221 protein-coding genes, 3 tRNA genes, 1 other RNA gene and 1 riboswitch are annotated in these 211,721 nt (G+C 68.0%); of the genes, 84 read left to right on the forward strand and 141 right to left on the reverse strand.

Annotated elements, in window-relative coordinates; all coding sequences use genetic code 11:
• A partial coding sequence (locus WC971_01350) for a hypothetical protein (protein ID MFA5843458.1) occupies nt 1-204 on the reverse strand: 204 nt, incomplete at its 3' end.
• Nucleotides 205-326: 122 nt separating this feature from the next.
• Here WC971_01350 and pyrR point away from each other — a divergent pair.
• From pyrR to WC971_01440, 18 genes are all read left to right on the forward strand, one after another.
• Nucleotides 327-902 (forward strand): bifunctional pyr operon transcriptional regulator/uracil phosphoribosyltransferase PyrR, encoded by a 576-nt coding sequence (gene pyrR, locus WC971_01355; protein MFA5843459.1) that lies wholly within the window; start codon nt 327-329, stop codon nt 900-902.
• Nucleotides 902-1,837: an aspartate carbamoyltransferase catalytic subunit gene (locus tag WC971_01360; protein ID MFA5843460.1), complete on the forward strand. Its 936-nt coding sequence runs from the start codon at nt 902-904 to the stop codon at nt 1,835-1,837. The genes pyrR and WC971_01360 overlap by 1 nt, the downstream gene beginning before the upstream one ends.
• A complete protein-coding gene (locus WC971_01365) occupies nt 1,821-3,110 on the forward strand; it encodes a dihydroorotase (GenBank protein MFA5843461.1) in 1,290 nt (429 codons plus the stop codon). The genes WC971_01360 and WC971_01365 overlap by 17 nt, the downstream gene beginning before the upstream one ends.
• The gene (gene carA, locus WC971_01370; GenBank protein MFA5843462.1) at nt 3,107-4,366 is read left to right on the forward strand and encodes a glutamine-hydrolyzing carbamoyl-phosphate synthase small subunit; all 1,260 of its coding nucleotides are present in this window, start codon (nt 3,107-3,109) and stop codon (nt 4,364-4,366) included. Before WC971_01365 ends, carA begins: the two co-directional genes overlap by 4 nt.
• Nucleotides 4,367-4,382: 16 nt before the next feature.
• Entirely contained in the window at nt 4,383-5,228 is an 846-nt protein-coding gene (locus tag WC971_01375; GenBank protein ID MFA5843463.1) for a universal stress protein, read from the forward strand.
• 21 nt (nt 5,229-5,249) lie between these two features.
• Nucleotides 5,250-8,474 carry a carbamoyl-phosphate synthase large subunit gene (carB, locus tag WC971_01380; GenBank protein ID MFA5843464.1) on the forward strand — a complete coding sequence of 1,075 codons (3,225 nt, stop codon included), beginning with the start codon at nt 5,250-5,252 and terminating at the stop codon, nt 8,472-8,474.
• Entirely contained in the window at nt 8,471-9,274 is an 804-nt protein-coding gene (locus WC971_01385) for a dihydroorotate dehydrogenase electron transfer subunit (protein MFA5843465.1), read from the forward strand. Before carB ends, WC971_01385 begins: the two co-directional genes overlap by 4 nt.
• Nucleotides 9,264-10,199 carry a dihydroorotate dehydrogenase gene (locus tag WC971_01390; GenBank protein ID MFA5843466.1) on the forward strand — a complete coding sequence of 312 codons (936 nt, stop codon included), beginning with the start codon at nt 9,264-9,266 and terminating at the stop codon, nt 10,197-10,199. Before WC971_01385 ends, WC971_01390 begins: the two co-directional genes overlap by 11 nt.
• Nucleotides 10,196-10,912 carry an orotidine-5'-phosphate decarboxylase gene (gene pyrF, locus WC971_01395; protein MFA5843467.1) on the forward strand — a complete coding sequence of 239 codons (717 nt, stop codon included), beginning with the start codon at nt 10,196-10,198 and terminating at the stop codon, nt 10,910-10,912. The genes WC971_01390 and pyrF overlap by 4 nt, the downstream gene beginning before the upstream one ends.
• Nucleotides 10,913-10,921: 9 nt before the next feature.
• Nucleotides 10,922-11,497, forward strand: coding sequence for an orotate phosphoribosyltransferase (gene pyrE, locus WC971_01400; GenBank protein ID MFA5843468.1), 576 nt, complete (start codon nt 10,922-10,924; stop codon nt 11,495-11,497).
• Between the two features lie 115 nt (nt 11,498-11,612).
• The gene (mihF, locus tag WC971_01405) at nt 11,613-11,921 is read left to right on the forward strand and encodes an integration host factor, actinobacterial type (GenBank protein ID MFA5843469.1); all 309 of its coding nucleotides are present in this window, start codon (nt 11,613-11,615) and stop codon (nt 11,919-11,921) included.
• An 18-nt stretch (nt 11,922-11,939) separates the two neighbouring features.
• Entirely contained in the window at nt 11,940-12,491 is a 552-nt protein-coding gene (gmk, locus tag WC971_01410; GenBank protein MFA5843470.1) for a guanylate kinase, read from the forward strand.
• 36 nt (nt 12,492-12,527) lie between these two features.
• A complete protein-coding gene (gene rpoZ / locus WC971_01415) occupies nt 12,528-12,776 on the forward strand; it encodes a DNA-directed RNA polymerase subunit omega (GenBank protein ID MFA5843471.1) in 249 nt (82 codons plus the stop codon).
• Between the two features lie 16 nt (nt 12,777-12,792).
• Entirely contained in the window at nt 12,793-13,986 is a 1,194-nt protein-coding gene (gene thiI, locus WC971_01420) for a tRNA uracil 4-sulfurtransferase ThiI (protein MFA5843472.1), read from the forward strand.
• A complete protein-coding gene (locus WC971_01425; GenBank protein ID MFA5843473.1) occupies nt 13,983-15,083 on the forward strand; it encodes a DUF3524 domain-containing protein in 1,101 nt (366 codons plus the stop codon). The genes thiI and WC971_01425 overlap by 4 nt, the downstream gene beginning before the upstream one ends.
• Nucleotides 15,071-15,382: a PLDc N-terminal domain-containing protein gene (locus WC971_01430; GenBank protein ID MFA5843474.1), complete on the forward strand. Its 312-nt coding sequence runs from the start codon at nt 15,071-15,073 to the stop codon at nt 15,380-15,382. The genes WC971_01425 and WC971_01430 overlap by 13 nt, the downstream gene beginning before the upstream one ends.
• Nucleotides 15,379-16,308 carry an ABC transporter ATP-binding protein gene (locus tag WC971_01435; GenBank protein ID MFA5843475.1) on the forward strand — a complete coding sequence of 310 codons (930 nt, stop codon included), beginning with the start codon at nt 15,379-15,381 and terminating at the stop codon, nt 16,306-16,308. The genes WC971_01430 and WC971_01435 overlap by 4 nt, the downstream gene beginning before the upstream one ends.
• Nucleotides 16,305-17,063, forward strand: coding sequence for an ABC transporter permease subunit (locus WC971_01440; GenBank protein ID MFA5843476.1), 759 nt, complete (start codon nt 16,305-16,307; stop codon nt 17,061-17,063). The genes WC971_01435 and WC971_01440 overlap by 4 nt, the downstream gene beginning before the upstream one ends.
• A gap of 14 nt (nt 17,064-17,077) precedes the next feature.
• Here the strand turns inward: WC971_01440 and WC971_01445 are convergent, their stop codons facing one another.
• Together WC971_01445 and WC971_01450 are read right to left on the reverse strand one after the other, a co-directional pair.
• Nucleotides 17,078-17,608 carry a ferritin gene (locus WC971_01445; protein ID MFA5843477.1) on the reverse strand — a complete coding sequence of 177 codons (531 nt, stop codon included), beginning with the start codon at nt 17,606-17,608 and terminating at the stop codon, nt 17,078-17,080.
• 30 nt (nt 17,609-17,638) lie between these two features.
• Entirely contained in the window at nt 17,639-18,148 is a 510-nt protein-coding gene (locus tag WC971_01450) for a DJ-1/PfpI family protein (GenBank protein MFA5843478.1), read from the reverse strand.
• A 122-nt stretch (nt 18,149-18,270) separates the two neighbouring features.
• Between WC971_01450 and WC971_01455 the strand changes: the two genes are divergently transcribed.
• The 3 genes from WC971_01455 (at nt 18,271) to WC971_01465 (ending at nt 21,038) form a co-directional block, all read left to right on the forward strand.
• Nucleotides 18,271-19,281, forward strand: a complete 1,011-nt coding sequence (locus tag WC971_01455) for a 4Fe-4S binding protein (protein ID MFA5843479.1) — start codon at nt 18,271-18,273, stop codon at nt 19,279-19,281.
• Nucleotides 19,282-19,380: 99 nt separating this feature from the next.
• Nucleotides 19,381-20,598 (forward strand): pyridoxal phosphate-dependent aminotransferase family protein, encoded by a 1,218-nt coding sequence (locus WC971_01460; protein MFA5843480.1) that lies wholly within the window; start codon nt 19,381-19,383, stop codon nt 20,596-20,598.
• Between the two features lie 56 nt (nt 20,599-20,654).
• Nucleotides 20,655-21,038 (forward strand): hypothetical protein, encoded by a 384-nt coding sequence (locus tag WC971_01465; GenBank protein ID MFA5843481.1) that lies wholly within the window; start codon nt 20,655-20,657, stop codon nt 21,036-21,038.
• 13 nt (nt 21,039-21,051) lie between these two features.
• Here WC971_01465 and WC971_01470 read toward each other — a convergent pair whose 3' ends face one another.
• Genes WC971_01470 through WC971_01480 form a run of 3 tightly spaced genes read right to left on the reverse strand, consistent with a single transcriptional unit; the run spans nt 21,052 to nt 24,406 of the window.
• On the reverse strand, nt 21,052-21,762 hold the full coding sequence (locus WC971_01470) for an SDR family NAD(P)-dependent oxidoreductase (GenBank protein MFA5843482.1): 711 nt from the start codon (nt 21,760-21,762) through the stop codon (nt 21,052-21,054).
• A gap of 12 nt (nt 21,763-21,774) precedes the next feature.
• A complete protein-coding gene (locus WC971_01475; protein MFA5843483.1) occupies nt 21,775-22,659 on the reverse strand; it encodes a 2-oxoacid:ferredoxin oxidoreductase subunit beta in 885 nt (294 codons plus the stop codon).
• Nucleotides 22,652-24,406 carry a 2-oxoacid:acceptor oxidoreductase subunit alpha gene (locus WC971_01480; GenBank protein MFA5843484.1) on the reverse strand — a complete coding sequence of 585 codons (1,755 nt, stop codon included), beginning with the start codon at nt 24,404-24,406 and terminating at the stop codon, nt 22,652-22,654. Before WC971_01480 ends, WC971_01475 begins: the two co-directional genes overlap by 8 nt.
• Before the next feature lie 101 nt (nt 24,407-24,507).
• Here WC971_01480 and coaBC point away from each other — a divergent pair, with 101 nt between their 5' ends.
• The 7 genes from coaBC (at nt 24,508) to WC971_01515 (ending at nt 29,500) form a co-directional block, all read left to right on the forward strand.
• Nucleotides 24,508-25,722 carry a bifunctional phosphopantothenoylcysteine decarboxylase/phosphopantothenate--cysteine ligase CoaBC gene (gene coaBC, locus WC971_01485; protein MFA5843485.1) on the forward strand — a complete coding sequence of 405 codons (1,215 nt, stop codon included), beginning with the start codon at nt 24,508-24,510 and terminating at the stop codon, nt 25,720-25,722.
• A 19-nt stretch (nt 25,723-25,741) separates the two neighbouring features.
• On the forward strand, nt 25,742-26,095 hold the full coding sequence (locus WC971_01490) for a DUF190 domain-containing protein (GenBank protein MFA5843486.1): 354 nt from the start codon (nt 25,742-25,744) through the stop codon (nt 26,093-26,095).
• 162 nt (nt 26,096-26,257) lie between these two features.
• A tRNA-Pro gene (locus WC971_01495) sits at nt 26,258-26,334 on the forward strand.
• A gap of 122 nt (nt 26,335-26,456) precedes the next feature.
• Entirely contained in the window at nt 26,457-27,101 is a 645-nt protein-coding gene (locus WC971_01500) for a plasmid pRiA4b ORF-3 family protein (protein ID MFA5843487.1), read from the forward strand.
• Between the two features lie 81 nt (nt 27,102-27,182).
• On the forward strand, nt 27,183-28,031 hold the full coding sequence (locus WC971_01505; GenBank protein ID MFA5843488.1) for a type IV toxin-antitoxin system AbiEi family antitoxin domain-containing protein: 849 nt from the start codon (nt 27,183-27,185) through the stop codon (nt 28,029-28,031).
• A 25-nt stretch (nt 28,032-28,056) separates the two neighbouring features.
• The gene (locus WC971_01510; GenBank protein MFA5843489.1) at nt 28,057-28,866 is read left to right on the forward strand and encodes a nucleotidyl transferase AbiEii/AbiGii toxin family protein; all 810 of its coding nucleotides are present in this window, start codon (nt 28,057-28,059) and stop codon (nt 28,864-28,866) included.
• A 298-nt stretch (nt 28,867-29,164) separates the two neighbouring features.
• Nucleotides 29,165-29,500 (forward strand): nucleotidyltransferase domain-containing protein, encoded by a 336-nt coding sequence (locus WC971_01515; protein ID MFA5843490.1) that lies wholly within the window; start codon nt 29,165-29,167, stop codon nt 29,498-29,500.
• Between the two features lie 495 nt (nt 29,501-29,995).
• On the opposite strand, the gene WC971_01520 is transcribed toward WC971_01515, so the two are convergent.
• Nucleotides 29,996-31,090, reverse strand: a complete 1,095-nt coding sequence (locus WC971_01520; GenBank protein ID MFA5843491.1) for a PAS domain S-box protein — start codon at nt 31,088-31,090, stop codon at nt 29,996-29,998.
• 313 nt (nt 31,091-31,403) lie between these two features.
• Between WC971_01520 and WC971_01525 the strand changes: the two genes are divergently transcribed.
• From WC971_01525 to WC971_01590, 14 genes are all read left to right on the forward strand, one after another.
• Nucleotides 31,404-31,739, forward strand: a complete 336-nt coding sequence (locus WC971_01525; protein MFA5843492.1) for a winged helix-turn-helix domain-containing protein — start codon at nt 31,404-31,406, stop codon at nt 31,737-31,739.
• A 5-nt stretch (nt 31,740-31,744) separates the two neighbouring features.
• Nucleotides 31,745-32,290: a hypothetical protein gene (locus WC971_01530; GenBank protein MFA5843493.1), complete on the forward strand. Its 546-nt coding sequence runs from the start codon at nt 31,745-31,747 to the stop codon at nt 32,288-32,290.
• Between the two features lie 116 nt (nt 32,291-32,406).
• Nucleotides 32,407-33,396 carry an NADH:flavin oxidoreductase gene (locus WC971_01535; protein MFA5843494.1) on the forward strand — a complete coding sequence of 330 codons (990 nt, stop codon included), beginning with the start codon at nt 32,407-32,409 and terminating at the stop codon, nt 33,394-33,396.
• Between the two features lie 280 nt (nt 33,397-33,676).
• Nucleotides 33,677-34,645 (forward strand): peptide-methionine (R)-S-oxide reductase MsrB, encoded by a 969-nt coding sequence (msrB, locus tag WC971_01540; protein MFA5843495.1) that lies wholly within the window; start codon nt 33,677-33,679, stop codon nt 34,643-34,645.
• A 309-nt stretch (nt 34,646-34,954) separates the two neighbouring features.
• Nucleotides 34,955-35,482: a DNA-binding protein gene (locus WC971_01545; protein MFA5843496.1), complete on the forward strand. Its 528-nt coding sequence runs from the start codon at nt 34,955-34,957 to the stop codon at nt 35,480-35,482.
• Between the two features lie 95 nt (nt 35,483-35,577).
• Nucleotides 35,578-36,159: an SDR family NAD(P)-dependent oxidoreductase gene (locus tag WC971_01550; protein ID MFA5843497.1), complete on the forward strand. Its 582-nt coding sequence runs from the start codon at nt 35,578-35,580 to the stop codon at nt 36,157-36,159.
• Nucleotides 36,160-36,223: 64 nt separating this feature from the next.
• Complete coding sequence (locus WC971_01555; GenBank protein MFA5843498.1) at nt 36,224-36,394, forward strand: hypothetical protein; 171 nt, start codon at nt 36,224-36,226, stop codon at nt 36,392-36,394.
• 69 nt (nt 36,395-36,463) lie between these two features.
• Entirely contained in the window at nt 36,464-37,222 is a 759-nt protein-coding gene (locus WC971_01560; protein MFA5843499.1) for an AzlC family ABC transporter permease, read from the forward strand.
• Nucleotides 37,219-37,545: an AzlD domain-containing protein gene (locus WC971_01565; protein ID MFA5843500.1), complete on the forward strand. Its 327-nt coding sequence runs from the start codon at nt 37,219-37,221 to the stop codon at nt 37,543-37,545. The genes WC971_01560 and WC971_01565 overlap by 4 nt, the downstream gene beginning before the upstream one ends.
• Nucleotides 37,546-37,585: 40 nt before the next feature.
• A complete protein-coding gene (locus tag WC971_01570; GenBank protein ID MFA5843501.1) occupies nt 37,586-38,593 on the forward strand; it encodes a Fic family protein in 1,008 nt (335 codons plus the stop codon).
• Nucleotides 38,594-38,764: 171 nt separating this feature from the next.
• Complete coding sequence (locus WC971_01575) at nt 38,765-40,042, forward strand: Fic family protein (protein ID MFA5843502.1); 1,278 nt, start codon at nt 38,765-38,767, stop codon at nt 40,040-40,042.
• Nucleotides 40,043-40,064: 22 nt separating this feature from the next.
• Nucleotides 40,065-40,400 carry a hypothetical protein gene (locus WC971_01580; GenBank protein ID MFA5843503.1) on the forward strand — a complete coding sequence of 112 codons (336 nt, stop codon included), beginning with the start codon at nt 40,065-40,067 and terminating at the stop codon, nt 40,398-40,400.
• A gap of 97 nt (nt 40,401-40,497) precedes the next feature.
• Nucleotides 40,498-40,707 carry an AbrB/MazE/SpoVT family DNA-binding domain-containing protein gene (locus WC971_01585; GenBank protein ID MFA5843504.1) on the forward strand — a complete coding sequence of 70 codons (210 nt, stop codon included), beginning with the start codon at nt 40,498-40,500 and terminating at the stop codon, nt 40,705-40,707.
• Nucleotides 40,704-41,081, forward strand: a complete 378-nt coding sequence (locus WC971_01590; protein ID MFA5843505.1) for a type II toxin-antitoxin system VapC family toxin — start codon at nt 40,704-40,706, stop codon at nt 41,079-41,081. Before WC971_01585 ends, WC971_01590 begins: the two co-directional genes overlap by 4 nt.
• Before the next feature lie 79 nt (nt 41,082-41,160).
• Here the strand turns inward: WC971_01590 and WC971_01595 are convergent, their stop codons facing one another.
• Together WC971_01595 and WC971_01600 are read right to left on the reverse strand one after the other, a co-directional pair.
• The gene (locus WC971_01595; GenBank protein ID MFA5843506.1) at nt 41,161-41,490 is read right to left on the reverse strand and encodes a type II toxin-antitoxin system RelE/ParE family toxin; all 330 of its coding nucleotides are present in this window, start codon (nt 41,488-41,490) and stop codon (nt 41,161-41,163) included.
• Complete coding sequence (locus tag WC971_01600; protein MFA5843507.1) at nt 41,474-41,746, reverse strand: type II toxin-antitoxin system Phd/YefM family antitoxin; 273 nt, start codon at nt 41,744-41,746, stop codon at nt 41,474-41,476. The genes WC971_01595 and WC971_01600 overlap by 17 nt, the downstream gene beginning before the upstream one ends.
• Before the next feature lie 198 nt (nt 41,747-41,944).
• On the opposite strand from WC971_01600, the gene corA reads away from it, so the two are divergent.
• The 3 genes from corA to WC971_01615 are packed head-to-tail and all read left to right on the forward strand — an operon-like array spanning nt 41,945 to nt 46,031.
• Nucleotides 41,945-42,895 (forward strand): magnesium/cobalt transporter CorA, encoded by a 951-nt coding sequence (corA, locus tag WC971_01605; GenBank protein MFA5843508.1) that lies wholly within the window; start codon nt 41,945-41,947, stop codon nt 42,893-42,895.
• Nucleotides 42,892-43,500, forward strand: a complete 609-nt coding sequence (locus WC971_01610) for a CDP-alcohol phosphatidyltransferase family protein (GenBank protein MFA5843509.1) — start codon at nt 42,892-42,894, stop codon at nt 43,498-43,500. The genes corA and WC971_01610 overlap by 4 nt, the downstream gene beginning before the upstream one ends.
• Nucleotides 43,497-46,031 carry a sugar phosphate nucleotidyltransferase gene (locus WC971_01615; GenBank protein ID MFA5843510.1) on the forward strand — a complete coding sequence of 845 codons (2,535 nt, stop codon included), beginning with the start codon at nt 43,497-43,499 and terminating at the stop codon, nt 46,029-46,031. Before WC971_01610 ends, WC971_01615 begins: the two co-directional genes overlap by 4 nt.
• Nucleotides 46,032-46,044: 13 nt before the next feature.
• Here the strand turns inward: WC971_01615 and WC971_01620 are convergent, their stop codons facing one another.
• From WC971_01620 to WC971_01635, 4 genes are read right to left on the reverse strand one after another with little or no spacing between them, the layout of a single operon-like run.
• The gene (locus tag WC971_01620) at nt 46,045-46,599 is read right to left on the reverse strand and encodes a hypothetical protein (protein ID MFA5843511.1); all 555 of its coding nucleotides are present in this window, start codon (nt 46,597-46,599) and stop codon (nt 46,045-46,047) included.
• A complete protein-coding gene (gene ccsA / locus WC971_01625) occupies nt 46,596-47,420 on the reverse strand; it encodes a cytochrome c biogenesis protein CcsA (GenBank protein ID MFA5843512.1) in 825 nt (274 codons plus the stop codon). Before ccsA ends, WC971_01620 begins: the two co-directional genes overlap by 4 nt.
• Complete coding sequence (locus WC971_01630; GenBank protein MFA5843513.1) at nt 47,417-48,784, reverse strand: cytochrome c biogenesis protein ResB; 1,368 nt, start codon at nt 48,782-48,784, stop codon at nt 47,417-47,419. Before WC971_01630 ends, ccsA begins: the two co-directional genes overlap by 4 nt.
• Entirely contained in the window at nt 48,781-53,451 is a 4,671-nt protein-coding gene (locus WC971_01635; protein MFA5843514.1) for a cytochrome c3 family protein, read from the reverse strand. The genes WC971_01630 and WC971_01635 overlap by 4 nt, the downstream gene beginning before the upstream one ends.
• 566 nt (nt 53,452-54,017) lie before the next feature.
• On the opposite strand from WC971_01635, the gene WC971_01640 reads away from it, so the two are divergent.
• From WC971_01640 to WC971_01650, 3 genes are read left to right on the forward strand one after another with little or no spacing between them, the layout of a single operon-like run.
• The gene (locus tag WC971_01640; GenBank protein MFA5843515.1) at nt 54,018-56,078 is read left to right on the forward strand and encodes a VanW family protein; all 2,061 of its coding nucleotides are present in this window, start codon (nt 54,018-54,020) and stop codon (nt 56,076-56,078) included.
• 43 nt (nt 56,079-56,121) lie between these two features.
• Nucleotides 56,122-57,426, forward strand: a complete 1,305-nt coding sequence (locus tag WC971_01645; GenBank protein ID MFA5843516.1) for a phenylacetate--CoA ligase — start codon at nt 56,122-56,124, stop codon at nt 57,424-57,426.
• Nucleotides 57,419-57,871 carry an ACT domain-containing protein gene (locus WC971_01650; protein ID MFA5843517.1) on the forward strand — a complete coding sequence of 151 codons (453 nt, stop codon included), beginning with the start codon at nt 57,419-57,421 and terminating at the stop codon, nt 57,869-57,871. Before WC971_01645 ends, WC971_01650 begins: the two co-directional genes overlap by 8 nt.
• Here the strand turns inward: WC971_01650 and WC971_01655 are convergent.
• Together WC971_01655 and WC971_01660 are read right to left on the reverse strand one after the other, a co-directional pair.
• On the reverse strand, nt 57,847-58,665 hold the full coding sequence (locus WC971_01655) for a hypothetical protein (protein ID MFA5843518.1): 819 nt from the start codon (nt 58,663-58,665) through the stop codon (nt 57,847-57,849). The genes WC971_01650 and WC971_01655 overlap by 25 nt on opposite strands.
• Nucleotides 58,666-58,695: 30 nt before the next feature.
• Nucleotides 58,696-59,043 carry a hypothetical protein gene (locus WC971_01660; protein ID MFA5843519.1) on the reverse strand — a complete coding sequence of 116 codons (348 nt, stop codon included), beginning with the start codon at nt 59,041-59,043 and terminating at the stop codon, nt 58,696-58,698.
• A 148-nt stretch (nt 59,044-59,191) separates the two neighbouring features.
• On the opposite strand from WC971_01660, the gene WC971_01665 reads away from it, so the two are divergent.
• The 14 genes from WC971_01665 (at nt 59,192) to WC971_01730 (ending at nt 70,123) form a co-directional block, all read left to right on the forward strand.
• Nucleotides 59,192-60,409, forward strand: a complete 1,218-nt coding sequence (locus WC971_01665) for a D-alanyl-D-alanine carboxypeptidase family protein (GenBank protein ID MFA5843520.1) — start codon at nt 59,192-59,194, stop codon at nt 60,407-60,409.
• A gap of 18 nt (nt 60,410-60,427) precedes the next feature.
• Nucleotides 60,428-61,537, forward strand: coding sequence for a glycine cleavage system aminomethyltransferase GcvT (gene gcvT, locus WC971_01670; GenBank protein MFA5843521.1), 1,110 nt, complete (start codon nt 60,428-60,430; stop codon nt 61,535-61,537).
• Nucleotides 61,538-61,575: 38 nt separating this feature from the next.
• On the forward strand, nt 61,576-61,956 hold the full coding sequence (gcvH, locus tag WC971_01675) for a glycine cleavage system protein GcvH (protein MFA5843522.1): 381 nt from the start codon (nt 61,576-61,578) through the stop codon (nt 61,954-61,956).
• A gap of 4 nt (nt 61,957-61,960) precedes the next feature.
• On the forward strand, nt 61,961-63,295 hold the full coding sequence (gcvPA, locus tag WC971_01680; protein ID MFA5843523.1) for an aminomethyl-transferring glycine dehydrogenase subunit GcvPA: 1,335 nt from the start codon (nt 61,961-61,963) through the stop codon (nt 63,293-63,295).
• On the forward strand, nt 63,292-64,791 hold the full coding sequence (gcvPB, locus tag WC971_01685; protein MFA5843524.1) for an aminomethyl-transferring glycine dehydrogenase subunit GcvPB: 1,500 nt from the start codon (nt 63,292-63,294) through the stop codon (nt 64,789-64,791). The genes gcvPA and gcvPB overlap by 4 nt, the downstream gene beginning before the upstream one ends.
• A 4-nt stretch (nt 64,792-64,795) precedes the next feature.
• Entirely contained in the window at nt 64,796-65,572 is a 777-nt protein-coding gene (locus WC971_01690; protein ID MFA5843525.1) for a lipoate--protein ligase family protein, read from the forward strand.
• Between the two features lie 100 nt (nt 65,573-65,672).
• Nucleotides 65,673-65,996, forward strand: coding sequence for a hypothetical protein (locus tag WC971_01695; GenBank protein MFA5843526.1), 324 nt, complete (start codon nt 65,673-65,675; stop codon nt 65,994-65,996).
• 42 nt (nt 65,997-66,038) lie between these two features.
• A complete protein-coding gene (locus WC971_01700) occupies nt 66,039-66,299 on the forward strand; it encodes a hypothetical protein (GenBank protein ID MFA5843527.1) in 261 nt (86 codons plus the stop codon).
• A gap of 43 nt (nt 66,300-66,342) precedes the next feature.
• The gene (locus WC971_01705; protein ID MFA5843528.1) at nt 66,343-66,792 is read left to right on the forward strand and encodes an FHA domain-containing protein; all 450 of its coding nucleotides are present in this window, start codon (nt 66,343-66,345) and stop codon (nt 66,790-66,792) included.
• Nucleotides 66,793-67,503: a MerR family transcriptional regulator gene (locus tag WC971_01710; protein ID MFA5843529.1), complete on the forward strand. Its 711-nt coding sequence runs from the start codon at nt 66,793-66,795 to the stop codon at nt 67,501-67,503.
• Between the two features lie 12 nt (nt 67,504-67,515).
• Nucleotides 67,516-67,947, forward strand: a complete 432-nt coding sequence (locus tag WC971_01715) for a hypothetical protein (protein ID MFA5843530.1) — start codon at nt 67,516-67,518, stop codon at nt 67,945-67,947.
• Nucleotides 67,944-68,525: a hypoxanthine phosphoribosyltransferase gene (hpt, locus tag WC971_01720; GenBank protein MFA5843531.1), complete on the forward strand. Its 582-nt coding sequence runs from the start codon at nt 67,944-67,946 to the stop codon at nt 68,523-68,525. The genes WC971_01715 and hpt overlap by 4 nt, the downstream gene beginning before the upstream one ends.
• The gene (locus WC971_01725) at nt 68,525-69,511 is read left to right on the forward strand and encodes a potassium channel protein (GenBank protein MFA5843532.1); all 987 of its coding nucleotides are present in this window, start codon (nt 68,525-68,527) and stop codon (nt 69,509-69,511) included. The genes hpt and WC971_01725 overlap by 1 nt, the downstream gene beginning before the upstream one ends.
• A 96-nt stretch (nt 69,512-69,607) precedes the next feature.
• Nucleotides 69,608-70,123, forward strand: a complete 516-nt coding sequence (locus WC971_01730; GenBank protein ID MFA5843533.1) for an adenine phosphoribosyltransferase — start codon at nt 69,608-69,610, stop codon at nt 70,121-70,123.
• 8 nt (nt 70,124-70,131) lie between these two features.
• On the opposite strand, the gene WC971_01735 is transcribed toward WC971_01730, so the two are convergent.
• Nucleotides 70,132-71,223, reverse strand: a complete 1,092-nt coding sequence (locus WC971_01735) for a septal ring lytic transglycosylase RlpA family protein (GenBank protein MFA5843534.1) — start codon at nt 71,221-71,223, stop codon at nt 70,132-70,134.
• A gap of 124 nt (nt 71,224-71,347) precedes the next feature.
• Between WC971_01735 and WC971_01740 the strand changes: the two genes are divergently transcribed.
• The 13 genes from WC971_01740 to WC971_01800 all read left to right on the forward strand — a co-directional run bounded on the left by WC971_01740 (nt 71,348) and on the right by WC971_01800 (nt 83,028).
• Entirely contained in the window at nt 71,348-72,484 is a 1,137-nt protein-coding gene (locus WC971_01740) for an NlpC/P60 family protein (protein ID MFA5843535.1), read from the forward strand.
• A 148-nt stretch (nt 72,485-72,632) separates the two neighbouring features.
• The gene (iorA, locus tag WC971_01745) at nt 72,633-74,387 is read left to right on the forward strand and encodes an indolepyruvate ferredoxin oxidoreductase subunit alpha (protein MFA5843536.1); all 1,755 of its coding nucleotides are present in this window, start codon (nt 72,633-72,635) and stop codon (nt 74,385-74,387) included.
• Nucleotides 74,388-74,390: 3 nt separating this feature from the next.
• A complete protein-coding gene (locus tag WC971_01750) occupies nt 74,391-74,981 on the forward strand; it encodes an indolepyruvate oxidoreductase subunit beta (GenBank protein MFA5843537.1) in 591 nt (196 codons plus the stop codon).
• Nucleotides 74,978-75,394, forward strand: a complete 417-nt coding sequence (locus tag WC971_01755) for an amino acid-binding protein (GenBank protein ID MFA5843538.1) — start codon at nt 74,978-74,980, stop codon at nt 75,392-75,394. The genes WC971_01750 and WC971_01755 overlap by 4 nt, the downstream gene beginning before the upstream one ends.
• 69 nt (nt 75,395-75,463) lie before the next feature.
• Entirely contained in the window at nt 75,464-76,666 is a 1,203-nt protein-coding gene (locus tag WC971_01760; GenBank protein MFA5843539.1) for an ABC transporter substrate-binding protein, read from the forward strand.
• Between the two features lie 144 nt (nt 76,667-76,810).
• Entirely contained in the window at nt 76,811-77,692 is an 882-nt protein-coding gene (locus WC971_01765; protein MFA5843540.1) for a branched-chain amino acid ABC transporter permease, read from the forward strand.
• Between the two features lie 45 nt (nt 77,693-77,737).
• Nucleotides 77,738-78,718: a branched-chain amino acid ABC transporter permease gene (locus WC971_01770; protein MFA5843541.1), complete on the forward strand. Its 981-nt coding sequence runs from the start codon at nt 77,738-77,740 to the stop codon at nt 78,716-78,718.
• A 2-nt stretch (nt 78,719-78,720) separates the two neighbouring features.
• Nucleotides 78,721-79,485 (forward strand): ABC transporter ATP-binding protein, encoded by a 765-nt coding sequence (locus WC971_01775; protein ID MFA5843542.1) that lies wholly within the window; start codon nt 78,721-78,723, stop codon nt 79,483-79,485.
• A complete protein-coding gene (locus tag WC971_01780) occupies nt 79,478-80,245 on the forward strand; it encodes an ABC transporter ATP-binding protein (GenBank protein ID MFA5843543.1) in 768 nt (255 codons plus the stop codon). Before WC971_01775 ends, WC971_01780 begins: the two co-directional genes overlap by 8 nt.
• Nucleotides 80,242-81,543: a phenylacetate--CoA ligase gene (locus WC971_01785; protein ID MFA5843544.1), complete on the forward strand. Its 1,302-nt coding sequence runs from the start codon at nt 80,242-80,244 to the stop codon at nt 81,541-81,543. The genes WC971_01780 and WC971_01785 overlap by 4 nt, the downstream gene beginning before the upstream one ends.
• Before the next feature lie 28 nt (nt 81,544-81,571).
• Nucleotides 81,572-82,117 carry a hypothetical protein gene (locus tag WC971_01790; protein MFA5843545.1) on the forward strand — a complete coding sequence of 182 codons (546 nt, stop codon included), beginning with the start codon at nt 81,572-81,574 and terminating at the stop codon, nt 82,115-82,117.
• Nucleotides 82,118-82,210: 93 nt separating this feature from the next.
• The gene (locus tag WC971_01795; protein ID MFA5843546.1) at nt 82,211-82,696 is read left to right on the forward strand and encodes an SH3 domain-containing protein; all 486 of its coding nucleotides are present in this window, start codon (nt 82,211-82,213) and stop codon (nt 82,694-82,696) included.
• A gap of 2 nt (nt 82,697-82,698) precedes the next feature.
• The gene (locus tag WC971_01800) at nt 82,699-83,028 is read left to right on the forward strand and encodes a hypothetical protein (GenBank protein MFA5843547.1); all 330 of its coding nucleotides are present in this window, start codon (nt 82,699-82,701) and stop codon (nt 83,026-83,028) included.
• 294 nt (nt 83,029-83,322) lie between these two features.
• On the opposite strand, the gene WC971_01805 is transcribed toward WC971_01800, so the two are convergent.
• The 7 genes from WC971_01805 to WC971_01835 form a co-directional block, all read right to left on the reverse strand.
• Nucleotides 83,323-83,796, reverse strand: coding sequence for an NUDIX hydrolase (locus tag WC971_01805; GenBank protein ID MFA5843548.1), 474 nt, complete (start codon nt 83,794-83,796; stop codon nt 83,323-83,325).
• Between the two features lie 10 nt (nt 83,797-83,806).
• Complete coding sequence (dut, locus tag WC971_01810) at nt 83,807-84,238, reverse strand: dUTP diphosphatase (protein ID MFA5843549.1); 432 nt, start codon at nt 84,236-84,238, stop codon at nt 83,807-83,809.
• Between the two features lies 1 nt (nt 84,239).
• Nucleotides 84,240-84,977, reverse strand: a complete 738-nt coding sequence (locus tag WC971_01815) for an anaerobic ribonucleoside-triphosphate reductase activating protein (GenBank protein MFA5843550.1) — start codon at nt 84,975-84,977, stop codon at nt 84,240-84,242.
• Nucleotides 84,978-84,994: 17 nt separating this feature from the next.
• Entirely contained in the window at nt 84,995-85,240 is a 246-nt protein-coding gene (locus WC971_01820; protein ID MFA5843551.1) for a thioredoxin family protein, read from the reverse strand.
• Between the two features lie 29 nt (nt 85,241-85,269).
• A complete protein-coding gene (gene nrdD, locus WC971_01825; GenBank protein MFA5843552.1) occupies nt 85,270-87,396 on the reverse strand; it encodes an anaerobic ribonucleoside-triphosphate reductase in 2,127 nt (708 codons plus the stop codon).
• Between the two features lie 48 nt (nt 87,397-87,444).
• Nucleotides 87,445-87,885 (reverse strand): transcriptional regulator NrdR, encoded by a 441-nt coding sequence (nrdR, locus tag WC971_01830; protein ID MFA5843553.1) that lies wholly within the window; start codon nt 87,883-87,885, stop codon nt 87,445-87,447.
• A 135-nt stretch (nt 87,886-88,020) separates the two neighbouring features.
• Nucleotides 88,021-88,389 (reverse strand): LysM peptidoglycan-binding domain-containing protein, encoded by a 369-nt coding sequence (locus WC971_01835; GenBank protein ID MFA5843554.1) that lies wholly within the window; start codon nt 88,387-88,389, stop codon nt 88,021-88,023.
• Between the two features lie 256 nt (nt 88,390-88,645).
• Between WC971_01835 and lexA the strand changes: the two genes are divergently transcribed.
• Nucleotides 88,646-89,272 carry a transcriptional repressor LexA gene (lexA, locus tag WC971_01840; protein MFA5843555.1) on the forward strand — a complete coding sequence of 209 codons (627 nt, stop codon included), beginning with the start codon at nt 88,646-88,648 and terminating at the stop codon, nt 89,270-89,272.
• A gap of 3 nt (nt 89,273-89,275) precedes the next feature.
• Here the strand turns inward: lexA and hflX are convergent, their stop codons facing one another.
• The 84 genes from hflX to WC971_02260 all read right to left on the reverse strand — a co-directional run bounded on the left by hflX (nt 89,276) and on the right by WC971_02260 (nt 172,675).
• Complete coding sequence (gene hflX, locus WC971_01845; GenBank protein MFA5843556.1) at nt 89,276-90,592, reverse strand: GTPase HflX; 1,317 nt, start codon at nt 90,590-90,592, stop codon at nt 89,276-89,278.
• Between the two features lie 19 nt (nt 90,593-90,611).
• Nucleotides 90,612-91,769 carry an LL-diaminopimelate aminotransferase gene (locus tag WC971_01850; GenBank protein MFA5843557.1) on the reverse strand — a complete coding sequence of 386 codons (1,158 nt, stop codon included), beginning with the start codon at nt 91,767-91,769 and terminating at the stop codon, nt 90,612-90,614.
• A gap of 101 nt (nt 91,770-91,870) precedes the next feature.
• Nucleotides 91,871-92,686 carry a diaminopimelate epimerase gene (gene dapF, locus WC971_01855; GenBank protein ID MFA5843558.1) on the reverse strand — a complete coding sequence of 272 codons (816 nt, stop codon included), beginning with the start codon at nt 92,684-92,686 and terminating at the stop codon, nt 91,871-91,873.
• A 34-nt stretch (nt 92,687-92,720) separates the two neighbouring features.
• Nucleotides 92,721-93,662, reverse strand: coding sequence for a tRNA (adenosine(37)-N6)-dimethylallyltransferase MiaA (gene miaA / locus WC971_01860; GenBank protein ID MFA5843559.1), 942 nt, complete (start codon nt 93,660-93,662; stop codon nt 92,721-92,723).
• Nucleotides 93,646-95,001: an AmmeMemoRadiSam system protein A gene (amrA, locus tag WC971_01865; protein ID MFA5843560.1), complete on the reverse strand. Its 1,356-nt coding sequence runs from the start codon at nt 94,999-95,001 to the stop codon at nt 93,646-93,648. The genes miaA and amrA overlap by 17 nt, the downstream gene beginning before the upstream one ends.
• An 80-nt stretch (nt 95,002-95,081) precedes the next feature.
• Nucleotides 95,082-96,407, reverse strand: coding sequence for a tRNA (N6-isopentenyl adenosine(37)-C2)-methylthiotransferase MiaB (gene miaB / locus WC971_01870; protein MFA5843561.1), 1,326 nt, complete (start codon nt 96,405-96,407; stop codon nt 95,082-95,084).
• Nucleotides 96,408-96,417: 10 nt separating this feature from the next.
• Complete coding sequence (locus WC971_01875) at nt 96,418-97,233, reverse strand: PHP domain-containing protein (GenBank protein MFA5843562.1); 816 nt, start codon at nt 97,231-97,233, stop codon at nt 96,418-96,420.
• A gap of 19 nt (nt 97,234-97,252) precedes the next feature.
• Nucleotides 97,253-97,528 carry a stage V sporulation protein S gene (locus WC971_01880; GenBank protein MFA5843563.1) on the reverse strand — a complete coding sequence of 92 codons (276 nt, stop codon included), beginning with the start codon at nt 97,526-97,528 and terminating at the stop codon, nt 97,253-97,255.
• A 105-nt stretch (nt 97,529-97,633) separates the two neighbouring features.
• A complete protein-coding gene (locus WC971_01885; GenBank protein MFA5843564.1) occupies nt 97,634-98,716 on the reverse strand; it encodes an ATP-binding protein in 1,083 nt (360 codons plus the stop codon).
• A 34-nt stretch (nt 98,717-98,750) separates the two neighbouring features.
• Nucleotides 98,751-100,262 (reverse strand): ribonuclease Y, encoded by a 1,512-nt coding sequence (gene rny, locus WC971_01890; protein ID MFA5843565.1) that lies wholly within the window; start codon nt 100,260-100,262, stop codon nt 98,751-98,753.
• A 410-nt stretch (nt 100,263-100,672) separates the two neighbouring features.
• The gene (locus WC971_01895; protein ID MFA5843566.1) at nt 100,673-101,305 is read right to left on the reverse strand and encodes a RecX family transcriptional regulator; all 633 of its coding nucleotides are present in this window, start codon (nt 101,303-101,305) and stop codon (nt 100,673-100,675) included.
• Nucleotides 101,306-101,318: 13 nt separating this feature from the next.
• Nucleotides 101,319-102,386, reverse strand: coding sequence for a recombinase RecA (recA, locus tag WC971_01900; protein ID MFA5843567.1), 1,068 nt, complete (start codon nt 102,384-102,386; stop codon nt 101,319-101,321).
• A 74-nt stretch (nt 102,387-102,460) separates the two neighbouring features.
• Complete coding sequence (gene thpR / locus WC971_01905) at nt 102,461-103,042, reverse strand: RNA 2',3'-cyclic phosphodiesterase (protein ID MFA5843568.1); 582 nt, start codon at nt 103,040-103,042, stop codon at nt 102,461-102,463.
• A 3-nt stretch (nt 103,043-103,045) separates the two neighbouring features.
• Nucleotides 103,046-104,263, reverse strand: coding sequence for a nicotinamide-nucleotide amidohydrolase family protein (locus WC971_01910; protein MFA5843569.1), 1,218 nt, complete (start codon nt 104,261-104,263; stop codon nt 103,046-103,048).
• On the reverse strand, nt 104,260-104,865 hold the full coding sequence (gene pgsA, locus WC971_01915; GenBank protein MFA5843570.1) for a CDP-diacylglycerol--glycerol-3-phosphate 3-phosphatidyltransferase: 606 nt from the start codon (nt 104,863-104,865) through the stop codon (nt 104,260-104,262). Before pgsA ends, WC971_01910 begins: the two co-directional genes overlap by 4 nt.
• A complete protein-coding gene (gene rimO / locus WC971_01920; GenBank protein ID MFA5843571.1) occupies nt 104,859-106,157 on the reverse strand; it encodes a 30S ribosomal protein S12 methylthiotransferase RimO in 1,299 nt (432 codons plus the stop codon). Before rimO ends, pgsA begins: the two co-directional genes overlap by 7 nt.
• 7 nt (nt 106,158-106,164) lie before the next feature.
• Nucleotides 106,165-106,662, reverse strand: a complete 498-nt coding sequence (locus tag WC971_01925) for a YajQ family cyclic di-GMP-binding protein (protein MFA5843572.1) — start codon at nt 106,660-106,662, stop codon at nt 106,165-106,167.
• Nucleotides 106,663-106,688: 26 nt separating this feature from the next.
• Nucleotides 106,689-107,441: a RodZ domain-containing protein gene (locus WC971_01930; GenBank protein ID MFA5843573.1), complete on the reverse strand. Its 753-nt coding sequence runs from the start codon at nt 107,439-107,441 to the stop codon at nt 106,689-106,691.
• Nucleotides 107,442-107,475: 34 nt separating this feature from the next.
• Nucleotides 107,476-109,689, reverse strand: coding sequence for a DNA translocase FtsK 4TM domain-containing protein (locus WC971_01935; protein MFA5843574.1), 2,214 nt, complete (start codon nt 109,687-109,689; stop codon nt 107,476-107,478).
• A 12-nt stretch (nt 109,690-109,701) separates the two neighbouring features.
• Nucleotides 109,702-110,511 carry an undecaprenyl-diphosphate phosphatase gene (locus tag WC971_01940; protein MFA5843575.1) on the reverse strand — a complete coding sequence of 270 codons (810 nt, stop codon included), beginning with the start codon at nt 110,509-110,511 and terminating at the stop codon, nt 109,702-109,704.
• A 4-nt stretch (nt 110,512-110,515) separates the two neighbouring features.
• A complete protein-coding gene (locus tag WC971_01945) occupies nt 110,516-112,210 on the reverse strand; it encodes a ribonuclease J (GenBank protein MFA5843576.1) in 1,695 nt (564 codons plus the stop codon).
• Nucleotides 112,207-113,100 carry a 4-hydroxy-tetrahydrodipicolinate synthase gene (dapA, locus tag WC971_01950; GenBank protein ID MFA5843577.1) on the reverse strand — a complete coding sequence of 298 codons (894 nt, stop codon included), beginning with the start codon at nt 113,098-113,100 and terminating at the stop codon, nt 112,207-112,209. Before dapA ends, WC971_01945 begins: the two co-directional genes overlap by 4 nt.
• Nucleotides 113,093-114,340, reverse strand: coding sequence for an aspartate kinase (locus WC971_01955; GenBank protein MFA5843578.1), 1,248 nt, complete (start codon nt 114,338-114,340; stop codon nt 113,093-113,095). Before WC971_01955 ends, dapA begins: the two co-directional genes overlap by 8 nt.
• 3 nt (nt 114,341-114,343) lie before the next feature.
• The gene (gene dapB / locus WC971_01960) at nt 114,344-115,126 is read right to left on the reverse strand and encodes a 4-hydroxy-tetrahydrodipicolinate reductase (GenBank protein MFA5843579.1); all 783 of its coding nucleotides are present in this window, start codon (nt 115,124-115,126) and stop codon (nt 114,344-114,346) included.
• Between the two features lie 28 nt (nt 115,127-115,154).
• Nucleotides 115,155-116,405 (reverse strand): pitrilysin family protein, encoded by a 1,251-nt coding sequence (locus tag WC971_01965; protein ID MFA5843580.1) that lies wholly within the window; start codon nt 116,403-116,405, stop codon nt 115,155-115,157.
• A gap of 11 nt (nt 116,406-116,416) precedes the next feature.
• The gene (locus tag WC971_01970; GenBank protein MFA5843581.1) at nt 116,417-118,606 is read right to left on the reverse strand and encodes a polyribonucleotide nucleotidyltransferase; all 2,190 of its coding nucleotides are present in this window, start codon (nt 118,604-118,606) and stop codon (nt 116,417-116,419) included.
• A gap of 132 nt (nt 118,607-118,738) precedes the next feature.
• On the reverse strand, nt 118,739-119,008 hold the full coding sequence (rpsO, locus tag WC971_01975) for a 30S ribosomal protein S15 (GenBank protein MFA5843582.1): 270 nt from the start codon (nt 119,006-119,008) through the stop codon (nt 118,739-118,741).
• Between the two features lie 94 nt (nt 119,009-119,102).
• Nucleotides 119,103-120,029, reverse strand: coding sequence for a riboflavin biosynthesis protein RibF (gene ribF, locus WC971_01980; protein ID MFA5843583.1), 927 nt, complete (start codon nt 120,027-120,029; stop codon nt 119,103-119,105).
• Nucleotides 120,026-120,937 carry a tRNA pseudouridine(55) synthase TruB gene (gene truB, locus WC971_01985; protein MFA5843584.1) on the reverse strand — a complete coding sequence of 304 codons (912 nt, stop codon included), beginning with the start codon at nt 120,935-120,937 and terminating at the stop codon, nt 120,026-120,028. The genes ribF and truB overlap by 4 nt, the downstream gene beginning before the upstream one ends.
• A 3-nt stretch (nt 120,938-120,940) precedes the next feature.
• Nucleotides 120,941-121,906, reverse strand: a complete 966-nt coding sequence (locus WC971_01990) for a DHH family phosphoesterase (protein MFA5843585.1) — start codon at nt 121,904-121,906, stop codon at nt 120,941-120,943.
• The gene (gene rbfA / locus WC971_01995) at nt 121,903-122,283 is read right to left on the reverse strand and encodes a 30S ribosome-binding factor RbfA (GenBank protein MFA5843586.1); all 381 of its coding nucleotides are present in this window, start codon (nt 122,281-122,283) and stop codon (nt 121,903-121,905) included. Before rbfA ends, WC971_01990 begins: the two co-directional genes overlap by 4 nt.
• A 4-nt stretch (nt 122,284-122,287) precedes the next feature.
• Nucleotides 122,288-124,717 carry a translation initiation factor IF-2 gene (gene infB / locus WC971_02000; protein MFA5843587.1) on the reverse strand — a complete coding sequence of 810 codons (2,430 nt, stop codon included), beginning with the start codon at nt 124,715-124,717 and terminating at the stop codon, nt 122,288-122,290.
• A gap of 30 nt (nt 124,718-124,747) precedes the next feature.
• A complete protein-coding gene (locus tag WC971_02005; protein MFA5843588.1) occupies nt 124,748-125,023 on the reverse strand; it encodes a YlxR family protein in 276 nt (91 codons plus the stop codon).
• Complete coding sequence (nusA, locus tag WC971_02010) at nt 125,020-126,165, reverse strand: transcription termination factor NusA (protein ID MFA5843589.1); 1,146 nt, start codon at nt 126,163-126,165, stop codon at nt 125,020-125,022. Before nusA ends, WC971_02005 begins: the two co-directional genes overlap by 4 nt.
• Nucleotides 126,162-126,653, reverse strand: a complete 492-nt coding sequence (gene rimP, locus WC971_02015; protein MFA5843590.1) for a ribosome maturation factor RimP — start codon at nt 126,651-126,653, stop codon at nt 126,162-126,164. The genes nusA and rimP overlap by 4 nt, the downstream gene beginning before the upstream one ends.
• Nucleotides 126,654-126,821: 168 nt before the next feature.
• On the reverse strand, nt 126,822-128,549 hold the full coding sequence (locus WC971_02020; GenBank protein MFA5843591.1) for a proline--tRNA ligase: 1,728 nt from the start codon (nt 128,547-128,549) through the stop codon (nt 126,822-126,824).
• Nucleotides 128,550-128,663: 114 nt separating this feature from the next.
• Nucleotides 128,664-129,722: a flavodoxin-dependent (E)-4-hydroxy-3-methylbut-2-enyl-diphosphate synthase gene (gene ispG / locus WC971_02025; protein ID MFA5843592.1), complete on the reverse strand. Its 1,059-nt coding sequence runs from the start codon at nt 129,720-129,722 to the stop codon at nt 128,664-128,666.
• Between the two features lie 4 nt (nt 129,723-129,726).
• Entirely contained in the window at nt 129,727-130,989 is a 1,263-nt protein-coding gene (locus tag WC971_02030; GenBank protein MFA5843593.1) for a M50 family metallopeptidase, read from the reverse strand.
• A 57-nt stretch (nt 130,990-131,046) separates the two neighbouring features.
• On the reverse strand, nt 131,047-132,189 hold the full coding sequence (gene dxr, locus WC971_02035; GenBank protein MFA5843594.1) for a 1-deoxy-D-xylulose-5-phosphate reductoisomerase: 1,143 nt from the start codon (nt 132,187-132,189) through the stop codon (nt 131,047-131,049).
• Nucleotides 132,186-133,001, reverse strand: a complete 816-nt coding sequence (locus tag WC971_02040) for a phosphatidate cytidylyltransferase (protein ID MFA5843595.1) — start codon at nt 132,999-133,001, stop codon at nt 132,186-132,188. Before WC971_02040 ends, dxr begins: the two co-directional genes overlap by 4 nt.
• Nucleotides 132,998-133,777 carry an isoprenyl transferase gene (locus WC971_02045; protein MFA5843596.1) on the reverse strand — a complete coding sequence of 260 codons (780 nt, stop codon included), beginning with the start codon at nt 133,775-133,777 and terminating at the stop codon, nt 132,998-133,000. The genes WC971_02040 and WC971_02045 overlap by 4 nt, the downstream gene beginning before the upstream one ends.
• Nucleotides 133,778-133,783: 6 nt before the next feature.
• A complete protein-coding gene (frr, locus tag WC971_02050) occupies nt 133,784-134,341 on the reverse strand; it encodes a ribosome recycling factor (protein MFA5843597.1) in 558 nt (185 codons plus the stop codon).
• Nucleotides 134,341-135,063, reverse strand: a complete 723-nt coding sequence (gene pyrH, locus WC971_02055) for a UMP kinase (protein MFA5843598.1) — start codon at nt 135,061-135,063, stop codon at nt 134,341-134,343. The genes frr and pyrH overlap by 1 nt, the downstream gene beginning before the upstream one ends.
• A 24-nt stretch (nt 135,064-135,087) precedes the next feature.
• The gene (gene tsf, locus WC971_02060) at nt 135,088-135,975 is read right to left on the reverse strand and encodes a translation elongation factor Ts (protein ID MFA5843599.1); all 888 of its coding nucleotides are present in this window, start codon (nt 135,973-135,975) and stop codon (nt 135,088-135,090) included.
• 32 nt (nt 135,976-136,007) lie between these two features.
• On the reverse strand, nt 136,008-136,802 hold the full coding sequence (gene rpsB / locus WC971_02065) for a 30S ribosomal protein S2 (GenBank protein ID MFA5843600.1): 795 nt from the start codon (nt 136,800-136,802) through the stop codon (nt 136,008-136,010).
• 172 nt (nt 136,803-136,974) lie between these two features.
• Nucleotides 136,975-137,568, reverse strand: a complete 594-nt coding sequence (locus WC971_02070) for a response regulator (GenBank protein MFA5843601.1) — start codon at nt 137,566-137,568, stop codon at nt 136,975-136,977.
• Between the two features lie 25 nt (nt 137,569-137,593).
• The gene (gene whiG, locus WC971_02075; GenBank protein MFA5843602.1) at nt 137,594-138,385 is read right to left on the reverse strand and encodes an RNA polymerase sigma factor WhiG; all 792 of its coding nucleotides are present in this window, start codon (nt 138,383-138,385) and stop codon (nt 137,594-137,596) included.
• Between the two features lie 21 nt (nt 138,386-138,406).
• Nucleotides 138,407-139,300: a site-specific tyrosine recombinase XerD gene (locus tag WC971_02080; protein MFA5843603.1), complete on the reverse strand. Its 894-nt coding sequence runs from the start codon at nt 139,298-139,300 to the stop codon at nt 138,407-138,409.
• On the reverse strand, nt 139,297-140,640 hold the full coding sequence (trmFO, locus tag WC971_02085; GenBank protein MFA5843604.1) for a methylenetetrahydrofolate--tRNA-(uracil(54)-C(5))-methyltransferase (FADH(2)-oxidizing) TrmFO: 1,344 nt from the start codon (nt 140,638-140,640) through the stop codon (nt 139,297-139,299). Before trmFO ends, WC971_02080 begins: the two co-directional genes overlap by 4 nt.
• 70 nt (nt 140,641-140,710) lie before the next feature.
• Nucleotides 140,711-141,589 (reverse strand): DNA-processing protein DprA, encoded by an 879-nt coding sequence (gene dprA, locus WC971_02090; GenBank protein MFA5843605.1) that lies wholly within the window; start codon nt 141,587-141,589, stop codon nt 140,711-140,713.
• Nucleotides 141,586-143,073 carry a YifB family Mg chelatase-like AAA ATPase gene (locus WC971_02095; GenBank protein ID MFA5843606.1) on the reverse strand — a complete coding sequence of 496 codons (1,488 nt, stop codon included), beginning with the start codon at nt 143,071-143,073 and terminating at the stop codon, nt 141,586-141,588. The genes dprA and WC971_02095 overlap by 4 nt, the downstream gene beginning before the upstream one ends.
• Complete coding sequence (locus tag WC971_02100) at nt 143,070-143,441, reverse strand: YraN family protein (GenBank protein MFA5843607.1); 372 nt, start codon at nt 143,439-143,441, stop codon at nt 143,070-143,072. Before WC971_02100 ends, WC971_02095 begins: the two co-directional genes overlap by 4 nt.
• Nucleotides 143,442-143,522: 81 nt before the next feature.
• The gene (locus WC971_02105; protein MFA5843608.1) at nt 143,523-144,290 is read right to left on the reverse strand and encodes a ribonuclease HII; all 768 of its coding nucleotides are present in this window, start codon (nt 144,288-144,290) and stop codon (nt 143,523-143,525) included.
• Between the two features lie 17 nt (nt 144,291-144,307).
• Nucleotides 144,308-144,892 (reverse strand): signal peptidase I, encoded by a 585-nt coding sequence (gene lepB / locus WC971_02110; GenBank protein MFA5843609.1) that lies wholly within the window; start codon nt 144,890-144,892, stop codon nt 144,308-144,310.
• 20 nt (nt 144,893-144,912) lie between these two features.
• Nucleotides 144,913-145,257 carry a 50S ribosomal protein L19 gene (rplS, locus tag WC971_02115; protein ID MFA5843610.1) on the reverse strand — a complete coding sequence of 115 codons (345 nt, stop codon included), beginning with the start codon at nt 145,255-145,257 and terminating at the stop codon, nt 144,913-144,915.
• Between the two features lie 122 nt (nt 145,258-145,379).
• Nucleotides 145,380-146,126, reverse strand: a complete 747-nt coding sequence (gene trmD / locus WC971_02120) for a tRNA (guanosine(37)-N1)-methyltransferase TrmD (protein ID MFA5843611.1) — start codon at nt 146,124-146,126, stop codon at nt 145,380-145,382.
• The gene (locus tag WC971_02125; GenBank protein MFA5843612.1) at nt 146,123-146,641 is read right to left on the reverse strand and encodes a 16S rRNA processing protein RimM; all 519 of its coding nucleotides are present in this window, start codon (nt 146,639-146,641) and stop codon (nt 146,123-146,125) included. The genes trmD and WC971_02125 overlap by 4 nt, the downstream gene beginning before the upstream one ends.
• Before the next feature lie 12 nt (nt 146,642-146,653).
• A complete protein-coding gene (locus tag WC971_02130; GenBank protein MFA5843613.1) occupies nt 146,654-146,902 on the reverse strand; it encodes a KH domain-containing protein in 249 nt (82 codons plus the stop codon).
• Nucleotides 146,903-146,910: 8 nt separating this feature from the next.
• A complete protein-coding gene (gene rpsP, locus WC971_02135) occupies nt 146,911-147,372 on the reverse strand; it encodes a 30S ribosomal protein S16 (protein ID MFA5843614.1) in 462 nt (153 codons plus the stop codon).
• Nucleotides 147,373-147,477: 105 nt separating this feature from the next.
• Nucleotides 147,478-148,827: a signal recognition particle protein gene (gene ffh / locus WC971_02140; protein MFA5843615.1), complete on the reverse strand. Its 1,350-nt coding sequence runs from the start codon at nt 148,825-148,827 to the stop codon at nt 147,478-147,480.
• Between the two features lie 24 nt (nt 148,828-148,851).
• Complete coding sequence (lepB, locus tag WC971_02145; protein ID MFA5843616.1) at nt 148,852-149,388, reverse strand: signal peptidase I; 537 nt, start codon at nt 149,386-149,388, stop codon at nt 148,852-148,854.
• Complete coding sequence (gene ftsY, locus WC971_02150; GenBank protein MFA5843617.1) at nt 149,385-150,308, reverse strand: signal recognition particle-docking protein FtsY; 924 nt, start codon at nt 150,306-150,308, stop codon at nt 149,385-149,387. The genes lepB (WC971_02145) and ftsY overlap by 4 nt, the downstream gene beginning before the upstream one ends.
• Nucleotides 150,289-153,840 (reverse strand): chromosome segregation protein SMC, encoded by a 3,552-nt coding sequence (gene smc, locus WC971_02155; GenBank protein MFA5843618.1) that lies wholly within the window; start codon nt 153,838-153,840, stop codon nt 150,289-150,291. The genes ftsY and smc overlap by 20 nt, the downstream gene beginning before the upstream one ends.
• A gap of 95 nt (nt 153,841-153,935) precedes the next feature.
• Nucleotides 153,936-154,646, reverse strand: coding sequence for a ribonuclease III (gene rnc / locus WC971_02160; GenBank protein ID MFA5843619.1), 711 nt, complete (start codon nt 154,644-154,646; stop codon nt 153,936-153,938).
• Entirely contained in the window at nt 154,643-155,878 is a 1,236-nt protein-coding gene (gene fabF, locus WC971_02165; GenBank protein ID MFA5843620.1) for a beta-ketoacyl-ACP synthase II, read from the reverse strand. The genes rnc and fabF overlap by 4 nt, the downstream gene beginning before the upstream one ends.
• An 11-nt stretch (nt 155,879-155,889) precedes the next feature.
• Nucleotides 155,890-156,834 carry a nitronate monooxygenase gene (locus tag WC971_02170; GenBank protein ID MFA5843621.1) on the reverse strand — a complete coding sequence of 315 codons (945 nt, stop codon included), beginning with the start codon at nt 156,832-156,834 and terminating at the stop codon, nt 155,890-155,892.
• Between the two features lie 67 nt (nt 156,835-156,901).
• Nucleotides 156,902-157,141 carry an acyl carrier protein gene (locus tag WC971_02175; protein ID MFA5843622.1) on the reverse strand — a complete coding sequence of 80 codons (240 nt, stop codon included), beginning with the start codon at nt 157,139-157,141 and terminating at the stop codon, nt 156,902-156,904.
• A gap of 56 nt (nt 157,142-157,197) precedes the next feature.
• Nucleotides 157,198-157,950 carry a 3-oxoacyl-[acyl-carrier-protein] reductase gene (fabG, locus tag WC971_02180; protein ID MFA5843623.1) on the reverse strand — a complete coding sequence of 251 codons (753 nt, stop codon included), beginning with the start codon at nt 157,948-157,950 and terminating at the stop codon, nt 157,198-157,200.
• Nucleotides 157,943-158,869 carry an ACP S-malonyltransferase gene (locus tag WC971_02185; protein ID MFA5843624.1) on the reverse strand — a complete coding sequence of 309 codons (927 nt, stop codon included), beginning with the start codon at nt 158,867-158,869 and terminating at the stop codon, nt 157,943-157,945. Before WC971_02185 ends, fabG begins: the two co-directional genes overlap by 8 nt.
• Nucleotides 158,870-158,877: 8 nt before the next feature.
• Entirely contained in the window at nt 158,878-159,822 is a 945-nt protein-coding gene (fabK, locus tag WC971_02190; GenBank protein MFA5843625.1) for an enoyl-[acyl-carrier-protein] reductase FabK, read from the reverse strand.
• A complete protein-coding gene (locus WC971_02195) occupies nt 159,823-160,830 on the reverse strand; it encodes a beta-ketoacyl-ACP synthase III (protein ID MFA5843626.1) in 1,008 nt (335 codons plus the stop codon).
• Nucleotides 160,831-160,910: 80 nt separating this feature from the next.
• Nucleotides 160,911-161,969, reverse strand: a complete 1,059-nt coding sequence (gene plsX / locus WC971_02200; GenBank protein MFA5843627.1) for a phosphate acyltransferase PlsX — start codon at nt 161,967-161,969, stop codon at nt 160,911-160,913.
• Nucleotides 161,954-163,018 carry a phosphotransacetylase family protein gene (locus tag WC971_02205; GenBank protein ID MFA5843628.1) on the reverse strand — a complete coding sequence of 355 codons (1,065 nt, stop codon included), beginning with the start codon at nt 163,016-163,018 and terminating at the stop codon, nt 161,954-161,956. The genes plsX and WC971_02205 overlap by 16 nt, the downstream gene beginning before the upstream one ends.
• 1 nt (nt 163,019) lies before the next feature.
• Entirely contained in the window at nt 163,020-165,119 is a 2,100-nt protein-coding gene (locus tag WC971_02210) for an acetate--CoA ligase family protein (protein MFA5843629.1), read from the reverse strand.
• A 37-nt stretch (nt 165,120-165,156) separates the two neighbouring features.
• Nucleotides 165,157-165,333 carry a 50S ribosomal protein L32 gene (gene rpmF / locus WC971_02215; protein MFA5843630.1) on the reverse strand — a complete coding sequence of 59 codons (177 nt, stop codon included), beginning with the start codon at nt 165,331-165,333 and terminating at the stop codon, nt 165,157-165,159.
• A gap of 116 nt (nt 165,334-165,449) precedes the next feature.
• The gene (locus tag WC971_02220; GenBank protein ID MFA5843631.1) at nt 165,450-165,932 is read right to left on the reverse strand and encodes a DUF177 domain-containing protein; all 483 of its coding nucleotides are present in this window, start codon (nt 165,930-165,932) and stop codon (nt 165,450-165,452) included.
• 2 nt (nt 165,933-165,934) lie between these two features.
• Nucleotides 165,935-166,393 (reverse strand): ATPase, encoded by a 459-nt coding sequence (locus WC971_02225; GenBank protein MFA5843632.1) that lies wholly within the window; start codon nt 166,391-166,393, stop codon nt 165,935-165,937.
• Between the two features lie 12 nt (nt 166,394-166,405).
• Nucleotides 166,406-166,897 (reverse strand): pantetheine-phosphate adenylyltransferase, encoded by a 492-nt coding sequence (gene coaD, locus WC971_02230; GenBank protein MFA5843633.1) that lies wholly within the window; start codon nt 166,895-166,897, stop codon nt 166,406-166,408.
• On the reverse strand, nt 166,894-167,481 hold the full coding sequence (gene rsmD / locus WC971_02235; GenBank protein MFA5843634.1) for a 16S rRNA (guanine(966)-N(2))-methyltransferase RsmD: 588 nt from the start codon (nt 167,479-167,481) through the stop codon (nt 166,894-166,896). Before rsmD ends, coaD begins: the two co-directional genes overlap by 4 nt.
• Complete coding sequence (recG, locus tag WC971_02240) at nt 167,478-169,586, reverse strand: ATP-dependent DNA helicase RecG (GenBank protein ID MFA5843635.1); 2,109 nt, start codon at nt 169,584-169,586, stop codon at nt 167,478-167,480. The genes rsmD and recG overlap by 4 nt, the downstream gene beginning before the upstream one ends.
• Nucleotides 169,587-169,591: 5 nt before the next feature.
• Nucleotides 169,592-170,446: a DegV family protein gene (locus tag WC971_02245; GenBank protein ID MFA5843636.1), complete on the reverse strand. Its 855-nt coding sequence runs from the start codon at nt 170,444-170,446 to the stop codon at nt 169,592-169,594.
• 20 nt (nt 170,447-170,466) lie between these two features.
• Complete coding sequence (locus WC971_02250) at nt 170,467-172,080, reverse strand: DAK2 domain-containing protein (GenBank protein MFA5843637.1); 1,614 nt, start codon at nt 172,078-172,080, stop codon at nt 170,467-170,469.
• Nucleotides 172,081-172,101: 21 nt separating this feature from the next.
• Nucleotides 172,102-172,452, reverse strand: a complete 351-nt coding sequence (locus WC971_02255; GenBank protein MFA5843638.1) for an Asp23/Gls24 family envelope stress response protein — start codon at nt 172,450-172,452, stop codon at nt 172,102-172,104.
• The gene (locus WC971_02260; protein ID MFA5843639.1) at nt 172,445-172,675 is read right to left on the reverse strand and encodes a DUF1858 domain-containing protein; all 231 of its coding nucleotides are present in this window, start codon (nt 172,673-172,675) and stop codon (nt 172,445-172,447) included. The genes WC971_02255 and WC971_02260 overlap by 8 nt, the downstream gene beginning before the upstream one ends.
• A 183-nt stretch (nt 172,676-172,858) precedes the next feature.
• Between WC971_02260 and rpmB the strand changes: the two genes are divergently transcribed.
• Complete coding sequence (gene rpmB / locus WC971_02265; GenBank protein ID MFA5843640.1) at nt 172,859-173,047, forward strand: 50S ribosomal protein L28; 189 nt, start codon at nt 172,859-172,861, stop codon at nt 173,045-173,047.
• Here the strand turns inward: rpmB and WC971_02270 are convergent.
• From WC971_02270 to WC971_02285, 4 genes are all read right to left on the reverse strand, one after another.
• Complete coding sequence (locus WC971_02270; GenBank protein ID MFA5843641.1) at nt 173,019-173,726, reverse strand: thiamine diphosphokinase; 708 nt, start codon at nt 173,724-173,726, stop codon at nt 173,019-173,021. The two genes, rpmB and WC971_02270, sit on opposite strands and share 29 nt — an antisense overlap.
• Complete coding sequence (gene thiT, locus WC971_02275) at nt 173,726-174,298, reverse strand: energy-coupled thiamine transporter ThiT (GenBank protein ID MFA5843642.1); 573 nt, start codon at nt 174,296-174,298, stop codon at nt 173,726-173,728. Before thiT ends, WC971_02270 begins: the two co-directional genes overlap by 1 nt.
• A 222-nt stretch (nt 174,299-174,520) precedes the next feature.
• Nucleotides 174,521-175,546, reverse strand: coding sequence for a peptidoglycan DD-metalloendopeptidase family protein (locus WC971_02280; protein ID MFA5843643.1), 1,026 nt, complete (start codon nt 175,544-175,546; stop codon nt 174,521-174,523).
• 4 nt (nt 175,547-175,550) lie between these two features.
• Nucleotides 175,551-176,630, reverse strand: a complete 1,080-nt coding sequence (locus WC971_02285) for a PASTA domain-containing protein (protein MFA5843644.1) — start codon at nt 176,628-176,630, stop codon at nt 175,551-175,553.
• A gap of 52 nt (nt 176,631-176,682) precedes the next feature.
• Between WC971_02285 and WC971_02290 the strand changes: the two genes are divergently transcribed.
• Complete coding sequence (locus WC971_02290; protein ID MFA5843645.1) at nt 176,683-176,952, forward strand: FmdB family zinc ribbon protein; 270 nt, start codon at nt 176,683-176,685, stop codon at nt 176,950-176,952.
• Between the two features lie 22 nt (nt 176,953-176,974).
• On the opposite strand, the gene glpX is transcribed toward WC971_02290, so the two are convergent.
• The 6 genes from glpX to metK all read right to left on the reverse strand — a co-directional run bounded on the left by glpX (nt 176,975) and on the right by metK (nt 184,425).
• Nucleotides 176,975-177,940 (reverse strand): class II fructose-bisphosphatase, encoded by a 966-nt coding sequence (glpX, locus tag WC971_02295; GenBank protein ID MFA5843646.1) that lies wholly within the window; start codon nt 177,938-177,940, stop codon nt 176,975-176,977.
• A gap of 14 nt (nt 177,941-177,954) precedes the next feature.
• A complete protein-coding gene (locus WC971_02300) occupies nt 177,955-179,334 on the reverse strand; it encodes a transcription antitermination factor NusB (protein MFA5843647.1) in 1,380 nt (459 codons plus the stop codon).
• Entirely contained in the window at nt 179,316-180,239 is a 924-nt protein-coding gene (gene fmt / locus WC971_02305) for a methionyl-tRNA formyltransferase (GenBank protein ID MFA5843648.1), read from the reverse strand. The genes WC971_02300 and fmt overlap by 19 nt, the downstream gene beginning before the upstream one ends.
• Before the next feature lie 31 nt (nt 180,240-180,270).
• Nucleotides 180,271-180,759 carry a peptide deformylase gene (gene def / locus WC971_02310; protein MFA5843649.1) on the reverse strand — a complete coding sequence of 163 codons (489 nt, stop codon included), beginning with the start codon at nt 180,757-180,759 and terminating at the stop codon, nt 180,271-180,273.
• A 94-nt stretch (nt 180,760-180,853) separates the two neighbouring features.
• Entirely contained in the window at nt 180,854-183,109 is a 2,256-nt protein-coding gene (priA, locus tag WC971_02315) for a primosomal protein N' (GenBank protein MFA5843650.1), read from the reverse strand.
• A 65-nt stretch (nt 183,110-183,174) separates the two neighbouring features.
• Nucleotides 183,175-184,425, reverse strand: a complete 1,251-nt coding sequence (gene metK, locus WC971_02320; GenBank protein MFA5843651.1) for a methionine adenosyltransferase — start codon at nt 184,423-184,425, stop codon at nt 183,175-183,177.
• 366 nt (nt 184,426-184,791) lie between these two features.
• Between metK and WC971_02325 the strand changes: the two genes are divergently transcribed.
• The 4 genes from WC971_02325 to WC971_02340 all read left to right on the forward strand — a co-directional run bounded on the left by WC971_02325 (nt 184,792) and on the right by WC971_02340 (nt 186,946).
• Entirely contained in the window at nt 184,792-185,214 is a 423-nt protein-coding gene (locus WC971_02325; protein MFA5843652.1) for a phosphate-starvation-inducible PsiE family protein, read from the forward strand.
• A 22-nt stretch (nt 185,215-185,236) separates the two neighbouring features.
• Complete coding sequence (gltX, locus tag WC971_02330) at nt 185,237-186,706, forward strand: glutamate--tRNA ligase (protein ID MFA5843653.1); 1,470 nt, start codon at nt 185,237-185,239, stop codon at nt 186,704-186,706.
• Between the two features lie 79 nt (nt 186,707-186,785).
• A tRNA-Gln gene (locus tag WC971_02335) sits at nt 186,786-186,859 on the forward strand.
• Between the two features lie 10 nt (nt 186,860-186,869).
• A tRNA-Glu gene (locus tag WC971_02340) sits at nt 186,870-186,946 on the forward strand.
• A 67-nt stretch (nt 186,947-187,013) separates the two neighbouring features.
• Here the strand turns inward: WC971_02340 and WC971_02345 are convergent.
• From WC971_02345 to WC971_02355, 3 genes are read right to left on the reverse strand one after another with little or no spacing between them, the layout of a single operon-like run.
• On the reverse strand, nt 187,014-187,379 hold the full coding sequence (locus WC971_02345) for a type II toxin-antitoxin system Phd/YefM family antitoxin (protein ID MFA5843654.1): 366 nt from the start codon (nt 187,377-187,379) through the stop codon (nt 187,014-187,016).
• A gap of 57 nt (nt 187,380-187,436) precedes the next feature.
• Nucleotides 187,437-187,904 (reverse strand): hypothetical protein, encoded by a 468-nt coding sequence (locus WC971_02350; protein ID MFA5843655.1) that lies wholly within the window; start codon nt 187,902-187,904, stop codon nt 187,437-187,439.
• A 6-nt stretch (nt 187,905-187,910) separates the two neighbouring features.
• Complete coding sequence (locus tag WC971_02355) at nt 187,911-188,117, reverse strand: hypothetical protein (protein MFA5843656.1); 207 nt, start codon at nt 188,115-188,117, stop codon at nt 187,911-187,913.
• A gap of 149 nt (nt 188,118-188,266) precedes the next feature.
• Here WC971_02355 and rnpB point away from each other — a divergent pair.
• Nucleotides 188,267-188,614, forward strand: an RNA gene (rnpB, locus tag WC971_02360) — RNase P RNA component class A.
• Nucleotides 188,615-188,626: 12 nt separating this feature from the next.
• Here rnpB and WC971_02365 read toward each other — a convergent pair.
• The 5 genes from WC971_02365 to WC971_02385 all read right to left on the reverse strand — a co-directional run bounded on the left by WC971_02365 (nt 188,627) and on the right by WC971_02385 (nt 195,715).
• Nucleotides 188,627-189,430: an Ig-like domain-containing protein gene (locus WC971_02365; GenBank protein MFA5843657.1), complete on the reverse strand. Its 804-nt coding sequence runs from the start codon at nt 189,428-189,430 to the stop codon at nt 188,627-188,629.
• 913 nt (nt 189,431-190,343) lie between these two features.
• Nucleotides 190,344-191,816 (reverse strand): Ig-like domain-containing protein, encoded by a 1,473-nt coding sequence (locus WC971_02370; protein ID MFA5843658.1) that lies wholly within the window; start codon nt 191,814-191,816, stop codon nt 190,344-190,346.
• An 8-nt stretch (nt 191,817-191,824) separates the two neighbouring features.
• The gene (locus tag WC971_02375; GenBank protein MFA5843659.1) at nt 191,825-193,801 is read right to left on the reverse strand and encodes a magnesium chelatase subunit D family protein; all 1,977 of its coding nucleotides are present in this window, start codon (nt 193,799-193,801) and stop codon (nt 191,825-191,827) included.
• Nucleotides 193,802-193,878: 77 nt separating this feature from the next.
• Nucleotides 193,879-194,733 (reverse strand): hypothetical protein, encoded by an 855-nt coding sequence (locus WC971_02380; protein MFA5843660.1) that lies wholly within the window; start codon nt 194,731-194,733, stop codon nt 193,879-193,881.
• An 85-nt stretch (nt 194,734-194,818) separates the two neighbouring features.
• Entirely contained in the window at nt 194,819-195,715 is an 897-nt protein-coding gene (locus WC971_02385; GenBank protein ID MFA5843661.1) for a deoxyribonuclease IV, read from the reverse strand.
• Between the two features lie 22 nt (nt 195,716-195,737).
• Here WC971_02385 and dinB point away from each other — a divergent pair, with 22 nt between their 5' ends.
• Complete coding sequence (dinB, locus tag WC971_02390) at nt 195,738-196,937, forward strand: DNA polymerase IV (GenBank protein MFA5843662.1); 1,200 nt, start codon at nt 195,738-195,740, stop codon at nt 196,935-196,937.
• Here dinB and feoB read toward each other — a convergent pair.
• The 16 genes from feoB to ribD all read right to left on the reverse strand — a co-directional run bounded on the left by feoB (nt 196,934) and on the right by ribD (nt 211,422).
• On the reverse strand, nt 196,934-198,925 hold the full coding sequence (feoB, locus tag WC971_02395) for a ferrous iron transport protein B (protein ID MFA5843663.1): 1,992 nt from the start codon (nt 198,923-198,925) through the stop codon (nt 196,934-196,936). The two genes, dinB and feoB, sit on opposite strands and share 4 nt — an antisense overlap.
• 5 nt (nt 198,926-198,930) lie before the next feature.
• On the reverse strand, nt 198,931-199,587 hold the full coding sequence (locus WC971_02400) for a metal-dependent transcriptional regulator (protein ID MFA5843664.1): 657 nt from the start codon (nt 199,585-199,587) through the stop codon (nt 198,931-198,933).
• Between the two features lie 486 nt (nt 199,588-200,073).
• The gene (queD, locus tag WC971_02405) at nt 200,074-200,442 is read right to left on the reverse strand and encodes a 6-carboxytetrahydropterin synthase QueD (GenBank protein MFA5843665.1); all 369 of its coding nucleotides are present in this window, start codon (nt 200,440-200,442) and stop codon (nt 200,074-200,076) included.
• A 14-nt stretch (nt 200,443-200,456) separates the two neighbouring features.
• Nucleotides 200,457-200,912 carry a ribonuclease HI family protein gene (locus tag WC971_02410; GenBank protein ID MFA5843666.1) on the reverse strand — a complete coding sequence of 152 codons (456 nt, stop codon included), beginning with the start codon at nt 200,910-200,912 and terminating at the stop codon, nt 200,457-200,459.
• Complete coding sequence (locus tag WC971_02415) at nt 200,909-201,634, reverse strand: hypothetical protein (GenBank protein ID MFA5843667.1); 726 nt, start codon at nt 201,632-201,634, stop codon at nt 200,909-200,911. Before WC971_02415 ends, WC971_02410 begins: the two co-directional genes overlap by 4 nt.
• A 25-nt stretch (nt 201,635-201,659) precedes the next feature.
• Entirely contained in the window at nt 201,660-202,781 is a 1,122-nt protein-coding gene (locus tag WC971_02420; protein MFA5843668.1) for a Nif3-like dinuclear metal center hexameric protein, read from the reverse strand.
• Nucleotides 202,778-203,584 (reverse strand): histidinol-phosphatase HisJ family protein, encoded by an 807-nt coding sequence (locus WC971_02425; GenBank protein ID MFA5843669.1) that lies wholly within the window; start codon nt 203,582-203,584, stop codon nt 202,778-202,780. The genes WC971_02420 and WC971_02425 overlap by 4 nt, the downstream gene beginning before the upstream one ends.
• Nucleotides 203,581-204,630, reverse strand: coding sequence for a tRNA 2-thiouridine(34) synthase MnmA (gene mnmA, locus WC971_02430; protein MFA5843670.1), 1,050 nt, complete (start codon nt 204,628-204,630; stop codon nt 203,581-203,583). The genes WC971_02425 and mnmA overlap by 4 nt, the downstream gene beginning before the upstream one ends.
• Nucleotides 204,631-204,648: 18 nt before the next feature.
• A complete protein-coding gene (nifU, locus tag WC971_02435) occupies nt 204,649-205,128 on the reverse strand; it encodes a Fe-S cluster assembly scaffold protein NifU (protein MFA5843671.1) in 480 nt (159 codons plus the stop codon).
• Nucleotides 205,125-206,300 carry a cysteine desulfurase family protein gene (locus tag WC971_02440; GenBank protein ID MFA5843672.1) on the reverse strand — a complete coding sequence of 392 codons (1,176 nt, stop codon included), beginning with the start codon at nt 206,298-206,300 and terminating at the stop codon, nt 205,125-205,127. Before WC971_02440 ends, nifU begins: the two co-directional genes overlap by 4 nt.
• Before the next feature lie 6 nt (nt 206,301-206,306).
• Nucleotides 206,307-206,756 carry an Rrf2 family transcriptional regulator gene (locus WC971_02445; GenBank protein ID MFA5843673.1) on the reverse strand — a complete coding sequence of 150 codons (450 nt, stop codon included), beginning with the start codon at nt 206,754-206,756 and terminating at the stop codon, nt 206,307-206,309.
• 86 nt (nt 206,757-206,842) lie between these two features.
• Entirely contained in the window at nt 206,843-207,562 is a 720-nt protein-coding gene (locus tag WC971_02450; GenBank protein MFA5843674.1) for a hypothetical protein, read from the reverse strand.
• Between the two features lie 335 nt (nt 207,563-207,897).
• Nucleotides 207,898-208,359 carry a 6,7-dimethyl-8-ribityllumazine synthase gene (gene ribE / locus WC971_02455; protein ID MFA5843675.1) on the reverse strand — a complete coding sequence of 154 codons (462 nt, stop codon included), beginning with the start codon at nt 208,357-208,359 and terminating at the stop codon, nt 207,898-207,900.
• Nucleotides 208,356-209,600: a bifunctional 3,4-dihydroxy-2-butanone-4-phosphate synthase/GTP cyclohydrolase II gene (locus WC971_02460; GenBank protein ID MFA5843676.1), complete on the reverse strand. Its 1,245-nt coding sequence runs from the start codon at nt 209,598-209,600 to the stop codon at nt 208,356-208,358. Before WC971_02460 ends, ribE begins: the two co-directional genes overlap by 4 nt.
• Before the next feature lie 5 nt (nt 209,601-209,605).
• A complete protein-coding gene (locus WC971_02465; protein ID MFA5843677.1) occupies nt 209,606-210,274 on the reverse strand; it encodes a riboflavin synthase in 669 nt (222 codons plus the stop codon).
• Entirely contained in the window at nt 210,259-211,422 is a 1,164-nt protein-coding gene (gene ribD, locus WC971_02470; protein MFA5843678.1) for a bifunctional diaminohydroxyphosphoribosylaminopyrimidine deaminase/5-amino-6-(5-phosphoribosylamino)uracil reductase RibD, read from the reverse strand. The genes WC971_02465 and ribD overlap by 16 nt, the downstream gene beginning before the upstream one ends.
• Before the next feature lie 10 nt (nt 211,423-211,432).
• A riboswitch (FMN riboswitch) is annotated at nt 211,433-211,552 on the reverse strand.
• Nucleotides 211,553-211,721: the final 169 nt, after the last annotated feature.

Raw genomic sequence — 211,721 nt, forward strand, 5'->3', positions numbered from 1 at the left:
TTCTCTGGCATCGAAAGCGGCATCCTCGTGGCCCTTCGCCGGTCGATCCGGCGTGGGCCGGTTCGAGTACCTTTTCTTCTGAGGCATCGAATCGGTTTCGAGTACATTCTTTCTGAGGCAACGCGGGCTCTTGTGCGGGTGAGCGGCGGCTGGTATCGTCGACCCGACCTTTAACACCGGTCCCGTGAGGCCGGCAAGGCGCACCAAGAGCATATAGCGCGACGCACCCCGGCGCACGTCCGCCACGCAGCCCGCGCGACCGCCCCGATGCCTTCTTGCCGGTACTCCCGCAGGAAGGCGTTTTCGTGGGCGCCGGTCTCGGCGCCATGAGGGGAGGACGGCGCGTGACGTATCGAACCAAGGCCCAGGTCATGGATGATGTCGCCATCGACCGGGCGCTCACCCGCATCGCGCACGAGATACTCGAGGCGAACAAGGGCGCGGACAACGTCGCGCTCGTGGGCATCCTCACCCGTGGTGCGCACGTCGCGGCGCGCCTCGCCGAGCGCATCAGCGCCATCGAGGGCGCGCAGGTCCCGGTCGGCAGTCTCGACATCTCGTTCTACCGCGACGACCTTGCCACGCGCCTCAATCCCGAGGTGCACCGCACGGACATCCCGTTCCCGGTGGAGGGGCGCGACGTCGTCCTCGTCGACGATGTCCTCTACACCGGCAGGACGATACGTGCGGCGATGGACGCCATCATGGACTACGGTCGTCCGCGCACCGTCCAGCTCGCCGTACTCGCCGACCGCGGCCATCGCGAGTTGCCCATCAGGGCCGACTACGTCGGGAAGAACGTCCCGACCGCCCGTCGGGAGCGCGTGCGCGTGAGCATCGAGGAGACGGACGGCCACGACGGCGTCGAGATCCTCGCCGAGGACGAGGGGGAGAGGTCCTGATGCTCTCCTCTCGCCACCTGATCAGCATCCGAGACCTGACGCCTGACGATATCCAACTCGTCCTGGACACGGCCGAGTCCTTCGTCGAGGTGAACGAACGCCGCATCAAGAAGCTGCCGACGCTACGCGGCCGCACGGTCATCAACCTCTTCCTCGAGCCCTCGACGCGCACCCGCACGTCGTTCGAGATCGCTGCGAAGAGGCTCTCGGCGGATGCGGTGAACATGAGCGGCTCGGCTTCGGCCACCGTCAAGGGCGAGTCGCTGAGCGACACGGCCAGGACGCTCTCGGCGATGGCGTGCGACCTCATCGTCGTGCGCCACAAGTACGCCGGGGCGCCCGACATGCTCGCGAAGACGATGGACTGCGCCGTCGTCAACGGGGGCGACGGGATGCACGAGCACCCGACGCAGGCGCTGCTCGATCTCTTCACGATCCGGCGGACGCTCGGCAGGCTCGAGGGCCTGCGGGTCGGCATCGTGGGCGACATCGCGCACAGCCGTGTCGCGGGAAGCCTCGTACCGGCTCTGCGTGCGGTCGGCGCCGAGCCGGTCGTCATCGCGCCGCCGACGCTTCTGCCGGCTCGGCCGGACGTGCTCGGGGCCGAGGTCTCACACGACCTCGACGCGACCCTTCCCGGTCTCGACGTCGTCTACCTCCTGAGGGTCCAGATGGAGCGCGCGGAGGGAATGCCCTTCCCTAGTCTGCGCGAGTACGCGCGGCTCTACGGCATGGACGGCGCTCGCCTCACGAAGGCGAAGGCGTCGGCGGTCGTCATGCATCCAGGCCCGATGAACCGCGGGGTCGAGATCTCCGCCGACGTCGCCGACTCGCCGCGCTCGATCGTGCTCGGACAGGTCAACTCGGGCGTGGCCGTCAGGATGGCCGTCATGTACCTGCTGCTGGGAGGAGCCGACGGTGGCGCTGCTGCTTAAGGGTGGACGCGTCGTCGACCCCGGGTCCGGGATCGACGGCATACTCGACGTCATCGTGAGAGACGGACGCATCGTCGAGGTAGGAGAGGGGCTGTCGATCCCGAAGGGGGAGACCATCGACTGCGCCGAGAAGGTCGTCCTTCCCGGTCTCGTCGACGCCCACACACACCTGCGCGAACCCGGGCGCGAGGACGAGGAGACGATCGAGAGCGGGACGCATGCAGCTGCTCGCGGAGGTTTCACGGCCGTGTGCGCGATGCCCAACACCGATCCCGTCTGCGACACCGGGTCGGTCGTGCGGTTCGTCGTCGAACGCGCGGCCGAGCGCGGTGTCGTGCGCGTCTACCCGATCGGGGCGATGACGACCGGTCAGCGTGGTGAGGCGCTCGCGGAGATCGGCGACATGGTGGCCGAAGGAGCCGTCGCGTTCTCGGACGACGGGCACAGCGTGAGCGACGCCGGCATGATGCGACTCGTCATGGACTACGTGAAGCGGTTCTCCCGTCCCGTGGTCTCTCACTGCGAGGACGTCACGCTCGTCGGACGAGGCGTCGTCGACGAGGGCGAGACATCGACGAGGCTCGGCCTTCCGGGTTGGCCCGCTGTCGCCGAGGAGACGGTCGTCGCGCGCGACCTCGCGCTGGCTGAGCTCACGGGCTGTCGCCTGCACCTGGCGCATCTCTCGACGGCAGGGTCCGTGCGCCTCGTGAGGGAGGCCCGCGAGCGCGGTGTCGACGTCACTTGCGAGGTCACGCCCCACCACCTCTTCCTCGACACGACCGCGCTTTCCGGCTACGACACGGACCTGAAGATGAACCCGCCGCTGCGCCCGCCCGCCGATCGCGAGGCGCTGGTCACGGCGTTGCTCGACGGGACGATCGATTGCATCGCGACCGACCATGCGCCGCACGCGGCCCACGAGAAGGAGCGCGAGTTCGAGCTGGCGCCTTTCGGCACGACCGGGCTGGAGACGGCGCTGTCGCTGGTGGTGACGCATCTGGTCGCGCCGGGCCTCGCGGACTGGGCCGATGTTGCGCGATGGCTGTGCCACGGACCGCGACGGGCGCTCGGGCTTCCCGAGATGCGTCTCGAGGCGGGCATGGAGGCCGACATCACGGTCGTCGATCCCGAGGCGCGTATCGAGGTCACCCCCGAGTGGTTCGTCTCGCGTTCGCGCAACTCCGCGTTCCTCGGGGCGAAGCTGCTGGGCAAGGCGAGCGAGGTGCTCGTCTCGGGGCGGTTCGCCCTGCGCAACGGCAAGGTCCCGGCGTGAGCGCCCGGCGCCGCGCGATGCTCGCCCTCGAGGACGGGACGGTCTTCCGCGGATGGTCGTGCGGCGCCGACGTCGAGGCCGCCGGGGAGGTCGTCTTCAACACCTCGATGGCCGGCTACCAGGAGGTCTTCACCGATCCTTCGTACGCGGGGCAGATCGTCACGATGACCTCTCCGCATATCGGCAACTACGGCGTGAACGGGGCGGACATGGAGTCCCGGGGCGTCTTCGCCGCCGGGTTCGTGGTGCGCGAGCTCTCCGAGGTCGCCTCGAACTGGCGCAGCGAGGGGACGTTGCGCGACTTCCTTGTCGAGCACGGCGTGCCCGCGATCGAAGGCGTCGACACCCGTCGGCTCACGCGGCACATCCGCGAGGCGGGCGCGATGCGAGCGGTGCTGTCGACGCTCGACCTCGACGAAGCGAGCCTCGTCGCGATGGCCAAGGCCTCGCCCGGGCTCGTCGGGCGGGACCTCGTCGCCGAGGTCGCCACGACCGCCTCCTACGAGTGGGGCGCGCCGATGCCGCCCGCGGGGGAGGTGCCGGTCGACACGGGAGTGCTTCCGGCGAGGCCGCAGTCGCACGTCGTGGCATACGATTCGGGAGTGAAGTTCAACATCCTGCGGAGACTGGCCGAAGCGGGATGCCGCGTGACGGTCGTCCCGCCGACTACGAGCGCGAGCGACGTGCTCGCCCTCGAGCCCGACGGCGTCTTCCTCACGAACGGCCCCGGTGACCCCGCGGCCGTCGACTATCTCTACGGGAGTCTTCGCGAGTTGCTGGGGAAGCGGCCGGTCTTCGGGATCTGTCTCGGGCACCAGATGCTCGCGCTCGCGGTCGGCGCTCGGACCTTCAAGCTCAAGTACGGGCACAGGGGAGGGAACCAGCCGGTCATGAACCTGCTAACGGGCCGGGTGGAGATCACCAGCCAGAACCACGGATTCTGCGTCGACTTCGGATCCATCGGGCAGCTCGACCCGGAGCTGTCGGGCGGGCTCACGCTCGACGTCGGCGACCTCGGCGCGTGGGTGCGCGCGCGAGTCGCCCCGGTCGTTCGCTCGTCATCCTTCGGACCCGTTCGGCTGACCCACGTGAACCTGAACGACATGACCGTCGAGGGCCTGAGTCTGCTCGAGGTAGCCGCGTCCTCGGTGCAGTACCATCCCGAGGCCGCACCCGGTCCTCACGATGCGCGCTATCTGTTCGACTCGTTCATGCGCCTCATGTCCGAGACGCCCGGCTGCGACGCCACGGCATAGGTCGGAGGGGGACAGGATGCTCACGACGATGCTCGTTCCGGTCGACTTCACGGACGATTCCGCGCTCGTGATCTCGGCGGCGGCGGGCCTGACGGGTCTCGGCGTACGCCGGGTCGTCCTCGTCCACGTGGTCGAGGCTTCCGGCATGGAAGGTCCCGCGATCGCCAAGAAGGTCGACTCGGTGCGCGAGGGCCTGCGCAAGGACGCTGAGCGGCTGCGGGCGTGCGGTCTCGACGTCGAGGTCCGCGTGCCTGCGGGCGATGAGTTCCACGAGCTTCTCGTCCTGGCGTCCGAGCTCCACGCGGACGGGATCCTCTGTGGCAGCCATGGGAAGACGGTCGTCGACCAGCTCGTCGCCGGGTCCGTCCCCGAGCGGATGTTGAGAGACGGCACGATCCCGGGACTCGTCGTCCGGTTCGCGCTCCTGCGTCAAGAGGAAGACCCCGCTGAACCGGTGCGGCGATTCGGGTCGAAGCTGCTCGTGCCGACCGACTTCTCGGCGACCGCCTCTCGGGCATTCTCGACGGTTACCGGCCTTCCGGCGAAGTCGGTGGGCAGCCTCCACCTGCTGCACGTGATCGATTCCGGTCTCACGGGCGAGAAGCTGCGGAAGGCCGAGGACGGTGCGGAGTTCCACCTGCGCAACCTCGCCGCGATGGCGGCGGAGAAGGGCATGGCCGCGACGGTGGCCATCCGTTGCGGAGAGCCCGCCCGCGCGATCCTCGCCGAGATGAACGAGCGGCGGGTGACGGGTGTCGCGGTCGGCACGCGCGGGCGCGCTATCCTCGCCGAGCCCCTTCTCGGGAGCGTCTCGATGACGCTGCTGCGCCAGGCGAGCTGCCCGGTGATGATCGTGCCGTGACGGAAGACGCGAAGGGGTACCATGCCGCGGCGTGACGACATAAAGAGGATCCTGCTCATCGGGAGCGGTCCGATCGTGATCGGGCAGGCCTGCGAGTTCGACTACTCCGGCGCCCAGGCGTGCAAAGTCCTTCGCGAGGACGGTTACGAGGTCGTGCTCGTCAACAGCAACCCCGCTACGATCATGACGGACCCGGAGTTCGCGGACCGCACCTACGTCGAGCCGGTCACTCCCGAGTTCGTCGAGAAGGTGATCGCGCGCGAGCGGCCGGACGCGCTCCTGCCGACCCTCGGGGGCCAGACGGGCCTGAACTGCGCCGTCGCTCTCGCGGAGTCCGGCGTCCTCGAGCGCTACGGGGTCGAGCTCATCGGAGCGAAGCTGGAGGTCATCAAGAAGGGTGAGGACCGGAGACTGTTCGCGGAGGCGATGGCCCGCATCGGTCTCGATGTGCCGCGCGGGGGCTACGCGTATTCCGTGCACGACGCCGAGGGTATCGCCACCGGACTCGGGTTCCCCGTCGTCGTCCGCCCGTCGTTCACGATGGGCGGCGCTGGCGGGGGCATCGCGTACAACATCGAGGAGCTGCGCGAGACGACCGCCGCCGGGATCTCCCTCTCGCCCATCGGCGAGGTCCTGATCGAGCAGAGCGTGCTCGGATGGAAAGAGTACGAGATGGAGGTCATGCGCGATCGCAACGACAACTGCGTGATCGTGTGCTCCATCGAGAACGTCGACGCGATGGGCATCCACACAGGCGATTCCATCACGGTCGCGCCCGCGCAGACACTCACGGACCGCGAGTTCCAGGCCATGCGTGACGCGTCGTTCGCGATCATGCGGGAGATCGGCGTCGAGACGGGCGGCAGCAACGTGCAGTTCGCCGTCGAGCCCGAGACGGGCAGGATGGTCGTCATCGAGATGAACCCTCGTGTGAGCCGCTCGTCGGCGCTGGCGAGCAAGGCGACGGGCTTCCCGATCGCGAAGTTCGCGGCGAAGCTCGCGGTGGGGTACACGCTCGACGAGATCCCGAACGACATCACCCGTGAGACGCCCGCGTGCTTCGAGCCCTCGATCGACTACACGGTCGTCAAGGTGCCGCGGTGGGCCTTCGAGAAGTTCCCGGGCACGGATCCCCGTCTCACGACGAGGATGAAGTCGGTCGGGGAGGTCATGGCGATCGGCCGCACGTTCCGCGAGGCGCTGGGCAAGGCGATGCGCTCGCTCGAGAACGGGCGCCAGGGCCTCGGCCTCGACGGGAAGGACGTCTTCGACGAGACCCACTTCGACCGGATACTCGCCGAGCCCGACGATCGCAGGCTCTTCTACCTGGCGGAGGCTCTTCGCCGCGGCCGCGGCACGCAGGAGCTGCACGACCTCACGCACATCGATCCGTGGTTCATCGACCAGATCGCGCGGACGGTGCGAGTGGAGCGCTCGCTCCAGGGACGCGCGCTGAGCGACCTCGACGCCGAGGACCTGCGCGAGGCGAAGCAGGCCGGTCTCTCGGACCCGCAGGTGGCGCACCTCGTGGGCGCGGACGAGGACGACGTGCGCTCGAGAAGGCTCGACCTCGGGGTGAGGCCTACATTCAAGTCCGTCGACACCTGCGCCGCGGAGTTCGCCGCGTCGACCCCGTACTACTACAAGACGTACGAGGAGGAGGACGAGGTCGCGCCGTCCGAGCGCCCGAAGGCGATGATCCTGGGTGCGGGACCGAACCGCATCGGGCAGGGGATCGAGTTCGACTACTGTTGCGTGCATGCCGCCTACGCCCTCGCCGAGGAGGGCTTCGAGACCATCATGGTCAACTGCAACCCGGAGACGGTCTCGACGGACTACGACACTTCGGACCGGCTCTACTTCGAGCCGCTCACTTTCGAGGATGTCATGGACATCGTCGAAGCGGAGCGTCCCGCCGGCGTGCTCGTCACGTTCGGCGGCCAGACGCCGCTGAAGCTCGCGAGGCGGCTCGAAGCCGCGGGAGTCCCCATCCTCGGGACGAAACCTGAGGCGATCGACCTCGCGGAGGACCGGCGGCGTTTCTCCGAGGTCCTCGACCGCCTCGACATCGCCTACCCGTCGGCGGGGACCGCCAACACGCACGAGGAGGCGGTCGAGGTAGCGCGGCGGATCGGGTTCCCGCTGCTCGTCAGGCCGAGCTACGTGCTCGGAGGACGCGGCATGGTGATCGCGTACAGCGAGGACTACCTCGAGCGGTACATGGCCCAGGCTGCGAGCGTGAGCCCCGACCACCCCGTCCTGCTCGACAAGTTCCTCGAGGGCGCCATCGAGGTCGACGTCGACGCGGTCTGCGACGGCACCGACGTCTACATCGGCGGGGTGATGGAGCACATCGAGGAGGCCGGCATCCACTCCGGAGACTCCGCGTGCTGCATCCCGCCTTTCTCGCTCGGCGAGGACACGGTCGATCTCATCGAGGAGCACACTCGCAGTCTCGCGCTCGAGATCGGGGTCGTCGGTCTCATGAACGTGCAGTTCGCCGTGAAGGACGAGTCGGTCTACGTGCTCGAGGTGAACCCTCGCGCCAGTCGCACGGTCCCCTTCGTGAGCAAGGCCACGGGCGTGCCCTTGGCGAAGGTCGCCGCGCGCGTCATGGCGGGACGCCGTCTCGCCGACCTCGGGCTGCCCGCGTCCGTGCGAGAGCTGGGCCGCTTCTGCGTGAAGGAAGCCGTGATGCCGTTCGGGCGCTTCCCCGGCGCCGACTCCGTCCTCGGTCCGGAGATGAAGTCCACCGGAGAGGTCATGGGGGTCGCGGGAGACTTCCCGGCCGCATACGCCAAATCGCAGCTCGCCATCGAATACTCACTACCCTCCTCGGGGACGGCGTTCGTCTCCGTCTGCGACCGCGACAAGCGCGCGATCGTCTCCGTCGCCCGCCATCTGAACCTGCTCGGCTTCCGTATCCTCTCGACGAAAGGCACGGCCCGCACGCTCAAGGCGGCGGGCGTGCCGGTCACGGAGATCCATAAGGTCCACGAAGGGCGTCCGAACATCGTCGACGCGATCACGAACGGCGAGGTCGACATCGTCGTGAACACGCCTTTCGGACAGGAGACGCGCTCCGACGGCTACCAGATCCGCGCCGCGGCGATCCGTCACGGCGTGAGCAACATCACGACGATGTCCGCCGCCCAGGCTGTCGTCCAGGCCATCGAGGCGATCAAGGAAGGAAGGCTCGACGTCGTCGCGCTCCAGGACTTCGAGGCGGGGGAGGTCGCGGGATGACGCGCCCGGCGCGCGAGACGGCGAACGCGGTCATCGAGATCGTCGAGGTCGTAGGCAACGACCGGGTCGCGGCCGGCGTCGGTCTCGTCGCGCTGCACGCGCCGAGAGTCGCCGCCACGGCGCTTCCCGGGCAGTTCGTACACCTGCGCATCGCAAGAGGCGCCGATTTCATCCTGCGGCGGCCGTTCTCCGTGCATCGGGTCGAAGGCGAACGCATCGAGTTGCTCTACCAGGTCGTAGGGAAGGGTACCCTCGCGCTCGCCGAGAAGCGCCGCGGGGAATTGATGGACGTCATCGGGCCGCTGGGCACGGGATTCGTCGTCCCCGAGGGCACGGCACACGCTCTCGTGGTCGCCGGCGGCCTCGGCGCTGCTCCCCTGGGGATGCTGGTCGAGGACCTCGCCGCGCGCGGCGTGGCGACCAGCGTCGCGCAGGGGGCGCCGACGAGCGAGCGCCTCGTGGCCAGCGGCACGTTCGAGCGCTTGGCGCGCAGGGTCGCCTTCGCGACCGATGACGGTTCGCGCGGCCACGCCGGCCGGGTCACCGACCTGGTCCCGGCCCTTCTCGAGGAGGACTCCCCGAGCGTGGTGTATGCGTGCGGTCCGTCGGCGATGTCGGCGAAGGTCGCGGCGCTGGCCGCCGAGGCGGGCGTGACTTGCCAGGTGTCGCTCGAGAGACTGATGGCGTGTGGGGTCGGAGCCTGTCTGTCTTGTGTCGTGACGACGAAGAACGGAAGCGCGTGCGCTTGCTGCGACGGTCCGGTCTTCGATGCTAGTGAGGTGGTCTGGGATGAAGCGTGAGTCCGCCGGCGAAGCCGTCGACCTTCGAGTCGACATCGCGGGACTCGTGTTGCGCAATCCGGTGATGACCGCCTCCGGAACGTTCGCCGCGGGTCGCGAGTATGCGCCGCTGGTCGACCTTCGTCGGCTCGGCGCAGTCGTGACGAAGGGAGTGAGCCTCGATCCCTGGCCCGGCAACCCGGGACCCAGGATCGCGGAGACCGCTTCGGGGATGCTCAACAGCATCGGTCTCGAGAATCCCGGAGTGGAGACGTTCGTCGCGCGCGACCTCACATGGCTCGCCGGGCAGGACGTGCCGGTCATCGTGAACGTCGTCGGTCACACGCCCGAGGAGTACGCCGCGGTCGCTGCCAGGCTCGACGGGGAAGATGCGGTCGCCGCCATCGAGGTCAACATCTCGTGCCCGAACGTCGACCGCGGCGGGATGGCTTTCGGCACAGACCCGACGAGCGCTGCGGAGGTCACCCACGCGGTGCGCGCCGCGACCGGCAAGCCGGTCATCGTCAAGCTGAGTCCGAACGTCACCGATCCCGTCGAGATCGCCCGGGCGGTCGTGGACGCCGGAGCCGATGCCGTGAGCCTGATCAACACGCTTCTGGGCATGGCGATCGACATCGAGACCTGTCGCCCCCGGCTCGCGCGCGTCGTCGGCGGTCTCTCCGGTCCTGCCGTCAAGCCCGTGGCGCTGCGTATGGTCTGGCAGGTCGCGAACGCGTTGGACGTCCCGGTCATCGGTATGGGCGGCATATCCGAACCGGAGGATGCCGTGGAGTTCCTGCTGGCCGGTGCGAGCGCCGTGGCGGTGGGCACCGCGACGTTCGTCGACCCGACCACGGCGCTGCGCGTCGTCGATGGTGTGCGCGACTACTGCCGGCGTCGCGGGGTCTCCCGCGTCGCGGACCTCGTCGGGGCGGTGCGGACGTGAGCCCGGTCCCGCGCGACAACGTCATCGTCGCTCTCGACACGGCCGACGCGACCCAGGCGCTCGCACTCGCCCGCACGCTGCACGGGCATGCGCGTTGGGTCAAGGTCGGCATGACGCTGTACTACGCCGAGGGCCCCGGAGTCGTGGGCGAACTGCGCGACCTTGGATTCGAGGTCTTCGTAGACCTGAAGCTCCACGACATCCCGCACCAGGTGGCGGGAGCCGCCGCGGTGCTCGCTCGCCTCGGCGCCGGGATGCTCACGGTGCACGCTTCCGGGGGCCGCGCCGTGGTCTCCGCCGCAGTCGACGCCGCGCGGGCGTCGGCGGAAGAGGTGGGACTCGCGTACCCCGCGGTGCTCGCCGTCACCGTGCTCACGAGCATCGATACCGATGCGCTGCGTGCGCTGGGGGTGGCCGCCTCTCCGAAGGAGCAGGTGGAGCGCCTGGCGACCGTCGCCATCGAGTCCGGCGCCGACGGCGTGGTGTGCTCTCCCCTGGAGGCGTCGGCCGTCCGGGAGCTGCTCGGCCCGAACGCGCTCGTAGTGACGCCGGGCGTGCGCCCCGCCTGGTCCGACCACGGTGACCAGGCGCGGGTCGCCTCGCCTGCGGAGGCGTTCGCGTGGGGCGCTTCGCACGTCGTCGTCGGCCGGCCCGTCACCGGGGCCGCCGATCCAGCAGCCGCCTTCGAGCGGCTCGTCGCCGAGGAGGCTTGAGTGGAGGAGATGACCCAAGACGAGGTGTTGGATGCGTTCAGGTCCGCGGGCGCCGTCCTGCGCGGGCATTTCAGGCTCACATCGGGTCGACACTCCGACACATATCTGCAATGCGCGCGCGTCCTGGAGGATCCAGGGCTCACGACCCGGTTCGCGCGCGCCATCGCGGGCCGTGTGATGGACAAGGACATAGACCTCGTCGCGTCTCCCGCGATCGGCGGCATCATCATCGGTTTCGCCGTCGCGCAAGCCCTGGGGGTGAAGTTCATCTTCAGCGAACGGCAGGAAGGGTGCATGACCTTCCGCAGGTCGTTCCACGTGCCTTCCGGTGCTCGAGTGCTCGTCGTGGAAGACGTGGTCACGACGGGAGGATCCGTCGCCGAGGTGGTGGGACTCGTGCGAGATGCGGGTGCGGTCCCGGTCGCCGTGGCGGCGCTCGTCGACCGCGGCGGAGCGAAGGCGTTCGACGTGCCTCTGGAGGCTCTACTTGCCCTCGAGGTCGAGTCTTGGGAACCGGGATCCTGTGGCCTGTGCGCGGCCGGCGAGGGCCTCGACTCGCCGGGGAGTCGGAGACTTTCTTTGTAGGGGTTGGCATTCCTACAGGTCAGGGGTAGTATCAGGCTGCTGGTGAGGGGTGCGACGCCTCCGGGCGCGCACGGTGGGGGAGGATGACTCCGCCCGGAGAGACGAGGAGGAACAGATGGCTCTGCCGAACCTGTCAGAAGCAGATCGCAAGGCCGCACTCAAGAAGGCGGCTGAGGCCCGTCAGAAGAGGGCCGAGTTGCGCGGCAAGATCAAGGCCGGCAAGGTCTCGTTCGCCGAGGTCATGAAGAAGGCGGACGATCCGATCGTCGCACGCATGAAGGTGACCACGCTGCTCGAGAGCCTTCCCGGGTTCGGCAAGGCGAAGGCCGCGAAGGTCATGGACGAACTCGAGATCTCCGTGAGCCGTCGCGTTCAGGGCCTCGGCGCGCGCCAGCGCGAGGAGCTCATGAAGCGGCTCGGCTGACGGTCGGAAGCACGGTCCATGAGAGGGAAGCTCTTCATCATCTCGGGACCGTCAGGTGCGGGTAAAGGGACCCTGGTCAAGAAGTTGCTTGCCAGGGTCCCTGAGCTTTCCCTCTCGGTCTCCGCGACCACGCGCACACCCCGGCCCGGCGAGGTCGACGGGGTCGACTACCGCTTCCTCGCACCGGGCGAGTTCGACGCGCGCGTGGGATCGGGGGACTTCCTCGAGTGGGCCGAGGTCCACGGGAACCGGTACGGGACCCTGCGCTCCGCCGTCGAGGGCGAACTCGCGCTCGGCAAGACGGTGATCCTCGAGATCGATCCGCAGGGCGCGTTCCAGGTCAGTGAGCGGATGCCCGAGGCGGTGACGGTCTTCATCGTCGCTCCTTCCCGCGAGGAACTGGCGAGAAGGATCCGGCAACGGGGAGCCGAGACGGAAGACCAGGTGGCGACGCGTCTCGAGACCGCCGAGCGCGAGCTGTCGCTTGTGGGTACGTACGACTATGTGGTAATGAATGACGATGTCCTTCAGGCTCTGCGCCGGCTTGAGGAGATAGTCGTATCGCCGTGACGGCGCGACACGTGCAAGGAAGGACCGACACCTCACATGGTCATCAAGCCTGACATAGACCTGCTGCTCGAGAAGGTCGACTCGAAGTACACGCTGTGTACCGTCTCGGCGAAGCGCGCGCGCCAGATCAACGACATGATCCACGGCGTCCGCGACCAGGCGCTGCTCACCATGCAGGCGCCGCAGCTCGTCTCCATCACGTCGACGAAGCCGCTGACGCTCGCGCTCGAGGAGATCGCCGACGGCGACGTCTCGTACGAGCGCGTCAAGGAAAGCATCAAGTAGGAGCGGAGACGCGCCGATGTTCGAGCGCGCCCTGCTCGTCCACTACCACGAGATCGGTCTGAAGGGGCGCAACCGCGCCGTCTTCGAGCGTCGGTTGTTGGAGAACATCCGCTTCGCCCTTGAAGACCTCCCGTTGCCCGAGCCGATCCGCATCGCCAGCCGCGTTCTCGTTCCCGCCGGCGACGCCGGGGGCTCCGAGCGTGCCCAGGCCCTCGAGCGGGTCGCGCGGCAGCCGGGTGTCACCAGCGTCGGCGACGCCTACGTGACCAGCCGCGATGTCGGCGAAATAGGCCGCGCTGCGCTGATCGCCCTCGGCGAGGCCGCGGACGGCAGCTTCAAGGTGGAGGCTCGCCGTTCCGCGACGGCCCAAGGACTCTCCGGCACCGAGATGAACGTCGAGGTCGGCGCGTACCTCGTCGAGAAGACCGGTCGTCGCGTCGACCTCTCGCGCCCGGACGCGATCGTGCGCGTCGAGGTCGTCCAGGGCGAGGCGTACGTCTTCTCCCGGCGCGTCGAAGGGGTGGGCGGACTGCCCACGGGCGTCTCCGGCCATGTCGTCGCGCTGCTGTCGGCGGGGATCGACTCGCCGGTGGCGGCCTGGCGCGCCATCAAGCGCGGAGCCGTCGTGACCGCGCTCCATCTCTCGGGCGAGCCCCACACGGACGGCCACTCCGCGCGCATCGCCGGCGACCTCTGCGAGCGGCTCGGACTCTACGGTGGTCTCGCCGCTCTGCAGGTGGTGCGCTTCGGAGACCTCCAGAAGGAGATATCGCTGTTCGCGCCGCCCGATCTCCGCGTCCTGCTCTACCGCAGGCTCATGCTGCGCATCGCCGAGGAGGTCGCGCGCGAGGTGGGCGCGTTGGCGCTGGTGACCGGCGAGAGCCTCGGGCAGGTGGCCTCGCAGACGCTCGAGAACATCGCCGCCGTCGACGCGGCGGCGACCATCGCCGTCCTGCGTCCGCTGATCGGCATGGACAAGAACGAGATCATCACGCGGGCGCGGACTATCGGCACGTACGACATGTCGATCGAGCCTCACACCGACTGCTGCACGCTGTTCATGCCGCGCAGGCCTGCCACGCACGCGACGATCGCCGAGCTCGACGAGGCCGAGCGAGGGCTCGATGTGTCGCGCATGGTCGCGGACGCGATGGGTTCGCGCACGACGCGGACGTACCGTTGCGCGGCGATGCGAGGGAGCGCGAGGTGACGCGCCTGCTCGTGCTCGAGCCGTACTTCGGCGGCTCCCATCGCGCCGTCCTCGAAGGCCTGCTCGCGCGCCTTCCCTGGGAGAGCGATCTGCTCACATTGCCCGCGCGCAAGTGGAAGTGGCGCATGCGCGGCTCCGCGATCACGATGGCGGACGAAGCACGCCGCCTGCATGGGGAGGGAGCGCGCTGGGACCTCGTCCTCGCCTCGACGTTCGTGAACCTGGCGGAGTTCAAGGGGCTCGCGGGCGAAGCGGTGGCGGGAGTTCCCGCCGTCGTCTACTTCCACGAGAACCAGCTGACGTATCCGACGCGCCACGACGCCGAGTGGGACTTCCAGTTCCCGCTCACGAACCTGACTTCGGCGCTCGCGGCCGATGCGTGCCTCTTCAACTCGAGATGGAATCTCGAGGGGTTCCTGGCCGAGACTCCGGGGTTCCTGCGGTCCTTCCCCGACCACGTCCCCTCGCGCGTCGCCGAGCGCATAGCGGAGAAGTCCGAGGTCCTGGCCCCGCCCTTCGATCCCGCCCCGTTCGACGCGGCGCCCGTGGAGCGCGGAGAGCGCGTGCGGATCGTCTGGCCGCACCGCTGGGAGCACGACAAGGACCCGGACGCTTTCTTCCGTGCCGTCGGCGCGCTCGCGGCGGAGGGGCTCGACTTCGAGGTCGCCGTCGCCGGGCAGGAGTTCGCGGACCGTCCGGCGGTCTTCGACGAGGCGCGAGGGATCCTCGGCGACCGGCTGGTCATGCTCGGGCGTCCGGACGGCGCCGACGCGTACGCGCGGCTTCTGGCCTCGTGCGACGTGGCGGTCTCCACGGCGCGCAACGAGTTCTTCGGCCTCGCGATGATCGAGGCCGCCTACGCCGGCTGTCGTCCTCTCGTGCCCGAGCGTCTTGCGTATCCCGAGGTGTATCCTGCGGATATGCGCTACGCGGACGATGGGGCGCTCGTGACGCGACTGCGCGAGCTCGTGCGCGAGAGACCGGCGCCGGGCGAGGCGCGGGCCGTCGCCGAGGAGTACACGTTCGACCGTCTCGTTCCGCGCTACCGTGCGGTCTTCGAGCGGGTGATGGAGAGGGGAAGGCATTGGAGCAGCTAGCGGAGCTGATGAACGTCTCCGTCGGTATCGCTTGGGCGGTCGCCGCGCTCGTCGTGGTGCAGCTGACGCTGCAGGTCGTCGTGCTCGTCGACCTCGCAAGACGCCCGGCTGACCGTCTGAACGGTTCGAGATGGCTGTGGGCGACCGTCGTGGTGCTCGGCGAGATCGTCGGCGCCGTGATCTACCTGGCCATCGCGCGCCGTCCTGCTCCGGCTGTGGAAGGGGAGCGGAACCTGCCCGCCGGCGATCGCGCCGCAGCCGCGGCGGACCTGCTCTACGGTCCCGCGGAGAAGCGATGACGGCCGCCGTCGAGTGCACCGGCCTCGTCAAGACGTTCAAAGGGTTCCGGGCGCTGGACAGGGTGGACCTTCGAGTCGAGCAGGGCTCGGTCTTCGGTTTCCTCGGCCCCAATGGCGCGGGCAAGACCACCACCCTGCGCATCCTTACCGGACTCGCGCGTGCGACTTCGGGCAGGGTGCGGGTGTTCGGGCGTGACGTGGCGCGGGCGGGCAACGAGTCCAGGGCGGAGATCGGCTTCCTGCCGGACGTGCCCGGCTTCTACGAGTGGATGAGCGCCGAGGAGTTCCTCCGCTTCGCGGGCTCGCTCTTCGGTCTGCGCGGCAAGACGCTCGACGACCGTGTCGGCTCGCTGCTCGACCTCGCGGGCCTCGCGGACGTCTCCACGCGCGTCGGAGGATTCTCGCGCGGCATGAAGCAACGCCTCGGTATAGCGCAGGCGCTGATCAACGCTCCGCGGTTGCTCATGCTCGACGAGCCCACCAGCGCGCTCGATCCCATCGGGCGCAAGGAGGTCCTCGAGATGGTGGCTGCGCTGCGCGGTCGGACGACGGTGTTCTTCTCGACGCACATCCTCGCCGATGTGGAGCGCGTCTGCGACACGGTGGCCGTGCTCGACCGCGGTCGGGTCGTCGCGTGCGCGCCGATGGACGAGTTGCGGGCGCGCCACGGCCAGCGGCACATCACGCTCGAGGTCGACGGCGATGTGGAGCGCGTCGTCGCGGACCTGCGCGCGCAGGCTTGGGCGTCGAGCGTCGAGGTGGACGCCTCGGGGTCGCTGCATCTCACGGTCACCGACCTCGAAGCGGCGCAGCGCGGTCTGCCGGCGGTGCTCGCCGCGGCGGGCGTGGGCATCGTGAGCCTCGAGAGCGGTGAGGTCTCTCTCGAAGAGGTCTTCGTCGACCTGGTGGGGGAGAGGTCGCGATGAGAGGGTTCACCGCGTTCCTCCGCAAGGAGTTCGTCGAGATCGCGCGGACCTGGCGCATCTGGGTGCTGCCGGGGATGGTGCTCTTCTTCGCGCTGAGCGGGCCGGTGCTGGCGAAACTGACGCCGCAGCTGATCGCGTCCATGTCGACGCCCGGGCTCACCATCACGATGCCCGACCCGACGTGGCACGACGCCTACGCGCAGTGGACGAAGAACCTCGGCCAGATCGTGGCGATCGCGGCCGTCGTCATCTTCGGCGGTCTCATCTCATCGGAGAAGAGGGCGGGGACGGTCGCGCTCGTGCTCACGAAACCGGTCTCGCGCGCGGGATTCGTCCTCGCGAAGGTCGTGTCGCAAGGGGTCCTCCTCGTCGGGACGGTCTGCGCCGGCGCCGCCATCACGTGGGGAGTGACGCTCGGTGTCTTCGGCACGGCGCCGCCCGGCGACCTCGTCCGAGCCACCGCGGTGTGGCTCGCCTTCGGCCTGATGCTCCTCGGTGTCATGACGCTGATCTCGACGGTGGTGGACTCGCAGGCGGGAGCGGCCGGTCTCGGGCTAGGGGTCTTCCTCGTGCTGTCCGTGCTCACCGCGTGGGGGCCGACGTTGCGCCGCAGCCCGGCGGGGCTCGTCGTCGCGCCGTCCGAGATCGTCGCCGGGAAAGACCCCGCGCTGCTGTGGCCGGTCGCGACCGCGCTCCTGCTCGGCGCGGCGTGCGTCGCGCTGGCGGTCGCCGTCTTCCGGCGTCAGGAGCTGTAGAGCGCGGCGGCTCGTCAGATGTACGTCTTGGCGAGGCCGTCGAGCGCGATGTGGTCCGCCTCGACGTCGCTCACGGCGCCGAAGACCTCCCGTAGGCGCGGGGCCGTGGCGCGTCCCATGAATTCGGCGTAGAGCGCCGAGGCGGCCGTCTCGCGGCGCATCGACTCTTCGATGTCACCCTCCCAGGAGCCGGTCGTCTCGCCCGGGTCGCGCAGGTCGTCCGGCTTCGGCACCTTGAGGAGCTTGCAGAACAGCGAGCAGTGCTCGGCCTCGATCGTGGAGAGCCTCTTGTACGCCGACGCGAGCGTCTCGTTGTCGTGGTGTTGCGCCATACCCAGGTAGAAGCGGGTGTTCGAGCGCTCGAGCTCCACGGCGGCTTCTAGGTCGGCGCGCTCGCTCTCGGTCAGCACGACGTCGTTGACGTTCGGAGAGTACACGCTCGGGTCTATCAGGAACTCCCGGTGAGCCCCGCAGAACGGGCAGTTGGAGGTCGGCTCATAGCCGAGGTACGTCTCTCCACAGATGCGGCAGCGGTATATCCTCATGTGGTCTCTCGTTCCTCTCGTCGGCTTCTGTCACGGTTCGAGCAGGTCGGCGATCGCGTCGCCGAAGGAGCGAGCGGCGGCCGGGCCGTTCGCCGTGACGATGTGTCCGTCGATCTCGACGTCGGCGCCCGTGAAGCGGGCACCGTGGGCGATCAGATCGTCGGCGCGGTCGGGGAAGGCCGTGGCCGCGCGCTCTGCGAGCAGCCCCGCGCGCGCCAGCGTCGACGGCGCGATGCAGATGGCCGCGACGACCTTTCCCGCGGTGTCCATCGCCGCGGCGAACCGCTGGGCCGCCTCGTCGTCGAAGAAGATCGAGGCGCCCGGTCCTCCGACGAAGGCCACCGCGTCGTAGTCCTCCGTGTCGGCCTCCGAGAGGGCCACGTCGGCACGCGCTGTCATGCCGAGCTTGCCCCGGCACGGGCCGGGAGCGACGCTCGCCGTCACGACGGTCACGCCGCGCCGCTCGAGGACCTCCTTCGGGTGCGCGTACTCCTCGTCCCGGAAACCCTCGGGTGCGATGACCAAGAGCGCTGTCGGCACGGCTCCTCCTCCCGGCGGCCGTCGGCCGCCCGACGACTATATACCCCCGCGAGGTTGTCGCCGCCGACCCGGGGCTGTCATACTGTCCGCCGTGCCCCGTCCGTCCCCGTGCCGGAGGATCCATGCCCGAAGACGCTCACGCGCGTCCCGTCCTCCGGAGGAACTGGACGCGATACGTCAGGCCGCGTTCGGTCGTGCGCGTCGTCTTCCTGGCGTTCTTCGTCTACCTGTGTGCGCGCCTCTGGATGTTCTACCTGTGGACCGTGGGGGAGGGCGCGCACGTCGCGCGTCCCGAGGCCGTCGCGGGGCTCATACCGCTCGGCGCGTACATGAGCTTCTTCGCGTGGATCAAGTCGGGTACCTTCGACCCGGTCGTGCCCGCGGGGATGGTGATCATCATCGGGGCGCTGCTTCTGTCGTTCCTCTTCAAGCGGGGCTTCTGCGGATGGATCTGTCCCGTGGGGAGCGTGTGGCAGGCTTTCGGCTGGGCGGGACGCAAGGCGCTCGGGCGCAGCCTGCGCCTGCCGCGCGTCGTCGATCTCGCGCTTCGCGGGCTGCGCTACGTCAGCACCGCCATGTTCGTCGGGTGGCTCGCCTTCCTCCCCGTCGCGGTCGCCCTGGAGTTCCAGACGATCCCGTACTACGCGGTGGCCGACATCAAGATCCTGTCGCTGCTCGTCCGCATCAAGCCGGTGTATCTCGCCGTCGGCGCGGTCGTCGGCGTGGGCTCGTTCCTTCTCGGGAACGCCTGGTGCCGATATCTGTGCCCGCTCGGTGGGCTCTACGGCGCGTGCGGCGTCGCGTCGCTGTGCACCGTCGTGAGAGACCCGGGGCCGTGCATCGACTGCGGGAGGTGCGCGGCGGTCTGTCACGCGGCGGTCCCGGTCGATCGCCTCCGTTCGGTGCGCGCGCCCGAGTGCGACGGTTGCCTCGACTGCGTGCTCGACTGCCCCGCGCCCGGAGCGCTCACGGCGCGCGCGTTCGGCAGCTTGCGGTTCCCGTGGTGGGTCTGGCCGGTCGGTGTGGTCGGGACGTGGCTGCTGGTATACATCGTCGCGCTCGCTACGGGGCATTGGCGCGCCGGCATCACCGAGGAGGCGTTCGTCGCCGCCGTGCGCGCGCTCGGCATCTGACGCAAGCCCGTCCCCGGATGTCCGCGGCTCTGGTATCCTTGTACACAAGAGTGTGTACAAGGCGGGTGCCGGCCCGCGACACGTCGAGGGGGAAGTCAAGTGGAGACCGTCGAACGCCCCGTCCTTCAGGACGCCATGAGCGGGAAGGTCGAGGAATTCGTCGCGCGCCGCAGCGCTTTGCAGGACGCGGACCGCTACTTCTACCTGCAGACCATCACCGGGCGCACTAACCATCGCGTGCAGGCCCAGGGACGCGAGATGGTCATGCTGGCCTCCTATTCCTACCTCGGTCTCATCGGCCACCCGCGCATCGAGGCCGCCGCGAAGGAGGCCGTGGACACGTACGGTTCCGGCGCGGGCGGCGTGCGTCTGCTGACGGGCACGACGGACCTCCACGAACGTCTCGAAGCCAGGATCGCCGCATTCACCGGCCGCGAGGACGCATGCGTCTACTCGTCCGGCTACGTCACGAACATCGCGATCATCACCGGGCTCGTCGGCCCCGGCGACCTCGTCGTCATGGACAAGCTCGATCACGCGTCGATCGTCGACGGATGTCTGCTCTCGGGCGCCAAGTGGAAGACGTATCGCCACAACGACATGGCCCACCTCGAGCGCGTTCTGGCCGAGTCGGAGGGGCGCTACGGGACCGTCCTCGTCATCGCCGACGCGGTCTTCTCCATGGACGGCGACATCATGGACCTGCCGCGGACGCTGAAGCTGTGCCGGCGCTACGGCGCGCGCCTCATGGTCGACGAAGCGCACTCGATAGGTGCGTTGGGCGCGACGGGTCATGGCATCGAGGAGCATTTCGGCATGGAGGGCTGCATCGACCTGAAGATGGGGACGCTGAGCAAGTCGATCCCCTCGGTCGGCGGCTATCTGGCTGCGGCGCACGACATCGTCGATTACCAGCGCCACATGTCGCGCCCGTTCATCTTCTCCGCGGCGCTGCCTCCCGCTTCGACGGCGGCCGCCCTAGCGGCGTTCGACGTGATCGAGGACGAGCCCGAGCGGGTCACGCGCCTCCACGAACAGGCCGCGAAGTACGCGGACGGTCTCAAGGCCCAGGGTTGGGACACCATGGCCTCGTCGACGTGCGTCGTGCCGGTCATGGTGGGGGACGAGGCGAAGACGATGGACCTCACGCGCATGCTCTTCGATCGCGGGGTCTTCGTCTGTCCGATCGTTCATCCCGCGGTGCCGCGCGGCACCGACCGCTTGCGCACCTGCCTCATGGCCACCCATACCGACGAGGACATCGATCAGGCCCTCGACGCGTTCGCAGAGGCGGGGAAGACGCTCGGTCTCGTCTGAGGCCGCCCGTCGCCCGACCCTTTGTAAATCCCTAGGTCGAGCGGTATGGTAAGACGATGAGCAGCGATGTGAAATTCGTGGTCTACCACGGTGCGGACTGGGAAGCCGATTGCGGCTTCAAGGTCGCCTCGGGGCGCATATTCCTCATCATCGCCCAGCGCTTCCAGGGCATCCGACCCGTCTCGTGTCTCGTCGAGGTCACCGGTGAGACGATCTCCCGCAGGGACGAGAACGGTCAGGACGCGATGGTGTTCAAGGCGTACGAGCGCCCGATGAAGGATGGGGATCTCGAGTACCTTCTGCGCCTCGCCGAGGGTACGGAGCACTTCGTGATCACGAACCGGGCGATCATCAAGGCGCTCGGCATGAAGTTCACCAAGCTGGAGCGCCCCGACATCACGCGCATCCTGCGCAACCGCGTCTTCGCTCTCCTGAAGTAGGGCCTGTGCGGCTTCAGGCGTCGCCGTAGACCGGGACGACCGCTCCGCTGGCCACGGACGCCTCGGCGTCGAGCAGCCACGCGATGATCGCGGCGATGCGCTGTGGCGCCACCCATCGTTTCGGGTCCGCGTTCGGGAACGCCGCGCGGTTGGCCGGCGTGTCGATCGTCGACGGGAGCACGCAGAACGCGGAGACCCCGGTGCCCTTGAGGTCCTCCGCGAGACCCTCGGTCAGCGCGACAAGGGCCGCCTTCGACGCGGCCGCCAGCACGGAGCCCTTGCGGTTGCGCAGCGCGATCCTCGAGCCCACGGAGACGACCGCGCCGCCGCCCGCTTCGACCATCCCGGGGACGAACGCGCGGATGGGGTGAACGGCGGTGAGGAAGTTCGTGCGCATGAGGCGCTCCGCCTCGTCGGCGGGGGCCTCCCACACCGGGTGGCCGCCGTCCCACGTGCCCGCGGCGAGGACGAGCCCGTCGAGTGCGCCTCCGGCGAGCACCGCTTGGGCCGCCGAGTCGACCGAGACGGGATCGGTGAGGTCGCACGGCAGCGCGTGGATGTCGCACGGCGCGTTCGCGCAGCGCTCGAGCAGCGCGTCGGCCTCCGCGCGGTCGCGGTACGTCACCGCCACCCATGCGCCGCGATCGAGCAGGTCGAGCGCGATCGCCTGTCCCAGCGCGCCCGTCCCGCCGGTGACGAGCACCCGCTTGCCCTTGAGGGTCATCTCGGATCCTTCCTATGTGAGCGTGGACATGGTTGCCGCGACGTCGCGCGGGCCGATCGCGTACCGCCACGATGGGCGGTCGACGTGCGTGAGGCCGTCCTGGTATGTCTCCACGCCCTCGACCCGGTAGAAGACGCCGATGGGGACGCGGCACTCCTCGGGCGTGCACGTCATCTCGTGGAACGCGGTGAGGGAGAGCTCGAGCGCCTTGGCGCGGTCGCTCGCGTCGTGTCCGGACTCGTCGAGCTTGTAGACCCGCTCGCGGAACCAGCCGAAGGTGTTGAGCTTGTTCCAAGTGACGCACGGTTGGAGGACGTCGACGAGCGCGAAGCCCTTGTGCGAGAGGGCCGCGACGAGCAGCGCTTGCAGGTGGGGCACGTCTCCCGCGAAGCCGCGCGCGACGAACGTCGCGCCCTCGGCGACGGCGAGGCCGACGGCGTTGACCGGCTGCTCGAGCACGCCCGTCGGCGTGGAGGGCGTGCGCACGAGGTGCTCCGTGGTGGGGGAGGCCTGGCCGGTGGTGAGGCCGTAGACCTGGTTGTCGTGGACGATGGCGGTCATGGCGATGTTGCGGCGGCACGAGTGGAGGAGGTGGTTGCCTCCGATCCCGTAGCAGTCGCCGTCTCCCATCTCCACGACGACCTTCAGGTCGGGGCGCGTGAGCACGAGGCCTGTCGCGACGGGAAGCGCGCGGCCGTGCAGAGCGTGGAAGCCCTGGCATCGCGTGAAATCGGCGCCGTTGCCATGACAACCTATGCCCCACACGACCGCGAACCCGCTCAGGTCCCAGCCCAGCTCCTCGTAGGCGCCGCGCAGCGCTTGCCACATGCCGAAGTTTCCGCACCCGGGGCACCAGGTCGGGGTGACGCTCGTCTCGAAGTCCTTCGCGCTAGGCACGGTCGGCCACCTCCCTGACCTTCGCGTAGATCTGCTCGGGCGAGAAGGGGCGTCCGTCGAAGCGTCGGAGCGAGTCGTCCGGCGCCAGCAGGCACTCTTGGCGCACGAGCCCCTCGAGCTGCCCCGTGAGGTTCCCCTCGACGACGAGCGAGCGCTTCGCGCCGCGCAGGAAGGCGCCGACTTCGTCGGCGGGGAAGGGCCAGACCGTGAGCGTCTGCATGAGGTTCACGCTGAGGCCGTCCTCGGCGAGCCAGCGCATCGCCTCGCGGCAAGGCCCGATCGTCGAGCCGAAGGCGAGCAGCGACACGTCCGCCTTCTCGGGACCGAAGATGCGTGGGGGCGGTACGAGGCCGCGGGCGAGCTCGAGCTTGCGCATGCGCTTGCCGTTCTGGGCGAGGCGGTTCTCGGCGCTCTCCGCGGCGAAGCCGTACTCGTCGTGCTCGTAGGAGTTCACGACCTGCGTCGCGCCCGCGACGCCGGGCAGGGCGCGGGTGGAGACGCCGGTGTCGGTCACGCGGTAGCGCAGGTAACCCTCGACCTCACCCTCGGCGACCATGTCGCCGCGGTCGACGGTGACGGCGCCGAGGTCGAACGGCTCGACGGTCTGCCGGTTGTCCGAGAGGTACGTGTCGCCGAGCAGGATCACGGGCGTCTGCAGCGCGTCGGCGAGATCGAACGCCTTCCACGTCAGCTCGAACGCCTGGGCGCGGTCGCCGGGCGCGAGCACCACGCGGGGGAACTCGCCCTGAGCCGCGTGGATGACGAAGCGCAGGTCGCTCTGTTCCGTCCAGGTGGGGAGGCCCGTCGCCGGGCCGGGCCGGGTGAAGACGCCGACGACGACGGCCGACTCGCTCACGCCGGCGAGCCCGAGCGCCTCCACCATCAGCGCGAAACCTCCGCCGGCGGAGGCGCACATCGCGCGCGCGCCGCCGAACGCCGCGCCTACGACCATGTTCATCGCGGCGATCTCGTCCTCGGTGTGCTTGACGACCACACCGTGCTCGCGGTCGTGCGCCGCCATGAAGTGCAGCAGCGACGAGGCGGGTGTCATCGGGTAGGCGGCGTAGAAGCCCACACCCGCGGCGAGCGCGCCGAGCCCGATCGCCTCGTTGCCGTCGACGAGCAGGCGCGCCGACGCCCCGGGGACCGGCTCGAGCCGGAAGGGGAAGGCGCACTCGGCGTTGGAGCCGTGCTCGTATCCGGCCGTGGCGACGGCGACGTTCTGCTCCGCGATCTCGGGCGCCTTGGCCGCGAACTGCGCGCGAAGCGAATCGAGCAGCGGGTCGAGCGGGAAGTGCATGAGGCCGAGGACGGCGCCCAGAGCGGCGACGTTGCGCATGATCTTCGGGCCGCCGGCGGTCTTGACGATCTCGGAGAGCGGCACGGGCGCCACGCACACGCGCGACGCGTCGACTAGGCCGGTGACGTCGACGTCGGCCGGGTCGTAGACGATCGCCGCGCCTTGTACGAGGTCGGGCGCGTGGATCTCGACGGTGACGCGGTCGAGGGCGACGAGGATGTCGGTCGGCTCGACGTGGCTGTACAGCTCGTGAGCGGCCACCCGCAGCCGGTAGACGTTGTGGCCGCCCTTGATGAGCGACGGGTACTCGGTGAGGTCGAAGACGTGCAGTCCCGAGCGTGAGAAGGAGCGCGCGAGCGTCTGCCCGGCGGCCTTGATGCCGAGGCCGGCCGCGCCGCCCATCGTGATGCGGACCTCCTCGCCGTGCGCGCGCGCCAGGTCGTCCAAACCAAGCCTCCTCGTGTGTCGACCGTCCAACGGTTCATTCCCGAACCGCCGTGGTGGTACGATGCTTGTTCCAAGACGGCCGGAAGGACGGCGAGGACGCGGTGAGCGAAGCGTTGGACGAGAGGACGGTCGTCCTCGGGGTGACCGGCGGCATCGGCGCCTACAAGGCGTGCGAGCTCGCGCGCCTGCTCGTCAAGCGCGGCCATCGCGTGAAGGCGGTCATGACCGAGGCCGCGACGCACTTCGTCGGTCCGCTCACGCTGCGCACCCTCACGGGCAACCCGGTCGCTGTGGGTATGTGGGAGGACTCGGACGCGCCGGTCCGCCATGTCTCGCTCGCCGAGGAGGCTGACGCGCTGGTCATCGCGCCGTGCACGGCGAACGTGCTCGCGAAGCTCGCGCAGGGGCGCGCCGACGACCTTCTCACCACGACCGTGCTCGCCACCGAGGCGACGCTGGTGATCGCCCCGGCGATGAACACGCACATGTGGCGCAAGGAGAGCACTCAGGCCGCCGTGGCGACGCTGCGCGCACGCGGGGCGGTGATCGTCGAGCCGCCGAGCGGCGAGCTCGCGTGCGGGACGGTGGGCGAGGGGCGTCTCGCGGAGCCCGCGGTCATCGCCGAGGCGGTGGAAGTGGTTCTCGCGCGTTCCCGCGACCTCGAGGGCGCGCGCGTGCTGGTCACCGCGGGCGGCACCCGCGAGCCGATCGATGCCGTGCGCTTCATCGGCAACCGCTCCTCGGGCAAGACGGGCTACGCCATCGCCGAGGAGGCCGCGCGCCGGGGGGCGAAGGTGACGCTCGTGAGCGGGCCGAGTGCGCTGCCGGACCCCTTCGGCTGCGACATCGTGCGCGTGGAGACCGCCACGCAGATGCGTGAAGCGGTGCTCGCCTCATTCGACGACGCCGACGCGGTCGTGATGAGCGCCGCGGTCGCCGACTTCCGTCCGGTAGAGGCGGCAGCGGGAAAGATGAAGAAGGACGGCGAGCCGGAGGCGCTGCGCCTCGAGAGCACGCAGGACGTGCTCGCCGAGCTGGGCGCGCGCAAGGGCGGCCGCGTGCTCGTCGGTTTCGCCGCCGAGACCGAGGACGTGCTCGGCAACGCGCGCGGCAAGCTAGGGCGCAAGCGGCTCGACCTGATCGTGGCCAACGACGTGTCGCGCTCCGGCCTGGGTTTCGACTCCGACGACAACGAGGTGGTGCTCGTGACCGCAGACGGTGCCGAGGAGCTGCCGCGCATGCACAAGCGCGCGCTCGCGGGCGTGCTCTGCGACCGCCTCGCCGCGCTGCTCGAGGCGCGGCGCACGAACGATTGACAGAACCGGGAGGCCCGGTATGGACATCACAGGCAAGGCTAAGAAGCTCTCCGCGTACATCAGCGCGCGCGAGACGTACGACGGCAAGCCGCTCTACACCGCGCTCGTCGACTCGGCGCGCACGGCGGGATGCGCCGGCGCGACCGTGCTGCGCGGGATCGAAGGATTCGGCGCGACGAGCCGCATCCACGGCGCCCACGCGCTGCGGATGTCCGCCGACGAGCCGGTCGTCGTGACCGTCGTCGACGGCGCCTCGCGCATCGCCGCGCTCGCCGCCATGTTCGCCGCGATGGTGGGAGACGGGCTCGTGACGCTCGAGGATGTCGAGGTCGTGGCGTACCGGGGCGGCGTGACGGAGCGCAAGGGCGAGTAGGGCGGGGCGTGGTCGGGTGAGGGGCCATGCTGGTCTCCGCCCGATATCGTCGACTGGCGCATGGCCCCTCACCCGACCACGCCGGTCACCTTCGCCGTGCGGCTTGAACGCCGCCCGCGCGTCGCCTAGTATGATTCCCTGCCGCCCGCGGGCGGCGTGATTCGGGCTGTGGCGCAGCTTGGTAGCGCACTTGACTGGGGGTCAAGGGGTCGCAGGTTCAAATCCTGTCAGCCCGACCAAAATTAGCCAGACTTCGCCTATGCGAACGCCTGGAGAGGTGAAGAGAGGCCCGGATCAATTCTGGGCCTCTCTTAGTTATAGCTCCTGCGCCCAGAACGATTTCTCGCTGTACACTGTGCCGATGGATGCTGTCACATTGCTGATCACCCTCGAAGACATTGAGCCCGCCGTCTGGCGCCGTGTGCTCGTGCCGGAGCGGTTCACCCTGAATGGTCTGCACCGTGTTGTTCAAGCGACTTTCGGATGGCAGGACTACCATCTGCATCGTTTCGAGTTCGAGAGCTGGACAGCAGTCTTGCCAGATGAAGTCGAGTGGGATCCGCCAGGCCAGGAGTGGTGCGAAAGAATGCTTGCCGATGGCGTTGAGCCTTCGTATGTCCAGAGGGTCATGGCTCCACCGGCCGACGAACGTCGCATCCGTCTCACTCATCTGGTTGGATGGGAGATTAACAAGTTCGAGTACCGCTACGACTTCGGTGATGACTGGCTGCATTTGATCCAGATCGAAGGAGTGGAAGAGATCGATGCGAGGCGGTTGCCTGCGCTGCTCGGCGGGGCGTGTTCGGCGCCGCCTGAAGACTGCGGTGGATTGCCGGGTTACGAGCAGATTCAGCGGACCTACGCCGGTGAGCCAGTGGATGATTGGGGCCAAGAGCTCGCCGACTGGGTGCGCGGGAACATGGGTCCTATGTGGACACCGGAATCATTTGACGCCGCGCTGATCGAAGACCGCTTGTCTCGAACTTGGCGAGGACCGCGAAAGTAACCTTGCTCAAGTGGCGAGACGAGAGTTCGGTCTTGACAGCGTTATGTCTGGTGTATACAATCTCTCTCAGTAGGAGAGATAATGTACACGAAACATGATGAATACCTGATGACACTCTCAAAGACCCTAGGACAGACCGAAGCGAAGTTCCTGGCCGATTTGGCATCCCAAGACAAGCAGGTCTTCACCACTGAGGATGCTCGAGTTGTGGCAGGGACTTCTGAGCATGCGGTTGATCTCCTGATTGCCAAGCTCATCAAGAAGAAGTGGCTCATCCGTCTGAACCGCGGTGTCTACCTCATCGTGCCGCTCTCGGCAGGCGAGGGAGCAGAGTACTCCGAGAACTGGTTCGTGGTCGCCAAGTACCTGATCGAGCCCGCCGACTACTGCCTCTCACATTTCTCGGCGCTAGAGATCCATGAGATGACGACCAACCCGGTCTTGACCGTCTATGTCTCAACCCCAGTTCGCCGGATCGAAAAGAAGATCGCCGGCGCCACGTATCGCTTCGTTACCACGAAGCCCGCAGACATGTGGGGGAGTGAAGCGGCTTGGGTGACTCCAGCTCAGAAGGTCCTTGTCTCCGACCTTGAGCGCACCATCGTTGACTGTCTGGATCGCCCGGATCTCTCGGGTGGCATCATCGAGGTCGCCAGAGGCATCTGGGCCAAACGCGACGAGATCGATTTCGACAGGCTCAGTAGCTATGTAACCCGGCTCGGCCGCAAGAGTGTCGCCAAGCGCCTGGGCTTTCTCCTTGAGACCTTCGAACTTGGCACCCCCGAGTTACGTGAAGAACTCCGAGGACTCGTGTCAGCGAGCTACACCCTGTTCGACCCCACGCTTCCCGATGAAGGTCGTCATCTTCGCAAGTGGCGAGTCCGGGTCAACTTGAGCCCTGATGAGCTCAGGGCGGCCGTAACGACATGACGAAGATGATGAAGAAGGACCACCCATGATCACCCAAAGAGAGATATCACAAGTCGCCCACAGAGAGCAGATGAGCGACCGGGTCATCGAGAAGGACTATGTCCTGACCTGGTTGCTCTTCGGGTTGGCGAGTTCGCCGCTTCGCGAGCACCTGGCCTTCAAAGGTGGCACCGCCCTCAAGAAGATCTACTTTCCGGACTACCGGTACTCCGAGGACCTCGACTTTACAGTCGTTGGCACGGTTGAACCGGACACGATCATCGCCGTCGTCGATGAGACCCTAAGGCGCCTTGCTACTGGAGAGGGCTTTCAGTTCGAGATGTCAGAGCAACGGGTCGAGCGACGGGCCGACAGCCTAACGGTCTATGTGAGCTTCGCGGGGCCGCTTCAAGCTCGTCTTGGCAGCCGAGACGTCAAAGTCGACTTTACGCTCACCGAACGGCTCGTCTTCCCGGTCGTGGACAAGCTGGTCTTCTCCAGTTACAGCGATCGGATTGATCGTGAGATTGGGTCCTACACCCTTGAAGAGGTCCTGACCGAGAAGCTCTGCGCCGTGATTGGACGCACTGAACCCAGGGACGTCTATGACCTTCACTTCCTGATGGGACGATCCGAGATCGATTTCCCACAGATTCCCGCCGCCTTTGCTGAGAAAGCGCAGTCGAAGGATGTTGACCCTGCTCGCCTGGGAGAAGCTCTCCAGCGACCTGGACTTGCGAGAATGTGGGAAACTCGACTGGTGCATCAGGTCAAGGAACTGCCGCATCTGGAACAGGTGCTTCGCGAGCTCAAGCGCAAACTCAAAGAGCACGGGCTGCTCAAGCTTCAAGCTTGAAGAGAAGGCCGGAACTTGGTATAATCTGTCAGTTCGATGATCACGCTGTCATCGTGCGAACACAGGCTTCGAGAGCCTGAAGCAGCTTGGGCGTGTTCGCGTAGCGTACGATTGCGGCGACCATTACTACGATCTTGGAACCGGTCCCTCGGGGCCGGTTCCTGCGTTTCCGGCGGGGGCGGGGACTTCATGTGTCTGCGCCGGAACGCTTCACGCGGCTTGCAGCGTGGCGCTGGGCGCATGGCTCCCCGTGCCGCCTTCGGGGTAGACTGGTTGCAGCCACAGATGGGAGGCATACTTGCGCGCGGCATTGGTTCCCGCCATAGATAGGCTCTCCGAGGCGGTCGAACGACTCGTCGCCGCCTTCCACCCGTTGCGCATCATCATGTTCGGTTCGTATGCCCGTGAAGATGCGCGCGAGGACAGCGACCTCGACCTTCTCGTGGTTCTCCCGTCGATGGGTAACAAACGCGAGACTGCGGTTGCGATGCTCAAGTCGCTGCGAGGGATACCGGCCGCCATCGAAGTGATTCCGACCGACCCGGACGAGATTGCTCGGCGTGGGCAGATGCCCGGGGATGTGCTCCGCGCGGCTCTCCGCGAGGGGAAGGTCGTGTATGAGCGCCGCAGCTGAGGATCGTCGCGTTGAGTCCTCGCGGTGGATGAGCTTCGCGCGGGAGGATCTGGCCGCAGCGGAGGGGTCGTCTCCCGACTCCGCGCTCGCTCCCAGACACCGCCGCGCGTCCATAACCTCGAACTCCTGGCCGACTTGTTGCCGGAGGGGTGGGCCGTTCGCTCCGCGACACAGGACCTTGGTCGGCTGAGCCTCTGGACAGTCGAGTCGCGGTACCCGGGTGACTGGCCCGATGCGACCGAGTCGGATGCCGAACTGGCAGTCGCGGACGCTGGAGGGGTCGTGGAGGCGGTGGCCGCCGACATGGCTCGCCCGGAAGGGAAGTAGACTGCAGGAGTGGCGGGGTCAACGAGCGGCAGCGGTCACAAACGCGTCCACTAAGCCCGACCATCGCGATTTCGCAGGGCACCTTCGGGTGCCCTGTTGCGTTCGCCTGCGACCCAGTCTCCGGATCCTTGGTGCGCGCCAGTCCCCGAAACCTCACATTCTGCCTCGTTAGCCGCAATGCAGCGCCTCCAGGACGATGCGCGTGCCCGACGACCCGGTGGCGAGCAGCACACGATCGCACTCAGCGAGCATGATGGTGAATCCCATGCCGAGGGACGTCGTGCAGGAGTACCCGGGGACGAGCGTCGCATTCGGGAGTTCAGAGAAGTCGATACCCGGACCATCGTCGGCCACCTCGACCTGCACCCGATCGTCTTTCTTGAGGAGCCGAATGCGCGCGTTGCTCCCGTGTTTGAGAGCGTTGGTCATCGCCTCGCCGGCGGCGAGCACGAGCGCCTCCGCGTTGCAGCGGGCGCCGAACTGCTCCGCCAGTACGTCTCCAAGCCGGTGGCGCGCTGCAAAGAGATTCTCGGCAGAAGCCATTCCGCCGACGTTGCAGACCTCGTCGCCCAACTCCGACGTGATCTCATCTGTCCCCATCAGCACGAGCTTGCCCCCGGTAACTGCCGCAATGACCTGCGTGTACGCCTCACGGATACCCAGGTCTCGCTGCCGGACCGCCTCCTCGGCGTTGTGGCGCTCCGAGACATCCTCGACTATGCCGATCACGAACCGCGGAATGTCGCCTTCCTGTGAGACCAAAGATGCCGTCATCTGCCCCCACAGGACCGACCCATCCTCGCGGGTGTAGCGTTTCTCGATCGTGTAGTGGTCGCTCCGTCCCGCGATGAGTTCTTCGAACTGGCGTAGGTCGAGTGTACCGTCCTCCGGATGGGAGAGGTCGGTGAATGCCCGTCCGGGAAGGTCGTCGACGGCGTAGCCGAGCATGTTCGTGAGTGCTGGGTTGCACTTGGATATGCGCCCCTTGAGGTCCACCAGCGCGATGCCGACGGCGGCGCGCTCGTAGATGGAGCGGAACAGCGCCTCGCCCTCCGCCTCGACGGCGTCATCCGCCCACGTGGCATCCTCGGGCTCCCACGATGCCTCGGCGGCCGTCTGCTTGCCCTTCGCGCGCCGTTGTTCCGCGAGCGAAGGAGGCGCCGCAGCAGTGACCGCGGGCGTCGAGGCAGGGGCCTCAGCGGAATCTGCGTCGATCGACGCTGCACGGAAGTCGTACGAGGAATGCGACCTGGATTCATCCATAGTGCTATTGGCTATACCCTCAAAGCGCTGGGGAGTATTGCACGGAGACGGGGCCCCTCGCGGCCCGGCCCGACCTTGTGTTCTAACGATTCCTGGTCACGAGGGCGGGCGGCTTCTCGGTCAAGGCTGCGGTCACAGACGCGTCCACAAGCCCGACCAGTACTTTGACGGGGCACCTTCGGGTACCCCGTTTGCATTCTACTGCGGGATCCCGACTCTCGGATACGGGCCCCATACGATTACCACACTGTGTGGTAATATGAACACACTGTGTGGTAATGGAACCACGGATCGTGCTGACGAGGAGCGTGCCATGACTCCCATCTTGGAGAGCATCTTCGGCAATCGTTCGGCGGCGCAGGTGCTGCTCTTCCTCGAGGCATACGGCTCAGGTCATGCCTCGCGTATCGCTGACACCTACGACGTGTCGGTGAACGGAGTCCAGAGGCAACTTCGCCGGCTGGAATCGAGCGGCATTCTGGTAAGCCGTTCGGTGGGGAGGAGCCGGGTGTTCGAGTTCAATGTCCGGATACCGAGCGTCCGCAATCTCAGGGCGTTCCTAGCCGCCGAACTCGACCTGCTGCCAGAGGAGGACGTGAAGTCCTACTATCGGCAGCGGCAGCGCCCGCGACGTGCGGGAAAGCAGTAGAGAGTATGACGCGGATCGATGCTGAGACGACGCTCGATGAGTTGGCTGCTCTCGTGAGCCAGGCACTGGAACGAGCGGGAGTGAGGGCGACTCTATCCGGCGGCGCGGCGGTCTCCCTGTACAGCGACAACGAGTACGAGAGCAAAGATCTGGACTTCGTCAGTACCGAGAGGCTCAAGGTGATCGGTGAGGCGATCTCACCGCTGGGCTTCGCCAGGGTGGGGGGCGCGCGGGAATTCGAGAACGCCGCCACGAAGTGGTATCTGGAGTTCCCGTCGGGTCCGCTGGCGTTCGGCGAGACATACGTCCCGGATGATGAGACGCATGTTCTGGAGACGGACTACGGTCCGCTCAGGATCGTGAGCCCGACGCAGATCATCATGGACCGTCTCGCCGCATACGCGCACTGGCGCGACAACCAGTCGTTCGACCAGGCTGTCATGGTGGCCAAGCGCCAGCAAGTCGACTGGGCGGCACTCAGGGTGTGGTCGGAGCGCGAGGGCATCAAGCCCGAGATGATCGACAGGCTCAAGAACCGGTCGCAGCGGTGACGAACGCATCCACTAAGCCCGACCAGCGGATTGAATGGGGCACCTTCGGGTGCCCCGTTTCGTCTACCTGCGGGTATAGTCAGAAGGTGCCGCCACCAGAGAGCCAAGGAGCCCCCATGCCTCACCTGTGCGAACCGCTGACCATCGGTGCTCTCACGCTACGGAACCGCCTTGTATTGCCGCCGATGGCGACATCGAAGGCGAGTTCGGACGGCAGCATGAGTGACGAGCTGCTCGCGTACTACGACGAGAAGTCGCGCGGCGGGGCTCTTGGCCTCGCGATAACCGAACACTGCTTCATCAGCGAGCAGGGGCGCAATCGCGTCGGGCAGCCGTCGGTGGCAGATGACGCGATGGTCGAGGGGCTCTCGGCGCTCGCCGAGGTCTTCCACGGCAACGGTGTCCCGGCAGTCGTGCAGATCAGCCATGCGGGTGCCGCCTCGGTCGAGCCCGAAAAGCCTCTCGTCGGTCCCTCGGATGTAGCCACTCCGATAGGGAGTGGTCGGGCGCCTCGGGCTCTCACTCCTGAAGAAGTCGCAGACATCCCCCGTCAGTTCGCGGTGGCCGCCAGGCGCGTGAAGCGAGCAGGCTTCGACGGGGTGGAGCTCCACGCCGCACACGGCTACCTGCTGAACCAGTTCCTCTCGCCGCTCACCAATCGCCGCGCCGACCGGTACGGTGGCTCGTTGGAGAATCGCATCCGGCTCCACATCGAGGCGATCCGCGCGGTGCGAGACGAGGTCGGGTCGGACTTCTTGCTGCTGCTTCGGCTGGGTGCTCACGACTATCTCGAGGGCGGAACCGTCATCGATGACAGCATCGAAGCCGCCCTCCGCTTCGAGGAAGCGGGCGTCGACGTGCTGGATATCACCGGCGGGCTCACCGGATACAGTCGTCCTGGCACCGACGAGCCCGGCTACTTCTCGGAACTCTCAGCTCCCATCAGATCGGCAGTCTCGGTGCCCGTCATCCTCACGGGGGGCGTCACCGAGGCGGATCAGGCCGAGAGTCTTCTTGCGCGGGGGGTAGCGGACCTGATCGGCGTGGGCCGAGCGATGCTGCGGGATCCAGGATGGGCAGTCAACGCGGTTCGAACGGCGCCGTAGTCTGAAGAGCACAGAGTAATGCAGGCTTCTCAAGTACACGCGGCGGCGGCAACGATAGAGGAGCGCCGACTGGCGATTGCACGGCATTTGCTCCCGTACTTCCACGGTCATCCTGCAAAGGAGTGGTGTCGTGGGGCGGACGTGTCGATCGATCGCGCGCGTGCTCACGCTAGTCGTCCTTGTGCCGCTGCTCTCGTCCTCACTCTGGGGCTGTGCGGTCGACACCAAGCCCGGCAGTGCAGACGTGACCGTGCCACCGAGGACCGTGGGAGGCGAAGACGTGAAGACCATCTATTTCGCGGGTGGCTGTTTCTGGGGTATCGAGAAGTACTTGGGGCTGATCCATGGTGTGGTGGGCACTGAGGCCGGTTATGCGAACGGCGCGTCCGAGTCGGCCACCTACGGAGACGGGAGCGGCTACGCTGAGACCGTGCGGGTCGACTATGACCCCTCGGTGGCGCCGCTTCCTTTCCTGCTGGGTCTCCTCTACAAGGCCATCGACCCGACCTCGATAGATCAGCAGGGCAACGATATCGGCACGGAATACCGCAGCGGCATCTACTACACCGACCCTGCGGACGGCCCGATCATCGAGGCCTCGCTCGCGAACCTTCAGACGCACTACGACAAGCCGGTCGCCATAGAGACAGGACCACTCGAGACCTACACCCGTGCCGAGGACTACCACCAGGACTACCTGGAGAAGAACCCCGGAGGGTACTGCCACATCCCGCTGGATCTGTTCGAGCGAGCGGCAGCCGCGAGGCCCGATCCGTCCGAGTTCCCCACGGCGTCCGATGTCGCGACGACGTCTGCCGCACCCGACGATGCGACACTGCGCAAGAGGCTGACCGACCTGCAGTACCGCGTCACCCAGCAGTCGGCGACCGAGCCGGCGTTCAAGAACGAGTACTGGAGCACCTTCGAGCCTGGCATCTACGTGGACGTCACGGACGGCAAGCCACTGTTCGCCTCCAGTGCCAAGTTCGAGTCCGGATGCGGCTGGCCGAGTTTCTCGAAGCCCATCGATCCCGATTTGGTGCTGGAGCTTCCCGACGAATCGTGGGGCATGCAACGTACCGAGGTGCGCAGTACGGCCGGGAACGCCCACCTTGGCCACGTCTTCACCGATGGGCCTGAAGATGGGGGCGGCCTGCGCTACTGCATCAACAGCGCCTCGCTTCGCTTCATCCCTCGCTCGAAGATGAAGGCCGAGGGATACGGCCAGTTCTTGGATCTCGCCAAGTAGTCCGGGCGGGGGTCACACTCGCCGACGTCGGCTTGAAGGAGTCTCAGGCGTCTGCCAGGAGTGCGAGTACTCGAGTGCCGCGGTGTCAGCGGTTCGGATCCTGGGCGGCTCTTGTTTGGAGCGGGGGAGTATCATCGCGTTCGCATGACCGTGGTCTTGTCACTTGACAATCCACGACTGGCCGACGTACCGTCACGTCAGAGAGCGAACGCTACATGCCACTCCTCGCCATCCCGAGAACCATGGGAGGCAGATCAGACGGGTGGTCGACGGCTGTACGGGTGTGTCCGACGAGATAGAGGACCGATCGTGACCGAGTACGGGTTCACTCTGAGATTCGGCCTCGCGGCCGTCGAGACCGGGCCGGACGCGTTGGTGGAGATGCTCGGCGAACAGGGCTGCGACGACGCCCTGGTCGGCATCGGCGTGAACGGCCGCATCGCTCTCCGGTTCATCCGCGAGTCGGATTCCGCTCACCACGCCGTGTTCGGCGCCCTTGCCGACGTCAAGCGTGCCATACCGGACGTCGTGCTGATCGAGGCGACGCCCGATCTCGTGGGTCTGACCGACGTGGCCGAGATCGTCGGCTGTACCCGGCAGAACATGAGGCAGCTCATGCTGAGCAGTGAACCTGCGACCCCGGCGCCCGTGCACGAAGGCAGGCCCTCCATCTGGCATCTGGCGCATGTCCTGGCGTGGTTGCGCCGTGAGAAGCACTACCGGATCGGGGACGACCTGATGGATCTGGCCGAGACCAACATGCAGCTCAACGTAGCCGTCGATCTTCTCAACGCGGATCCGTCGGCCCAGCGGGAGATCGACTCCCTGCTTGCATGAGCTGAGGGATCCATCACAGCCTCGTTCGCGTTCTTGGGCGGTGTGATAGCCTCGAGGGGTCCGAGACCCGGCAGTTCTGCGTGAGGAGGACCATCGTGAAGGCGGGCGGAAAGACCATCGTCGTCACCGGCGGAGGCAACGGCATCGGCCGGGAGCTCGTGTTCAACCTGCTCGGCAAGGGCGCGCGCGTGGCCGCGGTCGACATCAGCGAGGCGGGACTTGCGGAGACCGCCTCGAAGGCCGGGGCGAACGCGGACCGGCTGTCCACGCACGTGCTGAGCATCACGGACAGGATGTCGGTCGAGGCGCTGCCGGCGAGCGTCATCTCGAAGCACGGCCAGGTCGACGGCCTGATCAACTGCGCGGGCATCATCCAGCCGTTCGTGCGTCTCAAGGACCTGGAGTACGCTGCGATCGAGCGCGTCATGAACGTCAACTTCTGGGGCGTCGTCTACATGACGAAGACGTTCCTTCCGATCCTGCTCGACCGGCCTGTGGCCCACATCCTGAACATCTCGAGCATGGGTGGCTTCTGCCCTGTTCCGGGGCAGACCATCTACGGCGCCTCCAAGGCGGCAGTCAAGCTGCTGACGGAGGGGCCTGTACGCCGAGTGCATCGGAACGAACGTCTCCGTCACCGTGGCGTTCCCGGGCGCCATCGCAACCGATATCAGTAAGAACTCGGGCGTCGGACCGAGCGCTGAGGAGGCCACGGCCGACGGTAAGGCGTCGAAGTTCAAGATGACGGCTCCTGCCGATGCCGCGCAGATCATCGTCGACGCGATGGAGCGGGACGCTTTCCGGGTGATGGTAGGCTCCGACGCCACCATGCTCGACAGGCTGGCGCGCCTCGCCCCGAAGAAGGCCGCGGAAGTCATCCAGAAGCAGATGAAGGACCTGCTGCCGGACTGACCGCGGTGACGAACGCGGTCTACCAAGGCCGATCAGTAACCGGACGGGGCGCCTTCGGGCTAAGACCGGATGGACGTGGCTCTGATCGTGACGGATGGGGACTCGAAGTTGGAGCAGGCGGTTGACGACCGTCATCAGTTCCGGCTCGGACTCGCCAGGACGCTGCCCTTGGCCCTTGGCGCCGTCCCTTTCGGTCTCGCCTACGGCGTGGTGGCGATCCAGGCCGGACTCACGGTGCCCGAGACGCTCCTCATGTCGCTCGTCGTGTTCGCCGGTGCGTCACAGTTCATGGCCGTCGTGATGATCCAGTCGGGTGCCGGCATCCCGCTCATCGTCGCCTCGACTCTTCTGGTGAACCTGCGGCACCTGATGATGGGACTCTCGCTCTCTCCGTACCTGTCGGAAGCCACACCACGCTGGCAACGTGTGCTCGCATTCGGGATGACGGACGAGTCCTACCTGACGTCGGTCACCCACTACCGGGAGCAGGATGAGGGGCGGGTCAGCCCGTACTTCATGCTCGGGTCGGGCGGATTCATCTACGTCGCTTGGGCTGCGGCCTCGCTCGTCGGTGCGCTCGTCGGCCATGCGATCTCGGACCCGCTCGGATGGGGCCTGGACTTCGCGATGCCGGCCACGTTCCTGACGATGCTCCTTCCGCAGATCGTCTCCCGGCGTCTCGCGGCCGTCGTGACCGTGTCGGCGCTCGTGGCGACCGCCGCCTACGTCCTCGTCCCCGGCAAGTGGTACATCATCCTGGCCGTCGTCGCCGCCACAGCGACCGGCGTCATCCTCGAGACCCGCGCCGAAAAGAGGGCGGTGGCATGAGACCGTACTACGTGGTGCTCATCCTGTGCATGGCGGCGGTCACCTATGCCACGCGCGTCGGCTTCATAGGTGTCGCCCGGCAGTTCGAGCTCCATCCCTTACTGCGGCGCTCGCTCGAATACGTGCCGGTCTCGATACTGGCGGCGCTGGTCTTCCCTGCGGTGCTCGCGCCCTCGGGGAGGATGGAGCAGCCGCTCACGAACACGTACGTGTGGGCCGCGGTCATCACGGTCGTCGTCCTTCTGACGACCAAACGCCAGTGGCTGGCCATCGTCCTTGGCGTGGCGAGCCTCGTCGTCCTGCGGCGCGTGACAGGGGCTTGAGTTGCTTGACTGATAACTTGACAGATGCTTGACTAATCCTATGTCGTACGAGCCGCGGTTCACGATCACGCCGATCCTCCTCGCTCGCATCGAGGAGATCGCTCGGCTGCGCCAACGCATACAGGACGCCTCGGTCGAGCTGGCATGGATCCCGGCGCTGCAGAAGGATGCCCGCACGCGCAACGCGCACGCCTCCACCGCGATCGAAGGCAACCCGCTCACCCTGCCGGAGGTCTGTGCTCTTTCTGGCGGGACGGATTCACCTGCGCGCATCCCGCGTTCGCAGCGAGAGGTGGTCAACTACTTCGCGGGGCTGCGCTACGTGGAGCAGCACAGCGCCGACGAGCCCATCACCACCGGACACGTTCTGGGGCTGCACCGCATCCTTGCCAACGACGTCATGGATCAGGGCGTCGAGGGCGAGTACCGGACGATCGGGATCCAGGTCGGAAAGCATCGTCCTCCGGCCCCCGATGAGGTCCCGGGGCTGACATCGGAGCTGCTGGAGTGGTGGAACGGGCCATCGGCCGCACTCTCACCAGCCATGACCTCGGCGATCGTCCACTACCGCTTCGAGACCATCCACCCGTTCGGCGACGGCAACGGCAGAGCTGGACGAGCGCTCGCTTTATGGGAGCTGTACCGGCGAGGCTTCGACACTCACCACATCTTCTCGGTCGATGAGTACTACTGGGAGGACCGTCCCGCGTACTACGCGGCGCTGGAGCGCGTGAGGGATGAGGGCGAGGATCTCACCAGCTGGCTGGAGTACTGTGCGGAGGGCCTTCGGCTCACGCTGGAGCGGGTGTGGGCCCGCATCCGGGCGGTCGCGCCGGACGGTACCGAACGGCTGGTGCTTCGCCCGAAGCAGGAGCGGTTGCTGCACCTGCTGACAGTGCAAGGGAGCATGGCACCCTCCGAGATCTGGGAGGCGCTCGGTGTCTCGCGGCAGGGGGCGATGGATCTCATCAACCCGCTCATACAAGCGGGGCTCATCGAGAAGGTCGGGACGAAGAAGACCGGCCGATACATATCGAAGAAGCCGTGAACCCGAGGGCGGGGGGCGGCTCGCGCAGCCCGAGCGACGTCCACGACCGTTTGCCGGACCTGAACGACCGCTGGCCGACGAACCTCCATCCGCCACTGTCCTTATTCAAGGTTGCGGAATAAGCTTCAATGGACCTGCCGGCTGTATAGATGACACGTGAGGGGGACGCTCGTGCCGCGTATCGTACCGAGGCGATGGGTCACCAACGAAGAAGGTCTCACCGGCAAGATCCGGACGAAGACCTGCGACTACGACGCATACGTCCCCGACCCCCTCATGGGGCGGCGGTTCACCTTCACGGGGACGTGCGCCGCCGACATCGCCGAGGCCGAGACCGCCATCCGCGGGCTCCACTCGAACGCCGTGGTGCTCCACAGGACCGATGGTCTGGCGCGGCTGCTGCTGCGTGCCGAGGCGCAGGCCTCCTCGAGGATCGAGGGGGTCGTCATCGCCGCGCACAAGCTCCTTCGCGCCGAGGCCGCACGCGATCTCGACACCGGTGTTGTGCCGGATTCTCTCGCCGAGGAGGTGCTCGCCAACATCGACGCGATGGACCTCGCGATGGAGTTGGCGGATTGCGAACCGACCGTCACGATCGAGACCATCCTCCGCATCCACGAGAGGGTGTTGCGGGCATCGGACCTGAAGGAGCACGCGGGGAGGCTGCGTGTCGGGCAGAGCTGGATAGGGGGCAGCTCGTACAACCCGTGCGATGCCGCCTTCATCCCGCCGCCGCCGGAGGAGGTGCCGGCGCTGTTGGAGGATCTCGCGGCCTTCTGCAACGACACGTCCCTGCCTGCGGTGGCACAGGCGGCGATCGCTCATGCGCAGTTCGAGACCGTCCACCCGTTCGTCGACGGCAACGGACGAACGGGACGGGCCATCATCCACGTGATGCTCCGCCGTCGCGGACTGGCGCCGTCGTGGTGCCCTCCCGTCTCTTTAGTGCTGGCGACTCTCAAGGACGATTACATCCGGATGCTCGATCGCTTCCACTCCGAGGCGCCGCTCGACAGTCCCGAAGCCGCGGCCGGGATCGACGAGTGGGTCTCGTTCTTCGCTCGAGCGTGCACCCGCTCGGTGCAGGACGCGATGCTCTTCGAGGAACGCGTCAGCGCGCTCCAGGCGGATTGGCGCGAACGATTGGCGCCGGTCCGTCGAGGTTCCTCCGTCGACCTGCTCATCGAGGCGCTGCCGCGGACGGCGATCCTCACCGTGAACCAGGCCGCCAGGATCCTCAACAGGAGCTTCACCGCCGCGAACGCCGCGGTCGAGGAGTTGGTGAAGGCCAAAGTGCTGAAGCAGGTGTCGATCGGCAAGAGGAACCGGGCATTCGAATCGCCCGAGGTGATCGCCGCGTTCACGCAGCTGGAGCGTCGGCTCGCCAGTCCCGCCGGTGACACGCACGCCGCCGCGCCGGTGCGGCCGGTCCCTTGGAAGAAGAAGTAGACGGTAAGGGGGCGTGCTTCGGTTGGACGTGTTCCTGGGGATCCTGTTGCTTCTGCTCACGCTAGGTGGTCTGCTACTGGGCGGCTACATCGTCCTGGATGCGTCGCTGATGGACCGATGGCGGTTGATCGCGGGCGGCGTGGTGTTGGTCCTGGCGATGAACGTGAGCTGGATACTCTCGCTGCTGAGGCAGGCGAGGGAGGAAGAGGTCTCCTTCCTGGAGCTGCTCGGGAGCAAAGGCAGGGTGATCCCGCCTCCGGGGCGCTATCCGACCGCCTCTCCCACCAGCAAGCTGATCTTCTCGCTGCTCGCCGTCGGCTTCCTGCTCTGGATCCTGTTCCTCAGTCCGCACCCGTGACGCGCGGACACCGCCTCCGTGGTGCGCTTGGTTGTCCTACGCTCCTCACATAGATATCATGTGCGTTGTACGAAACTTCCATCGATAGGAGTCCTTGATGGAGACAGTCACCATCTCGCCCAAGTTCCAGGTCGTGATCCCGAAGTCGATCCGCGAGCGGCTGAAGCTCGTCCCGGGGCAGAAGGTGCAGGTTCTCGGCTACGGTGGCCGGATCGAGTTCTTGCCGGTAAGACCGGCTCGCGAACTCCGCGGTATCCTGCGCGGACTCGATACGGGTCTCGAGCGCGACCGTGAGGACCGGGTGTGAACGTCGTCGACTCCTCGGCGTGGCTCGAGTACTTCGGCGACGGCCCCAACGCTTCCGAGTTCTCCGGCGCCATCGAAGCGCCCGATGAGATGGTCGTGCCCTCGCTGACGCTGTTCGAGGTGTTCAAGCGCACTTGTCAGCTCAAGGGCGAAGCCACCGCTCTCGAGGCCATGGGAGTCATGCTCCAAGGTCGGGTCGTCGAACTCTCGGTGACGCTATCGATCGATGCGGCACGTCTCTCACTGGGGACCGGACTGGCGATGGCCGACGCGATCATCCTCGCCACTGCGCGCGCGGAGGAAGCCGTGCTTTGGACCCAGGACGCGCATTTCGAAGGACTCGCGAACGTCGAGTACCGAGAGATGGCGGGCTGATCGCATCGATCCCTGGCGCAAGGCGAGCATCTCGGAGACTGTGACGAAGCGATAGTCGGCGGCCGCCCTCCCCGCCGTGCTACCCGAACAGTCCTCCAAGGGAATCGCGCCGGGAGTGCAGGATGCGCAGGATGACCACGCGATCGTCGAGCACCCGGTAGAACACCAGGTACGGTTCGACGACGAGGAACCGGATGCCTGGCGTCAGGAGTTCGAAGTCCTCTACCGGGAGTGTCACTCCCATCTCGGGGAAGTTCGCTAGGCGCTCCACGGCATCCTGGAGTCGGTCGAGGAGTTCCGCCGCGCCGCGGCGGTCCCTCTCGCCGACGTATGCGAATGCCCCGTCGAGGTCATCCGCGGCGGCCGGAGTGAGCCGGACGCTGCACGGGCGACTACTCGGCGGCGCCATCGATCCGCTTTCGCGCGCGGTCGAAGACGGATGTCGTCTCGAGCAGCGCTTCGCCGCCGGCGATCTGGCGGTCCGCGGCGAGCAGGCGGGCCTGCAGCTTCACGCGCGCCTCAGCCCGCTGATACGCTTCGTAGCTCATGACCACGAGGTCGGCCTCACCGTTGCGCGTGAGTACGACGGGCTCATCGACGGAGTGGCACAACTCGGCGAAGCCGGTGTAGTCCTGGCGGATGGCGGTCGAGGGCTTGATGCGCATGGAGGACCTCCGATGGACGGCCATGCTATTTAGATGTTCATATTCTAGCATCTATCGTCCTCCAGGACTTATGACGGAGCAGATCCTCGCATGGGACCCTTACCGGTCTCTAACCTCGAAGGTCCCGCCTTGCGCACATGGTACGATTATCCTGCCTGGTCGGGCGTTCGCCCGCAGGCGTCACGCTAAGGGGATGTCATGCCGGGGATCGTCGTCCGCTGGCTCGAAGACGGCGCGTTGCGCGAGGGAGGGGTCGAGGCTCTCACCGACGCGCGCAAGTCGAAGGTCGTCTGGGTCGACGTCACCGATCCCGACGAGGCGTCGCTAGCCCCCGTCGCCGAGGCGTTCGGTCTCCACCCTCTCGCCGTCGAGGACTGCCTCCACTTCCCGCAGCGCCCGAAGCTCGACACCTACGGCGACGATGCGATGTTCCTCATCTGGGTGCTCCCATCGACGCTTCGCGGCGACGGGCTCGACGTCCGCGAGCTCGACGTATTCCTCGGTGAAGACCATCTCGTCACCGTGCATGCCGGGAGTCTCGAGGCTATCGACGAAGTCGCTGCCGAAGCTGCGTCGTTCCTCGGCAGCGGTCTCGAATGGACCCTTCACGCGATGCTCGATCGCGCGGTCGACGCCGTCTTCCCGGTCGTCGACGAGCTCACGGACCGTCTGGAGGAGCTCGAGGACCTCATGCTCACCGGAGCCAGCAAGGAGCACCTCCAGCAGCTATATGCGGTCAAGAGGCTCCTTCTGCAGCTGCACAAGGTCGTAGGCCCCGAGCGGGACGTGCTGCGCGGCATGGCCCGCCAGCAGGCGCTCATAAGCTCCGACGCGTACGTCTACTACCAGGACATCGCCGACCATCTCGCGCGCGTCCAGGACTCGATCGACACGAGCCGCGACGTCGCCTCGGGGGCGATGGACGTCTATCTCTCCTCGGTGAGCAACCGCCTGAACGTGATCATGAAGCAGCTCACGGTCATCGCGACCATCTTCATGCCTCTGCAACTGATTACGGGCATATACGGGATGAACTTCCGTCACATGCCCGAGCTGGCCTGGCGCTACGGCTACTTCGGGGTGCTCGGCGTCATGCTCGTGATCGCCCTGTTCATGCTGCGGTTCTTCAAGCGGAGGGAGTGGTGGTGAGCGAAGACGTCCGCGTGGCGAGCGCTTCGCCCGATCACAGCCACGACATCTACACCGTCGCCAACATCATCACCGTCCTGCGGCTCATCCTCGTGCCGCTCTTCTTCTCCGTCATGCTCACGGGCCGCAACGACGCCCTCGCGTTCGTCCTCTTCGTGACGGCGGCCTCGACCGATTGGCTCGACGGCCGTATCGCGCGTCGCACGGGCACGGTCACCGCGATCGGCAAGGCTATCGACCCTCTCGTCGACCGCCTCCTGCTCGCTGCAGGCGTCATCGGTCTCTACCTCGACGACCGGCTCCCGGCGTGGATCATGGTCGTGCTCGTCATGCGCGACGTCTACCTGCTCTACGGTGCGTGGCGCCTCGAGCACCATCACCTGCGGATGCCGGTCACCTTCGCCGGCAAGACAGCCACGGCGCTGTTGCTCGGAGGGTTCTCCCTGATGATCCTCGACTGGCCCATGGTGACGCTGGCCGGCTCGGCCGTCCTGGCCGGACTGCTCATCGTCTACACTGGGATCGCGTTCTCGCTCGCCACGGCGGTGCATTACACCGTGCTCGCTCGCCGGATGGTGCTGGCGCTCGACGGGAGTCACTCATGACGCGGCCGGAGAAGCACGACGCCGTGAAGGCGGTGATCATGGCCGGCGGGGAGGGGACGCGGCTGCGTCCGCTCACGAGCCTGCGCCCGAAGCCGATGGTGCCCATCGTCAACCAGCCGGTCATGGAGCACATCGTCGGTCTCGTCAAGCATCACAAGATCGACGAGGTGGTCGCGACGCTGCAGTTCATGCCTCGCGCCATCGAGGACCACTTCGGGGACGGCGAGGAGTGGGGGCTGAACATCTCCTATGCGATCGAGGAGACGCCCCTGGGCACCGCGGGTTCGGTGAAGAACGCGTCCGACGCGCTCGACGGCACGTTCCTCGTCATCTCCGGAGATGCGCTCACCGACATCGACCTCACGAAGGTCGTGGAGTTCCATCGCTCGCACGGCGGGCTCGTGACCGTCGCGCTCAAGCGTGTTCCGGACCCGCTCGAGTTCGGCGTCGTCATCACGGCAGAGGACGGCCGCATCGAGCGCTTCGTCGAGAAGCCGACGTGGGGGCAGGTCTTCTCCGACACCATCAACACGGGCATCTACGTGATGGAGCCCGAGGTCTTCGACTTCATCCCGCCGCGCGAGTCCTTCGACTTCGCCTCGCAGCTCTTCCCGCTGCTCATGAAGAAGGGTTTCGACCTGTACGGATGCGTGGTCGACGGCTATTGGTGCGACATCGGCAGCCTCGGCAGTTACGTGCAGGCGCAGCGCGACATCCTCGACGGTAAGGCGAATCTCTACATCCCCGGGGTCAAGGCGCGCCGCGACATCTGGATCGGTGAGGGCGCGGACGTGCACCCGGACGCGGTCATCGGCGACAAGGTCGTCATCGGCGCGAACACCCGCGTACGCGCGGGCGCCCGGATCGGCGACTACAGCGTGATCGGCGACAACTGCTTAGTCGGCTTCGACGCGCACGTCGAGCACTCCATCCTGTGGTCGGATTCCTTCGTCGGCGCCGGGGCGACCGTCAACGGTGCGGTCCTGTGCCGGCGCGTCGACATCCGGTCGCGCGCCCGCGTCGAGATGGGCGCGGCGATCGGCGACGAGTCGATGGTCGGCCACGGCGCGGTCGTCGGCAACGACGTGCAGGTCTACCCGTTCAAGCGCATCGAGCCCGGTGCGGTCGTCGGCTCCTCGCTCATCTGGGAGTCGAAGGGCATGCGCAACCTCTTCGGCGCCGACGGCGTCTCGGGCCTGGTCAGCGTCGACGTCACGCCCGAGATGGCGCTGCGTCTCGCCCAGGCGTTCGGGACGATACTCCCCAACGGAGGACACGTCGTGGCGAGCCGCGACTCGAGCAGGGCGGCGCGCATGATCAAGCGCGCCATCGTCGCCGGTCTCAACTCCGCTTGCGTGAACGTGCGCGACCTGCGGGTGGTCTCTCCCGCCATCAACCGCTTCACCACGCGCGACACGCGCTGCGTCGGCGGCGTGCACGTCTGCGCCTCGCCCGACGACGCGCAGACGCTCGAGATCCACTTCTTCGAGAAGCTCGGTCTCGACATCCTCCCCTGGGAGGAGAAGAAGATCGAGCGCCTCTACTTCCGGGAGGAGTTCCGCCGTTCCTTCTTCGAGGAGGTCGGCGACATCATCTACCCGCCGCGCGCGATGGAGTACTACGCGGCCGGCATGAACGAGGCGCTCACCACGAGCGGCTGCGATCTCACGGGCCGCCCCAAGGTCGTCATCGACCTCGGCTTCGGCGCCGCGTCGTTCGTGCTGCCCCAAGTGGCGTCGAAGTGGGGGATCGAGGTGCTCACGCTCGACCCGTTCGACGACGCCGAGCGCACGTACGTGGGTCCGACAGAGCGGGACGGCGGGATCGAGCGCCTTCGGAGCATGGTCGACACCTTTCAGGCCGACCTCGGCGTCGCGATGGACGCCAGCGCCGAGAGGCTGCGCCTCGTCACGCCTAGCGGCTGGGTGCTCGACGGCGACACGGCGCTCCATGCGATGGTCGCGCTCTGGTGCGCGTGCGACTCGAGCGGCCTCGGCGTCGCCGTTCCCGTCTCCGCGTCGCGCGTGGTCGAGAAGATCGCCGGCGACCGCGGGCGCGCTGTCGTGCGTTGCGGGCGCTCGCGCCGCGCGCTGTCGACGGCGGCGCTGCGCGAGGACGTGGGCTTCGCCGGCTCGCAGACCGGGGGATACGTCTACCCGAGGTTCCTCGCCGCCTACGATTCGATCATGAGCCTCGGGATGCTCGTGCGCATGCTCGACAACCATGGCGGGACGCTCGACGACGTCGTCGCGGGACTGCCGCCGTTCCATCTCGTCGAGAAGCCCGTCTTCTGCCCCGACGACCGCAAGGGCGCGGTCATGCGGGCGGTCGCCGAGTCCGTGACCGACCAGCGGATCGAGACGGAAGAGGGCATCCGCGTCATCTCCGACGACGGCTGGTCGCTGGTACTCCCGCACGTCGCTCTGCCGCTCGTGAGGGTGTTCGCGGAGGGCGACGATGCGGAGACGGCCGAGCGGCTCGCGTCGCACTTCGCGGCCATCGTCGAACACGCCGTCGCGTCGGGCCGCTAAGGACCTGTCGGGATCATGGTGCCGACGCGGTCGCTGGCGTTGACTCGCGTGCGTTCGAGCCGGCTCCGGCGCCGGTGTCGGTGTCGACCACGGCCGTGACGATCCAGCGGTCCTTCCGCAACTCGAGCGAATAGGTCAGGCGGTAGACGACGTCGTGCTCCTTGAGCTGCACCGTGCCGCTCGTTGCCTTGGCGATCGAGACTTGCTCGTAGTCCCAGGTCTCTCTAGTGCGTACGGTGGCTGCGGTCCCGGAGACCGCCACGGATTCGAACGTCATGCTGGTCAGGGTCGAGACGAGCCGTCGCTTCATCTCGCCGATCGCGGACATGTGGAGGTACTCGGTGTACGTCTGGTCCTCGCTCGCGACCTTGGCGAGCCCGGACATGTTCTGCCGGGCGTAGCCTTCGGCAAGGAGGGCGTTATAGAGCGTGACGGTACTGCGGATGCTCCGCTCCTGCTCCGAGAGCCCGGCGGACCCGGACTTCACGGTGGCCGGTCCCGAGCACCCTGTCATCGCGAGGGCGAGCGCCAGACCCGCGGCGATCGTCGAGACAGGTCTGCGTCTCACCGGAAATACTCCGAGTGTAGCGAGACCTCGATGAGCGACGTCCCGAAGATGGTGAGCAGCGCCAGCCCGAAGCACGCGATATACAGGTACGCGGCCCTCTCGTCCTTCCAGCCGAAGAAGCGCCGGAGATGCAGATAGACGCCAAAGGCCAGCCAAGTCAGGAGTGCCCACGTCTCCACAGGGTCCCAGCTCCAGAAGCTGCCCCACGCGTGGTAGGCCCAGATCGACCCGGCGAGCATCCCGATAGCCCAGAACGTGAACCCGAACCCCGCGAAGCGGTACGCGAAGCGGTCCATGGTCTCCGGGTCCGGGAAGACGTCTAGCCAGGGGGCTGGGCGATGCTTCTTCCAGAGGTAGAGGACGGAGAAGGCCAGGGCGATGATCATCGTCGCGAGAGCGATCTTGTAGAAGCCGATGTGCAGCACGAGCCAGATGCCGCTCAGGCTGGGTGGCAATCTCCGGATGGCCGGGTTGAAGAAGAGCCCGAGAGCGATCATGAGGAACGACGCGGGGAAGACGACGATGCTCGCCGGCTTGATCCGCGGGTAGAGCCGAGAGAAGACGAGGAAGGTGGCGAGCGCGACCCAGGCGTTCGAAGACAGGACCTCGTAGCGGACCATGTAGGGGCCGTGACCCGAAGCGATCCATCGCAGGGCGAGGGCGCCGCTGTGGACGAGAAGACCGGACAGCACGACGATGTAGCTCGCGCTCTCGATGCGCGGCTTCCGGAAGATGAGGCCCGTCGCGTTCGCGATCGTCGCGGCGACGTAGACGATTACGGCGGCCCAGTGTATCGACGTCTCGAGAAGCAGTTCCTTCATCGGTCGCCTCCAGATGCCAGAGCAACGATTCTAGCGTACTCCTCGCGGTAGAAGTCGGGGAAGCGCCATGCCCTCCAGGCCAGCTCCATGCCGTTCTCGCGCTGGCGGACGATGACCTCCCGGGGCGCGGTCGCGTATACCAGCAAGGCGCCGAGGAGTATCAGGCCGAAGCCGAGGAAGATGACGCTCACTCCGGGCGTGCGCGCGAAGACCATCTCGGTCCACCATGCGGACTCGCGCAGCGTCACCTGGTACGGTCCGATGCGGACCGGGCGTCCGCGCACGAGGGTCGCCTGTCCGATGACGCGGGAGCCGGACGTCAGACGTAGGGTCAGTGAGGGCTCCCCGGTCATGGAGTCCCGGGCGGCCGAGGCGTAGTACTTCGCCCGCAGCCGGTATGGGATCCCCCGGGGTTCGAAGTCGGCGTAGGAGGGAAGGTTGCGGCGGCGCGGCGCGGCGACCTCCATGAGGACGGGCGTGACGTTTCCCGAGGCGTCGCGGAGCTCCACGCCGAACGCGTGTCCGAACAACTGGGACTGGAAGATGGCCACGCCGTCGAAACCGGCGGTCCGGTTCACCGAGACGGACGCGCGGCGAGGAGCGGATGAGCCCGCGAGCGTGAGTCTGGTGGTGAGCTGCCTCAGGTCGTCGTTCGTCCAGTAGTCCGGGTGGATCGAGTCGACGCGCAGCACGCCGGGCAGGAGCAGCGGTCTCGCCAGTGTGCCGTGCTCCTCGCGGCCCCAGGGGTCGCCAGGCTTGAGGGATTCTCCCTCGTAGAGGTGGACGGTGCCGCGCTGCACGGTGAGCACGAATACGAGGGCCGCGGCGACCGAGGTCACCATTCCCGCGTGCAGCACCACTCCGCCCCAATACCCCCACGGGTGCTTCACGAAGCGAGCGGCCACATCATCCTTCCGCACGCGCATGTAGCCGAGGCGTCGCAAGCCGGACGCGAGGGATGCCGGATCGGAGGTCATCGGCGCGCACGCCGTGTCCGGCATTCGGACCCCGCTCCGGGTGCGTCGAGCGGCCGCGCGGACCTGGTGAGCGGTCGCTCTCACGAGGGCCGTGAGGAAGAGCGCGACGAGCGCGGCGAACCACCAGGTCGAGTAGACATGGTCGAGACCGAGCGTTCGGACCGCCGCTGCGATCGCAGAATGGCTCGCGCGCCAGCGGGTGAGTTCGGCGGGGTCTGTCGAGAAGCGCTGAGGCACGAGGTAACCGGCGAGCACCGATGCGATGCCCGAGAGCATCACGGTGAGAGCGGTCCGCCTGGAGAGCAGGAGAGTCGAGATGCGATGTCGCCCGGCGCGCTGGCCTGCAGGCCGACGTGAAGCGTGTGCGGATATGCGCTCCTCCGTCACCAGTTCTCGTTCGCGAGTGCGTTAGACGTGTGTGTCGTGCAGGCCGTGTAGGTGCTGTAGCAGTAACTCGCGGTGTACGAGCCCGTCGCGGTCTTGCCGAACGCGTTGATCCAGTTGTTCGAGACGTTCCCCTGGTACGCGTAGCGAGCCGGCATGGTCCCGTCCCGGTCGCCGATCAGGCGAGACATCTTGCCGCCATGCGGCACGAGGATGTGGCACCTGATGCACTCCGTGCTCGACAACTGCGGTCCGGAGTGTTGGTAGTGTGTCGTGTTCCCGGACCAGCTCGCCGCCGAGTTGGTGCCCGCGATGCGCAGCGGATGGCAGTTGCGGCAGAAGATCCCGTCGAGGAAGAACCCGTTCACCGGGTTGGCACCGAGGTTCCACAGGACCCCGTTGCTCGTCGGCCACGAGCGGTTCGGTCCCTTGAGCATGAACTTGACCGTCGAGCCGTGCGGACCCTGTGCCTGCGGGGAGCCTGCCGGGTCGCCATGGCAGTCGGAGCAATACATCGTCATGCCAGGTGTCCAGCCGTTACTCAGCGTGGCCGCAGTGAGCCTGCTCGACCCGTTAGCGCCCGGGTCGGTCGCGAGGAGCGGGCCGAGGACCGGGTGGTACGACTGGTTGCTCGTGTTGAACTCGAGCGCTTGGTTCGTCCACGAGGCGTCCCACGAGGCGAGCCGGGTGTTGCCTGCCGTGGAGCCGGTCGCGCCGTAGCCGTGGCACTTGAGGCAGATCTCGTATTCCTTCGTGGCGGTCGCGGTGGCGTTGAGCGTGGCCGTCGTCCAGTTGGTCGCGGTGGTCGTGACGCGTGCCCCGGTCACTCCCCTCAGCACGGCGGAGGCCGCGTTCGTGCCGAGCGTATGGGTCGTCGCCCCCGACGCGTGCACGTTGTGGCAGTCTCCGCACTCGACGTGCTTGTTGTTGCTGATGTAGCCCATCGTCTCGACCCGCGAGGGCGGGAGGTGGACGCCGGTGTAGTTCCCGACCTTGTGACCGTAGGTCAGCTGCATGAGCTGGAAGATGGTCGCCGCCGTGGACCTCATCGAGTAGGCGCCGTACCAGTCGAGACCGTTCGTGCCCTTCGCCGTGCCGCCGCCCGTCGAGTCGCCCACGATGCTGTGGCACCTGTAGCAGACGCCCTCCTCGGTGGATTGCGGAGTGGAGGCGAGTCCGAGCGCCGACAGTATCCGGGTGCTCGCCGAGTAGTGCGTGGCGAAGCCCGGCCGGTACGTGGAGGTCGTCTGGTGGGTCGTGGCGGTCTCGTCGTCGTGGCACTTCACGCACTTGGCGTTGAACGGCGAACCGTTGATGGTCGCGTCGACCGAGTAGCTGTGCACGGACGAGGCGAAACCGGTCCCGTTGATCGAAGGCGTGATCGTCGACGTGTCGAGCTTCTGGTCCGTGTTGTCCCTGGTGAGCGAGATGGCGTGGCAGGAGACGCAGATACCCCAAGGCGCCTGGCCGTAGAAGTCGGTGTTCGTCGTGACCGATCCGGCCGATCCGATGGCCGAGCGAAGGTTCGCGCCCTTGTTGGAGTTGAAGTAATTGTGGTCGGCGTGGCAGGAGACGCAGTAGACGTCGGGCGTGACCGTGCTGTTCAGGCCCGGGTACGTGCCGTTGTACGCGGCGAAGTCACCGTCGGAGGTGCCGGAACTGCCACCGACTACGTGGTGGTAGTAGTTGGTGTTGAAGTTCCCGACCGCCCCGCCGATACCGTCCTCCATGTAGTCCCTGTACGGCGAGTGGCAGCCCGTTCCCGCGGAGCCGTAGCAACTGATGTTGCCGTTGCTGGCGCCGCCCGACGGCGCGTGCACGTTGCTGCCGCCGGCTCCGTAATCGTTCCCGTGACACGTGGCGCAGGTCGTGCCGGTCGCGGTCGATTCGTGGGCACCGGCGTATGCGGGGATCTTGAGCGCGTTGCCGCCAGTCCCGTCACGCCGCAGGCCCTCGACCGTCATGCTCGACGCGACCGCCGTGTAAGAGGCCGTGACGCTGTTCCAGACCCGTCCATCGCTGGTGGCGTGGCACGTGAAGCAGAATCTGCGGAGGTTCACCGTGGTGCTGGTGTCGAGCGACGCGCCGAGGGTGTCGGCGATGAGCATCTTGTTCCCGCGCGTCGATCCGTGGGGGTTGTGGCAGTCGTAGCAAGGAAGGGGGGCACCGACGGGCAACTTGCCGCCTGCGGTGATGATCCGGTGACCGCCGGTGCCGGCGGAGGTCGCGAACTGCTTGATGTTCACCGCTCCGCTAGCCACCCAGGAAGGGGTGCCGTCGTGGCATCGGAAGCAGGCCGCGGCGTAGTTTCCGTTGTTCTGGTCGCCGGAGAGCGTGGCCGCTGTGGGCGGGCGGAACTCGGCGAGCAGGCCGTCGTACGCGCTCGGGCCGCGATGGGCGGCATGGCACTGACGGCAGTCCCCCGCGTCCTGGCCGATTGTGGACGACGGGATGAGCGCGTGCCGGTTCTGCGTCGTGTTCAGGTAGTTCGTCTTCCCTGGATACGTGCCCGCGACCGGGTAGCCGGTCGCGTCGGTCGCGGGTTGGGACGCTGTCGGATACGTCCCACGATACCAGCTGTTCGCGTCGTTGTGACAGGCGAAGCACCACTGGTTGCCCCCGGCTGTGAGGGTGGTGCCGTTGGCGGAGCTCTTCCACAACTTCGGTCGCGTCGTCGGATCGCGGTGAGCGGCATGACAGCCGCTGCAAGCGTCGGTGAGGTCGCCGCCGGTGCCGCTCTCCTCGACCGAGTGACCGCTACCGAGGCCGAAGGAGTCGGAGGCACCGTTCTTGATGTCGGTCGTGGAGCCGGTGCCGTCGTGGCAGTCGAAGCAGACGGCGGTCTCGCCGGGACTCTGCGACGTGGAGATAGGGCGGAATATCTTGCTGGAACTCGCGGCCTGATGGGGCACGTGGCAGAGAGCGCAGGCGTTGCCCGACCCGTAGGTCTGCTTGTGCGGGATGACCGTCCACGTGGCCATGACGCCGTTGCTCACCGCGGAGATCGTCGACTCGTTCTGGTACGTGTCGAACGCGGTGACCCGGTAGTAGTAGGTCACTCCCGGGATGCCCACGCGATCCGGATAGGGCGAGGTGGACGTTGCGCCGACCGAGGCGAAATCCGTCGCGGGGTTCGAGGAGCGCCAGACACGGTAACCGGCGACGCCGTTGCTGTCGAAGGACGCGTTCCAGCTGACGGTCGCCACCAGCGGCGCGATGGTCCCCGTCGCCGCGGTGACCATGCCTGGGATCGTCGGAGGCGTGGTGTCCTGCGAGCCCACCTGAGGGGTGTAGCTGAGGATGGTGAAGGAGCCGCCCGCCATGCTCGGGTTCCCCGCGAGATCCTGGAGAGCGCCGGACGAGTACGCGATCTTCACGGTCTTGACGTCGATCGGGCGGCTCACGGTGAGCCTGACGGTGTGTCCGTCCTGCTGCAGCGAAGCGCGGTTCGGTCGAACGGAGTTCACGTAGAAATCGTTCCTGTTGACCGTCGTAGGATCGAGAACGTCGGTGAACATGACGTCGACGTGGGAGTTGTCGACGGCTTGCGCCGCTTCCATGACCGGGCCCGAAGCGTCGACGACGAGCGTGTTCCCGTTCGCGGAGGAGGTCAGCCTGCCGAACGGTGCGACTCGTCCGGCGGAGGTCCGGATATCACCGTCGCGGAGGGCGATGCCCACCGAGCGCCCCGAGCGAGCCATCGGTCCGATCCGGAGTACGACCCAGACGTCCATATGCGTTCCCATGGGGATGTTCAACTGGATGTCGCCGAACGTGACCGTCGAACCCGATCGCGAACCGGTGAATGCGCGGTTCTGGCTGAGTTGTCTGTCGCTGCCGTCGGTGCGCAGGGCCCCGTCGCCGTTGTCGCCGAACAGCCACACCTCCGCGACATCGGAGTAGAGGGCGTCACCGGAGTCGAGACCTCGCAGGGTGATGCCGTTCACCTGGACATCGCCGCCGTCGGCGGCAAGGCGATAGGCCTCGACGGCCGCGGCGTCGCTGGGGCGCTTGGCGATGGAGCTGTTCGGGCGGTCCTTGAGGGGCGCGTGGGTGACGCGCAGCGTACCCCCGGTCGCTCCGAACCCCGCGAACTTCGCGATGTTCGGCTCGATGTTGCCGTTGCCATGGGTGTCGTTCACCGATCCCGCGACGCAGCCGACCGCATAAGGGAAGCCCGGTTTCTGCAGGTCGGAACCGATCCGCACGGTCCGGCCGTCGGGTCGCAGGACCGCACCCGAAACCGCCAAGCCCGTGTTCACGGCGAAGTCGCCGGGGTCGACGGTGTTGGGGTCGATCGACTCGCTGAACACGATGTCGATCGTCCGTCCGTTCACGGCGACGGCGCTGGCGACTGTCGGGCCGAGGCTGTCGACGGGTGCCGTGGACTCGGCGGAGGACGGTGCTGGCGAAGCCGGGCGGAAGAGCGCGATGCCCGCGACTACCGCGGCCGCCAGGAGGAGCAGGGCGAGTCCACTCGCGACTGGAAGGAGCATGCGGCGCCAGCGGGCGTCGAGGCGGGGAGACGGGGGCGAGAGCGGTGCATGGACGCGGACGACAAGGTCTCGCGGACGTCTGGCCTGTTCGGGTACGTCTTTCTTCGGCAGATCGCCGTTCGCGGTCCGCGTCTGGGTGTCGCTCTCTTCCTTGGGGTCGAGCGGTGTGTCCATGTGCGATGACCGGCCACCCGGTCTGGTGGTTCATCGTCCGTCTTCCCGGCACTTTCAGCGCAGCACAAAACCTCGCGCCAGGCGTGCACATCGGTTATAGCATGGTTTTCGGTGTCTTACCAGGACTTTTGCGGGTCCGGCACGCCCTACGTTAAGGTTAGCAAAGGTAAGGCCAAAGTAACATGTCGCGTGCGCATCCGCGCACGCGCGTGAGCGTGGCGTCCGTTCCCCGACGGCGAGCCGCCGAATTGTGATGATGCGCGCAGACGCGCCGTTGGCACGGTCTGCTTCGGTGGATCGACGGCGGGAGTGGTCTCCGGGAAATGCAGGGGAGACACCGCTGAGTATAAGGCTTGACAGGAGGTAGAGCGTTGCGTTCGGAGCGCTCACAGGTGCCTGCACGGGCGATCACGGAGCGGATCCTCGACGATCGGACCCTCGCATCCGGCTTTCCGTAGCACATGTTGTTCGGGGGTTCGTAGTCCTCCGAACCCCCGAACAGGGCTGTCGGCTGTGCGGGATGATCGGAGCAAGGGTCCGGTTTTCGCGGCTCGTATGCGCGCGGCATGGCGCTGTATGGCAGAATGTCGTGGGGCGCGAAGCGGCGCTCCCAAGACGGAGACGGACGGGAGACGATGGCCGGATACGAGGACTTCGCCGACCTGCGGAAAGACGATGAGATGTCATCAGGCGGGCCGCTGTGGCCGCCTGATGACCCGGCCCCCGGCGACCAGGAGCCCGAGCGACCTTCGAGGCGCGAGAAGCGCGGACACGTCGCCGTTCTGCCGGTCTGGATCCTGTGGGTGTTGGGCGTCCCGGCCGTGCTGGTCGCGATCGCCGTGCTGCTCGTCCTGTTCGACGCTGTGGCTTCGTACGGCCGCATCCACCCGGGCGTGCGCGTGGGTACGGTCGCCGTCGGACGCATGCGGCCCGAGAAGGCGCGCTCGACGCTCCAGTCGGTCCTCGGCGGGCGATTGACGCGAGCCGTGCATGTCACATCCGGCGGCAGCGACTGGAACGTCGATGCCGGCCAGGTGGGCGCGACCTTCGACGTCGACGTCCACGTGACGCGGGCGATGGACGTCGGACGGCGCGGGGATCTCATCACCCGTGCGCGCGACCGTTGGGTCGCATGGACGGGCGGCGTGCGCCTCCAAGCTCGGGTCTCAGTGGATCGGGCGAAGACGGACACCATGCTCGACGGCTTCTCCGCCTCCGTAGATGTGGCACCGCGCGATGCGACCATCTCGGTCGAGGCGACCAGGGTGAGGCTCGTTCCCGCCGTCATCGGGGTAAGGCTCGATCGCCGTCGCGCCGAGAGTGAAGTGGTCGCCGCGTTCCTCTCGACGGACCGCGAGGTCGCACTGCCGGTCGTCTCGGATCCCGTGCGCGTCACAGACGCCGACGCGAAAGGCGCCGTCGACGATGCCGAGGCGATGGTCGCCGGCCCTGTGAGTCTGCGATACGGGAAACACATCTGGAAGCTGACCGCTACGAGCGTCGCCGGATGCGTCGAGTTCCGGGCGATCCCGTTCGCCGCCCCCGACGAGACCGTGTTCGCGACCCCGAGCGCGGCCCCCAGTTCCGCGGCCCAGACCTCGGACGCCGTTGTGGCCCAGGGCCGGATGCGGCTCGTGGCATACCTCGACTCGCAGGATGTGTCGCGGACCGTCGGACCGCTCACCAAGGGTCTTGGACGCGTACCGCGCGACGCCGAGTTCCGGACATCAGGTGGGCAGGTGACGATCGTCCCGTCGCAGGTAGGCATCGCTGTCGACATGTCCGCTCTCGCGCGCGACCTGCGGGAGGTGCTGATCGCGGGCGGCGTTCGCACCGCGACCCTGCGCCTTGCGCAGGTGGAGCCCGGGCTCAGCACGGCCAAGGCGCGCACCCTGGGCATCCGCGAGAGGATATCGACGTTCTCGACCACCTACTCGTCGGGCAACCTGCCTCGCGTGAACAACATCCATCTGCTCGCGACGGCTCTCGACGGAGCCCTTATCGCGCCGGGCGAGACCTTCTCCTTCAACGAGCACATCGGGGAGCGGACCGCACAGAAGGGCTACGTGGAGGCCCCTGCGATCGTACAGGGCCGACTCGTCCCGCAGCTCGGTGGTGGCATCTGCCAGGTCGGGACCACCGTGTTCAACACGGTGTTCTTCTCCGGTTTGCCCGTGATCGAGCGTCACAACCATTCCCAGTACATCAGCCATTACCCGAAGGGCCGTGACGCGACCGTGTCGTGGGGCGGACCCGACTTCAGGTTCCAGAACGACACGAAGAAGTGGGTCCTGCTCAAGGCGTCGTTCACATCGTCGTCACTCACGGTCAGCCTGTACGGGACGAAGCCGGGATATGACGTCTCGCTCGAGACCGGGCCGTTCACGGACGTCCACCGGTTCACCGTGCGCGAGGTACAGGACGCGACGCTGACGGTCGGCACCCGCGTGATCGAGCAGCCCGGCATCGACGGCCGCCGCGTCGTCGTCCGCAGGGTCGTGCGTGACGCGGCGGGCAAGGTGGTGCGGCGCGATTCGTTCACGTCGATCTACCAGGCCGTGGAGCAGGTCGTCCGCGTCGGGACGAGGCCTCGGCCTTCGACGAATCCGACGCCTACCGGCGGCTGATCCCGCGTTCCGCCCGGAGCGCGGGAGGGGAGGGGGAAGGACGATGTACCAGCCCGAACTCGAGGCGATGCCTCGCGCCGAGCTGGAGACGCTGCAGGTCGAACGTCTCCGGGCGACTCTGCGTCGCGTCTACGACAACGTGGAGCTCTATCGCGAGAAATACGACGCCGCCGGCTTCGACCCCGACAGCCTGAAGGGACTCGAGGATCTCTCGCGAGTGCCATTCACGGTGAAGGACGATCTTCGCGCGGCGTACCCGTACAAGATGTTCGCCGTGCCGATGCGGGACATCGTGCGCGTCCACTCGTCTTCGGGGACCACCGGGCAGATCACCGTCGTGGGTTACACGAAGGGCGACGTCGACCGCTGGAGCGACCTGATGGCGCGTACCTTCGCGTGCGCCGGCGCCACGCCCGACGACGTCGTGCAGATCACGTACGGCTACGGCCTCTTCACCGGCGGCCTAGGCGCGCACTACGGCTCCGAGCGTCTCGGCGCGCTGACCATCCCCGTCTCGGGTGGGAACACGAAGCGTCAGGTCCAGATCCTCAAGGACTTCGGCGTGACCGTGCTTGCCTGCACGCCCTCCTACGCGCTGCTCATCGCCGAGACCGCGCTGGAGATGGGCATCGACGTTCGCGAACTGCCCTTGCGCGTCGGCGTCTTCGGCGCGGAGCCGTGGAGTGAGAACATGCGCCGCCAGGTCGAGGACGCGATGAACCTGACCGCGATCGACATCTACGGCCTCTCGGAGGTCATGGGTCCCGGGGTCGCCTCGGAATGCACCCAACAGGACGGACTCCACGTGTTCGAGGACCATTTCATCGTGGAGATCGTCGATCCGGACACCCTCGAGCCCGTCTCCGACGGCGAGCAAGGCGAGGTCGTCTTCACGACCATCACCAAGGAGGGGATCCCGGTCGTCCGGTATCGGACGCGCGACATATCGCGCGTCCTCACTGGAGCGTGTCCGTGCGGGCGGACGTTCCGCCGTATCGAGCGCGTGACCGGGCGCACGGACGACATGCTCATCGTGCGGGGCGTGAACGTCTTCCCGAGCCAGATCGAGCAGGTCCTCACCGGCATCTCCGGGGTGGCGCCACACTATCAGGTGGTGCTCTCCAAGCGCGGTTCGCTCGACTTCGTCGAGGTCCACGTGGAGGTGGGCCCCGACATCGCCTTCGACGAGATCAAGCAGCTCACGGCGCTCCAGCGTCGCGTGAAGGCGGAGATCGAGTCGGCGTTGGCGATCAGCATCGAGGTGAAGCTCGTGGAGCCCAAGGCCATACAGCGCTCCGAGGGCAAGGCCAAGCGGGTCGTCGACCTGCGTTCCGAAGGGGGTGCCTGAAGCGATGGTCGAGCAGGTCTCGGTCTTTCTCCAGAACGAGCGCGGAAGGCTCGCCGAGGTGTGCCGCGCGCTCGGGGACGGCGGGTTCAACATGCGGGCGCTGATGGTCGCCGACACCGCGGAGTACGGCGTCGCTCGCATACTGTGCGATCGCCCGCACGCGGCGCGGAACGCCCTGGAGGCTGCCGGATTCGGAGCCTCGCTGGCGGAGGTCGTCGCCGTGGTGGTCCCGGACCGGCCGGGCGGTCTCGCGGACGTGCTCGAGCAGCTGGGGACGCGCGGCGTCGATGTCGAGTACGCGTACTGCTTCGTCGAGCCCGAAGGCGACTCCGCGGTCGACATCTTCCGCGTCGACGACCCGCAGGTCGCGCGACGCGCGTTGTCGGACGCGGACGTGAGGACGTTGGACGCCGCGGACCTCTACGAGCCCGACGCCGCGGGGTAGGCGAACCGCTCCGGGGCCGGTGCCCCGAATCTCCGGGCGGCATCGTTCATGGCGTCGAGGTCCTCCGGAGCGGCCAGGATCTCGGCCGTCACGGACTCATCGCGCGCGCCGAGCAGGTCGCGCACCTTCATCGCGAGCTGTTCCGCGACGATCGCCGCGCCGTCATGCGCCGTGTGCGGCAGGATGACCATGAACCGCCCGTCGGAGAGACGCCCGACGTCGTCCACGAGGCGCACGTCGTTGCGGATGCGTTCCGCGACCGCGCGGAGGACGGTGCGCTCGCGCGATGGCCGGAGTTCGACCGTGAGGTTCGGCGAGAGCGTGACGAAGACCACCGCGAGCGGCATGTCGTAACGGACGTGCCTACCGATGCCGGTCGCGAGGAGCCGTCCCGCGAACCTCTCGTTGAACACGTGTGTGATCTCGTCGACGTTGCTGCTCTCCTCCAGACGGGCGAAGAGGTATTTGACTTGTCCACAGATCTCACCGCCCACGATGCCGACGATGCCGTACGAGGCGACCCGCACCAGCAGAAGGGAGACGGCATCGCCCGTCAGCCCGGTCGAGATCACGAGCGGGATACGCATCGCGATGTAGGCGAGGGACGCGCCGGCCGCGGCGAGGAACCCTCCGTTGCGACCCCAGTGCGTCGCGCCGACGAGCGCGACGAGCAGAAGCGACTGCGCGACCGCCTCCTCGAAGGTCGGACCCTCGCGCAGGGTCGCGATCACCGTGGCCAATACTGCGACGGAGCCGATCGCGAGCATGAGCGCTTCGAATCTCGAGTACTTCAACCCATGCCTCCTAGTTCCGTGGATCTCAGTTCAGGGGGTCGGATGGATACGGCACGTGACGTCGCCGGTCGACGGGTCGTAGCCGAGCTTCAGGCCGGGATCGGAGGTACACCTGTCGACGTCCTCCCGCTTGGGCACGTACGGAGCGAGCTCGGACAGTGACGCTGGCATCCGTCCTTCGTGCTCGGCCTGGTATGTCGGTATGGCGTTCTCCAGGAGCCGCTGGTTGGACGTGCACGCGATCCGCCGCGTGGTCTCTCCGGCGAAACTGTAGGAGGCGAAGACGATGAAGCACAGCACGCCGAGGACCGCGACGACCGTCATAGCCTCGGCGAGAGTGAAGCCGGCATCCCCCGTCTGACGCCTATCGAGTGTCACCCGGTCTCCTGTGTCCGTCATCGCGTGCCGGTAGGCACGGCGTTTCACCTATGATTACATCGGTGTACCCCGGTGATTCCTCAAGATTGGAGTCGACCGGCGTCATACGAGTCCACCCGATCCACGATCTCGGAAGGCGAGGGAGTCCGTGACCTTCACCCGGCGTGTCCGGACCGGCGTCGCATCGTTCGCGCTCGCGCTACTGGCGTGCGTCGCGCTGCCGTCGACTTCGGCGTTGGCCGTGGTGAACGGGACGGACACGGTGGGCGATCGCGTGATCGGCTCGAACGCCGCGCTGCGCAGGTCCGCTCCCGACCTCGCGTGTCCCGCAGGGATACTCGAGACGGCGGACGGCACCGTGCTCTGGGCGCGTGACGCGGACGGTCCGAGGGCGATGGCGTCGACGACGAAGATCATGACCGCTGTGGTCGTGCTCGAGCGCGCCCGACTCGACGACGTCGTGACCGTGCGCAGGAGCGCCTCTCGCATCGGCGAGTCGGGCGTGGGATTGCGGGCGGGGGAACGCATCACCGTGCGTGACCTGCTCGAAGCGATGCTCATCCACTCGGGCAACGACGCGGCCGAAGCTCTGGCCGAGCACGTCGCCGGTTCCAGCGAGGCGTTCGTCAGGCTCATGGACGAGAAGGCGGACCAGCTCGATCTTCGGAACACGCGTTACACGAACCCCCACGGGCTCGACGAGCCGGGACACCATACGTCCGCCGAGGATCTCGCCGCGCTCGCGCGCTACGCGATGCGCGACCCCGAGTTCCGTAGGATCGTGGCGAGCGTGAGCGCGACGATGCCTGCCCCCGGCGGCGGGGCGCGGCGGCTCGAGACGTCGAACCTCCTTCTCGGGCAGTACCAAGGGCTCATCGGCGTGAAGACGGGCTGGACGAACGAGGCGGGCTACTGTCTGGTGTCGGCCGCGCGACGCGACGGGGTCGAGCTCTACGGCGTCGTGTTGGGTGCGCGGAGCGAGGGCTCGCGGTTCAGACAGACCGTCGCCCTTCTCGACTGGGGGTTCGAGCACTACCGATGGCGCCAGGTGACCACCGAGGGCGTGGTGGTCGGGAGTGTCGCCGCGCGCGACTGGGTCGACGTCTCCATCCCGGCCCGGGTATCGGAGTCGACTGCCGTGCCGGTCTTCGATCTTGCCGGCCGAGTCGGCACGAGGGTCTCGCTGCCGGATGGGGTGGATTCGCCCGTGGCGCTCGGTCGCAGGCTGGGGACCCTCACTGTCAGCCAGGGTGATCGGCTGCTCGTCCAGGTCCCGATCGAGGCGGCAAGACAGGTCGAGCGTCCGACTTGGGCACAGAAGATATGGTTCGCGATGGTCCGCTCGTGGCGGGCCGTCGCCCGCTAGTCAGGGAAGGCGACTGCGATGATGGATGCGCTCTCGCGCACGCCGCTCTACGAAGAACATGTCGCTCTAGGCGCACGCATGGTCCCGTTCGCGGGATACCTGATGCCGGTACGCTACGCGGAGATCACGGCCGAGCATCGGGCGGTGCGAACGGGTGTCGGCGTCTTCGACGTGTGCCATATGGCCGAGTTCCGCGTGGCCGGTCCCGGCGCCGCGGCCGGGCTGCGGTCGATGCTCACCAACGACATCGGTCGTCTGACGGAGGTCGGCCGCGCCCAGTACACGCTCATGTGCGCGGAAGACGGAGGCGTCGTGGACGACCTCATCGTCTATCGGACCGGCGATGTCGAGTACCTCGTCGTCGCGAACGCTGCGAATCGGGCAGCGGTCTCGGTGCGGCTCCAGGAAGGGCTGGCCGGGGACGCGGCGTTCGCGGATGAGTCCGACCGCACCGGGCTGATCGCGATCCAGGGTCCGCGGGCGCTCGATGTCGTGCGGGAGATCGCCGGGCCCGAGCACGAGCCCCCCTCTCGCTTCCGGGTCGCCGAGGCGATGCTGGCAGGCGTGCCCGTGTTGCTCGCGCGCACCGGCTACACAGGAGAGGACGGCGTCGAGGCGTTCTGCCCGGCGCCGCTCGCCGCGGACCTGTGGCGCGTTCTCCTGAGTTTCCCCGAGGTGGTGCCGTGCGGTCTCGGCGCGCGGGACACTCTACGTCTCGAGATGGGGTATCCGCTCCATGGCCACGAGATCGGTCTGGACTCGGACCCTGTCTCCGCGGGTCTCGGCTGGGCAGTCTCGTTCGATACGGGCGGTTTCACCGGTCGCGACGCGCTGCTCGCGATCCGCGCAGAAGGTCCTCGCCGGAAGCTCGTCGGGCTGTCGCTTGTTTCGGGCATCCCACGGGACGGGTATCCCGTATTGCACGGCGAAGAGCAGGTCGGTACCGTAGCAAGCGGCACGTTCTCGCCGACACTGGAGCACGGTATCGCGACCGCCTACGTGCCGCGGTCCCTGGCTGATGCGGGGACCATGCTCGCCGTGGACATACGCGGCCGGCGCTCGGAGGCGGTCGTGACGAGACCGCCGTTCGTGCGAGGGACGTCTCTGGAGAGACCCTCCGTCGCTTGAGACCTCGCCCGCCGCGACAACGAAAGGAAGGCCAGCGAATGTACCCGAGCGATCTGCTGTACACGAAGGAGCATGAGTGGGTCCGCACGAGCGGAGACAACGCCGTCGTCGGCATCACGCATTTCGCGCAGGACCAGCTCGGCGAGGTGGTCTACGTGGACCTGCCCGCCGAGGGTGACGAGATCGTCGAGGGCGAGACGTTCGGAGAGATCGAGTCGGTGAAGTCGGTCTCGGAGCTGTACGCGCCGGTGAGTGGGGCGGTGGTCAAGGTCAACGACGCTCTCTCGGGACGGCCCGAGACCGTGAACGAGGACCCCTACGGCGCTGGCTGGATGATCGAGGTGGCCGCGGGCGACCTCGGCGCATACGGCTTGATGACCGCCGACGACTACGAGGCCTTCATCACACAGGAGGCGTAGCGGCGTGCGTCACGTCCCCGTCTCTTGCGAGCAGCGCGAAGCGATGCTCGCCCGTATCGGTGTGTCCGATGCGGATACCCTGTTCTCCGACATACCCGTCGAGGCTCGCCTCGGCAGACCACTGGCCCTGCCGGCCGGCATGACGGAGCAGGAACTCGTCACGCACATGGAGGGGCTCGCCGCGCGCGACCGGCATGTCGGGGACCTCGTCTCCTTCCTCGGCGGGGGATGCTACGACCACTACGTGCCTGCTGTCGTGGAGCACGTCGTGCGGAAGCCGGAGTTCTTCACGGCATACACGCCCTACCAGCCGGAGGTGGCCCAGGGCACGCTCCAGGCGGCGTACGAGTTCCAGACGACCGTGTGCGAGCTCACCGGGATGGACGTCGCCAACGCCTCGATGTACGACGGTGCCACGGCGCTCGCGGAAGCGGCCCTCCTGGCCGCGCGGGCGACGGGACGCAGACGTGTCGTCGTCGCCGATACCGTGCATCCGGAATGGCGCGCCGTGTTGCGGACGTACTCGTCGGCCGGCCTTCTCGACGTCGCGACGGCGCCGTCGCGAGACGGGGTCCTCGACCGGGCGGCTCTCGGCGGACTTCTCGAAGGAGCCGCCGCGCTGCTCGTCGCCGACCCCTCGTTCCTCGGGACGCTCGACGACCTGTCGTCACTCGGCGAGGCGGCGCACGAGGCGGGAGCACTGTTCGTCGTCGCCACCGATCCGGCGCTGCTGGGAGTCCTCGAGCCGCCGTCGATCGCTGGAGCCGATGTTGTGGTCGCGGAAGGGCAGCCGCTCGGGAGCGCGGTCTCGTATGGCGGTCCGGGCGTGGGGCTCTTCGCTTGCAGGGAGGAGCACCTGCGGCGCATGCCCGGCAGGATCGTCGGCCGCACGGTGGACGTGGACGGCCGTCCGGCGTTCGTGCTCACGATGCAGACCCGGGAGCAGCACATCAGGCGCGAGAAGGCTACGAGCAACATCTGCTCGAACCACGCTCTGAACGCGCTCGCATTCACCGTACACGCGGCGGCGCTTGGCGCCGAGGGTCTTGCCGCCGTCGGACGAGCCTGCGTGTCGAAGGCCCGCTACCTCCACGACGCGCTCGTGGGGACCGGCCGGTTCGCAGAGGGATTCGGCGCGCCGTTCGCCCGCGAGTTCGCGCTGCGCTGGGAAGGTGATGTCTCCTCGATGCAGGCCGCGATGCTGGAGCGCGGGATCCTCGCCGGCCTCGACCTCGGTGTGTTCGAGGCGTCGTGGAGCGGTCTCGTCCTGTTCGCCGTGACGGAGCGGAACAGCCGCGCGGATATGGACCGTTTCGTCGCGGAGGTGGTCTCGCTGTGAGCGCGGACGACAGGGTGCGCGCGCAGCGTACAGCGGGTGGGCGCACGATCTTCGACCTGGGCGCGCCCGAGTCCCGATGCGTCCTGCCGCCGCCGCTGGACGTCCCCGAGGTAGACCTCGACGTCGAGCTAGGCGGTCGCGTACGCCGCGAACCGCCGCGGCTCCCGCACGTGACCGAAGGCGAGATCATGCGCCATTTCGCTAGGCTAGCAGCCTGCAACTTCGGGGTCGACACCGGATTCTATCCGCTCGGGTCTTGCACGATGAAGTACAACCCTCGGGTGGGAGAGGACGCCGCGCGGCTCGCCGGGTTCGCTCGCATGCATCCCTACCAGCCTACCCAGACCGCACAAGGCGTCCTCGAGCTGTTGCACGGGCTGTCCGTCGCGCTCGCGGAGGTCGCCGGGCTCGACGCGGTGACGCTTCAGCCCGCCGCCGGCGCGCACGGCGAGCTCACCGGGCTGCTATGCATCCGCGCGTACCATCAGGACCGGGGGGACGCGCGAAAGCGAGTTCTCATCCCCGACGCCGCTCACGGCACGAACCCGTCCACGGCGGCGATGTGCGGGTACGAGGTGACGCAGCTTCCGAGTGACGCCCGCGGAGGGGTCGACCTCGCCGCGCTGGGGGCCGCGCTCGACACCGACGTAGCCGCGATCATGCTCACGAACCCGAACACGCTCGGCCTTTTCGACGAGAACATCCTCAAGATCACGTCCGCCGTGCACGAGGTGGGCGCGCTGGCCTACTGCGACGGCGCGAACCTGAACGCGATCATGGGGAAGGCGCGCCCGGGCGACATGGGTTTCGACGCCCTGCACATCAACCTGCACAAGACGTTCGCCACGCCGCACGGGGGAGGCGGACCCGGAGCCGGCCCCGTCGCGGTCCGCGAGCACCTTGCGCCCTACCTGCCAGGACCGCTCGTTCGCCGTTGTGACGACGGGAGTCTCGATCTCCACACGCCCGAGCGGTCCATCGGTCGCGTCCGTTCGTTCTTCGGCAACGTGGGTGTCCTGGTCAGGGCATACGCGTACATACGCGCGCTCGGTGGGGAAGGGCTCAGCGAGGTGTCCGAGCAGGCGGTCATCTCCGCGAACTACCTCAAGGAGCGGCTCAAGAGCGCATGGGACCTGCCGTACGACCGTACGTGCATGCACGAGTTCGTACTCTCGGGCGCGCGCATGCGACGCGAGCACGGGGTGCGCACGCTCGATGTGGCGAAACGGCTCCTCGACCACGGTTTCCACCCGCCGACCGTCTACTTCCCGCTCATCGTCGAGGAGGCGCTCATGATCGAGCCGACCGAGACGGAAGACCTCGAGACCCTCGACGCTTTCGCTGACGCCATGCTGACTATCGCGGTGGAGGCGGCCGAGCATCCGGACGTGGTCGTGGGCGCGCCCTACTCGACGCCTGTTCGCCGGCTCGATGAGGCTGGCGCGGCAAAGCACCCGGACCTGCGCTGGCGGCCCTCGCCGGACGCTGAGGACTGACGGCGTGGGGCGTCCCGTCTGGCGGCTCCTCTCCCATGAGGCGCGCGACGGCGCCTGGAACATGGCCGTCGACGAGGTCCTGCTGTCCGGGAAGGCGGAGGGGTCCTCACCGCCCACATTGCGCCTGTACGCGTGGGAGAAGCCGACCGTGTCCCTCGGGAGGTTCCAGGCCCTCGACGGTATCGACATCGAGGCGTGCGAGGAGTTCGGCGTCGCGATCGTGAGGCGTCCGACGGGCGGCCGGGGAGTGCTGCACGACGACGAGGTGACGTACGCCGTCGTCGCCGGCACCGCCGACGGTGTCCCGCGTGGCACTGCCGCCAGCTACCGCCACGTCAGCGGTGGGCTTGTCGCGGCCTACCGCATTCTCGGTGTTGCTGCCGATATCACGCGCCGTCCGCGCGGTGGCGATGCCGCGGCGTGCTACCTCCACTCGACGACGGCGGACCTCTCGCTTGGAGTCGCGAAGCTCTCGGGCAGCGCGCAGCGCTGGCAAGGCGACACCTGCGTGCAGCATGGCTCGTTCGTGCGCACGCGTGATGTCCTGCTCGAAGGGCGCGTGTTCCGTCTCGACCCGGATGGTATCTCGAAGCTGGCGCGTACGACCGCGACACTCGCCGACGCCCTCGGCGAGGCGCCCGCACTGGACGTCGTGCGCGACGCGGTAGTGGCGGGGTTCGAGTACTCACTCGGAGTACGTCTCGAGCCGGGATGTCTGAGCGACGATGAGGAGGAGAAGGCGCTGACCCTCCGCTCGCATAAGGTTGAAGTGAAGGGTTAGATACCCATCGCGTGTCGTCGGCTTCTGGTATGATGTTCCCGACGTCGAGCGCATCGGCGGTCCTTCTTCTTCGGGCCGCCGACGGGGGGAGTGGATGTCCATGCACGCCAAGTCGGACAAGGATCCGTCGGTGGATGACGCGCTGCTCAGCCTCGAGGCGAGGACGAACGACGAGTTGCGCGAGATACTGAATCGGCTCTACGACGAGGAGCAGAAGATCAGCTACCGTCGCAGGGTCCTCCACGGGAAGATCGACATCCTGCGCGCGGAGCTCGTCAGGCGCCTCAAGGACGAACGGGAGGGCGGCGGCGAGCCCATATCGGGACGAGACGTCGACAGGCTGATACAGATCCTTGCCTCCGATCTGAGAGGTGTCTCCCGGGTCGACGTGACCGGGCCGCTCCCGGAGGAAGATGACGGATAGCGCGTCGAGCCGGACCGGGTCGCATACCAGCAAGGAGGGCACGTGTCGACATTCACGGAGAAGCTGCAAGCGTTCATGGACGACCTGGCGACCGACCCGGTCGAGAAGCACGTTGTCGAGTACGTGATCCGGGAGGTGCACAACGGTCGGCGACTCAGCGACGCGCTCCACGACCCCTACGTGCGCAACCGGCTGAGCGACGAGAAGCTGGGCAAGGTCCTCGAGGAGCCCGGCATCGTCGCCGCTCTCGAGCAGGAGCTCGCAAGCGCCTTCGAGAAGCGGGAGTTCGGGTTCCTAGACTGATGCGCCGCCCGCGCCGCGGGCGGAGGACGGCAGGTGTGAGGCCATGAAGAACTGTCCATCGTGCGGGTGTGAGGCTCCGGACGTCTCGCGTGCCTGCCCGGCATGCGGTGCGACACTCGATGGCGCGACGGCGTCGTTCCCTGCTGTCGCGCCCCCCGTGCAGGAACAGTCCGAGCACGTCGAGATAGACTCCGACGGCCCGGTCCTCGTCGTCCGCAAGGGTCCCGAGGTGGGGGAGCGCTTCTACCTCGACCGGCCCCGTCTCGTGATCGGCCGCGATCCAGAGTGCGACATCTTCTTGAGCGACGTCACCGTCTCTCGGCAGCACGCGGTGCTCGAGGTCGGCGACGCCGGTGTGACGATCCGCGACGCCGGTTCGCTCAACGGCACGTACGTGAACGGCGTGAGCGTGGATTCCGCTCCTCTGGGCAACGGCGACACGGTGCAGGTCGGGAAGTTCCAGATGATCGTCCTCACGGGAGGGGGCCGGTAGATGTCCCCCAAGCGACGTGACTACCTGACCATAGGCGAGGTCGTCGAACGGCTCTCGCAGTCCTTCCCGGACCTGTCCATCAGCAAGCTGCGATTCCTCGAGGAAGAGGGTCTCGTCGCGCCGGAACGGACTGGTGGCGGGTACCGCAAGTTCACCGAGTCGGACATGGCTCGCGTCGATCTCGTACTCCGTCTCCAGCGCGAGCACTTCCTCCCTCTCGCGGTGATCCGGGAGAAGCTCAAGGACATCGAGAAGGGGAAGGTCCCCTCGGAGTTGCGCCCGGCCGTGGCGCGGGCAGAGGCGGTCACCTTGCCCTTCGATGAAGCCGAGACGCTTCCGCTCGAGAAGGCACCGGCGGTCCTCGGCCTGCCCATGACCTATCTTCGCGAGCTCGCCGAGTTCGGACTCATCGCGCCGGTTCGCGGAGAGACCGGAGACGAGCTGACACGCGCGGACGTCGAGATCGCCCATGCGTGCTGGGACCTGCGCCGGTTCGGCGTCGAGCCGAGGCATCTGCGCATGTACGAGGGTTTCGCTGAGCGCGAATCGGCGCTGTTCGCGCAGATCATCGCGCCGGCCTTCCGGCATCGCACGCCCGAGACGAGACAGAAGCTGGTCGAGACCCTGCACGAACTGACCGAACTCTCGGCCGACCTCAAGCGCCATCTGACGCGTCGCGCGCTCGGACGGGTCTTCGAGGACCTCGGCTAGACGAGGAGAAGGATGGCGGAGCACGCGGCACACGACGCGGACGACCTGCCCGTCTCCGACCGGGTCGCGGCGACCGAGTTCGCGCACCCCAGCGAACGCGTAGCCGCGCGCATACTCGACTTCTATCGCATCCGCTGGGAGTACGAACCGACCGTGTTCCCCATCGAATGGGACAGTGACGGCTCGGTGATAGCCTCGTTCTCACCCGACTTCTACCTGCCCGACCTCGATCTCTACATCGAGCTCACGACGATGAGCCAGAAGCTCGTGACGAAGAAGAACCGGAAGGTCCGCCGGTTGCGCGAGCTCTATCCGGACGTGCACGTCAAGATCTTCTACCAGAAGGACTTCCGCAAGCTGCTGCTGCGGTTCGGGCTGCCGGTGCGAGAGGTGCCGCACCAGGACGGAGGCGGCCTCGACGGCGCCGCGGGAACCGAGCCGTGAGGGACTCCTCGAGTCCCCTTCCGGAAGGGGTCGCCGGCGTCCTCGTGCCCGAGAGCTCGATCGGCGAGCGGGTCCGCGAGCTCGGCCGCCGGATCACCGTGGACCATGCCGGTCGGGAACTCGTCCTCGTCACCGTCCTACGCGGTGGCGTATTCTTCCTTGCGGACCTGTGTCGCGCGATCGACCTGCCGCTCAGGCTCGAGTTCATGGCGGTCTCGACGTACGTCGGCGCGCCGGGAGGGCATGTCCGGGTGACGAAGGACCTCGACGGACCCATCGAGGGGGCGTCGGTCGTCGTCGTAGAGGACATCGTCGACACGGGTCTGACCTTGAACTTCATCCTCGGCATGCTCGCGGCCCGAGGCCCTGCGAGTCTGGAGGTGTGCGCGTTGCTCGACAAGGACGTCCGTCGTATCGCCGACGTTCGCATCGAGTATCGCGGGTTCCGGATACCCGACAGCTTCGTGGTCGGGTACGGTCTCGACCTTGCGGGGACACTGCGCAACCTGCCGTACGTGGCGAGTCTCGACGAGGGAGTCCTCGAAGCGACGCTGGCGGCTCGGGCGGGGAACCGCTGATGCTGCGGCGTCTCGCTCTTGCGGTGGGCGCACTGGTGAGCGTGCTCGTGCTCGGCACCGTGGGGTACGTGCTCATCGAGCGCTGGCCCCTGATGGATGCGCTCTACATGACGGTCATCACCATCGGCACGGTGGGGTTCCGGGAGGTCGAGCCGCTCTCACGGGCAGGGCAGGCGTTCACCATGGCGCTCATCCTCGCCGGCGTGGGGGCTCTCGGCTTCTCGTTCGGCACGATCGTCGACTTCATGGTCGAGGGGCATCTGAAGGGCTTCCTGGAGGAGCGTCGCATGCACAAGCGTATCGAGGCACTGCGCGACCATCACATCGTGGCGGGAATGGGGCGTGTCGGTTCGGTCGTCGCACGCGCCCTCGAGGCTGAGGGCGCTCAGTTCGTCGTCATCGACTCGGCCGAAGACAGCGTCGCACGGGCCACGGAGCGGGGTTGGCTCGTACTCTCGGGCGACGCGACCGAAGAAGAGACGCTGCTCGCGGCCGGCGTGACGCGCGCCCGGAGTCTCGTGACGGCGCTCGACACCGACGCGGACAACCTGTTCGTGACGGTCACGGCTCACGCTCAGAACCCGGACCTCTTCATCGTCGCGCGGTCCTCCGCTGAGTCGTCCGAGCCGAAGCTGCGGAAGGCCGGAGCGAGCCGCGTCCTGACTCCGACCGTGATCGGCGGGCGCCGAATGGCGGCGATGGTGCTGCATCCCGTGGTCTCGGACTATCTCGACCTGGTGACACATGGTGACGGCATAGAGTTCCGCCTCGAGGAGGTGGCCGTGCCCGTGGGCTCCCCGTACGACGGCCGTACGATCTCAGACATGCGTATCCGCGAGGCGACCGGCGCGGTCATACTCGCAGTGCATCGCGGGCAGGGGAGGATGGACCCGGATCCGACGCCCGACACCACTCTGTCTGCGGGCGATCGGCTCGTCGCGCTAGGGACCCGCGCGCAACTCGACGCTCTCGCGGGTTCCGTCTGAGGCCCGGTCGCCCTGGCGGCCGGGGAGGCAGGTCGGCTACCCTGTGATTCGGCACCAAGACGCGACCGGAGATCACCGACACCCGAAGGAGCGACCGTGGACCTCGAGGCATACATCCGCGACATCCCCGACTTCCCGAAGGAAGGGATCCTCTTCAAGGACATCACGCCCCTGCTGGCGAACACAGACGGTTTCCGGCAGGCGATCGACATGCTCGCCGAACCGTATCGTGGCGCGGGGGTCACGAAGGTCCTCGGAGCCGAGGCGCGGGGATTCATCCTCGGAGGCGCGCTCGCGTACGCGCTGGGAGCGGGATTCGTCCCCGCCCGCAAGCCCGGCAAGCTCCCCTGGAACACGACGAGCGCTTCGTACGAACTCGAGTACGGCACGGATTCCCTCGAGATGCACGAGGACGCCGTGGGTCCCGGTGATGTCGTGTTGATCATCGACGACGTCCTTGCGACCGGTGGGACCGCGGCCGCCAAGGCCGACCTCGCACGACGCTCAGGAGCCGACCTGGCGGGATATGCGTTCCTGTTGGAGTTGGACTTCCTCGGCGGACGCTCGAAGCTTGGGGACGAGCGCGTCGTGTCTCTCATCCACGTCGTGTGACCAGCGGGTCACTGCTCCTGGACCACCTCGACGAACTCAGCTTCGACCGCCTCGACGCCGCTGAATCCGAGGGCGCGGGCAGCGCCGCGCGATAGGTCGAGGTCCCGGCCGGAGATGAACGGACCGCGGTCGTTCACGACGACGACGATGCGGTGTCCGGCGCGGGAGAGCGCTAGGAGCGTGCCGAAAGGCAGCGTCCGGGACGCGCAGGTCAGGTCGTTCTGGTTGAATATCTGCCCGGACGCCGTGGGCCGCCCGTTGAACTCGTTGCCGTACCAGGAGCACACCGCCGTGAACCGCATGCCGGTCGACGAGTAGACGCGCGGTCGGTGGCTGGGGACGGTGTACGTCCTGTCGAGGTAGGGTCGCACGGTGGCCGCCACCATCGGGATCTCCGCGCTCAAGGGGACGGAACCGGCCCTCCACTCGCGCCGGGTGCGCGCACCGGTCTCGCGCACGCGCTGGACGACCGCCTGAGATGCCGCGTCGAGGCGCGCCAGTATCCGGCTCTGCTCCTCGAGAAGCTCGCGCGATCGCGCGAGACGTCTGTCCTTGATGTCGCGCAGCGCGACATCCTGCGCTCGGAGGTCATCGAGGATCCGCGCCTCGAAGTCCGCCTCGGCGGCGGCCAGCCGCGCGCGTCCGAAAGCCTCCCGGTACACGTCCGCGAGGCGGGTGAAGACGCTGGCGCGCGAGACGAGGTCGGCGATCGAGGAGGCGCCGAGGAGCACGAGCAACGGATCGGCCGCGCCGGTCTTGTAGATCTGCACGAGTCGGGAGTCGTACTCCGCCCTCGCCGCATCAAGAGCCGAACGGGCGGCGTCGACGAGGACCTGCTGCTCGTAGATGCGCAGGCTCGTCACGGCGACGCGTTCGTCGATGGCCACCGATTCGCCTTCGAGGTCCTCGATCTCGTGCTGCAGGTCCACGGCTCGCATGGTCTCGGGGTCGGAGGCAGTGGTCGGCGATACCGTGGAAGAGGTGACGAACGTGGCCTTCAGCGGCAGAGAGAGGGAGCGCACGGGCACGCCGAGCGTCAGCACCGCGACGAGCACGCCGGCGATGCGCGCGCTTGCCGCCAGCCACGCTCCTCGCGTCATGCGACTTCTCCTCACGTAGGTGTCCCGTCCCAGGATACCGGAGCGGGGAGCTATGGTAGGATATCCGTGGCGGCCCTGTCCGGGGCCTCCCCGACGCAGACGACGACGCAGCCCGGAGGCAGCCGTGCGACACCTCGCCCGCAGCCGCGTCATCATGACCGTGACCGCATGCGTCCTCGCGGGTTCTATGGGGACTGCTACTGTCGCTGCGGCTCCCGTCACCAACGCGTCCATAGGCGCCAAGCGTGCCGAAGCGTCCAGCGTCCAGGCGACCCTCGAACGCATGGGCAACGAACTCGAGATCAAGGCGGAGGAATACGACGCCATCACCGAGGCGCTGGGTCAGACGCGTGCGCGCATCGCCGAGACTCGTGTTCGTCTGGAAGCGGCGGACCGCGAACTGGCATCCGGCGAGGCGCAGCTCGACCGGCGCGCGGCGGACATCTATCGCGGCGGCGGAGACCTCGGCTTTCTCGACGTACTGCTCGGGACGACATCGTTCGAGGACCTTCTGACCAGGCTCGAATGGCTGGTGCGCGTGAACCGTGGCGACGCCGATCTCGTGGCCCGCGTGAGGGTCGCGCGAGCCGCGGTGGAGGAGGCCGAACTCTCGCTCGAAGCGAGAGAATCGGAGCAGGTCGTCCTTCGCGCGGAGGCGAAGGTCCGCAGGGATCGCGTGGAGGTCGTGGTGCGCGAGCGCCAGGTGTATCTGGACTCGCTGAACGCGGACATCGCGCGACTCGTTCGCGAAGAGCAGGAGCGTCAGCGCGCTGCTGCGCTGGAGCGTGCGCGGCTGGCGGCGGAGGCCGCTCGTCGTGCGCGGGAGCAGGCCGCGAGCCACGAGTCCCAGAACGACGGGGTCGATCCGGAGTCGTACGCGGGTCGCTCGGGGATCGTCGACGTGGCGTTGCGCTTCCTCGACGTGCCGTATCAGTGGGGAGGGACGTCGCCGGCGGGTTTCGACTGCTCGGGACTCGTGCAGTTCGTCTTCGCGCAGTGCGGGATCGCTCTGCCGCGGGCGAGCAGGTCTCAGTACCGCTGCGGGACGCACATCGCCGCGGACAGGGTCGAGGACCTGCGCCCGGGTGACCTCGTCTTCTTCGGGACCGATGCGGATCCGGCCCGCGTGCATCACGTCGGCATCTACGTGGGGGACGGGAACTACCTGCACGCTCCGGCTACAGGGGATCGCGTGCGAGTGAGTTCGCTCACGGAGCGCATCGCCCAACGGGGCGACTACGTGGGCGCTTCCCGCTTCTGACACCGCTCGCCGCCGTCCGTGCGCCGTTCGCGGCGCGTCCCGCGCTATCGGCTCCACTGCATGGGCGCTGTGGTATCATGCGTCCCAACCTATCAGGCCGACCAGCGGCGACGCCGCACGTTCGCGGTGCCGCCCGGCAGGGGAGCCCGTGACCCGAGAACTCCTGTCCGGAAACGAAGCCATCGCACGGGGCGCCTGGGAGGCGGGGGCGCACTTCGGTGCGGGCTACCCGGGCACGCCTTCGACCGAGGTGCTGGAAGCCTTCGCCGCGATGCCGGACGTGACGGCCGAATGGGCGCCGAACGAGAAGGTCGCTCTCGAGGTAGGCGCCGGGGCGAGCCTCGGAGGCCGCCGGGCGCTGGTCACCATGAAGCATGTCGGCCTGAACGTGGCGGCCGACCCGCTCTTCACGCTCGCCTACACCGGGGTCGGCGGCGGTCTCGTGATCGTGGTCGCGGACGACCCGGGGATGTATTCGTCCCAGAACGAGCAGGACAGCCGCAACTACGCGGCGTTCGCTCGCGTGCCGGTCCTCGAGCCTTCCGACAGTCAGGAGGCGCTCGACTTCACCAGGAGCGCTTTCGAGATATCGGAGGCCTTCGACACGCCGGTCCTCTTACGTTCGACCACTCGGGTCTCTCACGGCACGTGCCTCGTCCAGACGGGGGAGCCGACGAGGCGACCCGAGAAGCCACCGTACGAGAAGGACGTCGCGAAGTGGGTGATGATGCCGGCGAACGCACGCTGCCGGCGCGTCGGGCTCGAGGAACGTCTCGAGAAGCTCGCCGCCCATGTAGAGACCTGCCCGGAGAACCGCGTCGAGAAGCGAGGCTCCGATCTCGGTATCGTCACGTCGGGTGTCGCATACCACTACGTGCGCGAGGCGCTGCCTGAGGCGTCGATCCTCAAGCTCGGGTCGACGTTCCCGTTCCCCGAGGGTCTCGTGCGTGATTTCGCTTCCGGTGTCGAGCGTGTCGCCGTCGTCGAGGAACTCGACCCATACCTCACGTCGAGGGTTCGTGGCGCGGGCGTCTCCATCGAGGACATCGCGATCCCGAGGATCGGCGAGCTCTCTCCGGGGAGGGTGGCGGCGGCGTTCGGGATACCCGCGCCGCCGCAGCGGGAACCCCTGGAGGGTCTCCCGCCACGCCCTCCGCTTCTGTGCCCGGGGTGTCCGCATCGAGGCGTCTTCCACGCCTTGCGGAAGCTCAAGGCGGTGGTCACGGGGGACATCGGCTGCTACACCTTGGCCGCGCTGCCTCCACTTGCCTCGATGGACACCTGCGTGTGCATGGGCGCGAGTATCGGTATGGCTCACGGGCTCTCCGCGTCCGGAGGGTCTGACGGTCGTCCGGTCGTCGCGGTCATCGGAGATTCGACATTCGCCCACTCGGGGATCACGGCACTCACACATCTCGCGTTCAACGGGGGCGCCGCTACGGTGGTCGTGCTGGACAACCGGACCACGGCGATGACCGGGCAACAGGGCAACCCCGTCTCGGGACGAAGGCTCCAAGGTGACGCGGTGTCGTGCATCGACATCGAGGCCCTCGCGCGCGCCCTGGGTGTTCCTCGCGTCCGCACGCTCGACCCGCACGACCTCTTGGGCACCGAGGAAGCGTTGCGCGAGGAGATCTCGTCCGGAGAAGCGAGTCTGGTGATAGCGAGGTCGCCGTGCGCGTTGCTCATCCGCGAGCGGGAGCACCCGTACGCGATCGACGAGGAGGCGTGCACCGCGTGCGGCGCGTGCCTCAAGCTAGGGTGTCCCGCGCTGTCGAAGGAGACGGACGGGAAGGCGGCCATCGACACCGACCTGTGCGTCGGTTGCCGCGATTGCCTGCAGGTGTGCCGATACGACGCGATCGTCACGTCCGGTCCCGCCTGCGACCTGGGCGGGGTGTGACGGATGCCGGTGACCACCGTGATGCTGTGCGGGGTAGGCGGCCAGGGGACCATCCTCGCGGGTGACGTGCTCGCCATGGTCGCGGCGAGATCCGGACACGACGTCAAGCTCTCCGAGGTCCATGGCATGGCCCAGCGCGGCGGATCCGTCGACACGATCGTCCGCTTCGGAGAGTGCGTTCACTCGCCGGTCATCGATCCCGGGGTGGCCGACCACCTCATCGCGTTCGAGGTCATCGAGGCGGCACGCCGTATCCAGTTCCTGAAGCCCGACGGCCGGCTCGTCGTCAACTCGCGGACCATCGCCCCGCTGCCCGTTCTCACGGGTACGTTGCCGTATCCGAGCGGTCTCGAGGCAGTCCTCGCGGACGAGGGCGCTGTGTTCATCGACGCCGAGGCGCTCGCATGCGAGGCCGGCAGCCCGCGTTCGGCCAACGTCGTCCTTCTCGGTGCCGCGTCGTTCGGGCTGTCTTTCGGCCTCGACGCGTGGCACGACGTGATCGCGGTGCGGGTGCCTAGCAAGACCGTGGATGCCAACCTGCGGGCGTTCGACCTCGGTCGTGCGGCGTGCGAAAGAGGGGTGTGCGAGTCGTGAAGGTCACGCAGCTCTCGGTCTTCATCGAGAACAAGTCCGGACGCGTCAGCGAGGTGACGGACGTTCTGGGCGTGGCGGGTGTGAACATCCGGGGGTTCTCCATATCGGACACCGCCGACTATGGGATCCTCCGCCTCGTCGTGGACAAGCCGGAGGAAGCCGCGGTCCTGCTCAAGGAGCACGGGTTCACGGTGAAGGAGACGTCTGTCATCTGTATCCTGTTGCCTGACCAGCCGGGTGGTCTTGCCGGCGTCCTCAAGGTCGTAGCAGGAGCGGGCGTGAACATCGAGTATGTCTACTCGCTCGTCTCCACGTACGTCGTACTGAACGTCGCGGACGTCGACCGTGCCCTGAGGCTTCTCGAGGGCAGACCGGTCCGCCTCGTCTCACAGGAGGAGATCGCGCGCTCGTGAGGTGCACATGCGCCGCGGGACGCGTCTCGATATCACCGGGCAGGCACGAGGGGAAGGAAGGTAACGGGTATGAGAGCGGTAAACCGGCAATTGCGGCTTCTAGCATGCGTGGTTCTGCTCGCGGCGGTCGTGACGACCTCCGGGTGCGCCAAGGGCGCTTCGAAGGCGGGGACGGAGCCCGCTAAGGAGGAGGCGAAAGCCCCCTACAAGATCGGCGCGATCCTGGCGCTCTCCGGAACGTACGCGGGACTCGGCACTCCGGAGAAGAACGCCATCGAGCTCGAGGTTGCGGCGATCAACGATGCTGGTGGCGTCGACGGCCATCCGCTCGAGGTCGTCTATGAGGACGACGCGAACGATCCGACGAAGGCCGTTGCTGCCGCGACGCGCCTCATCGAGCAGGAGAAGGTCATCGCGCTGCTGGGAACGAGCGGTTCCGGCTCTTCGATGGCGATCCGCGGCACCGTCGACAAGGCGGGCGTCCCGCAGGTCTCCATGGCCGGCGGCTCGGTCATATCGGACCCGCTCGACAAGTGGGTCTTCCAGACGCCTTGGCCCAACCGCATCGTTATGCCGTACATCCTCGACTACATGAAGGCGAAGGGCATCGCGCGGGTCGCGATCATCTCCGACAGCGGCGCGTGGGGCAAGGACGCGCACGACGTGGCGGTCAAGAAGGCCGCTACCGTCGGAGTGCAGATCGTCGCGGACGAGACGTTCAACCCCGGCGACACGGACATGACGGCACAGCTCACGAAGCTCAAGGCTTCGAACGCGCAAGCGGTGTGGGTCCTGACCTCGGGCGCGGAGGCGGCCATCGTCGTGAAGAACGCCGAGCAGCTCAAGATCGGCCTGCCTCTCTTCGGCAGCCACGGGAATGCGCGCAAGGAGTTCGTCAAGGGCGCTGGGACGGCCGCCGAGGGATACACCTTCGCGGCAGGCAAGGTCCTCGTCCCCGAGGCGTACGGGCAGGGGACCGAGGGATACGACGTCGCCAAGGACTTCATCAACAGGTACACGACGAAGTACGGTGAGGCCCCGAACACCTTCGCGGGTCACGCGTACGACGCACTCCACATCACGGCCGCGGCGCTGGAGGGCCTCCCCGAGGGCGCGACCGCTGCCGACCTTCGCGATCGCATCGAAGGTACGAGCGGCCTCGTGGGCATCGGCGGTACCTTCACGTTCTCGGCGACCGACCACAGTGGGCTCACGGTCAAGGATATCGTGATGTACACCGTGAAGAGCGGCGAATGGGTCCTGGCCCAGTAGCGGCGCGAAGCGCCGTGGATCCGGTGATCCATCGGATCGATGGCGGCGCTTGGAGGGTGCAGGACTGACGCACTGGCAGGTAGCCCCGGCGCCAAGAGGGGCCGGGGCTACCTGTCGACGTGACACCATCGAGAAAGCGTGGGCGTGAACGCGACGTTGCTGCTGCAGTTCGCCATCTCCGGCCTCAAGAACGGGGCCATCTATTCGCTCGTCGCACTCGGGTTCACCATCGTCTACGCCTCTACCGGCATCATCAATTTCGCGCAGGGTGAGTTCTTCATGCTCGGCGGGATGCTCTCCGTGTTCGCGCTCCGGACGATGGGACTCCCGCTGTTCCCGGCGCTGCTCTTCGGAGTGGCGGGGACGGCGATGGCAGGTGTGGTCTTCGAGCGTCTCGCGTTGCGCCCTCGGCGCGATTCGGGGTCGCTGACGCTCATCATCATGACCATAGGCGGCTCGATCACTCTCAAGTCGCTCGCTCGCCACGCATTCGGCCCCGACGAGCTGGCGCTCCCGCCGTTCACCGCGGGGGCCTCCCTGTCCGTGCTCGGGGCGACGGTGGAGCGGCAGACTCTGTGGGTCTGGGCGCTCACGGCCGTGGCGGTCGTGGTGCTCGCCGTCGTCTACCGCAAGACCGGGCTCGGCCGGGCTATGCGTGCGTGCGCGGTCTCCCACGAGGCGTCGCGCCTGATGGGGATCGACACCGCACGGATCGTCATGATCGGTTTCGGTCTTGCCGCTGCACTCGGCGCTATCGGCGGCCTTGCGGTTGCGCCGCTGACCCAGACGTCGTTCGACGTCGGGGCCAGGATCGGTCTCAAGGGTTTCTCCGCGGCGATCCTCGGGGGTCTCGGGGACCCGGTAGCCGCCGTCGTCGGGGGCATACTGCTCGGATTGCTCGAGAGCATGTCGATAGCGTTCCTCTCTTCGACGTACAAGGATGTCATCTCGCTGGCGGTCCTATTGGCCGTCCTCTTCGTGAGACCGCAGGGGATCCTCGGCCGTGCCAACCGGGAGAAGGTGTAGCCGGTGGGCCCCGGGGATCTTCGCGTACTTCGCAAGGGAGGGCCGATGCTCGCCACGCTCGCCGTGGCGGCGGTGCCGTTCCTGACGCAGGACGGCTACCTGCTGAAGATCCTCGCGTTCGTCGGTTTGAACGTGATCGTCGTCGTGGGGCTGTCGTTGCTCTTCGGATACGCCGGGCAGATTTCGCTGGGCCACGCGGCGTTCTTCGGCATCGGCGCGTACGCTTCGGGCTACGTCACGGCGACGCTGCATCGGCCGTGGTTCGTGGGTCTCTCGTGCGCGCTCCTCATCTCCGCCGGAGGAGGACTCGTTCTGGCGCTCCCGAGCTTGCGGCTAAAGGGTCACTACCTGGCGATGGCGACGCTGGGGTTCAGCGAGATCATGAGCGTCGCCTTCGTTGAGGCGCGGGGGGTCACCGGGGGCGTGAACGGGCTGTCGGGCATACCTCCCGCTGCTGTGGGGAACTTGTCGGTATCGAGTGCGACGGGGAACTACGTGCTCGTCTGGGCGACGGCGGTCGCCGTGGTGTTCCTCGCCGCGAACGTGGTGCGTTCGCGACCCGGGCTCGCGATGCGCGCGATCCACGGCTCGGAGCTCGGGGCGCAGGCGTGTGGTGTCGACGTGGTGCGGGTGAAGACTCAAGCATTCACTCTCTCCGCGGTCCTCGCAGGTCTCGGGGGAGCCCTGTACGCGCAACTCGTCGGGTTCGTCTCGCCTTCGTCGTTCACTCTCGAACTCTCGATACTGTTGGTCGCGATGGTCGTCCTCGGAGGCACCTGCTCTCTTGTCGGACCGATCGCCGCGGCCGTCGTCCTCTCGCTCCTTCCGTATCTCGACGCGCTCGTTCCGGGTCTGCCGCGGAGCGCCGTCGCCGTTCTCCAGGACTGGGAGACCGATATCTACGGGCTGACGATCATCCTCGTCATGCTCTTCCTCCCCGGCGGGATGGCCGGGGCCGCTCGACGGCTCATGGCCGCGGTGGGCCGGTCGCGCGTCGGCGACGCGCGAGGGGAGGAAGCAGCGTGAGGATGCTTTCCGTCAGCGGCGTGACGAAGCGATTCGGCGGATTGACCGCGGTCGACCGGGTCACGTTCGGCGTCGATGAAGGCAGCATCAAGGCGATCATCGGGCCGAACGGGGCGGGCAAGAGCACGCTCTTCAACCTGATGACCGCGTTCGAGCGGGTCGATGAGGGTAACATCACCTTCGGTGGAAGGGACCTGACTCGCATGCGGCCGCACCGCATCGTTCGGGCCGGGGTCGCGCGTACGTTCCAGAACACCCAGCTATTCGAGGAGATGACCGTACTCGAGAACGTGCTCGTGGGAGGTCACATCCGGGGCAGGGCGGGCATGGTGGCCGCCGCATTCAGGCTCCCCGGGACGGCGGGCGAGGAGCGCGAGGGCCGCGAGGCGGCTTCGAGGATGCTGCGTCTCGTGGGAATGGAAGGGCAGGAGGACGTCCCGGCGGCCGACCTCCCGCACGGCTTGCGGAGGCTGCTCGAGATCGCGCGGGCCCTTGCGTCGCGACCCCGGATGCTCCTTCTCGACGAGCCGGCGGCGGGGCTGAACACGGCGGAGACCGTTCGCCTTGCCGACGTGCTCTTTCGCATCCGCGATCTCGGGACGACGATCGTCGTCGTCGAACACGACATGGGACTCGTGATGCGGGTCTCAGATGAGATCGTCGTCCTGAGCCAGGGATGCAAGATAGCCGAGGGCCCCCCGCTGCTCATCCAGAAGGACCCGGCCGTCATCGAGGCGTATCTCGGTGAAGGACGCGAAGATGTCTGAGGCGACCGAGATGCTGAGAGTGGAGGGTCTTCAAGCCGGGTACGGGCATGCGGCGGTCCTGCACGACGTGGACATCGAGGTGGCGAAGGGCGAGGTGGTCACGCTCATCGGCGCGAACGGATCGGGCAAGTCCACACTGCTCAAGGCGATCGTCGGCCTCGTGACGCCGAGGAGCGGGCGTATCGTCGTGGACGGTACCGTGACCACCGGTCTCGCGCCCGAACGGATGGTCCGGGCCGGGGTCGCGCTCGTTCCGGAGGGCAGGATGCTGTTCGGCCCGATGAGCGTTCTCGAGAACCTTCTGCTCGGAGCGTACGTGCGGCGTGGTCCCTCGGCGAAAGAGGAGATCCAAGAGGACCTTCGGATGGTGTGCGAACTCTTCCCGGTTCTCGCCGAACGGCTCGGACAGGACGCGGAGACGCTGTCGGGCGGGGAGCAGCAGATGCTTGCGGTGGCTAGGGCGCTCATGAGCCGGCCGCGCCTTCTCCTCCTCGACGAGCCGTCCCTCGGGCTTGCTCCGAAGGTGATCGGCGAGATACTCAAGACACTTGACGTGCTGCGTTCGCGCGGGCTCACGATCCTCCTCGTCGAGCAGGACGTGCAGGTCGCGCTGAGGCATGCGGATCGCGGATACGTGATGCGCACGGGCCGGATCGCTCTTTCGGGCACGTCGGCGAGTCTGCTCGCCGACGACGACGTACGTCTCATCTACCTCGGGGACTGGCATCACGATCGGGACGAGGGGGGATCTCGCGCATGATCTGGAACGCGGAATACGAGACCATGGACCGCGAGCGGTTGCGTGAGTTGCAGGAGCGGCGTCTGCGCTCGACAGTCGCGTGGGTCCACGAACGTGTCCCGTACTACCGGGATACCCTCGACGCCGCGGGCGTGCGGCCGAAGGACGTCCGCAGCCTCGACGACCTGCGCCGCCTGCCGTTCACCGACAAGACGGCGCTGAGGGACACGTATCCCTTCGGGCTCTTCGCGGTCGACTTGGAGCAGGTGGTCCGGATCCATTCGTCGTCGGGCACGACGGGCAAGCCGATCGTCGTCGGATATACCCGGGGGGATATCGCTACCTGGACGGAGTGCACCGCCCGGGTGGCGTCGGCGGCGGGCATCACGGAGCGCGACCGAGTCCAGGTCGCGTTCCTCTACGGGATGTTCACAGGCGGGTGGGGCATGCACTACGGACTCGAGCGGATAGGCGCGACCGTCATCCCCGCAGGCAGCGGCAACACGGAGCGCCACCTGATGATGATGCAGGACTTCGGCACGACCGGGCTTGTGTGCACGCCTTCATATGCCCTGTACATGGCCGAGGTGGGGGAGAGCGCAGGTGTCGACTTCGAGAAGCTCCCGCTGAGAGTCGGTCTCTTCGGCGGGGAGCCCACGAACGAGCAGACACGTCGCGAGATCGAGAGTCGGCTGCACGTGGTCGCCACCGACAACTACGGTCTCTCCGAGGTCATGGGTCCTGGGGTGTCGGGGGAGTGCGAGGCGCAGGACGGACTCCACATCAACGAGGACCACTTCCTGTGGGAGGTCGTCGACCCCGTGACAGGCGACCCGGTGGAACCGGGTACCGAAGGGGAACTCGTCATAACCACGGTGACCAAGGAGGCGTTCCCCGTTCTGCGCTACCGCACGCACGATCTCACGACAGTCGACACGGAGCCGTGCTCGTGCGGGCGGACACTCGCGCGTATGCGCCCGGTCCGCAAGCGGACGGACGACATGCTCATCATCCGTGGGGTGAACGTCTTCCCGAGTCAGATCGAGGACGTACTCGCCCAGATCGAGGGAGTGGAGCCGCACTACCTGATCGTGGTCGCACGCGAGGCCGGCATGGACGACCCCGAACTCCGTATCGAGGTCGCTCCGGAGATATTCTCCGACGTGATGGCAGACATGGTAGCCTTCTCCAAGCGCGTGTCGGATCGCATCCACTCGGTCGTGGGCCTGCATGCACGGGTCGTCCTCGTCGAGCCGGGCGCCATAGAGCGGACGGCAGGGAAGGCCCAGAGGGTGATCGATCAGCGCGGGCTCGCTTAGGGCCCTCTTCCTCTCAGGAGGTCTCGTCTTGCCGACCCCCGTCGTCGCCCTTGTCTCGGTCGTGCTCGCGCTCGTCGTCGCCGCATCGGTAGCGTATGCGGCTCGCGCCCTGTGGCGCCGCCAGGTGCGGCGCTACCTCATCGGACTCGTCGGAAGCCGCGAGGACGTCCGGTCGCAGGCGCGTGCGCTCGAGAGCGTCGTCGAGATCCTCGCTGGGGCGGGGGACTCGACACTCGTCGCGTTCGCGCAGAACCCCAGGACCGAGGAGCGCCGGACTCTGGCCGACATCGCGCAGAGGATGACGATCACGGCGGAGGAGCTGCGCACGGCCGCGCTTCCGAAGCGCTTGTGGACCGCAGCGAACCTTCTGGAGGCCGCGGCGCGTGCCGTGGCGGGGGAGGCCGGGAAGGCGGGGGATGCTCCCACACCGTCCGCAGCCCTTGATGCTCTTGCCGCGGTGGATCTCACGGCTCCCGAGGGTGTCGCGCTGAGAGCGAGCGAGGAACTGCACCGCCTGTGTGTCGAATACGGTGTCGAGGATCCCGCGGTGTACGGGGGCGGACTCTACATCTGAACGGGCCGGTGCCTGCAGCCCTGGCCACGAGTGTGATAGATTCCCAGGTGACGGCGGCACGCAGCGGCCGCGCACACATGAGGAGGACCGGGCTTGGATCCGCCGCTCACACCATCCACGACGGTCCCACGCAGTGCGGTCCTGGCTCTTGCGAAGCGTGTCGCCGCGCTCGCGGTCCTTCTGCTGGTGTTGACGCTCACAGTGTCGGCGCTCAAAGGCTATCGCTCCGCGGCCAAAGCGGCGCGTTCTCGCGAGCGTTCTGTGGCCGCGTCAGTCACTCCGAACGCCGTCCCGAACGGGAACTCGCCGACGGCCAAGCCGCCCGCGGTCGAGCCGACGTCCTCGGCGTCGACCGAGACGAGCCCCGCAGCCGATACCGCGGTCGTCGTGATCGGTGGTCTGAACTTCCGCAAGGCGCCCGAGCGCGGTTCGGTCATCATCCGGCCGCTCCTGCTCGACGAACGCCTCGAGATCGTGGGACGCTCGGATGGATGGCTGAGGGTCCGTGACACGACCGGACTCGTCGGCTGGGTCACCTCGAGCGAGCGATACATCCGCGTAGAGCCCGGCGGACGCTAGGGATGGGCGTGGAGGATCGGCCGGTGATAGGCGATGCGGCGGAGTTCTATCGAGTGCGGGTAGTGCGCCTCGACGAGCAGGACGAACCCGATCTCGAATGGCGGGACGACATCCTGTACCGCACGCCGCCGCACCAGGAGCCGCACGAGGTCGAGACATACCGGGTGGAAGCCGTCCGGCTCGACGACGACACCGCGGTGACGGACTTAGCACGATTCCCGGATGCCGAGAGCGCCCGGGCATTCGTCGAGCGTCTTGAGATGGATCTTTCCGAGATGACCAAGTCCGGATTCGAAGCGCGTCACTTCCCGGCCCCGGAAAGCGGTCTCTAGGCCCGGAGGGTCGGTCTCTCCCAACGTGGTACCCATCGGACACACGGGGACGGGTACTGCGATTGGTACCTGACATAAGATACATTATCGGGCGTAAGGGTGTGAGTGTGAGGGCGGTCTCAGGCAGGGAAAGCCCGGCCCCAGACCGCGGTTATCCGCAGCCCGGGGCCGCCGTTCATCGCGAAGTCGGGTACCTCAGCCTCTGCGGCCCGACGTTGCGCCGTTCGTGGTGCGCTCGTCAGCCGACGAGCTTCGTGATCGCGCCCTGCAGGAATGCGACGAGGAAGGCCGCGCTCACGGTCCGCCTTCTCGGAGAGCCTCGGGTCCGTCGCGCCCCGTTGTCCAGACGGAACCGAGGTAGCGCGCCGGTCCGGAGAAGCCTGCCTCGAATGCTTCGAGCAGCGCCGCGCCTATCGGCGGGCGCAGGTCGAAGCATTCGAGCGAGTAGGGATCGACGAGATCGACGGCCTCGACGACGGGATCGGCCGGCGAGGAGGTGATGTCTCCCCCGGTCATGCTGCAGGCGAAGGTGAGGTTGACGATGTGGCGCGAGCGGTCGGGAAAGATGGTGTCGTTCACGATAAGCGGTGCGCCGACCGTGCACTCGAGACCCGTCTCTTCGCGCACCTCGCGCTCGAGAGTCTCGGCGAGTGTCTCGCCGAGCTCGACGCCACCGCCGGGAAGGAGATGGTACGCCGCTCCATCGCGACCCCTGTGGCGCACGAGAACGAAGCGTCCGCCGATGAGGATGGCCGCTGCGACGCGCACCCGTGGGGCGTCAGATGCCCGTGCTGCCAAAACCCCGCTCCCCCCGTGCGGTGGCGTCGAGCTCGAGCACCTCGGCGACATCGACACGCGCGACCGGCTGGATGACGAGCTGCGCGACCTTGTCTCCTCGCTGGATGACTATCGGTGTGTGGGGGTCGAGGTTGACCGCTATGGCTTTGATCTCGCCGCGGTAGTGGCTGTCGATGAGTCCGGGGGTGTTGACGAGGCTCAGGCCATGCTTGACCGCGAGCCCGCTGCGGGGCTGCACGAAGCCGGCATATCCCTCGGGGATCGCCAGTGCGATGCCTGTCGGCACGAGAACCCGTTCGAAGGGGGCGATCGTCACGTCTTCGGCGGAATGGAGGTCGAGGCCGGCGTCTCCGTCGTGGGCGTACGAAGGCAGAGGCAGTCCCGGGTCGAGCCGAAGTACCTCGAGTCGCAAGTCAGGCTCCTCTCAGCACGGTGGGGACGTGGACCGCGCATGCGCGTACGGCTTCGCGCAGGTCGTACGGGTGATATGGGCGAACGCGCGCCGCGGCCGGCTCGAGAGTGACGTCCGGACGGAACTGCTGGACGGCGTAGCGCCTTGCGCCGCGCAGACTCGCAGCGATGTCCGCGAGATCGTCCAGCGCGACCGCAGGCGGGAACGCCGTGGTGCGGAACTCGTGCGCGACACCGCTCGCGAGGATCGTCTCGACGCTGTCGGTCACGTCTGCGGCGGCGGTAGGCGACCCGGTCAGCGCGGAGTAGCGGCACGGGATGGTCTTCACATCGAGGGCGACGTATGCGACGAGACCCTCGGCGAACACGTGTCGCAGCACGTCGGGCCTTGAGCCGTTCGTGTCGAGCTTGACCTTGACGCCTAGATCGGCGAGAGCCGCGAGCAAGGCGATGAGATCGGGATCGTCACAGGGCTCGCCCCCCGTCACGACGACTCCGTCGAGCCACCGGCGCTTCTCTTGGACGTGCGCGGCGAAGGACCGCCAGGCGCCGTTGGATGCGTGCGATGACAGGAGCGCGGGATTGTGGCAGTACGGGCAGCGATACGGGCATCCCGCGAGGAAGATGGTCGATGTGAGATGACCTTCCCAGTCGAGCATCCCCGAGGGTTGCCACCCCGCAAGACGCGCGGTCGGCGCGGCCGCTATCCCGGTGCCGTCCCTTTCCGCGATCGGTCCCACGGTCCTCCTCCCCTACCTCAGTGCGCGACGAGTTCTTTGAGGCGTCCGCGGTCAGGCACCTCTCCGCGCCACGAAGCGACCTCGCGTCCCTGCATGTCGACGACGAGCACGGAGGGCGTGGCGAGCACTCCGTAGAACGAAGCTTCGGCTAGACCGTCCATCTCCCCGACGTCGAACACCTCGACCCCGTCGATGCCCGCGCACGCCATCTTGGCCGCGGGGCAGCGTGGGCAGTCCTCTTTGACGAACAGCTTGACGTTCACGTCGCTCCCCTTTTCCTTCGCAGGCCTCGTCAGGACGCCAAGACATAGCCGAGATCCGTCCGGACCCGGTCGTACAGCTCGCCTACCTTGCTGTGGTTCCACGTCTGCACCTTGCTGAAGTACCCGACGATCCGCGTCACGCCGTAGACGTCCAGCGAGCCGCACAGCGGGCACTGCGCCTTGAGTCCGCGGGACGTGCGATGACACGATTCACAGACGGTGAACTCGGGGCTGAAGGCTATCTGCGAGCATTGGGTGTTGCGGAAGGTCTTCTCGACGAAGCTCCGGATGGCCCGGGGATCGGGCTCGTGCTCGCCGAGCCATACGTGGACTATCGCACCCGCCTCGATGAGCGGATGGAAGAGCGACTGGCGCTCGACACGCTCGATGTAGTCGACGGGCGCGTCAGCCGCCAGGTGCACGGAGTTCGTGTAGTAGAAATCGCCCGAGGTGAGGTTCCCCTTCACCACACTGGCCGTTTGAACCGGCCAGTACTTCATGTCGAGCTTGGCGAGTCGGTAGCCGGCCGATTCCGCGGGACTCTCCTCGAGCACGAGGTGGATCCCGTAGCGCTCCGAGAGCTCGCGGCACTTCAGGCTCATGGCCGAGACGACCTTGAGCCCGAAGCGCAGTGCCTCGTCCGATTCATGCAGTTGTTCGCCTCGGTGAGCCTGGACCATCTCGTTCAGGCCGATGAGTCCCGCGAGATAGGTCAGCTTCTCCATGCGCAGGTAAGGCGTGCCGTCGAGGTTCTGCGTCAGGAGTCCGAGCGGGCCCGCGGGGCCGAGTGCGACGAGCTCCTCGATGAACGCGCGCTTCTGGACGTGCGCCTTGGCGACGAGCTCCAAGGTGCGATTGATCTCCATGAAGAGCGTCTGGTCGTTTCCTCGGGCCTTGAACGCGATCCGCGGCAGGTTGACCGTCACGTTCTGGAGCGCCGAGAAGCGCATGACCTCAGGCGTCTTCGTCTGGTCTATCTGCTCCTGGCTCAGCTTCAACTTGAGCCTGCAGCATTGCGAGACGGTCACCTCGTCGCCGCGATCGAAGACGAAGTACGTGATCCCCTGCTTGCTCGCGACCTCGCAGGCCATGTCGAGGAACTCCTCGTGCCCGGGGGTGCGGAAGAAGTCCTCGCTGATGTGCAGGAGCGGCTTCGGGAAGACGAACGTCTTGCCCGACGCGTCCCCGCCGCGGTAGATGCGGAACATCGAACGCAGGAAGGCCTGTGCTTCGCGCTCGTATTCGCGGTACGTCTTGCCGGTGTAGACGCCGCCCGGCCCGATGGCGGGGGTGTCGGCGAAATGCTTGGGGATGTTGAAGTAGAGGTTGAAGTCCGTGAAGACCACTTGGCTGCCGCGAGCGCCGGCGAGCTGGTTGAACTCGAAGATGAGCATCTGCGCCAGCTGATCGAGCTGTTCGTCGGTCTTCCCCACGAGGTAGGGCGCGAAGAAGATGTTGACCGCTTCCCAGCCGACCGCACCCGCATAGTGCGCCTGCAGCGCGGACGCCATCTTGACCATGTGGCCGATGAGGACCTCGGGGTGCTTCGCGGGCTTGGAGATCGAGGTGATGTTGGGCAGATTCAGCCCGAACTTCTTGATGTACTCGAGACTGTGGCCGCCGCAATACGGTCTGATGATGAATCCGAGGTCGTGGAGGTGCATGTCTCCGACGTAGTGCGCCTCCGCGACGTCCTCCGTGAACACCCTGCGGAGCGCGAACTCCTTGAGGATCGTCTCGGCCAAAGTGAGGTTGATCGACTCGGGGTTGTGCGTAGTGTTGGAGTTCTCCTTGTTCGCGTTGCCGATGATCTGTTCGACATCCCACATCGGCAAGCCGAGATGAGAGTGCTTGCGGTGCGCGAGGGTCATCCCACGGTCGAGCAACTCGAGGTCGACCATCTCCCTGATGATGGCTGTGGTGACCGTCATGAGGTTGCTCCGGTCGATGCGGTCCTCGACCGCGTGGGCGATCTCCTCAGCGGTCGACGGATCGATGCCGGTCTCCTTGACGAGCGAGCCGGATATCTTGCGCCGGTCCCACGGGTCTATCTCTTGGCGGGACGTCGTCGAGACGAGTAGCGCGATATCGGTGCTATCCGCATGATGCGGAGCGGCCGCCTGCTTGATGACGTTCACGACCCGCTCCATGACCATGTCCGGATCCGGTCCCCTCTCCTGTGAGATGCCGCGTGCCGGGCTTCCCTACTTGAGCGCCTTCAACTCCGATGTGAACTCGTCCAGGTCCTGGAAGGACTTGTAGACAGACGCGAAACGCACGTACGCCACCTTGTCGAGGTCCCTGAGGCGCGTCAGCACCATGTCACCGAGCACCTTGGTCTCGATCTCGTATCTGAACGAGTTGTGCAACTCGGCCTCGATGTCGTCGAGCAGGGCTTCGAGCTGCTCCAGGGAGATGTCGCGCTTCGCGCAAGCGGTCATCAGTCCCGCGATCAGCTTGTTGCGGTCGAAGGGCTCGCGGCTGGTGTCCTTCTTGATCACCATGAGCGGCGATTCCTCGCGCCTCTCGTAGGTCGTGAATCGCTGAGTGCACTCCAGGCACTCACGGCGTCTGCGTATCGCGTCCTGCGATTCGCGAGAGTCGACTACCTTGGTCTCCCCGTGAGCGCAGAACGGGCACCGCACGACCTTCACCCCCACATCTAGGCCCTCCCAGGAGCCTAGCACACAAGATATAGGGGTTGCCAGGAACCGTCCGCCGAATCCGACGAACGGGCGTGTGCGGCGTGCGGACGGCGGCCAGGCCTCAGGGGCCGGCGCTCAGCGCTGCGCGACGGCGGCGACCGTCTCTCCCGCCGGCACGCGGAGTACCGTGCCGACGTGCAGGGTGGCGTCGCTCAAGCCGTTGAGCGATCGGATCGCGTCGACGGTCTCGGCGGTGGTCCGGCCTGGGCACGGATGGCTCACCGCGATCGCCCAGAGTGACTCATGCGGCCGTACGAGGACCGTCGTGGTGCCGGACGGTCCCTGGGGCGCGCGAAGGTTCGGTGCCAGCGCCGCCGTCAGGACGAGCAGGCATACGGCTGCGAGTATCGTGCCCTCCGCGACCGTGACATGTCGCGACGCTCGCGTCGCGTGTGCCCGGGCGCACGTGCGTCCGTGGATGGATGTCAGGCTCGTGGTGTTCATCCGGATCTCCTCTCACAAGGCCCGGAACACGGGCCGGTCACTCTCGGGCACAGCCTATAGCGCAGGTCTGACACGTCGAGGTGACACCGAACACACGTTCTCCTAACGACATCATACCAAACACACGTTCGCATGCAAGAGCGAGAAGCGAACGGGTGTTTGCGCGCCGGGGATCGCTGATATACACTTGCCGCGAACCTACGTTCGGGCGTCATCGCGCCGGGCGCCCGTCAGCCCTCGGCCCAGGAGGTGCACCGTGACATACCAGCGCGAGCTCACGCCCCGCCAGCGCCAGATCCTCGATTTCATCCGCGCTGAGGTCCACCGTCGCGGCTTCCCGCCGGCGGTTCGAGAGATCGGAGAGGCGGTCGGCCTCTCGTCGTCATCGACGGTCCACTCCCACCTCGCCGCCCTGGAGGCGAAGGGGTTCCTGAGGCGCGATCCCAGCAAGCCGCGCGCGCTCGAAGTGCTCGACTACCGCGACACTGACCGCGCCGTGGACTACTCGGCCGTGCGAGAGGTGCCGATCGTGGGGCAGGTGGCGGCAGGCATGCCGATACTCGCTGCGGAGAACCTCGAGGGCACGATGGCGTTGCCGGTCGACGTCGCCGGGGAGCAGACGTTCATCCTCAAGGTCCGCGGGGACAGCATGGTCGATGCCGGCATCCTCGACGGCGACCTCGTCGTCGTACGGCAGCAGGCGACCGCCGACAACGGCGATGTCGTCGTGGCGATGCTCGACGATTCCGCCACGGTGAAGAGGTTCTTCAAGGAGTCCGATCGCGTGCGGCTGCAGCCGGAGAATCGCACCATGGAGCCGATCTACGCCACCGATGTGAGCATCCTCGGGAAGGTCGTCTCGCTCTTCCGCCGCGTCGTGTGACGATCAGGGAGTCTCCGAAGGCCCGGTCTCGAAGGCCCGCAGTGTCTCGACGAGTTCCGATGGCGCGCGCACGGTGAGGAGGGTCCCCTCTTCGGTGTGCTCTTCGGCGACCACCTGGGCGCGCGCGTGAGCCATGCGGACTATGTCGCCGCGAGTGTATGGGACCATAAGGGTCAAGGTCGTCGAGCCCCGGGACGCTTCGCGCGCGATACGCTCCACGAGACGGTCCAGCCCGTCGCCTCCGGCGGCGGAGACGAACACCGCTCCGGGCGCGCGCTGAGCGAGTACCTCGATCTCGCCCGCCGGGAGCAGGTCGACCTTGTTGTGGACGAGCACCTGCGGCTTCGCGGCGGCGCCGATCTCTCCGAGCACTTCGAGGACGGCAGAGGTCTGCTCGCGCGCCAGGGCGTGCGACGCGTCCACCACGTGGAGGAGCAGGTCGGCCTCACGCACCTCGTCGAGTGTGGACTTGAACGCCTCCACGAGGCCGTGAGGCAGTTTGCGGATGAAGCCGACGGTGTCGGTGATGGTGACGGTGCGTCCCTCCGGCAGGTCGAGACGGCGGGTGGTCGAGTCGAGCGTGGCGAAGAGCATGTCCTCGACGAGCACCTCCGCGCCTGTCAGAGCGTTGAGAAGCGTCGACTTGCCGGCGTTCGTGTAGCCTACCAGCGCGATGCGGAAGACGCCCGAATCGGCCCTTCCCTTCCGCTGGAGCAGCCGGTTCGCGGCAACGTGCTTCAGTTCGCGCTTCAACTCCTGGACGCGCTTGCGCGCGATACGCCTGTCCGTCTCGAGTTGGGTCTCGCCTGGTCCCCGGGTACCGATGCCGAGCGCGCCGCCCGCGGCGGCCGCCGAACGCGCCAGGTGCCGCCACATTCCGCGAAGACGCGGGAGCAGGTACTCCATCTGCGCGAGCTCGACCTGAAGCTTACCCTCACGGCTCGTAGCGTGGAGCGCGAAGATGTCCAGGATGAGGGCGGTGCGATCGAGGATCTTGACCTTGGAGACGAGGTCCTCGATGTTCGCCTGCTGGGACGGCGTCAGGTCATCGTCGAAGACCACTAGCGTGGCATCGCGCTCGGCGATCATCTCGGCGAGTTCCTCGATCTTGCCCTTGCCGAGGAATGTCCGCGGGTGCGGGCGGTCGAGACGCTGCACGAGCGTTCCCACGACCTGTGCCCCTGCGGTGTTCGCGAGACGCGCGAGTTCCTCCATGCTGTCCTCGACGGGCACACTGCCGCCGCGGTCGGCGCCGACGAGCACCGCGCGATCGACGACCCGCGCCACGACCTCCTGCGTCTTGGTGTGGGTGCGGCTCACGTCGCCGGTGTCCCGCGCCTCAGAGCGAGCTCTCGATCCGCGCGATGGCCTCTTCGAGACGGTCGTCGGGCGTCGTCAACGAGATGCGGACGTATCCCTCGCCCGAAGGACCGTACGCGGAACCCGCCGGGACGATGACGTTCGCTGCGTCGAGGATGTGGTCGGCGAACGACGCGGACGAATAGCCCTCAGGCACCTTCGCCCAGATGTAGATGGTCGCCCGCGGCACGGCGGCCGAGATGCCGATCCTGCTCAGTGCGTCGATGACTAGGTCGCGTCTGCGCTGGTAAAGGGCGCACAGAGCGTCGATCTCCTCCTGCGGGCCCGCCATCGCCTCTATCGCGGCGTCCTGGACGGCCGTGAACACGCCGGAATCGATGTTCGACTTCACTATCCCCAGCGCCTTGATCGCCTGCGCGTCGCCGCATGCGAATGCGACGCGCCATCCGGTCATGTTGTACGCCTTCGAGCAGGAGAACAGCTCGATGGCCACTTCTTTCGCGCCCGGGCGCTCGAGCATGCTCGTCGGGCGGTATCCGTCGTATCCGATCTCGGAGTACGCGTTGTCGTGGATGAGCAGCAGGTCGTGCTCGCGCGCGAACGCGATGGCGCGATCGAAGTACTCCCCGTTCGCGATGGCGCTCGTCGGGTTGTTCGGGTAGCTGAGGAACATCATCTTCGCACGCGCCAGGACGTCGGGCGGCGTCGACTCGAAATCGGCGAGGAATCCGTTCTCGGCGGTCATCGGCATGAAATAGGACTCGCCGCCGACCAGGATGCCGCCGGTGTGATAGACGGGATAGCCCGCGCCCGGCACCAGCGTGACGTCCCCAGGGTCCACGAAAGCGGGGAAGACGTGCGCGATGCCTTCCTTGCTGCCGATCAGGGCGAGCGTCTCCGTGTCCGGATCGACTTCGACACCGAACCGGCGAAGCATCCACTGCGAGCATGCCTGACGGTAGGCGGGCGAGCCGGCGTAGCTCGGATAGCGGTGGTTCTTCGGCTCGCGCACCGCGCGGACCATCGTCTCGACGATGCGTTCCGGGGTCGGGCGGTCGGGATCGCCGATACCCAGCGAGATGACGTCGATGCCTTGCGCGCGCTTAAGGCCCGCCTTTCGGTCGATCTCGGCGAACAGGTACGGCGGCAGGCCGGCGATGCGTTTCGCGGTGCGCACGGTGCGTCGACTCCCCTCGTTGCTGGCGGATGCTGGTCTCGGCCGGACGGCCGATGGCGTACATGGTATCAGAGGGGGCGCGCGGTGGGGCGTCCTCTCGCCTACTCCTCCTCTACGGTCACCAAGCCCTCGAACACCGTGGTCGCGGGACCGGTCATGAGGACGTGGCCATCGTCTCCCCAGCGCACCACGAGGTCACCGCCGGGTAGCTCGATCGTCGCCTCGCGGCCTGTGAGGCCCGCCAGCGCCGCGGCCACGAGAGCGGCGCAGGCACCGGTACCGCAGGCCAGCGTCTCCCCCACCCCGCGCTCCCAGACGCGAAGTCTGATGCGGTCACTGGAGACCACGTGCGCGAACTCGACGTTCGTGCGCCGCGGGAACGCCGGGTCCGTCTCGACGACCGGTCCGACCGTCTCGACCGGCGCGGTGTCGACGTCGTCGACGAAGATGACTGCGTGGGGATTGCCCATCGAGACCGACGTCACGCGGGTCCCGGCGACATCGGACTCCAGCGGGTCGCCCGGGACCGGTTCGCCCATGTCGACCGTCGCAGCCGCGAACACGCCGGTCGGCTCGCGGACGATGCTCACGCTCCTGGGGCCGCCGAGCGTCTCGATAGTGAGGGTGTCGCGGCCCGCCGGCACGAGACCTTCGTCGGAGACGAACCTCGCGAAGCAGCGGATGCCGTTGCCGCAGGACTCGGGCTGCGTGCCGTCCGCGTTGAAGAAGACCCAGGAGAAATCGGCGTCCTCACCCGCGGCCGGTCTCACCAGGATGACGCCGTCGGCGCCGACCCCGAAGTTGCGGTCGCACAGCCAGACCGCGGCTTCGGGGTCGAGGTCGATCTCCGCTCGGAGGTCTTCGATGACGATGAAGTCGTTGCCGAGGCCGTGCATCTTCGTGAACCGGAGGTCCACTCTCCACCTTCTCTCGCATCGAAGCGACCGGATGCTAGAAGTCTACCAGCATGACAACGCGCTCGACCGCGGATACGGGTGACAGTCCCGTGACGTCGACCCAATCCACGCGCGGGTCGGCATGGAACCACGAGAGCTGTCGCTTCGCGTACCGGCGTGTGGACTGCTTGATCGTGTCGATCGCCGTGGGGAGGTCGGCGTTCTCCTCGAGCACGGGCACGATCTCCTTGTAGCCGATCGCTTTCGAGGCGGTGAGGGCCGTGCGGAATCCGCGATCGAGGAGCCCGCGCACCTCTTCGATCAGGCCCGACGATATCATCGCGTCCACACGCTCCCCGATCCTCTCGTACAGTTCGGGCCTGTCCATAGAGAGCCCCACGAAGACCGCGTCGTAGACGCTCTCGCGCCGCTGGAAGCCCGGGAGCCTCTGAGCGTAGGAGACGCCCTGTCCGGCCATCTCGAGGACGCGCACGATGCGTTTCACGTTGGCGGGATGGATGACGGCGGCCGATGCCGGGTCGATGGAAGCGAGGCGCGCGTGCAGTTCCTGGGGAGAGAGGTCCCGTGCGAGCGCATCGAGGTGCTCGCGTACCGCTGAGCGTACCTCGCCGTCGGGGAAACGCATGTCGTCGAGGGCCGCGCGCACGTAGAGGCCCGAGCCTCCGCACACGATCGGCACTCTGCCGCGCGCGATGATGCCGTCGATCGCCTCCCGCGCGTCGCGCTGGAACAGCGCCGCCGAGTAGGGCTCTCCCGGGTCGACGATGTCGAGGCAGTGATAGGGTGCGCGACGCTCGCCGACAGGCGGCTTGGCGGTCCCGATGTCCATGCCGCGGTACACCTGCATCGAGTCGGCGCTCACGATCTCGCCGTTCACGAGAGAGGCGATCTCCTCGGCGACCGCGGTCTTCCCCACGGCCGTGGGTCCGACGACGGCCACGATGCGGCCGAGACGCGAGTCAGAGGTAGCGGTCAACCTTGAACCTCTCGAGTCTGACGGGCTCGTCGGGGCCGATGCCGGCCTTGCGGCGCGCGATCTCGACCTGCTTCAGCGCCGTGTCGACGCCCTCGAGGTCGGGCAGGAGCAGGCCGCGGCGAAGATCCCGCGACACGATGACGCCGTAGGTGTGAGGGTCGAGCGCCTCCAGAGACTGGACGGGCTCCGCTTCGTGCAGAACGTCGACGCTGATGTCCAGGTCTGCGAGCTCGCGCTCGGTCAGCGGCGGGAAGCGCGGGTCCCGGGTGGCCGCCTGCACGGCGTTGTGCGCGATCTCGTCGGCGAGTGTCGGTTGCGTCGCGACGATCGTTCCGATGCAGCCGCGAAGCTCGCCGCCACGATGGAGGCTGACGAACGTGCCCGCCCTGCCGGAAAGGAGCGGATCGGAGCCGGGGTCGGCGATCGCGACGGATCCCGTGCGCACGTACGACTCGATCGTGCGGCGTGCGAGCGTGACCGGCGGACTCTCGTCGTCGCCGGGTGAGCCGCCCTTGAGGCCGGCATGCGGCGTGGCGCGCGATAGCGCCGTCAGGTATCCCACGCCCCACGGTCCCTCGTAGGCGAGCAAGCGCGTCTCGGCGTCCGTCCCCTCCAGGAAACCGCCCAGTGTCACGAAAGAACGCAACCCGCACTCGCCCGCCTCCTCCTGAAGGACGGGATCGGCCGAGACGAGGCCTCCTAGGTCGCCCTCGGCCACGCGCTCGACGAGCCACGCGTCGAACTCGGCGGCGCGTGGCGAGAATCCTCCAGGAGCCTCGCGGGTCAAGCGGTGCGAGCAGTCGCCGCTGGCGACGAAGGCGACGCGGCGGCCGATCGCCGACGCCGCTGCACGGACCGCTTGACCGAATGCCGCGTGCGTCGCGAGCGGCAAGAAGGACAGCGAGAGGACGAGGAGCGGGTAGCGGCCCTCGCGATCGAGGAAGCTCATCGGGACGAGCACACCGTGGTCGAGATCACCCGGACGCAGGGCGTTCGAGGCGTCTCGACCGAGCGCTGGGATGCCTGCCTCGTTGGCGGCGTCGAGCACGGCCGATGCGAGTGCTTCGTCGCCGGGCGTGTCGAGACGAACCTCCGGCGCGCCGAACATCGACAGGTCGCCGGAGAGACGCGTCGACGTCTCGACTGCGAAAGCGTCCCTCGCGACCGGCGCGTGCGGGGACATCACGATGACGGTCTCGGGCGCGAACTCGGAGAGCGCTTCGGCGGCGGCGCGCATCGCGCGTGCCGAATCGGCGGTCACGTGGGCACGCGTCCCGCCGACCTCGGGGACCATGATGGGCGGATGCGGGGCGATGACCCCGAGGACGTCCGTGGACAACTCCTACCCTCTCGTCGGGTCTGGATTACCATTCCACGAACCGGCATGCGCGTAAACCGGGCCTGCATCGCCGGTCCATCTCAAGTGTGCTCCTTGCCGAGAAGGAACCAGGTCTGCGCCTCGACGATGTCCACGCCGAGGAACGTTCCGGCGAGCTTGCGTGCGCGCGCTGGCGGGCATGGGACGTGGACGACCTTGTTGGAGCCGGTGCGGCCGACCAGCATGCCGCTGTCGCGTTTCGAGGGGCCCTCGACGAGGAGGGTCTCGCGCTTTCCCACGAGTGCGGCGTTGCGATCGAGCGCCGAGGTGTGGACCACTTCGACGAGCTGGTCGAACCGCTCCTGGGCGATGTGGCGAGGCACCTGTCCCGACATCGCGGCCGCCGGGGTGCCCTCACGCGGGGAGTAGATGAAAGTGAAGGTCTGGTCGAAGCCCACGGTTCTCACGAGGTCGAGGGTCGCGGCGAAGTCCTCGTCCGTCTCCGCCGGGAAGCCGACGATGATGTCGGTGGAGAGCGCGAGGTCGGGCATCGCGGCGCGCAGTCTCCCGACGAGCGCGAGATAGTCCGCAGCCGTGTACTTCCGGTTCATCGCCCCGAGAACGCGGTCCGAACCGGACTGGACGGGCAGGTGCAGGTACCGGCAGACCGCTGGGGTCTGGGCCATGGCCTCGATGGTCTGGTCGCACAGGTCCTTCGGGTGGCTCGTCGCAAAGCGGACACGAGGCACGCCGGAGGTGGAGACGGCGCGCAACATCTCGGCGAATCTCGGCTCGCCGTACCGGTCGCGTCCGTATGAATCGACGTTCTGCCCGAGGAGCGTGATCTCGAGGACGCCGTCGGAGACGAGCCACTCGACCTCCGACGTGACGTCTTCGAACACACGGCTGCGTTCGGGACCGCGCACGTACGGGACGACGCAGTACGAGCAGTGGTTGTCGCAGCCGACCGTGATGGGGACCCAAGCGTGCCTACGGTGGGCGCGACGCGTGGGAAGGTCGCTGGCGAAGCCGGCCGTGGAGTCAAGAGTCTCCACAGCCGGAGACCGGCGTTCCCTGGCGGTCTCGAGGAGCGCCGGGAGGTGTGCGATGTTGTGCGTCCCGAAGACGACGTCGACGTGCGGCAGATCGCGCAAGAGCCGCTCTCCGTCGCGCTGTCCGATGCAGCCGCCGACGGCGATCAGGACGTCGGGGCGCCCGCCGGTCTTGAGGCGCTTGAGCGAAGCCACCTGGCCTCGAAGCCGCTCGTCCGCTCGCTCCCGCACGCAGCAGGTGTTGAAGACGACGACGTCCGCGTCCTCGGGTCTCGAGACGGGAGAGAGGCCGTCGGCTTCGAGGAGGCCCGCGATACGCTCGGAGTCGTGTTTGTTCATCTGGCACCCGAAGGTGCGGACGAGGTAGGTGCGCACGGTGACCTCTCTACGCCGCTCGCGCCGCGGCGAGCAGCGGTTCGAGGAGACCGTCGGGTACGTCGCAGCATCCGAGGCCGGCGCCCGCGCCGGGCCCGTGGTAGTCGCTGCCGCCCGTCACGAGGAGACCGAGGCGCTGCGAGACGGAGAGCAGTCCCGCACGGGCTGCTGCGTCGTGTTCGGGGTGGTAGACCTCGATGCCGAGCAACCCTGCCTCGGCGAGGGACGGGAGAAGGTGCATGGCGCCGGTGACGGCGGCGTGTGCGATGACGGGGACACCTCCGGCGCCTAACACCAGAGAGATGACCTTGTCCGGTCCGGTGACGGGCTTCGCAACGTAGAACGGGCGTCCTCGACCGATCAGCTGCTCGAACGCATCACGAAGGGACCGGACGACACCTTGGTCGACGAGCGCGCGCGCGACGTGGCTGCGACCGACGCTGCCGCCCCGAGCGAGCAGGAGCACCTCGTCCATGGACACGTCGTGTCCGGCGTCGCGCAACGCACAGACCATCGAGCGGGCGCGCGTGAGGCGCGCGGCGCGAAGGTCGTCGAGACATGCGCGGAGGGTGGGGTCCGAAGGATCGACGCAGAACCCCAGGATATGCAGGTCGAGTCCACCGACAGCCGCGGAGAGCTCCACCGAGGGGACGACGCGGACGCCTAGAGCTCGGCCGGCGTCGAGCGCGGGACCGACCCCATCGACGGTGTCGTGGTCGCAGACGGCGATAGCACGCAGCCCGAGCGAAGCCGCGCTCGCGACGAGCTCCTCCGGAGTGAGGGCCCCATCGGATGCGGTGGTGTGGGTGTGGAGGTCGATGCTCACGGCCTGGAGGCCGCCGGCGTCAGGCCCGGCGGATGTCGCGCGGTTCGATGAGCAGGCGGATGGCTGTGCGTTCCTCGCCGTTGATCTCGATGTCGGCGAAGGCCGGGACGCAGGTGAGGTCCATGCCGGAAGGAGCGATGAAGCCGCGCGCGATGGCAACGGCCTTGACTGCCTGGTTGAGCGCGCCGGCGCCGACGGTCTGGACCTCGACGACGCCCTGCTCGCGGATCACGCCCGAGATGGCGCCCGCGACGGAGTTGGGGTTCGACTTGCTCGACACCTTGAGGACTTCGATCACTGGTACCTCCCAGGCTGCGTCTGTTCGAGGTCTGTGCTGCTGTCGCCGGGTCGAATGTCCGCCGGCGGGCTTCGATGATGTCGCCGCACGATTATAGCGGGTCTAGTCTTCCTTCTCCACCGTGAACGTCACCCTGAGGGTGTCGCGGCCTACCGTCACCCTCGGTGTCCCCTTGAGGTGCAGGTAGTAGCGCTCTGCAAGTGCGTCGAAGGCGTGCTCGAGGTCCTTGCGGAACGTGTCGAGGTCCGCATGGTGGATGCGCAGGCCTCGGCGGTCGCGGTAGAGGTCCACCGGCGCCGGCTCGGCCTGTTCCGGCGCCTCGGACGTGGCGACCACGGCGAGCACGGGCTCGAGGGAGGTCGTCTCCCCCGCCAGGATGCGGTGCGCCGTGCGTTCTGAGATCGGAAGACCGACGGCAGCCGCCGTGTCCACCAGGTCGGCGGCGTCGGCGCAGACCGCGGGCCGTTGCCAGACCGGCAGGGCCGCGGAATCGTCGCAGAAGAGGATCCGCGACGCATCGAGCATGGCGCGGGCTTGCTCGTGCAGCGTGGCAAGGACCTCGGTCGGCGTGCCGAGGAAGACGTCGACCTCGGGGTGCTCGCACGCGAACTCGACGACGCGCCGAACGATGTTGTGAGGACCCCGGCCGACGTGGTAGGCGCCGTCCTCTGCGCGCTCGACCGACGGCCACGAGGACTGATCGGCCCTCTCCGAGAGACGGCTGGTCTGGGCCCAGACGACGACCGAAGCCCCCTTGTGGACGTCGGAGGCCACGACGCGAGCCTCGTCAGCGTTCTCGCGGACGGAGTAGAGCGCCATGCCGCGCCCGTGGACGCCCCACCTGTCCATGACCATGGTCTCGAGCTTCGACGTCACGCGCGGCTCGAAGACCCGCTCGTGCATCGAGCTCGGGATCCCGACGCCGTCGTCGACCACCGTGATCCGGCGCACGTCGCCCTCGCGCACGCTCGCGATCCATATGCGCTGCGCGTGAGCGTCGCGAGCATTGCGCAAGAGCTCCACGACGACATCTTCGATGCCACGGATGTCGTGCTTCGCCTGCCGCCGCTCCGCTTCGCTGATGCGGAGCCGCACGTATCCGTCGCCGAGGCTCTCCTCGACCTTGAGATACGCGTCTCCGGACACTGCCGAGACGAACCCGATGAGGTCTTCGGAGTCGGTCATAGGATCGGTCCTGTCGCGGTGAGGCCCGCAGGCCTCACTTGGCGTAGTCGACCGCGCGGCTCTCGCGGATTATGAGCACCTTGATCTGGCCGGGGTAGTCCATGTCCTCTTCGATCCGCTTGGCGAGGTCGCGCGCCATCACGATCGCGTCGGCGTCGGAGATCTCGTCGGGCTTGACCATGACGCGTACCTCGCGTCCCGCCTGCATCGCGTAGCATTTCTCCACGCCCGTGAAGCCGTTCGCGATCTCCTCGAGCTTCTCGAGACGCTTGATGTAGCTCTCGAGCGTCTCCCGACGAGCGCCGGGCCGTGCCGCCGATATCGCGTCCGCGGCCTGGATGAGAACTGCTTCCACGCTAGCCGGTTCGATGTCGCCGTGATGGGCCTCGATGCAGTGCAGGACCTCCTTGGGCTCGCCGAAGCGGCGAGCGAGGTCCGCGCCGATGACGGCGTGCGGACCTTCGACCTCGTGGTCGATGGCCTTGCCGAGATCGTGGAGGAGGCCGGCGCGCTTCGCGAGTTTCGGGTCGATGCCGAGTTCGGAAGCCATGACGCCGGCGAGGTGCGACACCTCCAGCGCGTGCTTGAGGACGTTCTGGCCGTAGCTCGTGCGGTACTTGAGGCGGCCGAGTGTCCGGACGAGCTCCGCATGGAGACCATGAACGCCGGTCTCGAAGACGGCCTGCTCGCCGGCCTCGTGGACCTGCTGGTCGACAAGGGTCTCGGCCTTCTTGAACATCTCCTCGATGCGCGCCGGGTGGATACGCCCGTCGGCGATGAGTGTCTCGAGGGTGATGCGGCCCACCTCGCGACGGACCGGGTCGAACGAGGAGAGGACGACAGCCTCCGGTGTGTCGTCGATGATGAGGTTGATCCCGGTGAGCTGCTCGAAGGCGCGGATGTTGCGGCCCTCGCGCCCGATGATGCGGCCCTTCATGTCGTCGCTTGGGATGTGGACGACCGAGACGGTCGACTCCGCGGTGTGGTCCGCGGCGACGCGCTGGATGGCGATCCCGACGATGTTGCGGGCCTTCTTGTCGGCGTCCTCGCGGGCGCGCATCTCCGCCTCACGGATGAAGGATGCGGCGTCGTGGCTGACCTCTTCCTTGACGCGGGCAAGGAGAACGGCCTTCGCCTCGTCGCTCGTCATGCCGGCGAGGGTCTCCAGCCGGGACTTCTCCTCGGCGATGGCGTCCTCGAGTTCCTTCTCGCGCTTCTGGATCTGTCCTTGCGCGCTGGAGAGCTGGTGCTCCCGCTTGTCGAGGCCCTCCGCGCGTCGCTCTATCGACTCCTCACGCTGCAGGAGGCGGTTCTCGAGGGCGGTCAGCTCCTTGCGGCGTTCCTTGGCTTCGGTCTCAGCCTCCGCCCTCAACTGGAAGATCTGGTCCTTCGCCTCGACGAGGGACTCCTTCTTGAGCGTCTCGGCCTGTCTCGTGGCGTCCTCGACGATGCGCTCCGCGGACTCGTTCGCGCGGGTGACGCGGTTCGAGGCGAACCACTTCTGGAACAGGTATCCGAGGACCGCGCCAATGACGATGGCGATCATGATGTAGACGGGTGTCAACGCGCCCCTCCTTCCGGATCGGCACACAAATTCGGCACGGGGGCGTCGTCGGACCGGACGGGATGCGTCCTGGCCGTACCGTCGTTGCGGCTGTTCGCGCGGAACGGGAGCGCTTGCTGATATGCGAACAGGCCGGACGACGCGGCGCCCGGCAAGTGCGATGCGCTATGCATGAACAGGCGGAACCCGACCGTACTGCGGTCGAACGAGACCGCTACCGCGGTCGAACGAGCCCCACCCCTCACACGATCCGGATCCCGAAATGCTCGGTACCCCGGCTCGATCACATTTGCCGCGTCGATATTAGGATGCACGGGGCCGAACGTCAAGGTCAGGGGGGTCGTGCTCGTGTGAGGCCGATCGCCGTACGGTCGCGGATGGACGACGGGCGGTCAGTCCTCGGCGTCGCCGAGGACGCGTCTCGCGGCCGCGAACGCGTCGCGGACGGAGAAGCCTTTGCGCACGAGGGCCGCCGCAAGGTGTCTCGTGTCGCGACCGCGGCCGGCACGTACCAGCGTCGCTGCGAGAGAGTCCGCGCGAGCCGCCTCGGACTCCTCGGGGCATGCCGCGTCGACGATCTCCCGGGCGAGTCCGTCGTCGACCCCCCGATGAGCCAGGTCGGCGGCGAGGCGGCGCCTGCCTAGGCCGCGATCGCGAGCGAGAGTGCGGGCGATCGATTCTCCCGTGCGCCGGTCGTCGAGGAGTCCCGAGGTCAGGAGATCGTCCACGACCATGCGGACGATCTCCTCGCAGTACCCGTCGTCCGCGAGCCGGGACCGGACTTCGGCGGCCGTGCGGTCCTTGAACGCGAGGAGTCGCAGGGCGCGTTCGTGCGCGCATGGCTGCTCCGCTTCGGCGATCTCTTCCGCCATGTCGCCGATGTCCCGATCGTCTCCGACCGCGAGGCCGACGGTGCGGACGACCTCTATCGGGGCCGAGCGCCAGGGCTCGCCGTCGATGAAGACGAGTCGCCTCTTCGAGCCGCGACCGGCCTGCCTCAGCTCCGTGATCCTGCCGCGGTCCACTCGGTCCGGCCTCTCAGGACGTTTCCGGTTCGGGAGCAGGCTCCTTCGGAGTCTTCTTCGCAGCCGCCTTCGCCTCGCCGCTGATCGGGAGGGGCAGACCGAGTCGCCCTCGGACTTCGGTCTCGATCGTGTCCCGGATGTCGACGTGCTCCTTGAGGAACTCCTTGGCCTGCTCGCGGCCCTGCCCGAGACGTTCTTCTCCGTACGTGTACCATGCGCCGGATTTGGCGACGACCCCCTCTTCGACGCCGAGGTCCAGGAGGCTCCCCTCCTTGCTGATGCCCTGGCCGTACATGATGTCGAACTCAGCCTGCTGGAACGGCGGCGCGACCTTGTTCTTCACGACCTTGGCGCGCACCCGGTTGCCGACGATGTCCGTGCCCTGCTTGATGGAGTCGATGCGGCGGATGTCGATCCTGATGCTCGCGTAGAACTTGAGCGCCCGGCCCCCGGAGGTGGTCTCGGGATTGCCGAACATCACTCCGACCTTCTCGCGCAACTGGTTGATGAAGATGCACGTCGTGTCGGACTTGGAGAGCGAGCCCGCGAGCTTGCGCATGGCCTGGCTCATGAGGCGAGCCTGGAGTCCGACCGTCACGTCGCCCATATCCCCTTCGAGCTCCGCACGAGGGACGAGTGCCGCCACCGAGTCGATCACGACGACGTCGAGCGCTCCGCTGCGGACGAGCATGTCGGTGATCTCGAGGGCCTGCTCGCCGGTGTCTGGCTGGGAGATGAGGAGATCGTCGATGTTGACGCCTAGCCGGTGGGCGTACGAGGGATCGAGGGCGTGCTCCGCGTCGATGAATGCGGCGACGCCTCCCCCGCGCTGGGCCTCCGCGACGATCTGAAGAGCGAGAGTGGTCTTGCCGCTCGACTCCGGACCGTAGATCTCGACGATGCGGCCGCGTGGCACGCCGCCGATGCCGAGGGCCGCGTCGAGCGCGAGCGCGCCGGTCGGGATCGCCTCCACCGACTGCGTGGCCGCGTGCTCGCCAAGGCGCATCAGCGACCCCTTTCCGAACTTGCGCTCGATCTGCTCCCGGGTGATGTCGAGCATCTTCTGCTGATCGGGTTCCATGTCCTGACCGCTCCTCCCTCATCACTGCGAGACCCTGGGGGCCTTCACGAAACTACACGAACATACGTTCGGAGTCAAGCGACCCCGAGACATGTTCGCGAGATGGTCTCGTAGATGGGGCCGCGGGGTGTCAACGTGCTCGAGCACAGGATGACATCCCGCACTGACACGAGCATCGAGGTGGCGTCACCGGCGAGGATCCGCTCGGCCCCGGAGAGAGCGGTCGCCGGGCATTCGAGTGGTCTGCGGGCGCGCACGAGCGTGACGTGTGCGGTGAACGGACGGGCGTCGCTGCGCTCGGAGAACGGCAGGACCGCGTCGCGAACCGAGCCCGCGAGTGCGGCGCAGACTTCTGACGGCCGCGCGGGCACCGACCACAGCATCGACGCCCGCCGAGGTCCGGGAACGGCGATGACACTGTCGAGCACCAGGGAGAACGGTTCGATACCGGCGCACGCGCGGGAGAGCGGTCCGTCGAGCTCGGCTAGATCGCTCTCCGGGACGTCGCCAAGGAACGCCAGGGTGATGTGGAGATTCTGAGGCGCGACCCAACGCTCGCCCGCCCACTCCCGGGATCCCGCGCGGATCGTCGCGCCGGCACGCGTCAGTGCTTCACGTGCCGCGTCAGGGAGCGGAACGGCGACGAAGGAGCGCACGACTCACCCGGAGGTCGTCAAGGCACGACGGAGGATGTCGAGCGCGATGACGGTCGCGTGCTCGCGTACGCGAGCACGCACGCCGCGCACCGCCCGCTGCGACGCCGATGAGCCGGCGCGGTCGCAGACCGCGAACCAGACGGTCCCGATCGGCTTCGCGGCGGATCCGCCTCCGGGCCCGGCGACACCCGTCACGGCCACGGTGAGGTCTGCGCCCAGGCGTTCGCGTGCCCCGGACGCCATTGCGGCGGCGGTCTCTCCGCTGACCGCTCCGTGCATGCTCAGGACGTCCGCGGGGACGCCGAGGATCCTGCTCTTGACCGTGTCGGAGTACGCGATCACGCCGCCGAGGAACGCCTCGGACGATCCGGGCACGTCGGTCAGGGCCGTCGCGACCATCCCCCCGGTGCACGACTCCGCGGTCGCGATGGTGGTCCCGCTGGACCGGGCGAGTCGGACGACGGTCTCGGCGAGGGTCGATCCGTCGCGAGCGAAGCAGGAGTCGCCGAGTGCGGTCTCGACGGCCGCAGCCGCTGCATCCAGTACTCCCTCCCCCACCTCATCGGCCAGGAGGACCACGTCGACGAGCCCGGGCCTTGCGAGGACGGTGAGAAGCACCCCCGGATAGGAGGCGATCGCCCGGGAAGCGCAGACCTGCGCGTCGGACTCCGTCATCCCGACGACACCCAGCACGACGCTCGGCCGGGGCGCGCCGGCGCGGGACGCTAGATACGCCGCGAGGAGCGGGCGGAGCTCGTGCGGGGGTCCTGGGAGCAGAAGCAGCTCCCCTGCCGTGGTGGCGACCACCTGGGCGGGAGCGGTGCCGGCGACGGCGTCGAAGACGCGCGCGCCGTCGAGCACGTCCGCCTGCCGCAGCACCTGCGCACGCGCCGCGGCGTCCGCGTGGAGCGCGGCGGACGCGACAAGACGTTCCTCGAGGTCGGGGTCGCGAGTCACGCCGATGCCGAGCGCATCGGCGGCTGCCTCGCGCGTGACGTCGTCGTGAGTGGGGCCGAGTCCGCCCGTGACGACCACGAGTTCGTGTGCGGCGGCGAGGCGAGAGATCGCCGCGGCTATGGCTCTCCGGTCGTCGGGGACGCTCACATGCTCGACCACGCGCAGTCCCGAGGCAGCGAGCGACCTGGAGACGTGGCTTGAGTTGGTGTCGAGGCGCAGGCCTTCGGTCAGCTCGGTGCCGACGGTGACGACCGCAGCTGTCACGCGCGGGTCTCCGGCTCGCTCCACGGCCCGGTGATGATGTCCCGTGCGTGGTAGAAGTAGTCGAGCATGGAGGCGATGGTCGCCAGGAGCGCGATCGCCATGACGGTCCACGCGAGCCAGGTGAACGCGGCAGCCGCGGTGGCGCCCGCGTACGTCTCGAGCAGCGGGGAGTCCTTCACGATGAAGCCGACGATGGCGCATATCTGGAGGACGGTCTTGACCTTGCCGTACGACGAAGCCGCGATCACCCTCCCCTCGGCGACCGCGACCATCCGCAGCCCCGAGACTATGAGTTCGCGGCTGACGATGACGATGGCGATCCAGGCGGGCAGCTTCCCGAGATCGACGAGGGCGACTAGGGCGGCCGTGACGAGGAGCTTGTCGGCGAGCGGGTCGATCAGCTTCCCGAACGTCGTGACCTCGTTTCGGGAGCGCGCGAGATACCCGTCCACCGCATCGGTCGCGGCGAGCATGGTGAAGACCAGCGCCGCGAGCCAGGGTCCCCAGGTGGGCATCCTCCCGAGGAGGATGACGAGGAAGACCGGTATGAAGACCATTCGCGCAAGGGTGACGCGGTTCGCCCAGTTGAGCCGATTCAACATCCGATGACCTCGCCGAATAGATCGTAGCCGGCCGAGTCGACGATGCGTGCGCGGAGGATCTCTCCGGGCACGGCCGACGCGTCCAACGATACCACTCCATCCACCTCCGGAGCCTGGCCGCACGTGCGGCCGACGGTGGCTCCGTCCTCGTCTTCGCCGTCCACAAGCACTTCGACGACGCTGTCGACCCGCGATGCGGCGATCTCGAATCCTATGGCGTCGCAGATGTCGCGCAGGCGCTGGGCGCGCGCGGTGCGAGTCCGGTTCGTGACCTGCCCTTCCATCGACGCGGCCCGCGTGCCGTCCTCACGCGAGTACGCGAAGACGCCAGCGAAGTCGAAGCGCGCCGCCCGCGCGAAGTCCTCCAGTTCCCGGGCCTCCGCACGGGTCTCGCCTGGGAACCCCGCGATGAACGTCGTGCGCAGCGCGGCGCCCGGGAGGGCGTCACGGACGTGCTGGAGGAGATCGAGGTAGCCCTCGCCGTCGCCGGATCGCCCCATGCGTCGCAGCACCGAGCGCGAAGCGTGCTGCAGGGGGATGTCGAGGTACCGGCAGACCGACGGCACGCTCGCCATCGCGTCGAGCAGGTCTTCCGTCACTCCGTCCGGCTGGAGGTACATGAGACGCAGCCGGTCCAGGCCGTCCACGCGGCCGAGGTCGCGCACGAGTCCGGACAGGCGTCCGGCGCCGGGAAGGTCCCGTCCCCACGCGGACACGTCCTGCCCGACGAGCACGAGTTCGCGCGCACCGCTCTCTACGAGGACGCGCGCCTCGGCGAGGATCTCGCGCGACGACCGGCTCCGATAGGGGCCGCGGATGGCGGGGATGGTGCAGTACGCGCATGCGCGGTGGCAACCGTCCGCGACCATGAGGTACGCGACCGGTCCCGACGCGGTCCGCACGGGTCCGGCAGATGGCTCGGCCGCGATCCCGGTGAGGCGTTCGATGACGTCGAGGAGGCCCGCCTCGCCCGCGACGGGGACGAACGCGTCGGCCTCCGGCAGGGCGGTCTCGAGCTCGCGTCCGTAGCGGGACGGGAGGCACCCCGCCACGATGACGTGCCTTCCCCGGCGCGCGGCACGCCATATGACGGCGAGCTCCAGAGCCCGCTCCACGGACTCCTCGACGGCCTCCCGAACGAAAGCGCACGTGCTGAGGACGATGACGTCGGCGTCGTCCGCGTCGGCAGCTATCCCGTAGGCCGAGGCTGCGACCGAGGCGGCCATGCGGTCGGCGTCGACCTCGTTCTTCGGGCAGCCCAAGGTCTCGAAGGCGACGCGGACCGTTCGCACGTCGGGCTCAGCGGTAGTTCGTGAACTGGAGCGGGATGCCGTAGTCGGCGGCCTTGAGGAAGGCGATGACCGCTTGGAGTTCGTCACGGACCGGGCTGAAGACCCGCAGCTTCTCACCCTCTATCTGGACCTTCACCTTATGCTTCGCGTCGCGGATGTCCTTGTTGATGCGCCGCGCTATCTCGACGTCGATGCCGTTGATGACCGTCGCCGCGGACCGGACGGTCGAACCGGCCGCGGGCTCGGTCTTCCCCCACTGGACCGCGGCGAGGTCGATCCCGCGGCGGACGAGCTTGGTGGAGAGGACGTCCACGACCTGGCGAAGCACGAAGTCGCTCGGGGCGTGGACGGCGATGGTGCCGTCATGCTTGTCCAGTGCGACGGTGGAGCCCGTGTCCTTCAGATCGTAGCGCTGCGTGATCTCCTTCATGGTCTGCTGTACGGCGTTGTCGGCCTCCTGCAGATCCACGTTCGAGACGACGTCGAAACTCTGATCCTTGGCCATATGCGACCTTCCCTCGGTGGGCGGGTTCAGGGCGCCGCGGTGAGAGTGACCTGAGAGATGCCCGCGGAGGACGGGACCTTGACGAGCTCGCCGTCGCGGCTCACCGACACGGCGCTCGGGCGTCCCACGCGGACGTTCGCGCGGCTTGTGACCTGCCACTCCTTGGCGGCCGGTCCGTCGAGCGTCCCTTCGTATGCTTTGAGGCCGTCGACCGTCACTCGCAGCCAGGAAGCCTGGCCTTCGGCGACGTCGATGCGAAGGGTGAACGGCTCACCCGGCACGACTTCTCCGCTCGCGTCCGTGGACGCGGCGGGAGCCGGAGACGGCGAGCCGGTGGCTGCCGGAGACGCCGAACCGGTCGGCGTCCTGGGGATGGGCGGCACGGTGGAGGTGCGCCGGGTGAGCCGCCCGCCTCCCCAGATGAGCAATGCGACCACGAGAACGGTGCCGAGGATGGTCGCCCAGGTGCGCAGCGGCATGTAGTGCGCTTCGGCGCGCCTCGGCATCACCGGTTCGGGCAGCCGGATGGTCTCCCCCTCGCGCTTGCCGCCGCCTTCGGCGCGGTAGAGCTCGAGCAGCGGGGCCGCGTCGAGTTCCAGGAAGGCCGCGTAGCTCTGGATGAAGCCCTTCACGTACGCTGCGGTCGGGAGCTCGTCGTACCGGCCGTTCTCGAGAGCCTCGAGGAGGCGGGCACGGATACGTGTCGCAGCGGCCGCGTCGGCGAGGCTTCTCCCCCGTCGGCGGCGCTCGTCCGCAAGCGTCTGTCCCAGCGTGCTCATGCGGGCATTCTACCCCAACGGCCCTTCTACCGGGTCAGTCTTGCTCGCGGTCGCGACGCTCGAACGCCTTGACGGACTCGAGTCCCTCGATATCGACGAGGACCTCGCGAGGTTTGCTCCCATCGGGCGCGCCGACGATGCCCTTGCTCTCGAGCATGTCCATCATCCGGCCCGCGCGAGCGTACCCGACCTTGAGACGGCGCTGGAGGAGCGAAGTCGAACCCAAGCTCGACGTCACGACGATGTCCGCAGCCTCCCAGAGCAGCGGGTCGTCGTCTCCGCCGTCGATCTCGCCTGATGACCCTGGGGTGGCTACGCGCAGGTGGAGTATCTCCTCGTGGTACTCGGGTTCCGACTGACTCCGCAAGTGGGCGACGACCTGCTCGATCTCTCCCTCGGACACGTACGCGCCCTGGATGCGCTTCGGCTTCGGCCAAGCCGGCGTGGAGAACAGCATGTCGCCGAGGCCGACGAGCTGCTCAGCGCCGTTCTGGTCGAGGATCACGCGAGAGTCGATGCCGCTGCCAACGGCGAACGCGATCCGGTGGGTGATGTTGGTCTTGATGAGTCCGGTGATGATGTCGGTCGACGGGCGCTGCGTCGCGACGATGAGATGGATGCCTGCGGCGCGAGCGAGCTGTGCGAGGCGGCAGATGGAGTCCTCGACCTCCTTGGCGGCCACCATCATGAGGTCCGCGAGCTCGTCGATGACGATGACGATGTACGGCATCGCCTCGGCGCCTTCGGGGGCCGTTCCCTCGTGGACGGCAAGGTTGAACTGGGCGATGTTGCGCGCGCCGGCGCCTTGGAGGCGGCGCAGGCGGGACTCCATCTCCTGGACGGCCCACGCGAGTGCCGACGCCGCTTCCCGGGGCTCGGTGACGACGGGCACGTACAGGTGCGGCACGCCGTTGTAGAGCGACAGTTCTATGCGCTTGGGATCGATGAGGATGAGACGCACTTCCGCGGGAGTCGCTCGCATGAGTATGGAGACGAGGAGCGCGTTGATGCAGACCGACTTGCCCGTTCCCGTCGACCCCGCGATGAGCAGATGCGGCATCGCCGCGAGGTCCGCGAGGACCGACTCGCCGGACACGTCCTTGCCGATGCCGAGGAGCAGAGGGCTCAAGCGTTCCGCGAAAGCGGGAGCCGCGAGCACGTCCCCTAGCGTGACCGTCGAGCGCCGTTCGTTGGGCACCTCGATGCCGATGTAGCTCTTCCCCGGGATGGGGGCGAGGATGCGGATCGTGGGAGCGGCGAGCGCCAGGGTGATGTCGTCCGCGAGAGCGGTGACGCGGTTGACCTTGATCCCCTTGGCGATCTGGACTTCGAACATCGTCACCGTCGGTCCCGCGATCCAATCGACGACCCGGGCCGCGATGTCGAAGGTGGCGAGCGTCTGCTCGATCAGCGCCGACGTCTGCTTCTGCTCTGCGTCAGAGGTCTTGTGCGAGGCCGGCAACTGAGGGCTTCGGGCGAGCAGGTCGGACCGCGGGAGGTCGAACCCCTCCATCGCCATGGGAGCGACGACCCGCGTGGTCGGCAGCGTCTTGCGCCGCGCCTCCGGGTCGGTCTCCTCTTCCGCGTCCCCGCGAGCCTTGCGTCTCGCTGGAGGAAGCGGCCCGGCCTCCGGCTCCAGGTCCTCTAGCGGGACGGTGCGGGTGCCGCGGCGTGCGGAACGCTCGGGTGTGGCGGTCGACGGCGCGGGTCGGTGGATGAGGGAGCCGACGCGGCCCACCAGCCCCGCGACGGAGAGTCCGGCGACCACGAGACCGATCAGCGAGGCGGCGGTGAGGGTGACATAGGCTATCGCGGTGCCGAGCAGAGAACGCAGGGCCCACGCGACGCCCGCGCCAGCCCAGCCTCCGTGCGTCATGAGGGAGTCGCGCTCCCACTGGAGGGCGGGATCGACGCGCAACGCGACCATGGCGACGACCGAGAGCGCCACGAGGGCGATCCCGCCTCCGACGCGGGCCTCGTCGACGTCCCAGCCGCGCACGAAGAAGCTCACTCCCCACAACAGGATGCCGACGGGTATGCCGAAGGCGCCGACGCCGAAGCCGAGCCTCATGGCGAGGGACACGTATCGCGGGATGACGGCCGTGGACGTCGTCAGGACACCGATGAGGAGGGCGATCGCGAACGCGCACAGCGCGATGCCGCAGATCTCGCGTCGCGCGTCGGTCGCGAGGGAGGAAGGGGTCCGCGGGCGGGCCGCGCGGCGGTCGGAGACGCGCGTTCGGGCCATCGTCTCCCCCTCTCAGCCGATGTGCGGGAACCCGAGCAGGATGACGCCCAGGACCGCGGTATATGCGGCGAACACGTAGAGGGGCGCTCGCTTGACGACGGCGAGCAGACCCCGTATCGAGAGGTATCCGGCCACTCCCGCAGTGGCGAAACCGGCGACCGATGCCGAGGCGCCCGGCAGGGTGTGGGCCCCGGAGAGAAGGTCGAGCGCGTCCTTCGCGCTCGCGAGCGCGATGATCGGTATCCCGAGGAGGAACGAAAAGCGAGCCGCCTGCGAGCGGTCGAGACCCGCGAACATGCCGCCCGCGATCGTGGAGCCCGAGCGCGAAAGGCCAGGGAGGACGGCCGCTCCCTGGAAGAGAGCGACCATCGCGAGCTTCGGCCACGACATGCCCTCGGGCCCGTCGAGGCGTGATACGCGCGCGTGGAGGGATTCGGCGAGCGCGAGCAAAGCGGCGGTGCCGAGGAACCACACGCCGACCCACCTCAGATCCGCCGCCATGGGCTCGACCACCGGCGCGATCGAGAGAGCGACGGCCCCACTCACGACGGTGCCCGCGAGAAGAAGGCCGACCAGGCGACGGTCACCGGCGCGATCGGGCCCCCAGGGAGGGACGATCGAGGCGACGAGGCGGGAGATATCCGACCGGAAGTAGACGAGCATCGCGAGGAGCGTGGCGCCGTGGAGGAAGACCTCGAACGCAAGGCTCGGGCGCAGGCGCATGAAGGCGTACGCGAGAGCGAGGTGACCGTCCGACGAGATCGGGAGGAACTCCGTGATGCCCTGGACGGCACCGAGGACGATAGCCTGGAGGACTCCCACGGGGTCAGACCTCCATGACGATGGGGATGATCATCGGTCGGCGCCGTATCCGCTCCCACATGAACTGCGAGAGCGATTCGCGCAGTGCGCGCTTGACGACGCCGTGGTCGGTGACGCCCTCCCTGGAGGTCTTGGCGAGAGCCTTGTCGATGCGTGCGCGCATCTCGTCGACGAGTTCCTCGGAGCCTTCTCCGAATACGACGCCGCGCATGACGAGCTCCGGATCGCCCATGACCTTGCCGGTCTGCGTGTCTATGGCGACGACGATCATCGCGATGCCGTCGCTGGCGAGCAGCTGACGGTCACGGAGGACGACCTGCCCGACGTCGCCGACCGAGAGTCCGTCGACATAGACCACGCCGCTCGGCACGTGTTCGGCGATCTTGGCGCCGCCGGATGCGGTGAGCTCGAGGACCTGTCCGTTCTCGAGCACGAAGATATCGCGGTCGGGCATGCCCATGCCCATGGCGTGCGCGGCATGTGCGCGGAGGTGACGGGTCTCGCCGTGGACCGGAGCGAAGTACTTCGGCTTCACAAGGTTGAGCATGAGTTTGAGCTCCTCGGCCGCGCCGTGACCCGAGACGTGGACGTCCGCCACGCCCTTGTGCAGGACGGTCGCGCCGGCGCGGAAGAGGCGGTTGATGACGCGGCTCACGGCCTTCTCGTTGCCCGGCACCGGTGACGCGGATATGACGACCGTGTCGCCTGCTTGCACGGTGACCGTCTTGTGGTCGGCGTTCGCCATGCGCGCCAAGGCCGACAACGGCTCGCCCTGGCTCCCGGTCGAGAGGACGACGATGCGGTCCGGGGGAAGCGAGCCCATGTCGTAGGCGTCGAGGATGTCGGAGTCGTCGATGTGGAGATAGCCCAGTTCGCGGGCGATGCGTGTGTTGTTGATCATCGAGCGGCCGGTGACGACCACCTTGCGGCCGCATTCGACGGCCGCGTCGCAGACCTGCTGGATGCGGTGGATGTGCGACGCGAAGGAGGCGACGATGATACGCTGGTCGGCCTCGCGGAAGAGCCGGCGAAGCGTGCGGCCGACGTCCGCCTCCGGCCGCGTGTAGCCAGGCGTCTCGGCGTTCGTCGAGTCGGACAGCAGTAGCAGCACGCCCTGGCGGCCGGCCTTCGCGAGCGCGGCGAAATCGGTCTGCCTGCCGTCGATCGGTGTCTGATCGAACTTGAAGTCGCCGGTGTGCAGCACGTTGCCGACGGGGGTGTGGACGAGCACGGCCAATGCGTCGGGGATCGAGTGGTTCACCTGGATGAAGTCGAACCCGAAGCAGCCGAGCGAGACGTGACTGCCCGCCTTGACCTCGCGCAGCTTCGTGCGCGTGATGCGGTGCTCCTCGAGCTTGACGCCGATGAGGCCGAGCGTGAGGCGGCTTGCCAGCACCGGGACCGGCCGCGGGAGGTCGCGCAGGAGGTAAGGGACGGCTCCGGTGTGGTCCTCGTGACCGTGCGTGACGATGATGCCGCGCAGCTTGTCTGCCCGCTCGACGACGTAGGAGTAGTCGGGCAGGAGGAGGTCGACGCCCGGGCTGTCGTCGTCGGGGAACATGATCCCCGCGTCGATCACGACCATGTCCTCGCCGTACTCGAAGACGGTCATGTTCTTGCCGATCTCGTCGAGCCCGCCGAGAGGGATGATGCGCAGGCGGCGTTCCTCGACTTCGGCCTTGGGTTTGGCGCGCGTCATCCGATGACTCCGAGGCGGCGCAAGACGTCGGCGAGAGACGCGATCTGATCCGGCGTCGCCGGGACGAGCGGGAGGCGCACGTCTCCCACGGGGAAGCCGGCGAGTTCCAGGGCCTTCTTCACCATGATCGGGTTGGACGTGAGGAAGAGAGCCTTGAACAGGGGCATCAGCTCGAGATGGAGTCTGAGCGCGCGAGTGTGTTCGCCCGCGGCCTGACCGTGGACCATCTCCGAGATCTGGGGGCCCGCCACGTGGCTCGCTACGGAGATCACGCCCGTCCCGCCGAGACCCATCATCGGCAGCGTCATCTCGTCGTCGCCCGACAGGACCTCGAAGCCTTCAGGGGCGCCGTCGATGATCGCGGCGATCTGTGTCAGGTCGCCGCTCGCTTCCTTCACGGCGACGATGTTCTCGACGTCGCGGGCGAGCCGCAGCGTGGTCTCGGCGGTCATGTTCACGACGCAGCGGCCTGGGATGTTGTAGAGGATGACGGGCACGTCGACGGCCTCGGCGATCGCGCGGAAGTGACGGTACATGCCCTCCTGGGGCGGCTTGTTGTAGTACGGGACGACGGCCATGATGGCGTCCACCCCGAGCGAGACGACCTTGCTCGCGAACTCCACGGAGTCGTCGGTGCAGTTGTCGCCGGCGTTCGCGATGACCGGGCCCCTACCGCCGACGGTGTCCACGACGGCGCGGAAGAGCTCGAGTTTCTGATCGTAGAAGACCGTGGGCGACTCGCCGGTGGTCCCGCAGACGACCAGCGCTTCGCTCCCCTGCTCGAGGAGCCGGTGGGCGAGTTCCTGCGCCCGCGGCAGGTCGAGACCGCCATCCGCAGCGAACGGTGTGACCATGGCCGTGATGAGTCGGCCGAAACGTGGCTCAGGCATCATCGTTTCCCCCTTCGGCGAGGCCGAAGGCCTCGTGCAGCGCGGCGACGGCCGCACGTCTGTCATTCTGACACACGAGCACTGAAATCGTCGTGTGCGAGTCGGCGGACTGCAGGATGGAGACGTCCGCCGCGGCGAGAGCTTCGACGACGCGCGCCATGACCCCCGGGACGCCGTGCATGCCGCCTCCGACGAGCGTGACTTTCGCCAGACCGGGCTCGATCCCGTACGGGAACCCCAGCGCCTCGAGCATCCCGCCGGCTGACTCCATATCGGCTTCGCAGACGGTGAAGACCAGGTCGTTCTTGCAGGGAGTGAACATATCGAGGCTCAAGCCCGCGTCGGCCATCGCGCGGAAGACACGCGCCTGAGCGTCCATGTACGCGGCGCCGGCGGACTCCGAGGGCAGGGCGACCGAGATGCGGGCCACGCCGTCGAGGTCGCAGACGGCGGTCGCTACGGACGCACCGCGGCGCGCCGAGATCTCCTCGGCACGGGAGACCAGTGTGCCCGGAGCCGACGAGCGCGGGTCGCGGACCCACACGGGAACGCCCGCCTCCATGGCTATGCGCGCGGCAGGCGCGTGCACGATCTTTGCTCCGTGGCGGGCCATCTGGAAGAGCTCCTCGAACTCGACGGCGCTCAGGACCCTCGCTTCCGCGCAGGAGCGCGGGTCGGCGGTCATGACCCCCTCGACGTCTGTGTGTATCTCGACGGAATCGGCGTGCAGGGCGGCGCCGATCGCACAGGCGGTCGTGTCCGAACCTCCGCGTCCGAGCGTGGTGACCTCGCCGTCGGCGGACGTCCCCTGGAATCCGGCGACGACGGGCACCAGGCCCGCGGCTACGGCGGCCGAGAGCGGCGCGGGATCGACGGCGATCACCGTCGCGTCTCCGTGACTCGCGTCGGTCAGGATCCCAGCGGCGGCTCCGGTGAAAGCTCTTGCGGGGACGCCGTGGGCGCGAAGTCCGTGGGCGACCACGACCGCGGAGACCACCTCACCGCACGAAGCGAGGAGATCGCGCTCGCGCGCGTCGGGAGTCATGCCGTCGAGGAGCGCGAGGAGCGTGTCGGTGGAGTACGGGGCGCCCGCGCGGCCCATCGCCGAGACCACGACGACCGGGCGCGCCTGCGATGCGATGGTCGCCGCGACGCAGCTGGCGAGGGCGGCTCTGCCCGACGCGTCCGCGACGGAGGTCCCGCCGAACTTCTGCACGACGATGCGGCCGGTCGTTCCCACGCGCTACCCGTCCAGCAGTGCGTCGAGGCCGATGACGAGGCCGGAAAGGCCGCCTACGTTGCGGATAGCGAGGACCACGCCGGGCATGAAGCTCGTCCGGTCGATGGAGTCATGACGGATGCTGAGTGTCTGGCCGGGTCCTCCGAACAGGACCTCCTGGTGGGCGACGAGGCCTGGGAGTCGCACGGAGTGGACGGGGACATCGTCGACGAAGGCGCCCCGGGCTCCCTCGGCCACCTCGGTCTCGCGACCCGGTACGGACGGTATCTCGGTCCGGGCGGCGGCGATCAGGGTCGCCGTGCGCATCGCGGTCCCGGATGGGGCATCGAGCTTGCGGTCGTGGTGCAGCTCGATGATCTCCGCGTGAGGAAGGAATCTAGCGGCCTCCTCTGCGAAGCGCATCATGAGCACGGCTCCGATCGCGAAATTCGGGGCGTAGAAGAGACAGACTCCCGCCGGAGCGCCGTCCGCGAGACCCGCGAGCACGTCGGCGCCGACTCCCGTGGTACCGACGACGCAGTCGACGCCCGAGGCGAGTGCTTCGCGGACGTTGGCCTCGACCTGCGAAGCCTGGGTGAAATCGACGAGGACGTCCGGGCGCGCGGCGAGGGCCGCGGAGAGATCCCCGAGCACCTCGACGGCACCGCCATGTCCGTCCTCGACGGTCGTGCCGGCTCGGGCGGGATCGACGGCAGCGACGACCGTCATGTCGGATTCCGAGCTCACGGCCTTGATGACCTCGCGACCCATGCGGCCGGCGGCTCCCGTGATGGCGATTCGCAGCATGCGGATCATCCCCTCCCCTGTCTCTGTCTCAGTCGAGGAAGTGCGCGACTTCCTCTTCCGCGAACGGTCCGATGATAGCGAGGACCGGCGGAGACGATAGAAGTCCGTCACCGAGACGTCGAACGTCGTCGAGGCCGACGGCGTCCACGCGTTCGACCAGTTCGTCGAGGGAGAGTGTCTCGCCGTGCGTCACCTCGCTCTTACCGAGCCGGGTCATGCGGTTGCGCGTCGACTCGAGTCCGAGGACCAGCTGCCCCTTTATCGACTCCTTCGCCCGGTGTAGCTCCTCCGCGGTGACGCCGTGCTCGCGCACGCGGTCGACACCCTCCCGGATGAGTCCCACGACCTGCTCGGCGTTGGCCGGGCGCGTGCCGGCGTAGACGACGAACTGGCCGGTGTCCGCGTACAGGCTGTGGTAGGAGAAGACCGCGTACGCGAGCCCCTTCTTCTCCCGGATCTCCTGGAACAGGCGTGACGACATCCCGCCGCCGAGGACCGCGTCGAGGATGCTGAGGACGAAGCGGTCCTCGTGGCGCGCGTGAAGACCCGCCACGCTCCAGCAGATGTGCGCCTGCTCCGTGTCCTTGGTGAGAAGGGCGAGGCGCGGTTCGACGACCGCCTCGGACGCGACGCGCGGAGTCCGAGGCCCGGCGGGCAGCGAGAGACGGGCCTCGACGGCGGCGACGAGCTCGTCGTGGTCGACGGCGCCGGCGGCGGCCACGACCGCGTTGCCCGACACGTAGTGGTCCGTCTTGAAAGCGCGTGCAGCTGACGAATCGAAGCCGCCGACCGTGACGGTCTCGCCGAGGACGGGTCTGCCGATGGGATGCGTCGGCCACAGGGCGCCGGCGAGAAGCTCGTGGACGCGGTCGTCGGGGGTGTCCTCGTGGCGTGAGATCTCCTCGAGGACGACCTCGCGCTCGGAGGTGCACGCATCTTCGGCCAGCGAGGCGTCGACCGCCATGTCGGCTAGGACCTCGAGAGCCGCCGGGACGTGCTCATCGAGGATGCGAGCGTAGTAGCAGGTGTACTCCTTGCTGGTGAAGGCGTTGAGCTCTCCGCCCAGGCGGTCGAAGGTCTCGGATATCTCGGCCGCCGTCCGCGTGGGAGTGCCTTTGAAGAGCATGTGCTCGAGGAAGTGGGACATACCGCCCTCGGACGGCACCTCGTCCCGGCTCCCGACCTGGAACCAGATCCCGAGGGCGACGGAGCGAACGGCGTCCATCGCCTCTGAGAGGACGGTGACGCCGTTCGCTAGGACGGTCTTCTCGAAGAACATGCGCGTCGTGTCTACTGCCGACGGCGAGGCCTGCGGTCGCCGCCGGGATGCGGGGCACCGGCCCCGCCCGAGGGACGGTCACCGTGGCGCTCGCCCGTGCCGCCGCCACCGGAGGACGGCGGCGCTTCGGGCTTGTCGATCCGGTCGAGACTCACCTTGCCGCGGTCGTCGATGTCGAGGATGACCACCTCGAGCTCGTCGCCCACGTTGAGGACGTCCTCGACCTTGTCGACGCGGCCCTTGGCGACGCGGGAGATGTGCAGCAGTCCGTCGCGGCCGGGGTAGAGTTCGACGAAGGCGCCGAACGCCTGGATCCCCACGACGCGTCCGTGGTAGCGCTCGCCGATCTCAGGCTCCTTGGTGATCATCTGGATGCGGCGCACCGCCTCCTCGCCGCCCTTGTCGCGCGAAGCGATGTAGATGGTGCCGTCGTCGTTGACGTCGATGTCGGCGCCCGTCGCCTCGATGATGCTGCGGATCATCTTGCCGCCTGGGCCGATGATGTCGCGGATCTTGTCGACGGGGATCTTGATGGTGATGATGCGCGGCGCGTACTCGGAGAGCTCCGCGCGCGGCTCGGCGATGGCCTCGAGCATCTTCGAGAGGATGAACGCGCGGCCTTCCTTCGCCTGCATGAGGGCCTTGCGGAGGATGTCGAGCGAAAGCCCCTTCGCCTTGTTGTCCATCTGGAGCGCTGTGATGCCTTCGGACGTTCCCGCGACCTTGAAGTCCATGTCGCCGAGGAAGTCCTCGAGGCCCTGGATGTCGGTGAGGATGGCGACCTGGTCGCCTTCCTTGATTAGTCCCATCGCCACGCCGGAGACCGGCGCCTTGATCGGGACGCCGGCGTCCATCAGTGCGAGCGTCGATCCGCAGACCGAGCCCATCGAGGAAGAGCCGTTGCTCTCGAGCACCTCGGAGACGATGCGGATGGTGTACGGGAAGTCCTCCTCCGCCGGCACGACGGGGAACAGTGCGCGCTCGGCGAGGGCGCCGTGGCCGATGTCGCGGCGTTTGGGGCCGCGCATGAAGCCGGTCTCGCCCGTCGAGAAGGGCGGGAAGTTGTAGTGGTGGAGGTAGCGCTTGCCCTCGGCGACGTCGATGGTGTCGATGCGCTGCCACTCGGAGAGCATCCCGAGCGTCAGCACGGACAGGACCTGGGTCTGTCCGCGGGTGAACAGGCCCGATCCGTGGCTGCGCGGCAGGTAGGCCGCTTCGCACGTGACCTGGCGGACCTCGTCGAGCGCTCGTCCGTCGGCCCGCTCCCCCTCGTCGAGGACCATGGCGCGCATCGTCTTCTTCTCGAGCTGCTTGAGCAGGATCTTCACGTGCTTGCCGGAGACCGCGAGATCCTCTTCGGCGAACGTCGCGAGGACCTGCTTCTTGACCTCGGCGACGGCGTCCATCCGGGCGTGCTTGTCCGGGTTGTGCAGCGCTTCGCGCATCATCTCCTGGCCGGCCGAGAAGACTCTCTCGCGCAGCTCCTCCGACGGTATGTTGAGCGGGAACTCCATCGGCGTGATGTCGAGGCGCGACAGGAAGCGCTCCTGGACGGCGCAGAACTCGGCGATCGCCTTCTGGGCGAACTCGAGCGCGTCGAGCATGTCTTCTTCACAGACCTCCCGCGCGCCCGCCTCGACCATGTAGACGGCGTCGGGAGAGCCGGCGACGACGAGGTCGATGTCGGAAGCCTCGGCCTCCTCGAAGGTGGGGTTGACGAGCCATTCACCATCGCCGGAGCGCGCGATGCGCACACCGGCGAGCGGGCCTTCGAACGGTATGCCGGCGGCCATGAGCGCTGCGGACGCGCCCATGATAGAGATGACGTCGACCGGATGCACCTGGTCCGCGGAGAGGACCGTCGCGATCACCTGGACGTCGTTGCGGAAACCGTCCGCGAAGGCCGAGCGGATCGGCCGGTCTATCATGCGTGCCGTGAGTATCGCCTTCTCGCTCGGACGCGACTCACGCTTGATGAAACCGCCGGGCAGCTTGCCCGCCGCGTACATGCGTTCCTCGAAGTCGACCGTGAGCGGGAAGAAATCGAGATCCTTCGGGTCCTTGCTCGCGGTCGCCGTGACGAGGACCATCGTGTCTCCTTGACGGACCACCACGGCGCCGCCGGCCTGCTTCGCGAGTTCCCCCGATTCGAGCACGTAGTCCCTGCCGTACAGTGAGAAGCTCTCAGTTACCTTTCCCATCCTCATCCTCTTCTTCCGCCGCGGCCCCGTGCCGCGCGCGTCGCGGGGCGGCCTCTTCATCCACCCCTGTATATGCTCGAAAGCGGGGAAGTCGAGCTCCCCCGCTTTCGCGGCAGTCGTTCCGTGCGGACGCTAATTCCGCAATCCGAGCTTCGCCACGATGGCGCGGTAGCGCTCGACGTCGCTCTTCTTGATGTAGTTGAGCATCCTGCGGCGCTGCCCGACGAGCTTGAGCAGCCCGCGACGGCAATGGTGGTCGCCTTTATGCAAGCGCAGATGCTCGGTGAGGTCGCGGATGCGCTGCGTGAGCAGGGCGACCTGCACTTCCGGCGACCCGGTGTCGCCGGCGTGCGCCTCGTGGTCCGCGATGATCGCGGCCTTGGTGTCCTTGGCCAACGGCATGCTCGTCTCACCTTTCCCTATGTGTCCGCCACCGTCCGAGAGAGGCGTCGGTGATCCGCCGGTCCCAGATCGGGGTATCCGTGCAACCGTCGCATCATACCACACGCTGTCGCACGGCACGTATGTCGTCGAGGATGGCGCCGGTCAGGTCCGCGGTGTGCTCGAACCTGCGCTGGTCGCGGAGTCGTTCGAGGAACTCCACCGTGACCTCGGCGCCGTAGATGTCCCCCACGAAATCGATTATGTGCGCCTCGAGGAGGTCGTGCGCCTGCGGGAACGTGGGCGGCACGCCGACCGAGATCGCGGAGGGATAGACGCCGCCGGCGAGATGGACTCTTCCGGCGAAGACGCCCGCGCCCGGCAGCGCCGCGTGCGCGGGGACGGAGATGTTGGCGGTCGGGACGCCGAGGGCCTTCCCCGCCGCCCGGCCATGGACGACCGTGCCGCGGACGCGATGAGGACGAGCCAGCAGCCGCGCCGCGCCGACGACGTCCCCGGCGGCGACCAGGCCCCGGATCCGCGTCGAGCTGACCGGCAGCCCGCCGTCCTCGACCAAGCGGTGCGCGATCACCGTGAATCCCGCGCGCGCGCCGAAGCGCTCGAGCGCGGCGACGTCGCCGGAGGCTCCGCGGCCGAACCTGAAGTCGTGACCCACCACGACCGAGACAGGGTCGAGAGCGTTGGAGAGCACATCGGCGAGGAACGCGTCGGGAGCCATCGAGGCGATGCCCGTGTCGAACGGGATGACGAGCACCGTTCCCGGGGACAGGGCGGCGAGCTCGTCGAGCTTGTCGTCGAGTTCGAGGAGCTGAGGGGCGGCGCGGTCGGGATCGACCACACGATCGGGATCCCGGTCGAAGGTGACGACGATCGAGGCCACACCCTGGACGTCAGCGATGGCGACCGCGTCCCTGACGAGGGCGGCGTGACCGACGTGCACCCCGTCGAAGACCCCGAGGGCCACGACGGCCGGACCGAGCGAGGCCGAAGCGGGCGACCAGGTCAGAAGGCGGGCGCTCACGCGGCCTCCTCGGGGAAGACCGCCTCAGCGCGCAACGCGTCGTGCGCGACGAGATAGACCGCCTTGAGCCTTCTGTCGCAGAGGACGGCGACCCGCTCGCCATCACCGACGTCCTCGGCCGCCGAACGTGGGAGGGCGCGGCCGTTCCCGACGTCTGCGGGATCGCCCTCGACGGACGGAAGCCCGAGAGCCGTGACCGGGTCTGCGAACAAGGAGGCGAGCCGCCCGGCGCCAGCCGCGTCGATGACCGACCGGAGGGTCTCGGCGGCCTCGACTCGCAGCGGTCCCGAAGCGGTCCGCCGCAGCGCTGCGAGGTGCGCGACGGTCCCCGCCTTGCGGCCCAGGTCGCGTGCGAGCGATCGGACGTACGTCCCCTTCGAGACGTCGAAGGCGACGTCCCAAGAGTGCGAGAGCGGGTCGACTTCGAGGATCTGCGCGTCGAACACGGTCACGTCTCTGGGGGCGAGATCGACGACGCCGCCGGCGCGGGCCACCCGATGGGATGCGCGCCCGGCGATCTTGATGGCCGAGTACGCGGGAGGGACCTGCCGCGATGCGCCGAGCATCGAGGCGAGAACGTCTCGTGCGCTGGCGGCATCGAAGAGGGCGTCGGGGACGGGAGCGGTCTCCACGGCGTCGCCTTCCGCGTCATCCGTGTCCGTCGAGACGCCGAACACGATGCGCGCCTCGTATCTTTTGCGCGCTGCAGTGAGGTAGGGAGCGAGACGCGTGTACGCCCCGATGAGGACCACGAGGAGTCCGGTCGCGGCCGGGTCGAGGGTGCCGGCGTGTCCGACACGGCCCTCCCCTGTCGCCTGACGGACCGCGACGACCACGTCGTGGCTCGTCATCCCGGCGGGCTTGTCGACGAGGAGGAGGCCGCATAGGCCGGTCGAGCCGCGCCGCACGGGTCAGGCACCTCCGCCGGGAAGACGCGGGAGCAGGCGGGCGAGGAGCGCCTCTCGGCACCCGTCCCATGTCAGGCCGGCGGCGGCCGCGTGCCCGCCGCCTCCGAGGGAGCGGGCCGCCGCACCGACGTCGGCATCGCTCTTCGCGCGAAGATTCGCTCTCACGACGCCGTTCTCTTCCTTGATGAGCACGACCGCGTCGACTCCCTCGATCATGCGGATGTCGTCGATGAGCCGGTCCGCATCGTCGGGACACGCTCCGGTGTGGGCGAGATCGCTGTCCTCGATCCAGGAGATGGCGACGCGGCCGTGGTTGACCAGCGAGAGCCGCGAGAGCGCTACGGCGCTCAGTGCGAGGCTCGCCGCGGAGCGCCGTTCGTAGATGCGGGAGGCTACCTCGCGCGGGTCGGCGCCCGCGTCGACCATGTCGGCGGCGGCGCGTAGCGCTCCGGCAGTCGTGTTCCCGTACTGGAAGCGGCCCGTGTCCGTGAGGATGGCGGTGTACAGGCACGTCGCCACGCCCGAGTCGGGTGACACGCCGAGCTCGGGCATGAGGGCCCAGAGCATCTCCCCGACCGCGGACTTGTCTGGATCGACCCACCTGACGTCTCCGAAGCCTTCGCCGTCGGGATGGTGGTCGATGACGACGCGGACTCGCGCGTCCTGTGCGAGTCCGCTCGCCGCGCCGAGCCGGTCGAGCACCGGGGTGTCGAGAGCTACGAACGTGTCCGGTGGCTCGAGGGACGAGGCTGGCTCCACGGTCGAGGCTCCAGGCAGCCATGAGTACATGTCGTGTACCGGCCCGTCGTCCGCGAGCGTGGCGACGCAGGGCACGCCGGCCGCGCGCAGCGCGAGGGTGAGACCGAGCACCGACCCGAGCGCGTCCCCGTCGGGGTTCACGTGCGCGCAGACGAGGATCGAGGTCGCGGACCTCAGCGCCGCGGCGACGGCGGACGGAGAGCCGTTCACTCGTCGGCCTTCGACTCGTCCCCGTCGCGAAGACCCGGCGGCACGTCGAGCAGCGCTCGCTCGATCCGCATGCCCTCGTCGACGGAGGTGTCGAGGTGGAAGCGCAGCTCGGGGACGTACTTCATGGCGACACGTGCCGCGAGAGCCGAACGCAGCCTGCTCCTCGCCGACGCGAGCCCCTGGAGCATCGCCTCGTAACGCTGCTCGTCGCCGTGGGCGACGACGTATACGTCGGCGTAGCGCATGTCCGGGCTCACCTCGACCGCAGTCACCGTCACCAGGACGAGGCGAGGGTCACCCACCTCGTCCGAGAGGATGGAGCCGAGCGCTTCGCGGACGTTCTCGTTGAGACGCCGCGTGCGAGGTGTGCTTCTCACGTCGTCACTCCGTGCGGGCGACCTCGACCGTGCGGTAGGTCTCGATCACGTCGCCCTCCTTGATGTCCTGGAAGCCCTCGATGCCGATACCGCACTCGTAGCCGGCTTTGACGGACTTCACGTCCTCCTTGAACCGGCGCAGCGAATGCAGCTTGCCGTCGAAGACGATCGCGCCCTGGCGGACGACGCGGACCTGGTCGTCGCGCGAGACCTCCCCTTCCTGGACCACGCAGCCGGCGATGACGCCGACCTTGGGGATCCGGAAGAGCTCGCGCACGTCGACGCGAGACGCGTCGTGTTCCTCGAACTTCGGCGCTAGCATGCCGACCCGTGCTGCGGTGATGTCCTCGATCGCCTGGTAGATGACCCTGTACAGACGCATGTCGACCTTCGTCTGGTCGGCGAGCACCTTCGCTTTCGGCTCGGGGCGCACGTTGAAGCCGATGACGATGGCGTCCGATGCGTCCGCGAGCATGATGTCGGTCTCGGTGATGCCGCCCACGCCCGAGTGGAGCATGTTGATGCGCACCTCGGACTGGTCGATCTTCTCGAACGCGTCGGACAGCGCTTCGATCGAGCCCTGGACGTCGGCCTTGACGACCAGGTTGAGGTCCTTGATCTGGCCCTCCTGGATGCGAGCGAAGAGGTCGTCGAGAGAGACGTGCGACTTGCGCTGGTGGGCGACGAGGCGCTGCTTGAGCGCGCGTTCCTCGGCGATCTGGCGCGCTGTCCGCTCGTCCGCGACGACTCGGAACTCGTCTCCTGCGCTAGGAAGCGCGGCCAACCCGACGATCTCCACAGGATCGGCGGGCGCGGCTCCGACGACCGTGTCGCCTTTGGGATCGACGAGCGCCCGGACACGGCCGTGCGCGAGCCCGGCGACGACCGCGTCGCCGACCTTGAGGGTGCCGCGCTGGACGAGGACGGTGGCCACGGGACCGCGGCCTCTGTCTAGCTTCGCCTCGATCACCACGCCGCTCGCGGGGGCGTCGGGGTTCGCCTTCAGCTCCTGGACGTCGGCCACGAGCAGGATCATCTCGAGCAACTCGTCTATGTTGAGGTGCTTCTTCGCAGACACGTCGACGAAGACGTTGGAGCCTCCCCATTCCTCGGGGATGACGCCGTGGTCGGAGAGCTCCTGGCGGACGCGGTCGGGGTTCGCCCCGTCCTTGTCGATCTTGTTGACGGCGACGAGGATCGGCACGCCGGCGGCCTTGGCATGGTCGATCGCCTCGACCGTCTGCGGCATGACGCCGTCGTCGGCGGCCACGACCAGCACCGCGACGTCGGTGACCTTCGCGCCGCGAGCACGCATGGCGGTGAACGCCTCGTGTCCCGGCGTGTCGATGAAGGTTATCTGCTTGCCGTTCTTGCGCACGACGGACGCGCCTATGTGCTGCGTGATGCCGCCGGCCTCGGTCGCGGCCACTCCGGTCGAGCGGATCGCGTCGAGCAGGGACGTCTTCCCGTGGTCGACGTGACCCATGACCGTGACGACCGGGGGACGCGAGACGAGGTCGTCGGGATGGTCCTCGATGACGCCGGTGATCTCCTCCTCCGGAGTGACGACCTTGACGGTCCAGCCCAGATCCTCCGCGAGTATCTCGATCGTCTCGCGGGACATCGGCTGGTTGACGGTCAGAGGCTCGCCGAGGAGCATCAGGCGCTTGATTATCTCGCCCGGAGCGAGCGACACCGCGGCGGCGAACTCGCCGACCGTGGTGCCCTCGGTGAGAGTCAGGGACTCACCCGTCGCGACAGGCGCGTCGTGGGCGGGCGTCTCGGTGCCGGTCGCTACGCCCGCGACGGCCGCCTCGCGGCGCCCTGAGGGCTTCTTGCCGGTCTTGCGCTTGGACGGACCGCCCGTCGCGGCCTGGGCGGCGATCTTCGCGGCCTCTGCGAGGATGGTCGGGGCCGCCTGCTTGATGGCCTGTTCGGCCTCGAGCGCCATGCGACGGTACCGCTCCGCTTCTTCCTGCTCTATGCGCGTGGCCTCGGCCTTTGCGATGTCGGCCGCCTTCCGCGCTTCGCCCTCGGCCTCCTGGCGTGCGGCTTCCTCCGCTTCGCGCTTGGCGGCCTCTTCTGCGCGTCGCGCGGCCTCCTTGGCCTCCTGGCGCTCGCGCTCTTCGTCCTCCGCCGTGCGCGCGGCGAGCTCGGCGGCCTTCCGCTCTTCCTCGGCGAGTCGGAGCGCCTTCTCGTCCGCTTCGCGCTTCGCGGTCTCCGCCGTCTCGCGCCGGATGCGTTCCGCCTCCATCTGGGCCTGACGCTCGGCGATCTCGGGGCCCAGCGCCTTGCGGATCTTGTCGACATAGGCGTCGACCAGCGTCGACGCATGGTTCTTCGCCGGTATCTTCATCTCCTGGAGCCGGTCGAGCAGCTCCTTGGAGGTCATGCCGAACTCTTTCGCGAGTTCGTGCACCCTCATTGCGGGCATCGCGTCACCGTCCTCGTCGTCAGCGCCATGTCATGCCTCTATCAGGCGCTCGAACTCTCGGCGCAACCGCTCTACATCTTCTTCGCGCAACGTGACGCGGAGCGCAGCGGTGAACCTCTTCCTGGACACGGCGCGCTCGAAGCACGCCGACGTGCGGCACACGTACGCGCCTCGGCCGTTCAGCTTCCCGGACGGATCCACGGCCGTATCGCCGTCGCCCATGCGCACGAAGCGCACGAAGTCCTTCTTGTCGCCGCTAGTCGCGCATGCGACACAGGTCCTCACCGGTGGCTTGCGAGGCTTCATGCGTCCTTCGCGGCCTCCTTCTCATGCACGCCGCAGTAGACGCTGCCGGGCCGTGCCTTGTTGCGGCAGCGCACGCCGGTGCTCGTGACCGCGACACAACGGCCGTCGGTCTCCTCGATGGCGGCGCCACCGGCGCCGCCCGCAGCGAGCGCGAGTCCAGCGTCGAGCGCCTGGGATGTGTTCTTGATGTCGATCCGCCACCCGGTCAGCTTCGCCGCGAGCCGGGCGTTCTGTCCCTCCTTGCCGATGGCGAGGGAGAGCTGGTCATCGGGGACGATCACGGTCGCGGTATGCTCGGTGTCGGAGACGATGACCGAGTTCACCTTGGCGGGAGAGAGGGCGTTCGCCACGAACGTCGCGGCGTCGTCGGACCAGGGCACGACGTCGATGCGCTCGCCGCGCAGCTCGCCGACGACCATCCGGACCCTGCTGCCCTTGGGCCCCACGCAGGCGCCCACCGGGTCGAGACCGGGCTCCCTCGATGCGACGGCGACCTTGCTGCGAAGCCCCGGTTCGCGAGCGACGCCCTTGATCTCGACGATCCCGTCGTAGATCTCGGGGACCTCCAATTCAAAGAGCCGCTTGATGAGGCCGGGATGGGTGCGCGAGATGGTTATCGGCGGTTCGGTCGTCGTCTTGCGGACGTCGATGACGAACGCCTTGAGGCGCTGGTTGTGGTCGTAGCGCTCGTTGGAGGGCTGCTCGGTGTGAGGCAGCAAGGCCTCGACGCCCTGCCTGAGCGAGACCAGGGTGTAGCGCGCGTCGGACTGCTGGACGATGCCGGTGACGATGTCGCCGATGCGGTCGGCGTACTCCTCGAAGATCTGCTCTCGCTCGGCCTCGCGGATGATCGAGAGTATCTCCTGCTTGGCGGTCTGGGCGGCCATCCTCGAGACGTCCGGAGGCGTGATGTCGCGGTCCTCGAGGACCGGTTCCTCCTCGGTGCCGCCGACAGGGACCTGCTCGTAGACGTGGATGCGTCCATCATCGCGCTCGATAGAGACGCGTACCTCGTTCTCGAGGTCGAGGAGCCGTTTGTATGCGGCGGCGAGCTTCTTCTCGAGCCGGTCGAGTATGAGGTACTGGTCTATGCCCTTCTCGCGCTCGAGTTGGCGCAGGGCTTCGATGAGTTCGGAACTCATGAGCGTTCCCCGCTCCCTTCGTGTCCGATCGTGATGTCAGCGCGCAGACGAGCTTTCGCTATGTCGGCGTGGAGCAGGCGGACGGCGCCGCCATCGACCTCTAGGACTATCGTGTCTCCATCGACGGCGGCGATGCGCCCGGTGTACGTGCGTCGTCCGGCGTGGGTCTCCTTCGTCGAGACGACGGCGCGGCTCCCGGTGAAGCGCGCGAAATCGACGATCGTACGCAGGGGCCGGTCGAGTCCGGGCGAAGAGACCTCCAGCGTGTACGGCCCGCTGCTGCCGGGATCGGCGTCGAGAGACTCCCCTATCCACCCGTTCGCCGCGGCGAGCGTGTCGACATCGATGCCGCCCTCGCGGTCGAGGAAGACGCGGACGATCCTGCGTCCGTGGCTGCCGGCGAGCTCGACCCAGACCAGCTCGAGGCCGCGCGCGACCGCCTCCGGGGAGAGCAGCTCGATGATCCGTTCCACAGTGTTGACCGCCACAGTCCCCGACCTCCTTCCAGAACAAAAAAAGCGGGGGTCAGCCCACTTCTCGCGAGGACACGCATCTTTCGACAACGATGGATTCTACCACAGCCCGGAACCTGGTCAAACACGGTGCGACGCAGTGGCGTCGCCCGTACGCGTGGGGCGCGCGTGTTCGAGACCGGTCTACCGGAGGGCGGCTCTCGCCGCGTCGACGAGACCAGACACGTGCGCGACGGCCTCCTCGATGGGGACCTCGACGCGCTCTCCGCCGCGGCGCTCCTTGACCTCGACGATGCCGCGGGCGAGGCCCTTGGACCCGACGACGATCTGGAAAGGCAGGCCGATGAGGTCGGCGTCGGCGAACTTGACCCCCGGCCGCAGGTCGCGGTCGTCGATGAGCGTCTCGACACCGGCGTCGGCCAGCTCGCGCCAGACGCGTTCCGCGCACGTCCACACCGGTCCGTCGTCGATCGCGAGCGGGACGACGGCCACCTCGAGGGGTGCGACGGAGATCGGCCACACGATGCCCGATCCGTCGTTGTGCTGTTCTATCACCGCCGCCAGCGAGCGCGAGATACCCACGCCGTAGCATCCCATGAGGAACGGGCGTTCCACGCCGTCTTCGTCCGCGAAGGTGGCGCCCATCGCCTGCGAATACCGTGTTCCGAGCTGGAAGACCTGCGACACCTCGATCCCGCGGGCGCCCGAGAGGACGGCGCCGCAGCGCGGACACAGGTCCCCGGCCTCCGCGAGGACGAGGTCGGCCCAGACGGCGACCTCGAAGTCACGGCCAGGCGCGGCGTGAACGAAGTGGAAACCGTCCTCGTTGGCCCCCACGCCCCAGGAGACCTCTTCACGAAGGCTCTCCTGCGCCACGACGAGAGTGCCCTCCTCGATCCCGACAGGGCCGAGCGAGCCCTTCGGAAGGCCGAGTTCGCGGAAGTCGTCCTCGTCGAGCAGGCGCACGCCGGGCACGGCGCGCTCCGCCTTCACGGGGTTGAGCTCCCTGTCGCCCGGGATGCAGAAGAAGACGAGGGAGTCGCCGGCGAGGCCGGCCATCGTCTTCACCGTGTCGTGCGCCGCGATGTCGAGGAACGCGGAGAGTTCGGCGATCGTGCCGATACCGGGTGTGGCCACGCGCTCGATCACTCGCGCGTCGACGACGGCGGGACTGCGCGGGACGACGGTGGAAGCGGCCTCGACGTTCGCCGCGTAGCCGCAGGCAGCGCAGTGGACGAGGGATGCCTCTCCGGACTCCGCCAAAGCCATGAACTCGGTCGTCACCTTACCGCCGATCTGGCCGGACTCGGCCTCGACAGGGCGGAAGTCGAGGGCGAGCCGCTCGCAGATGCGCGCGTATGCGCCCGACATCGCGTCGTAGTGCTCCTGGAGCGACGCTTGGTCCGAGTGGAACGAATACGCGTCCTTCATGATGAACTCACGGCCGCGCAGCAGACCGAACCGCGGGCGCACCTCGTCCCTGAACTTCACCTGTATCTGGTAGAGGGAGAGCGGGAGGTCGCGATAGGACCGGACCTCGTCCCGCACGATCGACGTCACGAGTTCCTCGTGGGTGGGCCCGAGACAGAAGTCGCGACCGTGCCGGTCTTTGAACCGCATGAGTTCCGGGCCGTAGAGGTCCCACCTGCCGGATTCGAGCCAGAGCTCGGCGGGCTGGGCAGCCGGCATCAGGATCTCCTGGCTGCCGATGCGGTCCATCTCCTCCCGGACCACACGCTCGACCTTCGCGAGCGCTCGAAGTCCGAGCGGGAGGAACGAGTAGATGCCGGCCGCGGTCTTTCGCATCATGCCTGCGCGCAGCAGGAGGCGGTGCGAGGCGACCTCGGCCTCGGAGGGGTCTTCCTTCAGCGTCGGGACGTATGTCCCGCTCATCCGCAACGCGACGCCCATCGCTTCTCCCCTGCCCTCTCGACGGCGATCCGCCGGTGTGTGTCGAAGCAGCACGATACCAGGACGGCCTTGCGCGCGCCACGCAGGGGCCGGTGAGCGGCGACGGAGCCGGGGTCACTCCGAGGACAGGGCGTCGATCTCCTCGAAGAGGGCGTCCACGATGGCGTCCTCGGGGACCTTGCGCACCGGCTCGCCCTTGCGGAACACGAGGCCCACTCCGTGTCCTGCGGCGACCCCGACATCGGCGTCGCGCGCTTCCCCCGGTCCGTTCACGGCGCAACCCATGACCGCGACCTTCAAAGGCGTGCGAACGTCACGGAGACGCCGGGAGACTTCTTCGGCGATCGGCACGAGGTCGACGCCGCAACGTCCGCAGGTCGGGCACGAGACGAGCTCCGGGCCGCGGCGGCGGATATCCAGCGCGGCGAGAAGGTCCCATGCGACGAGGACCTCGTCGACAGGGTCGGCGGTGAGGGAGACGCGCAGCGTGTCCCCGATACCCTCCGCGAGGAGGATGCCGAGTCCGACCGAGGACTTGACGGTGCCCGTCCTGCTGGTTCCGGCCTCGGTGACGCCGATGTGCAGCGGATAGGGCACCGCATCGGCGAGGGAACGGTATGCCGAGATGGTGGAGACGACCGAGGATGCCTTGGCCGAGACGACCAGATCCTCGAATCCCGCGGTCTCGGCCTGTCCGCAGAAAGCGATCGCGCTCGCGACCAGCTTGTCGGAGAGCGGCCAGTCCCTGTCGCGCACCTGATCGTCGAGGGATCCGGCGTTCACGCCGATGCGCACGGGGATGCCGGCCTCCCCTGCCGCCGCGAGTACCGCCGCGAGGCGGTCCGGGCCGCCGATGTTGCCGGGGTTGACGCGGATCTTCGAGGCGCCCCGTTGCGCGGCAGAGATCGCGAGACGGTGGTCGAAGTGGATGTCCGCGACGACGGGAAGCGGGGACTCGGCGCAGATACGCTCGAATGCGTCGAGCACTCGAGCGTCGGGTACCGCCACCCTCACGATCTCGCATCCCGCCTCTGCGAGGCGACCGATCTGCGCGAGTGTGGCGACGGCGTCGGCCGTGTCGGTGTTCGTCATCGACTGGACGGCGATGGCCGCGCCTCCCCCGACGGGTACGGCGCCGACCGTGACGGGACGAGTGTGGCGGCGAGGCTCCATGCCGTCAGCCACCACGGACCACGTATCGCATGACGTCCGCGTACATCAGGTATCCGATGAGCGAGAAGAGCAGCACCGCGCCGACGGCGCTCACTCCGAGCGATACCTCGCGTCTGAGCGGGCGTCGGTGGATGGCCTCGACTATCTCCATGGCGATCTTGCCGCCGTCGAGCGGCGGGATGGGCAGTACGTTCATGATACCGAGCGAGAGCGAGAGGAGCGCGACCAGCCAGGCGTAGTCGAGGGGACCCTGCTTCACCGCGCGCGCCACCTCGACACTGATGCCGACGACACTGCGAGCTCCCTCGACGGATCGGGCGAAGGTCGACGGGCGGAAGAAGTCGAGGATGGCGACGAACACCATCCCGGTCCAACGCAGGCTCTCCCGCGCCGCACCGAGGACGGAGGGTCTCACGCGCACGAGATCGGCCGAGACGCCGAGTAGCGCCCGGGCGCCGGAACCTCCGAGGGTCGCTTCGAGCCGCACGAGCGTCCCGCCCCTTCTCACCGTCACGCCCACCGAGTCTCCCGGACGGTGGCCGGAGATGGCCGCGAGGAGCGAGGACCAGTCCTTCAACTGCCGCCCGTCCATGGCGACGAGCCGGTCTCCCGCGAGCACGCCGGAACGTGCAGCCGCGCTTCCGGGCTGGACCTCGGCGATGCGCAGAGACGGGGTGTAGTAGCCCCAGACGGAAAGGGTGACGGTGAAGACGAGTATCGCGGCGACGATGTTCGCGACGACCCCGCTGGAGAGTATGGCGATCCGCTGCAGAGGGGACTTCCCGCGGTAGGTGGCACGGCGTTCGGAGTCGAGAAGAGCGGCGGGGTCCAAGGCGGGGTCCGCCTCAGCGAGCGCCCGGTAAGCGGTGCGGTCGGAGGGCTCCACGGAACCGTAGTCGGCGAGCGTGGTGAGGAGCGCGGCCGCTCTGTCGCGGGTAATGCCCAGGGCGCCGGCCAGGTCACCCGCCGTGACCGTGCCCATGACGACCGCCGCTTCGAGCGCGCGAGCGAGGTCCGGGTCCTCCTCGCCGGGTTCCATCCCCGCGATGCGCACGTAACCACCGAGCGGCACCGCGGTTATGCCGAAAGCGGTCCGGCCCCGGCGGATGCGAAGTGCGGGACCCGGGAGTCCGATCATGAACTCGTGCACCCTGACCCCGAAGAGGCGCGCGGCGAGGTAGTGTCCGCCCTCATGGAGCACGATGAGGAGGGAGAAGGTGAGCACGCCCCAGAAGACGGTATCTACGAAACCCAGGACTGCGGACATCTACGGGTGGCCTTTCGGCTGACAGGCGCGGATATGGACGGCAAACGCCGTGCCGTCTCACTCCATATGTACCTCTGCGGCCCTTCGCGCCCAGACGTCGACTGCTTCGACCTGGTCGACGGTCTCGAGCTCGCGCGGAGTGTGAGCTTCCATGACCTCGCCGACGATACGGTCGATGTCGGTCAGCGCGATGCGGCCGGAAAGGAAGGCGGCCACGGCGGCCTCGTTCGCAGCGTTCATGACCGCCGGCATGGTTCCTCCGGTACGGCCTGCCTCCAGCGCGAGTGTCAGACAGCGGAAGGTCTCGACGTCGGGTTCCTCGAAGTCGAGGCGGCACATGTCGATGAAGTCGATCGGAGAGACGGGGGCGTCCCACCGATCCGGATGGCTCAGGGAGTACTGGATGGGGATGCGCATATCCGTCGCGCCGAGGTGGGCCTTCACCGAGCCGTCGACGAACTCGACCATGGAATGCACGCAACTCTGCGGATGGACGACGATGCGGATCTCGTCGTAGCCGACGCCGAAGAGGTGGTGCGCCTCGATCGCCTCGAGGCCCTTGTTCATCAGCGTCGCCGAGTCGACGGTGATCTTGGGGCCCATCGTCCATCGCGGGTGCGCGAGGGTCTCCTCGACTCCCGCGCTAGCGAGATCGGCGCGTGATCGGCCGCGGAAGGGCCCACCGGACGCGGTGAGCCATATCCGGGAGAGGTCCTCCTCACGCTCACCCTGGAGGCACTGGAAGATCGCGGAGTGTTCGCTGTCGACCGGGATGATCGAGCCCGGGCGTGCGAGCGCTGTCACTAGCTCGCCTCCGGCGACGAGCGACTCCTTGTTGGCGAGTGCGAGGCGCTTGCCGGCGGAGAGCGCCGCGAGGGTGGCCCGAAGGCCTGCGGCGCCGACGAGGGCGTTCAAGACCACGTCGACGCCGTCGCGACCGGCCATCGCCACGACGGCGGCCGCGCCCGCGCCGACCCTCGCCCCGCGGACGCGTGAGGCTGCCAGCAGGGCGCGTGTCGGATCGCCCAGCGCGAGGTCGGTGACGCCGAAGGTCGCGGCCTGCTCCGTGAGGAGGTCCACGTTGGAGTTCGCCGCAAGAGCGACGACTTGGACCCGATCCGGGAAGCGGGCGGCGACGTCGAGCGCTTGACGCCCGACGGAGCCCGTCGACCCTAGGATGGCGACGCGTATGGGGTTCATCTCGCCCCCGCGAGCAACAGGAGGTAGTAGGTCACCAACGAGACCATGATGAGGCTGTCGAAGCGGTCGAGAAAGCCCCCATGCCCGGGGAGCCGGGTTCCGGAGTCCTTGATGCCCGCTTCACGCTTCAGCCGCGATTCCGCCAGGTCGCCGACGACGGCCGCTATCGAGACCGCCACACCGACGAGTGCGTGACCGGCCAGAGAGAACGTCGGCTCGACGAGGCCGACGACGATCCAGACCCCGACGGTGAAGACGGTGCCGGCGGCGAACCCTTCCCATGTCTTGTTCGGCGATATGTGTGGCGCCAAGCGGTGCTTGCCGAGCGAGGCGCCGACCGCGTATGCGAAGACGTCGTTCGCCCAGACGCTCACGACGGTCGCGAGAGTGAGTCCCCAACCCCCGGCGAACCCCCGGATCAGGACGAGGTGCGCGAGCGAGAAGCCGACGTAGACCGCGCCGAAGACGGTGACAGCCGTGTCGGTGGCCGATACGCGCTTGAACGCGAGGTGCCACACGAGCGAAGCGGCGACGAGTGTCGCCACCGTGCCGGCGAGACCCTCGACGCCCCAGAGGGCAGCCGACAGTGGCATCGCGAAGACCGCGACGAGGCCGAAGACCTCGTTCGGGAGTCGCGACTCCCGACGCGTGATGGTGTAGAACTCCGACGCCGCCAGGACGGCGACCACGGCGAGGAGGACTCCGAGACCGAGCGCGTGCCCATAGAGGATCGCGGCGAGGAACGCGACGCCGATGGCGAGGGCGGTCGCGATGCGCGTGGGAAGGCCGGACATCCGCGACGGGGCGCTCATGAGGTACCTCCGAAGCGGCGTTCGCGAGACTGGTAGTCGATGACCGCCTCCAGTAGAGTCTGCCGGTCGAAGTCAGGCCATAGCACCGGGGTGACGTGGATCTCGGAGTACGCCGACTGCCAGAGCAGGAAATTGGAGAGGCGCATCTCCCCGCTCGTGCGGATGATCAGGTCCGGATCCGGCAGTCCTGCTGCATAGAGGCGCGAGGCGACGGCGTCCTCATCGACGGCGTCCGGCGAGAGTCTGCCGTCGGCGACGTCGTGCGCGATCGATGCCGCGGCATCGGCGATCTCGGCACGTCCTCCGTAGTCGAGGGCGATCACGAGCGTCAGGGTACGGAGGTGCTCGGTGCGCTCCTGTGCCCGGAGGAAAGCTTGGAGAGTGGGCGCCGGCATGGAGTCCGTCCTTCCGATGAGCCGGACCCTTACCCCGAGACGCTCGAGGTTGTCCAGCTCGCGCGTCAGGACCTCGACGAAGAGGCCCATCAGTCCCTGTACCTCTTCGCGGGGCCGGGTCCAGTTCTCCGAGCTGAACGAGAACACGGTCAGGACGCCGATGCCGAGCTCGATGGCTGCAGTGATGAGCTCCCGGAGGGCCTCCGCGCCGGCCCGGTGGCCTGCCAGCCTCGGAAGGCCGTGCATGCGCGCCCATCTTCCGTTGCCGTCCATGATCACCGCGACGTGCGAAGGGATACGCGCCGGGTCGAGGTGTGCGATGAGTTCGCGCCCCCGGTCGGTCGCGAAGAAGGCCGAGCCTGAGGTCGGATCAGCAGCCACGGGCCGCTAGACCTCCATGATCTCGTGCTCTTTGCGCTTCAGGATCTCGTCGATGTCCTTCACGTGGGCGTCGACGAGCTTCTGCACCTCGGTCTCAGACCTGCGAAGATCGTCCTCACTGATCTCGGCGTCGTGCTCGCTGCGCTCGAGCTGCTTGAGCACGTCGTGCCTGACCTCGCGTATAGCGACCTTGGCCCGCTCCGCGTACTGCTTGCACAGCTTCGCGAGTTCCTTGCGCCGTTCCTCCGTCAGCGGCGGGAAAGGAAGACGGAGCACAGTGCCGTCGTTGCTCGGGTTGAGACCGAGGTCGGACGCGAGGATGGCTTTCTCGACGGCGCCGAGGAGGGACTTGTCCCACGGTTCGATCACGAGCAGGTGAGGATCGGGAGACTTGATCGTCGCAACCTGTGGTACGGGCATCATCCCGCCGTAGTACTCGACCTTTATCTCGTCGAGGACCGCAGCCGACGCGCGGCCCGTCCGCACGGTGGAGAACTCGTGCGCCAGATGCTGGATCGCCTTCTTCATGCGCTCGTCGGCGTTGCGGATGGCTTGGGCGGGCATCAGTCGCCTCCTCGAACGATGGTTCCGACAGGCTCACCGCGCAGCGCGCGGTCGATGTTGCCGGGCGTGTTGATGTTGAAGACGATGATCGGCAGGTCGTTGTCCATGCACAGGGAGATAGCCGTATTGTCCATGACACGAAGCCCCCGGCTCAAGACCTCGATGTAGCGCAACTCGTCGAACTTGACCGCCGCGGGGTTGCGCATAGGGTCGTCGTCGTAGACACCGTCGACCTTCGTCGCCTTCATGATGCAGTCGGCGCCTATCTCGAGTGCGCGCAGCGCGGCCGTGGTGTCCGTCGTGAAGTAGGGGTTCCCGGTCCCCGCGGCGAAGATGACGAGGCGGCCCTTCTCGAGATGGCGCACGGCACGGCGCCTGATGTAGGGCTCCGCGACCGACTGCATCTCTATCGCCGACATGACCCTGGTGTAGACGCCGTGCTTCTCCAGCACGTCCTGCAGAGCCAGAGCGTTCATCACCGTGGCCAGCATGCCGATGTAGTCGGCCTGCGCTCGATCCATGCCGACGGCCGAACCAGCGATCCCGCGGAAGATGTTGCCCCCGCCGACAACGATCGCGATCTCGACTCCCGAATCGCGGACGCCGGCCACCTGGTCGGAGAGCGTGTCGAGGACCTTCGGGTCGATGCCGTAGCCGGCGTCGCCCATGAGCGCTTCGCCGGACATCTTGAGCAGGACACGACGGAAACGGTACTCGGACAACGCGACCCCTCTCGTCGTGTCCCCTCAGCAGCCGGATGCTGCCTTGCCGTCGGAGGTCTCCCCCAGGGCGTAGCGCGCGAATCGCGTGATCACGAACTCAGAACTGCCGGCGGCGCGCTTGACGAGCTGCTCCACCGTGATGTCCGGGTCCTTGACGAAGGGCTGCTCGAGAAGGCAGACCTCCTTGAAGAACTTGTCGAGGCGGCCCGTCGCGATCTTTTCCTGTATGGCCTCGGGCTTGCCGCTCTCGGCAGCCTGCGCCCTGTAGATGCTCTTCTCGTGCTCTATCACGTCCGCGGGGACCTGGTCGCGACGGATCCAGCCCGGCGCTGCTGCGGCGACGTGCATGGCGATGTCGCGCGCGAGCGCCGAGACGGGCTCGCCTTCGCCGCCGGCGATCTCGACGAGTACGCCGATGCGGCCGACGCCGTGGACGTAAGAGCCGATGGTGGACACGGCGTCGGACGAGAATCGCAGGAAGCGGGTGATGCCCATGTTCTCATCCAGCCTCGAGACGACCTCGCCGAGCGCCTGCTCGACCGTTAGCGAGGGGTTCGCCGACCACGATGCCCCCATGAGCGAGGCGACGTCAGCAGGCGCGGTGGCGGCCACCTGGGCCGCGACCCTGCCGACGAAGCCCGAGAACTCCTCGTTGAGGGCGACGAAGTCGGTCTCGCAGTTGACCTCGACGACCGCGGCCGTGCGCCCGTCGGGCATGACGTGCGTGGCTACGAGGCCCTCATTGGTGGCGCGTCCGGACTTCTTGGCGAGGTCGGCCAGACCCTTGGTGCGAAGGATGTCGACAGCCTTGCTCATGTCGCAGTCGGCCTCGGTCAGCGCGCGCTTGCAGTCCATCATGCCCGCGCCGGTCGTCTCGCGCAGTTCCTTGACCATCGATGCGGTGATCTCCATAGGAGTCCTTCCGGGTTCGAGAAGGGTGAGTGCTACTCGTCGGCCGCCGGTTCCGCAACGGGTTCGACGGCAGGCTCGGCTGCAGGCTCGGCTGCGGGTTCGACGGCAGGCTCGGCTACGGGCGCCGGAGCGACCTCGCCGGTCAACGCCGCGCGGCCCTCGACGGCGGCTTCCGCGATGACTTGGCAGATGAGGGCGACGGAGCGGATGGCGTCGTCGTTGCCCGGCACCACGTAGTCCACCTCGTCGGGATCGCAATTCGTGTCTACCAGCCCGATGATCGGGATGTGAAGGCGACGGGCCTCGGCCACCGCGATGGACTCGCGCTTCGTGTCGACGACGAAGACGGCTCCCGGAACGCCCTTCATCTCGCGTATCCCGGAGAGGTTCTTCTCAAGCTTCTCGAACTCGGCGCGAAGCTTCAGGGCCTCCTTCTTCGGGAGCGCCGCGAGACGCCCGTCGGCCTCCATGGCCTCGAGCTGCACCATGCGGTTGATGCGCGACCTGATGGTCACGAAGTTGGTGAGCATGCCGCCGAGCCAGCGCTGGTTGACGTAGGGCATCCCCGAACGCTGCGCCTCCGACGCGATGGACTCCTGTGCCTGCTTCTTGGTGCCCACGAAGAGGATCTCGCCGCCCGAGGCGGCGATGTCGCGGACGAATCGGTATGACTTGTCGAGCTCCTTGAGGGTCTTCTGAAGGTCGATGATGTAGATGCCCGTGCGCTCGGTGAAGATGTACGGGCGCATCTTCGGGTTCCAGCGCCGGGTCTGGTGTCCGAAGTGGACCCCGGATTCCAACAGGTTCTTCATGCTGACGACGGCCATACTTCTACCTCCGGTCGGTTGGGCTTCCGCCCGCGTCATCCCCCTCGAAGCGCCACCGCACGGTCTATCCGTGCGGCACCGGGCGCCGGGGTCGGCGGACGTGCATGGTCTAGAGCGCAGGTAGTGTACCACAAGGCCGCTGGAGCCGAGAAGCGGGTCCGGGTCGTGAGAGTCAGTACTCCCGGCCGCAGGACGGGCAGACGAAATGGCCCGAGTACCAGCCCTCGCGCTCCGGATCGGGGATCAGTTCGAGCGCCAGCTCGATCTCGCACGCCGGGCACCAGAACCTGTGGGGCAGGTGCGCATCGGCGACGATCGCATCGGCGTCGCCCTCACGGTCGCGCACGAACACCCTCATGGCTCGACCGGCACGGCCGTGATCCGCATGATGCTCGAGTGCGAGGCGGATGCGGTCGGCGATGTCCGTCGGGCGCGCTTCGTTCTTGATGAGGTAGTCGACGGCTCCGAGGTCCAGACCCCGACGCATGTCCGATTCCTGGCCGAGGTTGCTGAGGATGATGACCGGGATGTCACGGGTGCGAGGGTCGTTGCGCATCGCCTCGAGGACCTCGAGACCCGACATCCGAGGCATGACGAGGTCGAGGAGGACCAGGTCGACCACGGTGGACCTGACGGTGTTGAGACATTCGAGGCCGTCCGCCGCAGTGATGACGGTGTAGCCGCGCTGAGAGAGCGCGTCGTGGTAGATGCGTCGCAGAAGCTCCGTGTCCTCCACGACGAGGATGGTGGCGTCGGGCGGGGGCATTCTCGCCGGCAAGGCCGTCACCCGGTCAGTCGGCGGTGGCGTAGGACTGCGCCGAATGGAGTCGCGCGCGCAGACGCAGGACGGCCTTCGTGTGCATCTGGCTGACGCGGGACTCCGTGACTCCGAGGACCTCCCCTATCTCTTTGAGGGTGAGGCCCTCGTAGTAGTACAGAGCGATGACCATCCGCTCTCGCTCGGGGAGGTGCTCAATGGCCGAGGCGAGGATGTCCTTGACCTCTTCGTTCTCGAACATCCTGACCGGATCCTCGGCCGATTCGTCCTGGATGGAACCGATGAGGCTCGACTTCTCCTCGCGCTCTCCACCGGGGGTCCAGAGGTCCTCGAAAGAGACCACCGAGGCGTAGCTCATCTTCGTGTAGACGGTCTGGAGTTCGCGGAGCGAGATCCCCAACTCGATGGCGACCTCGGCGTCCGTCGGGGTGCGACGCAGCCGGTTCTCGAGCTGGATGTAGGCGTTCTCGACCTCGCGCGCCCGTGACCTGACGGAACGCGGCACCCAGTCCATCGCCCGGAGTTCGTCGATGATGGCGCCCTTGATGCGCGCGATGGCGTACGTCTCGAACTTGATGCCGCGCGCGGGATCGAACTTGTCGATAGCGTCGATGAGACCGAAGATGCCGTAGCTGATGAGGTCGGCCGTCTCGACGGTCTGCGGGAGGTTCGCGGAGAGGCGCCCGGCGACGTACTTGACCAGCGGCGAATAGTTGAGGATGAGGCGTTCGCGCGCGGTCGGGTCGCCAGCCTGCTTGTAGGTGGCCCAGATGGCGGATACGTCCGTCCGCTGGTCGGGCTTCATCCTGGGGGACCCTTTCACGGACTAGGCGCGCGGATGCGCGTTGCGATGCACGTCTCGAAGCCGCTTCGGGCTCACGTGAGTATATATCTGGGTCGTCGACAGGGCAACGTGACCGAGCAGCTCCTGGACGGTCCGGAGGTCGGCGCCGGCGTCGACGAGATGCGTCGCGAAGGTGTGTCGGAGAGAGTGCGGCGAGAGTGACGCCGCTGCTCCGATCGTGAGCATGTGGCGCTTGAGGAGTCGGCGCACGGAGCCGGATGTGAGTCGCCCGCCATAGCGGTTGAGGAACAGCGCTTCCGTCGTGCGTCCGTGCGAGAGATGCGACCGCGCGCGCAGCAGGTACTCCCGGATCCGAGCGACCGCGCGCGCGTGCATGGGGACGAGCCTCTCTCGTGAGCCCTTCCCCATGACGACGGCCTGACCGCGTGCGAGATCGACGCTGCCCAGGTCGAGTCCGGTCAGCTCGCTCACGCGCACGCCGGTCGCGTAGAGGAGTTCGAGGATCGCACGATCCCGCAGGCCGAACGGGGTGTCGGGAGAAGGCGCGTCCAGCAGGGACTCGAGGAGATCGATCGCGACGGTGCGCGGCAGGCGCGCCGGCAGCTTCGGGGACGAGAGGACGGCGGCCGGATCGGTGGCGATGATGCCCTCGCGCATGAGGTGTCCGAAAAAGGACCGCACGGCGGCGAGGCGACGGGCGATCGTGCGTCGGGCGTATCCCGAACGATCGAGCTGGCCGAGGTAGCGACGCAGGTCGCGGTGGTCTAGCGCGATGGGGTCCACGCCGGCGCGCTGTGCCCATGCGAGATAGGTCGCCAGATCGCAGGAGTACGCGCGCAGCGTGTGCGGCGACAGGCCGCGTTCCACCTCCAGGTGGCGCATGTATGCGGCGACGAGATCGGCGGCGTCGGTCATCGGACGTCTCCGAGAAGTTCCGGGTGCGACGTCAGGAAGGCCGAAAGGTCCTGGAGGGAGCGTGCAGCATAGGCCGCGTAACGGTCCTTCTTCGAGCGCACGGGTGGTTCGAGCGGCGGGATGATGCCGAAGTTCACGTGCATGGGCTGGTAGCCGACGGTGTCCGGGCAGGTCGCGTGGCCAACGAGCGCTCCCAGCGCGGTCGTCGGCGGGAGGACGACCGGGTCGCGGCCGCGAAGCGACGCGACGGTCGCTAGAGCTGCCAGCAGGCCCGTCCCGGCCGCCTCCAGGTAGCCTTCCGTGCCGAGGATCTGACCAGCGAGGCGCATGCCGGGACGGGAGCGGAGGGCCAGGTCCGGGGTGACGAGACGAGGAGCGTCGACGAAGGTGTTCCGGTGCATCACGCCGTAGCGCAGGAACTCGGCGTCCTCGAGTCCTGGGATCAGCCGGAAGACCCTACGCTGCTCGGGGAACGTGAGGTTCGTCTGGAAGCCGACGAGGTTGTACGCGCTGCCCGCCCGGTCCTCCGCGCGTAGCTGGACGACCGCCCACGGCCGTCGGCCGGTGGCTGGGTCCACGAGTCCGACCGGTTTGAGAGGCCCGAAGCGTAGAGCGTCGTGGCCGGTGCGCGCGATCTCCTCCACGGGCTGGCAGGCCGAGAACAGCTCGCGGCGTTCGAAAGTCCTCGCTTCCACGCGCTGCGCGCCGACGAGGGCTTCGACAAGGGAGTCGTATCCGGCACGATCGAGCGGGCAGTTGAGGTAGTCGTCGCCCTCCCCCTTCCCCCAACGCGAGGCCCCGAATGCGACCCCGCGGTCTATGGTCTCGCTGGCGACGATCGGGGCCGCCGCGTCCCAGAAGGCGAGCCGGTCGGACCCCACGACCTGGGAAAGAGCGGACGCGAACGCATCGCTGGTGAGCGGACCGGTGGCGACGACGGAGGGACCCTCGGGAAGGCCGGTCGCCTCGACGCGCTCCACCCGGACCAGCGGGTGTCCCTCGAGAGTGGCGGTGACGCGCGACGAGAAACGTTCGCGGTCGACCGCGAGGGCGGAGCCGGCCGGGACCGATTCGGCACGAGCGCACTCGACGATCAGGCTGCCGAGGGCGGCGAGCTCGCGTTTGAGCAGACCCGCGGCCGTGGCCGGGTCGTCGCTCCGCAGGGAATTGCTGCAGACGAGTTCGGCGAAGTCGGCTCCGTGGTGCGCGGGACCGGTACGCCGGGGTCGCATCTCCAGCAGGGTCACCGGTATCCCCCGGATGGCGAGCTGCCATGCGGCCTCGGAGCCGGCGAGACCGGCTCCTACCACGGTGACGCGCGGCGACGGCGCTGGCGGCAAGTGCGACCTCCGGGAAGCGAACGGACGAGATGGACGCCACGATTGTACCGCCGCGCGAGAGAAGCGCGCGTCAACCCGGACCGTACCGGCCGTCGGGGTATCTGTGGACGAGGCCTGCGGCCTCGAGTGATGCGACGCGCCGCAGGATCTGAGCGACCGGGAGGCGAAGTGCCGTTGCTAGGTCGTCGGGGCGCATCGGGTCGGCGAGGAGCGCGCGCAGTGCGCCGTCCTCGGTGGCTTGCAGGCCGTCATCGTCGGGAAGTCGCACTTCCGGGAGGAGGTTCTCGAACCCGACGACCTGCAGGACGTCATCGAGGTCGTCCGTGCCGGTGACCGGGTACGCGCCCTGCTTGATGAGACGGTTGGGGCCGCGACACTCGGGCGCGAAGATCGAACCGGGTACCGCCAAGACGTCCCTCCCGGCGTCGAGCGCGAAGTCGGCGGTGCTGAACGTCCCGCTCGGCAGCGATGCTTCGACCACGAGCACCGCCCTGGACAGGCCGGCGATGATCCGGTTCCGTTCGCGGAACGCCCAGCGTTGAGGGGGGCTTCCCCATGGCTGCTCCGAAACGACCGCGCCGTCACGGCGAAGCCCTGCGAGCAGGTCGCGCGCGCTCGACGGGTAGTCGACATCGGCTCCGCAGCCGAGGACCGAGACGACGTTGCCTCCAGCGGCGAGAGCGGCGCGTTGAGCGGCCTGGTCGCAGCCGATCGCGGCGCCGGAGACGATCGTGACGCCACGTCGTGCGGCGTGTCCGGCTAGCCATGAAGCGCAGCGGAGTCCGTACGGGGTGGCCTTCCGCGCTCCGACCACCGCGAAACCCTCCTCTAGCGAGCTCGGGTCGCCCATCACGTAGAGAGGGTCCGGTGGACGAGGTGTCGCGGCGAGCAAGGGCGGATATCCGTCGCAGCCGGGACGGAGCTCCCAGCGCGGAGGCGCGGGGCTCATGCGGTCTCCCAAGCGCGGTATGCGATCGCCTCCATCAGAGCGTCCGATCCCACCCCCGCGGATCCGTCCAGGTCCGCGATCGTGCGTGCCACGCGCAGGAGGCGGGTGATCCCGCGTCCGGAAAGGCGCATGTCCCGCGCGGACCGGGCAAGCCTGTCCGCGGCGTCGCGGTCGAGGGCGCAGACGGCGAGGAGTGCCGATCCCGAGAGGCGGGCGCTCGGGCCGCCGCGCGCCCCAGCGCGCCGAGAGGCGGTCTCCACCCGTTCGCGCACCACCTCGGTGGTCTCGTCCGTGCTCGTGCACTCGAGCATGCGCTCGGGCGGGATGCGGTCGACTCGGATGAAGAGGTCGATCCGGTCGAGGAGAGGTCCACCCACGCGGGCCTGATACCGGCTCACGATCGGCTCGGTGCAGCGGCAGGCCCGCTGTGAGTCGCCGTGGAAGCCGCACGGGCACGGGTTCATCGCTGCGACGAGTGAGAACCTTGCAGGATACGCGACGCGGCCTTCCGCACGGACCAGGATGATGCGGCCGTCCTCGAGAGGCTGGCGGAGGGCTTGCAGCGCCGACGGGGCGAACTCGGGGAGTTCGTCGAGGAACAGGACGCCGGTGTGGGCAAGGCTTATCTCGCCCGGTCTGGGCGGGCTGCCGCCCCCGACGAGGCCGGCGAGCGAGCAGGTGTGGTGAGGCGAGCGGAAAGGCCGTCGCCCCTCCCCCGCCGCGTCGTCCTCGAGACCGGCCACCGACCTCACGAGCGCGGATTCGAGCGCCTCCTCCGGGTCCAGTGGAGGGAGGATACCGGGCAAACGTCTGGCCAGCATCGTCTTACCTGAGCCGGGAGGTCCGGTCATGAGCATGTTGTGTCCTCCCGCGGCCGCGATCTCGAGCACGCGCTTCGCCAGCGCCTGTCCGCGGACCTCGGACAGGTCCGGGCCGGTCGCCGGGAGACGTCTCGCGATCGATGGGCGATCGCATGCATCGGGAAGGCCGCTGCGAAGATCGGACAGGTGGCCGACACCACGCGTGTCGAGACCCGTGACCGGAGCCAGGGTGCCGGTGGCGGACTCCGCCACGCACAAAGAGTGTCCGCGCGACCGCGCCGCGAGAGCGTGGGCGAGCAGGCCGGCGACAGGGCGCACGGCGCCGTCGAGGGAGAGCTCGCCCACGAGAGAGGCACTGGCGAGGGTCTGAGCGGGTATCTGTCCGGTCGCGGCGAGGACCGCCGCGGCTATCGGCAGGTCGAACCCGGTCCCATGCTTGCGCAGGGGCGCAGGCGCGAGGTTGACCACCACTCGAGCGGCGGGAAAAGTGAACCCCGCGGCGCGAACCGCGGAACGTACGCGTTCTCGGGCCTCGAGGACCGCGGTGTCGGCCAGGCCGACGACGGCGAACGTCGGCAATCCCGCGCCGACGTCGGCCTCGACCTGGACCGGTACCGCATGGACTCCGACGAGCGTCGCGGTGTGGACGACGGCGTGCGTCACTGTCCGACCACGCCGAACGCATCGGCGTGGTGGCGCAAGAGGGCGCGGTCCGGCCCGAGCGCCGTGATCGACACGACGTCGAAGCGCACCCCTTCAGGCGCCGTGGGCATGTTCGAGAGATACGCCTGTGCGAGTCGCGCGAGCCGGCGCTGTTTCGTCGCGGAGACGGCCTCCTCGGGCAGGCCGGTCCTCAGCGTGCGTCGTGTCTTGACCTCCACGACGACGAGCGTCGCTCCGTCCTGCGCTATCACATCGAGTTCGCCGAGCGGACACCTCCAGTTGCGCTCCAGGATCCGATACCCGATGCGCTCGAGGAACGCGGTCGCTGCGTCTTCTCCGCGCTTGCCGAGATCCGAACGTGACGACATACCCCACCCCCTTGGTCGGGAGCGATGGTGTCACACGGTTCGCAACGGATGCTTACCGGTTCCTGAACCGGCCCGTCGGTCTCAGAAGAGAGGGACCTGCGAACAAGGTCCGAACGACCGTCTGTGCAGCGGAGTGATACCGAGGCGCGCGATCGCCTCGAGGTGTTCGACGGTGCCGTATCCCTTGTGCGCCGCAAGGCCGTACCCGGGGTATTCGGCGTCGAACGAGACCATCAGCTCATCGCGTGCGACCTTCGCCACGACCGATGCGGCGGCGACGCAGGCCACGCGGGCATCGGCGCCGACGATCGCCGTGCACGTCAGACCGGCTGGCGGGTCGTTGCCGTCGACGATGACGTGGTCGACGCGGATCCCCAGGGCGGCGACCGCGTCGCGCATCGCTTTTCGTGTCGCCTCGGCTATGCCCAGCCGGTCGATCTCGCGTGCCTCGACGTGCGCCACGCGCCAAGCGGACGAGTGCTCACGGACCTGCGCGGCGACCTCGCGACGCGTCTTCGGATCGAGCCGCTTCGAGTCGTCGAGGCGCAGGACGAGCGTGTCGACCGGAAGGACGACGGCGGCGGCCGTGACGGGGCCGGCCAGCGCTCCGCGTCCTACCTCGTCGACACCGGCGACTACGGCCAGGCCGCTCGAGTGCAGTCCTCGCTGGAAGGCAGCCAGGCCCCGGAGCCGGTCGTGTTCCGCGTCGAGCCGTCGCATCCGCGCCCGGGCGACGGACACCGCGTCGCGCACGCCCGCTCGCGGGTCGTCGGCGAACGATTCGATGACCCGCGAAAGGTCCGCGTCGGCTGTCGCTCGCAGGACCTCCCGGCACCGCGCGACCGGCAAGTGACCTTCGTGCGGCATCACAGCACGCGGCCGTCGGCGAGGGGCCAGTAGACGACGAACGCCCGGCCGAGGACCGCCGACCGCGTCTGGGCGCCGAACCAGCGGCTGTCCTGACTGTTCGTCCGGTTGTCTCCCATGAGGAAGACGGAACCCTCCGGCACCAGCAACGGGAGTCCGACGCTGCCGGGATCGGTCGACGCGCCGTGGATGTATCGCTCGGTGAGTCTCCTTCCGTCGACGAAGACGGCTCCGTTCCGGACGTCGACCGTCTGTCCTCCGACCGCGATGACACGCTTGATGTAGTCGACGTCGGAGGCGGGTCGACGGAAGACGACGATGTCGCCGGGTGAGGGCGTCGAGAACCGGTAGACGAACTTGTTCACGAGGACGCGGTCGCCGATCTCCAGCGTGGGCTCCATGGAGCCCGAAGGGATGACGAAAGGCTGCACGACGTACGTCTTGATCGCCGAGGCGAGGAGGAAGGCGGTCGCGACCACGACGACGAGTTCGGCGAGCCACCGGAAGAACGACACAGGTGCTTCACCGGCACGCGTTCGTACCTCGTCGATGGGTCCGGGATCGAGGTGCGGACTCTCGCCCATGGGTCTCCCCGCGCGAGGGTTTAGGCGCGCTTCTCCTTGAGGCGGGCGGCCTTACCGATCTTGTCGCGCAGGAAGTAGAGCTTGGCGCGGCGGACCTTCGCGCGGCTCGCTATCTCGATCTTCACGATCTTGGGTGAGTGCACCGGGAACGTGCGCTCGACACCGACCGCGAACGAGATCTTGCGCACGGTGAACGTCTCGCGGTTGCCCGCGCCGTGACGGCGGATGACGACGCCCTGGAAGAGCTGGACACGCTCGCGAGTGCCCTCGACGACCTTGTAGCTGATCTTCACCGTGTCGCCGACCCTGAAGTCGGGCAGGTCGTCGCGGAGCTGCATGGCCTCGAGGGCCTGGATCCTCTTCATGGCGGTGTCCCTGTTCCGAGTCGTGTGTATCGGTGCTGCGCAAGGGCGCGAGGACAGAGTATAGCCAAGCCGGGCACCGGAGGCAACGTGCGCCGTGAGATTGACGAGGCGTCAGCGGCGGTTCATTCCTCCGGCTCGATGTCGCCTGCGAGCATCCGAGTGACGAGCGCGCGCTCGTCGTCCGAGAGGTCGGCGTGTTCGAGGAGGTCGGGCCGGAGCCGCGCCGTCCTCAGGAGCGCCTGGCGCCGGCGCCAGGCGGCGACCTTGGCGTGGTCACCGCTCCTGAGGATGTCCGGGACGTCGAGGCCCTCGAAAGACGCGGGGCGGGTGTACTGCGGGTACTCGAGCAGGCCCGACGACAGCGACTCGTCTATGGGAGAGTCGGCGTTGCCCAGCACGCCCGGGAGAAGGCGGGAGACCGCATCCACTAGGAGCATCGCGGGGATCTCCCCGCCCGTGACGATGTAGTCGCCGACCGAGACGGAGAGGTCGGCGATGGAGCGTACCCGTTCGTCGACGCCCTCGTAGCGTCCGCACAGGAGGATCAGGCGCTCCATGGCGGCGAACTCCTCCACGAGCGGCTGGTCGAGGAGACGGCCCTGAGGGCACATCAGGACGACAATAGCGGGACGCGAGTCGGCGGCGCGCACGTCCGCGACGGCCCGGAAGAACGGTTCGGGCTTCATGACCATCCCGGGACCGCCCCCGAAGGAGCAGTCGTCGACGGTGCGGTGGCGATCGGTCGTCCAGTCGCGGAGGTCGTGGACGTGCACCTCGAGAAGGCCGCGGTCACGGGCTATGCCGAGCATCGAGGCGGAGAGAGGCCCATCGAACACCTCGGGGATGACGGAGACGATGTCGAATCTCATCCGTGACCGTCCTCGTCCGGGATGAGACCGGGCAGCAGCCGGACCGACGCAGTGCCGGTCGAACGGTCGACATCGAGTACGCAGTCGTCGATGACCGGGATCAGGACCTCGCCCAGGGGTCCGTGGACGATCCAGACGTCGTTCGCGCCGGTCACGATGACCTCGTCGACGACTCCGAGATCGCCACGGGTCGCATCTATCACGCGCAGCCCCACTGCGGAGTCGGCTGGTTCCGCGACCGGTTCGGGGACGTCCTCGACACGGGCGAGGACGCTTCGTCCGGCGAGATCCGCGGCCGCGTCCGTGGCCAGTATGGGATCGAAGTCGAGCACGATGCCCTTCGGTCCGGGCCGCACGCTGGAGATGGTGGCTACGCGGTCTCGGTCGGGGGGCGGGACGAACCAGACCTGCAGACCGGGGACCAAAGCATCGGGGAGGCCCGCGGCGGGCGCCACGACGACCTCCCCGTCCAGTCCGCGGGTCTTGAGCACGCGCCCGAGGGTGACGAAACTCACCGGCGCACTCCCCTAGCCGAGGACCTCCACGCTCACGTGCGCGCCTTCCTCGGCGGCAGCGGCGCGAACGACCGTGCGTATGGCCTTGATGACACGTCCCGAACGCCCGATGACCTTGCCGATGTCCTCGGTGGCGACGGTGACCTCGTAGACAGTGGCCGTCCCGTCGGTCTTCTTCTCGACCGACGCGCTCGCGGGGTCGTCCACGAGGGACGTGATCAGATACTCGACGAGCGTGTCGGTGTCCGTGGTCCGCGGCATCCCGGGCGTCACTCGGTCTCGGCGGGCGCGTCGTCAGCGTCGGCGGTCTCTTCGACGGCCGGCTCGGGTTCGGGCTCAGGTTCCTCGACGACCGGTTCGGCCTCGGGCTCTTCGACGACCGCGGCGGGTTCCTCGACGGGAGCCGGAGCGGCTGCGGCCTTCGCGGCGGCCTCCGACTTCGCCTTCGCCTTCTTCGAGGGCTTCTTCTCCTGTGTGGGAGCTTCCGTCGGGGGACTCGCGGCTATCGCGAGCAGCTTGGCGACGACATCGGTCGGCTGTGCGCCCTTCGCGATCCAAGCGTTCGCCTTGTCCAGGTCGATCTGGATCGTCGACGGATCGGTCCGCGGATTGTAGCGTCCGATGATCTCGATGAAGCGGCCGTCGCGTGGCGAACGTGCATCCGAGACGACGACGCGATAGAACGGAGCTTTCTTCGCGCCGGCGCGAGCCAGACGGAGCTTGACTGCCAAACCTTCCACCTCCAGCAGGGTACCGGCGGTCTTTCCACCGGAGTCAGCGGCACAACGACGGCCTATGATACGCCATCACCCTGAGGGGGTCAAAGACGGCGGACCTCACGCGAAAGGCGACGATCCGGGGGGCATGAAGCGTCCGCGACCGCGCTTGCCGGAGCCCGCGGAAGCGAACCGCTTCATGAGTTTCGCGGCTTGGGCGTACTGCTTGAGCAGCTGGTTCACGTCGAAGACCTGCACGCCGGAACCGCGGGCGATCCGCTCGCGGCGCGCGCCGTTGATGAGCGCGGGCTTCGCGCGCTCCTTGGCCGTCATCGACCTGATGATGGCTGCGGTGCGGTCGAGGGCGCCCTCATCGATCTCGACGTCGCGAAGCTCCTTGAGGGCGCCAGAGCCGGGCAGCATCGCGAGGATGTCGCGCATCGAGCCCATCTTGCGCACCTGCATCAGCTGTGCGAGGAAGTCGTCGAGCGTGAACTTGGAGGAACGGAGACGCTCCTCCAAGGCTCGAGCGTCGTCGACGTCGACCGCTTCCTGTGCCCGCTCGATGAGAGAGACGACGTCCCCCATGCCCAGTACCCGCTTGGCGATGCGTTCGGGGTCGAAGACCTCGAGCGCGGTGACCTTCTCCCCCACGCCCGCGAAGAGGACGGGCTTGCCGGTCACAGCGCGTACCGACAGCGCGGCGCCGCCGCGGGCGTCGCCGTCGAGCTTGGTGATCACCACGCCGTCGAAGTCGACCCGCTCGGCGAAGGCGCGGGCCGAGTTCACCGCGTCCTGCCCGGTGAGAGCGTCGACGACCATGAGGATCTGGTCCGGTTTCACCGCGGCCTTGATGGCGACCGCCTCGTCCATCATCGCCTCGTCCACGTGGAGCCGGCCGGCCGTGTCTATGAGCACGACGTCGCGCATCTGCGCGACCGCTTCCTTCACTCCCGCGCGGGCGATCGCGATGGGATCGGTCCCCTCTCCGACGAAGACAGGGACGTCGATCTCCTTGCCCAGGGAGACGAGCTGGTCGACGGCGGCGGGGCGGTAGACGTCGCACGCGACCATGAAGGGTCTGCGCCCCTGGGAGCGCAGGTGCACGGCGAGCTTCGCTGTGGCGGTCGTCTTGCCGCTGCCCTGGAGTCCGACGAGCATGACGATGTTGGGCGTGCGCCCGGACAGCGCGAGACGTGACGGCGCGCCTCCGATGACGGACGTCAGCTCCTCGAGGACGATGCGCACGATCGTCTGGCCCGGCGTGAGGCTCGTCGCGACCTCCGAGCCCACGGCGCGTGCGCGCACCCGCGCGAGCAGGTCCTTCACGACGGACAGCGCGACATCGGCCTCGAGGAGCGCCATGCGGACCTCACGCAGCGCGAGGTCGACATCGGCTTCCGAGAGCTTGCCGCGGCCGGAGAGCTTGCCGATGACGGCGTTCAGACGAGCGGTGAGGTTCTCGAACACGCGCGCTCCTTCTTTCGTGCGGGGCTATGGGATGCGATCGAGGTGGCGTATCCGCGTCACCGGAGAGAAGACGGCCACCGCTCGACCGATCACCGAGCGGAGCGCGATGGGGCCGAAGAAGCGGCTGTCCGTGGAGTCGGGTCTGTTGTCCCCCATCACGAAGAGCTCGCCGGGAGCGACGACCGACGGCTCCACGATCTGCCTGTCGGGACCGATGACGGCCTCATGCGCCGCCTCGGGCTTCTCGTTCACCCACGCCCGGTCGCCGACGGTGCGGACGCTGTCCCCCGGGATCCCGACGACGCGCTTGACGAGTCTCATGGGAGTCCCGCCCTCGATCTCCTCGAAGACGATGATGTCGCCGCGTCGGGGGTCCGGGTAGCCCTTCGTGACGAGGAGCCGGTCTTCGGACAACAGCGTCGGGTCCATCGACGGGCCGTCGACCCGCGCGGTGTCGTACGCGCCGTAGAAGACCACGAGGACCAGTGCGAGCAGAGCGGTCAGCGGGAGGACGAGCAACGCGGCCTTGCGGTCTCCGATAGCCGATCTCATGAGTGTCATACGGGCTCCCGGCCGAGAAGCGCGGCGGCGAAGAGGGCCGCGTCGAATGCGCGCAGGTCGTCGACGCCCTCCCCGATGCCTATGCGGAGTATCGGCACGCCGAGCTCGCGGACGACGGCGACGGCGATGCCGCCCTTTGCGGTGCCGTCGAGTTTCGTCACGACCACTCCGTCGAGACCGAGCACCTCGTGGAACTCGCGCGCCTGGGCGAGCCCGTTCTGTCCCGTCGTGGCGTCGAGGACCAGCACGACGCGGACCGGGGCCTCACTGCGCTTGAGCGCGACGCGGTGGGTCTTGAGCAGCTCGTCCATCAGGTCCTTCGATGTGTGGAGGCGACCCGCGGTGTCGACGAGCACGAGGTCGGCACCGGACTCCGCGGCGCGCTCGAGAGTGTCGAAGACGACCGCGGCGGGATCCTCTCCGCGCGCGCGCTCGACGACGGGGACTCCCGCACGCTGCGTCCAGATGCGCAGTTGCTCGACGGCGGCGGCGCGGAAGGTGTCAGCGGAGCCGACGAGCACACAGCGGCCGGAATCCGCGGCGTCCTTCGCGAGTTTGCCGACGGTGGTCGTCTTGCCCGTGCCGTTCACGCCGACGATGAGGACCGTGACGGGCGACTCGGAGAACGCGTCGAGTGCGTCCGGGACCGTGAGCTCGCGGGCGATCTCCTCGGCGAGGCGGTCGATGACAGCCTCGGCATCCGGGAGAGCGAGCCGCGCCGCGGTGTCCTTGAGCCTCTCGACGATCCCGGTGGAGGCGGTCGCGCCCATGTCGGCCGAGATCAGCGCGTCCTCGAGGTCCTCGAAGAAGGAGGCGTCGAGATCGGGACCGCGACCGAGGAGGACGTTGAGCGAGCCCGACAGTCTCTCCCGTGAGCGACCCAGACCCTCGGCTACGCGCCTATACCACGGCTCGGGCATCGTCCGGCTCCCCTGCAGGTCTCCGATCGCGTTCGAGCCGCTGACTCACGACCTTGGTCACGCCGTCCGCCTGCATCGAGACTCCATAGAGCACGTCGGCCATCTCCATGGTCCTGCGCTGGTGGGTGACGATCACGAACTGGGTCCGGGAGCGCAGCGTGTCGACGAACGCGACGAAGCGCGTGAGGTTGGTGTCGTCGAGGGCGGCCTCTACCTCGTCGAGGACGTAGAAGGGGCAAGGCCGGGTGTGGTAGACGGCGAAGAGCAGCGCGAGCGCCGTCAGGGACTTCTCGCCGCCGGACATCAGCGACATCTTCTTGAGGACCTTCCCAGGCGGTTGAGCGACGACCTCGATGCCGGTCTCCTCGGGGTCCTCCTCGTCGGTCAGGCGCAGCGCGGCGCTGCCTCCGGGGAAGAGCAGGGAGAAGACCGCCTGGAAGTGCCGGTCGACCTCCTCGAAGGTCTCGAGGAACCGCTCGCGGATCTTGCGGTCGACCGCGGAGACGACCTTCTTCAAGGCGAGTTTGCTCGCCTGGAGGTCCTCGAGCTGTCCGCCGAGCTGGTCGCGTCTGCGTGCGAGGGCGTCGAACTCGTCGAGGGCGACCGGGTTCACGGGTCCCATGTCCGCGACACGGCGGCGAAGCTTGGCGGCTCGTTCGGCGACGGCTTCTCGATCGTCGACGGGCGGCGTCTCGAGTCCTCTCTCGAGGGGCGTGGCGAGGTCCTCGACGATCCGGCGTACCGCCGCGTCGACCTGGAGCTCCAACTGCGCCTTCTCGAGCTGCACCCGGTGAGTCGCCTCGGCCTGCTCCTCGACGCCGCCCTGGGCGTCCTTCACCGCGGTCTGCGCCGCGTGGATGGTCTCGCGCAACGATTCCGAGTCGGCGGCTTCGAAGCGGGCGCGGTCGCGGAGTCTGACCGCCCAGCCCTCGGCCACCTCGAGCAATGCGCTGAACTGGTCGTGGATCGGCTCGATGCGCGCGCGAAGCGTCTCAAGCGCCTCTTCGGTCATCTTGGAGCGGTCGACGAGCCGCGTGGACTCCGCGAGCTCGGACTGGGCCGCGGCCATGCGGCGCTTGAGGTGGACCTCGCGCTCGGAGACCGTCGCGATGTCGACCTGGCAGTGCGAGAGCCGGTCGGCGACGGCCGCCTCCTCGCGGGCGCGGTCCTCTCGCCGTTCCCTGGCGCGGTGCGCCTCCTCCTCGAGTCCCGCGTAGGTGAGGTCCGCCGCTTCGATCGCGGCGGTGAGGGACTTCTGCTGCGGTCCGTCCTTCGCCGTCCGGTCGGTGATGGCGCTTCCCCGCGCCTGCAGCGTCTTGGCCTCGGCGTCGAGGTCCGTGAGACCCTGCTCGAGCCGTCCGAGTTCCTCGCGAAGCGACTCGCTCTCGCCAGCCAGGGCCGCCAGACGCTGTCCGACCTCGAGCGCGTCCTGCTGTGCGGCCGCGACGGCATCCTCGGCCTCCGCGGCGGCGGACTCCGCCTCTCCGACGGTGGCCGTGCACGCCTGGAGGGAGTCGCGCAACTCGTTGATGCGGCGCTTGCGCGCGAGCACACCGGAGCCGGCGTCCGACTGAATACCGACCGTCACCTTCCCGTTCGGCCACACCACGTGTCCGTCGCGCGTGACGGCACGGGTCCCCGCCTGCGGAGTGCGGCGCAGCGCCTCGGAGAGCGTGTCGACCGCGACGGCGTCGCCGAGGAGCGCCTCGACCGCCGGGCGGATCTCTTCGGGGCAGTGCACGAGGCCGGAAAGACGTGCGCCGGCAGGCTTCGCGACTTCCGGGAGGGAGGAGAGCGGAAGCACCGAGACGTCCCCCGCCCCGTCGGAGGTCAGATGGGAGACGAGGTCCTCGGCGTCCTGGGGCGTGCGGACGATCACGCAGTAGAGATCGGGCCCGAGCGCGCGCTCGACCGCCTGCTCGTGTCCCGTCTCGACTGTGATCAGGTCGGAGAGGATGCCGACGACCCCGTGGAGCTCCCGTTCCTTCGCGAGCACCCATGCCAGCGCCGGCGAGGCCGTCTCGAACGCGCGATCGACCTCCTCGAGACCGAGCGTCTCGGCCCGCATGGCCGCGAGCGCGTCCCGGCGGGAGTCGAGGTCGCGGCGCCGGGACTCGAGAACACGGACACGGCGGTCGACGTCCGACTCGGCGAGGGCGAGCTCCTTGCGCGACCTCGCGAGGGCCGCGTCGAGTTCCTGCGCTCTCGTGCGGCGGGCAGAGAGGGCTGCGGCGGCCGTCGCTCGCTGGGTGCGGACGGTCTCGAGCCTCGAGGCGACGACCTCCGACTCGAGGGCGAACGCGGCGAGCGCCTGCTCGACCTTGGCGAGGTCGGCCCGTGCGTCGTCGGCCTCCTTGCGCGACCGGCGGATCGCCGCGTTGAGACCGGCGAGTTCCTCTTCCGCGGCGATTCGGTCCTTCCTGGCGGCCTCGGATTCGCGTCGCAGATCGCCGAGCGTCGCATAGTGGGCCCTCAGGGCGGCGTCGGCGGCGGCGCGGTCCGCGGCGAGCTGGTCGACCTCGCCGGTGCGGGAGGTGAGGGACGTCTGAGCGCGATGGACCGTCCCGCGCAGCTCCGAGAGGCGGGAGACGAGGTTCTTCCCCTTCTCCTCGAGAAGGAGGAGCCCTGAATTGAGGCGCTCGAGGACCGACTGCAGGCGTCTGCGCTGCTCCCCGAGGTCCCCGACGAACAGGCCCTTCGCCTCCAGCAGCGACTGGAACTTGGAGAGCTCCCGCTCCTTCTCCTCGAGACGGTACCTTGCGAGTTCGATCTCGGCGGACGCCTCGTTCTCGCGCTTCTCGAGACCCTCCCAGCGACCGCGCAGGGCCCTGAGGTCGTCGATCGCGAGGGCGAGATCGAGGTCGCGCAACTCGTCCGAGAGCTCGCGATGGCGGCCCGCCTTGTCCGCTTGACGCTGGAGGGGTCGGAGCTGACGGTCGATCTCCGCGATGACGTCCCGCGCGCGCTCCATGTGGACGTCCATCGATGTCAGCTTGCGCAGCGCCCGTTCCTTGCGCTTCTTATGCTTGAGGACCCCGGCGGCCTCCTCGATGAGAGACCGGCGGTCCTCCGGGCGTGAGCTGAGGATCTCGTCGATGCGGCCCTGGCTGATGATCGAGTGCGTGTCGCGGCCGAGTCCCGTGTCGTGGAGGAGGTCGTGGACGTCCATGAGGCGACAGGGGCTTCCGTTCACGAGGTACTCGCTCTCGCCGCTGCGGTACATGCGGCGGGTGACGACGACCTCCGAGAACTCGAGCGGGAGGCTTCCGTCGGTGTTGTCCAGCACGAGGTCGACCTCGGCGACGCCGACCGCCTGACGTCCGGAGGACCCGGCGAAGATGACGTCTTCCATCGCGGCACCGCGCAGCGCCTTGGCGGATTGCTCGCCGAGGACCCACAGGACGGCGTCGGAGATGTTGGACTTGCCCGAGCCGTTCGGACCGACGACGACGGTGACGCCCGGTTCCAGGGAGAGCTTCGTGCGGTCCGCGAACGACTTGAAGCCCTTGAGCGTGAGGGACTTGAGGTGCAACGCTCCCCTTCCTCGGCGTGCTGCGTCACGGGCGTGCAAGCGCGGACTATGCTACCACAGCGCGCGCCGCCGGCCGCCTTGCGAAGACGTCCCGTTCAGGGTCGGTCGCTGCCGCCGTCGAGAGCATGCAGCGCCGCCGCGGCAGCCGAGCGTTCGGCGTCCTTCTTGCTCCTGCCCTCGCCCCGCCCGAGCACGGTGCCGTCGCGCGAGACCTCGGCGGTGAAGACACGGTCGTGATCCGGTCCGTCGAAGTCCACATGACGGTACTCGGGGATGGACCCGCCTGAGACCTGCAGGCGCTCCTGCAGGAGGCTCTTCGGGTCTTCGAGGGTGTCGAGTCCTTCGGGGGAATCCAGCCTGTCGCCGAGGAGCCTCCTCACGACGACGCGCGCCTGCGCAAGGCCCGCATCGAGGTAGACCGCGCCCACGAGGGCTTCGAGGGTGTCCTCGAGGACTCCCGCGACCCGGCGTTCGTCGGAGAGGTCGATGCCCTCACCCGTCGATATCGCGTCGCCGAGGCGCGCCTCGGAAGCGGCGGCCGCCAGCGAGCGGCCGGAGACCAGAGCGATCGTGCGCTTGGTGAGTTCGCCCTCCGCCACGTCCGGGAAGGTGGCGTAGAGGTGTTCCGAGACCACGAGCCGCAAGACCGCGTCCCCGAGGAACTCGAGTCTCTCGAATTCCGACTTCTCGCGCGAGTCGTCTCGCGAGGAGGGATGGGTGAGGGCGGCGCGGAGCAGCTCCGTGTCGGTGAAGGTCACGCCGAGAGCGAACTCGGCGTGAGCGAGGCGCGGCGTCTCGTCGCTCATGGCCGGGAGCGGCCGAGCACGATCGTGGCGTTGTGGCCGCCGAAGCCGAACGAGTTGCTCATCGCGACGTCGACCGCTGCCTTGCGGGCCACGTTCGGGACGTAGTCGAGGTCGCAGACGGGATCGGGGTCGGTCAGGTTGATCGTCGGAGGCAGGACGCCCTCCTCGATGACCCTGACACATACGGCGGCTTCGACCGCGCCGGCTCCGCCCAGCAGATGGCCCATGACCGACTTCGTCGAACTCACCGGAGGTACGCTTTCGCCGAAGACGGCCTTGAGCGCGATCGTCTCGCACGCGTCGCCCTGCTCCGTCGACGTCCCGTGGGCGTTCACGTAGCCGACGGCCTCGCGCTCGAGACCGGAGTTCTCCAGCGCGTGGACCATCGCGCGCCTGGCGCCGTCTCCGTCGGGGGCAGGCGCGGTGATGTGGTACGCGTCGGCGGAGGCGCCGTATCCCAACACCTCGGCGCGGATCCGCGCGCCGCGCGCCCGTGCGTGCTCGAGTTCCTCGAGGACCAGCACGGCTCCGCCCTCTCCGATGACGAACCCGTCCCGGCCTGCGTCGAACGGGCGCGATGCGAGCTCGGGCTCGTCGTTGCGGGTGGAGAGGGCGCGCGCGGAGGCGAAACCCGCTAGGCCCAGTGGGGTGACTCCCGCGTCGAAACCGCCCGCGACGACGACGTCCGCGGCGCCGCGGCGTATCGCCTCGAGAGCCTCGCCGATGGCGTGCGTGCCGGTGGCGCAGGCGGACACGGGGGCGTAGTTGATGCCCTTCGCTCCGAAGCGGATCGAGATGTGCCCGGCGGCGAGGTCGATGATCATCATCGGGACCAGGAATGGGCTGACGCGCGTGGGTCCGCGCTCGAGGAGCACAGCGGTCTGCTCCTCCATCGTGAACAGGCCGCCTATACCGGAGCCCACGATGACGCCTACACGATCGGCCTCGTCGGGGTCGATCTCGAGCATACCGGCGTCGGCCATAGCTTCGTCGGCCGCGACGACGGCGAACTGCTGGAAGCGGGACATCCGCCGGGCCGACTTCGGGTCGATCGAGCCGCCGGGATCGAAATCGTCCACGCAACCGGCGAAGCGCACGGAGTGCTTCGAGGCGTCGAACAGGGTGATCGGGCCGATGCCGGAGCGGCCCGCTGAGACCGAGTCCCACATGGCCTGCACGCCGACGCCGACCGGCGACACCACGCCCATCCCAGTGACGACGACCCGCCTCATGTCGTTCCCCCCTACGCCGCGCGCCATTCGGCCTCGAGCCGCTTCATCAGCTCGGCCACGGTCGGGATGTCGTGGATCCGCGTCACGGACATCCCCGAGAAGACGAGCCCGTCCGTGACGTCCCCCTGCTGCGCGGAGATGAGCCTGTCCATGATGCAGTACTCCTTGCCGCATACCTTGAGGCAGGAGATGCATCGAGGGATCTCAGGAGCATCGCCTGCCGCGAGACGATCGGTGAGGACGTTGCGCAGCGCCCTGCCGGGAAGGCCGACAGGGCTTCGGATGATCACGATGTCCTCTTCGGTCGCCGCGACGTAGCGCGCCTTGAAGGCGTCGGGTGCGGACGACTCGACCGTCGCCGCGAAACGGGAGCCCATCTGGACGCCGGATGCGCCTGCTGAGATGACCCGCTTGATGTCGGCGCCGGTGCATATGTTGCCCGCCGCGATGACGGGGAGGTCCACGCTGGCGATGATGCGCGGCAGCAGGTCTTCCACCGATTCGTCCGTACCGAGATGGCCGCCCGCCTCGACGCCTTCGACGACGACGGCGGTAGCGCCGAAACGCTGGGAGAGGCGCGCGACGCGCTCGGATCCCACTATCGGAACGATGGCGACCCCGGCGTCGTGGCACCACGTGAATACGTCACGTGAGAACCCTGCACCGGCGATGACGAGATCGATGCCTTCCGCGATCGCGGTCTGGACGAGCTCCTTGAACCGGCGGACGGCGACCATGACGTTCACGCCGATGACGCCGTCGGTCGCCGCGCGAGCTTCGCGGATGTTGCGTGCGAGCTCGTCAGGCTCGAGACCCGAGCCGGCGATGATGCCGATCCCTCCGGCGTTGGCCACCGCTGCGGCGAGCGGCGCCAGCGAGATGCGCACGGCCATGCCGCCCTGGATGATGGGCAGCCGGGCGGTGTGGGTGCCTATTGTGAGCTGCGGGAGGTCCATTCTCGCCTTCCGGTCGAACGGACCCCTCCGGCGGGCCTTCCGCCGGAGGGGCGCCGGTTGCTCGATCTCACGCGTTCGCGGCGATGTACTCGACGGCATCGCCGACGGTCTTGATGCCCTCGGCCTGCTCGTCGGGGATCGAGATGCCGAACTGCTCCTCGAGCGCCATGACGAGCTCGACGATATCGAGCGAGTCGGCGCCGAGATCGTCGACGAACGATGCCTCCTCGAGGACATCGTCCTCCTCGACGTTGAGCTGGTCGACGATGACGGCCTTCACCTTATCGAAGATCTCCTCAGCGTCCATTGGTCGCTACACCTCCCCTCCCGGTCGCGGTACGTACGGTCGATGGGCAGTGCCGCTCACGCGAAGGTCATCCCGCCGTCGACGGCGAGCACCTGGCCCGTGACATATGCGGCCTCGTCGGACGCGAGGAAGGATACCACGGCGGCGACGTCCTCGGGACCGCCGAACCTCCCCATGGCTATCGTGGCGCGTGCCGCCTCGCGAACGGCTTCCGGAAGCTTCGCGGTCATGTCGGTCTCGATGAAGCCCGGAGCCACCGCGTTCGCTCTGACTCCTCGCCCTGCGAGCTCGCGGGCGGTCGTCTTCGTGAGGCCGATGACCCCCGCCTTCGCGGCGGAGTAGTTCGCCTGGCCGGCGTTGCCCATGATACCCACGACCGAGGCGATGTTCACGATCGAGCCGTGCCGGGCCTTCATCATCACCTTCGCGGCGGCCCTGGTCATGTTGAAGACCCCCGTGAGGTTCGTCGAGATGACCGCTGCCCAGTCCTCGTCGGACATGCGGACGATCAACCCGTCACGCGTGATGCCCGCGTTGTTCACGAGTACGTCGATGGCGCCGAGTGCCTCGACACAACCGCTGACGACGGCCTCACAGTCCGCGGGCGACGTGACGTCACCGGGGAGCGCCACGGCACGCACGCCGCTGTCGGTCAACTCGCGCGCCAACTCCTCAGCCTCGTCCTTCAGCGTCGGATAGTAATTCACGCACACGGAGGCGCCCTCTGCCGCGAGCTTGCGCGCGATGGCGGCTCCGATGCCGCGCGACGCGCCAGTGACGAGCGCGACCTTCCCTTCCAGATCAGACACCGAGACCGACCTCCTCGAGGACCGGGCCGACCCCGTCGGCCTCGACGGACAGGAACAACGGGACCTCCGTGCCACGGGCGAGGCCCTTGAGCACAGCACTCGGGCCGCACTCGACCACGACGTCGACACCGGAGTCCGACAGCATCGCGACGGTCTCGGTCCAGCGGACCGGCTCGACCATCTGCCTGGCCAGACGCTCGCGCAGAACGGCGCCGGACGTCGCCGGCACAGGATTCGAGTTCGGCACGACGGGGATGCGTGCGTCCGCGAAGTCGGCACCGCCGAGCAGGTCCGCGAAGGCAGCGGCGGCCGACGCCATGAACGGGCTGTGGAACGCGCCCCCGACGCGCAACGGCACCACCCTGCGCGCCCCCGCTGCCGTCAGCGTATCACCCGCCCGGGCCACGCCCTCGACGGAGCCCGAGATCACCGTCTGGACCGGCGAGTTGTCGTTCGCGACGTATACGTCCTCGAGCCCCTGGATGGCCGTGACCACCGCATCGCGCCCGAGCCCGAGGACCGCAGCCATCGTCCCGGGGCTCGTGAGGGCCGCCTCGGACATGAGACGCGATCGCTGGACGACCAGGTCGAGACCGGCTTCGACCGAGAAGACGCCGACGATCGAGAGGGCCACGATCTCGCCGAGGCTGTGTCCGGCGACGAAGCAGGGTGTGACCCCCGAATCGAGGAGGGCTCTGCCCCACGCCCAGTCGGTGAGGTACAGGAGCGGTTGCGCGATGCGCGTATCGGTGAGGTCGCCGTCGGATCCTGAAGCCGCGACGGAGCGCAAGGGAAGACCCGAGAGCGCTTCGGCGGCGTCCAGAAGGCGGTCCATGTCCTCCGTCTCCGGGACGGAGTCGAGCATGCCGGGGCGCTGGGCTCCTTGGCCGGGGAAGACGAGCGCGACGCGAGGTCCCATCGACGCGCTCAGTCCGCCAAGGCGCACAGGCGCCTCATGATGGACTGAGCCTCCGCGACCATCTCCGATACGATCTCGGCGGCGGGCTGCTCGCGGTCGACGAGGGCCGAGCACTGGCCCGCCATCACGGAGCCCATCTCGACGTCGCCCTCGCGCATGCACAGCGCGAGCTTGCCCTCACCGAGCCTCTCGATCTCATCGACCCGGTTCTCGCGATCGAGTTCCTCGAGGATCCTGGTCAGCTTGTTCTTCAAGACCCGCACGGGGTGGCCCGTGGAGTAACCGGTGACGACGGTGTCGCGGTCGCGTGCCTTGAGGACGCGCTGCTTGACCGCCGGATGGATCGTGCACTCGGTCGCGCACATGAAGCGGGTCCCTACCTGCACGCCTTCGGCGCCCAGCGAGAACGCCGCGGCGATGCCGCGGCCGTCGGCCACTCCACCCGCGGCGACCACGGGGACGGACACCGCGTCGACGAGCTGAGGGATGAGCACCATCGTGGTGAGATCGCCGATGTGCCCGCCCGCCTCCATGCCTTCACCGATGACAGCGTCGGCGCCGATCGCCTCGAGGCGCTTCGCCAGCGCCACGCTCGGAGCGATCGGAAGCACCTTGATGCCGCGCTCCTTGAAGGAGGGCATGTACTTGCCCGGGTTTCCCGCGCCGGTGGTGACGGCGTGAACGCCCTCCGCGAGGACCATGTCGACCAGGTCGTCGATGTGCGGTGTGAGGAGCATGAGATTGACGCCGAAGGGCCGGTCGGTGAGCGCCTTGGCGGAACGTATCTGATCGCGGAGCACGTCGGTCGGCATGTGTCCCGCGCCGATGACGCCGAGGCCTCCGGCCTCGCTGACCGCCGCGGCGAGCTCCGCCGTCGCGGTCCAGGCCATGCCGCCTTGGATGATCGGGTGCTCGATCTCCAGGGTGTCCGTGAGCCTGGTTCGCAAGGGCATCTAGGCGACCTCCTCGGGGGTCTTCGGGCGAGACGTCCAGCGGACCACGGCGGCTCCCCAGGTGAGCCCGGCGCCGAAACCGACGAGCACCACCACCTGACCGGGGGCCAGGTCGCCACGAGTATACAGGGCGTGCAGTGCCAGCGGTATCGAAGCCGTGGACGTGTTGCCGGTCTCCCGGATGGTGGAGACCACGCGCTCGACAGGGATGCCGAGGCGCTCCGCGATCGTGTCGATGATCCGCTGGTTGGCCTGGTGAGGCACGAGCCGATGGACGTCGGCGAGGGTGAGCTGTGAAGCCTTGAGAGCGCGCTCGACCGTACTGGGGATGACCCTCACCGCGAACTTGAAGACCTCGTTCCCGTTCATCATGAGGTACTGCTGGCCGTCCGCGAGACGCTCGGGCGTGCACGGAGCCGCGGAGCCGCCGGCCGGGATCTGAAGGAGAGAAGACGCGGTGCCGTCCGCGCCGAGGTCGATGCCGAGGACCCCGGGCTCACTCGAGGCGGAGAGCACCACGGCGCCGGCACCGTCCCCGAAGAGCACGCACGTGGCGCGGTCGGTGAAGTCGACGTGTCGAGTGAGTGCGTCGGCGCCCACGACGAGAACGGTCCTCGCCCGCCCGGACTCGATGGCGGAAGCTCCGACCTGCAACGCGTAGACGAACCCGGTGCAGGCGGCGTTCACGTCGAACGCCGGGCAATCGAGGCCGATCTTCGCCGCGGCCAGGCACGCCGAGGACGGGAAGATCATGTCCGGGCTCGAAGTTGCGAGCACGAGGAGATCGACGTCGGCCGGCGCTATCCCGGCGTCGGCGAGAGCGTCGGTCGCGGCATGTGCCGCGAGGTCCGAAGTGGCCTCGTCATCGGCTGCGAGACGCCTCTCGCTGATGCCCGTCCTGCTGAGGATCCACTCGTCGGAGGTGTCCACCATGCCTTCGAGGTCGGCGTTGGTGAGACGCCTGGTCGGCAGGTACGCCCCGACACCCGATATGGCGGCGGATGGCATAGGTGAAGGGACTCCTCATGACGGCTGCCGGGCCGCGCGCCGAAGAGAAGGACGTCTCCCGGCGCGGGGTGGCGAGTAGTCTACACGGTTCCCGTCGGGCGTGGAAGCGAGTCCGGATCTCCCGTCGCCAGCGCTCCCGAGATGAGATCGGTGAGACCGCCGCGGACGGACGTGGCGCAGACTCGGAGGGCGGCCGCGACCGCGTCGGCGGTGGAGCCTCCGTGTCCGATCACGCAGACACCGCGTACTCCGAGCAGTGGCGCGCCTCCGTAGGTGTCCGGGTCGAGCCTGCGCTTGAGCGATGCCAGGGACGGACGCAGCACCAGCGCCGCGAGCCTATCGATCGGCCGGGCCGAGATCGCCGCGCGCACTTCGCCCAGGAGGGTCTCGGAGAGTCCCTCCATCAACTTGAGGCACACGTTGCCCGTGAAGCCGTCGGTGACCACGACGTCCGCCATGCCGCGGGGCAGGTCCCGTCCCTCGATGTTCCCGACGAACCCGGACAGACCGTTCGCCATCAGGGCGTGAGCATCTTGGGCCAGCATGGAGCCCTTCGTCTCCTCCTCTCCGATGTTGAGGAGACCGGCGCGCGGGTGTTCGACCCCGAGGGCGGCTCGCGCATATGCGATCCCCATGTGCGCGAACTGGAGGAGATGCTCGGGTTTGCAGTCCGCGTTCGCGCCGACATCCAGCAGGACGCACGGAGCCGACGCGGCCGGGAAGACCGTCGCGATCGCCGGTCGCGACACGCCGGGGATCCGTCCGAGCACGAGGGTGGCCGCCGCCATGACTGCGCCGGTGTTGCCGGCAGAGAAGAAGGCGGCCGCTCGTCCCTCCTTCACGAGGCGGCATCCCGCGACGATCGAGGAGTCGGGCTTCCCCCTCACTGCCTGTGCGGCGTGCTCCCCCATCCCGATCACGGAATCGGCATGCACGGCCTCGCAGCGCGCGTGCGACTCGGCGAAAGGTCCCACCACATCGTCGGTCCCGACCAGAAGGACGTGGAGGTCGGGATCGGCGACGAGCGCCGAGGCGACGCCGTCGAGGACCGCGCGCGGCGCGGCGTCCCCGCCCATCGCGTCGACCGCGACGAAGACCCTGCGATCCTGGCTCCCAGCGCCTGTCACGAGACCCCGCACGCGCGCAGGAGACCGTCCACGTCGATGTTGCGCGAGAAGAGGTCCTCGATGCGAGCGACCTTCCGGGGGTCGTGGAGACGCGAATGGCCGAAGAGGGACTCGAGCCGCTCGACGGCGCTCAGCGTGTCCATGTCGACCAGTAGCATCGGCACGCTGAGTTCGTCCGCGCGTGCGAGCACCAGCGAGCTGGGGGCCATGTTCCCTGTCAGCACGACGCAACGCGTGTTCGTCTCGAGCGCGGCGAGCTGCACGTCGGCGCGGTCCCCGCCCGTCACTACCGCCTTGCGGGCCTTGCGCCGGAAGAAGGTGAGCGCTTTGTCCTGGCCCATCGCGCCGACCATGAAGGACTCGACCGGTTCGTCGAGACGTTCTTCGGCGCAGAGTACGGTCGCGGCGAGGGAGTCCGCGATCTCGCCCACGGTCACCGTCGCCAGGGCCGTGTCCCATGGGAGCACCCCGAAGACCGGGATCCCTCGAGTCGCCAGGAAGGGGCGCACGTGGTCGGCGACGAAGTCCGCGTGAGCCTCGTGCACGAGATTGACGACGACACCGGCGAGGCGGTCTCCCATGCAGTCCTTCACTCCGAGGACGTCGTCGGGCAGGTCGGCGCCGTCGGGATGGTAGACCAGGATGACCCGTGCGTCGAGGATATCGGCGATCGAGCACGCGGACAGTCCGGCGGACATCCCGTTGTGGACCGTGCTGGGTCCCTCGACGACGACGGTTTCGCGACCGTCGGCGCATACGGCGAAATCCTCGAGAACGCGGTCGGCCAGGTCTTCGGTCCGCCGGTCGAGCACCCCCTCGATCGCGGCACGGGTCTTCACGAAGGTGCAGACCCTCTCGATCGGAGCCGGGCGCTGAAGGCGGGCGTTCATGTATGCCGCGTCCTTGTCCGTGGTGAGTCCGTCGATGACGATCGGAAGAGCGCCCCAAGGCTTGTAGTAGCCGACGGAACCTCCTCGGCGGGAGATCTCGTCGATGAGGCACGCGCAGATGCTGCTCTTACCCGAGTACGACGCGGTCGAGATGACGAGAAGAGCGCCCATACTAGCCTCCGATCCCGATCCTAACGTCGACGGCGAGGGCCCCGCCGCCACCATCCTGGACGATGAGAGGGTTGATATCCAGTTCCACGATGTCCTCGAAGTCGACGACGAGCGCCGAGACGCGCACGATGACATCGATCACGGCGTCGATGTCCGCCGGCCGGGCTCCCCTCGTGCCGCGCAAGAGGCCGTACGCCCGGATCTCGGTCAGCATCTCCCGCGCTTCCGCCTCGGTGACGGGGCAGAGGCGGAAGGCGACATCCTTGAGCACCTCGACGTAGATGCCACCGAGACCGGCCATGAGGACGGGACCGAACTGCGGATCCCTCCGTACTCCGACGATCACCTCACGGCCGGCGGGCGCCTGACTCTGTACCGTCACGCCCCAGACGTGTGCCTCCGGTATGAGCCGGCGGGCGTTCGACGTGACTTCGTCGTAGGCCGTCGCGAGGGCGGTGGCGTCGCCGACACCGGTACGGATGCCGCCGATGTCCGATTTGTGGAGTATGTCCGGGCTCGCGATCTTGACGACGACCGGATACCCGATCTCGTCGGCGATGCGGAGCCCTTCCACCAGGTCCCGAGCGGTGCTTCCAGCGGGGATCGGGATCCCGTATGCCTCGGCCACGCGTGCGGCCGACCTCTCCGTGATGAAGGTCCTTCCGGCTGCACGCGCGTGAGCGATGGTCTCGCGCACCAGCGGTACATCGCCTTGGATCGAGGTCCGGACCGAGGCCGGTGCGCGTCGTCGTCCGGCATGATGGACCATCGCGGCTAGGACGGAGATTGCCTGCTCGGGGAAGGCGAGAGCGGGTATGCGGCTCTCGAGCAGCACCGCTTTGCCTGCGGACACCGACTCGCCACCCATGAAGCAGGCAAGGGTGGTCTTACCTGAGGCGGAGGCTGCTGCGGCCAGGGCGTGCGCGGTCTCGACGGGTCGCGTCGGCGCCTGCGGGGTCAACACCACGAGGAGCGTGTGGACATTCGGGTCCGCGAGGAGGACGGATGCCGCGGCTGCGTAGCGCGACTCGTCGGCATCGCCGAGCACGTCGACGGGATTGTACGGAGACGCGGCAGCCGGGAGCGCGGAACGCAACGCATCGATCGTGCGTCTATCGAGCGAAGCGAGAGACAGTCCGCGGGACACGCACGCGTCCGTCGCCACGATCGCGGGACCTCCCGCGTTCGTGAGGATCGCGACGCCGTCCCCTCGCGGAAGCGGCTGCATCGAGAAGCCTACCGCGATGTCGGTGAGTTCCTCCACGGTGGCGGCGCGGATGACTCCCGCCTTCAGGAAGGCCGCGGTGTAGGCCGCCTCGGAGCCTGCGAGACTCCCGGTATGCGAGGAGACGGCGCGGGCGCCGGCGTCCGAGCGGCCGGCTTTGAGGACGACGAACGGCTTGCGCGCGGTGAGCGCGATCGCGGCCTCGACGAACGCGGCCCCGTCGGCGACCGACTCGAGGTAGGCGGTCACGACGCTCGCCGTGCCGTCTTCGGTCCACGCCCGGATGAGGTCGACCTCGTCGATGTCGGCCTTGTTGCCGAGCGACACGAACGCCGATATCCCGATCCCCTCCCCTGCGAGACGGTCGAGCATCGCCGTACCGAGGGCTCCGGACTGGGACATGAACGCGATGGAGCCGGGTCCGGGGACGACCCGGGCGAACGAGGCGTTCAGGCGGGAGTGCGGCGCGACCAGGCCGAGACAGTTCGGCCCGAGGATCCTCAAGCCTAGGCGATGAGCGGATGCGACCAGTTCGCGCTCGGCGGCGGCGCCCTGTGGACCGATCTCCTTGAAGCCCGCTGAGAGGACGATGATCGCCGTGCAACCGGCCTCGGCGCAGTCATCGAGGACGCCCAGCGCGGCGGCGGCGGGGACGACGACCACGGCGAGATCCACCGGGCGCGGAACGTCGCGTACCGTCGCGTAGCAGTGGTGGCCGTGGACCTCGTCGGCATTGGGGTTGACCGGATAGACCGGTCCAGGGAATCCGCCTGCGAGGATGTAGTCGAAGACGGCATGACCGACCTTGGTCTCCTCGCGAGCCGCTCCGACGACAGCCACGGCCCGCGGGGCGAAGAACGCGTCGAGCTCGCGCACGTCTCCCCCTCCCGCCGGCGCGGCGCCGGACCGAAGCCTATTCGGTCTCGACTATCTCCTTACCGTCGTAATACCCGCAAGAGGGGCAGACGCGGTGGGGCAGCTTGGGTTCGTGGCACTGCGGGCAGGTCGACTTCGCGGGTGCGCTGAGGTCGTGCGTAGCGCGGCGGCTGTCGCGTACCGCGCGGGAGGTCTTTCGCTTGGGAACGGGCATCGGGGCGGTCGCTCCTTCCTTGAGGCGCCTGGTCGCGGCGCCGGTGACGACGATATCGGCGTCCGCGTGAGCGGACACGCCACGGCATGATAGCACACCGGACTAGGCAGTCGTCCTCACAGCGGAGCGCATCCGCACGGGTCGACGTTGCGATCGGCGCCGCAGGAGGGACAGATCCCGGCACAGTCGTGGTCGTGCAGCGGTGCGAACGGGATCTCGAGGGTAAGAGCGGCTCGTATCGCCGGGAGGATGTCGACCCGCTCACCGACGATGAACTCGTAGTCCTGCTCCTCGGGAAGTTCGGCTTCGCGCCCCGGGAAGACGTAGAACCCTTCCACGGGGGCGTCGAGGGTGAGTTCGAACGGGATGAGGCAGCGCATGCACTCGGCTCTCACGACGGCCTGAGCTCGTCCCGCTAGGACGAAACCCGCTCCCGTGTTCGTCAAGGAGACCTGCACGTCGACGAGGCCATCGATCTCGTACGGCTCGTCGATCGTGCCGAGGGGCTCGATCGCGAAGGAGTCCTCGATCTCGATGGACGCCCCGAGGTCCTCGAGGATCTCTCTGATCTCGACGGGGACCGCGGCTCCCACCGCCATGGTCAGCTCCGCTGGCTGGACTTGCCCTGAAGCCGGTCGCGACCGCGCTGTACGGCGGTGAGCAGCTTCCCCAGGTTGACCTCGAGGTTGGCGAGCATCTCGTCGGCGTAGTCCTCTGCGCCGAGGCGTATCTCTCGCTCGCGGTTGCGCGCGTCGTCGAGTATCTCGGCCGCCTGTTGTTCGGCTAGCTTGACGATCTCCTGGTCGCTGGCGAGAGCCTGCGCGCGCTCGCGCGCTTCTTCGAGGATGCGGTTCGCTTCCTTCTCCGCTTCCTCGAGCATCTCCTGGCGCTCCTTGACGATCCAGCGCGCCTGCTTGAGCTCATCGGGGAACTGAGCGCGGACCTCGTCGACGACCTCGTAGACCTTCTCCGGGTCGACGAGCTTCGCCGAAGTGAACGGCACGTTGCGACCGGAGTCTACGAGCTCCTCGATCCGGTCGATCAGGGCCATGATGTCCATCCGCGTACCTCCCTAGAGGGTCCGCTGTATGCGGCGTGCCAGCGCTTCGGCCACGGCGTCGGGCACGAGCCCGCGTACGTCGCCTCCATGCCCGCTGATCTCCTTGACGGCCGAGGAGCTCAGATACGCGTAGTCGGGGATCGACATGATGAACATCGTCTCGATCCCCGGGTCCAGTCTGTAGTTCAACTGGGCCATCTGGAACTCCCGCTCGAAGTCGGTCACTGCGCGCAGTCCCTTGATGACCACGCTCGCACCGGCTTCCTGTGCGAATTCTACGAGAAGGTTGTCGAAAGGTCGAACCGAGACGTTCCCGAGGCCGATCGTGGCCTCGCGGATGAAGGCGCAACGTTCCTCGACGGAGAAGAGCGGACCGTCGCCTTTCTCCGGATTGAGGGCGACACCGACGACCACCTCGTCGAAGAGTCCCGCCGCCCGCTCGATGATATCGAGATGGCCCGAAGTCATGGGGTCGAAAGTCCCTGGGCATATCGCGCGTTTCACGACGGGGACGAGCCCTCCCTGCGGTAGATGGATATGCCCACGCGGGTCGAACCGTAGCCACGATCCCACACCTGCGAGAACCCCTCGGGCCAGACCGGCTCCGCATGACTGCCGTGCTCGTAGACGACGAGCGCACCGTCCGTCAGGGCCCCCGACCCGGCGAGCGCCTGGAGCAGTCCCCCCACCTGGGCCGGTTCGATTCTATACGGCGGGTCGAGCAAGAGCAACGCGAACGGCGCTTCGGGCAGACGATCCCACTCGGCCAGCGAGAAGGCGTCGTCGACGACGATCGTCGATGAGTCGCCGGCGCCGAGGGCCTCCACGTTGGCCGCGAGCGACCGTCGGGCGCCAGGATCGCGCTCGACGAAGACCGCCCGGTCGGCTCCGCGCGACAGCGCCTCGAGACCCAGAGCGCCGGTTCCCGCGAACGCGTCGAGAACGGTGAGTCCGCCGAGATCGGGACCGAGTCGCGCGCACAATGCGTCGAAGACGGCCTCGCGCACGCGGTCCGACGTCGGCCGGGTGGATCGACCGTGCGGTGTCGCCAGCCTCCGTCCTCGCCACTCTCCGGCCACGATCCTCATCCGCTGCTCACCCAGGTCCATCCCTCTCGGAAACGGCGACGCACGTCGCGCAGGAGAGGCGCGTGACGCGCGTCGAGGAGGTCCGGGTCCGCCGCCACGATGGCGGCAGCGTCCTCATGCGCCGCGTCGAGGAGATCGGCGTCTCCGAGGACGGAAGCGAGCAGCAGCTCGGGCAACCCGTGCTGGCGCTCGCCGAGCACCTGTCCCTCGCCTCGAAGACGCAGGTCGGCCTCGGCGAGAGCGAACCCGTCGTCGATGGACGCGATCGCCTCCATCCGGCGACGCCCCTCGTCGGAGCGGGGGTCCGCGAAGAGCAGTGCCGCGCCTGGGTCGTCTCCGCGCCCTACCCTGCCCCGGAGCTGGTGCAGTTGCGCCAGACCGAAGCGTTCCGCGTCCTCCACGATCATCACGGTCGCATTGGCGACGTCGACGCCGACCTCGATGACCGTCGTCGCCACCAGGACGTCGACGTCGCCCGACCGGAAAGCGTCCATCACCGCGGTCTTCTCGGGTCCGCGCATCTGGCCGGTGAGCAGTCCGACACGCAGGTCGGGGAAGACTTTCGAGCGCAGCCGTCGCGCCTCGGTCACGGCCGCTCTCGTCTGTGCCGTGTCAGACTCGTCGACGAGCGCGCAGACGACGTAGGCCTGATGTCCGGAGCGGACGGCTTCCCGCACGCGTTCGTACGCCTCTGCGCGAGCCGCGCGCGGCACGACGCTCGTGGTCACCCTCCCCCGGCCCGGCCGTTCGCGTATGTAGGAGGCGTCGAGGTCGCCGTAGAGGGTGAGCGCGAGGCTGCGCGGGATGGGTGTCGCCGACATCACCAGGAGGTCGGGTGACGTGCCCTTCGAGCGGAGACCGAGCCGCTGCGCCACACCGAAGCGGTGCTGCTCGTCGACGATCGCCAGCGTCATGTGCGCGAACGAGACGCCCTCCTGGATCAGGGCATGCGTCCCGAAGACGACCGAGGCCGTCCCGTCCGCGATCGCAGCGGTCGCGATGGCACGATCCTTCGCGGCCGTAGAGCCCGTCAGGGACGTCCACGCGACCCCAGCCGCGTCCAGCAGGGGCCCGACCTTGGCGGCGTACTGCGCGGCGAGCACCTCGGTGGGGGCCATCATCGCCGCTTGCGTGCCGGTGTCGGCGGCAGCGCACAGCGCGACGGCCGCCACGACCGTCTTCCCCGTCCCTACATCGCCGAGGAGCATCCGGTTCATGGGGTGCTGCGACCGCATGTCCTTCAGGACGTCACGGGTCGCCCGCCTCTGGTCCGCGGTCAGTTCGAAGGGAAGCGCCTCCTTCAGCGAGAGGACTGCGGGACCGTCGATGCGATGACGCGTCCCGGAGTGTCCTTCCACCGCGTGACGCCGCCGGAGTGCCATCCCGATCTGTATCGTGAGCAGCTCGTCGTAGGCGAGGCGCCGTCGCGCGTCGGCGGCGTCGGCGGCGTCTTCCGGGAAATGGATCGACCTGAGGGCGCCGCGAAGCGACCGCAATGCTCGCCGCCGCCGGATCTCGACGGGGAGCGGGTCGGCCACCGAGCCATGGGAGGCGAGCGCCTCACGAACGAGACGGCGGATCCAATTGGAGCTCAGACCCTCGGTCGCGCGGTGTACGGGCAGGATCCGACCGAGCGTCTCAGCCTCCACTCCCTCGGACGGCAGCTTCTCGAAGAACGGCGCGCGCATCTGCTTGAAGCCGTACTCGATCGCGACCGTGCCTGCCACAGCGATGCGTTCGCCCTCGCGCAATCGGCCGGAGACGTAGGGCTGGTTGAACCACACCGCGAGAAGCACCCCGGTAGCGTCGACGACGCCGACCTCGGTGACCGTCAGTCGTGGTCGGGGATGCTTCACGACCACGGAGTGAACGGTGCCGACGACCGTCACGTCCTCACCTGGGCGCAGGTCGGCGATGGATCGCGAGACGCTGAGGTCGAGATACCTATGCGGATAGTGTCGCAGCAGGTCGTCGACCGTGGCGACACCGAGACGCCCGAACGCCTGCGCGCGCGTCCTGTCGACCAGGCGCACGGTGGCCACGGGGTCGTCGAGACTCGTCGTCGCAAAGACCCTCGCTGGGATGGCGGGGCCTGCTTGGCCCACGGCCGTCACCCCAGCGGGTGGTACGCCACGCCGACGGCGCCGGGACCCGCGTACGTTCCCATGACCGCGCCGAGGGCGCCTGAAGTGACGAAGTCGTAGTCCGCGCCGGCGGCGTCCAGCTCCGCGCGCAACTCGTCCGCCTTCTCGGGGCGATCGGCGTAGAGCATGGCGAGGCGCACTCGTCCGATCCGGCGCGTCTCCGCAGCCACGTGCGCGGCGAGTTCGACGTACGCCTTCCGTGTCCCCTTGACCTTCTTGAACGGCTCGATGATGCCGTCGGAGTTGAAGACGAGGATGGGCTTGATGTTGAGGACCGATGCCGCCAGGCCTGTCGCCTTGCCCGCGCGTCCCCCCTTCACCAGGTAGTCGAGGGTGTCGAGGATGAAGAAGAGCCTGGTGGACACCGCCGTGGCGGAAGCCGTCGCCTCGACGGCCGCTGCGTCGCCACCAGCGTCGCGCGCCTCGACCGCTGCGAGCACCACGAGGCCGGTCGCTTGGCTCACCGTGCGGGTGTCCACGACTCGCACCGGCACAGGGGAATCGGCTGCGGCCAGCGTCGCCGAGTCGAACGTCCCCGAGAGCGCCGAGGTCAGGTGGATGGAGACGATCTCCTCGACGCCGGAGGCCGCGAGGTCCGCATACACGCTCGCGAAGTCCGCCGGCGAGGGTTGCGATGTCTTCGGGAGCGCGGGCGCGGAGACGAGACGCTTGTAGAAGTCCTCGACGGACATGTCGATCCAGTCGCGGTACGTCTCATCGCCGAAGAGCACCTTGAGGGGCACCATGGTCACATCGTGCCGGGCGAACCACTCCGGACCCAGGTCGCAAGTGCTGTCACACACGATCCCGACTGAAGCCATCGGTTCCGCCTCTCGAGAAGTCACTCCACGGCCATGATGAGCGGGTAGAGCGGTTGTCCGCCGCGATGGGACTCCACGTCCAGTCCGGGATGCGCGGCCTCCAAGCGGTCGGTGATCGCGGCGAACGTGTCGTCGTCCAGATCCTCCCCTGCAAGGAGCGTGAGCGTCTCAGCGCCGGGCGCGAGGGTGTCCAGCAGGCGAAGGCTCACGTCGGTCAAGTCGTCGCCGACAACGACGATCTCGTGTTCGGCGATCCCGATGACTTGGCCGGCGGTGATGCGACCGATCGCCGCGGACGAGTCCTTGATGGCGGTGGTGACCTCGCCGGTGCGCACTAGGGCCGCAGCGTCGGTCATCGCGGCGACGGCATCCGCCAGCGGCGACGAGTGATCGAACGCGAGCATCGCCGAGAAGGCCTGGGGCACAGAGGTCGTCGGGACTACGCCGACCGCCCTGGAGCACACACCGACGACCTGCTGGGCGGCGAGCAGGATGTTGCGATTGTCGGGCAGCAGGACGATGGCCTGCGCCGGGACGGATTCGCACGCTGCGAGCAGTTCGGCCGTGGAAGGGTTCATGGTCTGTCCGCCCGAGACGACGACATCGACCCCCAGGCTGACCAGGATATCCCGAAGACCGTCTCCCGCCGCGACCGCGACGACCCCCAGCCGCGGCTCATCGGGGCGAGAAGGCCCTTGCGAGATGCCGCGGGACCGTTCGGCGGTCTGACGGCGCATGTTGTTCACGTGGACCTCGGCGACCTCGCCCAGCGACGTCGCCCATGCCAGGACGCCGGCCGGGTCGTCGGTGTGGACGTGGATCTTCATGGTGTCTCCGTCACCGACGACCAGTTCGGACCCGCCGCTGGCGGCGATGCGGTCGAGGACGGTGTCGCGGTCCGCCTCAGCGCCGAAGAGGAGGAACTCGGTGCAGTAGAGGTACTCGTCGTCGTCCCAATCGTCCGACGGAGCGACCGTGAGCGTCGCCTGGGCGAGGGCTACATCGATCTGTCTGACGTCGACACCCTCGAGGGCGGCACAGAAACCTTCGGCGAGCACCGCGAGACCGAACCCGCCGGCGTCCACGACGTTGTTCTCCTTGAGCACCGGAAGAAGGTCCGGGCTACGACGCACCGACGCCCACGCTTCGTCACGGACCGCATCCAGCACCGTCTCGAGGTCGGCGCCCGCGCCGACCGAAGCTTCGGCCGCATCGGCGGCGTCACGCAAGACGGTCAGCATCGTCCCCTCGACGGGCTTGCGCACCGCTTGGAAGGCGACCACGACGGCGCGCGCCAGCGCCTCCGCGACCACGCGGGGGCCGACGCCCTCGGCGGCGGCGAGCACCTCGCAGAGTCCGCGTAGCACCTGGCTGAGGATGACACCCGAGTTGCCCCGGGCGCCCATGAGCGATCCGTGAGTGACGGCATGGCAGATGTCGGCGATCGACGCATCTTCGGGAAGCCGGTCGATCTCGCCCGCGACCGCCTGCATCGTGAGGGACATGTTCGTCCCCGTGTCTCCGTCAGGCACGGGGAAGACGTTCAGCCGGTTGACCTCCTCGACACGGGCGGTCAAGGCCGCCGAGGAAGCAGCCAGAAGGTCGCGGGCAGTGGGTCTCCTCGAAGGGGGCATCGTCCGCGGTCTCCGGCTCGCCTACGCCCGGACCTTGATGTCCACGACGTGCACCTCGACCGCCGTGACCTCGACGTCCGCATCGTGACCGAGCGCGTACTTCACGCGATCGACGAGATTCCGGGAGACCTCCGCGATGTTCGTTCCGTGCTCGACGACGACCCAGAGGTCCACGACGACGCGCCTGTCGTCGACGTTGGCGATCTTCACACCTTTACGGAGCTTGTCACGCGTCAGCAGTTGGGCGACGCCGTCCCGCATCGTGGGGCTTGCCATGCCGACGATGCCGTAACACTCGAGTGCGACGAAGCCGGCGATGTCCGCCAGGACGTCGTTCGCGACGGTCACGGCCCCGCGGGTCGTCTCAGTCATCCTGTCCCTCCCCGGTGGTGGGCGCGCTCGCCTCTTGCAACTGTTCGAGCAGCATGTCCAGCGGAACGGAATGCATGTCGGCGGCCTCCGCCACGGTGTCCGCTTCGGCGGCCATGCATGCGGCGCAACCGAGACCGTGCCGCGACAGGACGGCCGCCGCCCCGGGACGCGCAGCCAGCAGCTCGGCGATAGTGGTGGATCCGGAGATGTCCGTCGACCCCACCCCCCTCGACATGGTGTCCTGAAGCCGGTTCGACCGGTGGTCATGGAGAGTATAGCCGAACGAGCGACGGGTCCGCGCCTTGTCCGGATGTCCCGCACTGTGCTAACATCCGACGAGTTTTCGCCGATGAACGGACCGGCCGCGCTTGGCGGCACGGGCCGATGATGGACGGGAGTCCCGAGGATGTCGAAGATCTGCTCCGTGTGCGGGAAGCACCCGAGTGCCGGACGTAACGTGAGCCATTCGCATCGAGTGACCCTGCGGATGTTCAGCCCGAACATACAGAGGGTGACCGCGGTCGTCGACGGTACCGCGAAGCGCGTCGATGTCTGCACCAAGTGCCTCAAGGCCGGGAAGGTCGTCCGCGGCTGACGTTCACCGCGTCTCCCCTCTCCAGAGCGCGTCCGGCTTCGCCGCCGACGCATACCACCAACAGCGCACCGGCACGTAGCCGGATCGTCGCGACGTCGATCACCATCTCGTTCCCGATCCCGAGTCCGCTCATCGTGTCGAGGTCCGCTTCCTGCAGCTCGTAGCGAAGACCGGTGAGGCATACCCCTTCCGCCCGCTCGAGGGCGATGACCGACACCAGCATACCGGGTCGGCCATCGAGCGTGAGCGATTCGCGAGCGCCTTCGGCGAGCAGCCAAGCGTCGAATCCGGGTTCGACGATCCTGCCCGCCAGGTCCGCGGCGTCGCGAAGCGTGCCTAACGCGGCGAGTGTGTGGTCGAGCCGTGCGGTGAAGGCGGCGGTGAAGGTCGCGGAGTCCGCGCCCGCCTCTCGCGCGGCCAGGAGCGCGAGATCGAGGTCGGTCGCGTCCTTGCTCGCCGGGAACTCGATCACCGACGCCCCGGCATCACGGAGACGGTCCACCGCGCCCGCGCTGGAGGAATCGAAGTCTCCGACCGCGATGTCGGGGACTCTGCCGAGAGTGACGCACCACTCGGCACCCGCGTCGGCGGCGACGACGAGCGGCGAGCCGGAGAGAAGTTCGTGGTAGAACGCTTCCGCGCCGTAGACCGGCGCGGCTCCGACGATGAGTGCATCCATCACGAAGCCGACGCCGAGACCGGCACGGCCCGCTCGAGCGCGGGCAGCACGAGAACGGCGGCGGCGCCGACGGCGGCGAGCGAAGGCACCATGTAGCTGGCGTTGTAGACGGCCGAGTAGATGGCGACGGGTGTTCCCTTCGGCGCGTACTGCGCGAAGAAGACCAGCCCGGAGACCCAGTGCGCGTAGAAACGCCCGATGCCGCCGGCGGCGGTCCACCCCAGGGCTACGACGGTCGCCTTGGTCGCGCTCCCCTTCGTTGCAGCCCTACGCCACGATGCGGACCCGATGCCCGCGATCCCCACAAGGGCGTATGCCACCGGATAGTCGATGAGGAACTGCAGCCAGTTGACCACGTATGCGTCGAACATGAGCTCCACGACCCCGTACATCGCCCCGGCGATCATGCCGGGGCCGACACCCCGCCGCAAGGCGAGGACGATCAGGGGCAGCATCTCGAGCGAGATGGCGCCTCCGTTGGGCATGCGCCAGATCTTCACGAGGTTGAGCACCGCGGCTAGCGCGACGGTGAGGCCGATCTCGACGAGTATCCGGATCCGGTCGTTGCGCACGGTCGTCACTCCATCCCTTGGGCCGCATGTGGGGAGGAGTGTCCGATCGCGTCGCGACGAGAGCCCGGGGCTCCACCGTGGTGCGGACGCCGCATTACCGGCGCCGTCGTCTCGGTCGCGGTAAGGACCGCCTCTCAGCCGCCTGCGGCAGCTCCCGATCGGTGCGTGCGTGAGTAGCATGCCACGGCGTGGACGAGAACGCCAGTACCGACCGGCGAGCGACTAGGATTCCATCCGGCGCAGGTAGGGATACGGGTTGACCGCGCCTCCCCCGCCCGGATGGATCTCGAAGTGGAGATGGGGGGAGCCCCCCTGGGCGTTGCCCGTCGAACCGACGTACCCGATGACCTGTCCCGCGGAGACATGCCCGGATCTGACCGCCCAGCCGTTCAAGTGCGCGAAGTAGAACGTCCAGCCGTTGTCCGCGCGAAGCCAGATCGTCTTGCCGCCGAGTCCGCCGCTCTTGCTGGTGACGCTTCCCGAAAGGCAGGCCACGACGGGTGTGCCACGTCCTGCCATGATGTCCGTGCCTCTGTGTCGCCTTCGTCCACCGGAGCGCGATGCGCCCCAGGTGTCGGAGTAGTAGTTCGCGCCCGCGACGGGGAAGACCATCCCGTTCGGTCCCGGGGGCAGTCCCGAGTAGTGAGGGTCGGCTCCCATCTCGCGACGCAGCGCCGCGAGGACCGAGTCGTACTTCGCCTGCTTCGCCTGGAGCCTGCGCTCGAGCGATCGCGCGCGCCTCTTGAGAACAGCCGCGTCCGTCGCCCTAGACGCCCTCTCGCGCGCCAGCGCGGCGCGCTGGCTGCGCAACTGCGCGTCGAGGCGCAGGGCCGCGTCGATCGTCACGGCCTCCCGTTCCGCGATACGCTGCAGGAACTCGAGACGAGTGAGGAGCTCGTCGAAAGAGCGGCTCGTCAGGAGAGCGGAGAGCGGATCGAAGCCTCCTCGGCGATACATCGAAGAGACACTGCGTCCGAGCTTCGCGCGCGTCGCTTTCAGGAGCTGACGCGTCCTGGCGATCTTGCGGTCGGTCTTCGCCATCCGGACCTCGGTCTCGTCGAGGCGCCAGTACGCTCGCGAATACTCGCGTCCGGCCGCACGGACGTCGCTGCGGATGCCGGCGAGTTCCGTCTTGAGTCGGCGGACGTTGGATGTGGCTCCGAGGGTGGGCGGTGGCGACGCGAGGAGGGCGACGAGCACGACCGCGACGATGTGGTACGGCACGCGACGGGCACCATGCGGGGGCATCACGTCACCTCCCCCCGAAGACGTCGCCGACTGCCTGGTAGAGGGCTCGAGCCAACTCGTCCTCCCATCGCGGGTCCCTGAATGCGGCCACATCGGCCGTGACCTCGAACGAACCGAGCCGGACGAGCAGAACCGCGCATCCTGCGCCGGTGAGGACGCGGTCAGGCGTGGGAAAGCCCATCGAGGGCCCGAGACCGGAGTCGCGCAGCCTCGCCAGAGCCGCGCGTGCGAGACCCACCGATGTGAGGTATCTTCCGGGAGCCGTCGCTGATGGGGGCAACGAGGATAGGACTATGCCACCCGAACGCGCGGGCGTGGTCACCATGGAAAGGACGGCTGTCGGACTCGCGGACCTCACGCGCGACAACCGCGTCGCGTCGGTGGTGACGGTGTCGGTGATCCCGCGGATGACGGTCACCCTCGCTCCCGAGGCTTCGAGCAACGCCCGCAGGCGGCGGGCGACGTCCATGGTCACATCGGTGGCGCCGGACGGAGCGCGCGAAGGATCGATCGCGAAAGCGAGACCGTCGAGGCTGATCGGGAGCAGCACGGTCGCGGTCGGGCTCCCCGAGGCGACCGTCAGTCTCACGACGTCCGAAGTGGTGACGCGCACACCGGCGGAAGGAAGGCTGGCGAGCACGGTGTCCGTCGGCTGGTCCGACGGGGCGAACTCGACCTCGAGCCGCATACCGGCCCCGGCGATCGTCTCCTTCGCCATGTCGAGAGGCTTGCCTACGACGTCCGGCATGGAGAACGTCTCCGAGCCGCCGGAGACGTCGACGACGACTACCGATCCCGGCGCGACACGATCGCCGGGTTCAGGCCTCTGCGTCACGACGCCGTCAGCGGCCACCGTGGCCGAGAAGCGGACGACGCCCCTCTCGAGGAGCAGTCCGACTTCCGCGAGGCGGCTGCGGGCCACCGGTACCGGGAGACCGGTCACCGAGGGTACGCCGACGGGGACCGGGCGAGGGCGAAAGACGGCCACTCCGGCGACGACTGCGGCGACCGATAACGTCGCCACGACCGTGGGGAGCAGCCAGGCTGGTATGAGGGTTGCTCGCCTGACGGGGGTTCGGTCCATGGGGTACAGTATACCGCCGAAGCCGAGATCGACCGGGAGGGACCACAGGAGCATGCCGTCTTACGATTTCCGTTGCACCGTGTGTGATGAGACTTTCGAGATCGTCCGGCGCGCGGCGGATCGCGCAGACGTGACGTGTCCCAAGTGCTCATCTCCCGCGAAGCGCGTGTTCACCCCCGTCGGGGTCCACTTCAAGGGATCCGGTTTCCACAGCACGGACTACCGCAGCAGGCCGAAGGACGAGACGGTGTCGGCTCCCGCCTGCCCGGCCGCGAAAGAGGGGCCGTCCGCATGCGCGGACTGCCCCTCTGCGAAGAACTGATCGAGCCGGCAGGGATCGTCGGTCAGTCCATCCTCACCCAGAACTTCTCCACGCCCGTGTTGTAGACCGTATCGATGAACCGCACGGTCTTGGACTTCGCGTCCATCGCGACCGAGTTCGTGCGCGCTCCCGAACCGAAGTACCTCACCCCGCGCAGCATCTCGCCGTCGGTGACGCCGGTGGCGATGAACGCCGCCTCGTCGGTGTTCACGAGGCAGTCCATGGTCAGCACGCCGTCGATGTTGCACGTCCCCATGTCGACCGCCCGTGCCCTCTCCTCGGGGCTGCGCCACTCGAAGCGGCCCATGAAGCAGCCGCCGATGCACTTCATCGCGGCGCACGCGAGCACACCCTCTGGGGCCGCGCCGGTACCGAGGTAGAGGTGGATGCCGGTCCCCTCGATCGCCGTGGCGACGGCGCCGAAGACATCGCCGTCGGAGATGAGGCGGATGCGCGCGCCGGCTTCGCGCACCTCACGGATGAGATCGACGTGCCGGTCGCGGTCGAGTATGCACACGACGAGGTCCCCGACGTCGCGCTTCATCGCCTTCGCGACGTTGCGGAGGTTCTCCGTGGGGCTCGCGTCGATGTGCACCGCGTCGGCGGCTTCGGGACCGACGGCGATCTTCTTCATGTACGTGTCGGGAGCGTGCAGCAGCGTGCCCTTCGGGCCGAAAGCGAGGACCGCGAGCGAGTTCGTCTGACCATACGCGGTGAGGTTCGTCCCCTCGAGTGGGTCGACGGCGATGTCGATCTCCTCGCCGCCCTTGCCGACCTTCTCGCCGATGAAGAGCATCGGAGCCTCGTCGCGCTCGCCTTCGCCGATCACGATCGTGCCGTCGATCTCGACGGAGTTGAATGCGGTGCGCATGCCCTCGACCGCGGCGTCGTCAGCCGCGTGCTTGTCGCCCTTCCCCATCCAACGGCCGGCCGCGAGAGCGGCGGCCTCCGTGACCTCGAGCATCTCGACGATCCGTGTGCTGCGCATCGTGCCTCCTCTTCTCATCCCATCCGCCGCAGTGCGGCGACGAAGTGCCCGTCGGGCCCGTCGGCCTCGGGCATGGACAGGAACGTCCCCTCCGGTGCGACCCGATGACGCCACGAGGCCGGGACGACCTCGTCGAGAGACTCGACCGAGAACCCCTCCCCCGCCTCGCCGTCCAAGAACCCGCGTACGACGTCCTCGTCTTCCGCGCGGGCGACGGAGCACGTCGAGTACACCACACGCCCGCCGGGGCCCACAAGCGTCGCCGCTTGCTCGAGCAGGCGGGACTGGATCTCGGCAAGGCGCGAGACGTCGTCGGGCGATGCTCGCCATCGCTTCTCCGGATGACGTCTCAGAGTCCCGAGTCCGGTGCAAGGGGCGTCGACGAGGACGGAGTCGACGGTCCCTGCACGGGGCAGCCCCTGCGCGCCGATGACGTCCGTGGCGTCGCCGACGATCGCCTCGACTCCAGGGACGCCGAGGACGCCCATGCGTTCGGTGAGCACCTTCACCTTGAACGGGTGGAGGTCCATCGCGATGATGCGAGCAGGCCCGCCCTCGGAGACCGCGGCAGCCTGGAGCATGACCGTCTTCGTTCCCCTGCCCGCGGTGAGGTCGACGATCGTCTCGCCGGGCATCGGCCGGACCGCCAGCGGGGCGACCGTCGCCGCCACGTCCGCGACGAGGACGCGGCCGTCTGCGACCGCAGCTCCGCGGACGGCGAACGCCGCGCGTCGCGCGAGTATGCAGCCCGCGGGCTCGCAAGCGACGGGCATGGCGCCGTCGGCCTCCAGGAGCGACATCGCGTCGGCGAGCGTTCCCATGAACGGCACGTGCCACAGGAAGAGCGGCGCCGTGGTCTGGTCCGCCTCGAACATCCGGCGCGCCGCGTCACGGCCGCGATCGCGTGTCACGAGGTCCAAGAGCCACCGTGGGTGGGCGGTGGCCCTGGCCAGGGCTCCGTCGTCCGTCCGGGGGTCGCCCCACGGGAAAGCGTCCGCCCTCTCCGAGAGCCGCCGCAGCACTGCGTTCGCGAGACCGGCGGCCTCCGGGCGCACGGCTCTGACCGCGTCCACCGACTCGTGCACGATGGCGCGCGGCGGGGTCCGCGAGAAGAGCAGTTCGTACGCCCCTAGGCGCAGTATGTCGCGGACGCGCGGCTCCACGGAGGAAGGCGAACGCAAGTGCTCGTCGAGCGCCTCGTCGAGAGTCCCGGCGGATTGCACGGTGCCGTAGGCTAGACGCGTGGCCAGCGCGGCATCGTCCTCGCGAAGGCTTCGCGCTCGCAGGACCGTGTCGAGCACTTCGCTCGCGAACGCCTGCTTCTCGCGAACGCGCCGCACGACCTCGAGCGCAGCGGAGCGGGCGGGCGCCACGGTCACGTCGAGGCCGCCCATCGCGCGTCGTCATCCAGGCGCGCGCCGCGCGCGAAGGCCGCTCCGTCCATGGGAGCGCGGCCGGTGGCGACGACTCTGTCGAGAGCTAGACCGCCGTCGGTGGTTCCCAGGATGAGCGCGTCCTTCGTCACGAGAACGCGGCCTGGGCCGAGGTCCGCGGACACCGTTCGAGCCTCCAGAACGGTCACGTCCACGCCCGCGAGGCTACAGCGGCTCGGCGCGTGGCGGCCTGACGCGCGCACCCTTCGCAACGCGTCCTCGCTCGAAAGACCCGGTTCTAGGGCCACGTCGGCCCTCTCGATCCGCGCGGCATACGTCGCGCCGGACTCCGGCTGCGGCTCCCACGTATCCGTTCCGGCCTCGATGCGATCGAGGACCTCGATCAGAGCGTCCGCGCCCAAGGTGGCGAGGGTGCGCGTGAGCGTCGGCGCGTCCGCGGCCCCGATCACCATCTCGACTCGCAGCGCGACGGGGCCCGTGTCGAGTCCTTCCTCCATCCGCATGATCGACACCCCGGTGGTGGTGTCCCCCGCGAGTATCGCGCGCTCCACCGGAGCCGCCCCGCGATGGCGCGGGAGGAGTGAGGCATGGACGTTCACGCACCCGAGAGGCGGGACATCGAGCACTCCACGCGGGAGGATCATCCCGTACGCCGCCACGCACACGACGTCCGGGGCCAATGAGGCGAGGTCGCGGGCGGATGCGGGTCCGCGAAGATCCGTGGGCTGCGCCACGGGGATGTCCGACTCGATCGCCGCGGACTTGGCCGGGGGGGCGGTGAGTGCGCGTCCTCGCCCCGAAGCCGCGTCCGGTCGCGTGTACACGCACACGACCTCGTGCCTGGTCGCGAGTGCACGCAGCGATGCCACGGCGAACTCGGGCGTGCCCATGAAGACGACGCGCACAGGTCCCCCCTACCGTGCCTGGTGCGCCGGATTACCCCGCGAGCAGGTCGTGATACCGTCTGAGCGCGGCCTTGCGCTCGTCGGGAGCGGCGCGATCGATGATGAGCAGACCGTCGAGATGGTCGATCTCGTGCTGGAGTACCCGGGCGAGAAGGCCGTAGGCATCGATCCGAACCGCTTGACCGGAGATCGTCAGCGCCTCGCACGTCACGGACGCGTTCCGTTCGACCGGCACGCTGATGCCCGGCAGTGACAGGCATCCTTCGTCGTCGACCTCGGTCTCCTCGGAGCTGTCGACGATGCAGGGATTGCACAGCGCCGCGATCTTGTCCTCCTCGACCTCGACGACGATGACGCGCTTCTGCACGCCTATCTGAGGGGCGGCGAGCCCGACTCCAGGCGCCTCGCGCATCACGCGGACCATGCCTTGGACGAGAGGGCGCAACTCGGTGTCACCCGAGGGGTCGACCTCGAGCGCAGTCTGCTTCAGCACCGGATTGGGATGTGAGAGGACTTCCATGTTCACCGTTCCGAGCAAGAACCCTGCCGCCTCACGCCGCGCGGCTCTCCGTCGTCGTGCAGTTGACATTGTAGCGCGTGGAGAACAGCGGCGGTCACAGCAGGTCGACCGCGTCGACATCGCATGCGACGGTCACACCGGGGACGGCCGCCAGCCCTTCCCACGCCTTCGAGATCGTGGCGGGCAGGTCGGAGTCGACCGCGCCTTTGAGGAGGACGTGCCACCGATGCGCGCCCTTCACCTTGGCGAGCGGCGCCGGCGCCGGTCCGAGCACCGTGACGCCGTCCTGAGCCTGTGCGCGCAAGCGTTCGGCGAAGGAGACCGCCACCGCACGCACCGCTTCGACGTCCGCTCCTTGTACGAGCACGTTCGCGAGGCGACCGTACGGTGGGTATCCGAGCGCCTCGCGTTCGGCGCGCTCCCCGGCGTAGAAGCGCTCCGGGTCGTGCGCGGCCGCCGCGACGATGGCGGGATGGTCCGGCCAGTACGTCTGGACGACCACCAGACCGGGCTTCTCGCCCCGGCCGCATCTCCCCGCGACCTGCGAGACCAACTGGTAAGTCCGCTCTCCCGCGCGGAAGTCGGGCATGTGCAGGGTCGTGTCGGCGGTGATCACGCCGACGAGCGTGATCTCCGGGTAGTCGAGGCCCTTCGCGACCATCTGCGTCCCGACCAGCACGCCGTACGGCAGCGCCTCGAACCCGGCGAGGACACGCTCGTGGCCGCCCTTGCCTCGCACGGTGTCGGCGTCCATCCGCACGATCGGCAGTCCCGGGACGAGGGCCTGCAGTTCCGCCTCGACGCGCTGGGTCCCGGCGCCGAATTGGCGAAGATACGGACTGGAACAGCGGGGACACGCGACCGGGACCTGCTTGTGCGCGCCACAGTGATGACACGCCAGGGTCCGGCCGACCTCGTGGTAGGTCAGCGAGACCGCGCACGCGTCGCATTCGGGCACGAAACCGCATTCGCGACAGAGGAGGAAGCTGGCGAAGCCTCGTCTGTTGAGGAAGACGACCGCCTTCTCGCGCCGTCTCTCGACATCTCGCAGACGGTCGGCGAGCTCTCGCGAGAACATCGACCGGTTCCCGTCGGCGAACTCCGCCGTCAGGTCGATCACGCGCACCTCGGGGATGCGTCCACCCCCCACGCGTTCGGGCATCACGACGCGGATCGCGCGGCCGCGCTCGCAGCGGGCGAGCGATTCCATGCTCGGCGTCGCGCTTCCGAGGACGAGGGCGGCACCGGCGGTCTCGGTCATCCGCACCGCGACGTCGCGCGCGTGATAGCGCGGAGACGACCCCTGCTTGTACGAGGTCTCGTGCTCCTCATCTATGACGACGAGCGCGAGGTCGCGCACTGGAGCGAAGAGCGCGGAGCGCGCACCGACCGCGACACGCGCGGCGCCGGTGGCGCATGCGTCCCACTGATCATAGCGCTCCCCGTCCGACAGCCTGGAGTGCAGGACCGCCACAGCTTCGCCGAATCGCGATCGGAAACGACCCACCGTCTGTGGTGTCAGCGAGATCTCCGGCACGAGGACGATCGCCCCACCCCCGGCCGCGAGGACCTCTTCTATCGCCCGGAGGTAGACCTCGGTCTTTCCCGACCCGGTCACGCCGTCCAGAAGCACCACGCCTCCCGAAGCGCGAGCGGAACGGATCGCGTCGAGCGCATCCGACTGCCCCCGCGACAGGTTCTCGTGTCGTGGGGCGGGGCGTAGCGCGGAGTGCGGGTCGCGCATGCGGCGACGGCGCGTGACGACGACGACGCCCATCTCGGCGAGCCTGCGCACCGCTCCATCGACGTTGCCCAGTCCGGCCGCCAGCTCGGCGACGCGGACGGGCCCTTCGGCGAGCGAGTCGACGACCGCGCGCTGGAGGACAGCGCTCGGACGCAGCTGGGGCGCCGCGCCCGGGGCGAGCTCGGCCCAGCGGTCGTCGACCGTCCCCACCGCCGGGCCGCGAAGGAGATACGACGCCCCCTGCGGCCCTTCGACACGAGCGAGTGACGAGACCCCCCGAGGCGGCAGGAAGAGTCTCAGCGCCTCCGAGAGCGGGCACAGGTACTCCCGCGCGATCCATGCGGCGAGACTGGGCACGTGTCCGGCGAAGAGAGACGTGCCGAGGACGGCCTCGACCGGCTTCAACTCGTGCTCGCTCGAAGCGGCGAGACCGACGACGTAGCCGAGGGCCGGGCGGCGGCCGAAGGGGACCAGGACGGGGACGCCGACGTCCACACCGTCGAGTCCGGCCGGTACGGAGTAGTCGAACGGCTCGGTCAACGCGCGGGCGGGAACGTCCACCACCACTCGGGCGACCCGGCTCGGCGTCTCATGCAAGGCATCCATGGAGCCAGCATAGCGGAGGCCACCGACATCGTCGGCGGCCTCCGGTCTCGCGTATCTTGACGGTCCTACGCTTCGCACGCCGTCCGCAGCGCATCCACGCGGTCGGTCCGCTCCCAGGTGAAGTCCTTCTCGTCGCGGCCGAAGTGACCGTAAGCGGCGGTCTTGCGGTAGATGGGGCGACGCAGGTCGAGGTCGCGGATGATCGCACCGGGCCGCAGGTCGAAGACGCCGAGCACGGCCTTCTCGATCCGATCGACGTCGACCTTCTCGGTGCCGAAGGTCTCGACGAGGACGGAGAGCGGATGGGCGACGCCGATCGCGTACGCGATCTCCAGCTCGCAGCGGTCAGCGAGACCCGCGGCGACGACGTTCTTCGCGACCCAACGCGCCGCGTACGCCGCCGAGCGGTCGACCTTCGTGCAGTCCTTGCCGGAGAACGCGCCGCCGCCATGGCGTCCGAACCCGCCGTAGGTGTCGACGATGATCTTGCGGCCGGTCAGCCCGCTGTCGCCCATGGGCCCGCCGATGACGAATCGCCCCGTCGGGTTCACGTAGACGTCGGCGCCCTTCCATTCGATACCCTCGGCCTCGAAGACCGGCTGGATCACGTGCTCGATCATGTCGGGCTTCATGAGGTTCTCGATGTCGACACCGTCGGCGTGCTGCGAGGAGATGAGGACCTTCGTGACCTCGGCCGGCTTGCCGTCCACGTAGCGGACGGTCACCTGCGATTTTCCGTCGGGGCGGAGGTAGTCGACGACCTGACCCTTGCGCACCGCGGTCAGGCGCTCGGCAAGACGGTGCGCCAGATAGATGGGCATCGGCATGAGCTGGGAGGTCTCGTTGCAGGCGTAGCCGAACATCATGCCCTGGTCGCCGGCTCCCTCGAGGTCGAGCGGATCGCCGTCGCGCCCGTGCTGGACCTCGTACGACTGGTCGACGCCCATCGCGATGTCCGCGCTCTGCTCGTGGATCGCGGTGATCACACCGCAGGTCTCGTAGTCGAAGCCGAACTTCGCTCGCGTGTAGCCGATGTCCTTGATGGTCTCGCGCACGATCGTGGGGATGTCCACGTAGGCGTGGGTGCGCATCTCACCCGCGACGACGACGAGCCCCGTGGTGCACAGCGTCTCACAAGCGACGCGCACGTAGTCGGGCGACGCCTTCGAGCCCTTGTCCGTCACGTAGCCTTCGTCGGCGAGCTCGGTCTCGCGCGAGATGATCGCGTCAAGGATGGCGTCCGAGACCTGGTCGCAGAGCTTGTCGGGGTGACCCTCGGTCACAGACTCGGATGTGAACACATAATCGCGGGACATGCTTCCTCCGATCCTTCGCGGGTCGTTCGGCCCGCTATCCGTCGATGCCCGGCGAAGGGAAAAGAAAAACCCTCGCCGACCGCTGACGAGGGACACTGGGCGTCGGACACGCCACTCTTCCCTCATCTGTCAGGCACACTCGCCTGCCGCAATGTGGCACCGTGGGTCGTTTTCGGCCTCGGTTGCCGGGGCATCTTAGGGTGCGGTCCCTACGCCCTCTGCAGCGTCGCTCGCGCGCCGCTGCCTCTTGATGAGTACGTCTGAAGATAGCACGCCTCACCCGCTCCGGACAAGACGAGCGCGTCTCGGACGGGGTCGCTGGTATAGTGTCGTGGTGCGCCGTAAGTAGGAGGGCTCTGGGTGTTCATGAAGGTGATGCATCGACTGGTCGACAGTCTGGAGCGCGTGCTCGCGGTCCTTCTCGTGATCATCGCCGCCCTCGGCATCGTCGACCTCGTGGCGGAGACGTATAGCGCGGTCGCCGACAACGGCTTCCTCGACCCAGCGGACATACTGCGTCTCCTAGACGCGGTGCTCGTCGTCTTCATCGTCGTGGAACTCTTCAACATCGCTCTCGCGTACATGGCCGGCAAGACCGTCATCGCGACGGTCATGGAAGCGGGCCTCGTGGCGGTCGTCAGAAAGCTCGTCGTCTTCGAGACGTCCGGTGCGCCGGCCTACGTGCTCATGAAGGGTGGCGCGCTCGCCGGTCTCATCCTCGCCGTCGGTGCGACGTGGTTCCTGCTGCGTCGCGCGGGTGTGTGCCCCGGTCGCACGTCGTCGGAATGACCGTCCTCCCGAAAGGATCCCCGTGCCCGAACAGGTCCGAGTGAGATTCGCGCCGAGCCCCACCGGCCATCTGCACATCGGCGGAGCGCGTACCGCCGTCTACAACTGGGCGTTCGCGCGTCACCACGGCGGCGCGTTCGTGCTCCGCATCGACGATACCGATCCGGAGCGGTCCACCGGCGAGAACACCGAGGGCATACTTCGCGCGATGCGTTGGCTCGGTCTCGACTGGGACGAGGGTCCCGAAGCAGGCGGCGACCGCGGCCCGTACTTTCAGACCCAGCGCACCGACACCTACGCCGCCGCACTCGAGCGTCTCAAGGAGTCGGGCGCGGCGTATGCGTGCTTCTGCTCCTCGGAGCACCTCGACGCGAACCGCGAGACCATGCGCGCCAAGGGCGGATACGCCGGGTACGACAGGACCTGTCGCGCGATCGCTCCCGAGACCGCCGCCGCTCGCGTGGCCGCCAGCGAGCCGCACGTGTGGCGCCTTTCCGTGCCCGAGGATCGCGGGGACATCGTCTTCACCGACGCCGTACGAGGCGAGATGACCTTCCCCGCCTCCGCGATGGACGATTTCGTCCTCGTGCGCACCGACGGCACGCCGACCTACAACTTCGCGTCCGTGGTAGACGACGCCGAGATGGGCATCACGCACGTCATCCGCGGTGACGACCACCTCTCCAACACCCCGCGTCAGATCCTCGTCCTCGAGGGGCTGGGAGCCACGGTTCCCACATTCGCGCACATGAACATGATCTGGGGCACCGACGGCAAGCGGCTGAGCAAGCGTCACGGCGCGACGTCCGTCGAGGCGTACCGCGACATGGGGTATCTCTCAGAGGCCCTCGTGAACTACCTCGCCCTGCTCGGGTGGTCGATGGAGGACGGGTCGGACGTCTTCACCGCCGAGCAGCTCGTCGCGGCGTTCGCGCTCGACCGCGTATCGCGCAATCCCGCGATCTTCTCCGCGGAGAAGCTGGAGTGGATGAACGGCGTCTACATCCGGGAGATGTCCGCCTCGACCTTCGTCGACCGGATGCTTCCGTGGCTTCGCGAAGCGGGTCTGATCACCGATGAGGAGGCCGCCGCGAGACGTCCCTGGCTCGAGCGCCTCGCCCCGCTCGTCTCCGAGCGCGTGAAGCGGCTCGACGAGATCGTCCCGATGGTGCGGTTCCTCTTCGAGGAGACCGTCGTGATCGACGACGCGGCCCGAGACAAGGTGCTCACGAAGGAAGGCGCCGGTCGTTCGCTCGACGCAGCGGCTGAGGTGCTCTCGACGCTGCCCGACTTCGCCCACGACCCGATCGAAGCAGCGATGCGGGCGGTGCCGGAAGCACTCGGCGTGAAGCCGAAGGTAGCCTTCCAGGCCGTGCGTGTGGCTGTCTCCGGAGTGACGGTCAGCACGCCGCTGTTCGAGTCGCTCGCCCTTCTCGGCAAGGAGCTCACCATCGAGCGTATCCGTGCTGCACGCCCGCTCGCCGCGGACTGATCGCGGGCCACGCTCCTTGACACTCGTTCCGGCGCACCGGTAACATCACCTTCCGCGCCGGCGTCCGATTCGCTGACGATGGGGTGTCGTCTAATGGTAGGACAGCGGCTTCTGGTGCCGTATGTGGGGGTTCGACTCCTCCCACCCCAGCCAGCGCTTTCTCGGCCCGTTCGTCTAGTGGACTAGGACACCGCCCTCTCAAGGCGGAGATCACGGGTTCGAATCCCGTACGGGCTACCAGATACCTTCGAAGGCCGCCGTCGAGGCGGCCTTCGTGCGTCGCTGCGAGACTATCTTGCGTGACGCCCTAATCACCGTCGGCGGCCATCAGGTCCTTCAGGGCCTTGCTGGCCGGTCGCGGGTACCGGACTTGATCGACGACCTCGGCGAAGGACTCCGGGGTCAGGACGACCTGCTCGCCAGGCCAGGTCAGCGTGTCGACAGCGTTCTTGTGCTGGCGGGTGGCGTGGATCTTTGCGAGACGTTCCTGCACCGCGGTGTCATCCCGCGCCGCCACGAGCAGATCGTCAAGCAACTGCAGCTCCTCGATGGACACGAGGGCGGCGATGGGTCGCTGGTGCCGCTCGATCACGACACGTTGTTTGGCAACACCGACAAGGTTTATGAGTTCCGAGAAGCGCGTGCGCGCCTCCGATGCCGTGACTGCGGTCATGGCGACCACCTCCGAGACCCATTCTAGACGAATCGTACCAAACGTCCAAATCCAGCATCAGAAGCCCCCATCGCCGAAGTGGGGCGCTGCCATGAAGTCCTCCATCGGCTTGAGATGGAATACCTGGTCGTATTCGCGAACCAGCAGAACCACGCGCGTGAGCGCCGATGCTCCGAGGATGAAGAACGGCAACTCCGCATTGGCACAGCATGCGACCGCGACCGAATCGATCTTGATGTCCGGCCAGATATGTGGGTCGGGCGAGACGATCACAAGATCCAGCTCGTGTACGGGCACTGCGTCCTCATGGACACCGCCGAAGCGCAGACTCACGCGTTCGAGCTCACGTCCGGCATCGAGTCCGAGCGACTCCATGAACTTGGACGGGATGATCGTGTGGATCGAGCCCGTGTCGACGAGCGCGCGGGCGCTCGTTCGAGTGGCATCCGCTCCCAGACGCACCTGCACGCAGGGACGCGCGATGAACCCACTCCCGTGAGGGAACGACGTGAAGGCGACGCGCACGAAGGACTAGAGTGCGGAGAAGGTGGCTGTGACGCTGTCGTCGAGTGGCACGCGTCTGACTTCTACGCCGACCCGCTCCGACGAAGGGGTCTTGGCCAGAGCGGACTTCATGTCGGGATCATGCGCGAGGATGCGCCCATGCTTCACGACGACGTATTCGCCACGGTAGCCGGCGATCTCCCTGGCGAGCTTCTGATCCTTCGTGAGCTTCATGACCTGCATCCACCCTTCGGAGAAGGTATACCACGCCTCGTGAGTTCAGCCTACGTCGGGCGCCTTACCAAAGCCTGACCGCAATCTGTCCGAGGCGGCCTTCGCCCATCGCGGCACTTCGCCCTCGACCCTGCTAGACTGTCCCTTGCGGAGCGGGCCGGACGGCCGCGCGCCTTCGGGCGTGAGGAAAGTCCGGACTCCACAGGGCAGGGTGCCTGCTAACGGCAGGGCGGCGCGAGCCGACGGAAAGTGCCACAGAAAAGAAGACTCCCCCGCCGCGCGAGCGACGGAGGAAAAGCTGAAACGGTGCGGTAAGAGCGCACCAGCGCCGGGGAGACTCGGCGGCTTGGCAAACCCCACCCGGAGCAAGGGCGAATAGGAGCGGCTAAGGTCTGCCCGACCGTCGCTCGGGTACGCCCGCACGAGGCCGTCGGCGACGGCGGTCCCAGATAGATGGTCGTCCTCGACAGAATCCGGCTTACAGGCCCGCTCCGCACCCGAGCCTTCGGCTAGTGGTACTCGACGCGCACACCCGCGCCGACATGCACCAGGATGTACGAGCGTATCGTCACGCTGCGTCGCGGGGTCGCCGCGGTGTTGCCGAGCGCGTCGACCGCCCGCAGGCGCCACGTGTACGTCCCTACCGCCGGCCCGCCCGAATCGCGCGCGCCGTTCCAGACGAACGTGCGCGTCCCCGCCTGACAGCGGGTGCTGACCGTACGGACGCGCGTGCCGCTCGAGTTGTAAGCCTCGAAATAGACGTCGGCGTCCTTACTCAGCGTGTATCGGATGCGATAGTCGTCGAGGTAGCCGTCGCGCCGTATCGGGAAGAACGGCGACGGTCCGGCTGAGAGCACGCTCAAGCGAGGGGGCGTGTTGTCTACGCGGAAGTCGGCGGTCGAGCTCGCCACGTGCGGGCGCGCCGTGCCCGGACGATCGCCGATCATGTCGTAGACGCGTGCGGTGAACGAGTGCGTGCCGTTCGAGAGGGTCCGGGTGTTCACATTGACCGCGAACGGCGCGGTAGTGTCGCTCGCCACGAACGCGCCGTCGATCTCGAACCGGACCGCGGAGATACCGGCCGAGTCGAACGCGTCCACCGTGAACGCGTGGGTCCCGCTGATCACGCCGCCCGCCGGCGACATCGAGCGGATGACAGGGGTATCCGTGTCGACGTTGGCGTACCCGTACGTCCATGGTCCCGAATTGCCGGCGTAGTCGATACAACGAACGCCGATGCGATTCCTGCCAGCCTGGAGATCCTCGATCGAGACGCCTTGAGTTGGGGAAACTGAATAATCGCGTTCATTCACGAATGGCGGTTGACTAATGCCGTTGACGCTGACCTCCCATAGCGAGTCTCCGGATAGTGAATCGTAACGCCAATCGCGCCCGTAGTATCCGCCGTTCTCCCAGAAGAAATCCCTTCGGGTGTATTCCTGCCATGTGTTGTGGGACATCCAGCCGAATTGCGCATCGCCGACACCGCGTACCGCAGATGGGGGGGTGATATCCACCATAAAGGGAACGTAGCGGGCCCATTCTGTTGGAACCGAGGAATCGTCTCGCGAGTCCGCTGCTACGAGCAGCCACCACCAGCCTTCAACAGGGTCGACCATACCCGTGGTCCAGTAGGAGTGCGTCTGAGCTGCAAGCCATCCGCGCATGTCGACCACCTGGGAGGTCCAGGGCCCGCCATTTCCACCAGCGGTGGGAAATGGGAGCGGCGCATACGCAAGCGGAGGCCATAGTCCAGCCGCAGGATAAACTAGCGGGGGTGGAGGAGAGTTCTGTGCCGTCCATCGATATACCCCATATACGAAGCCAGCCGGGGGTGATTGTATTGGCGGACCGCTGATAATAGTCTCGTTATGCCACCCTTCATATGTGCTCCAGTCAATGATTGTATCTGTGGTAGGATTCGCCGTCGGTGCAGAGAACGTTACGTTTGGATAGACCGTGTTGATGACAAGAAAGAGTCCTTGGGCATCTGGGCTGGAATGATCGTTGATCATCGCATCGACCCAATAACTCGTGGAACCGGAGTCGGTCGCCAAAGCGAGCGCCGTGGTGCAGAACAACAGCGCCACGATGACGGCGCACAGGAGGATCCATCGGGTCCGGCCCCAAGACGAAGCGTTCATACCGCCACCCCTCACGACTGCGACGTGTGCTGCTCCAACACCGAAGACTCTAGCACAGCCCACCCGCTCAGACCCCGCACCGTCACGAACGTATCGTCACGCTGCGTCGCGTGGTCGCCGATGTGTTGCCGAAAGAGTCGACCGCCCGCAGGCGCCACGTGTATGTCCCCGCCGCGGGACCGCCCGAGTCGCGCGCGCCGTTCCACACGAACGTGCGTGTGCCGGCCTGGTAGCGGGTGCTGACCGAACGTACCCGAGTGCCGCTCGAGTCGTAGGCCTCGAAGATGACGTTCGCATCCTTGCTCAGAGTGAACCGGATGCGGTAACCGTCTCGGCGGATCGGGAAGAACGGCGATGGTCCGGCAGAGATCACGCTCATGCGAGGCGCGGTGTTGTCCACGCGGAAGTTGACGGTCGAGCTCGCCACGTGTGGGCGAACCGTGCCAGGGCGCGCACCGATCATGTCGTATGCGACGGCGGTGAAGGTGTGCGCGCCGTTCGCGAGAGTCCTCGTGCCCAAAGGGACGGAGAACGGTGCGGACGTGTCGCTAGCCACGAACGCGTTGTCGATCTCGAAGCGCACAGCAGAGACGCCAGCCCTATCGGTGGCATCGACAGAGAACGCGCGACGGCCGCCGATCACGCCGGACGCGGGTGTCATCGAGCGGATGACGGGCGTGTCGGTGTCGACGTTGGCGTACAAGCGCAGGGTGGACGCCGATCCATTGCCCGCGTAGTCGACCGTCCGGATGTCCACCGCGTTGCGACCAGGACGCAGGTTCTCGATCGCCACGGACGCGTACGGGTGGATCAGGCCGGGATGCCAGTTCCGGAAGGTTCTGACGAACAAGCCGTTCAAGTAGACATTCCATAGTGAGTCGCCGGACATCGCATCGTACGACCGTCCCATCGCGGCGCGGTTCACCCAGTAGAACTCCCGGCCGGCGTATTCCTGCCACGGCGGGTCGACGTAGTTGGTGGTGGTCGTCGACGGGGCTGAAGGAGCGGGCGGTGGGGTGATATCGATCCCGAACCTCACATGGGTGGTCACGCCCAGTACCGGGTCGTTGTGCACGAGAGGTCGCACGTGCAGGTACCAGACACCTTCGACTGGATCGCTCTGGCCCGTCACGGAATAGGGGACGACCTGGTAGGCGAGCCATCTGCGCATATCGATGATGCCGTTGGTGAGCGGGGCGGCGTTGCCCGGACCCATATATTCCACAGGAACGTGAGCGACTGGCGGCATTTGCGTGGGAAGCGGAAGTCCCGGGATCGTCTGAGACGAATGGTCGATCGTGTAGAGGTAACCATCCGGAGTGTCAAGGACAGCAGAGGTCTCCAGGGTCTGCGATGCCGCGAACGAGACATGTGGCGTCACGGTGTCGAGGAACGACCAACCGCCGTTGGGATCCGGGAAGTCATAGCCTTCCATCGTGACCCTCGCGGCGAACGTCGTCGCCATGGCTGGCGGCACCAAGCCGAGAAACAACGCCACGACGACCACGCACAGGAGGATCCATCGAATCCGAGCCCACGCTGCGAAGTTCATCATCCCACCCCTCAGACCGCCTCCAGGCGCTCCCGGACCGCGGTCGCCATGACGCCGCCATCGAACCGGGCGAGCCGCATGTACTCCGCGCCGGCGACGCGCGCGATCTCCCGAGCCGCGCCGAGGGACGCGATGCCCGCGTCGGTGTCGATGACGAGCGCGTTGACCCTCGATTCCTTCACGCGGACGGCCGCGTTGCGCGCATCGTCGCTGCCGAGCCCGTCGGAGAGAGCGACGTTCGCGCGGCCGTCGGTCACTACCACGAGCCACGGCACGACCTGCTGGTCGCGACGCCGCTCCGCGGCGAGCAACTCCAGTGAGCGCAGGATTCCGTGCGCGAGAGGAGTCGCGCCCCCGACGGGCATCGATCGCAGCTTCACCTGAGCGAGCTCGACGCTCGACGTCGGACCGAGGAGCACTTCGGCGGCGTCGCCCCTGAAGGAGACCACCCCGACGCGGTCGCGGCGCTGGTACGCGTCGACGAGCAGGTCGAGGACGGCGGCCTTCGTCACGTCCATCCGCGCCGACGCGCCCATCGAGCCACTCGCGTCGACGCAGAAGACGATACTCGCCCCGACGCGGCGCTTCCTCACCTTGTTCCGCACGTCCTCGCGCTCGACCTTGATCGCCATGTCTCCTTCGCGAGAGGCCTGGTGCGGTGCAGCGGCACGCAACGTCGCGTCGAACGCGACGTCGGGGGTATCGCCGTCGCGTAGCGCCTCCGAACGCGTGTAGCGTCCGCGATGGTCCCCCGCGGCCGTCTGCTGCCTGCGGCCCGCCTGCGACCGGCGCGTGTGGTCGAGCCCCACCACCAGGCGAGGCTGCTCGCAGATCGCCTCCTCGGCGACCGACGCGGCGCGTCCCGAGGTGTGCAGGGTCAAGAGAGCGGTCTCTCCGCTGCCCTCCCCCTCCGGGTCGGGCTGCGGCGCTCCCGAGTCGGATCCGTCCGGGCCCGTCGACGCCTTCGCGACCGCGGCCTGCAGGCGGCGCTCGTCGAAGACCTGATCCTCGAAGGGAGTGCGCCGCAGGCGGTGAGCGAGGACGAGAGGAGCGACCCGAGTGACATCCTCGATGGTCGCGGTGTCACGTCCCTCCAGCGCTGCGAGCGCGCATGCGGCGCGGGTCATCGTCAGGTCGGCGCGGTGGCCGTCCACACCCATCTCGGCGCAGATCGTCGCCACGACGAGCATCACGCGGTCGTCGGGCTCGCTCGCTCTCGCGACGGGACGGGCCGTCGCGATCCGTCCGCGGATACCGTCCTCGTCCACCTCCCACTCGCGTGCGAACGCCTCGGGATCGGACTCGTACGCTCCCCGGCGCCGTACGACCGCCACGCGGTCGAGCGGCTCGGAGAGTCCCGTGACGTCGACGCAGAGCCCGAAGCGGTCGAGCAGCTGGGGCCTGACGTCGCCCTCCTCGGGATTCATCGTCCCGACGAGGATGAAGCGCGCCGGATGCGAGAACGCGATCCCCTCTCGCTCGACGACGTTGACGCCCATCGCGGCCGCGTCGAGGAGCGTGTCGACGAGGTGGTCGTCGAGGAGGTTGACCTCGTCGACGTAGAGGATGCCGCGGTTCGCCTCCGCCAGCAGCCCGGGCTCGAAGCGGCGCTCGCCATGCTTCAGCGCATGCTCGAGATCGAGCGTGCCCACCAGCCGGTCCTCGGTCGCGGAGACAGGGAGGTCGACGAAGCGCGGTCTCGCGGCCGAGCGGGGCAGCGGTTCCTTGCGGGAGCGCTGCCGGCAGTCTTCGCACCACGAGCGCGGATCGCCGGGATCGCAGGCGTAGCGGCAACCGTCGACGACGTCGATCGGAGGCAGCAGCGCTGCGAGCGCACGGACCGCCGTCGACTTGGCGGTGCCCTTCTCGCCGCGGATGAGCACGCCGCCGACACGCGGATCGACGGCGTTGAGGAGGAGGGCGGATTTCAGGGTGTCTTGACCCACGATCGCACTGAACGGGAAGGTCTGCGCATGCCGTAGTGACACGGACGCCTCCGGACGTAGGTCGGCCTCTCCACATCATATAGTAGAGAGGCCGACGAAACCACCTATATATTGCGCTTCTAGACGGCCTTCCACTGGAAAGAACCGCAATCGGCAGGGGTCGCCTGCCCGCGCATGGGACACGTCCAACAGTAGACGCAGTCGTCACACGTGTAGGCCGAGAGCTCGCTGCCCTGGGCCGAGTATCCGACCGGCTCCTCGACAGGCGCTGCGGGTTCGGCAAGAGCCTCCTCGACGACGGGCTCCGCCGAGAGCTCCACGACGGGTTCGGGCTCCTCCTCGATGATCGCGGCGGCCCACGACGGGGCAGGCTCGACGTCGAGCGGCTCCGCGACGACCTCGACGGTCTCGACCGGCGGAGCGCTCTCCTCGACCGGCTCTTCGTCCGGTACTTCGACGGGAATGGTCTCCACTACGCCGAGCGGCTCGTGGACCGCATCGTCGGGTACGGGAGCACTCCACTCGCCGTCCATGATGACCGGCTTCGGTATGAAGACTTCCTCGTCGATGGGCGTGACGACCAGCGGCACGTCTTCGGCAGAGGACTCCTCCAGCGCGTCGAACGGCGAGACGGGCTCGGGGGGAACGGTCCCGGACTCCTCCATCGACACCGCTGCGCGGCGCAGTGCGTCCGCGAGTCCGTCGTCAGGCTCCTGCTCGACCTCGGGCTCGGCCTGCGGCTCCGGTTCGCCGGGGGCCTCCCAGGTCGTCGGCCGGTCGACCTGCATCAGGATCACCGGCACGGCCATGTCGAGATCCACGATGAACACCTCGACGTCGTCGAGCCTCGAGGGATCTCCTATCGCGAGGGCGGCGACCTCGTCCAGCGACTCCTCACGCGTGGCGAAGGGGCCTTCGGTGAGCAACCGCAGCACTCCGGTCATGCGGTTGCGGCCGATCAAGACGAACCTCATAGCGCACCCCATTCCGTGGATCCCGGCGGGCGTCGCGCGCGCCCGGCGTTCCCCATGCTAGCCGCGGCCTCAGCGGCGGGCAACCTCACGCGCACGACTCCCGCAGCGACTTCAGTCTGCGGAGGTTCTCCGCGTCCTTGACGGGCGCCTCACCCGGCATCTCCACGACAGCCGGGACGTCGGCGAGTCTCGGCTCGCAGACCATCGCCCGGAAGCCCCCGAGACCGATGGTGCCGTCCCCGATCCACGCGTGACGGTCCCGCGACGAGCCGGCGGGGAACAAGGAGTCGTTCGCGTGGACTAGACCGATCGCCCCGACACCGCAGGACTCCTCGAACGCGTCGAGCGTGCCATGCCATCCCTCGGCCGTCGAGAGGTCCGTGCCCGAGGCGTGGAGATGGCACGAATCGATGCACACGCCCGTCCCCAGGCCCGCGTCGACACGCGAGAGCACCGCGCCCAAGTCCATCGGGCCGGAGCCGAACGTCGTGCCCGCCCCGGCGGTGTTCTCGAGAAGAAGGCGGACCGGAGGCCGGTGAAGCGTCTCGGCGGCGGAGGCGGCGGCGCGCTCGACCGCGTCCGCTATGCGGACGGCTGCGGCGGGAGCGTCCTTCGCCGGGTCGGTCCCGAGGTGCGTCACGACGGCTTGCGCCTCAAGGACGGTCCCCCGCACGAGTTCGTCGGCGAGCGCGTGCCAGGATCGCTCCCACATGACATCGTCGCGCGAGCAGAGGTTGATGAGGTAGGAGGTGTGCACGAAGAGCGGACCGATCCCTTCGCGCCTGCGCGCGACGGCGAACGATGCCGCCGCATCTGCGTCGAGAGTAGCGCCGTGCCAGGCACGCGGGTTCTTCGCGAACGCTTGGATGCACTCGCAGCCGACGTCGCGGGCGTACGCCACCGCGGCGTCGTAACCTGCACCGATGCCGATGTGCGCCCCGAGAAGCATGCGTCCTCCCCCGTCCGGCGTCCGCCGCGTCACATGACTATCGTACACTCGGATCATGCCGAGGGACCCGGATACCACCTGGACCGCGCGAGCGGTCCTCCACGTCGACATGGACGCGTTCTTCGCCGCCGTCGAGCAACTCGACCATCCCGAGTGGCGGGGGCGTCCCGTCATCGTCGGCGGCTCACCCACTCGGCGCGGGGTCGTCGCGACCGCGTCGTACGAGGCCCGCGCGTTCGGCGTGCGTTCGGCGATGCCGGCCGCGGTCGCCGAGCGTCTGTGTCCGGACGCGGTATGGACGCGCGGGGACTTCGAGCGCTACGGCGAGGTCTCGCGCGCCGTACGCGCCATCCTGGGATCGTTCACTCCCTGGGTGGAGGTCGCCTCCATCGACGAGGCCTACCTCGACGTCACGCCCGACACGGCCGATCCGCGGGATCCCGTCTCCGTCGCCAGAGATATACGGGCCGCGGTCGACGCCTTAGGTGTCTCGTGCTCCGTCGGGGTCGCGACGTCCAAGACCGTGGCCAAGGTGGCGTCGGACGCGGACAAGCCGCACGGCATCACCGTCGTGCGCCCCGGCGAGGAAGCGGCGTTCCTCGCTCCGCTGCCCGTGCGGGCGTTGCCGGGCATCGGGTCGGTCACCGCCGAGCGACTGGAGAGGCTGGGCGTCCGCGCCTTGGGTGACCTTGCCGCTCTCGACGACGGCACCGCACGCTCCGCGCTGGGGCAGCATGGTCCGTCGATCGTCGCGCGCGCCCGTGGGATCGACGACCGCAGGGTCGGTGGTCGCGATGCGGCGAAGTCTGTCTCCGCGGAGAGGACGTTCGCGGCCGACCTCCGAGAGCCCCGGGACGTCGACTCCGCGCTCGTGTCGCTGGTCTCGCGCGTCGGCACGCGTCTACGGGCGAAGGGGCTTTGCGCCCGCACGGTCACGGTGAAGCTGCGATACGCGGACTTCACGACACGTACCCTGCGACGCACGCTCGCCGAGGCGACCGACGCCGACGCCGAGTTGCTCGCAGCCGCCCGGGCACTCGTGGCGGACGTGTGGACGCCTGGGGTGGGACTGCGCCTGCTCGGGATGGGCGGCAGCGGGTTCGCTTCGGCCGCTCGTCAGCTCGAGTTGCTCGAGGCACCGGGAGTGGACCCCGAGCGGCACCGCGCACTCGACGCAGGGCTCGACGCGGTGAGGCGCCGCTTCGGCGACGGTGCGGTCGTGCGCGGCGCGGAGAGACTGCGTCGGGATCGCTAGCTCCAACCGAGCAGAGGCAGGAGCCGGGCGAAGATCCCCCCGACCAGTAGCGCGACGCTTACGGTCAGCCCGACGATCGCCGCGGCGCGACGCCAACCCAGTTCGCCTGCGAGGACCGTCACCGTCGAGATGCACGGGATCGCCAGCGTGTTGACCAGCGCGTACACGAACAGGTCCGTCGGGCCCATGAACGCGAGCAGGTCTCCCGCGTGGCGCCCGACCGACGCGATAGCCAGCGTGGCCAACAGCTGGAGCGCCAACTCCTTTCGGAGGATACCGACGAGAAGTGTGAGGCCGGCGACCGCCGGGAGACCGAGCCAGACCTCGACGATGGGAGCTAGCGGAGCCGTGAGCCGGAAGAGCCATCCCGTCTCGTAGAGTCCGCCGAGCACCATGCTCCCCACCACGACTATGGGCGTCGCCACGACGAGGAACTCCGCGAACCTCCCCCACGCCTTGCGCAGCACGCCGCGCACCGAGGGCCGTCTGAACGGGAAGACCTCCATCACGAGTCCCCGTGGGCTGCCAGGCAGCATCCGTCCTAGGACGACCCCCACGGTCACCGTCACGATCGCGACGACCGCGAAGACACCGAGGGCGGGGCGCCACCCGATATAGCGTGCGACCGCTCCCAGGATGACCGCCGTTCGCGCCGAACACGGCACGAACGTCACGAGGGTCGCGGCGATCGTACGCTCCCGACGGGTGGGCAGGTCGCGCGTGGCGAGTACCGCGGGAACGTTGCAGCCGGCCGCGGCGACGAGCGGGACGATCGCCCGGCCGTGCAGGCCGACCCGATGCATAGTGCGGTCCGCGAGGAACGCGACTGCGTTCAGGTACCCGGAATCCTCAAGGATCCCGAGTAGGACGTAGAAGGTCAGGATGTACGGCAATCCGATGGCGAGCGACGCCTCGACCCCTGCGTCGAGACCCCACAGAAGCGTTTGAGCGAGAGCTCCGTCGCCTGCCACCGCGTGCACGGCGGCCTGGATCCCGGGCGACGCCAACGCACGCCACAGCGCGGAGAAGCCCGTCGCCATCGCATCTCCCGCCGCGAAGAGGAAGGCGAACAGCGAGGCGAGTACGGCTGCCAGGAGCGGGACGCCGGTGACCGGCGATGTGGAAGCGCGCCACAACCGCCCGAGGCCGCCAGCCCCCTCTCCGTCGGCCGTCGAGCATGCGGCGGAGAGTCTCGCGGCCGCGGCGTGACGCTCGCGAGCAAGCCTCACCGCGGGGCGCTCCCCCGCGATCATCCGCGACCGGTCCATCGAGGCGAGCACATCCGCTCCCCCGCTGTCGCCGGCGATGCGTTCGAGCAGTTCGGGAGCGCCCTCGAGCAGCAGGGCCGCGAGCGAACGGGCGGTCAACCCGTACGGCCGCTGAGACAGCGCGGCGCACGACGCCTCGACCGGGGCCACGACGCTTTGCAGCCATTCCCCGTGCTCGACGCCGCTCGCGCCCTTGTCGCGCGCGCTCCCCGCAGCTCCCGCCGTGGTGCTCGCGAGCAGTTCGACTCCTTCACCGGTCGTGCCGACGGTGAGGACTACCGGCGTCTCGAGCGATGCGGCGAGCCGTTCCGGGTCTACGCGGATCCCGGCGCGTCCGGCCTCATCGACGAGGTTGAGAGCGACCACGACGGGGACGCCGAGGTCGAGTATCTGGAGCGTGAGGATGAGATTGCGAGCCAGGTTCGTCGCATCGACCACGGCGATCACCACGTCCGGGTCCGCACCGAGAAGCTCCCCACGGGCGGCCCGAGGCCCCCGTCCGCTTCCCGAGAGGGCGTACGCTCCCGGCACGTCGACGACGTCTGCGGGCCGTCCTCCGAGCATCGTCGTCGCGCGCAACGACTCCAGAGTCGTCCCGGCGTAGTGAGCCGTCGCGCCACCGGCTCCGGTCAGCCGGTTGAAGAGCGTCGTCTTGCCGACATTGGGATTGCCGGCGATCGCTACACGGATCGGCCGGTCCTGTGACGAAGGACCGGTCACGCCGGCTACCGCCGCTCCGTGGAGCCGACGAGGATCCGTCCCGCCACGTCGCGTCCCAGGGCGTAGCGCGATCCACCGACCTCGACGAGGAGCGGACCCTTGAAGGGGGCTACCTCGCAGACGCGGACGACGGCTCCGGGGAACATCCCGAGTGACGCCAGATACGACAAGAGGGAGTCGTCGTCCTCCGCCACCTGTACGACCTCGCCGCTCTCGTCCGCGATCAGGTCGGCGAGCGGCCTGCCCTCGACCGTGCCGACACTGCCGTCGGCCGCGGGGATGGGATGACCGTGAGGGCACACAGAGGGATTGTCCATGAACGTCTCGAGTGCGGCCTGCACGCGAGGAGACAGGGCATGCTCCAGGACGCAGGCCTCCTCGTGGACCTCGTCCCATGCCAGACCGAGCACGTCGACGAGGAAGCGCTCCGCGAGCCGATGTCGACGGACGATGTCCACGGCTTCGGCGCGACCCGTCGGCGTCAACGTCACGCCCCCGGCCGGTCGCTCGATCAGTCCGTGCGCCTCGAGACGCTTGAGCGTCGCGCTCACGGTGGGAGCCGAGACCCCCAACGCGTCGGCGAGTTGGGCCGGACGCACGTCACCCTTCTCTGCCAGCTTGTAGATGGCTTCGAGGTACTCCTCGAGCGTCGCGCTCGACATGCCCGCGTCTCCCTTCGGCGGCCGACCGACGATGAGTCGGACGCCATTAGTATATGCTAAGCCACATCGTAAGACAACACGTCATCCGTCCGTCCGCGCGTCGGTGGCCGGGCGTTTAGGGTTCCCGCCGAACGGAGCGTGGGTGTCCCGTTCGACTTCGAGAGAGGACCTGTCGAAGGTATGCGCCTACCGCTCATCACAAACACGCCACATTCCCGGAATCGCTATTGACCCCCTACACGCAGTGCCGTAACGTGACAGGCGTCCCGAGAAGTCGGGCCGAGCGAGTCTCGAAAGCCAGCGTACCAGCTGCTGCCGGAGAGGGTCGGGTCGGGTGAGGGTCGCAGCGCGAGCGGGCCACCAGCCACCGGAACCTCGAGGGTGTGAAACGGGAAGCTGTGGGAGTAGAGAAGGCGCGGGCGAGGTTTCTCGGGACACCTGTATTCTCCGGCCCGTCCCCCATCCGGGTGGACGGGCCGTGGCGTGTCATCCCTGACGGTAGGCGACTCTGGCGATCGGCGATTCCCACACCGCGACCTCTACGACACGAACGGCGTCTCCGATGCTGTCAGAGAGCGCTCCATGGATCTCTCGCGCGAGGTTCTCGGCCGTCGGGTTGATCGCATCGAACGGCGACACCTCGTTCAGGTGCGCGTGGTCATAGCGCTGCAATTCGGCGGCGAGGTCGGCCTTCAGTCGTTTGAAGTCGTACACGATCCCTATGTCGTCGAGCCCGGCTCCCTCGACGGTCACCTCGACGTCCCAGGTGTGGCCGTGGAGTCCGGCGCATTCACCCGGGTATCCACGGAGGGCGTGCGCCGCGTCGAAGTGGTCTCGGACGGTGAGCGTGTACACGTGGTCCTCCACTCTCAGAAGAGCGACCTCTGGGCGTCCGACGACGGTGCCTCGGTATCCCCGACGGTGCCCCGTGCATCCATCGCCGCGTTGGCGAGTGCGTCGGCCTCCACGTTGGACTCGCGCCTGACGTGTTCGATCCGCGGCGAGTCGAGAGCGCGCAGGAGGGCGACGGCACGCGCGTGAAGTGGCTTGAGCCCGGGGTGCTTCACCCGGTAGGCGCCGTTGAGCTGCTTTACCACCAGCTCACTGTCGAGATAGACCGTCAGCGGGGTCGCCGCGCGCGCGATCGCCGTCTCGAGCCCCCACAGGAGAGCCTCGTACTCCGCGACGTTGTTCGTCGCCTCGCCGAGGAATCTCCCGCCGGAGCAGACCCGTTCGCCCCCGGGACCCTCCAACACGAAGCCTGCGCCCGCCGGGCCCGGGTTGCCGCGAGCGCCCCCGTCGGTCCGTAGGACGTAACTGCTCACTCGGCCTCCATAGGCGTGACTACCAGGACGCGACGGCATGCCGGGCATGTCCCCACCGGAGGACCGCAACGCAGCGAGTGCAGCCGGTCGGCGGGCAGGGCCACGCGACATGCCGAACAGGTATCCCCTTCGAGGACCCCGAGGCCGATGCCGTGCTTCGAGACCCTCGCATCCTCGTACCGTGAGAGCGAGTCGGGGTCTACGGCGCCCGATAGAGTCGCGCGCTCCTTCTCGAGACGCTCGATCTCGCTCTGGAGAGTGCCGCCTTTCGACCGGAAGGCGGCGACCATCGCTTCTTCCTTGCGGTGTCCTTCCGCGACGTGCTCGCGGATCCGCGCGGCTTGCCCCCGCGCCGTCTCCAGCTTCTCCATGACCTCGAGGGTCTTGCCGTCCGCCTTGTCCTTCGCGCGCTTCAGCGCGTCGAGCTCGCGGCTCAGCGCCTGGAGTTCCTTGGGGTTCGTCACCGAACCCGACAGGATCTTCTCCTGTTCGTGGGCGATCTTGTCGTCGAGCGCCTGCGCCGAGTCCTCCTCGCGGGCGACGTCCCTGTCGAGAGCATGTACGGCCGCGTCGGCGCGAGCCGCGAGCGCCTCCAGCTCCGTGATCTTCTTGCGCAACTGAAGGATCGCCCGGCGCTCGGGAAGGTCCTCGAGACGCTTGTGCGCGCGCATTATGCCGAGATCGGTCTCATGGAGCCTCACGAGACATGCAGTCGGATCCATCGTCACCCCTCCGGGGTCTCCACGTTCACGGCGTCCACCAGCGGACAGCGGGCTCATCCACATGGACGGTGATCCCCGCGCCGTCCGGGCATGAACGCACGGCCTTGGCCAAGACATCCACGATCGGCCACTCGGTCGCGTCGTGACCGGCCTCGACCACAGCCAGTCCGCTCTCGAGAGCGGACAGCGCGTCGTGATATCGCAGCTCTCCGGTGAGCATGGTGTCGGCTCCCGCGGCGAGCGCCGCTCTGACGAGACCGCGACCGGACCCGTTCGCGGTCGCGACCTTCCGCACCGGGCGACGAGGATCGCCCCACACGCGAGGAGTCACCCCCAGCCGCTTGCCGGCGCCACGCGCGAAAGACGCGAGGGTGGTGCCCGCGGGCGCCGCGCACAGCCGTCCCATCCGTGCGACACCGCGCGCGACCGCGGCGTCCGCGACGGCGATCAGCGGTTCCTCGTACGGATGCGAAGCGCGAGCCGCGGCGACCACCGCCGCGACCGCGTGCGCCGGGCACACGGCTTCGATGCGCTGCTCCGGCGCTCGGGTCTGCTCGCCTGTCATTCCCGACGATGATCGTGTGCCTGGTCCCGGTGTGTAGCGGCCCTCGCCGGCGACGGCGAACGAGCATCCATGGTAGCGGCCTAGACGACCCGCGCCTGCTCCGGCCATCGCGGCGGCCACCGAGTCAGCGGATGCCTCGGGGCAGAACGTCGTGACCAGGGACATCGACTGCATGTCCTCTTCCAGCGGCTCGCCTGGCTCGAGACCCGCGGCCAGCGGGAGGACGTCGCTGCCATCCGGATGCCGATCGGCGTTCGTGTGAGCGGCGTACAGTGCGACTCCCCTGCTCAACGCGATGAAGAGTGCACCCGAAGGACCTGTTCCGGGAGTGAGCGTCGCGGGCATCTCCGTAAGGACGGGGTGGTGCGTGACGAGCATCTCGCACCCGAGGTCCGCCGCCCGGCCTATGGCCTCGAGCGTGGGGTCGAGAGTGACGAGGACGCCGGAAAGGTCCCGAGACGGGTCGCCCGCGATGAGGCCGATGCGGTCCCACGGTTCGGCCCATTCGGGAGGGAACTGCCCATCGAGATGAGCGACCATCGCACCCACGATCACGTGGCGTCGACCGTCGTTCCGGTTCACAGCGCCTCCATCCCCAGTCGTGACATGTCCCGCGCCCGGAACACGCACACGTCATCGTACCCGGCATCGCGAAGCGCCGCGAGGGCATGACCCGAGCCGGCGCCGACCTCCTCCGGTGCGTGAGCGTCGGAGCCGACCGTGGCGGGGACGCCCGCACGCCGGCACGCCTCCAGGAACGCGGTCGCGGGATAGAGCTCGGCGCACGGCTTGCGCAGACCCGCCGTGTTCACCTCGACCGCCACCCCCGCGCTCGCGAACGTGGCGGCTACGCGCGCATACGACCCGGCGGGGTCCGATGTCGGGAAGTGGCGGAACTTCTTCATGAGATCGGGATGGGCCATCACATCGAACCGTCGACTCATGGCCGCCGCGCTCAAGTCGTCGAAGTAACGCTCCCAGAGCTCGCCAAGGTCCCGATCCACGTATCCGTCGGTCAGACGCGGGTCGTCGAACGCCCATCCGTCGATGAAGTGGACCGACCCGAGGACCAGGTCGAACGGATACGACATCAGCGCCTTGTCGAGGATGCTCTCGTGGCCCGGAAGCCAATCGGCCTCGACGCCGAGGAGCACCTCGGGTCCGCCGGATGCCGCCGAGCGCTCCTTGGCCGACAGGACCTCTGCCACGTAGGCGTCGAGTTCCTCGTACGGCATCGCGTAGCCCGAGTCGAACCCAGTGGGCAACGGGAGGTGGTCGGTGAACGCGAGGATGGATATGCCGGCCTCACGCGCGGCTTCCACGTACTCGTCGACCGTGCCCTGGGCATGACCGCAACGCGAGGTGTGGACGTGAAGATCGATCATCGTTCCTCCACGATGGTGCCGCCGCCCAGCACGACGTTGCCACGGTAGCACACGAGCGCCTGGCCGGGCGCCGCCGCGATGACGGGCTCGTCGAACTCGATCGCGAGGCGTCCTTCGAGGAGGAAGGCCCGCGCACGTTGTGCCTTGCCCTTATGCCGGACCTGGACCTCGACGGTCGGCTCGACGGGCGCGCCCCTCCACACCACATCGGTCGCCAGGACGCGGCGCCGCTCCAGATCCGCGGCAGTGCCCACGACGATCTCCCGCTCGGCTGCGTGTATTGCGACGACGTAGGTGGCCTGCCGCCCCGGTATCCCGAGACCGCGGCGTTGACCGACGGTGTAGTGGGCGATGCCGTGGTGGGTACCGAGGACCCGTCCTTGAAGGTTGACGATCGGACCTGAGCGCAATGCGCTCGGATGCTCCGCCGCGAGGAGCTCCTCACGGCCTCCCCCGGTGACGAAGCACGCCTCCTGGCTCTCCCGTCTGTCCGCGACGGGGAGTCCGAGCAGACCCGCGGTGGAACGCACAGCGCGCTTCGTCAGCGCGCCTAGAGGGAAGACCGCCCCGGCGAGCATCGACGTATCGAGGCGATAGAGGAAGTACGACTGGTCCTTGGCGTTGTCCGCTCCCCGCTCGAGCCACGGCAAGCCATCGTCTCCGGTGCGGATACGGGCGTAGTGCCCCGTCGCCAAAGACCCGGCGCTCCGTTCGCGGGCCCATGCGAGAAGAGCGCCGAACTTGATGTGCTCGTTGCAGGCCACACAGGGATTCGGGGTGATGCCCTTCGCGTACGCGGCGCAGAAGGGGTCGACGACATGCTCGGAGAACAACTCGTGCAGGTCGAGCGTCTGGTGAGGGATGCCGAGAAGGTGCGCGACGCGGTCCGCCGAGCGGATCGCGTCGTACGTGCCCTTTCCCGCGCCGCTGCCCGGGGCGTGGAGGCGCATCGTCACGCCTTCCACGTCGTGCCCGGCCTCGACCATCAGCGCTGCCGCCAGGCTGCTGTCGACTCCGCCGCTCATCGCGACGACGACGCGGGCCATCCCCTCACCCCTCGCGGATCAGATGTCGCATGCGTCCTCGGGTATCGCGTGCGGATCGAAGTCGGGATCGTCGTGCGCGAGGCCTCCGGAGATGGGCTCCCGGCCGTTCCGTCGCAGGTAGTCGTCGACCGCTGCCTTCAACCCGTCCGTCGCAAGGACCGAGCAGTGCATCTTCGCCGGCGGCAAGCCGCCGAGCTCGTCCGCGACCCGCTGCTTGGTGATGGAGACGGCTTCCTCGAGGGACATCCCCTTCGCCATCTCGGTCACGATCGACGAGGTGGCGATCGCCGCGCCGCATCCGAGTGTCTGGAACTTCACGTCTTCGAGGTGGTCATCTCCCACGGCGATCGTGATCTTCATCACGTCGCCGCAGACCGGGTTGCCGACCTCACCGACCCCGTCGGCGTCCTCGATCACGCCCACGTTGCGCGGGTTGTTGAAATGGTCCATGACCTTGTCGCTATAGAGCACGGCCGTCCCTTTCTCGCGTCCGGTCACTCGCCCGCGATCATGCGAGCGTAGACCGGTGACATGGCGCGGAGACGCTCGACGATCGGCGGCAGCGTCTCGAGGAAGTACCCTATGTCTTCCTCGGTGGTGAAACGGCCGACCGTGACCCGCAGCGATCCGTGAGCGAGTTCCGGCGGACAACCGATGGCGAGCAGCACGTGGCTCGGCTCGAGCGACCCCGACGAGCACGCCGAGCCGGTCGAGACGGAGATGCCCCTGTTGTCGAGCTGAAGGAGCATCGACTCGCCCTCGACACCCTTGATGACGAGGTTCGCGATGTTCGGCAGACGCGGTTCGCGGGCACCGTTGAGGATGGTGTGCTCGATGGAGCCTAGAACGCCATCGATGATCCGATCGCGAAGCGAAGCGAGGCGAGGCGTCTCCACAGGCCGCTCCTCGTCCATGATCCTCAGGGCCTCGGCGAAGCCGACGACGCCGACGACGTTCTGCGTGCCGCTCCGCTTGCGGGATTCCTGGCCGCCGCCCATCAGATATGCCCGGAACGGGGTCCCTTTGCGCAGGAAGAGCGCTCCGACACCCTTCGGACCGTAGATCTTGTGACTCGAGAACGACGCGACATCGACCCCGAGCGCGTCGACCGAGATGTCGAGCTTCCCGAGCGACTGCGCCGCATCGGTGTGGAAGAGCGCCCCGGCCTCGTGCGCGACCGCCGAGAGTTCGGCGATCGGCTGCACCGTGCCGAGCTCGTTGTTCGCTTGCATCACGGAGACGAGTACCGTGTCTTCTCGCACTATGGCGCGCAGGTCGTCCGGGTAGATGAGCCCGTCCTCGCGAGGCTTGAGGTGCGTGACCTCGAAGCCCTGCTTCGCGAGAAAAGCGGCGGGCTCGAGGACCGCGTGATGTTCCAAGGCGGAGACTACGACGTGCTTGCCCCTGCGCGACGCCGTCGCGGCACCGATGATCGCCGCGTTGTCGGACTCGGTGCCGCCGGAGGTGAACACCACCTCGTTGGGACGCGCGCTTATCGACGCCGCGACGGACTCGCGCGCCGCCTCCAGCGTGCGGAATGCATCACGACCCACCGCGTAGAGGCTGTTCGCGTTGCCGAACCGCTCGGTGAAGAACGGGAGCATCACCTCGAGGACCCTGGGGTCCACCGGTGTGGTCGCGGCGTAGTCCAGATAGACCGTGCGCTCCATCGCGCATCACACCTTCCCGCCGGCGATGATAGCCGACGCATCGAACACCGACTGTTCTCCCGCGAGTCCCGCGAGTGTCGCGGATGCGAAGACGTCACGTAGAGCGGAGGCTGCGTCGCCCCATACGGCCCCGGCTGCGCACGCTCCGGAGCGGCCGCACAGGGCGCCGCGCTCCGATTGGCACATCGTCGGCGCGAGGGGCCCCTCCAGGGCCTCGACTACCGAGAGCACGCTCACGCCCACTGGATCGACGCCGAGCTCGAAACCGCCCCGCGCGCCTCGCGATGCGCGAACAAGACCGGCCTTGCGCAAGGCGGCGAAGAGCTGCCCGAGGAACTTCGGCGGGATGCCTTGGCGGTCAGCTATCTCGCGCACGCTCACCGGCCCGTCGCCGTAGCGGCACGCGAGATCGATCAGCGCTAAGAGTCCGTATTCGCTGCGGGCGGTGAGACGCATCCCTGGCCTCCGGACGACGGTGACGAAGTAATCATAACCATTTCGGTATGATTTGTCACAGGAAGATCGTCCGGCGCTGCCGGCGGTCAGGCCTCTACGACGGATCCGTTCCCCTGCCCCGCCGAACGGATGACGGAGAGGACCTCGCCGACGTCGATGTTCGCGATCGGAGCGAGCAGGATGACGGCCTTCGCATGATCGATGACGCCCGATCTGTGGAGCGCCGCGACCTCTCGCAGGTTGTCGACCGACACCGTGCGCATCTGGTCGTAGAGCCGCCTCTGGCGGATGGCGACTTTGAAGACGTCGACGGTCTGCTGGCTGTCGACGACGAAGAGGACCGTCGCGTCGGGCGAGGCGATGTCCGTCCGCCGGCCCGCGATCTCGGCGACATAGTGCGACGCCGCCGCGAATGACGGGCTGCGCGAGACGGCGCGCATGACGATCTCGACACCGGTGGACGAGGACCACACGCCATCGCTACTGACGTCGAAACCGAGGGCCGCACCCAGCGACTCGACGTCCTGTCGGAATGCTGCGCGCGCTCGCATCTCCTCGTCATCGTGCGGCGTGACCGGGGAGAGCATGACGTCCGGTGCGGCTTGCTCCGCCTCCGCGCGCACGATGCGCGCCTGCTCGGGCGTCGACGCCAACTCACGGAGGTCCGTGGTCAGAGCTGCCTTCGCGTCCATGGTGAGAAGCTCCGCGAGACGTGGGTTACTGACCTCGAGCTTGAGACCGAACACGTTGAGGACCGCGAAACGGTCGCCCCCGCCGCTCTCGACGTCCTCGTTTGCTTCGCTCATGCTGTGGTCCTCCTAGGCGCGGTTGCCCACTCTCCTACCCATCATCGGCTAAGGGCACCCATGGCTCAATACCCGCATCCAGCGGACTCCGTATCCGCTCGCCTTGCCATCGCGCCTGTCGTCGGCGCGAAGGGCCCGTCCGCCACGCATCGCTGGCCGTTCGGCGGAACGAGTCGAATGACGCTATGCACGACGCCGAAGGTTCTGATAGGTTCATCTCCCGCCGTTGAGGCGGAGATGAGTCGGACGTCCACGGTTGACAGCCACAGGGTGGCGAGAACCCACTGGATGCCTTTGGGAAAGCCCCGAGCACGCGCCCGGGGCTTTCCGCCGTCCTACATCCCTTTGAGCAGGTTCGCCATCTCGATCGCGGCCAGTGCCGCGTCCCAACCCTTGTTCCCCTGTTTCGTCCCCGCGCGCTCGACCGCCTGCTCGATCGTGTCGGCGGTCACGACCCCGAAGACGACCGGGACGCCACTCTCGAGTGACACGTGCGCCACCCCTTTGGCCACCTCGGACGCGACGTATTCGAAGTGCGGCGTGCCGCCGCGGATCACGACACCGAGCGCGATGACCGCGTCGTAGCGGCCTGTCGCGGCGAACCGTTTGGCGACGAGCGGGATCTCGAAGGCGCCGGGGACCCACGCCACGTCGATGTCCGACTCGGCGACGCCGTGTCGCCCGAGGGCGTCCATCGCCCCGCCCAGGAGCCGCGTGCTCAGCAGCTCGTTGAATCTGCCCACCACGATGCCGGCACGTACGCCGGTCCCGATGAGGTTCCCTTCGAAGACGGTCATGACGGATCCCTTCTCCCGTGCTCGGACAGGTCTAGCGTGTGGTCCATCCGCTCCTTCTTGGTGCGCAGGTACGCGATGTTCTCGGGGCACGAGGGCACCTCAAGGGGCACCTGCGCGGCCACCGTCAGCCCATAGCCCTCGAGACCGACGATCTTCGTCGGGTTGTTCGTGAGCAGCCGCATCGACGTGAGGCCGAGGTCGGCGAGTATCTGCGCTCCGATACCGTAGTCGCGAAGGTCCGCGGGGAACCCGAGCGCCTCGTTGGCCTCGATCGTGTCAGCGCCGCGTTCTTGCAGCTCGTACGCCATCAGCTTGTTCGCGAGACCGATGCCCCTGCCTTCGTGACCCGCGATGTAGAGGACGACACCGGCGCCGGACTCCTGCACCAGGCGCATCGCGTCTTCGAGTTGTGCTCCGCAGTCGCAGCGCAGGGAGTGGAAGACGTCCCCGGTCAAGCATTCGGAATGGACACGGACCAGGACTTCGCTGCGACCCGCCACGTCGCCGACGACCAGCGCGACGTGGGTGCTGCCATCGACCAGGGACCGATAGCCGTGCGCCGTGAACTCGCCGAACCTGGTCGGGAGCCTCACCACCGCGACACGCTCGATCAGGCGCTCATTGCGCCGACGGTAACGGATGAGGTCGGCGACCGTGACCATCTTCAGGCCGTGCCCGGCCGCCACCCGCTCGAGCTCCGGGCGTCGAGCCATCGTGCCGTCGGGGTTCATGATCTCGCAGATGACACCCGCTGGGTACAAACCTGCGAGACGGGCGAGGTCGACAGCCGCCTCCGTGTGACCGGCGCGTTCAAGCACCCCGCCCGCCTTAGCACGCAACGGGAAGACATGTCCGGGCATCGAGAGGTCTTCGGGCTCGGTAGAGGGATCGATCGCGGCCAGGACCGTGGCGGCGCGATCGGCCGCCGAGATGCCCGTGCTGATGCGTCCCTTCGCCCCTATCGACACGTGGAACGCGGTGCCCTGTGCGGACGTGTTCGTCTGCGTCATCGGCGGGACACGCAATTCGTCGAGCCGCTCTCCCGTCATCGGGAGACACACGAGCCCACGCCCGTGCTGGGCCATGAAGTTGATCGCGGCGGGCGTCACCCTCTCGGCGGCCATGACGAAGTCGCCTTCGTTCTCGCGACCCTCGTCGTCGACGACGATGACCATCCGTCCGGCGCGGACCTCTTCGACGGCTTCCTCGATGGTCGCGAAGACCGCCTCGGCCGAGGCCATCGCGTTCACCTTCCCTCCGCGAGGTCGCGCAGCAGGTCGCCGAGGCTGCGTCTGCCGGTGCGGTCCTCTCCGTCAGTGTCGCCCGCGTAGAGGGCCACGGACCTACGGACGTACTTCGCCAGGGTGTCGACCTCGATGTTGACGGGAGCGCCGGCGGGCTTGTCCTTGAGCGTCGTCAGCGATTCCGTGTGGGGCACGATGGCCGCGGCGAACCCGTCCGCGAAGACCTGCGCGACGGTGAGCGAGATCCCGTCCACGGCGATGGAGCCCTTCTCCACGACGAACTCCATCAGCGCCTCGGGGACACCGAACCGATATCGCGCGAAGTCTCCCGCAGGCTGACGGACGGCGAGCGTCCCGACCGCGTCGATGTGCCCGCTCACGAGATGGCCACCGAGGCGGTCCGAGAGACGCAGGGCCCGCTCGAGGTTCACCTTAGACCCCTGGCGCAGACCGCCCAGCGTCGTTCGGTCGAGCGTCTCCGAACTGACATCCGCGAGGAACGCGCCGCGTATGAACTTGCTCACCGTGAGGCAGGCCCCGTCCACCGCTATGGAATCGCCGATCGCCATGTCCCGGCCGAACTCCGGTGCATAGATCTCGAGACGGACTCCGCCGGACATCCTCTCGGCGCGCGTGATGATGCCCTGCGATTCGATCAGACCGGTGAACATGCTTCCGACCCCTTTCCGAGAGAACCTTCATGACCCGCGGCGCGGATCGGTCGCCACACGGTCGCGGCGTCATCGCCCACGACGCCCGCCTCAGTTGCGCGGAATCGCGCGACGAGCGCTCCGTCCACACCGTCCGCCGTACCGTCCCACAGCGCGGGAGCGTCGAGCCCGGCGAATCCCCCGGCGTGCACGATCACCATCTCATCGACGAGATCCGCGTCCGAGAACGCCTTCAAGAGGCGCGGACCGGCCTCTACGAGCAGCGACACGACACCGATCTTCCCGAGATGCGCGATGGCGGAGACGAGACCCCCCTGGGCATCGTACTCCTCGACCCGCACTCCAGCGCCGACCAGTTCGGCGACATCGGCGCCCGTCGCTGTGAGGAGCACCGAAGGCGCCGCGCCGTCCGAGAAGAGCCGGAGCGTCGGCGGCGGCACCGTGCGCCGGGCGAGCACGATCCGCAGCGGACGCGGTCCGGAGGGCTCGCCCGATGCGTCCCTGACCGTGAGCGCGGGATCGTCGATCATCGCGGTGGAGGCTCCGACGAGCACGGCGTCCGCCTCGGCACGCAGACGCGCCGTGAGGCCGGCGCCGCCCGTTCCCGAGATGGAGGCGCGTCTGCCCTCGCGAAGAGCGGGTCTGCCGTCGAGGCTGAGAGCGACCTTGACACGCACCCACGGTCGGCCCGTGGCGAGCCACGAGAGCCAGGTCTCGTTCTGTTCCCGGAACGGCGTGGGGTCGGCAGCCAGGTCCACAGCGACCCCTGCGGCGCGCAGCGCCTCGACCCCTCCGCCGGCCACGCCGGGGTCGGGGTCGCGCATGCCGATGACGACGCGCCCGACACCCGCCTCCACCAGTGCGGGGACGCACGGGCCGGTACGACCGACATGGTTACAAGGCTCGAGCGTCACGTAGGCGACGGATCCGCTGGCGCGTTCGCCCGCATCTCGCAACGCCGCGACCTCAGCGTGCTCTCGCCCGGCTATCTCGTGGAAGCCCTCACCGACGATCTCGCCGTCGCGAACGATCACGCAGCCGACGAGAGGGTTGGGTGAGGTGGTGCCACGGCCGAACTCCGCGAGCGCGAACGCTCGTCTGAGATAGGGATCGCCGATAGCTCCGGCGACATCGAGGAACACGCGCATGCGAGGACGGACCTTCCTTCTCCCATCCGGACTCTGACCGTCGGCCCCGGGATCACACCGGGTCGGCCCCTCTCGGGGTTCGCGGGCTATCACCGCCGGTGGGGAATCTCACCCCGCCCTGAAGAAAGTCGCACTGCAGCATAGCAGGTAGGCACGGTCCGATGCCAGAGGTCGCGTTGCCTCAGAAAGAATGTACTCGAAACCGATTCGATGCCTCAGAAGAAAAGGTACTCGAACCGGCCCACGCCGGATCGACCGGCGAAGGGCCACGAGGATGCCGCTTTCGATGCCAGAGAAGA

This window comes from Coriobacteriia bacterium (assembly GCA_041658765.1).
Taxonomy (GTDB): domain Bacteria; phylum Actinomycetota; class Coriobacteriia; order Anaerosomatales; family JBAZZO01; genus JBAZZO01.

Bases quoted from the DNA above. Each gene is read 5' to 3' on its own strand.
- WC971_01490 (MFA5843486.1), top strand. From the start codon at position 25,742: ATGGACATCACAGGCAAGGCTAAGAAGCTCTCCGCGTACATCAGCGCG.
- gcvT (MFA5843521.1), top strand. From the start codon at position 60,428: ATGATGGATGCGCTCTCGCGCACGCCGCTCTACGAAGAACATGTCGCT.
- WC971_01640 (MFA5843515.1), top strand. From the start codon at position 54,018: ATGGCGCTGTATGGCAGAATGTCGTGGGGCGCGAAGCGGCGCTCCCAA.
- infB (MFA5843587.1), bottom strand. From the start codon at position 124,717: ATGCCCGCAATGAGGGTGCACGAACTCGCGAAAGAGTTCGGCATGACC.
- nrdD (MFA5843552.1), bottom strand. From the start codon at position 87,396: ATGGTCATGGAGCGGGTCGTGAACGTCATCAAGCAGGCGGCCGCTCCG.
- tsf (MFA5843599.1), bottom strand. From the start codon at position 135,975: ATGGAGATCACCGCATCGATGGTCAAGGAACTGCGCGAGACGACCGGC.
- WC971_02030 (MFA5843593.1), bottom strand. From the start codon at position 130,989: ATGTCCGCAGTCCTGGGTTTCGTAGATACCGTCTTCTGGGGCGTGCTC.
- WC971_01770 (MFA5843541.1), top strand. From the start codon at position 77,738: ATGCTCGCCACGCTCGCCGTGGCGGCGGTGCCGTTCCTGACGCAGGAC.
- whiG (MFA5843602.1), bottom strand. From the start codon at position 138,385: ATGAAGCCCGACCAGCGGACGGACGTATCCGCCATCTGGGCCACCTAC.
- WC971_01635 (MFA5843514.1), bottom strand. From the start codon at position 53,451: ATGGACACACCGCTCGACCCCAAGGAAGAGAGCGACACCCAGACGCGG.
- WC971_01375 (MFA5843463.1), top strand. From the start codon at position 4,383: ATGCTCACGACGATGCTCGTTCCGGTCGACTTCACGGACGATTCCGCG.
- dapB (MFA5843579.1), bottom strand. From the start codon at position 115,126: ATGCTGCGAATCGCCATCACGGGAGCCGCCGGCCGCATGGGTCGCGAG.
- WC971_02460 (MFA5843676.1), bottom strand. From the start codon at position 209,600: ATGGCCTCGGCCGAGGCGGTCTTCGCGACCATCGAGGAAGCCGTCGAA.
- corA (MFA5843508.1), top strand. From the start codon at position 41,945: ATGCCGGGGATCGTCGTCCGCTGGCTCGAAGACGGCGCGTTGCGCGAG.
- trmD (MFA5843611.1), bottom strand. From the start codon at position 146,126: ATGAGATTCGACATCGTCTCCGTCATCCCCGAGGTGTTCGATGGGCCT.
- WC971_02020 (MFA5843591.1), bottom strand. From the start codon at position 128,549: ATGGGCGTCGCGTTGCGGATGAGCGGGACATACGTCCCGACGCTGAAG.
- WC971_01760 (MFA5843539.1), top strand. From the start codon at position 75,464: ATGAGAGCGGTAAACCGGCAATTGCGGCTTCTAGCATGCGTGGTTCTG.
- frr (MFA5843597.1), bottom strand. From the start codon at position 134,341: ATGCCCGCCCAAGCCATCCGCAACGCCGACGAGCGCATGAAGAAGGCG.
- dxr (MFA5843594.1), bottom strand. From the start codon at position 132,189: ATGAACCCCATACGCGTCGCCATCCTAGGGTCGACGGGCTCCGTCGGG.
- rpmF (MFA5843630.1), bottom strand. From the start codon at position 165,333: ATGCCCGTTCCCAAGCGAAAGACCTCCCGCGCGGTACGCGACAGCCGC.
- WC971_01800 (MFA5843547.1), top strand. From the start codon at position 82,699: ATGGGCGTGGAGGATCGGCCGGTGATAGGCGATGCGGCGGAGTTCTAT.
- WC971_01705 (MFA5843528.1), top strand. From the start codon at position 66,343: ATGAAGAACTGTCCATCGTGCGGGTGTGAGGCTCCGGACGTCTCGCGT.
- rpmB (MFA5843640.1), top strand. From the start codon at position 172,859: ATGTCGAAGATCTGCTCCGTGTGCGGGAAGCACCCGAGTGCCGGACGT.
- WC971_01735 (MFA5843534.1), bottom strand. From the start codon at position 71,223: ATGACGCGAGGAGCGTGGCTGGCGGCAAGCGCGCGCATCGCCGGCGTG.
- WC971_01560 (MFA5843499.1), top strand. From the start codon at position 36,464: ATGGACGTGGCTCTGATCGTGACGGATGGGGACTCGAAGTTGGAGCAG.
- metK (MFA5843651.1), bottom strand. From the start codon at position 184,425: ATGTCCCGCGATTATGTGTTCACATCCGAGTCTGTGACCGAGGGTCAC.
- ccsA (MFA5843512.1), bottom strand. From the start codon at position 47,420: ATGAAGGAACTGCTTCTCGAGACGTCGATACACTGGGCCGCCGTAATC.
- WC971_01785 (MFA5843544.1), top strand. From the start codon at position 80,242: ATGATCTGGAACGCGGAATACGAGACCATGGACCGCGAGCGGTTGCGT.
- WC971_01360 (MFA5843460.1), top strand. From the start codon at position 902: ATGCTCTCCTCTCGCCACCTGATCAGCATCCGAGACCTGACGCCTGAC.
- WC971_02250 (MFA5843637.1), bottom strand. From the start codon at position 172,080: ATGCCCCCTTCGAGGAGACCCACTGCCCGCGACCTTCTGGCTGCTTCC.
- WC971_01645 (MFA5843516.1), top strand. From the start codon at position 56,122: ATGTACCAGCCCGAACTCGAGGCGATGCCTCGCGCCGAGCTGGAGACG.
- WC971_02450 (MFA5843674.1), bottom strand. From the start codon at position 207,562: ATGAGCGAAGCAAACGAGGACGTCGAGAGCGGCGGGGGCGACCGTTTC.
- recA (MFA5843567.1), bottom strand. From the start codon at position 102,386: ATGGAACCCGATCAGCAGAAGATGCTCGACATCACCCGGGAGCAGATC.
- WC971_01715 (MFA5843530.1), top strand. From the start codon at position 67,516: ATGGCGGAGCACGCGGCACACGACGCGGACGACCTGCCCGTCTCCGAC.
- WC971_01710 (MFA5843529.1), top strand. From the start codon at position 66,793: ATGTCCCCCAAGCGACGTGACTACCTGACCATAGGCGAGGTCGTCGAA.
- WC971_02170 (MFA5843621.1), bottom strand. From the start codon at position 156,834: ATGGACCTCCCGCAGCTCACAATAGGCACCCACACCGCCCGGCTGCCC.
- carB (MFA5843464.1), top strand. From the start codon at position 5,250: ATGCCGCGGCGTGACGACATAAAGAGGATCCTGCTCATCGGGAGCGGT.
- WC971_02325 (MFA5843652.1), top strand. From the start codon at position 184,792: ATGAAGGTGATGCATCGACTGGTCGACAGTCTGGAGCGCGTGCTCGCG.
- WC971_02130 (MFA5843613.1), bottom strand. From the start codon at position 146,902: ATGCCGCGGACCACGGACACCGACACGCTCGTCGAGTATCTGATCACG.
- WC971_01835 (MFA5843554.1), bottom strand. From the start codon at position 88,389: ATGAACACCACGAGCCTGACATCCATCCACGGACGCACGTGCGCCCGG.
- WC971_01780 (MFA5843543.1), top strand. From the start codon at position 79,478: ATGTCTGAGGCGACCGAGATGCTGAGAGTGGAGGGTCTTCAAGCCGGG.
- pgsA (MFA5843570.1), bottom strand. From the start codon at position 104,865: ATGTTGAATCGGCTCAACTGGGCGAACCGCGTCACCCTTGCGCGAATG.
- WC971_01565 (MFA5843500.1), top strand. From the start codon at position 37,219: ATGAGACCGTACTACGTGGTGCTCATCCTGTGCATGGCGGCGGTCACC.
- WC971_01775 (MFA5843542.1), top strand. From the start codon at position 78,721: ATGCTTTCCGTCAGCGGCGTGACGAAGCGATTCGGCGGATTGACCGCG.
- WC971_01455 (MFA5843479.1), top strand. From the start codon at position 18,271: ATGCCCGAAGACGCTCACGCGCGTCCCGTCCTCCGGAGGAACTGGACG.
- rny (MFA5843565.1), bottom strand. From the start codon at position 100,262: ATGATCGCCATCGTCATTGGCGCGGTCCTCGGATACCTGTTCCAGAAG.
- def (MFA5843649.1), bottom strand. From the start codon at position 180,759: ATGGAAGTCCTCTCACATCCCAATCCGGTGCTGAAGCAGACTGCGCTC.
- WC971_02185 (MFA5843624.1), bottom strand. From the start codon at position 158,869: ATGGGACCTCGCGTCGCGCTCGTCTTCCCCGGCCAAGGAGCCCAGCGC.
- WC971_02100 (MFA5843607.1), bottom strand. From the start codon at position 143,441: ATGTCGTCACGTTCGGATCTCGGCAAGCGCGGAGAAGACGCAGCGACC.
- pyrR (MFA5843459.1), top strand. From the start codon at position 327: ATGAGGGGAGGACGGCGCGTGACGTATCGAACCAAGGCCCAGGTCATG.
- rpsB (MFA5843600.1), bottom strand. From the start codon at position 136,802: ATGGCCGTCGTCAGCATGAAGAACCTGTTGGAATCCGGGGTCCACTTC.
- WC971_01445 (MFA5843477.1), bottom strand. From the start codon at position 17,608: ATGAGGATATACCGCTGCCGCATCTGTGGAGAGACGTACCTCGGCTAT.
- WC971_02345 (MFA5843654.1), bottom strand. From the start codon at position 187,379: ATGACCGCAGTCACGGCATCGGAGGCGCGCACGCGCTTCTCGGAACTC.
- WC971_01585 (MFA5843504.1), top strand. From the start codon at position 40,498: ATGGAGACAGTCACCATCTCGCCCAAGTTCCAGGTCGTGATCCCGAAG.
- WC971_02195 (MFA5843626.1), bottom strand. From the start codon at position 160,830: ATGCCATCCGCCGCCATATCGGGTGTCGGGGCGTACCTGCCGACCAGG.
- priA (MFA5843650.1), bottom strand. From the start codon at position 183,109: ATGGATGCCTTGCATGAGACGCCGAGCCGGGTCGCCCGAGTGGTGGTG.
- rpoZ (MFA5843471.1), top strand. From the start codon at position 12,528: ATGGTCATCAAGCCTGACATAGACCTGCTGCTCGAGAAGGTCGACTCG.
- ribE (MFA5843675.1), bottom strand. From the start codon at position 208,359: ATGACCGTCTTCGAAGGGAACCTCATCGGGACCGGCGTACGTGCCGGC.
- WC971_01930 (MFA5843573.1), bottom strand. From the start codon at position 107,441: ATGAGCACGCTGGGACAGACGCTTGCGGACGAGCGCCGCCGACGGGGG.
- ribD (MFA5843678.1), bottom strand. From the start codon at position 211,422: ATGCGCGTGTTCCTCGATGTCGCCGGAGCTATCGGCGATCCCTATCTC.
- WC971_01465 (MFA5843481.1), top strand. From the start codon at position 20,655: ATGAGCAGCGATGTGAAATTCGTGGTCTACCACGGTGCGGACTGGGAA.
- mihF (MFA5843469.1), top strand. From the start codon at position 11,613: ATGGCTCTGCCGAACCTGTCAGAAGCAGATCGCAAGGCCGCACTCAAG.
- WC971_01885 (MFA5843564.1), bottom strand. From the start codon at position 98,716: ATGACCGACTCCGAAGACCTCATCGGGTTCGTCTCGGCAGTGTCCGGA.
- WC971_02225 (MFA5843632.1), bottom strand. From the start codon at position 166,393: ATGGACATCATGGCCCTGATCGACCGGATCGAGGAGCTCGTAGACTCC.
- WC971_01555 (MFA5843498.1), top strand. From the start codon at position 36,224: ATGACGGCTCCTGCCGATGCCGCGCAGATCATCGTCGACGCGATGGAG.
- WC971_02220 (MFA5843631.1), bottom strand. From the start codon at position 165,932: ATGGCGGTGGGAGCCGCGGTCCCCGTCGAGATCAGAGAGATCCTCGAG.
- WC971_02205 (MFA5843628.1), bottom strand. From the start codon at position 163,018: ATGGGCGCTCTTCTCGTCATCTCGACCGCGTCGTACTCGGGTAAGAGC.
- fabF (MFA5843620.1), bottom strand. From the start codon at position 155,878: ATGAGGCGGGTCGTCGTCACTGGGATGGGCGTGGTGTCGCCGGTCGGC.
- WC971_01725 (MFA5843532.1), top strand. From the start codon at position 68,525: ATGCTGCGGCGTCTCGCTCTTGCGGTGGGCGCACTGGTGAGCGTGCTC.
- dapA (MFA5843577.1), bottom strand. From the start codon at position 113,100: ATGCCTGAGCCACGTTTCGGCCGACTCATCACGGCCATGGTCACACCG.
- pyrE (MFA5843468.1), top strand. From the start codon at position 10,922: ATGACCCAAGACGAGGTGTTGGATGCGTTCAGGTCCGCGGGCGCCGTC.
- WC971_01530 (MFA5843493.1), top strand. From the start codon at position 31,745: ATGACGCGGATCGATGCTGAGACGACGCTCGATGAGTTGGCTGCTCTC.
- WC971_02285 (MFA5843644.1), bottom strand. From the start codon at position 176,630: ATGGACCGAACCCCCGTCAGGCGAGCAACCCTCATACCAGCCTGGCTG.
- WC971_02270 (MFA5843641.1), bottom strand. From the start codon at position 173,726: ATGGATGCACTCATCGTCGGAGCCGCGCCGGTCTACGGCGCGGAAGCG.
- WC971_01570 (MFA5843501.1), top strand. From the start codon at position 37,586: ATGTCGTACGAGCCGCGGTTCACGATCACGCCGATCCTCCTCGCTCGC.
- fabK (MFA5843625.1), bottom strand. From the start codon at position 159,822: ATGCCCTTGCGAACCAGGCTCACGGACACCCTGGAGATCGAGCACCCG.
- nusA (MFA5843589.1), bottom strand. From the start codon at position 126,165: ATGAGTTCCGAACTCATCGAAGCCCTGCGCCAACTCGAGCGCGAGAAG.
- WC971_02465 (MFA5843677.1), bottom strand. From the start codon at position 210,274: ATGTTCACCGGTCTGATCGAATCGCAGGGCATCATCACGCGCGCCGAG.
- WC971_02280 (MFA5843643.1), bottom strand. From the start codon at position 175,546: ATGCCCCCGCATGGTGCCCGTCGCGTGCCGTACCACATCGTCGCGGTC.
- ftsY (MFA5843617.1), bottom strand. From the start codon at position 150,308: ATGCCCGAGCCGTGGTATAGGCGCGTAGCCGAGGGTCTGGGTCGCTCA.
- gcvH (MFA5843522.1), top strand. From the start codon at position 61,576: ATGTACCCGAGCGATCTGCTGTACACGAAGGAGCATGAGTGGGTCCGC.
- WC971_01440 (MFA5843476.1), top strand. From the start codon at position 16,305: ATGAGAGGGTTCACCGCGTTCCTCCGCAAGGAGTTCGTCGAGATCGCG.
- WC971_02040 (MFA5843595.1), bottom strand. From the start codon at position 133,001: ATGAGCGCCCCGTCGCGGATGTCCGGCCTTCCCACGCGCATCGCGACC.
- rnc (MFA5843619.1), bottom strand. From the start codon at position 154,646: ATGAGCGACGAGACGCCGCGCCTCGCTCACGCCGAGTTCGCTCTCGGC.
- WC971_01965 (MFA5843580.1), bottom strand. From the start codon at position 116,405: ATGTTCTTCGAGAAGACCGTCCTAGCGAACGGCGTCACCGTCCTCTCA.
- WC971_02070 (MFA5843601.1), bottom strand. From the start codon at position 137,568: ATGCCCCCGCCCGACGCCACCATCCTCGTCGTGGAGGACACGGAGCTT.
- WC971_02445 (MFA5843673.1), bottom strand. From the start codon at position 206,756: ATGCGTCTCACCGCCCGCAGCGAATACGGACTCTTAGCGCTGATCGAT.
- WC971_01970 (MFA5843581.1), bottom strand. From the start codon at position 118,606: ATGGGAAAGGTAACTGAGAGCTTCTCACTGTACGGCAGGGACTACGTG.
- WC971_02080 (MFA5843603.1), bottom strand. From the start codon at position 139,300: ATGACCGACGCCGCCGATCTCGTCGCCGCATACATGCGCCACCTGGAG.
- glpX (MFA5843646.1), bottom strand. From the start codon at position 177,940: ATGCGCAGCACACGGATCGTCGAGATGCTCGAGGTCACGGAGGCCGCC.
- ispG (MFA5843592.1), bottom strand. From the start codon at position 129,722: ATGGAGCCTCGCCGCCACACTCGTCCCGTCACGGTCGGCGCCGTACCC.
- WC971_02415 (MFA5843667.1), bottom strand. From the start codon at position 201,634: ATGGATCCGACTGCATGTCTCGTGAGGCTCCATGAGACCGATCTCGGC.
- WC971_02245 (MFA5843636.1), bottom strand. From the start codon at position 170,446: ATGGCTTCAGTCGGGATCGTGTGTGACAGCACTTGCGACCTGGGTCCG.
- WC971_01595 (MFA5843506.1), bottom strand. From the start codon at position 41,490: ATGGCGCCGCCGAGTAGTCGCCCGTGCAGCGTCCGGCTCACTCCGGCC.
- gmk (MFA5843470.1), top strand. From the start codon at position 11,940: ATGAGAGGGAAGCTCTTCATCATCTCGGGACCGTCAGGTGCGGGTAAA.
- WC971_01385 (MFA5843465.1), top strand. From the start codon at position 8,471: ATGACGCGCCCGGCGCGCGAGACGGCGAACGCGGTCATCGAGATCGTC.
- rpsO (MFA5843582.1), bottom strand. From the start codon at position 119,008: ATGCCGTTGGCCAAGGACACCAAGGCCGCGATCATCGCGGACCACGAG.
- thiI (MFA5843472.1), top strand. From the start codon at position 12,793: ATGTTCGAGCGCGCCCTGCTCGTCCACTACCACGAGATCGGTCTGAAG.
- WC971_01925 (MFA5843572.1), bottom strand. From the start codon at position 106,662: ATGGCCAAGGATCAGAGTTTCGACGTCGTCTCGAACGTGGATCTGCAG.
- WC971_01600 (MFA5843507.1), bottom strand. From the start codon at position 41,746: ATGCGCATCAAGCCCTCGACCGCCATCCGCCAGGACTACACCGGCTTC.
- rsmD (MFA5843634.1), bottom strand. From the start codon at position 167,481: ATGAGGATCGTGGCCGGAGAGTGGCGAGGACGGAGGCTGGCGACACCG.
- WC971_01615 (MFA5843510.1), top strand. From the start codon at position 43,497: ATGACGCGGCCGGAGAAGCACGACGCCGTGAAGGCGGTGATCATGGCC.
- rplS (MFA5843610.1), bottom strand. From the start codon at position 145,257: ATGAAGAGGATCCAGGCCCTCGAGGCCATGCAGCTCCGCGACGACCTG.
- WC971_02370 (MFA5843658.1), bottom strand. From the start codon at position 191,816: ATGATGAACTTCGCAGCGTGGGCTCGGATTCGATGGATCCTCCTGTGC.
- WC971_02005 (MFA5843588.1), bottom strand. From the start codon at position 125,023: ATGAAGCCTCGCAAGCCACCGGTGAGGACCTGTGTCGCATGCGCGACT.
- dprA (MFA5843605.1), bottom strand. From the start codon at position 141,589: ATGAGCCCCGCGCCTCCGCGCTGGGAGCTCCGTCCCGGCTGCGACGGA.
- WC971_02355 (MFA5843656.1), bottom strand. From the start codon at position 188,117: ATGAAGCTCACGAAGGATCAGAAGCTCGCCAGGGAGATCGCCGGCTAC.
- WC971_01520 (MFA5843491.1), bottom strand. From the start codon at position 31,090: ATGGATGAATCCAGGTCGCATTCCTCGTACGACTTCCGTGCAGCGTCG.
- WC971_01525 (MFA5843492.1), top strand. From the start codon at position 31,404: ATGACTCCCATCTTGGAGAGCATCTTCGGCAATCGTTCGGCGGCGCAG.
- WC971_01470 (MFA5843482.1), bottom strand. From the start codon at position 21,762: ATGACCCTCAAGGGCAAGCGGGTGCTCGTCACCGGCGGGACGGGCGCG.
- WC971_02440 (MFA5843672.1), bottom strand. From the start codon at position 206,300: ATGGAGCGCACGGTCTATCTGGACTACGCCGCGACCACACCGGTGGAC.
- WC971_01945 (MFA5843576.1), bottom strand. From the start codon at position 112,210: ATGACGCGCGCCAAACCCAAGGCCGAAGTCGAGGAACGCCGCCTGCGC.
- WC971_02255 (MFA5843638.1), bottom strand. From the start codon at position 172,452: ATGACTGAGACGACCCGCGGGGCCGTGACCGTCGCGAACGACGTCCTG.
- WC971_01935 (MFA5843574.1), bottom strand. From the start codon at position 109,689: ATGGCCCGAACGCGCGTCTCCGACCGCCGCGCGGCCCGCCCGCGGACC.
- WC971_01435 (MFA5843475.1), top strand. From the start codon at position 15,379: ATGACGGCCGCCGTCGAGTGCACCGGCCTCGTCAAGACGTTCAAAGGG.
- WC971_01695 (MFA5843526.1), top strand. From the start codon at position 65,673: ATGCACGCCAAGTCGGACAAGGATCCGTCGGTGGATGACGCGCTGCTC.
- WC971_01505 (MFA5843488.1), top strand. From the start codon at position 27,183: ATGTACACGAAACATGATGAATACCTGATGACACTCTCAAAGACCCTA.
- WC971_02300 (MFA5843647.1), bottom strand. From the start codon at position 179,334: ATGGGCGGCCTCGACGTGACCGTGGCGCCCGCCCGCTCCGCTGCGCTC.
- WC971_02425 (MFA5843669.1), bottom strand. From the start codon at position 203,584: ATGATCGATCTTCACGTCCACACCTCGCGTTGCGGTCATGCCCAGGGC.
- WC971_01750 (MFA5843537.1), top strand. From the start codon at position 74,391: ATGCCGGTGACCACCGTGATGCTGTGCGGGGTAGGCGGCCAGGGGACC.
- lepB (MFA5843616.1), bottom strand. From the start codon at position 149,388: ATGACACTCATGAGATCGGCTATCGGAGACCGCAAGGCCGCGTTGCTC.
- mnmA (MFA5843670.1), bottom strand. From the start codon at position 204,630: ATGGCCCGCGTCGTCGTCGCGATGAGCGGCGGAGTCGACAGCAGCCTG.
- WC971_01535 (MFA5843494.1), top strand. From the start codon at position 32,407: ATGCCTCACCTGTGCGAACCGCTGACCATCGGTGCTCTCACGCTACGG.
- WC971_02400 (MFA5843664.1), bottom strand. From the start codon at position 199,587: ATGTCGAGCGCGACGCTCGAGGAGTACCTCGAAGCCATCTACAAGCTG.
- WC971_02380 (MFA5843660.1), bottom strand. From the start codon at position 194,733: ATGAGGTTCGTCTTGATCGGCCGCAACCGCATGACCGGAGTGCTGCGG.
- WC971_01390 (MFA5843466.1), top strand. From the start codon at position 9,264: ATGAAGCGTGAGTCCGCCGGCGAAGCCGTCGACCTTCGAGTCGACATC.
- dinB (MFA5843662.1), top strand. From the start codon at position 195,738: ATGCCGAGGGACCCGGATACCACCTGGACCGCGCGAGCGGTCCTCCAC.
- WC971_01500 (MFA5843487.1), top strand. From the start codon at position 26,457: ATGGATGCTGTCACATTGCTGATCACCCTCGAAGACATTGAGCCCGCC.
- WC971_02175 (MFA5843622.1), bottom strand. From the start codon at position 157,141: ATGGACGCTGAGGAGATCTTCGATAAGGTGAAGGCCGTCATCGTCGAC.
- lepB (MFA5843609.1), bottom strand. From the start codon at position 144,892: ATGGGCGAGAGTCCGCACCTCGATCCCGGACCCATCGACGAGGTACGA.
- WC971_01510 (MFA5843489.1), top strand. From the start codon at position 28,057: ATGATCACCCAAAGAGAGATATCACAAGTCGCCCACAGAGAGCAGATG.
- WC971_02290 (MFA5843645.1), top strand. From the start codon at position 176,683: ATGCCGTCTTACGATTTCCGTTGCACCGTGTGTGATGAGACTTTCGAG.